Genomic DNA, 225,851 nt, shown 5'->3' on the forward strand with positions numbered 1-225,851 from the left:
CGGCGCCCTCGGCGACACCTCCACCCTCGCCGACCCCTCGGTCGTCGACGACCTCATCGAGAACCGCGCGAACAAGGGGTGACACAGATGGATGCGACAACCGTGACCCGCGCCCCCGTGCTCATCCTTCTCGGCCCTCCGGGGGCCGGGAAAGGCACCCAGGCGCGCAAGCTCGAGGACAAATACGGGCTGGTACAACTCTCGACCGGCGATCTGCTGCGCGCTGCCGTGGCGCAGGGCACCGAGGCCGGCAAGCAGGCCAAGGCGGTGATGGAAGCGGGCGAATTGGTGAGCGACGACATCGTCATCGCCATCCTGCGCGACCGCATCAAGGAGTCCGATTGCGCCGCTGGCGTGATCCTCGACGGCTTCCCGCGCACCACGGTGCAGGCCGAGGCGCTCGACGCGCTGCTGGCCGAGAGCGGGCAGAAGATCAATGCGGCGATCAGCCTCGAGGTGGATGATGCCGCCATGGTGGACCGGATCTCGGGCCGCTACACCTGCGCCGCCTGCGGCGAGGGCTATCACGACACGTTCAAGACGCCGAAGGAGAGCGGCGTCTGCGACACTTGCGGCGGGACCGAGATGAAGCGCCGTGCCGACGACAAGGCGGAGACGGTGGCCTCGCGGCTCGAGGCCTACCACGCCCAGACCGCCCCGCTCATCGGCTACTACGAAGGCAAAGGCGCCCTGAGCCGCATCGACGCGATGGGCAAGATCGAGGAGATCGCCGCCGGGCTCGGCGCGATCGTCGAAAAAGCGACGGGCTGACCCGTCGGGGGCCGCTCAAAGGAGGGGCGGCCGCATTTTCTGGAGGAGAAACCGCCATGGCGGATCAATCAACGCACCATGCGCATAGCGCCGAGGAGGCCGGCAAGGCCTACTGGTCGGCCAACCTGCGTCTCATCTTCATCAGCCTGATCATCTGGGCGCTCTGCAGCTTCGGTTTCGGCATCCTGCTGCGCCCGATGCTCTCGGGCATCTCGGTCGGCGGCTCGGACCTCGGGTTCTGGTTCGCCCAGCAAGGCAGCATCATCGTCTTCCTGGCGCTGATCTTCTTCTACGCCTGGCGGATGAACAAGCTCGACCGTGAATACGGCGTGGACGAGGAGTAAGGCGTCATGGATCAGTTCACCATCAACATGCTGTTCGTGGGCGCGTCCTTTGCGCTCTACATCGGCATCGCGATCTGGGCCCGCGCGGGCTCCACGTCGGAATTCTATGCCGCCGGTCGCGGCGTGCACCCGGTCACCAACGGCATGGCCACGGCGGCGGACTGGATGTCCGCGGCCTCCTTCCTGTCGATGGCCGGCCTCATCGCCTTCACCGGCTATGACAATTCGGCCTACCTGATGGGCTGGACCGGCGGCTACGTGCTGCTGGCGCTGCTGCTCGCGCCCTACCTGCGCAAGTTCGGCAAGTTCACCGTGTCGGAGTTCATCGGCGACCGCTTCTACTCGCCGACCGCGCGCCTTGTCGCGGTGATCTGCCTGATCATCGCCTCGACCACCTACGTGATCGGCCAGATGACCGGCGTCGGCGTGGCCTTCGGCCGCTTCCTCGAAGTCTCGAGCACCACCGGCCTGCTGATCGGCGCTGTGATCGTCTTTGCCTACGCCGTGTTCGGCGGCATGAAGGGCGTGACCTACACGCAGGTGGCGCAGTACATCGTGCTGATCCTCGCCTACACCATCCCGGCGATCTTCATCTCGCTGCAGCTGACCGGCAACCCGATCCCGGGCCTCGGCCTCTTCGGCACCGACCAGGCCTCGGGCGAGCCGCTGCTGGCCAAGCTCGACCAGATCGTCCGCGAGCTGGGCTTTGGCGAGTACACCGCCCACAACGGCGACACGCTCAATATGGTGCTCTTCACCCTGTCGCTGATGATCGGCACCGCCGGTCTGCCGCACGTCATCATGCGGTTCTTCACCGTGCCCAAAGTCTCGGACGCACGCTGGTCCGCGGGCTGGGCGCTGGTCTTCATCGCCCTGCTCTACCTGACGGCCCCGGCCGTGGGCGCGATGGCACGTCTCAACATCACCCAGCAGTTCTGGCCCGAAGGCACTGCGGGCCAGGCCGTTTCGCTCGAGCAGATCGAGAACGATCCGGCCTATGACTGGATGGCCACCTGGCAGCAGACCGGCCTTCTGGGCTGGGAAGACCTGAACGGCGACGGCCGCATCCAGTACTACAACGACAAGAACGCCGCGATGCAGGAGAAGGCAACCGCGGAAGGCTGGACCGGCAACGAGCTGACCAACTTCAACAACGACATCCTCGTGCTCGCCAACCCCGAGATCGCCAACCTTCCGGGCTGGGTGATCGGCCTCGTGGCCGCCGGCGGTCTTGCCGCCGCGCTGTCGACCGCCGCCGGCCTGCTGCTCGCCATCTCTTCGGCGGTCAGCCACGACCTGATCAAGGGACAGATCAACCCCGCGATCAGCGAAAAGGGCGAGCTTCTGTCCGCCCGGATCGCCATGGCGGTGGCCATTGCCGTTGCCACCTGGCTGGGGCTCAACCCCCCGGGCTTCGCGGCGCAGACCGTGGCCCTGGCCTTCGGCCTTGCCGCAGCCTCGATCTTCCCGGCGCTGATGATGGGCATCTTCTCGAAGGTGAACAACAAGGGTGCCGTGGCGGGCATGCTGTCGGGCCTGATCGTCACGCTGATCTACATCTTCCTGCACAAGGGCTGGTTCTTCATCCCCGACACCGCGAGCTACTCGGACGCCGATCCGCTGCTCGGCACCATCAAGTCGACCTCGTTCGGCGCGGTCGGGGCTCTGGTGAACTTCGTGGTGGCCTTCACCGTCTCGGCGATGACCAAGCCGATCCCGCAGGAAATCTCGGAGCTGGTGGAAAGCGTGCGCATTCCGCGCGGCGCGGGCGCAGCCCAGGATCACTGACCGGTGATCGCGCGCGGGGGCGCCTCGGCGCCCCCGCCCTAGGCAAAACTCCCGTCCCGCGCTATGCCGGGGCGGGATTTTTTCTTCCGCGATTGCCCCTTATCGCACCACCGGAGCGCCACGATGCCGATTGAGCCAGACGACCTGCGCCGTTTCCTGACCTCGGTGCACCCCTATGACGCGCTGGAATCCGACGCGCTCGACGTGGTGGTGCCGCAGTTCCTGACCCGCAGCTACAAGCCGGGCGAAGAAATCTACGCCGTCGGCGCGCAGCTCGAGGGGCTCTATCTCGTCCACACCGGGCAGGTGGAGATTCGCGACGAGAACGGCGTCGCCGTCTCCTTGCTGGGGCCGCGCAACTCCTTTGGCGAGCGCGGGCTGATGCGCGAGGGGCTGGCCGCCACCACCGCCAGCGCGCTTGACGAAACAGTGCTGTTGCTGCTGCCCGCCTATGCCTTTCGCGAGCTGGTCGCCGAACATGCCGCCGCCCGCCGCTTCTTTGACCGCTCGCGCGCCGCGCGGCCGCGCAAATCCGACCTCGCGCACAGCCGGGTCGAGACGCTGATGGCCCGCGCCCCGCTCACCATCCCCCCCGAGACCCCGGCCCAGCAGGCCGCGCTGATGATGCGCGAAGAAGCTGTCTCCTCGCTCTGCGTCACCGAGGGGCGCGACCTCATTGGCATCGTCACCATCCGCGACATCTCGGCCAAGGTCGTCGCCGGGGGCATGGACACCAACATCCCCGTGTCCGAGATCATGACCCATGCGCCGGTGACCCTGCCGCCTTCGGCGATCGGCTCGGATGTGCTGCACACGATGGTCGAGCGCGGCATTGGCCATGTGCCGATCACCGATGCCGGGCAGCTTGTGGGGATCGTCACCCAGACAGACCTCACCCGCTTCCAGGCGATCAGCTCGGCCGAACTGGTTGCCGCCATCGCCCGCGCCCGCACCCCCGAGCAGATGGCCGAGACCACCGCCCGCATCCCGCAGCTTCTGGCGCAGCTCGTGGCCGGCGGCAACCGTCACGAGGTCACCACCCGGCTGATCACCGATGTCGCCGACACCGTCACCCGGCGCCTTCTGGCGCTGGCCGAGGAGGACCTCGGCTCGGCCCCGGTACCCTGGCTCTGGCTGGCCTGCGGCTCGCAGGGGCGGCAGGAGCAGACCGGCGTGTCGGACCAGGACAATTGCATGATCCTCGACGACAGCGCCACGGACCGGGACATGGAATACTTCACCGAGATGGCGAAGTTCGTCTGTGATGGACTTGATAAGGTTGGGTATTTCAATTGCCCCGGTGAGATGATGGCAACCAACCCGCGCTGGCTGCAGCCGCTGTCGAAGTGGCGCGGCTACTTCCGGAACTGGATCGACAAGCCGGTTCCCGAGGCGCAGATGCTGGCCTCGGTCATGTTCGACCTGCGGCCCATCGGGGGCACCAAGTCGCTCTTCGAAGAGCTGCAGCACGAAACGCTCGAAGCGGCCTCCAAGAACTCGATCTTCGTCGCCCACATGGTCTCCAATTCGCTCAAGCACACCCCGCCGCTGGGGCTTCTGCGAGGCTTTGCCACGATCCGCTCGGGCGAGCACAAGAACACCGTCGATCTCAAGCACAACGGGGTGGTGCCGGTGGTCGATCTCGCGCGGGTCTACGCCCTGCAAGGGCGCCTGCCCGAGGTCAGCACCCGCGCCCGGCTCGAGGCGGCCATCGCCGCCGGTGTCGTCTCGGGCACTGGTGGGCAGGATTTGCTCGATGCTTATGACCTGATTGCCGAAACCCGGCTTGAGCATCAGGCGGGTCTGGTCAAGCGCGGCGAAAAGCCCGACAACTATCTGGCGCCATCCGACCTGTCGGACTTCGAGCGCAGCCACCTGCGCGACGCCTTCGTGGTGATCAAGTCGATGCAATCGGCGATCGGCCACGGGCGCGGCATGCTGGGCTAAGGACAACGAGGGGGGAGAGATGTTCTACGAATTGATCGCCGTGCTGGTGGCCGGTCTTGCCGGGGCCGGCGTGGTGATGCTGCTGAGCAAGGCGACCGGCGGGCGCCTTCCGCGCTGGCTGATCCCGGTGGGCGCGGGCGCGGCAATGATCGCAACCTCGATCGCCAATGAATACGGCTGGTACGGCAGCGCCGCAGGATCCCTGCCCAACGGCGTCGAGGTGGTCGAAACCCACGCCTCCAAGGCGCTCTGGCGCCCCTGGACTTACGCCTGGCCGATGACCGACCGCTTCATCGCCGTCGATGCCGGGGGACGTCGCGAGAATGCGCAGACGCCCGGGCTCTATCTCGCCGATCTCTATTTCTTCACCCGCTGGCAGCCGACGCAGGTGGTCGAGGTCATGGTCGATTGCCCAGGCGGGCGCCGCGCCGATCCCATGGGAGGCGATGGCGGCGAGCCGCGCTGGCGCGAGGTCGGCCCCGAGGACAGCATCGTCGCCGCGGTCTGCTCGGAGGCGCGCATATGACCCAGCTGAGCCTGCGCCTGCGCGTGTTCCTCTTCTTCGTCCTGATTGCGGTCGGCGGCGCGGGGATCACGGCGCTGGCGCTTTGGCTCGGCTACGGGCGCGCGCTCGACACCACCCCGGCGAACGGCTTTTTCTTCGCCGGCGTCCTCGCTGTCTTCGGCATCGTGGCACTCAGCGCCGGGGTCTGGCTGCTCTTCGACGAGAACATCGCCAAGCCGGTGGAGCGCATCGCCGCCGAGATGCGGGTGCGCGCCCATGCGGGCGTGGCCAAGCAGGTCGATCTTCAGGGCGCACGTTACCTCGGTGATCTGGCGCATGCCGCCGAGGCGGTCTCGGCGAAGCTGTCGGACTCCGCTCTGGCCTCGGCGCAGCTTGTGGCCGAGGAAACCGCGCAACTGGCCGCCGACAAAGAGCGCCTGACCGCCCTGCTCACCGAGATCCCCGTGGCCACCATCATGGTCAGCCCCAAGGGTCGCATCGTGCTCTATGACGGTCAGGCAGCCGAGGTGCTGAGCCAGATCCACGTGCCGCGGCTCAATGCGCCGGTGACCGATTATTTCCTTGCCGCCGGGGTCGAGGCAGCGGTGCGCGAGCTGCACCGCACCGGCCGCGAGGTCACGCTCACCCTGCGCTCCGTCGACGAAGCGCAAAGCTACCACGGCCGGATGAAGCCGCTCGACGCGGGCGGCTACCTGCTGATCATCGAAGACGCCGAGACGCGGATTGCGCCGCAGGCCGAGCGCCCCATGGTCTTTGACTTTTCGCTGCTCACCGCGCCCGCGCCCGCCGCGATCGAGGAGACGCCGCTGCGCGCGCTGACCTATGTCGTCTTCGACACCGAGACGACCGGGCTTCTACCGCACAAGGACGAGGTGGTGCAGATCGGCGCGGTGCGGGTGGTGAGCGGCAAGATCGTGCCCGGCGAGCAGATGGATTTGCTGGTCGACCCCGGCATTCCGATCCCCCACTCCTCGACAAGGGTGCACCGGGTGACCGACGCCATGGTGCACGGCCAGCCGGGCATCGCCGAGGCCGGACGGCGCTTTCACCACTTCGCCCGCGGCGCGGTGATCGTGGCGCACAACGCGCCCTTCGACATGGCTTTCCTGCGGCGCCACCAGTCGCGCATGGGCGTCGAGTGGAGCAACCCGATCCTCGACACGGTGCTGCTCTCGGCGGTGCTCTTCGGGGCGAGCCAGACGCACACGCTCGACGCGCTCTGCGAAAGGCTCGGCGTGACCATCCCGCCCGCCCTGCGGCACACCGCGCTCGGCGACGCGCGGGCCACCGCCGAAGTGCTGGTCAGGATGCTGCCGATGCTCGAAGCGCAGGGGATGACCACTTTCGGCGAGGTTCTGGCGCAGACCCGGAAGCACGGGCAACTTCTGGAAGACCTGAACTGAGACTGTCGAGCGCCGCCTGAACCGCCTGAACCGCCTCCCGCGGAGCGGCGCCGACCGGTAGGCGCACCAGCAGCCGCACCCCCCGCAAGCGCAGCGGGTTGCCAAGCGGGGAGAAGCGCGCGAGGCAAAGCGGATCCATGCCCCCCCTAGCGCGGTGCCCTTGAAGACGGGGTTAACGATGCTCCGCCGCAGTCGCCCCCTACGCGCCCACTTGACCTTTCCCCGGCGCGGCCCTAGCGCTCTGCGCATGGCACAGGCACCCCTTCTCCAGCTCTCCGACATCTCGCTCACCTTCGGCGGCGAGCCGGTCTTTTCCGGCCTCTCGCTCAACGTCCAGCCCGGCGACCGCGTCGCGCTGGTCGGCCGCAACGGCTCGGGCAAATCCACCCTGATGAAGGTCATGGCGGGCCAGGTCGAGCCCGACACCGGCGACCGCATCGTGCCACCGGGCTTCTCGGTGGGCTACATGGAACAGGAGCCGGATCTGTCGGGCTTCGAGACGCTGGGCGACTATGCCGCCGAGGGGCTTGGCCCGGCGGAAATGTACAAGGTCGAGGCGGCGGGCGAAGGGCTCGGCTTCGATCCCGCCCGCCCCGTCGCCACCGCTTCGGGCGGCGAGCGCCGCCGCGCCGCGCTCGCGAAGCTGATGGCGCAGGATCCCGACGTCATGCTGCTCGACGAGCCGACCAACCACCTTGATATCAACGCCATCGGCTGGCTCGAGGACGAACTGAAGCGCACCCGCAAGGCCTTTGTCCTGATCTCCCACGACCGGCGCTTCCTCGAGAACCTCACGCGCGCGACGCTCTGGATCGACCGCGGCGCGGTGCGCCGGCAGGAACAGGGCTTTGCCGGCTTCGAGGCCTGGCGCGACAAGACCTGGGCCGAGGAGGACGAGGCGCGTCACAAGCTCGACCGCAAGATCAAGGCCGAGGCGAAATGGGCGGTCGAGGGCATCTCGGCCCGCCGCACCCGCAACCAGGGCCGGGTGCGCGCGCTTCAGGCGCTGCGCGCCGACCGCGCCTCGCAGATCCGCCGCCAGGGCACCGCGGCGATGGAGCTCTCCTCCGGCCCGACCTCGGGCAAGAAGGTGATCGAGGCCGTGGGGCTGACCAAGGGCTTCGGCGACAAGCAGATCGTCAAGGACTTCTCGCTGACCGTGATGCGCGGCGACCGCGTCGCCTTTGTCGGCCCGAACGGGGTCGGCAAGACCACCCTCATACGCATGCTGATGGGCGAGATCGCGCCCGACGCGGGCAGCGTCAAGCTTGGCACCAACCTCCTGCCCGCGATCTTCGACCAGACCCGCGCCCGGCTCGATCCCGAGATGACGCTCTGGGAAAGCCTCACCGGCGATCCCGAGATGCGCGTGTCCGGCAAGGCCGACCAGGTGCTGGTGCGTGGCCAGCCGAAACACGTGGTCGGCTACCTCAAAGAGTTCCTCTTCGACGAGCGCCAGGCGCGCGCGCCCGTGCGGTCCCTGTCGGGCGGCGAGAAGGCGCGGCTGCTGCTGGCCAAGATCATGGCCAGCGAAAGCAACATGCTGGTGCTCGACGAGCCGACCAACGATCTCGACGTGGAAACGCTCGATCTCTTGCAGGACCTGCTGGGCGAGTATGACGGCACGGTGCTGCTGATCAGCCACGACCGCGACTTCCTCGACCGGGTGGCCAGCACGACCATCGCCATGGAAGGCGACGGTCAGGCGATCGCCTATGCCGGCGGCTGGAGCGACTACCAGGCGCAGAAGGCCGAAGCCGAGGCGGAGGCAGCGCCCAAGGAAAAACCCGCCGCCAAGCCCGCCAAGGAGCCTGCCGGCGCGAAGCCCAAGGCCGCTGCCAAGGGCCTCAGCTTCAAGGACAAGCACCGTCTGGACGAGTTGCCCGGGCTGATCGACCGGCTCGGCGCAGAGATCGGCAAGCTCGAGGGGCTGCTGGCCGATCCCGCGCTCTTCACCCGCGAGCCGGTGAAGTTCAAGAAGGCGACCGAGGCACTCAGCGAGCGGCAAGAGAAGCTCGCCGCGGCCGAGGAGGAATGGCTGGAACTGGCGGAAAAGGCCGAAGCGGCGGGCTGACGTCCGTCGGTCCCGACCCGAGACCGGCTCTTTTCGAAGCGATGTTCCAGCGCCTTCCCAGGCGCTGGCGCCCTACTCCCCCGGCTGCCGCAGCGGCAGGCGTTTCTCGGCGATCACCATCACCCCAACGGTCAGCAGGATGCGCACCACGTGGTGCAGGCTGACCAGCGCCGGGTTGGCGGCGAGCGAGAGCGCGATGATCGACATCTCGGTCACGCCCCCGGGCGCGTAGGAAATCATCAGGTGCAGGAAGGGGATCTGCGTCGCCGCGGCCAGCCCCAGCGCGAAGGCCCCGCCAATCGCCAGCATCCAGCTCACCGACAGCACGCTGAGCCCCAGCGAGCGGCGCAGCATGGCGCCGGTCATCCCGGTGAAGCGCACGCCGAGCGAGCTGCCCACCACAACCTGCGCCGCGGCGATCAGCCAGAACGGCAGATGCATGTCCACAAGACCCGACAGGGTCAGCGCCGCCGACAGCAGCAGCGGCCCGGTGATCTGCCCTGCCGGCAGCTTGATCCGCGAGGCGAGAAAAAGCCCCGCGATGGCCGCCAGCACGACCAAGATCAGTTCGGCGACAGTGGCCGGCCCCGTGGGCATGACGCTCTGTCCCGCGGCGCTGCCCACCGGGTGGCCGATCCAGAGCGACAGCGCAGAGGGCAGGATCGAGATGACGAGGATGATGCGCAGGAACTGCTGCGCCGTCAGCAGCCGCAGATCCGCCCCCGCCTTCTCGCCGAGCACAAGGCTCTCCATCAGACCTCCCGGCGCGCCCGCGTAAAAGGCCGTGGCCCGGTCATAGCCGCCGATGCGGTGGAAGATCAGGAAGTTCCCGCCCTGCGCCAGCACCACGAAGACCACCAGCATCGACAGGGTCAGCGGCAGCTCGGGCAGCAGCGCAAAGATCTCGGGCGTCACCTGCGTGCCGATCATCACCCCGATGAGCCCGATGAAGAGCGTGCGGAACTTCATCGGGTAGGCATAGTCGGCGAGCGCGCGCTTCTGGAACAGGGCGACGGCGACGCCCGAGGTGAAGAGCGAGCCCAGCATGTAGGGCATTGGAAGATGGGCATGCTGCGCGAGCCATCCCCCGATCCCGCCGGCGATCAGCAGGCAGCCGGTGGTGAAGATCATGCGCAGAGAGAGCGTGGAGAGGGTCATCAGCGGACATAAATCCCATCGCGGGCGCCGGTGCAATGGCACGCGCGGGGACCCGGCGGATCAGGGGGCTCCATCCCCCACCCTGCGGGTGTCCGCCGGCGCATTTTCTAAATGAAGGAGGGTTTCGCGCTGCTTCTCCCTCCAAATACGCGACCGCGCGGCCGGCAGCGGCCGCTGGGTCAGCGCGACAGGTCTGCCGCGATGCGGTCGGCGAGCTGGGCCGTCGCGCTGCCCGCTGCGGCGGCGATGCCGCCCGGCGTGGCGGCCTGCAGCGGCACGGTGATTTCGAAACGGTTCACCCGCTCGCGGATCACCCGGTCGTAGGAGGAAAGCGCGTATTGCCCCTTGAGACGGAAATAGCCGGTCTCATTGGCCACCGCCTCGGAGATGCGCACGTGTACCGCCGCCTGCGCCGGCTCTTCCAGCGGCCAGGGCTCCGAGGCGACGGTGGCCCCGCTGATCGTGCCGAGACGCTCGGCGAGCGCTTGGGTCATGGCGCGGCGCGGGTCGTCAGCCCAGAGCGCGCCCTCGATCTGGGTCATCGCGCCGGTGTCGTCCTCGAGCAGGATTTCCGAGGCGTCGGCATAGGCCGGCAGCGAGACCTCGCGCACCTCCAGCGTGGAGACGGCAAGGCGCACCGAGGAGGCTGGGGGCATGCTGTCCATCCGGTAGCGCGGCTCGGAGCCGCAGGCGGCGGCGAAGAGCGGCAGCAGCAGGATCGGAAGGGTGGTCTTGAGGCGCATACGTGATCTCCTGTCAGCGGCCGAAGAGCAGCGAGTTGGGGTTGCGTTCGATCGAGCGGGCGAGCTTGTTCAGCGCCTCGGCGGCAGTCTGCACCTCGCGCAGCGCCGAGACGGTCTGGCGGTTGAAAGCGGAATTGCCATCATAGCCCGAGATCACGGATTCTGCCTCTGCCACCAGCCGCTGGATGCGCGTCGAAAGCTCGGGCAGCGTGGCCGCCGCCTCTTCCACAGCGGCAGCGGCATCACGCGCCGAGGCGAGCGTGGCATTGGTGTTCTCGATCACCCCGCCAGCGCGCAGCTCGGAGAGCGCACCCTGCGCCTCTTGCAGCATGGCCGACAGATCGGCGGGCAGCTGGCGGGTGCTGTCCTGGTCCACGAGCTTTCCCGCGCCATCGAGGAAGTCCCCCGCGTCGGCCAGGAAGCTCTCGAGGTCCAGCGCGGTGGCCTTCTGGGTGAGCGCGCGCAGATCGGCCAGCAGGTCTGGCACGCCGGCCATGCTCTCGTCGACCGAGCCTGCGACGTCCGTCACTTCCGCGGCCGCGGCCTCCGCCGCCTCGAGGGTCGAGACAAGCTGCTGCACCGCGCCGGCGGCGCGCATGTCCTCGATCACCCCGCGCAGCTCGGCAACGGTGCCGCGCAGCTCGCCGGGGATCGCCTTGATCTCGTCGCTGCCGATCAGCCCGCGGGCGTCCTCGAGCAGGCCGATGACCGCGTCAGGCGCGTCACGCAGCCGCGGGTTGGCGGTGAAGTTCTCGATCGAGGCGAGCGTGTCGATGGCCTGGTCGAGCAGGTCCTCGACCGGCAGGTCGTTGATCCTCTGGAAGAGGCCCTCGGCAGTGGCAGTGATGTCCGGCAGGTCCGACTCGACCGAAGGGATCAACGGCGCGTCCTGCGCGAAAATGCCGAAGGTGGCGGGCTCGGCGTCGGGGATCTCGGCCAGCTCGACCACCAGCGACTGGCTGAAGAGGTTCTGCGAGGCCAGCCGCGCGCGCAGCCCGTTCTTCACCGCGTTCGACAGGAAGGCGATGGTCTCGGACTGCGGCGCATCTTCCTCGAGACCCAGCGCGCGCGGGTCGATCGAGAGCGTGGTGCGCAGCCGGACGGTCTGGGCCTCGCCCTCGCCGTCGATGAAGGCGCCGATGGCGGTGACCCGGCCCACCCGCAGGCCGCGGTAGGTGACAGAGGAGCCGACCTCGAGCCCGCGCACGGATTCGTCGAATTCCGCGGTCAGCTCGACGGCGTTCGAGATGGTTTCGGAGAACAGGCTGTCGCGTGCCGAAGCCTCGTCGTCGTAAAGATCGAAGGCATAGCCCGCAGGCACAGCGTTGCCGCCCGAGACCACGGTGTCAAAGGCGATACCGCCGCGGATCAGCGCCGCGACCGAACCGACCGACAGGTTGACGCCCGAGGGGCCGATGTTGACCGAGAAACCCGAGGTGTCCCAGAAGCGCGTCGCCGTGGTGATGCGGCGGTCGTTGGGGGCCTCGATGAAGGCATCGACCACCACGCCGTTGCCGCGCTCGAGCAGCCGCGGCGTCTCGATCCGGCCGACCTCGATGCCCTGGTAGAAGATCGGCGCGCCCGCCGAAAGCTGCGTGCCGTCGTCGGCGCGGATGGTGATGCGGGTGCCCTTGACCCCGGGGCGCACCAACGGCGTCTGGTCCAGGCCGCGGAACTTGCGCGCCTCGGCGCCCTCTTGCGGGGCGAAGCCGGCTTCGATGTAGACGCCCGACAGCACCGTCGAGAGCCCGGTGATGCCCGAGGCGGAAACCTCGGGGCGCACCACCCAGAACTGTGCGTCAGCTGGCAGGGAGTCGGCGACATTGCGGTCGATCCGTGCGCTCACCCGCACCTCGGCCAGATCCTCCGAAAAGACCACCTCCTCGACGGTGCCGACGATCACGTCACGGTAGCGGATGGTGGTGTCATCTGCCGTGATTCCGGCGGCGTTCTCGAAGGTGATCTCGATCAGCGCGCCGCGTTCGGCAAGACTTTGCCAGGCGATGAAGACGGTGACCGCGATGGCGGCGAGTGGCACGAGCCAGACCAGTGAGAGGTTGCGCCAGACGGAGCGGCGCTTGGGCTCGATCTCCATCTTCGCGGGTTTGGGCTCACTCATTGCACGGGTTCCTCACTCGCATCCCAGATCAACCTCGGATCGAAGCTCTGTGCCGAAAGCATTGTGAATGCAACAGAAAGCGCAAAGCTGATTGCTGCAATCCCGGGATTGATTGCAGCAGCGAAATCCAATTGCACCAGAGACGCAAGAATGGCCACCACGAAGACGTCGATCATCGACCAGCGACCGACAAATTCGACCACCTCGTAGAGATGCTGGCGCTTGACCGGCGAGAGCTTCACCCGGTGCGTCACGCTCAGCGCGAGATAGGCGATGGCGATGAACTTGGCGACCGGGATCATGATCGAGGCGAAGAAGACAATCCCGGCGATGCCGTAGGATCCGTGGTGCATGAGGTCCACCACGCCGCCAAAGATCGTGCTGTTGGTGGTCTTGCCGAGCAGCGTCGTCTTCAGCATCGGGTAGACATTGGCCGGCACGTAGACGACCAGCCCCGCCCCCAGCCAGGCCCAGACCCGCTGCAGCGAAGTGTCGTCGCGGCTGGACAGGTGCGATCCGCAGCGCGTGCAGCGCTCGGGGCCGGGCACATGGACCTTGCCGCATTCGGTGCAGGCGATCATGCCTGCGCGCCGGGCCGTGAGCACCGGCTGCGCATTGTCTGTCGGGCGGCTCATTGGCGGCGCTCCTCCAGCGTCTTCCATACGGTCACCCTGCACATGAAGGTATCCTTGAGCACGTTGACGATCACCAGGGCAACGAAGGCCCAGAAGGCCGGGCCGATCGACAGATGCGCAAGGCCCGCAACCTTGACCAGCGCCACGGCGACGCCGACGATGAACACCTCGGCCATGGCCCAGGGGCGCAGGTGGTCGGCGAGGCGGAAAAAGAACTCGGCGTGGCGCGCCGGGCGGTGGCCGAAGGCCATGGGCGCCAGCACGTAGACCAGTGACAAGAAGCGGATCGACGGCAGAATGACGATCAACGAGGCCATGGCGATGGTCAACGGCGCCGTCATCCCGCTCGAGAAGGCGAGAATCGTGTCGAGCAGCGAACTGCGCTGCACCCGCCCCGCCACGGACAGCTCGAGGAACGGAAAAAACATCGCCGCCACCATCAGCACCAGCGCCGAGAGCGCGAGCATGATGATCCGGGTCATCGCCAGGCTGCGCGGGGATTCCAGCACTTCGTGGCAACGCGCGCAGCGGGCGGTGTCGCCGGTGGCGATCTCGCGTTCCTCGTGCAGGGCGTCGCAGAGCGGGCAGGCAAAGAGACCCTCGGCCTGCTCCGCGGTGAAGGCGGGCGGCGGGAGGGCCGGGGTGATCTGCGGCGGCAGCTCGGAGGCGACGATGTCGGCGAGGCTCATGCGCCCAATCTAGAGCGTGGCGGGTTCCAAGGAAAGGGCTGGCGGGCCAAAGCCTTCGCCCTGCCTTCCAAGCAGGCATCCGGCGCGCGTCCATTCCCTGTCCCGGGCCGCTCCATCGACAAGCGCGGGGCCAGCCGCTACCACTTTCGACAGAACGCCAAGGCAACATGGAGGTCGCGCCCGATGAAATGTTTCTACGCCCCCGAAAGCGAGGGGCACGACCCCCAGTTCCGCCTCACCCATGGCACCGTGGTGCGCAACGCCGAGCGGGCCGAGCGCGCGATGCTGCTGCTCGAGGGGCTCGGTCGGCTCGGTCTCGGCACCGAGAGCCCGCCCGAGGCACCCCGCACCGCGCTGGAGGCGGTGCATACGCCCGAGTTCCTGCACTTTCTCGAGACCGGCTGGGACGCGTGGCAGGAGCTGCCGAACGCCGGGCCAGAGGTGGTGGCCAACGTCTTTCCGCGCGGGCCGGTGACCACATACCCCGAGTCCATTGTCGCCCGCGCCGGTTGGCACATGTCCGACACCTCTGCCCCGATCGGTCCGAAGAGCTGGCTGGCGACCCGCCGCGCCGCCGATTGCGCCGTGGCCGCCGCCGAGGCGGTGATGGCCGGCGATCTCGCCGCCTATGCGCTCTGCCGCCCGCCGGGGCACCATACCACCGCCGATGTCGCGGGGGGGCATTGCCTGATGAATGTCACCGCCATTGCCGCGCAGCACCTGCTCGGGGCGCACAGCCACGTGGCGGTGCTCGACATCGACGTACACCATGGCAACGGCACGCAGGCAATCTTCTACGACCGTGCCGACGTGCTGATGGTCTCGGTTCATGCCGAGACCCACGACTACTACCCGTTCTATACCGGCTACGCCCATGAAACGGGCAACGGCGCTGGCCAAGGCTTCAATCTCAACCTGCCGCTGCCGCGCAGCACCACGACCCCCGGCTGGCTTGCCGCCCTCGATCACGGCATCGAGCGCATCAAAGCCTATGCACCGGGCGCGCTGGTGGTGAGCCTTGGGCTCGACGCCCATGAAAATGACCCCCTTGACGGCATGAAGGTGAGCTTCGATGGTTTCGCCGAAGCGGGCCGCCGGATTGCCGAGGCGGGGCTCCCCACAGTGATCGTGCAGGAAGGCGGCTATCTCTCGCCCGACCTCGCAACGTCGCTGGCCTCCTTCCTCGGAGGCTTTCTCGGCAAGGACCCGCGCGCAGCCTGATGGCGTGTAAGACAGGAACTCGGAGTACCAGATGAACAAGATCCCCAACTCGCTGCATGCCTCGGACATTGCACACAGTATGCACCCCTACACCAACATGCGCCTCCACGAGGAGCAGGGGCCGATGATCATCACCCGTGGCGAGGGTGTCCACGTCTACGATTCCGAGGGCAAGGAATACATCGAAGGGCTCGCGGGCCTGTGGTCGGTGGCCGTGGGCTTCTCGCAGCCGCGCCTCGTCGAGGCGGCGGCCAAGCAAATGGCCGAGCTGCCCTATTACCACAGCTTCGCGCACAAGGCGCATGAGCCGTCGATCCGCCTCGCCGAGAAGCTGGCCGAAATGACCCCCGAGGGTCTGGACCGCGTGTTCTTCACCAACTCCGGCTCCGAGGCGAACGACACCGTCATCAAGATGGTCTGGTTCTACAACAACGCGCTCGGCCGTCCGGAGAAGAAGAAGTTCCTCGCCCGCAACAAGGGCTATCACGGCATCACCATCGCGTCGGGCTCGCTCACCGGCCTGCCGGCGAACCACAAGGACTTCGACCTGCCGGCGATCCCGGTCACCCACCTGACCTGCCCGCACTACTGGAAGTGGGCGGAAGAGGGCGAGACCGAGGCCGAGTTCACCGCGCGCCTGCTGAAGGAGGCCGAGGACACCATCCTCGCCGAGGGCCCCGAGACCATCGCCGGCTTCATCGGCGAGCCGGTGATGGGTGCTGGCGGCGTGATGACCCCGCCCGAGGGCTACTGGCCGGGCATTCGCGCGCTGTGCGACAAGTACGACATCCTGCTGGTCTCGGACGAGGTCATCAACGGCTTCGGCCGCTGCGGCACCCCCTTCGGCTGCGAGAAGTACGGCTTCACCCCGGACATCATGGTGACCTCGAAGCAGCTCACTTCGTCCTACATGCCGCTCGCGGCGATCATCGTGAACGACAAGGTCTATAACACCATCGCCGACCACACCGCCAAGCTCGGCACCTTCGGCCACGGCTTCACCGGCTCGGGCCACCCCGTCGCCTGCGCCGTGGGTCTTGAAAACCTCAAGATCATCGAGGAACAGGACCTGATGGGCAACGCCGCCAGGCTCGAGGCGAAGTTCCAGGAGGGTCTGCGCAAGTTCGCCGATCATCCGCTGGTCGGCGAGGTGCGCGGCGTTGGTCTCATCGGCGGCGTCGAGCTGGCCAAGGACAAGGAAAAGCGGCTCAGCTTCGAGCCCGCGGGCAAGGTCGCGCCTCAGGTCGTGAAGTTCTGCGCCGAAGAGGGGCTGATCCTGCGCGCGGTCTACGAGACCGTTGCCCTCTGCCCGCCGCTGATCGTCACCGAGGACGACATCGACCAGATCCTTGCCCGCCTCGGCCGGGCGCTGGACCGCGGCTGGGAGTGGGTGCAGGACGAAGGTCTGGCCTGAGTCTCCCCTGTTCATGACGTACGAAGGGCGCCCCGCGGGGCGCCCTTTTTCTTGCTCGGCTGGCGGGTGCCCTGCGCCTGCCTTCCTGCCACGGCCCATCGCATCCCGGCCCCCGCTCGACCAATGCGCGGAGCCCTCGCCAAAGATCCCGCCTGCCGGTGCTGACCGCCGTGCTATGCTGTGTCAGGACAGCGTAATTTGTATTCAAATAGCCATATTCGTGTTTCAATATCTTGTAGCTCGCAGCGCTTTTCATCATTGACACGCCATGACATCCAGACAGGCACAACTCGACGAGGCACTGGCCCGCATTGCGGATGCAATCGACCCGTGCTCGAGCGTCGGCATCCCCCAGCAGCTGCGCGGCGCGCTGGAATTCGGCATCGCCTCCGGCGAGCTGCCGATCGGCGCCCGGTTGCCCTCGGTGCGGGCGCTGGCGCGGCAGCTCAACCTCTCGCCGGTCACGGTGAGCAATGTCTACGCCGCGCTGCAGTCCGCCGGACATGTCGAGGGGCGGGTCGGCTCCGGCACCTTCGTCAGCCCCAACGCCCAGGTCGCGGACCCCGAGAAGTTTCACACGCTGGAGCGGGCGATCACCAACCTCATCGCCCTCGCCCGTGACTGCGGCATCGACCGGGCCGACCTCGCCACGCGTATCGGCATGGACCGCCCCCGCAACACCCGCGCCGTGCGGGTGTTGATGCTGGGCAATTTCGCCGAGGCCACCCGCGCCTATGCCGCCGACGTGCGCCCGCATCTCGCGCCCGGCGACAGCATCGAGCCGATGCTGATCGACGAGGTCGCGGGTGCCCCGCCCCAGGATTTCGACATCGTGCTCTCGCCGCGGACGCTGCTGCCGCAGGCGCGCGCGCTGTTTCCGCAGGCCGAGGTGGTGGGGCTGACCGTCATCCCCAACGAGGCGACCCGCGTCGCCCTGGCGGCGATCCCGCCCGAAGCCTCGGTGGTCGGCTATTCCTACTTCCCTACTTACGTGTCGATGATGAAGGCCAACGTGATGCGCTATGCGCCGCATGTGAGCCGTCTGTCGATGGTGGTCCGCGGCGACGAGAGCGAGGCGGCCCGCACGCAGATCGCCGAGGCTGACGTGCTGATCTACGCCACCGGCGCGGATTACCTCGCGGCGCGGCTGGCGCCGGGTCAGAGCGCCTTCGAGTATCGCCACACACCCGACAGCCAGGAGCTTCGCAGCATCCTGCCGCAGCTGCTCGACCGCTGCCGCCGCCGCGAACGGCCCGGCGCGGAGGGGTAAACCGCGACCCCGGCGGGCCATGCGTGGCCCCCTAACGAGAAATGGGCGGACCGCTTGCGCGGTGCCGCCCGTTTCGTTGATGACTGGCTGGTTCCGGTCCGGATCGCTGCCGATCGGCGCCTGGCTCAGCGATAGGCGTGCAGCACGCCCTCCGAAGAGATCACGTAGAGCGTGCCATTGACCACGATCGGCCGGGTCGTCGCCCCGCCCGCAATCGCCGTGGTGCCGACCAGCTGGCCCGAGGCCGGGTCGAAGGCGCGGATTAGCCCGTCCGAGGAGGCAACGATCAGCCGCCCGCCCGCAAGGATCGGGCCATGGTTCACGAAGGCACTGTCGCGACGCTTCTGCGGCGTACGTACCGGCTTGTACCCCGGCAGGTCCACCGCCCAGATCTGCGCGCCGGTGCGGGCGTCGAGCCGCACCAGCTGGTTGAGGTCGGAGACGAGGAACACCGAGTCCCCCGCCGGCCAGACCGGATCCAGCGCGCCCATGCGCGCGGTCCACAGCCGCTCGCCGCCCGAGAGCGACAGCGCCACCACACGGCCCGAATGGTTGCCCGCGTAGACCACGCCGTTCGAAATCAGCGGATCGCCGGTGATGTCGGTGACCGTGGCCAGCGCCTTGCCGTTGCGGCTGCCCGCCACGTCGGCGGTCCAGCGGCGCAGACCGCCCTGCTTGAACGCCGCCTGCAGCGCACCGGAGCCAAAGGCGAAGACGACCATCTCGCCATCGGTGGCCGGGGCCGGAGCGCCGGCGACGTTGTTGTAATCCTCGGGGTAATCGATGCGCCAGCGGATGCGGCCCGTGGCGGTCTCGATTGCCCAGCCGGTGGAATCCGACGAGGTCACATAGGCCAGCCCGCCGCGCACCGTGGGCGCGCCGGTGGCGGTACCGCCGAGCTTCTGGCTCCAGACCTCGGCGCCGGTGGCGGCGTCAAGCGCGGTGAGCGTGCCGAAGCCCGAGGTGACATAGAGCCGCCCGCCCTCGACCGCGAGCCCGCCGCCCTGCGCCTGGCTCGCCTGATCGCGCGGGGCGACCATGCTCTTCCGCCAGATCACCTGGCCCGAGGTGCTGACCGCGCTCACCGTGTGCGCGGAATCCATCGTGTAGATGCGGCTGCCGTCCGAGACCGGATCGACGTTGAGCCGGTTCCGCCGCGTGTCGCCCTTGCCGATGTCGGTCGCGAAGACCGGCTGCAGCGGCAAGGAGAGCGCCGCGTGGTTGGTGCGGGCGAAGGGCGAGACCGGGCTCTGCGTGGCAGCGCCGTTCGCCGCCGCCCCGAGCGAGATCGCCTGCGCGCGGTTGGCCGGGGTGAACTCCTCTGCCCCGCCGTTCTCGAGAATTTCCCGGGCGCCGAGGCGCTCTCCGGTCAGCACCGCCTCGGGACGCTCGCAGGCGGCAAGCGCCGTCAGCCCCAGAAGCGCTGCGGAAATCGTGGTGATGCGCAAAACACTGCCCCCGTCGTTCTTGATCCTTGCCGCGGCCTCGGGCGTTTGGTCAGCCCGCATCGGGCGTGCCGCCGAGGGCCACAATCACTTGTGTCGCACGCTGGCGCAAGCCCGCGGTGATTTCTGCATCTTCAAGAATGCGTTGCAGCTTTTCCAGCGCGGCCTCGGTGTCGCCGGCCTTGATGTCGAGCAGCGCGAGTTGCTCCTCGGCGAGCAGCCGCAGCGGCTTGCCGGGCACCGCGAGGGCCTCGAGCCGGATACGCCGCTCGTCGTCCGAAAGGCCCGAGTCGGTGCGGCTCACCGCCTTGAAGGCGGCAATCTCGCGGTAGATCTCCGGCAGATCGCCGTTGGCGGCCGCATCGTCGAGCAGCTTGGTCGCGGCGGCGCCCTCCTCGGCGGAGGCCAGCTCGCTCGCCGCCAGCAGATCAGTCACCGCCCTCGCCTCGGCGCCGGGGGCATTCACGTCGGTGAGCGCCGCGGCACGGTCCGCCGGGGCATCTGCCTCGAGCGCGCCGCGCAGTGCATCGCCGAAGGCCTCGGCCTGCGCCTGACGCTGCACCGCGCTGTATTCGCGCCAGGCGGCGCCGCCGACGATGGCAAGCACCGCCACAACGCCGATCCAACCGTAGCGCTTGAGCAGTGCGAAGAGCTTGTCGCGGCGGACCTCCTCGGTCACCTCGTCGATGAAACTGTCGGTATTGCTCACGGGGCTGCCTCACCTTTCGATTGTTGCCCTCTCTTAACGCGGCAGGCGCAGGCTGCCAAGGCCAAGCCCGCGGCAGCATTGGCTGATCTCTTCTGCGCCGATCGGCCCATTTGAACGGGCATATGTCCGCTTGATCGGTTTCCCAAATCCTCTATTCTGAACTGAAGAGTTTAGTCACGTCTCCGCGCGCTCCCGGCTTTGCCCCTCTGTATCAGGACCGGCTTCGGTCTTGTCTCGGGCTGATCCGGCAGCGCGGGCTGTGCGTATTTATCGCCGGGCTTGGGCCAAGAACCTGGGAAGGCCAGCATGAAACTGATTTCGATCCTCACCGCCATCATCGTCGCGGCAGCCCTTTACGCGGTGGTGCTCGACCGCGAGCGGCTGATGGGCTGGGCCCGCGGCGGCGCGCAGGAGGAGCCGGAGGATATGGCGACCGAGACCGCCGCCGCACCCGCCGCGACCGAGGCCCCCGCCGCCGATAGCTCCCTCCCCGGGGCCGTCTCGGTCATGGCCCGCCATTCGCGGGCCCAGCAGATCGACGACGCCGTGCTGCTGCGCGGCGAGACCCAGCCCTCGCGCGAGGTCGAGGTGCTCTCGGAAGCCGCCGGCCGGGTGATCTCGGCGCCGCTGCGCAAGGGCACGCTGGTCGAGGAAGGCGAGGTGCTCTGCAAGCTCGACCCCGGCACCACCGGCGCCGCGCTGATCGAGGCCGAAGCCCGTCTGGCCGAGGCCCGGGCGCAGCGCCCGCAGGTCGAGGCCTCGCTGCCGGAAGCCGAGGCGCTGCTGGCGCAGGCCGAAGCCGATGTGGCCGAGGCCGAGATCAACCTCACCGCCGCCCGCGAGCTGTCGCAGGGCGGCTATTCCTCGCGCACCTCCGTCGCCTCTGCCGAGGCCAAGATGCGCGCCGCCGAGGCCAGCGTGCGCAGCGCCGAGGCCGGGCTGGAAGCCGCCCGCGCCGGAACCGACAGCCTCGAGGCCTCGATCCAGAGCGCCGAGGCCGCCGTCGCAAGCGCCCGCAAGGCGGTCGGGAACCTGACCATCACCGCGCCCTTCGGCGGCGTGCTGGAAAGCGACACCGCCGAGCTCGGCCTGCTGATGAACCCCTCCTCCAACGCCAGTTGCGCGCATATCCTGCAGCTCGACCCGATCCGGCTGGTGGGCTACGCGCCCGAGGCCGATGTCGCCCGCATCCACCTCGGCGCGCGTGCCGGGGCGCAGCTGACCGGCGGCGAGACACGGGTGGGCAAGGTCACCTTCGTCTCGCGGCAGGCTGACGAGACCACCCGCACCTTCCGCATCGAGGTCACGCTCGAGAACCCCGACCTGACGCTGCGCGCCGGGCAGACCGCGCGCATCCTCATCGAGGCCGACGGCGCGATGGCGCACCTGCTGCCGCAGAGCGCGCTCACGCTGAACGACGAGGGGCGCATGGGCCTGCGCACGGTGAGTGCCGAGCAGACCGCGCAATTCGTGCCGGTGAGCATCTTGCGCGACTCGCCCGAGGGGGTCTGGATCGCCGGGCTGCCGGACAGCGTCGACGTCATCACCCTTGGGCAGGAGTACGTCACCGACGGCGTGCCGGTCGCGCCGAGCTATCAGGAGATCCTCCAGTGACCGGCATCGTCGACTGGGCGGCAGAGCGCGCCCGCATGGTGCTGGCCTTCATCGTCCTGTCGATTGTCGCGGGGGCCTTCGCCTATCTCACCCTGCCCAAAGAGGGCGAGCCCGACATCGAGATCCCGGCGCTTTTCGTGTCGGTTCCCTTCCCCGGCATCTCGGCCGAGGACGCCGAGACACTGATGGTCAAGCCGATGGAGACCGAGCTTTCGGACATCGACGGGCTCGACAAGATCAGCGGCGTCGCCTCGGAAGGCTACGCCGGGGTCGCCATGGAGTTCGAATTCGGCTGGAATCGCACCGAGACCATGGCCGAGGTCCGCGACGCGATGACCAAGGCGCAGGCCAAGTTCCCCGAGGGCGCCGAGCAATACACCATCTCCGAGATCAACTTCTCGGAGTTCCCGATCATCATCGTCTCGCTCACCGGCCCCCTGCCCGAGCGCACCATGGCGCGGGTCGCCAAGGACCTGCAAGACCGTGTCGAGGCGCTGGATTCGGTGCTGGAAGCCGGGATCGCCGGCAACCGCGACGAGATGGTCGAAGTGGTGATCGACCCGCTGAAGCTGGAAAGCTACAATGTCACCGCCAGCGAGCTGATCCAGACCGTCCAGAACAACAACCAGCTCATCGCCGCGGGCGAGGTGCGCTCCGAGCGCGGCACCTTCTCGGTGAAGATCCCCTCGAGCTTCCGCGAACCGCAAGACATCTTCGACCTGCCGATCAAGGTGAATGGCGACCGGGTGGTCACGCTCGGCGATCTGGCGGACATCCGCCTCACCTTCGAGGACCGCACGGGCACCGCGCGTTTCAACGGCGACACCGCGGTGGCGCTGCAGGTGGTCAAGCGCAAGGGCTACAACCTCATCGACACCGCCAGCGCCGTGCGCGCAACCGTGGCCGAGGCCCAGCAGGGCTGGCCCGAGGAGCTGCAGGCAACGGTGGCGGTCGAGGAAAGCAACGACCAGTCGCGCATCGTCGATTCCATGGTCAGCCAGCTCGAGGGCGCGGTGCTGACCGCCATCGCGCTGGTGATGATCGTGGTGCTGGGCTCGCTCGGCACCCGCGCGGCGCTGCTGGTGGGCTTCGCCATCCCGACGTCGTTCCTTTTGTGCTTCGTGCTGCTGGCAATCATGGGCATCAGCGTCTCGAACATCGTCATGTTCGGTCTGATCCTTGCCGTCGGCATGCTGGTCGACGGCGCCATCGTGGTGGTCGAATACGCCGACAAGCGCATCTCGGACGGCGTCGGGCCGATGCACGCCTATGTCGAGGCGGCCAAGCGGATGTTCTGGCCCGTCGTCAGCTCGACCGCGACCACCCTTTGCGCCTTCCTGCCGATGCTGTTCTGGCCCGGGGTCGCGGGCGAGTTCATGGGCATGCTGCCGGTGACGCTGATCTTCGTGCTCTCGGCCTCGCTGATCGTGGCGCTGGTCTACCTGCCGGTGATGGGCGGCGTCTCGGGCCGGTTCTCGCGCGCGCTGCACAACGCCTCGCTGACGCTGCGCAAGCGCGTCGAGGGCTGGCCGGCCCGCGCGGCGCTGGTGCCGGTGGCGCTGGCCGGGATGCTGCTCGGCGCGCTGCTGGTGCTGAACCCCTCATTTCTCGGGGTCACGATGATCGAGGGGCGCGGCGCCCGGGTGCCGGGGATCGTGATCTTCCTGCTCTTTGCCGTGATGGCCTCGATCACCCTTGATGCGGCGCAGATCGAGCGCAAACGCAACAAGGTCCGCAAGACCTACCGCCGGACGTTCTTCGGGCGTTTGATCCAATTTGTCACCGGCAACCCGGTGATGCCGCTGGTGACAATCGGCGGGGTGATCTTCTTCGTGATCTCGGTCTTCGGCTACTACGGGCAGAACAACAACGGCACCGAGTTCTTCACCGAGAGTGAGCCCGAGCAGGCCATCGTCTACGTCCGCGCCCGTGGCAACCTGTCGCTGGCCGAGAAGGACTCCCTGGTCAAACGGGCGGAAACCATCGTCCTGCAGCACCCGGGCATCGAGACCGCCTTTGCCTTTGCCGGCGATGGCGGGCTTGAATCGAACACCGGCGGCGCGCAGCCGCCCACCGACACGATCGGGCAGATCCAGCTCGAGGTGGTGCCATGGGAGGACCGCCGCGACCGGCCCGAGCTCGACGGCGACATCGTACTGGCCGAGTTGAGCGAGCAACTCGCCACCATTCCCGGCATCCAGACCGAGATCCTCAACCTCGCCATGGGTCCCGCCTCGGCCAAGCCGGTGCATCTTCGGCTGAAAGGCGACAACTGGGACGACCTGCTGGCCGCGACCGAAACGGCGCGGGCCGAGTTCGACGCCATGGAAGGCCTGCGGCTGATCGAGGACACCCGCCCCCTGCCCGGCATCGACTGGCAGATCGACGTCGACGTGGAAGAGGCCGGGCGCTACGGCGCCGATGTCGCCACCGTCGGCGCAATGGTGCAGCTCGTTACCCGCGGCGTGACGCTCGACACCATGCCGGTGGACAGTTCGGACGAAGAAATCGATATCCGCGTACGCCTGCCCGAGCAGGACCGGGTGCTTTCGACCCTCGACACCCTGCGCGTCCGGACCAGCGACGGGCTGATCCCGCTGTCGCATTTCATCACCCGCACCCCGGTGCCCAAGCTCGCCGAGATCAACCGCGAGGGCCGCAAGCGCTACTTTGACGTCAAGGCAGGTGTGGCCGATGGGCTGGTGAAATTGACCTTGGGCGGCGAGACGCTCGGCTACGGGCGCGAGACCGGTGACGGCACGCTGACGCTGCATGGCACGGCCTATGAGATCACCCGCACCGAAGACGGCACCAGCGGCGATGCCATCCGCGAGGCCGCCGCAAGCGGCGCGCTTTCGACGGTGCCGGTCACGCCAAACGAGCGCATCGCCACCCTCTCGAGCCTTCTGGAAAGCACCGAGTTCCCCCCGGGCATCAGCTGGGAATGGACCGGCGACCAGGAGGAGGAGGCGGAAAGCCAGGCCTTCCTGACCCAGGCCTTCGCCGCCGCGCTGGGGCTGATGTTCATCATCCTGCTGGCGCAGTTCAACAGCTTCTACAATTCGGTGCTGGTGCTGCTTGCGGTGGTGCTTTCGACCGCCGGGGTGTTCCTCGGGATGATCGTGCTCGACCAGACCTTCTCGATCATCATGTCCGGCACGGGGGTCGTGGCGCTCGCCGGGATCGTCGTGAACAACAACATCGTGCTGATCGACACCTTCCAGGACTATTCGCGCTACATGCCGCGGCTCGAAGCCATCGTGCGCACCGCCGAGGACCGCATCCGCCCGGTGCTTTTGACCACGATCACCACCATCGCGGGTCTCTTCCCGATGATGATCGGGCTCAGCCTCGACTTCTTCGGCGGCGGCTATTCGATCAACGCGCCGACCTCGCTGTGGTGGAAGCCGCTGGCCTCGGCGGTGGTCTTCGGCCTGTCGGTGGCCACGGTGCTGACGCTGGTCTTCACCCCCGCCATGCTGGCGCTGCGGGTGTGGCTCTCGACCTATGCCCATTGGATCGCGCGGCTGCTGGCCATCGCCTCCTTCGGGCGCGGCAGCCGCGCGGCGCGGGATTGGGCCCTGCAGCGCGAAGCCCGCAAGGTGAAGGCACCGCTGATCCTCTGGGACGATCCCGACGCCGAGGGCAGTGGCAGGCCGGGCGCAAACACGACAATGCGCGCGGCCGAATAACGCGGCACGGTGCGGCGCCGGGAATTGGCGCTATAGTCATCGCTTCCTATATCAAGGGAGAGCACCCACGCCCGGTGCTTTCCCCAACGGGAGACCTGCCATGAAGTCCTCGCTCGCCGCCCTGGCCCTTGCCACCGCAACCGCCGCCCTGCCCGGCCCGCTCGCCGCGCAGCTCAAGGGCTGCGTGCCGGACCCGAACGGGATCACCCGCTGCCCCGGCCCTTCGACCTTTTCGACCGATCATCTGGGGATCACCCGCGAGCGTCGAAGCACGCCGCAGACCACTGACAGGAACGGCATCGTGCGTGACACCACCGATGGCGGCAGCTTCATCGCGCCGGGCGATCCGACGGCGGACCGCGGCGGCGCGCTCAGCGCGACGCGCCCGCCCGACACGACGCGGCGGGCGCAGCGCAATTGCGTGACGGACGAGGATGGCGTGGTGCGCTGCGACTGAGGCGCCGGGCCGCGTCAGTCGGCGGGCGTTGCCGCGCCCTCCTGCGCCTCTGCAGCCGGCGCGGCGGCCTGACCGGGCTCGGGCGCTTCGCCATTTGTCGCGTAGACCAGCCACCAGACCAGCAGCAGCGCCACGACGACCAGCGCGCCCCAGATCGCCATCAGGGGCCAGCGGTGTTCCTTCTTCTGCGTCTTCGTGTTGGTATCGGGTGCGGACATGTCTTTCCTCCCTTGCGCGGCATTGTTTACGAGAGGCATGCCGGAGCCTCTGCTCCCGCCGTCCTCGACGCCATGCCGCGCGCCACTGGCATTTCACCGGCGCAGCGGTTGCCGCGCGTCTCTCATGAGCATAACGTCCCGCTGGCGCGCCGGTTCCGGCAGGCGCCAGCCCTCCACTTCAGGCAAGGAGACGCCCATGAAGGACGCAAGCCCACAGACCATCTACCTCAAGGATTACACCCCCTTCGGCTGGACCGCCGAAGAGGTGCATCTGACCTTCGTGCTTGCGCCCTCGGCGACCCGCGTCCGCTCACGCATCCGCTTTGCACCCAACCCCGATGCGCCGAAGCAGGACTTCTTCCTGCACGGTGAGCAGATCAAGCCGATCTCCTTCGCCATCGACGGCGCCCCTGTCACCCCCGAGGTCACCGACACCGGCCTCACCTGCGCCGTACCCGAAGGCGCCTTCACCTGGGACTCCGAGGTCGAGATCGCGCCGGTCGAGAACTTTGCGCTGGAAGGTCTCTACATGTCGAACGGCATGTATTGCACGCAATGCGAGGCAGAGGGCTTTCGCAAGATCACCTTCTACCCCGACCGTCCCGACGTGATGTCGGTCTTCACCGTGCGCATCGAGGGCGACGAGAGGGTCAAATTGTCGAACGGCAATCCGCAGGGCTCCGGCGAGGGGTGGGCCGAGTGGCACGATCCGTGGCCGAAGCCCGCCTATCTTTTCGCGCTCGTGGCCGGCGATCTGGTCAACCACCCCGGCAGCTTCACCACCGTGTCGGGCCGCGAGGTCGAGCTGAACCTCTGGGTGCGCCCCGGCGACGAGGGCAAATGCGCCTTCGGCATGGAGGCGCTGAAAAAGTCGATGAAGTGGGATGAGGAGGTCTATGGCCGCGAGTATGACCTCGACATCTTCAACATCGTCGCCGTGGACGATTTCAACATGGGCGCGATGGAGAACAAGGGGCTGAACATCTTCAACTCCTCCGCCGTGCTCGCCTCGCCCGAGACCGCCACCGATGCCAACTTCGAGCGCATCGAGGCGATCATCGCGCATGAGTATTTCCACAACTGGACCGGCAACCGCATCACCTGCCGCGACTGGTTCCAGCTGTGTCTGAAAGAGGGTCTGACGGTGTTCCGCGACGCGCAGTTCACATCCGACATGCGCGGCGAGGAGGTCAAGCGCATCTCCGACGTGATCGACCTGCGCGGCCGCCAGTTCCCCGAGGACCAAGGGCCGCTCTCGCACCCGGTGCGCCCCGAGAGCTTCCAGGAGATCAACAACTTCTACACCGCCACCGTCTACGAGAAGGGTGCCGAGGTGATCGGCATGCTCAAGACGCTGGTCGGGGACGAAGCTTACGCCAAGGCGCTCGACCTTTACTTCGAACGCCACGACGGCGATGCCGCCACCATCGAGGACTGGCTGAAGGTCTTCGAGGATGCCACCGGGCGCGACCTGACCCAGTTCAAGCGCTGGTACTCGCAGGCGGGCACCCCGCATGTGGCGGTCTCCGAGGCCTTCGCGGACGGCACCTACACGCTGACCCTCAAGCAGCACACGCCCCCCACCCCCGGCCAACCCGACAAGGCGCCGCAGGTGATCCCGGTGGCTGTCGGCCTGCTCTCGCCCAACGGCGACGAGGTGCAGCCGACCACCGTGCTTGAGCTGACAGAGGCGGAGCAGAGCTTCACCTTCGACGGCCTCAGCGCCAAACCCGTGCCCTCGATCCTGCGCGGCTTCTCGGCCCCGGTGGTGCTGGACCGAGAGACGAGCCGCGAGGAACGCGCCTTCCTGCTCGCCCATGACACCGACAGCTTCAACCGCTGGGAAGCCAACCGCGATCTGGCGCGCGAGTGCCTCGTGGCGATGATCACCGAGGGCGCCGAACCCGACACCGCCTGGCTCGACGGGCTCGAAGCGGTGATCCGCGACAGCGCGCTCGATCCGGCCTATCGCGCGCTGATGCTGGGCACGCCGACGCAATCCGAGCTGGCGCAGGTGCTGCACCAGCGCGGCGTGACGCCGGATCCCGACGCGATCTGGACCGCCACCGAGGTGCTCAAGAAGACCCGCGCCGAGCGCTGGTCGCAGCTGCTGCCGCAGCTCGCCGAAGAAGCAAGGGTCACCGAGCCTTACCAGCCCGATGCCGAGCAATCCGGCAAGCGCGCCCTTGGCGGCGCGGTGCTGGCGCTGACCTCGCGTCTCGATGGCGGCGACGCGGCCAAGGCGCAGTTCGAGAGCGCCGACAACATGACCCTGCAGCTCTCGGCGCTGGCCTGCCTCGTGCAGGCGGGTGCGGGCGAGGACGCGCTCGCGAAGTTCCGCGCCCAGTGGAACGGCGACCGGCTGGTGATGGACAAGTGGTTCGCCCTGCAGGTCGCCGCCTCTGGCCCCTCCGAGACCGCAGACCGCGCCAAGGCTCTGACCGAGGACCCCGACTTCGACTGGAAGAACCCCAACCGCTTCCGCGCGGTGATGGGCGGTCTGGCGATGAACCACGCCGGATTCCACCGCATCGACGGCGCCGGCTACCGGCTGCTCGCCGACTGGCTCATCAGGCTGGACGAGAAGAACCCGCAGACCACCGCGCGCATGTGTTCGGCCTTCCAGACCTGGAAGCGCTACGACGAGACCCGCCGCGGCATGATGCAGGCAGAGCTCGAGAAGATCGCCGCCAAGCCCGGTCTCTCGCGCGACGTGACCGAGATGGTCACCCGTCTGCTGTCATGAGCCGGCTGCTGCTGGTCACCGGCGGCAGCGCCGGCATCGGGGCGGCAACCTGCCGCCTCGCCCCCGCCCGCGGCTGGGAGCGCGTCGTGGTCCACTACGGCCTTGACCGGGACGGCGCCGAAGCGGTGGCCGAGGAGGTCCGCGCCGAGGGCGCCGAGGCGCATGTCATCGGCGCGGATGTCTCCGATCCCGCGCAGGTGGCCGAGCTTTTTGCCGAGCTGACCGCGCTGGCGCCGGGGCCGCTCGACCTGGTCAACAACGCCGGCATCGTCGCGCCCACGGCATCGCTCGCCGATCTGACCCCCGAGCGGGTCCGGCGGGTGTTCGAGGTCAACGTCTTTGGCGCCATCGAGGTCGCCCGGCAGGCGGTGGCCTACATGCGCGCCCACGCGGGCGGCGGCGTGGTCAACGTCTCGTCGGTAGCGGCCCGGCTGGGATCGGCGCGGCAATACATGGATTACGCCGCCTCCAAGGGTGCGATCGACACCTTCACGCTGGGTCTCGCCGACGAGCTGGCCTCCGAGGGCATAAGGGTGAACGCGGTGCGACCCGGGCTGATCGAAACCGCCATCCATGCCAAGGGTGGCGAGCCCGACCGACTCGCCCGCATCGGCCACACGCCGCCGCTGGGCCGCGCTGGCACCGCCGAGGAAGTGGCCGAGAGCATCCTGTGGCTGCTGTCGGAGCGCGCGGGCTACGTGACCCGCAGCATCCTCGACGTCGGCGGCGGGCGTTGAGCCCCTAACCCTCTTGAATCGATAACGGGCGGAACCAACCTTGGTCCCGCCCGTTCATACATTGAAACGATCTTCAGCAGATCAGCCGTCGCTCTCCAGCAGTTGCCCCTTGGTGGAGATGAAGGTGTTGGCATAGCTCGCATCGAGCGCGCGCGAGCGGGCCAGCGGGCGAGTGCCCGCGCCGAGCTCGTTCGAGGCCATGATGCCGGGCAGAAGGCTCGCCGGACGCCCGACCGGGCGCAGCGAGCGGCCCATGCCAGTGCAATAGCCCTGCGCGCGGGTCCAGGCGATCATGTCCTCACGCTTCTTGCGCGAGTGGAACGGGCCCCAGTCGGCGGCCACGCCCCGCATGTTGGCGCTGACCACGCCATCGCGGGCGACGGTGCGCGCCATGATGCGCAGGCCGCAGGAGAGATTGGCCCGCGGGTCCTTGAGACCATCCACCGTGGTTGCCTGGCAGCCGTAGAGCCGCGCGGTCGAGGGCAGGATCTGCATGAGGCCGATCCACTTGCCGCCGCCGCCCACGGCGGTGGGCTTGAAGGTGCTCTCGTGCTTGACCAGCGCCGAGACGAGGCCCAGCCAGAAGGCCTCGCGCTGCTCGCGCGATCCACTCTCGTAGGCCGGGCACCATGTGTCGATGTCCGCCGGCACCACGTCTGGCAGTGCGTTGGCATGGCCACGCAGCGACGAGAGTACCGCGAGCGACCAGGTGCTGCGCCCTCCCGTGGTGCCCCAACGGGCCTTGGGGATGGACATGCGCCGGGCCAGCGGGCGGGGCGAGGCGGACACTGCCAGCAGCGACTCCGGGGTCCCCGACATCGCGTCGCGCGAGACCAGGGGCATCGTTGGGGCCGCAACCGCGAAGGCGGCCTGCGTGACGGGTGCAGGGCCGGTATTCGCTTGGGCCATCGGCGCTATCATGAGCGCCGCAAGGGCAGGAATGAAACGGTTCAGCATGGCGGGGAACTTGCCCACGAAGAACAATCCCGGCAAGCCTGACGCGGTATTATGCGCGGCGGATCGCCGACGGCAAACAGACATGACTGGAATCCTGCCGATTTTCGGTGGATTCTGATCTATAGCGTTTGAACAATTTGCCGCCGATGCGCCCATTGTGCGCCCCGGGCTGATCGTGCCTGCGCCCCGGTTCGGCCCGAATCCCCCTCCAGCCTGCGCCGCATGGCACAGCACGTTCTCCGATTTCGGCCCCGCCTGCCCGCCCTCACCCGGCGCCTTTTGGCGCGGCATGCCCCGGACTACGCTGCCGGGCAAAGGCAGGGCTGCGCACCAGAGGTCGGTGAAAACGGCTCTCGGGGCGCCGCAACCCGCGCCGAGACCCGATGTACGCCGGGGTTCGGCCCGCCAAGCGTGAAGATCCCTGTCCGCGAGACCACCGAGGCAGAGGAGGCCCGCGCCGAGATCACCCGCCGCGGGTTGCGCCTTGCCCGCCAGGAACGCTGGGGGGCGCTCGAGGAGGCGTTGGCCGAGGCGGACCATTCCGCCGCGCTCACGCCCGAGGGCACCCCCGTCACCCGGCTGCTCTGCGACGGCGCGGTGCAGGATGTGCTCCTTGGCGTCGCCGCGGCGGTGGCCCGCGGCGATGCCGAGGCGGTGCGCCGGGCGCTGCAGGGCCATTCGGAGGCGCTCGGCCCGACACCCGAAGCGCCCCTGCGCGCGCTGCTCGCCGCCTGGCCGCAGATAGGGGCCGCCCGGCTGTGGCGCGCGGGCACCGCGCCGCTCTCGGCGGCGGCGCGCGCGTCATTGGCGCGGCAACACCTAGAGACCGCGCATCTTTTGCTGCGCCCGCATGACCCACGTGCGCTTGGCTCGCCCGCGCTGCAATCGGCCTGCTGCGCCGTGCTCGAGGTGCTGCCGGCCCCTGCGGCGCATGTCGAGCGAAACCACGAGGCGCTGATCGCCATGCAGCCCGCCTGCCCCGATCATCTGCGCGCCTATGGGCGCGATCTGTCCCCGCAGAGGTTCGGCACCTGGCCCGAATTGGACCGGGCCGCGCGGCGCATGGCGATGCGCACAGCAAAGATCTGGGGCAGCGGCGGCTACTGCTGGGTCTGGCTCGACGTGCTGGCGACGCAGCCCGAGGGGCTGGACCATGTCGACGGAGAGCTTTTCACCGCCGGTCTGCACGATCTTCTGCAGCCGCATCCGCCGAAGGCCTGGCCGGATCAGCACATGGCCAACCTGCTCGCCGCCCATTGCGCCGCGCTGGCCCCCGGGCGGGACGGCGGGGCCGCACCCCGCATCTCCGGCTCTCTTAGCTGGATCGTCGAGGATCACCTCTGCGAGCTTCACCCCCTGCTATGGGCACCGCCTCTGCCGGATGGTCCTGCGCCGGACGAGGCGGCGCAGCGCGAGGCGGGGCATGCCCGCGCGCAGGAGATATTGAAGACGCTTTTCGACCATCAGCTCAGCCGCGGGCGCCAGGTGATTTTCACCGAGCAGGGACTCGCGCTGCAGCCTTCGGGCTGCGCGTCCTGCACCCTTGCCCCCTGTGCCGCTCTGGCGTATCCCCGTCACAACCTGAGAGACGAGGACCCCCCATGCTTGACCTGAGCTTCGAGCCCCCCAAACCCAAGGTCATCGCCGGCGCCAAATACGATTGGGAGCTGGTGATCGGGATGGAAATCCACGCCCAGATTTCCACCGAGGCAAAGCTGTTCTCCGGCGCCTCGACCAAGTTCGGCGCTGAGCCCAACTCGAACGTGGCCTTCGTGGACGCGGCAATGCCCGGGATGCTGCCTGTGATCAACGAGTACTGCATCGAGCAGGCCGTGCGCACCGGGCTTGGCCTGAAGGCAGAGATCAACCTGAAGTCCGCCTTCGACCGCAAGAACTACTTCTACCCCGACCTGCCGCAGGGCTACCAGATTTCCCAGCTTTACCATCCGCTTGTCGGCGAGGGTGAGGTGATCGTCGACATGGAGCCGGGCATCGCGCGCAAGGTGCGCATCGAGCGCATCCACGTCGAGCAGGACGCCGGCAAGTCGATCCACGACATGGACCCGTCGATGTCCTTCGTCGACCTCAACCGCACCGGCGTCGCGCTGATGGAGATCGTCTCGCGCCCCGACATCCGCGGCCCCGAGGAAGCGGCGGCCTATGTGGTCAAGCTTCGGCAGATCCTGCGCTATCTCGGAACCTGCGACGGAAACATGCAGAACGGCAACCTGCGGGCGGACGTGAACGTCTCGGTCTGCCGTCCCGGACAGTACGAGAAGTACCAGGAGACGCAGGACTTCAGCCACCTCGGCACGCGCTGCGAGATCAAGAACATGAACTCCATGCGCTTTATCCAGCAGGCCATCGACTACGAGGCGCGGCGCCAGATCGCCATTCTCGAGAACGGCGGCAAGGTGGATCAGGAGACGCGCCTCTACGATCCGGACAAGGGCGAGACCCGCTCGATGCGCTCGAAGGAAGAGGCGCATGACTACCGCTACTTCCCCGATCCAGACCTGCTGCCGCTCGAGATCGAGCAGGCTTGGGTGGATGACATCGCCGCCTCGCTGCCGGAGCTGCCCGACGAGAAGAAGGCGCGCTTCGTCAAGGAGTTCGGCCTGTCGGAATACGACGCCGGCGTGCTGACCGCGGAAGTGGTCAACTCGGCCTATTTCGAAGAGGTGCTGAAAGGCTGCGACGACGGCAAGCTGGCCGCAAACTGGGTGATCAACGAGCTTTTCGGTCGCCTCAAGAAGGAAGGCCATGACATCACCGAGAGCCCGGTCTCGCCGGCGCAGCTCGCGGGGATCGTCTCGCTCATCAAGAAGGGCGACATCTCGGGCAAGATCGGCAAGGACGTCTTCGAGATCGTCTACACCGAGGGTGGCGACCCGGCGAAGATCGTCGAGGAGAAGGGCCTCAAGCAGGTCACCGACACCGGTGCCATCGAGGCCGCCGTCGACGAGGTGATCGCGGCCAACCCGGCGCAGGTCGAAAAGGCCAAGCAGAACCCCAAGCTGGCGGGCTGGTTCGTCGGCCAGGTGATGAAGAGCACCGGCGGCAAGGCCAACCCCAAAGCGGTCAACGACATCGTCGCGGCCAAGCTCGGGCTCTGATCACGGTTATATTGAACATGAAAAGGCCGCCCGGTTGGGCGGCCTTTCTTGTTTGATCCGTATCCTCCCGATGCCCGGGCGGCCCTGCGCCCTACCCCCGCGCCGCGAGCAGCGCGCGCAACTGGCTCGGGAAGAGCTGCAGGATCAGCGTCTCCGACATCGCCTCGCCCTCGTAGGAAACATAGGTCCGCAGGTCGATCGGCTCATCGTCCTCTGCCGCGATGGCCGAGAAATCGAGATCGAACATCGCCCGCCAGTTCTTGGTGCTGACCACCGGGTAGGCGACCTCGCCCGAGATTTCCCCGCGCGAGGCGGTGACCACCGGGAGCGCGCCGGAGCTGCGGTCCAGCGCCTCCATGCCCAGCCCGTCGAAGTCGCAGACGATCTTGACCGTGTCCGCCGGACGCGGCTGGCCGGGGATGCCCCCCCTGCCCATGCGCACGGCGATGAAGCGCGCCGCCTGCGGCGGCACCGGGCAATCCTCGAGCCAGGTGAGCTGGTAGTTCAGGCTGTAGGAGCTGCCCGCCGCCGCCGGCTCGGCCGGTGTCCAGAAGGCGACGATATTGTCGTGGATCTCGTCATCCGTCGGCAGCTCGACAAGCGTCACGGCGCCCTCTCCCCAGCCCTCCTGCGGCTTGATCCAAGCCGAGGCACGGCGCTCGTAGAACACGCCGTCATCCTCGTATTCGCCGAAGTCGCGCTCGCGCTGCATCAGCCCGAAACCGGCCGGATCGGTGGCGCCAAAGGCGTTGGCCATAACCCGTGGCGGGTTGTTGAGCGGGCGCCAGATGCGCTCGCCGCTGCCGGTGTGGATCTCGAGCCCGTCGCTGTCATGCACCTCGGGGCGCCAGTCGGCGGCGACATGGCGGTTGTGCTTGCCGTACCAGAACATCGATGTGAGCGGCGCGATCCCCAGCCGTTCGACGTCACCGCGCAGGAAGATCTCGGCCGAGACGTCCTGGATGACCCCGTTGTCGCGCCGCGAGGCGATGCGGTAGGCGCCGGTGGCGCGCGGGCTTTCAAGCAGCGCGTAGGTGGTCATCTCGCCGCCCTCGCCCTGCTCGAGCCAGAAACGGGTGAAGCGCGGGAATTCCTCGGGGCCGTCGGGGATCGCCGTGTCCATGGCGAGCCCGCGCACCGACAGGCCGAACTGTCCCGAATACCCCGCCGTGCGCCAGTAGGACGCGCCAAGGAAGGCCATCCAGTCGAGCCTCGTCTGCGGATCCTGCACGGCAAAACCGGCGAAGCCCTCGGTCTTCTCCAGCCGGTTGGCCGGATTGCCCTGCGGGATGTCGAAGAGATCGCGCGAGAAGGGCACCTCGCGCGCGGTGCCTTCCTCGAGCGCGTAGACATGTACCGGCTCGGGGAAGTAGCGGCCCGGGAAGAAGAAGCGCACCGGCTGCGCCGTGCCCTGGTCGGCCCAGAGCGCGCGGTCTTCGCGGAAGCTGATCGCGCCGTGGGCGTCATAGTCGATCTGTTGCAGGATCTCGGCGTCGGGCACCGCCATCGGGGTGAACGCCTCCTTGGCGAGACTCGCCGCCAGCTCGCGGAGCGTGTCGAAGGAAAAGGGCTTGGGCGGGCCAAGCGGGATACCCGAGGCGATGGCGCCGCTCTGTGCACGGGCAAACTCGGGCAGCAGGCTGAAGGCGCCGCTGGCAAGGGCGGAGGCAAGGAAAGCGCGGCGGTCGAGCAGGTCAGCGGACATGCGGGTCTCCGAGAAACTGTCATTCCTGAGCAAATTTGGCACTTTTCCGCGTCGCAGCAATTGCATTTTGCCGGGATGGGCGAGGCTTTGCCGATTTGACGCCGTTACGTCAAATGCGCGTCACTCGCGGACCCTGCAGCTCACGCCAGCGCGCGCGCCTCGAGACCGCGGGCGATCTCCTCGGCAAGCTGCGCCACCCTCGCCCGCGAGTCGGTGCGCTGCGCATAGGCGCGCAGGCCAAAGATATCGACCTGCAGCCGGCTGGCGAGCTGCTGCGGGTCGGCTTCCGGCGCGATCTCGCCGCGCTCCTGCGCCTCGCCGAAGGCGCGGGCAAACATCGCCTCCATGCCCCGCATCAGCGTCTCGGTCTGGACCCGCAGCGTCGCATCGTCGTCGGGTGTCTCGAGCAGGGTCTTGACCAGCATGCAGGCGCGCGACGGGCCGGAGTCATCGGTGCAGCCAAGGCGCCGGACGTGGTTTGCGAGCCCCTGAAGGCGGCTCGGCGCGGCCGCGAGGGTCTCGAGGAACTGCGTGCGCGACAGCTCGGCATAAAGCGCCAAGGTCTCGGAAAACAACGCTTCTTTCGAGCCGAAAGCCGCATAGATGGAGCCCGGCCGCATGTCGAGCGCCACCTCGAGATCCTTGAGCGAGGTGGCGTGGTAGCCCTTGGCCCAAAAGAGCTCGAGCGCCTTGCCCAGCACGTCTTGCCTGTCGTGTCGTGCCTGTCTGGCCATGCGCGTATCCGTCTCCCGTTCCCGTCTCACCCGGCCGCTCGTCGCGGCCGGATCTCGCCGGGCTTTAACAAGCGACAAGATATAACTTGAGCAATCACTCAAGTAAAGCTACCCCTGCGCATGCAAATTGAGCATTCGCTCAAGAATCAGAGGGAGAGATCCAGATGACCGAGTTCACCCGCCACACGCTCGACACCGCCCCCGAGGCAAGCCGCCCGCTGCTGGAGCAGTCGCAGAAAGCCTTCGGCCGCCTGCCCGGCCTGCACGCGGTGATGGCCGAGGCGCCGGCACTGCTCGACGGCTACAAGCAGCTGCACCGGCTGTTTGCCGAGGAAACCAGCTTCGACAAGGACGAGATCACCGTGGTCTGGCAGACGATCAACGTCGAGCACGCATGCCATTACTGCGTGCCTGCCCACACCGGCATCGCCAAGATGATGCAGGTGGATGACGCCATCACAAACGCGCTGCGCGACGAGACCCCGCTGCCCAACGCCCGGCTCGAGGCGCTGCGCGACTTCACCCTGCAGGTGGTGCGCCAGCGCGGCGCGCTCGACGAGCCGCAGGTGCAGGCCTTCCTCGACGCGGGCTACACGCAGCGGCAAATCCTCGAGGTGATCCTCGCTGTCGCACAGAAGGTCATGTCGAATTACACAAACCACCTTGCGAACACCCCGGTCGACCAGGTGATGCAGAAGTTCGCCTGGGAGAAAAAGGGCGCCGCCGCGGCCTGAGGGCCTTGCGGGCCGGGGTCAGAGGCGCCCCGGCCCGCCTGCCAGCCGCTCGAGGTGCCGCGCCTCGATCGCGCTCAGCCGGGCCGCCGCGGCGTCCGCGCAGCCCGTCCGGGCAAGCGCCCCGCGCCAGGCGCGCAGGGCCGAGCGCGGCGACCAGGGCAGTGCCGCCTGCGCCAGCCAGGCACGCAGGTCGGGCGGCAGCCGGTCGTAGGCCGACATGACATCCCCTTCGCGGCGACGGGTCGGCGCGGCCCCAAGGTTGCGCTCTCCGCCCGCCTTCATGCCGCCTGCGCCTCGCGCCACAGCGGGAAGGGATCGGCCAGCCCTTCCCAGCGGAGGGGCTCAAAGCTCTTCTCGGGCACCAGCGCCGCATCGAGCGCCGCCGTGATCTTCTCCCGGTCCACCCCAGCGCCGATGAACACCAGCTCCTGCCGCCGGTCGCCGTAGGGCTCTTGCCAGTGCTGGCCGAGATAGTCGCGGAAGGCGGCATGCCCGGGCATCCGCTCCGGCGGGACACTGGCCCACCAGCGCCCCATCGGGCGCACCGAGCTGAGCGCGCCGGCGAGCGAGAATTCCGCCAGCCAGTCGGGCCGCGTGGCGATCCAGAAATGCCCCTTGGCCCGGATCACCCCCGGCAGCGGCCCGTTCAGCACCGCGTGGATCTTCTCGGGCACGAAGGGCCGCCGCGCCCTGTAGACGAAGGAGGACACGCCGTATTCCTCGGTCTCGGGCACGTGTTCGGCGAACCCGTAGAGTTCCTTGGCCCAGAGCGGGTGCGCATGCGCCGTCTCGAAATCGAAACGCCCGGTGCCCATGATGCGGCTGGGGTCAACGCGGCCATAGTCGGCCTCGACGATCTCGGCATCGGGGTTGAGCGCGGTGATGATGAGCCGTGCCGCAGCCCGCGCATCCTCGCCCGCGGTCGCGACCTTGTTGAGCACCACCACGTCGGCGAACTCGATCTGATCGACCAGCAGATCGACAAGCCTGCGCTCGTCCGCCTCGCCGAGGCTCTCACCGCGATCGGCAAGGAAGTCGTGGCTGGAATAATCGCGCAGCAGATTGGCGGCATCGACCACCGTCACCATCGTGTCGAGCCGGGCGATGTCCGACAGGCTTTCGCCCGCCTCGTCGCGGAACTCGAAGGTGGCGGCGACGGGCAGCGGTTCGGAAATCCCGGCGCTTTCGATCAAGAGGTAATCGAAGCGCTTCTCGGCGGCCAGTCGGCGGACCTCGGTCAGCAAGTCGTCGCGCAGGGTGCAGCAGATGCAGCCATTGGTCATCTCGACCAGCGTCTCTTCGGTCTGCGACAGGTCCGCCCCGCCCTCGCGCACGAGATCGGCGTCGATGTTCACCTCGGACATGTCGTTGACGATGACCGCGACGCGGCGGCCCTCGCGGTTGTTCAGCACCTGGTTGAGCAGCGTCGTCTTGCCCGCCCCCAGAAAGCCCGAGAGCACGGTGACGGGAAGGCGCGGATCGACGGCAGGGGTGAACATGGGCGGGCGCTCCTGATTCGTTACGTTATAACATTTCGAATACCTCACCCCCGGCGCCGGTTGCAACCCTGGCCCCGGCTTGCCAATCGGCGGCACCCTGCCTAAGGCAATAAAGACGCAACGTTAAGGACCGACCATGGCACGACCCTCCGGACGACCCGGGCCCGACCTGCAGAACGTGACGACCGGGGCCATGGTGGCGATCGTTGGTGTGTTCAGCTCATTCCCGATCGTGCTGCAGGGGCTGACGGCGGTCGGCGCGAGCCCCGAGCAGGCCGGGGCCGGGCTGGCGGCGGCGGCGATCTCGATGGCGATCGCGGGCATCGTGCTGGCCTGGTGGCGCCGCGAGCCCGTCTCCTGCGCCTGGTCGACCCCTGCCGTGGCGCTGCTCGCCGTTTCGCAGCCGCTCGCGGACGGTTTCGCCGGGGCGGTGGCAGCCTTCATCGTGGCGGGCGGGCTGATCACGCTGGCCGGGCTCTGGCCGGCGCTGGCGCGGCTGGTGACCTCGGTGCCGACGGCGCTGGCGCAGGCGATGCTCGCGGGCGTGCTGGCAGGGCTCTGCATGGCACCTTTCCGCGGGCTTGCCGAAGCGCCCGAGGTGGCGCTGCCAATCCTGCTGAGCTGGTTCGTCGTCGGGCGGGTAAAGCGCATCCTCGCAGTGCCCGCCGCGGTATTGGCGGCGTTTGGGGTGACGCTCTGGGCGCATGACTTCTCGTTGCCGATGACCGGAGGCTGGATGAGCCACCCGGTGTGGGTCGCCCCTGCCTTCTCGCTTGAGGCCGTCTTGAGCCTCGGCGTCCCGCTCTTTGTCGTTACCATGGCAACCCAGAACATCCCTGCCGTCGCGGTGCTGCGCAGCTTCGGCTACACGCCGCCCCCGGGCCCCCTGCTGGCGGGGGTCGGCGGGATCTCGCTGCTGACCGCGCCCTTCGGCAACCCGGCGACCTGCCTCGCCGCGATCACTGCCAGCATGTGCGCCAATGCCGACAGCCATCCCGATCCCTCCCGGCGCTATTGGTCGGCGGTGATGGCCGGGGTTTTCTACAGCCTTTTCGGGTTTTTCGCCGTGGCGGTGACCGCCGTCGCCGCGCTTGCCCCGCCAATGACGCTACAGGTGCTCGCGGGCGTGGCGCTGTTGCCGGTGTTTGCGAGTTCGGCAAGCGGCGCGCTGCAGGCCGAGCAGAGCCGCGAGGGCGCCGCGGTGACCTTCCTCGTAACCGCCTCGGGCATCACCCTCTGGGGGCTGGGCGCGGCGGTCTGGGGGCTGGTGCTGGGCGGTATCGTGCTTGCGGTACGGCATCGGAAAAGCTGAACATTCGCTGCGGGTTATCGCCTCGGTTGCAAAATGCGCGCCGCCCCTTTCAATGCCGCGGAAAGTGCTTAGCTCGAGTCGCTGTCGGGGCACCGTGAGGCCGCGATCCCGCCCCCAGCATTGTTCGGGGTCACGGGGAAAGTCATTTGTTTCGGGCTATTCTTCCCGATTTCATGACGCAACCGGGAGACGCGCTTCGGCGTGCTCCCGGTCTTTAACCCGGTCTTTACTTGCCGCCCCCTGCGCCTTACCCAATTGTTAACCAATGCGGTTCAGCGAAAAGGGAAAGGGGCGCGTCACGATGAAAACCCATGAGTACAAGGTGATCCCCGCCCCAACCAAGGGAGAGAAGGCCAAGGCCGCCAAGGGCCCCGAGGGCCGCTTCGCCGTGTCCATGTCGCGGCTGCTCAACGAGATGGCCGAGCAGGGTTGGGAGTACATCCGCGCCGACATCCTTCCCAGCGAAGAGCGCAGCGGGCTGACCTCGACCCAGACGGTCTGGCGCACGCTGCTGGTCTTCCGCCGCCCGGTGCCGCAGGCTGCGGCGGTCACGCCCTTCCGGCACGAGCCGGTGGTCGCCGCGGTCGCGCCGCCGCCGGCCGGGCCCCTGCCCGCCGGGCCCGAGGTGACGGCCCCCGAGCCGGTTGCGCCCGAGCCCCTCGCCGAGGAGGACGCTTCAGACAGCCCCGCGAAGAGCGACGCCGACAAGGTGAGCTGACACGACCCGGCCGGTCGCGCCGCGCGCGGCTCAGCCCTGCAGGTCCAGCGACAGCGCGTGGATCGCGCCCACGAGGTCGCTTCCCAGCGCCGCATGTACGGCGCGGTGTCTCTGGATGCGGCTCATATCGGCCAGTTCCGCCGCGCGCATGCGCACGTGAAAATGGCTCTCGCCGCCCTCCTGGTAGCCGGCGTGGCCCACATGCTTTTGACTTTCGTCGAGAACCTCCAGTTCCGATGGGTCAAAGGCCGCTCGCAGCCGGGTTTCGATCTCGTTCGCTCGCGACATTTTTGGCTCCTGCCTCTTCAAACTCGGTCAGGATTGTCTAAACTCCCTCGTCCGAGTCGAAAAGGTGAGACCATGAGCAGACCCGACCCCTTCGGTTTCGACATGTCGATTAAGTCGGCTAAGAAAAAGAATCCGCGTGGCCGGCGCGGCATGACCGGCGAACAGGAGACCTCCACCCGCGTGTGCGAGCACGACGGCTGCCAGGAGCCGGGCAAGTTCCGGGCGCCCAAGGCGCCGGACGTGCTCGATGAATTCAAGTGGTTCTGCAAGGATCACGTGCGCGAGTACAACAACCAGTGGAACTTCTTCCACGGCAAGACCGAGGCCGAGATGAACGCTCAGGCCACGTCGGACAAGGTGTGGGAGCGCAAGACCAAGGACTACCGCGACCCCGAGCAGCGGGCCTGGGCCCGCCTCGGCATCGAGGACGCGCATCAGGTGCTGGGCGACAATGCCACGCGCAACCCGGGCCGCAAGGCGCCGGGCGGCGGCCGGCGACTGCCGCCGACCGAGAAGCGCGCGCTCGAGATCCTCGAGGTCGAGAGCGCCGAGACCAAGGCCGACGTGCGCAAGGCGTACAAGAAGCTGATCAAGGTGCTGCACCCGGACATGAACGGCGGCGACCGCTCTCAGGAAGAGCAGTTGCAGGAAGTGGTCTGGGCCTGGGACCAGATCAAGGACAGCCGGAACTTCAAGTGATGTACGGGCCCCGCGGGGCCCGTTTTCGCGAGGGCTGCCCTGCAAGGTCGCGGACCCTGCGCTGCGCCGCTGATGGCGCTCCGGAGGAGCCCTCAAAGGCCGCCCCCAGATGCACAACCCAAAGGCACAACCTATTGGTGTGAATTTCTCGACACATGACCCAAGGTTGTGCTAGCCTCCTCGTGTCGGACGCTTTTTCGCGGCCGATTGAAGGCGACGCGAGCTCCCTGTCGTGTCCACTCACGGACCAAGTCGGCCTGCACACCGCTCCCCCTGGTTGTGCAGGCCCCTTGGGACGCGAGTCCCCGCAGCCTCCGCACCCGACCCGACCGGCGCACCCGGCCGGGTCGGGATCCTTCACGGAAACGCCGCCTGTTCGCCGTGTCTAGCCCTGCCCTTCCGCTGGCTTGCCTGGGGCTGTCTTGCCCGGCACGAAATGCAGCGCGATGCCGTTGATGCAGTGCCGCTTGCCCGTGGGCGGCGGACCATCGTCGAAGACATGCCCCATGTGCGAGCCGCAGCGGCGGCAATGGCACTCGGTACGGGTCATGAAGAACGAGCGGTCGGCCCTCAGCCCCACCGCGTCCGGCAGCGCCTCGTAGAAAGAGGGCCAGCCGGTGCCGCTGTCGAATTTCGCCTCCGAGCTGTAGAGCGGCAGATCGCAGCCCTTGCAGTGAAACAGCCCGGCGCGCTTTTCCTTGTCGAGCGGCGAGCTGAAAGCGCGCTCGGTGCCCGCCTCGCGCAGCACCTTGTACTCGGCGCGTGTCAGGCGGCTGCGCCATTCCTCGGGGCTACGGGTGATCTCGAAACGCGCTTCGGCGCGGGCCCGCCCGCGCCATGCCAACGTCGCCGCGAGACCCGCGAGGACTCCTCTGCGTCTCATGGTCTCCTCTCCTCTTCCTCCATCTCCAGAGATGCGCCTCCGACCCGACCGCGGTCAAGCCGCGGGCTGTCACACCGCCGTGACACCGCGCTCACCGGGGCGAGAGCTGCCCCAGCGCGATGACCGGCCCGGTGGGACGCCCCGTGGCAGACCCCCCCGGGGGCTCCTCGGAGAGCGCAATCGTGGCCCCGGGGAGCTGACTCCGAAGCGTCGGCGCCACCGAAAGCGACGTCACCGCCTCGGCCCCGAGCACCCCCAGAGAGACCGGCGCGCCTGCGCTGTCCGACAGAAGCCACAGTTCCAACGCCCGGTCCAATGGAGCCTCGCCGGTCTCGCGTGTCACCCTCAGGCTCTGGTCCCGAGGCGCGTAGTCGGCCCGCAACGCAATCCCCTGCGCCTCCGCGACCAGCCGGGCCTGCAGCTCGGGCCCGGCGCTGCCCGGCGTCAATACGCCCGAAACCAGCGCTGCCCAGGCGATCCCCGCCGCCGCCACGGCCCCGAGAAGGTAGGGCAGCACCTGCCGCCAGGGCGCCACCCGGGGCGGACCATGGGTCCGCGCTTCGATCTGCGGCCAGAGGTGTTCAGGCGGCGTGACCTCGGCGATATCGGCGGTGAGCGCGGCGAAGCAGGCCTGCCAACTGGCGACCTCCCGGCGGAGCCCGGCGTCGCGCGCCAGCAGTGCCTCGAAATCCCGAAGCTCGGGCTCGGGCAGCAGACCCAGCACGTATTCCGCCGCACTCGCCTCCACGCCCTCGGGCGGGTCCGGCTGCGGCGGGCCGCTCATCGGCTCAGGCAATCCCGCAGGGCCATCAGACTGCGCCGCAGCCAGGTCCTGACGGTGTTGAGCTTGACCCCGGAGGCCTCGGACAGCTCGGCATAGGTGGCCCCCTCGAGATAAGCGCGGCGGACCATCTCGGCGCGATCGGGCGGCAGCTCCTCCATGCAGAGCGCCAGCGCCGCCGCCTCGGCCCGCGCCTCGGCCTGCTCGGCGGGGCCCGGCTCCGGATTGGCAAGCCGCTCGTCAAGCTCGATCGGCTGCACCGCCCGCCCAACGTCGCTGCGGCGGCGGCGGTCGACGGCGGCGTTGCGCGCCATCGTGATCAGCCAGGTCATCGGCGAATAGCCGTTCACCCGGTAGCTGCCGGCATTATTCCAGAGCTTCACGTAGGTGTCCTGCAGCGCCTCCTCGGCCTGGGGCCGATCCTGCAGCACCCGCAGGCAGACGCCGAAGAGCTTCGCCGAGGTGCGCTCGTAGAGCCGCGCAAAGGCGGCACGGTCGGCCATGGCGACGCGCGCGATCAGATCCTCGAGATCGGAATGGGGGGAACTCGCCACGTACCGCGCCTGCCTTTTTTCCGTACTGTTCATAGAGTAGTGCCCGAGGTGGCGGCGGCGCAAACACAAACCGTGGCAATTTCACCTTCGCCCGCGCGGCGCCCGCGACGCCCTGCGGGGCCCGCGACAAAGCCCGCCGCCGCCCCCTTGCCCTTGCCCGCGATATGGGGCACGACGGTCCACGAGAATTTCTAACGACCGGACAGGGGCACGACCATGGCGGATGGCACGATCGACATCAATGCGAAACCCACCGAGGAAATCTCGGTCCGCGAGGTGTTCGGCATCGACACGGACATGGTGGTGCACGGCTTCCCCGACCGCACCGACCGCGTGCCGGATCTCGACAGCACCTACAAGTTCGACCCCGACACCACGCTGGCGATCCTCGCGGGCTTCCGCAACAACCGCCGGGTGATGATCCAGGGCTACCACGGCACCGGCAAGTCGACCCACATCGAGCAGGTCGCCTCGCGCCTCAACTGGCCCTGCGTGCGCGTCAACCTCGACAGCCACATCTCCCGGATCGACCTGATCGGCAAGGACGCCATCAAGCTGGTGGACGGCAAGCAAGTCACCCAGTTCCAGGAAGGCATCCTGCCCTGGGCGCTGCGCAACCCCACCGCCATCGTCTTCGACGAGTACGACGCGGGCCGCGCCGACGTGATGTTCGTGATCCAGCGCGTTCTGGAGACCGACGGCAAGCTGACCCTGCTCGACCAGAACCAGGTGATCACGCCGCACAAGTACTTCCGCATCTTCGCCACGGCGAACACCGTCGGCCTCGGCGACACCACGGGTCTCTATCATGGCACCCAGCAGATCAACCAAGGCCAGATGGACCGCTGGAGCCTGGTCGCGACGCTGAACTACCTCAGCATCGATGCCGAGGTGAACATCGTCCTGTCGAAGGCGCCGCATTACAACAACGAGAAGGGCCGCAAGACCATCCGCCAGATGGTCACCGTCGCGGACTTCACCCGCCGCGCCTTCATGAACGGTGAGCTCTCGACCGTGATGTCGCCCCGGACGGTGATCGCCTGGGCCGCCAACGCCGAGATCTTCCGCAATGTGGGCTATGCCTTCCGCCTGTCGTTCCTCAACAAGTGCGACGAGCTCGAGCGGCAGACCGTGGCCGAGTTCTACCAGCGTTGCTTCGACGAGGAACTGCCGGAAAGCGCCGCCTCGCTGTCGCTGGCCTGATCAAGCGCAGGAAGATCGACCGGGATGGGCCGCAGCCTGGCGCGGCACCATCGGCACGCCAGAGGGGCTCCGCGCCCGTCGACAGCGCCGCCGCCCCCGGGGTATCTACGAATAAATGACCAAGGGGGCGCGGTCCGCTACGGGCCGCGCCCCCTTGGGGTAGAGGGGTGGGGTAATAGGTTTCGGGAGGACCAAGTATGGCTAAGTCCCTGCATATCGGGCTGATCGGCGGCATCGGGGTCGCGGCGACGCTGGTCTACTACCAGCGGCTCTGCGCCGCCGTGAGCGCATTTGGCGCGCCGCTCGAGCTGACGATCGTACAGGCGGACGTGCAGGAGCTGATCCGCAACAACCTCGCCGACAATCGCGAGGCGCAGGCCGAGGTCTACGCCCGGCTGATCGACCGGCTGGCGGCGGCGGGCTGCGACTGCGCCGCGATTACCTCGCTCGGCGGGCATTTCTGTTTCGACGAGACCGAGGCGCGCGCCGCACTGCCGCTGGTCTCCGCAGTGGCCCCCCTCGATGGGTTTTTCGCCGCGGAGCGGCTGCGCCGCGTCGGCCTGCTCGGCACCCGCGTGGTGATGCGCACGCGTCTCTACGGCCAGCTCGCGCGCACCGAAGCGGTGGCGCTCGATGCCGAGACCGAGGCCCTGGGCCAGCGTTACCAGGAGATGGCGGTGGCCGGAACCTGCTCGGAGGCGGACCGCGCGGCCTTCTTCGATGCGGGGCGGAGAATGGTCGAGGATATGGGCGCCGAGGCCATCGTGCTTGCTGGCACCGATCTCAACCTCGCCTTCGACGGCGCCCATGATCCCGGCTACCGGGTGATCGACGCGCTCGACGTGCATGTCGATCTGCTGGCGCGGCTTGCCACCGGGAGGGCCTCGCTGTGACCCCGCTGATCACTGCCCTGATCCTCGCCACCGGCAGCGCGGCTTGCCACCGGGAGGGCCTCGCTGTGACCCCGCTGATCACTGCCCTGATCCTCGCCACCGGCAGCGCGGCAGCCGACGGCGAAGCCGCCGCCGATTGCGCCGCACTCTGGCAGGGCGTCGCGCTCGAGGCCGCGGACAACCCCAGCCTCGGGGGCTCGCCGGACAGCGCCAGCCTGCTCGCCAGGCAGTTCAGCCTGGGCGCCGCCGCCGCGGGCCTCACCGGCCAGCCGCTGCGCAGCGCGATCCTGGAGGCCCTGCCCGATTACCGGCTGCTCTATCGTGGCGTCATCGCCGAGGATGAGCAGAGCCGCGCACTCTTCGAGCGCCGCGCCGCGGAATGCGCGAGCCTGCTGCGCGGAAGCTGACCCCGGCTGCCGCGGCGGCGGCGCGCAAGACTCTCGGTCCGGCACGCGCATCCCCTCTTGCCAATTCCCCGCCACGGCGCGAAACCTGTGGCCATGGCACGCGACACCGACAACCCCGCAGATCCGTTCAAGAAGGCTTTGGCCGAGGCCACCAAGGTCATGGCCGACGACTCCGAGCTCACGGTCAACTATTCCGTCGACCCCTCCGGCGTCTCCGGTGACATCATGCGCCTGCCGCAAGTGTCGCGCCGCATGACCCGCGACGAGGTGCTGCTGGCCCGCGGCACCGCCGACGCGCTGGCGCTCTACCGCCGCTACCACGACGGCGCCACCCACGCCCGCTATGCGCCGCAAGGCGAGATGGCGCGCGAACTCTACGAAGCCATGGAAACCGCCCGCTGCGAGGCGATGGGCGCGCGCGACATGCCCGGCACCGCCGGCAACATCGACGCCAAGATCGGCCACGAGGCGGCGCGCCGTGGTTATGGCCAGATCACCCAGGCCTCCGAGGCGCCGCTGCCGGTGGCCGCGGGCTACATGATCCGCCACCTCGCCACCGGGCGCGACCTGCCCAAGGACGCCGCCCACGTGATGGAACTCTGGCGCGGCTTCATCGAGGAGCAGGCCGGCGGCACGCTTGAGGATCTGCAGACGAAGCTGGCGGACCAGTCGGCCTTTGCCCGTTTCGCGCGGCAGATCATCACCGACCTCGGCTATGGCGACCAGCTGGGCGAGGATCCCGACCAGCTCGATGACGAGGCGCAGGACGAGGCAGAGCCCGGCACCGAGGACGAGCAGGAGCCCGATTCGACCGGCCAGGACGACCAGGACCAGGACGAGGCCGAAGCCTCGCCCGAACAGTCGCAGGAGCAGACCCAGGACCAGAGCCAGGCGCAGGTCTCGGCCGACGACATGGCCGACCAGGAGATGGGCGAGGAGGCCGAGCTGCCCGAGGGCGACGCGCCGATGGACCCGCCGCCCCCCGCCCCCGTCTCCGAGGCCGACCCAGGCTACAAGGTCTACGATTCCACCCACGACGAGGAAATCCTCGCCGAGGAGCTGGCCGAGCCGCAGGAGCTGGAGCGCCTGCGCGCCTATCTCGACCAGCAGCTCGAGCCGCTGAAGGGCGCGGTCTCGCGGCTTGCCAACAAGCTGCAGCGCCGCCTGCAGGCGCAGCAGAACCGCAGCTGGGAGTTCGACAAGGAAGAGGGCGTGCTGGATGCCGGCCGCCTCGCCCGGGTCGTCGCCAACCCCACCACGCCGCTCTCGTTCAAGGTCGAGAAGGACACCGAGTTCCGCGACACTGTGGTGACGCTGCTGATCGACAATTCGGGCTCGATGCGCGGCCGGCCGATCTCGATCGCGGCGATCTGCGCCGACGTGCTGGCCCGCACGTTGGAACGCTGCTCGGTGAAGGTCGAGATCCTCGGCTTCACCACCCGCGCCTGGAAGGGCGGGCTTGCGCGCGAGAAGTGGCTGGCCGAGGGCCGCGAGCAGCAGCCGGGGCGCCTCAACGATCTGCGCCACATCATCTACAAGAGCGCCGACTCGCCTTGGCGCCGGGTGCGCGACAACCTCGGCTTGATGATGAAAGAGGGCCTGCTGAAAGAGAACATCGACGGCGAGGCGCTGGAGTGGACGCACCGCCGCATGGCGCACCGCCCCGAGGCCCGCAAGATCCTCATGGTGATCTCCGACGGCGCGCCGGTGGACGATTCCACGCTCTCGGTGAACCCGGCCAACTACCTCGAGAAGCACCTGCGCGACGTCATCGCCATGGTCGAGCGCAAGAAGCAGGTCGAGCTGCTGGCGATCGGCATCGGCCACGACGTGACCCGCTACTACGAGCGCGCGGTGACGATCACCGACGTCGAGCAGCTGGCGGGCGCAATGACCGAGCAACTCGCAGCGCTTTTCGACTCCGACCCGCGGGCACGCGCCCGGGTCATGGGTATCCGCCGCAGCGGTTAAGACCACGGGGCCGAGGGCCAGCCCCTCGGGCTCCCCGGGTTGCTCCGGCCTGGAAGGAAGGCGCAGGTTGGCCTCGCTTCTTCCACGGGCAAACTTCCAGGGGCAAACACCCCGGGGCGCAGTGCCGCGACGCGGCAAGCGGGGCAACGCCCCTGCCCCCTTCGACACGATTTCAGGAGACCTCCGCATGTTCCAGACATTCGAGCAGAGCGCTTCCCCCGAACAGGGCCCGCCGCGGCTCGCGGCGCTGCGCGCCGAGCTTGCCGCCGAGGGGCTCGACGGCTTTGTCGTGCCGCGCGCCGACGCGCACCAGGGCGAATACGTCGCGCCGCATGACGACCGGCTGGCCTGGCTCACCGGCTTCACCGGCTCGGCGGGCTATTGCGTGGCGCTGATGGACAAGGCCGGGGTTTTCGTCGACGGGCGCTACCGCGTGCAGGTCAAGTCGCAGGTGGCCAAGGAGTTCACACCGGTGGACTGGCCCGAAGTCGGGCTTGCCGAGTGGATCGCCGAGGCGCTGCCCGACGGCGGCACCGTGGGGCTCGACCCCTGGCTCTTCTCGGTCGAGCAGATGCGCGGCCTCGAGCGCGGGCTCGGCGCGGTGGCGCTGCGGCTCTGCGATAACCTCGTGGACCGCGTTTGGGACGATCAGCCCGCCCCGCCGATGGGCGCGGTCTTTGCCCAGCCGGTGGAGCTCGCCGGCGAGGCGCATGGCGACAAGATCGCCCGGCTCGCGAAGGGGCTCGGCGCGGCGGATGCCTGCGTGATCACCCTGCCCGACAGCCTTGCCTGGCTGCTCAACATCCGCGGCTCGGACGTGGCGCGCAACCCGGTGCCGCACGGCTTTGCAATCCTGCACGGGACGGGCCGGGTATCGCTTTTCATGGCGGCGCAGAAGCTCGAAGGGCTGGGCGATCATCTCGGCCCGCAGGTTGAGGTGAAGACACCCGAGGACTTCGTGCCCGCGCTGGAAGCCCTGGGTGGCACGGTGCAGATTGATCCCGCGACCTGCCCGGTCGCGGTGCAGACCGCGCTCAGGGGCTGCGAGATCGTCGAGGCGACCGATCCCTGCCTGCTGCCCAAGGCCCGCAAGAATGCCGCCGAGCTTGCCGGCGCACGCGAGGCGCATCTGCGCGACGGCGCCGCCATGGTCCGTTTCCTGCATTGGCTCGACAGCCAGACGCCGGGCACCTTTACCGAGATCGACGCCGTGGTCGCCCTCGAAGAGGAGCGCCGCGCCACCAACGCGCTGCGCGACATTTCCTTCGAGACCATCTCGGGCGCCGGGCCGAACGGCGCCATCGTGCACTACCGGGTGACCGAGGCGACAAACCGCACAACCCAGCCGAACGAGCTGCTGCTGATCGACAGCGGCGGGCAATATGTCGACGGCACCACCGACATCACCCGCACCATGGTGCTGGGCGAGGCCGGCTCCGAGGAGAAGGACGCCTTTACCCGCGTGCTGAAGGGGATGATCGCGCTGTCGCGGCTGCGTTTTCCGGCGGGGCTTGCCGGACGCGACATCGACGTGCTCGCGCGTGCCGCGCTCTGGGAGGCGGGGCTCGACTATGGGCACGGCACCGGCCACGGCGTCGGCGCCTACCTGTCGGTGCACGAGGGGCCGCAGCGCATCGCCCGTACCGGCACCGTCCCGCTCGAGGCCGGGATGATCCTGTCGAACGAGCCGGGCTTCTATCGCGAGGGGTCTTATGGTATCCGCATCGAGAACCTCATCGCGGTGGAACCCGCGCCCCCCCTTCCCGGCCAGACCGTAGCCAAGATGCTGCGTTTCGAAACACTGACCTGGGTGCCGATCGACCGGCGCCTGATCGAGACGGGGCTGCTGACCGCTGCGGAACGTGACTGGCTGAACGCCTACCACGAAGGGGTTTTCGAACGCATCGCTCCGCTTGTCACGGGCGCCGTGCGGGACTGGCTCGAGACGGCCTGCGCGCCGCTTTGACACAGGACTGTCGCAAAGGCGTTGATATATGATGGGCGGATAAGGGGAGAGACATGATGTTGAAACAGATTGCCGTCCGCCCGGCTTCGGGCACTTGGGTCATCCGCGCCGGTGGCGCCGTGCTTGGCGAAAGCAGCCGCGCCCTCGAGTTGACCGAAGGCGACAAGCCTCTGACCATCTTCTTCCCGCGCGAGGACGTGGCCATGGCCTTCCTTGAGCCGAGCGCCTACCGCAGCACCAGCGCGGCGCTTGGCGACGCCGAGCATTACCATATCGCCTCGAAGAGCCGCACCTACGCCAACGCGGTGTTTTCGTACCTCGACCCCAAGCCGGACGCCGCAGGGATCAAGGGCTACCTGGCCTTCGACATGCAAGATGGCGTGGCTGTCGAACAGGTCTGAGCCGGAAACCCGCGCAGACACAAAGGCCGGCCCGAGAGGCCGGCCTTTTGCTTTCCAGATACGGGACCGCGCTTCAGCCCTTGCGCAGGTTGTCTCGCAGACGGCTGACCTGATCGCGCAGGGCCAGCAGGTCGTCGACGCTCATGCCGCTCTGCTCGGCGATGCAGCTCGCGATATGCGCGGTGCGGCCCCGGAGCGCCTGCCCTGCCTCGGTGAGCGCGATGCGCACCTGCCGCTCGTCCTCGGCATCGCGTCGGCGGGTCAGCAGGCCCGTGGTCTCGAGACGCTTCAACAGCGGCGTCAGCGTGCTCGACTCGAGCTGCAGCTGGCGCGAGAGCGTGCCCACGGTCGGCGCATCGGTGGCGGACCAGAGCGCGCTCATCACGAGGTATTGGGGATAGGTCAGCCCAAGAGCCTCGAGATGCGGGCGATAGGCTTGCGTCATCGCGTGCACTGCCGAGTAGAGCGAAAAGCAGACCATGTCCTGCGGCGAGAGCGCGGAGGTCTGCGGATCGCGCTGGCTTTCGGACTGCGGTTCGATGGGTTGGGCTGCGTCGGTCATCTGCCCCATATAAATCGCGCACGATCCATTCTCAAGCGATTGACTTCTCCTAGGTGCCGCATATCTATCGTGCACGATATAATCGACAACAAAGGAGTCACCCATGCCCCAGACCGATCTCGACGTGAAATACTGGACCGAAGCGCAGGCTTCCGGAAGCGGTCGCGATGGTGTGACCAAGCTCGCCTCGGGCATGCTCACGGTCACGATGAACAGCCCCAAGGAACTGGGCGGCTCGGGCAAGGGACACAACCCAGAAGAGCTCTTCGCCATGGGCTATGCCGCCTGCTTCCTCAGCGCCATGCGCTTCGTCGCGCAGGCCGAGAAACTGGGCAACGTCCCCGCCGATACCACGGTCGATGCGCATGTGGGGATCGGCGCCCTGCCCGCGGGCGGCTTTGGTCTCACCGTGAAGCTGGTCGCGAAGATGCCGGGGCTGGAAAGGGATGTGGCCGAGAGCATCCTCAAGCGCGCGCATGAGGTCTGCCCCTATTCGAACGCCACGCGCGGCAACATCGAGGTTGACCTCGAGCTGGCCTAGAGAAGCGGCTCCCCGGACAGCCGGCCCGAAGCGCATTGCTCCGGGCCGGCCTTTCAGCTGTGCTCTTCCTCCGCCGTCGCCGCCAGGGCGCGATTGTAGGCCTTGAGCGCATCGACGTGGAACAGCGCGCCCTGCAGCACCGGCGCCTCGTCGGGACCGCTGCGGGTCACCACCGGCAGGTAGGCCACGCCCGACTTGTCAAAGAGCGGTAGCGCTGCCTCCAGCGTCGCCTGCGCGGTCACGTAGAGTCCCTGCTCGATCATCCGCAGGCAGGCTTCCTCGTCCGCAGCCCCCTCGTCCGTGGGCTTGCGCATGACCCCCTGCACCCGGAACATCGCCAAGAGGTAGGCTTGCGGCCCGGCCGCAAGCTGGACGTTGCGCCGCGCCAGCTGCGACAGGAAGAAGCTGCGGTCGACGAGCCGAGAGGCCACCGCGGTGGACATCGAGACCGAGACCATCACCGCGAGCCCGGTCTGCCAGTCGCCGGTGAGTTCGAAGACGATGAGCGTGGTCGAGATCGGCGCGCCGAGCACCGCCGCCGCCACCGCGCCCATGCCCGCCAGCGCGTAGAGAGTGAACACCGAGCTCTGCTCGGGAAAGAGCCCGGTGGCGATATGGCCAAAGGTGAGCCCGGTCAGCGCGCCCACCATCAACGAAGGTGAAAACACCCCGCCGCCCATGCGCCCGGCCATGGTGATCGACACCGCCGCCACCTTCACCGCCGCGAAGACGAAGGCCTGACTTAGCGTCAGCTGCCCCGACAGCGCACGCGACGTCGTTTCATAGCCGACGCCGATGATATGCGGGAAGGCGATGGCGATGGCCCCGAGCAGCAGGCCCGCGACTGCCGGACGCAGCCAATGCGGCAGGCCGAGACGCTTCTGGATCGCCGTGCCCAGCCCGTCGGACCAGAACAGCGCCTTGATCATCAGCACCGCCACCAGCCCGCAGACCAGCCCCATGAGGAAAAACGCCGGCAGCTCGAGGTAGAACTCCACCGTGGTCGTGCCGGGCAGAACGAACTCGGTCACATCGCCGAAGTAGAGCCGGTTGATCACCGTGCCCGCGGCGCTGGCGACGACGATCGGGGCAAAGGCGTGCAGGGCGAAGTGGCGAAGGATCACCTCGAGTCCGAAGAGCGCCCCTGCGATAGGCGCGTTGAAGCTCGCCGAGACCGCCGCCGCCACGGCGCAGCCCAGCAGGTCGCGCCCGGTGATGCCGTCGACGCGCAAGAGGTTCGACACCGACGAGGCGATCATCGCCGCGATATGAACGACCGGACCCTCTCGGCCGGTGGAGCCGCCGGTCGAGAGCGTGATCCACGAGCAGAGCGCCGAGGCAATGCCCGCCTTCTTCTCGACTCGCCCATCGTTCAGCGCCGCGCCCTCGATCACGTCCGACACGCTGCGCACCCGCCCGTCGGGGGTGAACTTCTGCAAGATGAGTCCGACCGTCGCGCCGCCCGCCACCGGGATCAGCAGCACGTAGACCCAAGGCAGCGTCTCGGCGAAGCTGGCCAGCAGGTTCACGTCCTCGGTGCCGTAGACGAAGGCCTGCAGCCTTTGGATGGCCAGCCGGAAGAGCAGCGCGGCAAGGCCCGCGGCGGCCCCCACCAGAAGCGCGATCACCCAGAAGGTGACCTGCCCCGGCCCCTTGTGGCGCAGCGTGTCCCAGCCCCGGCTGCAAAGCGCGCGTGTCTCGCGCCACTGATCGGCAATCTGCTGCGGCATTCCTCGGTCCCATGGCTTTCGCAGGGCGCGCGCGGCGGCTAAGGTCGCCCCGATTTTCCACGGAGGTTTCTCAATGCCCGTCGCCGAAGCCCTGGAGGCTCTTGATGCCTTCCTAGGCGAACGATTCACCCGCTCCAAGTCCGAACTGGAGCAGCATGGCCGTTCCGAGTCCTATTTCCCCCTCACCCCGCCCGATGGTGTCGCCTACCCCGAAACCCCCGAGGAGGTGCAGCGCATCGTGCAGATCTGCGCCGAGCACGCCTGCCCGGTGATCGGCTGGGGTGCCGGCAGCTCGCTCGAGGGCCACGGCCAGGCGGTGAAAGGCGGCGTGGTTGTCGATTTCACCCGCATGAACAAGGTGCTGGAAATTCGCCCCGCCGACATGGACGTGACCATCCAGCCCGGCGTCACCCGCGAGGCGCTGAACGAGGAGCTGCGCGCCACGGGCCTCTTCTTCCCGGTCGATCCCGGCGCCAATGCGACGCTCGGCGGCATGGCGATGACCCGCGCCTCGGGCACCACCACGGTGCGCTACGGCTCCATGCGCGACAACGTTCTGGGTCTGAAGGCGGTGCTCGCCGACGGGCGCACCATCGAGACCGGCACCCGCGCCCGCAAGTCGGCGGCGGGCTATGACCTCACCGCGCTCTTCGTCGGCTCCGAGGGCACGCTCGGCCTCGTCACCGAGCTGACGCTGCGGCTGCACGGCATCCCCGAGGCGGTCTCGGCGGGCATCTGCGCCTTCCCCGACATGGGCAGCGCGGTCACCGCGGTGATGGAGACGATCCAGATGGGCATCCCCATGGCGCGGATAGAATTTGTCGACGCCGCCACCGCCTGTGCCTTTTCCAGCTATTCGGGCATGGCCATGGCCGAGAGCCCGCACCTGCTTGTGGAGTTCAACGGCTCGCCCGAGAGCGTCAAGCAGGACGCCGAGCGCTTCGCCGAGATCGTCGCCGACAACGGCGGCAGCCCCTTCGAGTGGTCCGCCCGCGAAGAGGAGCGGCGCGCGCTCTGGGCGCTGCGCCACAACGGCTATTACGCCATCCTCGCCTCGCGCAAGGGCGCGCGGGCCGTGGTCACCGACATCTGCGTGCCGATCTCGCGCCTCGCCGAGGCGGTGGAGGAGACGCAGGCCGACATCGCGCAAAGCGGCATCCCCGGCCCGATCCTCGGCCACGTCGGCGACGGCAACTTCCACGCCATCCTTCTGGTCGACCCCGACACGCCCGAGGAGCTCACCGAGGCCAAGCGCCTGTCGCACCGCATGGCAGAGCGTGCCCTGCGCATGGGCGGCACCTGCACCGGCGAGCACGGTGTGGGCCACGGCAAGCTGGCCTACATGCAAGAGGAGCACGGGGACGGCTGGCACGTGATGGGCGAGATCAAGCGCGCGCTCGATCCGCAGAACATCATGAACCCCGGAAAGCTGGTGCCTCAGAACTGAAATGCGAAAGGCCGGCTCCCCATGGACCCGGCCTTTTCGCTGCAGATGGGAGCGTTCAGCCGCGCCAGAACCGCACGGTGAACAGCACGAAGACCGCCATGATCTCGAGCCGACCGACCAGCATGGCGAAGGACAGCAGCCATTTCGCGGTGTCGTTGAGCGTCGCGAAGTTGCCCGCCGGGCCGATGATCTCGCCCAGCCCCGGCCCGACATTGGCCAGCGCCGTCGCCGCGCCCGAGACCGAGGTGACGAAGTCGAGCCCGGTGAAACCGAGCGCCACCGACAGCACCCCGAGCGAGACCACGAAGAAGACGAAATAGGCCATCACCGAGCTCAGCACGTCATCGGCCACCGGGCGGCCGTCGAAGCGTGGGGTGAAGACGCCATGCGGCGCGCGGATGCGTTTGAGCTGCACCCGGATCGAGGCAAAGAGCAGCTGGTAGCGGAAGATCTTCACCGAGCAGGCGGTCGATCCGGCGCAGCCGCCGATAAGGCCGATGAAGAAGAACAGGGTGATCAGGAATGGCCCCCAGCCCATGTAGTCCACCGAGGCATAGCCCGTGCCCGAGATGATCGAGCTGATGTTGAACAGCGACTCGCGGATCGCCTGCTCTGGGTGGTGCGGGAAGAGCGCGACAAGCGTGACGCTCATCACCGCCACCAGCGCGAGGATGGTTCCGAAGAAGGCGCGCACCTGGCTGTCGCGCCACAGCGCCGTGTGGTGACCGTTCAGCATCTGCACGTAGCGCACGAAGGGCAGCGCGGCGGCGAGCATGAAGAAGGCGGCGACATATTCCGCCGGCCCCTGGAAACCGCCGAAAGAGGAATCGTAGTTGGCGAACCCCCCGGTCGAGAGCGTGGTCAGCGCATGCACCGTGGCGTCGAAGGCATCCATCCCGCAGAACATGTAGGCGGCGGCACAGGCCAGCGTCATTCCAACGTAGATGGTGGAGATGGACGAGGCGATCTCGGTGGCGCGGGGCAGAATCTTGCCCATGGTCTCAAAGGCCTCGGACCGGAAGATCTGCATGCCGCCCACCCGCAGCTCCGGCAGGAAGACCATGGCGACAACGATGATCCCGATGCCCCCCAGCCATTGCAGGATTCCGCGCCACAGCAGGATTCCCTTGGGCAGCGCGTCGAGCCCGGTGAAGACCGTCGATCCAGTGGTGGTGATCCCCGACATGGCCTCGAAGAAGGCATCGACGATGCGCGCCTCGGTCGCCCCCAGCATGAAGGGAATGCCCCCGAAGAGCGGCAGCACCACCCAGGCCCCGACGGTCAGCAGGAAGGTCTGCTGCAGGGTCAGCCCCTGCCGCCCGGCATTAGCGCAGGCAAGGCTCACCAGCCCGCCGCAAAGCATGGTAATCAGCGCGCTTTCGAGAAAGACGGGCCAATGTTCGCGCCCCTCGACAACATCGACGAGGAACGGAACCAGCATGCAGCCGCCGAGCGTCGTGACGAGCAGACCGAGAACGTAGGCAACGGGGCGGACATCGAACATGCGCGAGCCTTCGCCCGGCCATGCGTGCCTGTCAAGCGCCGCGCTACGGCAGCCGGTCAGTCACCGAAAAGGTCGCGAAAGACGTGCGGCAGGATTTGCTCGCGCGTCAGCCCCATCTCGGCAAGGCGCTCATCGCTCTGGCTTTCCAGCACTAGGATCTCATGCATCCTTGCCCGGCGCAGCCCATAGGCGTTGATGCCCTGTCCGAGACCCGCGAAATAGGCATCTATCCTGGCACGCAGCGAACCGCGTCCCAGTCCGATGGTGACATTGTCTGCGCCGCTGCTCGTCGCCATGCCGAGACCTCCGGTGGGTTGCCTGCCCTCCCGCCAAGAGCTTGCCCCTTTTCGCCTTGGAAATTCATGACCGGTCGCGGGAAAATTGCCGCAACGCAGAAAAATGCCGCCGGAGTGACCGGCGGCATTGCGCGAGTGCCGAAACATGTGGCAGCGCGGCAAGCGCCGCGGGAAAGATCACCCCCGGTGGATGAGGCTCGGGAAGAGCGTCGGATCGAGGCTGGTCTGGGCAAAGGTCGGCCCCTGCGTCAGCAGCGCCACCGCGTCATGCGAGTGCAGGCTCTCCTGGTGACTGCACATAACGCGGAAATCGCCGATCCGGGCATCCCCGGCCATCGCCTCGGCGAAGAGCCGCGCCGCGTCCTCGACGAAGATCGGGTTGGCGGCGTTGAGCTCGGCGAAAGCCTGTTCGTCTTCGCGCTTGACCATGACCTGGGTCTCGGTCGGCACCGCGCCGCGGCACAGGCCCACGAGGTCCTCGAACCACAGGCAGTCGTCGCTGTCGTCCTCGAGCACCACCGACACGCGCGCCACCGAGCGCTGCGAGTGCGGCGTGGCCAGCTGGCCGCGGAACTGGCGGGCGTGCTCCGAGAGCTCCAGCGAGCAGGGGCAGGTCGAGCTGTAGACGTAATCGAGATGGGCGATGCGCTGGCGCACGCCGTTCTGCTCCACCAGTTCCAATGCAAGGTCGTAGTACTGGTAGCCCGACAGGCCCGAGCGCAGGCTCGTCACCGTCATCGGGAAGGAGAAGCGCATCTGGATGCGCGCGTCGAAACTCTCGAGATCCGACATGTAGTCATTCAGCGCCGCCTCGATCACGCCGAAGCTGAAGCTCTTTTCGGCATGGATGTAGAAGCTGCGCATGATGCGCGACATGTTGATGCCCTTCTTGTCGGCCTCGAGGCTGACCGTGCCGGTGACCGAGGTCTCGAGCATGAGCGACGAGCCATTCTTCAACCGGTAACTGATGGGCAGGCGGAAATTGGAAATGCCGACGTGCTGAATGCGCACATTTTCGCCACGAATGAGCGAGGCCGGACCGTTTTGCAGGTCAGGCAAGGACGTTTTGTATGCGTCGTCGACCGAGAACCCCTCGGGATACTGGCGCGAGAAGATCGGATAATCCTGCGCGGCACCGAGGAGTTTCAGAAGCGCGGGGTCGAGATCGGTAATTTCACTGTCGTCGGCTACTTGGGTCCACTGACGGAGAAGGGCCAGTGCGGCTTCTGCGTCGTCACGGCTTGGGTTGCGGTCTACTACCGGCGAATACACATTCATGTCCTGCCCTCCGAGGCGGGGGTTCGTTCCAACGTACTTAGGATGTTTTACCGAAATTTCCACTATTTACGACCCTTATACGGGCGCACCTATTCTTATGGATCATCTATTGCGGGCAAAAATGTGGCCGAGCAAATGTTAATTTCCTCGGCCGCACAATTCTTACGCAACATCCAGAGCTTGTTGAATATCTGCAACAAGATCGCCGGTATCCTCGATGCCGACCGAGAGCCGGATCAGCCCGTCAGCGATCCCAAGTCCTTGACGCTGCTCGGGGGACAGGCGCTGGTGGGTCGTCGTTGCGGGGTGCGTGGCGATGGACTTCGCGTCCCCCAGGTTGTTCGAAATCAGGATCACCTTGAGCGCATTGCAGAAGCGGAAGGCTGCCTCTTTTCCGCCTTTAATCTCAAAGGCGACCATCGTGCCCCCCGCCCCAAGCTGGCGCAGCGCCAGGGCGTTCTGCGGGTGGCTCTCCAGCCCAGGGTAGCTCACACGGGCCACCTTGGGGTGGGTGATGACCGCTCTGGCGATCGCATCGGCAGACGCCGTCTGGGAACGCACCCGCAGGTCGATCGTCTCGAGACCCTTGAGCATGATCCAGGCGGTGAAGGGGCTCATCGAACCGCCGGTGTGCTTCATGTAGGGCTCGATCACGCCACGGATGATCTCGCGCGAGCCGAGGATCACCCCGCCAAGCGCCCGGCCCTGGCCGTCGATATGCTTGGTGGCGGAATAGACCACCACATCGGCGCCCTGCTCGATGGCGCGGCTGTAGACCGGGGTCGAGAAGACGTTGTCGACCACCACCTTGGCGCCGGCCGCATGGGCCAGCTTGGCCACGGCCTCAATATCGACCAGTTCCAGCGTCGGGTTGGACATGCTTTCGAAGAAGACAAGATCGGCGCCCGGCTTCAGCGCCTTTTCCCATTGTTCCAGATCGGCCCCGTCGACAAAGACCACCTCGACGCCGAAACGGGTCAGGATCGTTTCGAGCACGTAAAGGCACGAGCCGAAGAGCGCGCGCGCCGCGACAACGCGGTCTCCGGCCTTCAACATCGCCGTCAGCGCGCCAGATACGGCAGCCATGCCCGAGGCGGTGGCAAAGGCATCCTCGGCGCCTTCCAAGAGCGCGATGCGCTCTTCGAACATGGCGACGGTGGGGTTGCCGTAGCGGGCGTAGATAAATTCGTCCGGCTCGGTCTTGATGAAGCGCGCCTCGGCCTGCTCGGCGCTGTCATAGGCAAAGCCCTGGGTGAGGAAGATGGCCTCGCTCAACTCTCCCCACTGGCTGCGCTTGGTGCCGCCATGGACCAGCTCGGTCCGCGATGCCTTCTTGAATTCTGCCATGATCTTCCACCTTTCTGTGCCCGGACGATCCCTTTGCGCCGGAAATGAAAAAGCCCCACTCGCGGTCAAGCGAAAGGGGCTCTCTCGTCCGACCTTTTAGCGGCATGTTTTACGTGGCCCGCAATCCGTCAACAAATCGCCACGGCGCCGAAATACGCCGCCGATGTCTTTCGGTCAAGCGCGACGAAGGCAAGCCGCGCTGCGATTGAATGTCACGGCCCGCGCGTCGCCGCGCAGGGGTGCTTGTCATTCCCCGTGCTCGCCCCGCATCATGCGGATGTCAGGGCAGTCACGAAGCAGGCACGGACAGACATGGAAAGCGCGCTCTTTCAGGCCTCCATCTATCTCGCGGCAGCGGTGATCGCCGTGCCGATCGCAACGCGGCTGGGGCTCGGCTCGGTGCTGGGCTACCTGCTGGCGGGGATCATCATCGGACCGGGCCTGCACCTCGTCTCGCATACCGACGACCTGCGCCATTTCGCAGAGTTCGGCGTGGTGATGATGCTTTTCATCATAGGGCTCGAGCTCGAGCCGCGCGCGCTCTGGGACATGCGGCACCGTCTGATCGGGCTCGGCGGGCTGCAGATCCTGCTGACCATGGCGGCGATCACGGCGGTGGTCATGGGGCTTGGCACGGCCTGGACCACCGCGCTCGCGGCGGGCATGGTCTTTGCCCTGTCGTCCACCGCCATCGTGCTGCAGACGCTCTCGGAAAAAGGGCTGATGCAGACCGCCGGCGGGCGCTCTGCCTTCTCGGTGCTGCTGACACAGGACATCGCGGTGATCCCGATGCTGATCCTGTTGCCGCTGCTTGGCGCGCCCATGGCGGCCTCGCTCGGCGCCGACGGCGCGATCCAGCTGCCCGAGGGCGATCATGGCGCGCATGGCATGTCGTTGGTCGCCGGCCTGCCCGGCTGGGCCGTGGCGCTTGTGACCCTCGGCGCGGTGGCGCTGATCATCCTCGCGGGCATCTACGGCGCGCGGCCGCTCTTCCGGCACATCAATGCGTCGCACCTGCCCGAGATGTTCACCGCCGTGGCACTGCTGATCGTGGTCGGCATCGCCTTCCTCATGGGGCTGGTCGGCCTCTCGCCGGCGCTCGGCACCTTCCTTGCCGGCGTGGTGCTGGCGAACTCGGAATTCCGCCACCAGCTGGAAAGCGATATCGAGCCCTTCAAGGGGCTGCTGCTGGGGCTCTTCTTCATCACCGTGGGCGCGGGGCTGAGCTTCGCCGACTTCCTGCGCGAGCCCTTCGTGCTGCTGGGCATCACGTTGGGGCTGATCCTCGTCAAGGGTGCAATCCTCTACGTGCTGGGCGGGCTCTTCCACCTGCGCGGGCGCGACCGCATGCTCTTCACCCTGTCGCTCGCGCAGGCGGGCGAGTTCGGTTTCGTGCTGATCTCCTTTGCGCTGCAACAGAGCGTGATGACCGAGGCCTTCGGCCAGCGCCTGCTGATGGTGGTGGCGCTGTCGATGCTGATCACCCCGGCGCTCTTCATCCTCTACGACAAGCTCTCGGCCAAGCTCGAGGACAAGTCAGACAGCCGCCCGGATGACAGGATCGACCGCGAAGGGCCGATCATCCTCGCCGGGATCGGGCGCTTCGGGCAGATCGTCAACCGGCTGGTGCAAAGCTCGGGCTACAAGACGGTGGTCATCGATCACGACATGCAGACCATCGAGCTGATGCGGCAATTCGGGGTCAAGGGTTTCTTCGGCGACCCCACCCGCCCCGAGCTGCTGCACGCGGCGGGCATCTCAAAGGCCAAGGTTCTGGTGGCCGCGCTCGACGATCCCAAGGCCACCACCAAGCTCGTGCGCTTCGCCAAGCGCATCCGGCCCGAGATCTTCATCATCGCCCGCGCCCGCGACCGCACCCATGTCTACGAGCTCTACCAGGCTGGGGCGGACAAGATCGTGCGCGAGATGTTCGACAGCTCGCTGCGCGCCGGGCGCTACGTGCTCGAGCAGGTGGGGCTGACCGAATACGAGGCCGCCATCGCCGAGGAAACCTTCTATCACCACGACCGCGAGACCATGCGCGAGCTGGCCACCCTCTGGGAGCCGGGCACGCCGCCATCGCAGAACCCGGCCTATGTGCGGCGCGCGCGCGAGTTGGAGAAGGATCTCGAAACGGCGCTGTTCAGCGCGCTCGAGGCCGAGCGGCACGACGCGGCCTGACTTGGCCAGAAGGTATTCCACGGCATACAGAGATCGGAAATTCCCCTTCCCTCACAAATGATTAGCTGAAATTTGAGGCAAATCGCCGCGTGCGACACGGTGCTCTCGGGATTGTCATTGCCTCCGGGCATTTCGGGGATGCTGCACCTGCAGCATTGGGCTATTCGGGCCGCGCCGGAGGTGGACCAAGACCCGCGCACGCGGCGCCGGCCACGTCCCGCCCTTCGGTATCTCAGATGCGAATAGCCTCGACATGCCCCAAGCCTCCAAGCCTCCCCAGATCGTCATCGTCGGTGCCGGCACCGCCGGCCTGAACCTCGCCACCCGCCTCAGCCGACGCCTCGGCCAGGCCGGCAAGGCCGAGATCACCCTCGTCGACGAGAACCTCTCGCACATGTGGAAGCCGTCTCTGCACGAGTTCGCCGCAGGGACCAAGGGGTTCGACGAGGAGATCAGCCTGCTCGAGCATTCCCACCGAAACGAGTACAACTTCCGCCTCGGCCGGTTCACCGGTATCGACCGCGAGAAGCGGCTGGTGGAGCTGCAGGCGGTGAACGACCCCAGCAACCGCCCGCTCGCCCCGAAGCGCGCCCTGCCCTATGACATCCTCGTGCTCGCCATCGGCAGCCGCTCAAACGACTTCGGCACGCCGGGCGTCGCCGAGAACTGCATGATGCTTGACACTCCGGCGCAAGCCAAGCGCCTGCAGGCCGAGCTGCTGAACCTCTTCCTGCGCTTCCAGACCGGCGCGCTCGGCACCGCCGAGAAGCTCGAGCTGACCATCATCGGCGCGGGGGCAACCGGCGTCGAGCTGGCCGCCGAACTGCGCGAGGCCGCCGGGCAGTTTGCCCGCAACGGCATCCACAAGGTGCGTCGCCCCGACGCGGTGACCATCCGCCTGATCGAGGCGGCACCGCGCGTGCTGAGCGCCCTGCCCGAGACCATCTCGGCCAAGGTCGCCCGCCACCTGCGCGAGTTGCACATCGACGTGCTGACCGGCGCCCGGGTGGCCCGGATCGAGCCCGGCTCGGTGGCGCTCGCCGACGGCACCACGCTCAGCTCCAACCTGACCGTCTGGGCAGCGGGGGTGCGCGCGCCCGAGGTGATCGGACAACTCGACGGTTTCGAGACCGGCAGCCTTGGCCGTCTCAAGGTGCGCCCCACCCTGCAGACCTTCGCTGACGAGCGCATTTACGCGCTCGGCGATTGCGCCGATTGCGCCTGGCCCGCCAAGGAGACCTCGCTGCCGCCACGTGCCCAGGTTGCCACCCAGCAGGCCGAGTTCATGGAGCGCCAGATCGTCGCGCAGGTCGCCGGCAAGCCGCTCAGGGACTTCTCTTACGCCGACCACGGCTCGCTGGTGGCGATCAGCAACGAGGGCGCGGTGGGCTCTCTGATGGGCAAGGCGATCGGCACGATCACCATCGAGGGGTGGCTGGCGCGGCGCGCCTACCGTTCGCTGCATTTCCTGCACCGCAAGTCGGTGCTGGGCCCCTGGCGCGCCACCATGGGCGCCCTGCTCGGCGGCGCCTCGAGCCGCATTCGCCCCAAGCTGAAGCTGCACTGAGCCGGCCCGGACAGCGCCAATGAAAAAGGGCTGTCCCCGCGGGGACAGCCCTTTCCTATTCGTCGGGAGGGAAGCGCGCTCAGGCGGCACGCAGACCGAGAACCTCGTCCACCTGGCGGGCTGCAGCCACTTCGTCGCCGCCCGAGACGGCGGCCACTTCGCGGGTCAGGCGCTCAAGCGCGGCTTCGTAAAGCTGACGCTCGGAGTAGCTCTGCTCGCGCTGGTCATCGGCACGGTGCAGGTCGCGCACCACTTCGGCAATCGCGATCAGGTCGCCCGAGTTGATCTTCTGTTCGTATTCCTGCGCACGGCGGGACCACATGGCGCGCTTGACCTTGGCCTTGCCCTTGAGCGTCTTCATCGCCTGGCTCACGACATCCGGCGAGGACAGCGAGCGCATGCCGATCTCGGTCGCCTTGTGGGTCGGGACCCGCAGCGTCATCTTGTCCTTCTCGAAGGAGATCACGAAAAGCTCCAGCTTGAGGCCGGCGATTTCCTGCTCCTCGATCGACATGATCTGACCCACGCCATGGGCCGGGTAGACCACGTAGTCATTCGGGCGGAATTCGTTCTTCTTGGTCTTGGTCATCCAACAGCGTCCTTAGCAGCGAAACTTGCGCACACGCGACACGAAGACGGACGGGATGCTAGGAGGTGCATTCCGTTCGTCTGGTTTTACGCGAAAAGCTTAACCCCCGGGGTGCAGATCGGCCCGGTCAAGTGTGCATGGTTTCAACATGAGTGGCGCAGAACATAGCACAAAATGAACGTCTTTCCTAGGAGCGCCCACCCTGGAAAGAAGTTGTTTTATCACAATGTGTTACGGGCGCGAACACGCCCCTGTGAGCGGCTCTCGGCTCGGCAGGCACGAATCGCGCCCCGCGCCGAGCGGAATTTGTCCCCTCTCAGTCGCCCTCGCCGGGTGCTTCCGAGAAGTACTTGGTCATCTTGTCGGCCTCGCCGTCGCGCTCTTCGGCTTCCGGCAGCGGGTCTTTCTTGGTGATGATCACCGGCCAGAGTTCCGCGTACTTGCGGTTGAACTCGACCCATTTCTCCATGTCCGGCTCGGTGTCCGGGCGGATCGCGTCAGCCGGGCACTCCGGCTCGCAGACGCCGCAGTCGATGCATTCGTCGGGATGGATCACCAGCGTGTTCTCGCCCTCGTAGAAACAGTCCACCGGGCAGACTTCCACGCAATCGGTGTATTTGCAGGCGATACAATTTTCGGTGACGACGTAGGTCATTGCTGTCTCTCAAAGGCTGATAGGCGCTTAGCTAGACCAGCAAACGCGATCATTCAAGCGCCCGGCCGCGATCAAGATCGAGTTTCCTGCGGTCGCGCTTGGTGGGACGAGAATTGCCTTCGAGGCGCTGGACCGGCGGAACGTCATCCTCGGATCTGGGCTGCGGAGGATCAAGATCCTCATAGAGCTGCTGCGCCTCGGGCGCCGGGCCGCGGCGCTCGCCGAGCGCCACGACCTTGATCACACGCACCTGACGCGCCTGGCTGAAGGTCAGAACGTCCCCCGGCCCCACGTTGAACGCCGGTTTCGACACGTTGAGCCCGTTGACCCGGACCCCAGCGGAGACCGCCTTGGCCGACAGGCCCCGCGTCTTGAAGAAGCGGGCCTGCCAGAGCCATTTGTCGATGCGGAGCTTCAGAGCCGGATCAGCCACGCGCGGTGCGCCTCAGGACTTGCCCTTGTTGAAGCCCATGAGCGCCGCCGCGAAGGGGTTGTCCGGATCGATCCGGTCCTTCTTCTCGGGGCGCGACTCGAAGGTCTTGGGCCCCTTCGGAGCGCCCTTCGGTCCACCTTTGGGGCCGCCCTTGCCGCGGGGCTTGCCGCCGCCCTTGGGGCCGCCCTTGCCGCGCGCCTGGCGACCGCCTTCGCGGCCTCCGTCACGACCACCCTCGCGAGTGCCCTCACGGGCATCGTCGCGGCCACCCTGACGGCCGACGCGTGCGCCGCGGTTGCCACCCCAGGTGAAGGTGTAGAACACCTCGGTCTCGGGACCGGCCAGCGCCGCGTCCGGGGCATCGCCCGGCAGCAGCTCGGTTTCAGAGGCCTCGGGAATGTGGTCGTCGACGTCCACCGGCTCCGGCGTCTCGGCGATCGGGGCCACGCCCTCGTCGTCGATCGACTCGCTACCGGCAACAAGATCGGCGGCCTCGGGCGCTTCGGCCGGATCGGCCATCGCGGCGGGTGTCGCCTCTTCTTCCTGCGCGGCGTCGAAGACCGGCGTGTCCTCGCCCGGGACGCCCGAAGGATCGGAGGTCTCGGTCACCACCTTGTCGGCCGCGCGCACCTTGGTGCGCTCGCCTTTTTCGGCGCGGTAGCCGAGACCTTGCATCAGGTCCGAGAACTGTTCGAGCGTCATGCCGGTGATCGACAGCATGTCGGCCTTGGCCTCGAAGCCACCGCGGCTGTCCTCGCTGCGCAGCATGTCGGCGAGACGCTCGAGCATGTCGATGCGGATCGCGCGCTCACCGGCGGGGCGGTAGCCCGACAGGGTGTAATGCGCCATCGGCACTTCGCGCATGTTGGGCACGGTCACCAGACCCGGCGGCGGCGCCTCGGGGAAGCTGTCGAGATCGTTGGCCAGCGACCACAGCACCAGACGCAGGCGCGTCGGTGCGGGCTTGAGCAGCAGCGGCATGAAGATCGTATACTGACCGAAGCGCACGCCGTGCTTGCGCAGGGCGCCGCGGGCGTCCTGATCGAGCTGCTTCACCTCGTCGGCCACCTGGCCGCGCGGGATGACGCCCATCGATTCGACCAGACGGAAGGCGAAGCCGCGGGCGAGCCCGGTCAGCGCCTCGTCGTTCTGCATGTTCACCAGCGGCTCGAAGAGCGCGGCGATCTTGCGATCAATGAAATGCTGCAGGCGGCGCTCGACCTTCTGCGCCACATCCGCACCGGCCTCGTCATCGACGAAGACCGCGACGCGCGGCTTCAGAGCGTCGTCACCCTTGACCAGCTTGCCCACGGCCTGGTCGCCCCACATGAGGCCACCCTGCTCGGTGAAGTCGATCTCGGTATCGGGCGCGTTATAGAAGCGATCCGCCCGCAGGTGGAAATGCGGCGCGAGCGCCTGCAGCGACGCCGTTTTCAGCGTCTTCGCCTCCTGTCCCGTCGCGCCGGCATCCTGCCGGAAGCGGAACCCTTCGAGCCGACCGACGAATTCGCCTTCGACGGTCACTTCTCCGTTCTCGTTCACCTCGGCCAAGAGGGCCTCCTTCTGCTTCAACCGCCGCATCAGCACTGACGAGCGCCGGTCAACAAATCTTTGCGTAAGACGCGCGTGGAGCGCGTCGGACAGGGCATCTTCTACCGCGCGGGTTGCCTCGCGCCAATGGCTTTCGTCATCGACCCAACCTTTGCGTTGCGCCACGTAAGTCCAAGTGCGGATAAATGCCAGACGTTTCGACAACGCATCAATGTCCCCATCGGTTCGATCTATGCGTTTCACCTGCCGCGCCATGAAGTCTCGCGGGATTTCTCCGCGCTCGTGCAGGTGCTGGTAAATCACCTGCAAAAGCGCCGCGTGTTCATTATGGCTGATCCCGCGGAAATCGGGAATACGGCAGACGTCCCAGAGCAACTTGACCGAAGCGGGATCGGACGCGCGCGCGCGGACCTCCGCCTGCGAGTTGAGCGACTTGAGCGACATCAGGTCGTCGGCTTCGCGCGCCTTGACCAGGCTGGGGTCGTCCGGCGCCTTCTCCAGCGAGGCGATCAGCGCCTCGGGCGAACCGAAATTCAGCTGGGGATTCCGCCAGTTGAGCTTCCTGAGCGGCGTGAAGCTGTGGCTGGTGATCGCCTCGACCCAGTCCTCGGGGATCTGCCCGGCTTCGCCGGTGGTGCCGAAGGTGCCGTCGCGCATGCCCCGCCCTGCGCGGCCGGCGATCTGCGCCAGCTCGTTCGGCTGAAGCTCGCGCATCCGCCGCCCGTCGAACTTCCACAGCGCGGAAAACGCCACGTGATCGACATCGAGGTTGAGCCCCATGCCGATGGCATCGGTGGCCACGAGGTAATCGACATCGCCGTTCTGGTAGAGATCGACCTGCGCGTTGCGGGTGCGCGGGCTGAGCGCGCCCATCACCACCGCCGCCCCGCCCTTGGTGCGTCGCAAGAGCTCGGCGATGGCATAGACGTTGTCCACCGAGAAGCCGACGATGGCGCTGCGCGGCTGCATGCGGCTGATCTTCTTCGAGCCCGAGTACATCAGCTGGCTCATCCGGTCGCGGCGCATGAACTCGACACCCTTGACCAGCTGCGAGATCGGCCCGCGCATAGTGTCCGCGCCGAGGAACAGCGTCTCGTGAAGGCCGCGCATGCGCAGCAGCCGGTCGGTGAAAACATGGCCGCGCTCGGGGTCGGCGCAGAGCTGGATCTCGTCGATGGCCACGAAGTCGCAGCCCATGCCCTCGGGCATCGCCTCGACGGTGCAGATCCAGTATTGCGCGCGCGGCGGCACGATCCGCTCTTCGCCCGTCACCAGCGCCGCCACCGAGGGGCCGCGGGCGGCCACGACCTTGTCGTAGACCTCGCGCGCCAGAAGCCGCAGCGGCAGGCCGATCATTCCGGTCCTGTGCGCGAGCATCCGTTCGATGGCGTAATGGGTCTTGCCTGTGTTGGTCGGGCCGAGGACGGCCGCGATCCGAGCGCGTTGGGCCATGGGAGGGGGGCCTTGTCTTTCCTCTTCCGTCGTCTGGTCTGTGGCGGATCACCCCGCCGGAGACCAGTTCCGGTACCTCAGAGAGAAACGCCGTTCACCCGCGTTTCGAGCCGTTCGATGGCCTCGGTAACATCGCTATCGAAGGGCCGAAGTTCAACTACCCGGGAATAGGCGCGATAGGCAAGGTCAAGATCGCCCAGCTCCTCGTGGATCGCCCCCACCCCCTGCAACGCACCGAAATGGTTGGGGTTGAGCGCCAGCGTATGCTCCAGCGCATCCATCGCCGGGCCGAGCGAGTCGGTGGCGTAATAGGCCAGCGCCAGCGTGCTCCAGCCCTCGGCGAAGTCCGGCGCATGGTCGGTGAGCGCGGTGAGATGCTCGATGGCGGTCTCGAAGTCGCTCACCTCCAGCGCATCGCGGCCGCGCGTGAGGAGCAGGTCCATCGCCGGCGAGCCGGATTTCGACCACTCGTTGAAGAGATCGCGCTCGGCACGGTCGGCGATCTCGGGGCTCGAGGCCGTCGCGAGCTCGGTCAGCAGTTCCTCCGCCCGGTCCGCCACAGCCGCGCCGGGTAGGCAAAACGTGATCAGGGCCAGTGCCAGAGCCGTTCTAGATTTGAATTCGCGGATCAGGATGCTCATAGAGGGAAGTGTAGCGCAGAGCTGGCGCTTTGCCAGCACAGGAATTCGCAAGGAGTGCCCGCAACATGAGCGAAACGGTCAAGGCGGCGGTGGCCGCGCTGAACAGCAAGCTGGACGGACGGGGATTCGCCGGCGTCGCCAAGTTCGTCATCGAGGGCAAAGGCAGCCTTGTCGTCGACGAGAACGGCGCGCGGGTCGGCGATGACGCCGCGGACGTGACGCTGACCGCCGACACCGAGACCTTCCGCGCCATCATCGACGGCGAGAAGAACCCCACCACCGCCTTCATGACAGGCAAGCTCAAGGTCGATGGCGACATGGGCGCGGCGATGCGCCTGGCGGGGGTGCTGAGCTGATGCTCGAGCCGGCCCCTTTCCATACCGCGCTCGCGGATGGTCCCGAGGGGGCACGCGCCTTCTGGCTTCGCGCCGAGGACGGGCTGCGCCTGCGCATCGCCCATTACCCCGGCCCCGAGGCGGCAGGCGGCACGGTGCTGCTCTTCCCCGGGCGCACCGAATACGTCGAGAAATACGGCCGCGTGGCCCGTGACTTCGCGGCGCAAGGGTTTCACGTGCTGACCATCGACTGGCGCGGGCAGGGGCTGGCGGATCGGATGCTTGAGGACGTGCAGACCGGCCATGTGCACCTCTTCGCCGACTACCAGAAGGACGTGGCCGCTCTGCTCGATGCGGTGGATGTGCTTGGCCTGCCCCGCCCGCTGCACCTGCTGGCCCATTCCATGGGCGGCGCCATCGGCCTGCGCGCCCTGAGCCGGGGCCTGCCGGTCGCCGGCGCCGGCTTCACCGCGCCGATGTGGGGCATCCGCATGTTCGGCCCCGTGCGCACGGCCGCCTGGGCGCTGAGCTGGTCCGGCGCGCGCATGGGCATGGGGCATGTCTACGCGCCCTCGACCGGGCCGGACAGCTACCTCGCGCGCACCGCCTTCGAAGGCAACCTGCTCACCACCGACCGCGACAGCTGGGATTACATGCTGCGGCAGGTCACCGAGGTGCCCGATCTGGCGCTTGGCGGCCCGTCGCTGCGCTGGCTGCACGAGGCACTGGCGGAATGCCGGTCGCTCTCACGCCTTCCGGCGCCCGGGGTGCCTTGCCTTACCTATCTCGGCAGCAACGAGCGCGTGGTCGATCCTGCCCGTGTCCGCGTCCGCATGGCCGACTGGCCCGGCGGTCGACTCGAGGTGATCCGCGGCGGCGAGCACGAGGTGCTCATGGAGAATGCGGCGACCCGCGCGCGCATCGTAGCGCAACTGGCGGCGCACTACCGGCAGGGCGCCGAGGCCGCCCGGGCGCAGGCCAGCGCCTGAACTGGCCGCGGCCACGCCGCGCCCTATCCTTCCGCTCCATGGCGGACCCGGTTCTCAGCTTCACCGAGCGCGGCATCTACTGCCCTGCGGCGGACATCTACATCGACCCGTGGCGCCCCGTGCCGCGGGCGCTGATCACCCATGCCCATTCCGACCACGCCCGCCCCGGCCATGGCAGCTACCTCGCCACCCCGCTCACCGCCGCGATGATCCGCCACCGGCTCGGGGTCGAGGTGCAGGAGCTGTCCTTTGGCGAGCCGCTGCGCATCGGCGGCGCCACGATCAGCTTCCATCCCGCCGGCCACGTGCCCGGCTCGGCGCAGGTGCGGGTCGAGGTCGGCGGCGAGGTTTGGGTGGTTTCGGGCGATTACAAGCTGGAAGCGGACGGGCTGAGCGAGCCCTTCGAGCCGGTGCGATGTCATGCGTTCATCACCGAATGCACCTTTGGCCTTCCGGTCTTCCGCTGGCAGGCGCAGGCCGAGATCGCCGCCGAGATCAACGCTTGGTGGCGCGCCAACCGCGACGCCGGTCGCGCCTCGCTTCTGGGTGCCTACAGTCTCGGCAAGGCCCAGCGGCTGATCTCCATGCTCGACCCCGGCATCGGTGAGATCCACACCCACGGTGCGGTGGAGGGCAGCAACGCCGTGCTGCGCGCCGTCGGGGCGTTTGATCGCGAGACGATCCCCGTGACCCCGGACTTCGACCGCAAGGCGCATCCCGCGCCGATGGTCATCGCACCACCCTCGGCCTTCGGCACCTCCTGGGCCCGCAAATTCGGCCCGGCGCAGACCGGTTTCGCCTCGGGCTGGATGCGGCTGCGCGGCGTGCGGCGGCGGCGCGGGGTACAGCGCGGCTTCGTCATCTCGGATCACGCCGACTGGCCCGCGCTGCTGCGGGCGATCAAGGAAACCGGCGCTGAAAAAATATATCCAACACATGGTTACGTGGATATCTTCGCGCAATACCTACGCAGCGAAGGCTACGACGCCACCCCGGTGCCCACAGAGTTCGGCGGAGACGAGGACGCCGCGACGGAAAGTGGAGACGCCGCATGAAAGACTTCGCGCGCCTCTTCACAAGGCTCGACCAAACAACGAGAACTTCAGAGAAAGTTGCCGCTCTGACCGAGTTTTTCCGCGAGGCGCCCGAGGCTGATCGTCTCTGGGCGGTGGCGCTCTTTTCGGGGCGCCGTCCGAAGCGGGCGGTGACCGCGACGCTGCTGCGAGAATGGGCGGCGGAACGGGCCGAGATTCCGCTCTGGCTGTTCGAGGAGAGCTATCCGATCGTCGGCGACCTCGCAGAGACCATCGCGCTGATCCTGCCCCCCGCCGCGGCGCCCGAAGACCGCGATCTGAACGATTGGATCGGCGTCGTCAAAGGGCTGGCCGGGATGGAGACCGAGGCGCGCAAGGCAGCGGTGCTCGACGCCTGGGATCGTCTGGATGCGACCGAGCGTTTCCTTTTCAATAAACTGATCACCGGCGGCTTCCGCATTGGCATCAGCCGCAAGCTGATGACCCGCGCGCTGGCCGAGGCGACCGGCGTCGACGAGCCCGCCATGGCGCTGCGCCTGATGGGGAACTGGCAACCCGAGGACAGCAGCTGGGACCAGCTCACCGCCGAGGAAGACGCGACCGAGGACGAGAGCCGCCCCTACCCGTTCTGCCTTGCCTCGCCGCTCGAGGCCGAGGCCGCGAGTCTGGGTGATCCCGGCGACTGGCTGGCCGAATGGAAGTGGGATGGCATCCGCGGCCAACTCATCCTGCGCGGCGGGGTGCACCACCTCTGGTCGCGCGGCGAAGAGCTGATCACCGACCGCTTCCCCGAATTCGCCCGCACGCCGGACTTCCTTCCGCCGGGCACGGTGCTCGACGGCGAGATCCTCGCGTGGAAGGACGGCGCGCCGCTGCCCTTCGCCCAGCTGCAACCGCGCATCGGGCGCAAGACCGTGCCGAAGAAACTGCTGACCGAGGCGCCGGTGCGGATGCTCGCCTACGATCTGCTCGAGCACGAGGGCACCGACATCCGCGCCCTGCCCCTGTCCGAGCGCCGCGCGCGGCTCGACGCGATGCTCTCGGGCCTGCCGGAGGATGCCGCCGTGATGCCCTCGCCGCTTCTGACAGAGGCGGACTGGCCGGCCCTTGCCTCCCGCCGCGAAAACGCCCGTGAACACCGCTCCGAGGGGCTGATGCTGAAGCACCGGGACTCGGCCTATCAGGGCGGGCGCAGGCGCGGTGACTGGTGGAAGTGGAAGCTTGATCCGCTGAGCGTCGATGCGGTGATGATTTACGCCCAGCAGGGCCATGGACGGCGGGCCAACCTGTTCACCGACTTCACCTTCGCGGTACGCGACGGCAATGGGCTCGTGCCTTTCACCAAGGCCTACTCGGGCCTGACCGATGCCGAGTTCGACGAGATCACCCGCTGGGTCAAACGCAACACCCAGCAGCGCTTCGGACCAGTGCGGCAAGTGACGCCCGAACTGGTTTTCGAGATCGCCTTCGAGGGCATACAGCAGAGCGCGCGTCACAAGTCGGGCATCGCGCTGCGCTTTCCGCGCATGGCGCGCTGGCGACGCGACAAGCCGGTGGATGAGATCGACACGCTGGAGGGGCTCAAGGCGCTGCTCGGCGCCTATGGTTGAGGCCCGCGATCCGCCGCCCGGTTCCGCATGCAGCCCCTTGACGGGGACGGGTTCAAAAGAAAGAAACATCCATTCATTATAGGGCTGATTTGCAGCCCCCCTCGACCCGCCCGGAACAGGGGCCAATGGCCTCGGCGACCGAACACCCACCCAACGAAAGACCCCCGGTTGGAGACAAGAATGAAGTTCCGCTTCCCCATCGTGATCATCGACGAAGACTTCCGCTCCGAGAACAGCTCGGGCCTCGGCATCCGCGCGCTCGCGGAAGCGATCGAAGCCGAGGGGTTCGAAGTGCTGGGCGCCACCAGTTACGGCGACCTGTCGCAATTCGCCCAGCAGCAATCGCGCGCCAGCGCCTTCGTGCTGTCGATCGACGACGAGGAATTCTCTCCCGGCCCCGAGCTCGACCCGGCGGTGCTCAACCTGCGCAACTTCATCGAGGAAGTCCGCTGGAAGAACGACGATGTGCCGATCTACATCTACGGCGAGACCAAGACCTCGCGGCACCTGCCGAACGACATCCTGCGCGAGCTGCACGGCTTCATCCACATGTTCGAGGACACGCCGGAGTTCGTCGCCAAGCACATCATCCGCGAGGCCAAGAGCTACCTCGAGGGCATCCAGCCGCCCTTCTTCAAGGCGCTGCTCGACTATGCCGAGGACGGGTCCTACTCGTGGCACTGCCCCGGGCATTCGGGCGGGGTCGCCTTCCTGAAATCGCCCATCGGCCAGATGTACCACCAGTTCTACGGCGAGAACATGCTGCGCGCCGACGTGTGCAACGCGGTCGAGGAACTGGGCCAGCTGCTGGACCACAACGGCGCCATCGGCGAATCCGAACGCAATGCCGCGCGCATCTTCAACGCCGATCACTGCTTCTTCGTGACCAACGGCACCTCGACGTCGAACAAGATGGTCTGGCACCACAGCGTGGCGCCCGGCGACGTGGTCGTGGTGGACCGCAACTGTCACAAGTCGATCCTGCACTCGATCATCATGACCGGGGCGATCCCGGTGTTCCTCAAGCCGACGCGCAACCATTGGGGCATCATCGGCCCGATCCAGCGCAGCGAGTTCGAGATCGAGAGCATCAAGGCGAAGATCCGCAACAACCCGCTGCTCAAGGACGTGGATGCCGAGACAGTGCAGCCGCGCATCATGACGCTGACACAGTCGACCTATGACGGGGTTCTCTACAATACCGAAGAGATCAAGGGACTGCTCGACGGCTACGTCGAGAACCTGCACTTCGACGAAGCCTGGCTGCCCCATGCCGCCTTCCACCCGTTCTACGGCGCCTATCACGCAATGGGCCGCAAACGCGGGCGCACCCGCAAGTCGCTGACCTATGCAACCCAATCGGTGCACAAGCTGCTGGCGGGCATTTCGCAGGCGAGCCACGTGCTTGTGCAGGACAGCGAAGAAACCAAGCTCGACCGGCATCTCTTCAACGAAGCTTACCTGATGCACACCTCCACCAGCCCGCAGTACAGCATCATCGCCAGCTGCGACGTGGCGGCGGCGATGATGGAGCCGCCGGGCGGCACCGCGCTGGTCGAGGAGAGCATCGTCGAGGCGCTGGAATTCCGCCGCGCCATGCGCAAGGTCGACGAGGAATACGGCGCCGACGACTGGTGGTTCCAGGTCTGGGGCCCCGAGGATTTCGACCACAACAGCGACGGCATGGGCCGGACCCGCGACTGGGTGCTGAAGAAGACCGACGCCGAGGGCGTCGAGAGCAGCGGCACCGACAGCTGGCACGGCTTTGGCGACATGGCGCCGGGCTTCAACATGCTCGACCCGATCAAAGCCACGATCATCACCCCGGGCCTCGACCTCGACGGGCGTTTCGACGACTGGGGCATCCCCGCGTCGATCGTGACCAAGTATCTCGCCGAGCACGGTGTGGTGGTGGAAAAGACCGGGCTCTACAGCTTCTTCATCATGTTCACCATCGGCATCACCAAGGGCCGCTGGAACACGCTGCTGACCGCGCTGCAGCAGTTCAAGGATGATTACGCCAAGAACCAGCCGATGTGGCGCTCGATGCCGGAGTTTTGCCAAAAGCACCGCCGGTACGAGCGCATGGGGCTGAAGGACCTGTGCCAGCACGTCCACTCGCAATACGCCAAGTACGACGTGGCGCGGCTGTCGACCGAGATTTACCTCAGCGATCTCACCCCCGCGATGAACCCCGGCGAGGCCTTCTCGCACATCGCGCGCCGCACCACGCAGCGCGTGCCGATCGACGAGCTCGAAGGCCGGATCACCACCTCGCTGGTCACCCCCTACCCGCCGGGCATCCCGCTGCTCATCCCCGGCGAGGTGTTCAACAAGCGCATCGTCGACTACCTGCGCTTCAACCGCGAGTTCGCGCGGCAGTGCCCCGGCTTCGAGACCGACATCCACGGGCTCGTGCAGAAGGAGATGCCGGACGGCTCGGTGGAGTATTTCGCCGACTGCGTGGCGGAGTGAGCAAGGGTGCGCTTTGCCGAGGGGTGCCGCCCCAAGGCACCGCGCGCCTGACCCCGGGATAGTTGGACCCAGAAGAAAGGGCTTTCGCCCTTGAACCTGCGGGGGCGGCGTTCTTAGCTGTCCCCCAAGAAGAAAGAACATGGAGACACGCGATGACCCTTCGGCCCGTTTTTGATGCACATGCCGCCGCCGGCGGCAAGAACCTGGGCGACCTGCCGGAATGGGATCTGAGCGATCTCTACCCGGCGCCCGACGCGCCCGAGGTCAAGCGCGACCTCGACTGGCTCGAGGATGCCTGCGCGCGTTTCGCCGCCGACTACGAGGGCAAGCTGGGCACGCTCGACGCCGCCGGTTTTCTCGAGATGATCCGCCGCCACGAGAAGATCGAGGCCGTGGGCGGGCGCATCATGTCCTACGCCGGGCTGCGTTACTACCAGCTGACGGTGGATGCCGAGCGCGCCAAGTTCCTGTCGGACTGCCAGGAGAAGATCACCAATTACACCACGCCGCTGGTGTTCTTCACGCTCGAGCTGAACCGGCTCGACGATGATCTGCTGGATGGTCTCTTTGCCGCCGATCCCGAGCTCGGCCGCTACAAGCCCGCCTTCGACCGCATCCGCGCGATGAAGCCGCACCAGCTCTCCGACGAGATGGAGCATTTCCTGCACGATCTGGGCGTCGTCGGCGACGCCTGGGAGCGGCTGTTTGACGAGACCATCGCCGGGCTGACCTTCGAGGTCGGCGGCGAGGAGATGAGCATCGAGAGCACGCTCAACCTGCTGACCGAGCAGGACCGGTCCAAGCGCGAAGCCGCCGCCCACGAACTGGCGCGCGTGTTCGGCGAGAACATCAAGACCTTTGCCCGGGTGCACAACACCCAGGCAAAGGAAAAGGAAGTGATGGATCGCTGGCGCAAAATGCCCTCGGCACAGCACGCACGGCACCTCGCCAACGACGTCGAGCCCGAGGTGGTGGAGGCGCTGCGCAACGCCGTGGTCAATGCCTACCCGCGCCTGTCGCACCGCTACTACGAACTCAAGCGCAAGTGGCTGGGGCTCGAGCGCATGCAGGTCTGGGACCGCAACGCGCCGCTGCCGATGGAGAGCGACCGCATTGTCGGCTGGGACGAGGCCGAGAAGACCGTGATGGAGGCCTATGCCGGTTTCGATCCGCGCATGGCCGAGATTGCCGAGCCCTTCTTCAACAAGGGCTGGATCGACGCCGCCGCCAAGCCCGGAAAGGCCCCCGGCGCCTTTGCCCATCCCACGGTCACCGACGCCCACCCCTACGTGCTGCTCAACTACCTCGGCAAGCCACGCGACGTGATGACCTTGGCGCATGAGCTGGGCCACGGCGTGCACCAGGTGCTGGCGGCCGGCCAAGGCGAGATGCTCGCCTCGACGCCGCTGACGCTGGCCGAGACCGCCTCGGTCTTCGGCGAGATGCTGACCTTCCGCGCCATGCTGGCCAAGGCGAAGGATCAGAAGGAACGCAAGGTCATGCTCGCCGGCAAGGTCGAGGACATGATCAACACCGTGGTGCGGCAGATCGCCTTCTACGACTTCGAGTGCAAGCTGCACGAGGCGCGGCGCGGCGGCGAGCTCACCCCCGAGGACATCAACGTGCTGTGGATGTCGGTGCAGGCGCAGAGCCTTGGCGAGGCCTTCGACTTCATGCCGGGCTACGAGACCTTCTGGGCCTATATCCCGCATTTCGTGCACTCGCCCTTCTATGTCTATGCCTACGCCTTCGGCGACGGGCTGGTGAACGCGCTTTACGCAGAATACGAGCAGAACCCCGAAGGCTTCCAGGACAAGTACTTCGACATGCTCAAAGCCGGCGGCTCGAAGCACCACAAGGCGCTGCTCGAGCCCTTCGGGCTCGATGCCACCGACCCGAAGTTCTGGGACAAGGGTCTGTCGATGATCGAGGGCTTCATCGACGAGCTCGAGGCGATGGAAGACTGACACCAAGACTGCGCTCTGGGGCGGGCCTCGCGGGGCCCGCCCCCTGTTCCAACGGCATTTTCAACATATCATTCCCGAGGCCCGAGAAGGATCCGCCTCATGCTCCCGCCCGACAAACAGCCCCCACAGCCGCGCGTAAAGCGCACGATCAAGGCGCGGATGCAGCGCTTCCTCGTGCACGTGCGTCGGCGCGTGCCGCCAGGCCTGCGCCTTGTGCTGGGGCTGCTGCTGATCTGCGGCGGGATCCTCGGCTTTCTGCCGATCCTGGGTTTCTGGATGATCCCGCTCGGCTTCGCCGTGGCGATGCTGGATGTGATGCCGCTTTACCGGCGCGGGCTCGAGCGCGGCAAGAGCCTGCGGCGGCGCGAGACCCCGGACCGCACCCCTGCAGAGCGCGACGACGACGATCTCACTTGAGTTGGCTGTCCTTGGAGCCGCGCCGGTTGATGCCTCCGCGCGCCTGAACGGCCCCGTCGCGCTCCTGCTGGCAGTCGATACAGAGCTTCACGCCCGGGATGGCCATGCGGCGCTTCTCGGGGATCGGCTCGTCGCATTCGGCGCAATGTGTCAGGCTCTCGCCCATGGGGCGCCTACGCGCCTGCATGCGCGCCAGCTCGTCCTTGATGCTGTCCTCGATCTGATCCTGCACCGCTCCGTCGCGGCTCCAGCCTCCGGCCATGGCGTCACCTCCTGCTGAGCCTTGAAGATAGGGTCGACAGACCCGCCCGCCAAGCGCATTTCGCGCCCTGCAATTTTGCACAGGCGGGTGAACGTCCAAGGGCGCCCCGCGACATTGACTTCACGGTAGCGAGACTATCTGTGAACGCAAAGGAGACCTTCCATGCGCATCCTCCCCCTTCTTGCGGTTCTCGCCACCGCTGCCCTGCCCGCCCTCGCCCTGCCCGGAAAGGCCTCGGAGGCTACGGTTTTCGACTCCATCGACGGCGGCACGCTCGATCTGGAAAGCTGGCGCGGCGGCCCGGTTCTTGTGGTCAACACCGCCTCGCGCTGCGGCTTCGCACCGCAGTTCGACGGGCTGCAGACGCTTTACGAACGTTACCGCGACCGCGGATTGGTGGTGCTGGCGGTGCCGTCGAACGATTTCAGGCAGGAGCTGGGGAGCGAAGCCGAGGTGAAGGACTATTGCGAGATCAACTTCGATCTCGACATGCCGATGACCACGATCACCCATGTGACCGGGGACGGCGCGCATCCGTTCTACCGGGAACTGGCCGAGGCGAAGAACTTCGCCCCGTCCTGGAATTTCAACAAGGTGCTGATCGGCCCGAACGGCGAATTCGTCGCCGGCTGGGGCAGCACAACGCTGCCCCTCTCCGATCCGATCGTCTCGGAAATCGAGCCGCTGCTCAATTAACCTTCGATGCCCTCGGCATCGGCGGTGAGCAGCGCATAGATCTCATCCTTCAGCGCGGCGCGCTTCTTGCGCAGGTCGGCCTCGGCGAGCCCCTCCATCGGGGTCAGCCCGCTCTCGGCCCCGTGCACCTCGCGGTTCACCTCATAGTAACGCTCTGCGAGCGTGGCAAAATGGCCGCCCTGCTGCTTGAGCTCGGAGATGCGCGCGGCAAATTGCGGGAATTCCTCGGCGAGGGAATGCGGAACATGGGACATGGGCTGAGCCTCCTTCACGTGTCTTGGCCCTGTCTTCGCACGCGCCGCGCGGCCGCTCCTTGATGCGGATCAACATGCCCCGAGGTCATGCCGCGGTGCTCACTGCCGCGCCTTGCGCCACCCGGCCTTGCGCGCCTCTGCCTCGGAGCAGAACCAGCGTTCGCCCTTGGTCACATCGATGCGCGTGGCCGCGTAGTATTTCTGGCCAGGCACGTGGAAGATGCGCTCGCCCTTTGATGAGACGTTGCCTTTGATCACGCAGCCGCGCGGTGCCGCGGCCACGGCAGCGGAATTCGCGGCGTTGCGGGTCTCGGCGCGGTACTCGGCGGGGCGCCGCACCTCGGAGCCATGCACTCCGACGCCGCGCACCACGGCGCGTTTCTCGTCGAGGTCGTAGTCCAGAGAATACGCGCGATAGGCAAAGGCCAGCCCCTCGGAAACCAGCTCGCGGCCCACGTCCTCGCCCTCGACCGAGCAGCGCGCCACGGCGCGCCCGTAGCGGTCCGTGTCGAGCCGGGCGCAACTGGCGCGGCGACCCTCGTAGCGGGCGCGGACCTCGGACGTCACCCAGGCGCCGCAGGCCCAAGTCGGCTTGGCTCCGCCGCCGCAGGTCTGCCCCTGTTCCGGGGCATCGACGCCGAAGAGTCGCACGCGCACGTCGCCGATGTCGAAGGTGTCGCCGTCAATCACGCGGATGCGACCGGTGATCTCCGGCTGTGCCGCCGCCACCGGGGCGGCGACGAGGCTCACCCAGGATGACGCAAGGGAAACAATTATGAATAAAACGCTCACGAAGCGTGAACAAAGCCTGATCATCAGGCCAATTTCTACGCATCACGGGAGGAGGGCAAGGCTGCGCGCTTAATCTTCCTTAAGGCGTGCGCCGCCTGCCACGGTCCCTCTCGGCTCAGGCGTCGAGCGTGCCCAGCAGGTGGTTCTGCGGCAGGCGAGAGACCTCCATGCCCCGCTCGGTGCGGCGCAGCTGGTAGCCGTAGCCCTTCATGCGAAAGCGCCATTCGGCGTCGGAGAGCGCCTTGCCGCGCTCCGCCAGAAGGAAGGCCCGGACGTCGTCGAGGTTTTCGGTCAATTGGTTGTTGGCAAACATGGTCACATACTCGGCTGAACTGTTTCACTTGGGGAAACCTTCACGCGGGAATAAGGCCGAAATGCGATGGCCCTGGGGATTTTTCATGTTTTGGAAACGGACTGTTTCAGCGGATTGGGCGCCACCCCACCCGCTCAGAACTTCGTATCGGGACCCGAGGGCGTCACCCGACGCTTCAGCATCGCCTCGCGCAGGGTGATGAAGAGCACCGAGCCGATGATCACCAGCCCGCCGCCGACCACGAAGGGATCGACGGGCTCGGCGAAGAACAGCGCCCCGATGGCCACCGACCAGACCAGCTGCAGGAAGGTGATTGGCTGGGTCACCGTCACCGGCGCGCTGGCGAAGGCGAGCACCATGGCGTAATGCCCCGCCGTGGCAAAGGTGGCGGTGGCCATGAGGATGACGAGATCGCCCCAGCTTGGCCAGACCCAGACCGCAAGCGCGAAGGGGAAAAGCCCCAGCGTCACCGAGATCGACAAGAGCGCCAGTGCGATGGCCGGCGAGAGTTCGTCGGTGATGATCTTGGCGATGAGATAGGAAACGGCGAACATGAGCGACGTCCCGAGCATGGCGAAATGCCCCGGATCAAGCTCGCGGAACCCCGGCCGAAGGATCAGCAGCGCCCCTCCGAGGGCCGCGACGATGGCGAGGATGCGGCGCATTGCCAGCCGCTCGCCCAGCACGAAGACCGCCAGAACTGTCACGTAGATCGGCGTGAGATAGTTCATCGCCGTGACCTCGGCGAGCGGGATGCGAGCCATGGCGAAGAACCAGCAGATCACCCCAAGCGTCTGCGCGCCACCGCGCAGCGCCGAGAGCCGCCACTGGCGCGGGGTCATCCGCAGTTCGCGCAGCGCCTTCCACATGGGGATCAGGAAGACCAGTCCGAGGAGGTAGCGCAGAAAGGCCGACTCCGCTGCCGGCACCCGGCCGTGCAGCAGCTTGACCGTGACCGTGACGCCGACGAAGCAAAGCCCCGTGACGACCATGAAAAGGATGCCCCGGACCGGGTTCGCTTGCGTGGTGTTCATAGGGGCTTTGGTAGCGCGCCCTGCGCCGGGCGCAAGGGTCCGCGCTCAGCCGATCAGCAGTTTCGCCGCGATGAGCCACATGGTCAGCCCGATCCCCAGGTCGAGCACGCGCCAGGCTACAGGCCGTGCAAAGACCGGCGCCAGCAGTCGCGCGCCGAAGCCGAGCGCAAAGAAAAAGCACAGGGACGCGCTCACGGCGCCGAGCCCGAAGTGCAGCCGGCTCTCATACTGGGACGACACCGCCCCCAGCAGCATCACCGTGTCGAGATAGACATGGGGATTGAGCCAGGTCAGCGCGAGGCAGGTGAGCAGTGCGCGCCGAAGGCTGCCATTGCCCGGGTCGCGCTCGGCCCGCAGCGCCGCGCCACCGCGCCAGGCGGCAAGCAGGGTGCGCGCGCCGTACCACATCAGGAAGGCGGCGCCGAGCCAGCGCATCACGGTCTCGAGCCCCGGCAGCTGGCTTGCCAGCAGTCCGAAGCCCGCGACGCCCGCGGCGATCAGCACCGCATCCGACAGCGCGCAGACCAGCACCACCGCCAGCACATGCTCGCGCCGCAGCCCCTGCCGCAGCACGAACGCATTCTGCGCCCCGATCGCCACGATCAGCGAAAGTCCCAAGGCAAAGCCAGCGGCGGCTGCCTGCATGGTGCGGTCTCCATCTTCGTTGTCCGGAGGCCGGGCTATCACGCAGGGCCGATCAAAGGCTAGTTAAAGAAATTGACCCTGATTAAGATACGCTAATGCAATATGACCCCTCTCAACTGGCCGCTCTGGAAGCGGTGCTGCGGCTCGGCAGCTTCGATGCCGCCGCGCGCGCGCTTTCGGTGACGCCCTCGGCGATCTCGCAGCGCATCAAGGCGCTCGAGGATCGCGCCGGGGCGGCGCTGGTGATCCGCGCCACCCCCTGCACCGCCACCCCCGCCGGAGCGCGGCTGGCGCGCCATGCTTCGGAGGTGGCGTTGCTCGAGGCTGCGCTGGCACGCGATCTCGGCCAGCACGCAGCGCAGGCGCGGCTGCGGCTGGCGGTCAACGCCGACAGCCTAGGCACCTGGTTCCTGCCCGCGCTGGTCGGGCGCGACATGCTCTTCGACATCGTGGTGGATGATCAGGCCTTCTCGGCCGACTGGCTGCGGCGGGGCGAGGTCTCGGCGGCGATTTGCGACCATGCCCGCCCGGTGCAGGGCTGCGACGCGGTTCCACTGGGGCGGATGCGCTATGTTGCGACCTGCGCGCCCGATTTCCGGGACCGGTATTTTTCCAAAGGGGTCACGGCCGAGACCCTTTCGCGTGCGCCGCTGCTGCAGTTCGACGGCAAGGACGCGCTGCAGCATCACTGGCTCCGCCGGGTCACCGGGCAGGCGCTGCTGCCGCCCACGCACCGCCTGCCCTCGACCCAGGGCTTCGTCGAGGCGGCGCGGCTGGGGATCGGCTGGGGGCTGAACCCGGAGTTCCTTGCGGCACCGCTGCTCGCCTCGGGCGCGCTGGTTGCCATGCGCCCGGACGCGCCCGAGGACATCTTCCTGACCTGGCAGGTCAACCGGCTGGTGGCCGCGGCGCTGGCGCCGTTGACACGCGCCGTTCGGGCGCAGGCGCGTCAGTCCCTGTTGGCGCCCTGACCGTTCTCGACCTCGCGCAGGCCAGCGGCGATGACCCCGCCAACCAGGCTCAGCGCAGCGAAACCCGCCAGCGCCGCCACCGGGCCGACAATGGCCAGCGCCCCGCCAAGCGCGCCGGTCACCAGCAGCAGCCCGCCGATGAGCGTATTGGCGAGCGCAGCATAGCTCGCTCGCCCCTCCTCGGGAGCCATGTCGACAAGGTATGTCGAGCGGCCCTGCCTGACCCCCTGCCAGGAGATCAGCAGCGCGAAGAGCAGCAGCGGTGTGACCCAGATCGGCCCCGTCCAGCCGAGCAGTGCCGCCACCACCGCCAGCGCCATGGCGCCAGCCCCGGCGAAGCCCGAGAGCATCAGAACGCGGCGCGACGAGCGGTCCGCCATCCGGCCCCACACCCAGCTCGACACGAAGCCGGCCAGCGCCGAGGCCAGGACCATGGCGCCAAGCTTCTGCAATGCGCCGCCGCCGTCGTCGAGCAGCACGAGATAGGGCGGTGCCAGCGAGGTCACGGTCAGCGCCCCCCGGCAGGCGATGAAGCGGCGGAACTGCGGGTCTTCGCGCAGCGGTGAGAGGTCGATGGCAGCGGCCGTCTCATCGGGGTCGCTGTCCTTTTCCTCCAGAGTCGCGAAGAGCGCCGCAGCTCCGAGCCAGAGCGCCGCAGCAAGGCCGATCGCCGCGGCGACGGGCGGCACGTCCTGGACCGCGCCCGACAGGAGCAGCAGCGCAAAGACCAGAACCCCCGCCGAGGCGACCGAGCCCGCCGTGCCGGTGATCGAGCCGCGGCGAGTCTTCGAGACGGTCTTGCCAAGCACGTCCTTGTAGCTGACCGAAGCGGCGGCGCGGGACAGCGCAAGCACCGCCAGCAGTGCGCAGAGCGCGAGCCCCGCCGCCATGCCCTGCAACGTCAGCGCAACGACGACCATGCCCGCTGCCGCGAGCCCCTGCCCGATCGAGCCCGCCACCCAGATCCACTTGCGCTGGCGGCTACGCCGGACCACGCCCGCCAGCAGGAGCTGCGGCAGAAGCGCCCCCGCCTCGCGGATCGGGACGAGCAGGCCGGAGACGGCGGCAGGCGCGCCGAGCGCCTGCGCCAGCCAGGTGAGCACCAGTTTCGGATTCAGAAGGCCGTCGGCGAGCTTGGTCATCGACAGCGATCCGACGTGGCGCAGCCCGTTGCGGGCCTCGGACCTTGGCGCGCCGTCGGTGCCTTCGGTCAATGTGTCGTAGATCTGCGTCTCGTCGATATGGGTCATGCGCCTGCCGCTGCTCTTCCGCCGGGGGGTCCGGCAGGGAAACGCCGCGGCGTGGCAGCAGGTTCCCGCGCCGGTCTCGGAACGCGCGCAAGCTCGGCGGAAGAAGCCAAAACACCGGTCCTTTCGAGGGGTCTCCGGGGCTCTTTCGGTGATTTCGATCAACCGGCGCGTCGGTTCGGGCACGTTGCGGAGCGGAAGGAATGAGGGCACGCATAGTCCTCACAGACATGGCATTCACTTTGCCCAAAGATTGGGCAGAGCGCCCTTCAAGAGCGGCACCTTAGCGACTATTCGATGCGCGGCTTTGACAGGCTTCCGCGCCGAGGGTGCCTTACCTGGGCGCCGAGGTTGGCAAACCGCCGCGAGTCTTTCGCGGCAGCTGAAGACCCACGAAGAAAGGGCAAGAGCCGTACAATGACACTTGATCTCATCATCCGCGACGCGCGGCTTTCGGACGGTGCAGCGCCGGTCGATATCGGCCTCGCGCAGGGGCGGATCGCGACCATCGGGGCGGGCCTCGCCAGCGACGCGCCCACGCTCGATGCACAAGGTGGCCTGGTCTTCCGCGGCTTTGCCGACAGCCACCTGCACCTCGACAAGGCCTGCATTCTCGAGCGCGCGGTGAACCGGACCGGCGATCTCAAGGGGGCGCTGGCGGCAGTGACGGCAGCCAAAAGGGACTTCACCACCGAAGACGTCTACGCGCGCGGGGCGCGGGTTCTGGAGCAGGCGATCGGCCAAGGCACCACGCTGATCCGCACGCAGGTCGAGATCGATCCGGTGATCGGGCTCGCGGGCTTCGAGGCGGTCAGGCAGTTGAAGAGGGACTATTCCTGGGCGCTCGACCTGCAGATCTGCGTCTTCCCGCAAGAGGGCCTGCTGAATTATCCCGGCACCGAAGAGCTGCTGCGGGCGGCCTTGGCGGAGGGGGCAGACCTGCTCGGCGGCTGTCCCTATACCGACACCGACCCGGAGGGGCAGATTGCGCTGCTCTTCGAGATGGCGCGCGCGTTCGGTGTCGACCTTGATTTCCACCTCGATTTCGACCTCGACGCCAGCTGGCGGCATCTCGACGAGGTGGCCCGGCAGACCATCGCTTTTTGCATGCAGGGGCGCGTGGCAATCGGCCATGCGACCAAGCTGTCGATGCTTTCCCCCGCCGCGCTGGCGCAGAGCGTGGCGCTGCTGCAGGACGCGGGGATCGCGCTCACCGTCTTGCCGGCGACCGACCTTTTCATCACCGGACGCGGGCATGACCACGCGGTGCCGCGGGGCGTGGCGCCGGCGCATCGGTTCCACGCTGCTGGGGTGTGCTGCACCGTGGCGACCAACAACGTGCTCAACCCCTTTACCCCTTACGGCGATTGCTCGCTGCCGCGGATGGCCAACCTCTTTGCCAACGTCGCGCAGCTTGGCAGCGCCGAGGAGCTGACCGCCTGTTTCGAGATGGTCAGCAGCGATCCCTTCCGGCTTCTTGGCGTGTCCGACCGGATCGAGGTTGGCGGCCCGGCCGATCTGGTGCTGCTGCCCTGCGAGAGCCGCGCCTCTGCCGTGGCCGAGATCCGGCGGCCGGTCTGGGGATTGCGTGGGGGGCGGATGACGTTCGAAGCGCCCGCGCCGAGGATTTTGCGGCCCTGACAGCCGTTCGCTGGCCGCGCACGCCCCGGAGGCGTCGGCTCGGCTCCAAGCACGCTGGCCGCGCCCTCTCGTCATGCCTGCCTCCCCGCCGCTTGACACCCCCTGCCCCGAGGGTCACAAGGCGGCACGAGATATAACCCGCAACCGGGCGTTCCGTGGGCGCCAGACCGACGAGGAGACTAGGCCTATGAGCCAGATTTCCCTGACATTCCCCGATGGCAATGCGCGCGAATTCGACAAGGGCGTGACCCCTGCCGACGTGGCCACAGCCATTTCCAAGAGCCTTTCGAAAAAGGCGATCTCCGCCACCGTGAACGGCGCGCATTGGGACCTTCAGTGGCCCATCGAGGCCGACAGCACGATCGCGATCCACACGCTGCAGGACGAGGACCAGGCGCTCGAGCTGATCCGCCACGACCTTGCCCACGTGATGGCGCGCGCGGTGCAGGAGATCTGGCCCGACACCAAGGTCACCATCGGCCCGGTCACCGACCAAGGCTGGTTCTACGACTTCGACCGCGCCGAGCCCTTCACCCCAGAAGACCTCGGCCAGATCGAGGCGAAGATGAAAGAGATCATCAACGCCCGCGACGAGGTGAAGACCGAGATTTGGGACCGCGACCGCGCCCGCAAGTTCTATGAAGACAGCGGCGAGGGCTACAAGGTCGAGCTGGTGGACCGCATCCCGGCAGATGCGCCGATCCGCATGTACTGGCACGGCGACTGGCAGGATCTCTGCCGTGGCCCGCACCTTCAGAACACCGGCCAGCTGCCGTCGGATGCCTTCAAGCTGATGGGCGTCTCGGGCGCCTATTGGTTCGGCGACGTCTCGCGCCCGATGCTGCAGCGGATCACCGGCGTGGCCTTCCGCAACCGCGACGAGCTGAAGAAGTACCTCAACTTCCTCGAGGAAGCGGCCAAGCGCGACCACCGCAAGCTGGGCCGCGAGATGGATCTCTTCCACCTCCAGCCGGAAGCGCCGGGGCAGATCTTCTGGCATCCCAACGGCTGGAAAATCTACACCACGCTGCAGGACTACATGCGCCGCCGGCAGGAGCATGACGGCTACGTCGAAGTCAACACGCCGCAGGTCGTCGACCGCAAGCTCTGGGAGAAATCCGGGCACTGGGACAACTACCAAGAGAACATGTTCATCGTTGAAGTCGACGAAGAGCATGCCCGCGAGAAGGCGATCAACGCGCTCAAGCCGATGAACTGCCCCTGCCACGTGCAGGTGTTCAACCAGGGCCTGAAGTCCTACCGCGACCTGCCGCTGCGCATGGCCGAGTTCGGGTCGTGCAACCGCTACGAGCCCTCGGGCGCGCTGCACGGCATCATGCGGGTGCGCGGCTTCACCCAGGACGACGCGCATATCTTCTGCACCGACGATCAGATCGAGGCGGAAACCAAGAAGTTCATCGAGTTCCTCGCCTCGATCTACGCCGATCTGGGCTTCGAGAACTGGACGATCAAGCTCTCCACCCGCCCCGAGAAGCGCATCGGCTCGGACGAGAGCTGGGACCGCGTCGAAGCGGCGCTTGGCGATGCCTGCCGTGCCGCGGGCTACGAGTATGAGATCCAGGAGGGCGAAGGCGCCTTCTACGGTCCCAAGCTCGAGTTCACCCTGACCGATGCGATCGGCCGGGACTGGCAGTGCGGCACGCTGCAGGTCGATCCCAACCTGCCCGAGCGTCTTGACGCGAGCTTCATCGGCCAGGACGGCGAGAAGCACCGCCCGGTCATGCTGCACCGCGCCGTGCTGGGCTCCTTCGAGCGTTTCATCGGTATCCTGATCGAGGAACACGCCGGCAAGCTGCCCTTCTGGCTGGCGCCGCGGCAGGTCGTCGTCGCCTCGATCACCTCGGAGGCGGATGACTACGTGCTCGAGGTCGTCGCAGCGCTCAAGGCCGCCGGCGTGCGCGCCGAGGCCGACACGCGCAACGAGAAGATCAACTACAAGGTCCGCGAGCACTCGGTGGGCAAAGTGCCGGTGATCCTCGCCGTGGGCCACCGCGAGGTCGAAGAGCGCACCGTCACCGTGCGCCGTCTCGGCGAGAAGCAGACCGCGGTACAGAGCCTCGACGAGATCGTCGCTTCGCTGTCGCTGGACGCCACCGCGCCCGACCTGCGCTGAGCCGGGTTTCTTGCGAACAACAAAGCCCCGGGGGATCGCCCGGGGCTTTTTCTTTTTGACCGGGGTTTGGCAACGTCAGCCCGCCAGAGCCGCCTCGACGTCCTTGGTCCAGCCAAGATACATCGCCTCGCCCGCCACGATCAGCGGCCGCTTCATCAATGTCGGGTGGTTGGCAAGCAGATCTTTCGCCGGGCGCGCGCGCTGCGCCTCATCAAGCTCGCGCCATGTGGTCGAGCGGGTGTTCACCAGCTTGTCGCCGAATTCCGCAAGCGCGCTGTCGATCACCTCGCCGGGCACACCGTCGGCCCGGACGTCGCGAAACTCGGCCTCGGGCAGGGCTTTCAGCGCCTTTCGGCAGGTATCACACGTTTTCAGCCCGTATATCAGCATCCGCCATCTCCTTGAACTCTTGGGGCACTATTTATTGCCTAATGCCGCGACTGCGAAGCGTTTCTCTTGATTTTTGCAGGCACCGTGCAACTCTTGGCCCGTGACCTTCGATGATCAGAGCCGGAAAGCCTCGATTTTACCGCGTTTTCGACCGGGACAGGCATTCCTCCCGCTGAGAGGCGAATGTGACGCGGCGCCCGCATTACGGGTAGAAACAGGAAAGTTGGAAGGAGCACGGACACATGCCGAGCGGCACCGTGAAATGGTTCAATACCACCAAAGGCTACGGCTTCATCGCGCCCGAAGAGGGGGGCAAGGATGTCTTCGTTCATATCTCGGCCGTCGAACGTTCGGGGCTTACCGGCCTCGCGGACAATCAGAAAGTGAGCTACGAGCTCAAGGAAGGCCGCGATGGACGCATGATGGCGTCCGATCTGAAAACACTTTAATAACAAAATCTTACATCGCATGACCCCACCCCACCTGGGGTTGGGTCCCCGCGGGGGTGTACCCGCACACGTCAGCCCGTAGCGGGACTGGCGATAGCCGGCGTTGCAGTCCGGCGTGCAGTCATTGCGATTGCAAGCGCCGCGCCTCCTGCCCCGCCAGGCGGATCAGATCCGTCATGAAGGGTTTATCCAGATCCTCGGTGCGGGTCGCGGCGTAGAGGTGCCGGGTGATCCCCGCCTCGGTCAATGGCCGGGTGATGTAATCGGAATTGTATTTCACTTCGCGCACAACCCAATCGGGCAAAACCGCGACACCACGATTCGAGGCAACCAAAAGCAGAATCACTGCAGTCAGCTCGACTTGGCGAATCGCCGCCGGTTCGACCTTCGCCGGGGACAGCAATTGCGAGAATATATCGAGCCGCGCCCGATCCACCGGATAGGTGATCAGCGTCTCGCCGCGGAAGTCCTGCGCCTCGATCCAGGGCTTTCCGGCCAGCGGGTGCGAGGCCGCCGCGACGAAAACCGGGTGATACTCAAAGAGCGGCGTGAACGTGACGCCGGGCAGATCCTCGGGATCGGACGAGATCACCACGTCGACCTCTTCCTTCATCAGCGCCGGCAGCGCGTCGAAGGCGAGCCCCGGGCGGATGTCCACGTCGACATCGCCCCAGCTCTTGCGGAAGCTCTCGAGCACCGGGAACAGCCATTCGAAACAGGCATGACATTCGATGGCGATATGCAGCCGCCCGGCCGAGCCCGCGCGCAACCCGTCGAACTCGGCCATCGCTGCCTCGACCTGCGGCAGCACCTGGTCGGCGAGGCGCAGCAGGCGCAGACCCGCCGCCGAGAGCTTCATCGGCTTGGACCGGCGCACGAAGAGCTCGACCCCCGCCTGATCCTCGAGCCCCTTGATCTGGTGAGAGAGGGCCGATTGCGTTATGTTGAGCTGATCGGCCGCACGCGCGAGACCCCCGGCCTCGTGGATGGCCTTGATCGTGCGCAGGTGACGAAACTCGATATGCATCCCAGTGTTCGCCTCATGTTGTTCTTGAGAAGTATGAGTTTGTCTCACAAAGGTTCATGTGTCACAAGGACCGAAATCCAAACTCGGAGTCCCGGCCAATGACGCGCCCCGACATCTCTTTCGAATTCTTCCCGCCCCGCAACATCGAGGCGACCTTCCGGCTGTGGGACACGGTGCAGGCGCTCTCGCCGCTCGGTCCGCGCTTCGTGTCGGTCACCTATGGCGCCGGCGGTACCACCCGCGAGCTGACCCGTGACGTCGTCGCCACCCTGCACAAGAACTCCGGCCTCAAGGTCGCGGCGCATCTGACCTGCGTCGACGCGACCCGCGAGGAAACGCTGGCGATTGCGCGCCAGTTCAAGGAGGCCGGCGTGAACGACATCGTCGCGCTCCGCGGCGATCCGCCCAAGGGCGCCAGCGGCTTCACTCCCCACCCCGAGGGCTTCAACTCGTCCGTAGAGCTGATCGAGGCGCTGCGCGAGGCGGGCGACTTCACCATCCGCGTCGGGGCCTATCCCGACAAGCACCCCGAAGCGCCTTCGGCCACCGCCGATGTCGAGTACCTCAAGCGCAAGTTCGACGCCGGCGCGTCCGAGGCGCTGACCCAGTTCTTCTTCGAGGCCGAGAGCTTCTTCCGCTTCCGCGACGCCTGCGAGAAGGCCGGCATCGACAAGCCCATCGTGCCAGGCATCCTGCCGATCGAGAACTGGAAGGGCGCGCGCCGCTTCGCCGAAGCCACCAGCACCAAGATCCCCGCCTGGGTGATCGAGGCCTTCGAGAAGGCCGAGCGCGACGACCGGCAGGACCTGCTGGCGACAGCCATGTGCACCGAGCTCTGCAACGAGCTGCTGGAGGGCGGCGTCGAGAAGCTGCACTTCTACACGCTCAACCGCCCCGAGCTGACCCGCGACGTATGCCACGCGCTCGGCGTGGTGCCGGACAGCAAGCTCGAGAACGTGGCCTGAGCGCCCCCGGCGCACGATAAGGCCAAGATCACGCGATGTGCGCCGGTCCGTCGTTGCGGGCCGGCGTTGCTTTTTCTGCCCCCCGAAACCGTCGCACGCCGAGACGCGCGATGGCGTTGCCCACTTTCCGTCCAATCTCGGCATCTTAGATGTTTGTTGACGCCGCGCCTGTTCCCTTGCCGGGCGCCATCCGCTTAACTGGACCCGGGGCAGAGACGAAGGAACAAGACGTGCGGCTAGCGGTATTCACCGATCTCGATGGGACCCTGCTCGACCACGGCACCTATTCCTACGCCCCCGCGCGGCCCGCGCTCGATGCGCTCAAGAAGCGCGGCATCCCGCTCATCCTCGCCTCCTCCAAGACCGCCGCCGAGATCGGCCCCCTGCATCGCGAATTGGGCCTCGGTGACTGGCCCGCCATTGTCGAGAACGGCGCCGACCGGATCAGCCCCGGCGCCCTTTCGGAAGACGCAGCCGACTATCAGAAGCTCCGCGCCGCATTGGCCGAAGTGCCCGAGCACGCCCGCCTTTTCAGAGGCTTCGGCGACATGGATGCCGAGGAGGTGGCGCGGGTCACCGGCCTGTCTCTGGATTGCGCCGAACTGGCCCGCAAGCGGCGCTTCACCGAGCCCGGCCTCTGGTCTGGCAGCGAGGCCGAACAGGACGCCTTCCTTGCCGCGCTTGCGCAAACAGGCATCCACGCGCGCAAGGGCGGGCGCTTTCTCACCCTTTCCTTCGGCGGCACCAAGGCGCAGCAGATGGCGGGGATCCTGACCGACCTCGGCTGCGATACGTCCATCGCGCTCGGCGATGCGCCCAATGACATCGAGATGATCGAGGCCGCCACCCACGGCGTGATCATCCGCAACGACCATGGCAACGGCATCCCGCCCCTGCCCGGCGAGCAGACGGGACGTATCCGCCGCACCGCCCTGCCCGGCCCCGAGGGCTGGAACGCCGCCATCCTCCACCTACTTGCAGACCTCGGGCTTTAGGAGACCTCCGCCATGGCCGACTTCCACCAGAACGGCAATATCGCCCAGTTCCACAACCTGCGCTCGCGCCCGATCGAGGAGATGGTCTACGAGCTTGAAACCTACGCGCAGAGCCGAAAGATCTCGCTGATCCTGCCCTCGCTCTATTCCGAGCTAGAGGGCGACGCGCTTCCGGACATCCTCAAGGAACTGAGCAAGGTCACCTATCTGCACCGCATCGTCATCGGGCTCGACCGCGCGAACGAGGCGCAATACCGCCACGCCCGCCAGTTCTTTTCCATGCTGCCGCAGCAGACCACGGTGATCTGGAACGACAGCCCGCGGATGCAGCAGATCATGGGCAGGCTCGAGGAGCTCGGCCTCGCCCCGCAGGAGCCCGGCAAGGGCAAGAACGTCTGGGGCTGCATGGGCTATCTCATCTCCTGCGCCGACAGCGCCGTGATGGCGATCCACGACTGCGACATCGTCACCTACACGCGCGAGATGCTCGACCGGCTGGTCTACCCGGTGGCCAATCCGAGCTTCAGCTACCAGCTCTCCAAGGGCTACTACCCCCGCGTCGGCGGCGGCAAGCTGAACGGCCGGGTCACCCGCCTCTTGGTTTCTCCGCTGCTCATCGCGCTCAAGCGCACCATCGGGGATCGCGACTACATCGATTACCTGCGCGCCTTCCGTTACCCGCTTTCGGGCGAGATGGCGCTGCGCACCGGACTGCTGCCCGACCTGCGCATTCCCTCGGACTGGGGGCTGGAGATCGGCGTGCTGTCCGAAGCCTGGCGCAACCTTGGCCCGCGGCAGGTCTGCCAGGTCGAGATCGCCGACATCTACGACCACAAGCACCAGGACCTCTCGCCCGAGGACGCCAGCCAGGGGCTCTCGCGCATGTCGGTCGATATCTGCAAGGCGATTTTCCGCAAGCTCGCTGCCGACGGGACCGTGTTTATCCCGCATGTCTTCCGCACGCTCAAGGCCACCTACTACCGCTCGGCGCTCGACCTGCTCGAGGCCTATTCGGCGGATGCCAAGATGAACGGGCTGACCATCGACCGCCACGCCGAGGAACGCAGCATCGAAATGTTCGGCGAAAACATCGTCCGCGCCGGTCAGCTCTTCATCGAGAACCCGCAGGAGACACCCTTCATCCCGACGTGGAACCGGGTGCACTCGGCCGACCCCAGCCTGCTGGCAGACTTCCGCGCCGCCGTGGCCGCCGACGATGCCGAGTTCGGCTGACCGCCACAAGAACCTCACGTCACCGTGAACTCAAAAGCCCGCGACGTCGCGTCTCTCGCCGCGCCCTCACATTGACCTGACCCAACTCTCGTCCGAGTAACTGTTTTTTAGCCCTGCCCGCGCCGGTCCTCCCAGTTCCGGCCTCCCCGCGGGGCGCTTCTGATCAAAGGAGGAGAAGAATGGGTCTCATCGGGATCATTCTGTCGCTGGGCTTGCTGATGTACCTGGCATACCGCGGCATCAACGTGCTGATCCTAGCACCGCTTCTGGCCATGCTCGCCGTGCTGTTTTCGGGCGGTCTGCCGGTCATGGCCACCTATACGCAGGTCTTCATGCAGTCGCTCGGCGGCTACGTGATCACCTACTTCCCGCTGTTCCTGCTCGGCGCGATCTTCGGCAAGGTCATGGCCGACGGCGGTGCCGCGCGCACCATCGCCGAGAAAATCGTCGAATGGGTCGGCGGTGACCGCGCGATCCTCGCGGTCGTGCTCGCCTGCGGCGTGCTGACCTTTGGTGGCGTGTCGCTCTTCGTGGTGGCCTTCGCCATCTACCCGATCGCCAACGCGCTGTTCCGCCGCGCCGACGTGCCCAAGCGCCTGCTGCCCGCAGCCATCGCGCTCGGCTCGTTCACCTTCACCATGACCGCCTTCCCCGGCACCCCGGCGATCCAGAACGCGATCCCGATCCCGTTCTTCGGCACCAACGTCTTTGCCGCGCCTCTGCTTGGCACGCTGGCCGGCCTCATCATGCTCGGCGGCGGCACGCTCTGGCTGAGCCGCCGCGCCAAGGCCGCTCAGGCCCGGGGCGAAGGCTACGGCGTGCACGAGCGCACCGCCGCCGACAGCTCGCTGCCCGAGGATGCCAACATGCCCGGCTTCGGCGCGGCGATCCTGCCGGTGATCACAGTGATCGCGCTCAACGCGCTGCTCACCTACGTCGTCTTCCCGAACATGAACGCCGACTACCTCGCCGAAGCGCAGTACGGCGAGACCTCGCTGTCGCGCGTGGCGGGCATCTGGGCGATCATCATCTCGCTGGTCGTGTCGATCGTGCTGGCGCTGGCGCTGAACTGGCGCCGCTTCGCCGACGTCAAGGAGACGGTGAACAAGGGCACGATGGGTTCGCTGCTGCCGATCTTCAACACCGCCTCCGAGGTCGGCTATGGCGCGGTGATCGCCTCGCTGCCCGCCTTCGGGCTGATCCGCGACGCGGTTCTGGGGCTCTTCCCGAACAACCCGCTGGCCTCGCTGGCGGTGGCGGTGAACGTGCTTGCGGGGATCACCGGTTCGGCCTCGGGCGGCATGTCGATCGCGTTGAAGGCGCTCGGCGAGCAATTCGCCGCCATGGGTGCCGAACAGGGCATCAGCATGGAGCTGATGCACCGGGTCACGGCGCTGTCGTCGGGCGGCTTCGACGCGCTGCCGCACAACGGCGCGGTGATCACCCTCCTGGCGATCACCGGCATGACCCACAAGAAGAGCTACGCGGACATCTTCGTGGTGGCCGTGGCGATCCCGGTGGTGGCGACGATCACGGTGATCGTGCTCGGCTCGCTGGGTCTCTGACCCTCGCGGCACGGGAAACGCGAAACGGGGCGCCTCTGGGCGCCCCGTTTTCATACCGGCGCTTAGACCTCGCCCGCCTTGCGCCGCTTGCGCCGACCGTAGGTTGCGACCCGCCAGAGGTAGAGCCCGACGATCCCCACCACGACGGCCGTCGACACCGGGTCAAGCCAGCCTGCCACCAGCCCGTATTGCGCCTGTAGCAGGTAGCCCGCCATCGCGAGCACCGTCGTCCAGCTCACCGTGCCAACGGTGGTGAAGGCCAGGAAGCTCGCCATCGGCATCCGCGCCACACCGGCGGGGACCGAAATGAAGGTGCGCACGGTCGGGATGAGCCGCCCGATCAGCACCGCGCTGCCGCCATGACGGTCGAACCACGCGTTGGAGCGATCAAGATCTTCGGGCAGGATGGTCAGCCAACGTCCGTGCCGCGCCGCCAGCCGCTTCAGCCGCTGCGTGCCGAGCCGCCGTCCAATCCAGTACCAGAAGAGCGCGCCGGCAAGCGAGCCGAGCGAGCCCGCCACGATCACCGCAAGCAGGTGCTCGCGCCCCGCGGCCGCGTTGAACCCGCCGAGCGGCATGATGAGTTCGGAGGGGATGGGTGGGAAGACGTTCTCGAGGAACATCAGCACGGCGATGCCGATCGCCCCCACCGCGTCGACAAACCCCGAGATCCAGTCGAACATATCGCCCTCCGCTTGACGTCTGACAGCGCAACGCGCCCGCCCGCCGCCGGGTTCACGCGATCTGCGAGATAGGTCTCTCTAGCAGAGAAAGATATCACGAAAGACCCGCGCGCAGCGCCGCAGGGGCAGAGCCGCCTCTCGGCCTTCCATCGCCTGCCGCCCGCCAGTCCCTAGCCGCGGTTCGAGATCCATCGGCACTGGTAGGGTGCCAGCGAAACCGCCCCGGCCTCGATGGTCTCGCCCGACAAGAGGTCGATCCAATGTTCGTCAGCGATGAGGTTCAGCCCCTCGTGCGGGATCACCACCTCCTCGTCCGAGCAGTTGTGCAGCGCGAAGATCGACTGTGCCCGGTCCAAAGATTGCCGCCATAGCCCGAAGACCCGTTCGTCGAGATTGAGGGTGAACTGCGTGGCATTGGGATGGAAGCCCGCCTGCGCCGAGCGCTGGGCCAGCCGCTCCGAGAGCATCTCGAGCACCTGCGCGTGCACCGTCTCGGGATCGTCCAACAGGGCGTTGAGCTCCGCGTAATTCCAACGGTGGCGGTTGATCGCCCGGTTCATGCCGCGCCGCTGCACCGCCTCGATGTCATTCGGCGTTCCGAGCATCGAGTGGATGTAGAATGCCGGAATGCCTTCGAGCGACATGACGATGGTCTGCGAGCAGAGGAAGCGTGCGAGGTGGTTGTCGTCCTCGCCCTTGTAGGTCCTCGCCATGGCCGCGAAGAACGCGCAGTTGAGCTCGTAGACGCTCTCGCCGCCGCCGGGCAGCGAGCGCATCGAGGCAAGCCCGCCAAGCGCGCGCGCCGTGTCGATCACCCGGGCCACCTCTTCCGGCGGCAGCAGCCCCTCGGCGGGACGCATGCCGATGCCGTCGTGGCTGGCGGTGAAGTTGAGATAGGCGCAGCCAAGCGGCGCCGGCGGCATCGCCCGCTGCCAGTCGTTGAGGTATTTCGCCGTCCCCGCCATCATCGCGTGCAGCACAAGCGGCGGCAGCGGGAAGTTGTAGACCATATGCGCCTCGTTGCGGTTGCCGAAGTACGACAGGTTCTCGGCCTTGGGCACATTGGTCTCGGTCAGCAGGATGATGCTTTCGGTGGCGTAGTCGGCAAGCAGCCGCAACAGCCGGATCACCGCATGGGTCTGCGGCAAGTGGATGCAGTTGGTGCCGATCTCCTTCCACAGGAAGGCGACGGCATCGAGCCGGATGATCCGCACGCCCCTGTCGACGTGCAGGCGGATGATCCGCAGGATCTCCAAAAGCACCTCGGGGTTGCGGAAATCGAGGTCGATCTGGTCGTGGCTGAAGGTGCACCAGACGTGGCGCGTGCCCATCGCCGTCTCGACCTCCTGCAGCAGCGGCGTGGTGCGCGGCCGGACCACCATCGACAGGTCGTCCGAGGGCTCGGCCTCGAAGAAGAACCCGTCATAGGGTTTCTGCCCCTGACGGTAGGCGTTGAACCAGACCCCCTGCGAGGACACGTGGTTGAGCACCAGATCGGACATCAGGTGGAATTCGTCGCCGATGCGGGTGATGTCGACCCAGTCGCCAAGCTGCGGGTTCACCTTGCGATAGTCGGTAACCGCGAAGCCGTCATCCGAGGTGAAGGGGAAGAATGGCAGGATGTGCACCCCGTTCACCACCCCCTTCATACGCCGCAGCAGGAAGTCGTTCATCAGGTCGAGCGGCTTGTGGTTGCCGTCGATCAGGCTGTCGCCGTAGGTGATCAGCACCGCGTCTTTCTGCGACCAGAGGTTGTTGCCGGGTTTGCGCGGCTGTCGGCGGCGGCCCTTGGCTTCAGGCCAGAAGGCATCGATGACCTGGCTGGAAAGGATGTCGGCGTTGAGGTCGGGGTAGATGAAGTGGAGCAGTTCCGAAAGGCGGGCGCTGAAGGAGGTCTCGGTCATGAAAACGGGTCTCGACGGGTCCGGGTTGAGAGGACCGGAAGGCCAGGGACGGCACGGAATTCCGGGCACTTACCCTTGGGGTAAGCAATGAGCCCCGCTTTCACAAGAGTTTACTCCCCGCGCCTGGCCTCTTCGCTCTGCCCCGCTCCCCCGGCGGCCGGAGATTGGGCAGAGTTTCCGAAAGCGGCCCTGTCGCATCCTCGTGGAAACATGTCGCGCCAGCGCGACGCTTCGGCCCGATCTTGCCGCAGGATCGGGCTGCAATCCGCTTGACCTCGCCCGGCGCAGGCGGCAGCGATCTGTCCAGGCCTCAAATCCAGAAAAGAAACGCCCTCCCATGAGTTCCTCCTACGCCCTCACCGTGCACTGTCCCTCCACCCGCGGCATCGTCGCCGCCGTCGCCGGCTTCCTCGCCGAGCAGGGCTGCAACATCACCGACAGCGCCCAGTTCGACGACCTCGGCACCGGCAGCTTCTTCATGCGGGTGAGCTTCCGCAGTGAGACCGGCGCGGAGCTGGCCGAGCTCGAGGCCGCCTTTGCCGCGGTGGCCGAGGAGTTCGGCATGGAGTTCGCCTTCCACGATGAGGCCACCAAGATGAAGGTCGTGGTGATGGTTTCGCGCTTCGGGCATTGCCTGAACGACCTGCTCTACCGCTGCCGCATCGGCGCGCTGCCGATCGAGATCGTCGCGGTGATCTCCAACCACATGGACTACCAGAAGGTGGTGGTGAACGCCGATATCCCCTTCCACTGCATCAAGGTGACCCGCGAGAACAAGCCGCAGGCCGAGGCGGCGATCATGCAGGTGGTCGAGGAGTCGGGCGCCGAGCTGATCGTGCTCGCCCGCTACATGCAGATCCTCAGCGACGAGATGTGCCGCAAGATGTCGGGGCGGATCATCAACATCCACCACAGTTTCCTGCCGTCGTTCAAGGGCGCAAACCCCTACAAGCAGGCGTTCCAGCGCGGCGTGAAGCTGATCGGGGCGACCTCGCATTACGTCACTGCGGACCTCGACGAAGGCCCGATCATCGAGCAGGACACCGTGCGCGTCACCCACGCGCAATCGCCCGAGGACTACGTCTCGCTCGGCCGCGATGTCGAGGCACAGGTGCTGGCCCGCGCCATCCACGCCCATGCCCACCGCCGGGTGTTCCTCAACGGCGACAAGACCGTCGTCTTCCCCGCCTCGCCGGGCTCCTACAGCTCCGAGCGGATGGGCTGAGGGCTGTTGACCCCGGGGCCAGCCTTCGGCGCGCCCCCGGGGAACACCTGCCCGGAAATTCATTCGGCCTGCAGGTGCCAGGCGGGCGTTTTCGTAGCCGGCGCTGGGGGCGGCCAGCCTCGGGCTTTTGGAATACTGTCGTCACCATCCTGCCACCCCTACCCACCGTTTCAGGGTGTTGCATGTCATCGCAACAAGGCGTTTCCGGAATGACCGCAGCGATCGAACCTCTGTCCGTCTGGCGCAGGCTCAGGAGGTCTTTGGCATCCGCCGGGTGACCTTCTACCGGTGGGCAGCCGCCGGACAGATTCGCATCTATAAGAAGGGTGAGATTTCGCTGCTCAAAGTCTCGGAGATCGAGACATTCCTCGAAAGCCGTACCGAAGTGTTGCAAGACGTTGCGTCGCAATGCGCGAGCGCTTGGGGGGCTACTTCGGGGGGAATGCCGTAGAGGCAGACTTTCACTTTCCTGCCTTTTCAGCAACTTGGGCGGGAATATGGTGCACCTAAAGCGAGAAACTTCGAACCAGTTGATGGCCGAGCTGATGAAATGGCGAGAGTTACTCAGTTAATCAAAACGCTATCGCTACGTCCAAGCGCAGATCGCTTTCACACGATCGCTACAGCAAGCTGTCCAGTCTTCAAATAACCCTATCGCTATAGTCCCGTTAGCGCGGCAACCATGCGCCGTAGAACATGGCTGCCGCGCTCGAAGCACAGGCTATGGCCTAGGGAACGTCACTTAGGAGCCTGAGTGAATGTCTGCAAGAACAGCTCGCCGCGGAACCCAAACTGCTCCAGCCGTCGGGCAACCTCGGTAGGGCTCGATCCCACTGATGGTTCCCCAAGCTGTTTGCCAAACTCACGAAGTTTCTTCTTGAGACTTTCCAGCTTGGTCTTGTCAATGACCCTCATCCCAGAAACTAACTCGGCATCCGTGGCCAACTTTCTCGTTGGATGAATCATTACCGGAGTGCCGACTGAAGCTGGATAATGGAAGCGGAACCATTCCATTGACTGCCCTAACTGACCGGCTTCTGTCTTGGTGATCGAATCTCGCGTTTCGAGAACTTCATTTTTGCATTCAATGACAAGGAATGAAGAGTCCGCCAACGCCCACAGGTTGTCGGTCTTCCCCTTCTCTTTTTTCTCAGGACGATACGCAGCGATCCCAAGGAATGCAGCGAGATCATCAATCGCAGCCTCAAAGCGATCCGCGGTACCGGGAAGGAAACGCAAATCAGTGCACAACCCATTCACAAATAGATTCCGCTGCGTGGCATCTATGAATCTGGATTCATGAAATGCGATTAAGTTCGACGCCTGTTCCCGCGTGGCAGGTGCCAACTTTTTGTAGGGTGCGCCAGAGATGGGCTTCAAGACGGCATCATCAATGTCACGGGCAGCAGCAAGTGTCTTCTGAGCAGCCTCAGCATCAATCGGATGTTGGAATGCGGCTTTTCGAGCGAGTAGCCAAGCTTTGACCTGAGGATCAGTCTGAGCATTAACCGCCACGCTCACAGCGTCGACAGCTTCCTTTTGCCTTTCGTCGCGGGACAAATCAAACGCGCTACGAAGCGCAAGCTTCGTCTTATCCAAGCGAAGCTCATCATCTGCTTGCAGTTTCACAAGCGCTTTCCGGCTCAATGCAGTCCAGCCGGGATCCCTGTTTAGACACTGCCGGATCACGCCCGAGATCTCTTTTGCTGTGGGCGAATCCAACCGAGCCGCAATCTTGCGAGTAAGGGTCAGTTGCGCTTTCGTGGCTGGTGTCAGCATCTCCTGCCCCGCCTTTGAACGCAAATGGGATATCAGCCGCGAACCAATCAGCAGCACAGCACAGTGATCCTCATTTGAACGGACACCTCGCCCCATACCCTGTTCGATGCGCTCAATCTGCCGACGCAGGTTCACATCAGTGTCGCTCAAGAGATCACTGTCCAGATCGTCTACAAAGGCCGTCACCTCGGGAAGATCGACCACAGCGAGTACTCTGCAGGCGTCGCCCGGGAGATCGATACCGTCATAACGGTTCACAAGTACCACGAGACCAACATGGCCAGCGCGCAGCTCTTCCACTCCCTCAGAGACCTCGTCACCGATGAGAATCCTGTCCGCAACGGCCTCCCAGTCTTCTGACGCTTGCTTCGAGGGTACGATGACTACGACGTTGACTTCCTCCGAAAGCTCTTCGAGCAGCGCGCGAATATCTTCCCCCGGCAGATCGGTATTCAGTTCTTGGGGCATGAGGATCATCCGTTCGCCCATGGATTGAGACGAGGTTGGGACAATCGGCTTGCCGATATCGGCTGCTGACGCGCCAAAGTGGGTCGCTACAACACTATCATCAGCCATGGTCGCGGTCATGTAGATGCGACGTTTAGCGCGCCGGAACGAACGAACAAGATCAGTCGCTGGGAAGTGAGGCTCAATCTCGAGGCGTTGTCCGCCAATTACGCAGCGAGACTGGCGAAGCAAGCGACTGACAAACGGATAGACGTACTGGAAACTTTCGTCTTCACGATGGGCGTGGAGTGCGGTTAAAACTTCATCGTAGTGGGAATGCCAAGACCAGAACGGCACTTCCATGTGGGCACGAGGTTCTCCCGAAGACACTTCGAGAAATGCCGGTGCATCGCTTGCCTTCAAATCCTCTTCGAAAATTTCAATAATACTCTGATAGGCGTCATGAGTATTTTTAAACGAAGTTCGGAATTGCTGACTCAAGGTTGAAACACAAGCGTGCGCATCATCAACGACCACGGCACCAATCTTGAGGACACTTCTCCCAACACCAAAAACCGAACGTCCGTTAAACAATTTGTAGGCGTTTACAACGCAAATTGCCGAGCCGGTTGCATACGCCGAGTCTCGAGGGTCTTCGGTCGTCGCAATTCCAAGTGCTTCAGCCTCCGCCAAAACTTGGTCAGCAAGCTGCTTGTTTGGCGAGACCCAAAGGGCTGGTCCGGCGCCTTCGTTCAACGCGCTCTGCAGCATCAGAAGACCGACAAGGGTCTTCCCGCTGCCAACGTTCAACTTAACAACAATGTCACTCTCGTCCCGACGCTCGAACCATTTGTTCCAAACCTCCGTTTGGATGTCTCTCGGGAACGAAAACGCCGAACTACGCGGAAGCGTGAAGAAGATATCCCTTGGGTGAAGGACTGGTTCTTCCTCATCATCCAGCATGTCCGAAAAATCGATGGCCATCGAGCTTCGCCTCAACTCTTTGTTAACAACAGGTTATGCGTCGATATGGCTACCTTACCGTTATCGGGAACACCAGCCTCAACCACAACTTTTCCGAAAGGACGATTTTTTCACACAACTGAAGACGCCCGGCGCTTCGGGTGCGTTTGTCCCGCCGTTCAACCACGCTCGGCAACCTGTACGATCTGGTCGCGTGCGTCTCCCCTTTTGGCAAAGAGGGGCAACTGATTCGTGCAAGTATTACTGACATTTTGCGAACCGTGTCATGAAGCGTGACACAGCAACTTGCGGCTGATGTGCGGTTTTCCAACTTGAACTTCTCGCGTGGTCAGATGTGCATGGAATTGTTTGGGAAATGTCCCCGCGATGTGATCTTTTCCGCATGTCACGCTCGCTGACATTGTGCGAAAATAATTTATTTAAAACATATAGTTACAAGACATCGCCTCTGCGTAATGATCGGGGCAGTCAGGCATCCAGCCGACACCATCGATCCGAAACGCAAGGAGGGTTCGAACATGACTGAAATTGGTTCGAGTAGCCACAACCCCATTTCTCCAGAGCCGGTAGTCGCCAACGCCCCGGACACGCCCGGTCCGGCTCCCATTGAACAGGGCGATCCGGAATTCATCGCGGCATTAGGAATTATCGTTTCCGCATTTGTTGATCTTGGGTTCGGAGTTTCTGCCGCACAGCAGGCGCAGCGAGCAGCAAACGAGAACCGCAACTTGGTCCGCATCGCCGCTGACTTTCCCAACCAGTCTTCCTGAAATACCACAGAAAAGGAAATCCAATGATTATCCCCCACCCAGACACGATGCAGAAGAAGAAGTGCGTCATCTACGCTCGCGTTTCATCCATGAAGCAGACCAGTGACGGCTCCGGTCTCTCAAGTCAGGAGCGAACCTGTCGAGACTATGCCGAGCGTAACGGCTATGAAGTGGTCGAAGTGTTCACTGACGTCATTTCGGGTAAGTTTGAAGACCGGCCTGGCATGAACGCTCTCCTCGCCTTCCTCGGTAAAGTTTCTACCTCGGACTATGTGGTCGTCGTCGACGACTTCTCTCGCTTGGCGCGGGATGTGAAGGCTCACGCATCACTCCGCGACAAGATCACGGCAACCCAAGCAATCATTGAGTCGCCGAACCAGAAGATTGGTGAAGATGCCACCGGACGCTTCGTTGAGACGATCTGGGCGGCCATTGCGGAGCACCAGCGCCTTCAGAATGCAGAGCAATCGAGACGTCGATCTCTGGCGCGACTTAAGAACGGGTACTGGATTTTCAGGCCGCCCTATGGCTACCGATATGAGAAGACGTCCCATGACGGTAAGCGGCTTGTTCCTGACGAACCCCTTGCGAGCATCGTCAGGGAGGCACTCGAAGGCTTTGCGGCTGGACGGTTTCAGTCTCAAGCCGAGGTCAAACGGTTTCTGGACACCAAGCCCGAGTTTCCGAAGAGCTACCGGGGCACTGAGGTTCACTTCGATAAGGTGAAACGGCTGCTGACCAATCCCCTCTACGCTGGCTATCTCGAGCACGAGAAGTCTGAAATCCCGCTGATTGAGGCAAAGCACGAGCCGCTGATCAGTTACTCCACTCATCAGATCATTCTGGACCGCCTCAGCGAACGCAGCGTCGCGCCCGCCCGGAAAGACATCAGCGAAGAGTTTCCTCTGCGTGGCTTCCTGATCTGTGAGTGCTGTGGCCATCGGCTCACTTCCTGTTGGTCGAAGAGTCGAAGTGGCACGAAGTATCCCTATTACCTGTGCGGCTATCGAGGTTGTGCGGAGAAGGGCAAGTCGATCCCGCGTGACAAGCTGGAAGCGGAATTCAGTGAAGGATTGAAGCGTTTGGTTCCTGCTCGAACCACGTTCGAACTCGCAGAGCGTATGTTCCGGGAGGCATGGGACGAGCGGTCCCGCTCCTCCGCCACTGAGAGCCAGCGCCTCAACACGAAAATTCGTCAGATCGAAAGGGATGTCGAGAAACTGCTCAAGCGTCTCGTGGAAACTCAGAACAATAGAACGATTTCCGCCTACGAGAACCGAATTGATGAACTCGAGAGAGAGAAGATTTTGCTAAGGGAAGAAGCCGACAGAACCTCGGGCCCACAGAGACCGTTCGACGAAATGTTCGAACACTCGATGCGGTTTCTCGCAAACCCCTACGAAATATGGAAAAAAGGAGACACTCCAACGAAGCGAACTGTCATCCGTTTGATTTACCCTTCACCGTTGACGGTGTCGCGAAAAACGGGAGTTCGAACCGGAGAAACCACCTATCCCTTCAAGGCCTTAGGGTTCTTGGAGAGATCGGATTTGAAGATGGTGCCCCCACACGGACTCGAACCGCGGACCTACTGATTACAAATCAGTTGCTCTACCAGCTGAGCTATAGGGGCACCGTGCGCAGAGGCATATGCCAGCTTCGCCCCCTTGTGCAAGAGCGATTCAGCGATTTGCGCGTGCCAGAAGACCGACCGCAGAAAGCCCCACGCCAATCACCAGAACCGCCGCCGGGGCGGCGCCTCCGAGGTTTTCCAGCGAGGCCTGGTCGTGCACCCGCGTGGCGAGGGTCTCATAGTTGAACGGGCGCAGCAGCAGCGTCGCCGGCAGTTCCTTGACGCAATCCACGAAGACCAGCAACAAGGCCGAGGCGACGGAGCCGCGCATCAGCGGCACGTAGACCTCGCGCAGGGTCTGGCCCTGGGTGCGGCCGAGCGAGCGCGCGGCACGGGCGAGATTGGGCGAGATCCGCGCCATCGCCGCATCTGCCGCGCCCTGCGCGATGGCGAAGAAGCGCACGAAATAGGAGAGCACCAGCGCAAAGGCCGAGCCTGTGAGCACGAGGCCGATATCGATGCCGGTGACCGCCTCGACCGTATCCGCCAGCGCGTGGTCCACCGCCGCGAGCGGGATCAGGATACCAACGCCCAGCACCGCGCCGGGCGCGGCGTAGCCGATGGTCGAGACCGGCAGCAGCAGCCGCGGGAGTTGCCGCCCCGAAAGCCGCACGCCGTACACCAGGAAGACCCCGCCGAGCACGGTCAGCACCGCCGCGATACTGCCGACGGTGAGCGTGTGGACCCCGGCCTGCCAGAGCCGCGGGTCGGCCCATGCCTGGGCGTTGTCGATCGCGTGGCCGAGGATCACCCAGGCGGGCAGCACGAACCCCATGCCGAAGGGGATGACGCAGGCCAGGCTCGCCCCCCAGCCGGTGGCACCGCGCAGCGCGGTACGCGCCACCGGCCGGTGGCGCGAGGAGAGGTTGAAAAAGCGCATGCGGCGGCGCGATCCCTTCTCGAGCAGCACCAGCACGATGACCAGCGCCAGCACCGTCCCGGCAATCTGGGCCGCGCCGCCGGCGTTGTTGCTTTGCAGCCAGACGCTGAAGATGCCGGTGGTCAGCGTCTGCACAGAAAAGTAATCCACGGTGCCGAAATCGTTCACCGCCTCCATCATGGCGATTGCCATGCCCGCCGCGATCGCCGGGCGGGCGAGTGGCAGGCCGACCCGCCAGAACCGGGCAAAAGCGCCCTGCCCCAGCGAGCGCGCGACCTCGTCGGCGCTGCCCGGCTGCTCGCGGAAGGCGTTGCGGGCCAGCAGGTAGACGTAAGGGTAAAGCGCCGCCGAGAGCACGATGATCGCCGCCCCCATCGAGCGGATCTCGGGGAACCAGTAGTCGCGCGAGGTTTTCCAGCCGAAAATCTCGCGCAGCCCGGTCTGCACCGGCCCGGCATATTCGAGGAAATCGACCAGCGCGTAGGCCCCCACATAGGCCGGGATCGCCAGCGGAAGCAGCAGCAGCCATTCGAGACAGCGCCGCCCCGGGAACTCGTAGCGCGCCACTAGCCAGGCGGCGCCCGAGCCTGCCGCCCCCGCCAGAAGCCCGACGCCCGCCATCAGCTTCAGCGTATTGCCGAAATAGCGCGGCAGGGTCGTCGAGATTAGATGCGGCCAGATGTTTTCCGAGGGAAACAGCGCGATCCAGAGCACCGCAAGGATCGGCGCGATAACCACGGCGGCGATCAGGGCGGCGCCGAGCGACCAGGGGTTCGGCAAGGCGCGCGCCAGCGACAGGCGGGCACGGCGCGGGGCGCTGTTGTCGGCAAGGCTCATGAGGGCTCCTTCGTGATCCGCCCCGGGCGGCGCGCGGTTTTCCTTGGCTCTGATCCGGGTATAGTCCCTGCCGTTGGTAACCGAAAGTGCAGGTCATGCAGGTCATTCTCCATATCGGCGCGCAATGCACGGACGAGGATCGCCTGCTCAGGGGACTGCTGCGCAACGCAGGCGAGCTTCACCGCGAGGGCATCGCCGTTCCCGGCCCGTCGCGCTACCGCATGCTCCTGTCGGAAGCCATCAGCGCCCTCGGCGCCGAGAAGCCAACCCCCGAGGCGCGCGAGGTGCTGCTGGACGCCATCCTCAGCGAGGATCCCGGACAGGTCTCCCGGCTCATCCTCAGCCACGAGACGCTCTTTTCGGTGCCCAAGCTCGCGCTGGAGGGTGGCACGCTCTACCGCAAGGCCGAGCGGCGGCTGCAGGCGATCGCCCGGCTGTTCGAGGGGGATGAGCTGCAGATCTTCTTCGGGCTGCGCGATTTCGCCACATGGCTGCCGGCCATGCTGCGCGCCACGCCGCACGAGACGCTCGAGAGTTTCCTGTCGGGCGCCGACCCGATGAAGCTGCGCTGGTCCGATCTCGTGATGCGGCTGCGGCGCGCTCTGCCCGGTGTGCCGATCACGCTCTGGTGCAACGAGGACACGCCGCTGCTCTGGGGGCAAATCCTGCGCGAGGCGGCGGGGATCGCAGCCGAGCGGAAGATCACCGGCAGCTTCGACATCTTCTCCGAACTCGTCAGCCCCGAGGCGATGCAGCGCTTCCGCGGCTTCCTGCGCGAGAACCCCATGGTCAGCGAAGCGCAGAAACGCCGGGTCATGACCGCCTTCCTTGAGAAATACGCCCTGCCCGGGGTGATGGAGGAAGAGCTCGACATGCCGGGATGGGACGCCGCCTATGTGGACATGCTGACCGGGCTCTACGACGAGGACGTTTGGCAGATGGCACAGATGGACGGGGTGCGGGTGCTGACGCCCTGAACGCGTGGCCGCATCCGGAGGATCCGGGGGCTCCGCCCCTGCCGCCGCGCGGCTCCGCCGGGATAGTTATGTCAGGAAAAAGACGGGGAGGTCTTCCCTCCGGGAGGGACCGGGGCCCGCGCCCCGGTCCGGGATGTTCGAGGGGGCTGGCGCGGCGGCTCAGTCCATGCCGAGCGCGGCCTTGTACATCTCGAGCACGGCCTCTTCCTCGGCGATGTCGTCCTTGTCGCGCTTGCGCAGCGCGATGACCTTGCGCATCACCTTGGTGTCGTAGCCGCGGCCCTTTGCCTCGGCCATGACCTCTTTCTGCTGGTCGGCGATTTCCTTCTTTTCGAGCTCGAGCCGCTCGAAGCGCTCGATGAACTGCTTCAGCTCGCCTGCGGCGACGCCATAGGCGTCGGACCCATTGTCCTGCATCTCGTCAACTCCTGCCTGGTTTTCTGCCGGTATCGCCGGTTTGACTACCCCCCGGCGCCGCCCTCATCAAGCCCGATCCGGCGCGCCGGGCAGATGCCGCCGAGGGTTGCGAGGCGGGCGGCGATGCAGTACCCGCCCCGAAAGCGCCGACGGGCGGCGCGAACAGAGGATAGTGCGCCATGGAATGGCTGATCTGGCTGGGTGCGGCGGTCTCGCTCGCGGGGCTTCTGGGGCTTTTCGGATGCATCATCAAGGTCTGGAGCGCCAAGCGCGCCGGGCTCGATGACGACGGGCTGCGCGAGGTGATGCGCAAGATCGTGCCGCTGAACATGGCAACGCTGCTGCTGTCGGTCTTCGGCCTTGCGATGGTGATGGTCGGCATCCTGCTCGGCTGAGCCCACAGGTCTACCGCTGGGGCCAGTCCGCACCGCCGGTGGTGACCAGATCGTCCCAAAGCGGGTGCGGCGCCCAGAAGGCGCGGTCGGGATGCGCCACCGCCGCCAGCGCCTCGCGCACCGCCCGCGCGCCCATGCGCAGCGCCGCCAACATCGGCCCGCCACGCCAGCGCGGCATCTCGAGCACCTCCAGCGCCACCAGATCGAGATCGGAAGCGCGGCGCAGCATGCCCGCGGCCAACATCCGCGCGCCTTCGTTGGCCATGGCGCCGATCAGCAGCAGGCGCAGCATATCTGCCGGCAGTGCCGGGGCAGCCGGACGGCGGGCGACGACAAGGGCGTCGACCTCGGCGCTGGCCAGAGGCACACCCGCTTCGGTCCAGTCGTAGAAGCCCGCGCCATTCTCGCGGCCCATGCGCCCGCTCTCGGCAAGCGCGCTGGCCCAGTTCACCGCGCCCTCGGCCCGGGTCTGCGCGCCGAGACGCGACAGCCCCATCTGGTCGCGGCGCAGGAAAGGCCCGCGGCGCCAGCCCCAGTCACGGCAGGCGGCATCGATCGCCTCGGGACTCTGGCCCATGTCCACCAGCGCATCCGCGGCGCGGCACCACGCGTCGAAGAGGCGCCCGCCAAGGCTCTCGCCCCCCGAGCGGACGCGGATCGCGAGGCAGCCCATCTGCTGCGCCAGCGCCTCTGCCTCGGCGATCTGCTCGACCTGCGCTTCTGGCCCGGCGATCACCTCGACCAGCCTCGCGCCAAGCGGCGCCGGAGCGAAGCGCAGCCCGACCTCGCGCACCCGTCCCGGGTAAGCGACGAGTCGGCTGACCCCCGCGGGCGCCGCCACCTCGCGCTGACCCGGCCCCGCCAGCAGGATACACCCGGCACTGCGCGCCATGTCGGCCGGGGCGCCGACGCGCAAGCGCGACAGGCGTTCCTCGACTTCCTCCTCGGCGATGCTCCCGCCCTGCCGCGCCGCCTCGAGCCGCCGGTGCAGGGCGATCACCCCGTCGTGCAGCACGCCCGGCGCGTCGCAGCCCCAATCGACCCCCGCCGCGACCGGCAGAAGCGCCTGCACCAGCGGCAGGGCCAGTGGCCCCTCTCCCAGCACAGCAACGCGGTGCGGCGCGCGGCGCGCCGGTGTCATGGCAGATGCGGCAGCGCGCTCGGCGGCGGCAACCGCGCGCAGCGCGGCGCTGGCCTCGGTCTCGCGGCAGGTCTCATAGGCGTCGGCCTCGAACTCCAGCCCGCCCGCAAAGGGCAGCAGCTGCGCCGCTTCGACCGCCGCGACGATCTCGGGCGGGGCGGGATTGCCGCCGCCGGCGACCTTGGCGCGGCGGGCGGCGACCGCCTGCTGATAGGCCAGCGGCACGGCAAACCCCTCGCGGCGCTGCGCGGCGGGGCGCGGCCCCAGCCCCTCGGCGCGCAGCTCGGCACAGAAGGCGCGGGTCTCTTCCTCGATCGGGCCCCTGGCGAGATGGTCAATGAGCCCCGCGGGCGCCGCCTCGAGCGTTATGGCCTGCCCCGAAAGCATGAGGTCCAGCGCCTGCCCGGCGCCGACCAGCCGCGGCAGCCGCTGGCTGGCCCCGGCGGCGGGCGTCAGCCCCAGCGCGACGTTGGGCAGTCCAAAGCGCGTGCCCGGCGCGGCGATCCGGTAGTGCGCGGCCAGCGCCAGCTCGGCGCCGGTGCCAAGTGCCGCCCCGTGCATCGCAGCGATCACCGGCTTGGCGCAGGCCTCGACCCGGCGGCAGAGCGTGGCGGGATCGGGGGTGGCATGGGGGCCTTCGAGCTCGGTTGGATCATCACCTTCGGAGAAACAGGCCCCCGCCCCCTGCAACACGATGCAGGCGACGGCGGGGTCGGCCTCGGCCCGGGCAAGTTCGGTGAGAAGCGCGCCGCGCAGTTCGGGCGTCAACCGGTTGGCCGCCTCTCCGGTCATGACCAGCCAGGCGATCCCCTCGCCGATCCGCACCTCAACCGCGCCTGCCGCCTGCGCCATCTGCCCGCCTTTCCGCTTGCCCGCGGGCGCGAGCGCAAACGCCCCGCAGCCCGTCCCTTTCGTCATGCCCTGAGGCATCCCCGCGAGCTAGTGGGTTCCGAAAGGCGCGGCAAGACGAGAATCCGCCGCGCCGCCCTTTCCGGCCGCGCGGCGGTGGTGCCTGCGACTGTCGCAGGCAGGGACCTGCCGATCAGATCGGCATGTTGTCGAAGCGCGCCTCGAGCTCGGCGTCGACTTCGGAGCGTAGCCGATCCCGGACGTGGGACGGCAGCGGCATTCCGCGCGCCCGCGCCTCGCCCGCGAGCCGCTCGAGTTCCGCCAGGAGCGCGGCATGTTCGGCGCCCTGCGCCTCGGCCAGCGCGCGTTCAACCGTTTCGAGGCGGGCTTTCAGTCTGTCATCCATCACACGTCTCCTCCGTGTCGGGGCGCTCAGCCAGAGAGGCTCTTTGGCCGGGCCATGCCTGTGGCGGAGCCGCGGACCGGCTCCGGCAGCTGTTTTCCGGTCCTGCCGAATCGCCGCCCGAAGGCGGCGCCAAGCACGACCGCGGCTCTGCAGGGAGCGACGGGCGCCCCGTGCAAGCCTTGAATTCGCTTGCAATCCTCCCGGGTCGATGCGTCCGGGAGACCGGGTTCGAGGGGCACGGCAGACCCCGTCTGAACGCAGACCATCCTGCACCAACACGCCGATGATGACCATGATATGGGTCAATCGCAACGAATCCTTGAACACACATTCAGTTTTATCTATATGAACGTCAAACGGAGGATCATTCCATGATGACACCTGAGGTCACCGCCTTCTTCGACGAGGCCACCAACACCATCTCCTACGTCGTGCGCGACCCGGCTGGCAGCGCCTGCGCGATCGTCGACAGCGTGCTCGACTTTGATTACGCCTCGGGCCGCACCGACACCCGTTCGGCCGATGCCATCATCTCCTTCGTCAAGGAGAAGGGCTACAAGGTCGACTGGCTGCTCGAGAGCCACGTGCACGCCGACCACCTTTCGGCCGCGCCCTACATCCAGCGCGAGCTGGGCGGCAAGATCGGCATCGGCGAGCGCATCACCGTGGTGCAGGACACCTTCGGCAAGGTGTTCAACGAGGGCACCGAATTCCAGCGGGACGGCTCGCAGTTCGACCGGCTCTTCGAGGAGGGCGACAGCTTCCACATCGGCCAGCTGCGCGGCGACGTGCTGCACACGCCGGGCCATACGCCGGCCTGCCTGACCTACGTGATCGGCGATGCCGCCTTCGTCGGCGACACGCTCTTCATGCCCGACTTCGGCACCGCCCGCTGCGACTTCCCCGGCGGCTCGTCGGAAACGCTCTTTGCGTCGATCCAGAAGATCCTGGCGCTGCCGGACGAGACCCGCATCTTCGTCGGCCATGACTACAAAGCGCCGGGCCGCGACGCCTACGCCTGGGAGACCACCGTGGGCGAACAGAAGGCGCTCAACATCCACGTCGGCAGCGGCAAGTCCGCCGAGGAGTTCGTCAAGATGCGCGACGCGCGCGACGCGACCCTTGCGATGCCCAAGCTGATCATCCCGTCGTTGCAGGTGAACATGCGCGCCGGCCGGATGCCGCCGCCCGACGAAAAGGGAGACGTCTTCCTCAAGGTCCCGGTCAACAAACTCTGACGTCGCAAGACCACCACATGGATACCCGCGCGCTCCGCCTCCAGACGGGGCGCGTCCCCCTCATAAAGAACAGCGGTCACCTCCCGGGGCCGCCGCGTGACAAAGGAACTGCGAATGCCACTCGACTGGATTTGGGGCCTGATCGGCGGCTTGCTGATCGGCATCGGCGGGGCGGTCTACCTGCTCATCAACGGACGGATCATGGGCGCCTCGGGCATCATCGGCGCCTTGGTCGACGGCTCGGCTGGCGACAGCAAGTGGGAGCGTCTGAGCTTCCTTGCGGGGGTGATCCTTCTGCCGATCCTGCTGCTGCCGTTCTATGGCGGCGCGGTCGACACCCACATCACTGACAACATTCCCGTGCTTGTCGCCGCCGGCCTGCTGGTCGGCGTCGGCACGCGGCTGGCCAATGGCTGCACCTCGGGCCACGGTGTCTGCGGCATGTCCCGCCTGTCGTTGCGCGGCTTCGTCGCAACCTGCTGCTACATCCTCGCCGGCGGTGTCGGCGTGGTTATCTTCCGTCACCTGCTGGGAGTGATCTGACATGGGCAATTCCTCTCCGGCCCGCCTGTTTTTCGCCCTCGTCGCCGGCGGTCTCTTCGGCGCTGGCCTTTTCCTGTCGGGCATGACCGACACCGCCAAGGTGCAGGGCTGGCTCGATGTCTTCGGCGCCTGGGATCCGACGCTGGCCTTCGTCATGGGCGGCGCGATGATCCCCATGGCAATCGCCTGGCTCGTCGCCCGTGGCCGGACGCGCGCCGCGCTTGGCACGCCGCTGCCGCCGCAGCCCGGCACGCGGATCGACCGCAAGCTGGTGATCGGCTCGGTGCTTTTCGGCATCGGCTGGGGTCTCGCCGGGCTCTGCCCCGGCCCGTCCATCGCCTCGCTGAGCTACGGCGGCACCGGGCTCTATATCTTTGTCGCGGCGATGCTCACCGGCATGGCCGTGGCCCCTGCCCTGCGCAGGAGACTCGACAACCCCGTGGCGGCGGAATAACCGTTTGGCCATGGATCTGAACCACATCACCCCCCGCTACACCGTCTCGCCGCAGATTGCGGTGGAGGATGTTCCCGCGCTCGCCGAGGCCGGCTTCACCCTGGTCATCTGCAACCGGCCCGACGGCGAAGTCCCGCCCGAACTGCAGGCAGAGACCATCGGCGCCGCCGTGCGCGCCGCCGGCATGGAGTTCGCCGTGCTGCCGGTGACCCACGACGGGCTGACGCTCGACCTCGTGGCCGAGCAGGCCGCGCTGATCGAGAACGCCCCCGGCCCGGTCTTCGCCTACTGCCGATCGGGCACCCGCTGCGCCACGGTCTGGGCCATGGGCCAGGCCGGCAAGATGCCGACCGACGACATCCTGCTGTCCACCGCCAAGGCGGGCTACGCGCTCGACGGGATGCGCCCGACGCTGGACGCCATCGCCGAGCGCGGCTGACCTCGAGCCGATATGACCCGAAGGGCCGCCCCATGGGCGGCCTTTTGCGTATGGAAGGTTTTTCGCCCGCCCGGGCAGCCTCTGACCACTTGTTTCAATCCAGGCGGCAAGGCACCCTGCCTCATGACCAAATTTCTCATCTCGTTCCCGGCCGAAGCCATGCAAATCACCGACGAGGAATTCCCCGAGGTGGTCGCGGCCTCGCATGCGGTGATCGAGGAGGCCAAGGCCGCCGGCGTCTACGTCTTCGGCGGTGGGCTCGATGAGAGCGTAGCCCCGGTGCTGGTCTCGGGCGATGGCAGCGTGTCAGCCGAGATCTATCAGGGCAGCTTCCTGAACGGCGGCTTTACCGTGCTCGAGGTGCCGACGCGGCTGGAGGCGCTGGACTGGGCGCGCCGGATCGCGCAGGCCTGCCGCTGCCCGCAGGAGCTGCGCGAATTCATGTACGACCCAGAAAGCTGACAATACCCACCCCGCAAACGGCCCAACGGACAGGAAAAAATCCGCTGCAGCCCGCAGGAGGCCTTCGCAGCGGCCTCCGCCTCTGGCAAGGTTCGCGGCGACCCGCGACAGGGCGGAGACCAGAGCGAGTGGCCGGATGACCAAGATCACCCTCCAGCGCAGCGCCGAGCTGCCCGACGACCTGCGCGTCGCGCGCTCGCTCAGCGCACCGCACCTCGGCCCGCGGCTGCTGTTCTTCAGCGGCGGCAGCGCACTCAACAAAATCTCGCGTGCGTTGAAGCGCTACACCTACAATTCGGCCCATCTGATCACCCCCTTCGACAGCGGCGGCAGCAGTCAGGTCCTGCGTGAGGCCTTCGACATGCCCGCAGTGGGCGATCTGCGCAGCCGCCTCATGGCGCTGGCCGACGAGAGCGAGCTTGGCCAGCCGGACATCTACGCGCTTTTCAGCCACAGGATGCCCAAGGCGGTGCCGAACGCCCCGCTGCGCGCCGAGGTCGAGGCGATGGTCGCCGGCAGCCACCCGCTGGTCAAGGCGGTCTCCAGCCCCATCGGCCTGCTGATCCGCGACTTCCTGCGCGCCTTCCTCGTCGCGGCGCCGATGGATTTCGACTTCCGCAATGCCAGCATCGGCAACCTCATCCTCGCCGGAGGCTATCTCGCGCATGGACGGCTGCTGGAGCCGGTGCTGTTTCTGATGTCGAAGATGGTCGATGTGCGCGGCACCGTGCGCGGCGTGGTCGATTGCAACCTGCAGCTCGGCGTCGAACTGGCCGACGGGCGGCAAATCCACGGCCAGCGCCAGATCAGCGGCAAGGAGGCACCGCCGATCGACAGCCCCATCGTGCGGCTGTTTCTCAGCGCGCACGACAAGGAGGTTCTGTCGGGCTCGGTGCCGCTGCCCAAGCGCAATCGCAAGCTGATCCGGCAGGCAGATCTCATCTGCTACCCGCCCGGGAGCCTTTTCTCCTCGGTGATCGCCAACCTGCTGCCCGCAGGCGTGGGGCGGACCATCGCGCGCTGCGAGGTGCCCAAGGTCTATGTCCCGAGCCTCGGTACCGACCCCGAGGCGCTGGGGCTGGGTCTGGCGGAGCGGGTGGCCGCGATCCTCGCCCCGCTGCGCGCCGATGCTGGCATGGATGTGCCGAGCACGCGCCTTATGACCCATGTGCTCTGCGACGCCTCCGAGGACCCCGCGGCCTGCGCCGAGGTCACCGCACGCCATGGCATCCCCTGCCACCGTCTGCCGCTGGTCACCGACGAGCCCGAGCGCTACGATCGCGAATTGATGTGCGCCGCGCTGGTATCGATGGTCTGAGGGCAAGCGGCCTCAGCGGTAGCGCTTTTCGGTCACCTCAAAGGCCCCAAGCGCCAAATCCCGCCGGAACATCTCGTGGTCGCGGCGCAGCCGTTCCACGGCTTCCTCGGCAAAGCACAGGATATCGTCGATGAAGAGTTTCGCCGGTTCCATCGCCTGCAGGATCGCCGGCTCGATGTCGTAGTCGAGCTGGCCAAGATCGTCAGACCGCGCGTGGGCCTGCGCCAGTGCCCGCCCGCAGGCATAGGCGTAGCGCTTCCAAGCCTTCTTCGACAGATCATCCAGATCGGCATCGTTGCGGAAGGGCGCGCGCTCACGCGACATGAAACTCTCGCCCTCGATCTCGACATTGCCGTAGAAGACGTCGCCCTGCGCGAGATGCACCGACTGGCCGTGGGCGATCCGGTCGCCCTGGTCCCCGGCGTCGAAATCATGCGCTGGCACCAGCCCCTCGAGCGCCGAGCGTCGTGCCTTCTTGAACTCGATGATGATGTCGTCTCGGGCATCCCCGGAGGGCCCTTCGAGCAGCACGTAATAGCGTGGCAACCCCAGAGAGGCCGTGCCCTGCCCATGCCGCATCGCCACGTCCTTGACCTTGAGCGGGCCATGCCTCCCGCCCGCCTCAATGCCGTTCTGGCCGGCGAGGGCCTTGACCAGCTTCTGGAACTCATTGATGCGGCTGCTCACCGGGGTCAGTTCCGCGTTGGCTCGGAAGCCGCGGCCGGTCTCTTCAAGGTAGCGCTTGCCGAGCCAATGTTCGCGCGAACGCGCGGCCTTGCCGAAGAGCGGGCGGATGATCTCGGGGCAATTGTCCTCGCGCATCTCGACATGGAGCTCGGTGTTGTGCTCGGCAAAGAAGGCCATCCCTGAGCGGTATCCCTTGAGGAAGTGGCGAGCGATCTTGCGCTGCTTCTTGCGGCTGAGCCCACCCTCGACCTCGGCGGCGATCATGAACCCGGCGGCACCGCGCTTGAGATCCCAGACGAAGGGACCGTAGATCACGTCGTCGAAATCATTCACCCCGAAGATCGGCACATTGTCCGCATTGGGCATGATGCCAAAGTTGCCAGGGTGTACATCGCCGAGACAGAGCACGGTCGGCATGCGCGCATCCTCCCCCGCCATGTCGCGGTGAAAGAGCAGCGAGGTGCCTCGGAAGAACGAGAAAAAGGACGTCGACAATACGCGGAACTTCTCGTCAGCCCCCGCCGCCTTCTGGTCGATCCGCACCATGTGGTCCTCGATGATCGTGCTGCGCACGTGCAGCCGCCGTGCCTGGCCGGTCAGATCGCGAGGGCGGAACACCGCGGCCTCGGCATCGGCCCGGCGCGCGAGCCGGGCGTAGGCCTCGGTGCGATGGCGCATCTCGCCGACCGGCTCCGCCGCGCCCGACGTTGCGGCCTCCTCCGACGAGGTCTTCTTGCGCGCCTTCGCGGGCTCCTGCGGCTTGGTTTTCGGCGTCGTGCTCATCGTGTGCTCCGTGCGGCCTGGCTGACCTTCCAACCTGAAGCACGCCGCCCGGGTTCCGAGCCAATCGTCCGGCAGAGTTCCGCCGGAAAAAGATATTTCTCGAATGTATGATATCATTCCGGGTATTTCCGGTAACCTGATGCCGTTATCCCGTGCGAATTTCTTTCGAATCAAACGTTTTACCCAGTTGCCCGTTGCCGCAGCGCCCCTCGTCCGTCTCCGATCCAGCCGTATCAGCGCGCCGCTCCGGGACCGCTTCAAGGGTGCAAGATTTCAAGGGTGGACTATGTTGACTGCAGCCCGATCCGACCTTTCCTGCGCCGCCTGGGCGACCCGTTCCGCGCCGGCAGGAGTGTCGCCCGCCCCGGCAGACGCCCCACCCGGCGCGCAGCCGGGCCTCCGTCCTTTCGCTCCTCTCCAAGACTTTCGCCCCGCCGGGGTTCGCCGCGCTGCGACCGGCCCCCAAGGCAGACCCCGCGCAGCCCGCGCGCTTTCACGCAAGGAGACGACATCATGAGAAAATTCCACTTCCTCGCCGCCGCCGCGCTGGCCGCGCCGCCTGCCTGGGCGCAGGAGACCACCGGGACCACGACCGGAGACGCCATGGCCAGCGGCGGCAACGCGCTGGTGGGGCTGATCATCACCCTGATCATCGGCGCCATCGTCGGCTGGCTCGCCAGCGTCATCATGAAGGGCGGCGGATCGGGCCTGGTGATGGACATCATCCTCGGCATTGGCGGCGCGCTCCTTGCCGGCTGGCTGTTCCCGATGATCGGTGTCTCCTTCGGCGCCGGGCTTATCCCCTCGATCATCGCCGCGGTGATCGGCGCAATCATCCTCATTCTCATCGTCCGCCTCATCCGCGGCGCGGCGCGGTGAGACCAGAGGTCTCCCGCCCGCCGTGCGCGGGCGGGAGGGCAGCACGCCCAAGCCTCGGCCTTGGCGGCAGAGGCGGGTTCTTCGACACAATGGGAGACTGACCGACATGATCAACCTCGACAGATTTGCCAGGGCCACCTTCGGTCTTGCCGTTCTCGCGGCGCTCGGCGCCTGCGGCGGCTCGGAAGAGCCTACGGCCGGCATGCGCCCCGCGACCGAGGCCGAGTCGGCCTGCCTGCGCGACATTGCCAAGGCTGCCGGAACCACGGACATCGCGCTGATCAGCTCGGAGACCTCCGATGTCGGCACCATGGTGAAAGCCCGCGTCGGCGACGACCGCACGCATTGGGACTGCATCGCCTACCCCGATGGCAGCACCGGCGAGATCATGGCCGAACCACATATGACCGAGGGCTGACAGGGCCCCGCCGCGGCAGGGGTCGCCCCGCAGTCCGCGCCACGCGGGCCGCGCGGGCGCCCTGAGCCGGGCACTGCCCCGGCGCGTGGCGCTCGGGCTCTGCCGATCCGACCGACTCCTCCTTCGCGTGCGACGAGACCCCAACCTATTGATGCCCAACCGCCCGCCGCCCTTCCCGCGCTTGCCGCCCCCGCGCCGACGAGTTCCCACATGCTGACCCGCCGCAGCCTGCTGCGCGCCGGGGGTGCCGCGCTTGCGCTCGCCCCTGTAGCCCGGGCGCAGGAGCTGCCGCTGGCGATCGACCGCATGCTTCCCGGCGAGTTCACCTGGCACCCCGAACGCGCCCCGCGAGGCCCGGTGGCGGTGATCGTCTCGCTGCACGAGCAGCGGGTACACGTCTATCGCAACGGGCTGCGCATCGCCGTGTCGACCTGCACCTCGGGCATGCAGGGGCACGAAACCCCGACCGGCGTCTTCACCATCCTGCAAAAGGATGTCGACCACCGCTCCTCGCTCTACAATGACGCGCCCATGCCCAACATGCAGCGGCTCACCTGGGACGGTATCGCGCTGCATGCAGGCAACCTGCCGGGCTACCCGGCCTCGCATGGCTGCGTGCGCCTGCCGGAAGACTTCTCGAGGCGGCTTTTCGAGATCACCCATCTCGGCACGCCGGTCATCGTTTCGGGCCACAGCAGCGATCCGTGGGAGTTGATCCACCCCGGCTTCGTGCTGGCGCGACTGAGCGAGGCCGAGCTCGACAGCGCGGTGCGCGAGCTCGAGGTGCGCCGCCGCCCTGCGGACTGGCCAGAGGAGTGGGACCCGTCTGATCCGTTCCCGATCACCACCGCACTGGTCACCTCGCCCGACCGGCGCATCACCCTTCTGCGCGATGGACGCGAGGTGCTGACCGAGAGCTTCCTGCTCGAGGACGAGCGACCGCTTGGCGAGCACGTGCTGGTGTTGAGCGCCGCCGAGCAGGGCCGGCTGCGTTGGCTCGGCGTCACCCACCAGCCGGACCCGGAGCGCCCACTGCAGCCGGAAACGAGCATTCTTGATCGGCTCGTGCTGACCCCGGTCACCCGCGAGCGATTGCTGAGCTACGCCCACCCCGGGCTGACGCTGGTGATCTCCGACATCGCCGCCACCCCCGACCGCCGCTCTGAGCGCGGCTTCGTCATCATGCAGAGCGGGCTGCTGCGCTCGCCGGACCCAGAGGAAGCCTCACGGCCATGAGCCTCCCCCGCGCTTTGCTTGTCGCCCTGCCACTGGCCGCGCCGCTGCAGGCACAACCCACCCCGCCGCCGCAGAGTGCCTTCGTCTATGTCACCAGCGACGGCAGCCTGCGGATGCGCGGCGCCCCCTCGACCGAGGCGCCGGTGATCACCGAGCTCGACCCCGGCGCGCTCCTGCGCAACCTCGGGTGCGTCGAGGACCCGCAACCCTGGTGCCAGCTGCAGAGCCTCGACGGCGCCCGCGCCGGCTGGGTCGCGGCGGGTTATCTCGCGCCTTTCGCCGGGGCGGACCCGGCGGCGCTGAGCAGCCCCGCCGTGCCCGCGACCGAAACCGCGCAGCTCGAGCTGCGCGGCGGTCTCACCTACGGCACTTTGGCCGTGGGCGGCATTCTCGATCTGATCACCAGCGCGCCGTCGGACCAGGCGGTGACGCTCTCGCTCGAAGCGCCCGGCAACATCGGCTTTGCCGCCTTCGTGCGTCCCGCCACGCTGCTCGCCCGCGGCGACGCCGCAGCCCCGATCACCTTGGTCCTGCCCGAGGGCGGGGACCTTCTGATCCGCCTCGCCGACCGCAGCGGCGCAGGCGGCGACTGGCAGCTCCTGATCAGCCTCGACTGACCCACGCCGCCGTGAGGCCCTCGCCGAGGGTTGACGCAGCGACCTCCCTCGGAAAGGATCGGGCCTGACGTGCCCGCGCGCGCCAAGTCGTTTTTCCGCCTTAAATTTTTACTCCGGATCCAATTGCATGCTGCACCGACTCGCCCGCCTTCTGATGCCTCTCGCGCTGGCCCTGGGCGCGTCGTCCGCTCTCGCCCAGGACTACCTCGGCTCCGAGCGCTGCATCACCTGCCACGAGGCCGCCGGGGCAGCCTGGGAGGGCTCGCACCATGCGCTCGCCTGGACCGAACCAACCGCGGACACCATCCGCGCGAATTTCGACGGCACCCAGTTCACGCTCGGCGACATGCAGGCGCGCTTCAGTCTCAAGGAGGACGGCACGCCCCATGTCAGCGTCACCGAGCGAGACGGGGTGACCACCGAATACGACGTGCATTCGGTGATCGGCGTCGAGCCGCTGCAGCAATACATCCTCGAGACCGAGCCGGGCCGCCTGCAAAGTTTCGACGTGGTCTGGGACACCGAAAAGGGCGGTTGGTTCCACCTCTACCCGCAGCAGAACTACGTCCCGGGCGACGGACTGCACTGGACCGGCCCCTACAAGACCTGGAACAGCCGATGTGCCGCCTGCCATGCGACGGGCTTCGAGGCCAATTACGACCCGCAGGCCCGCAGCTTCGCCTCGACGCAGGTCGAGATCGGCGTCGGTTGCGAGGCCTGCCACGGCCCCGGTTCGGCTCATGTAGACTGGGCGGAAACCTACGAGACCACGCAGGAGGCGCCGCCCCCCGCACATGGGTTCACTGTCGACATGTCGCAGCCCGCGCAGATGATCGAACAGTGCGCCTCGTGTCATTCCCGGCGCGAACCCTATCTCGACGGCAACCCGGTGCCCGGCACGCCCTACCACGACACCTACAATCTTTCGCTGCTCCGCGAGGGCGCCTATGAGGCCGACGGGCAGATCCTCGACGAGGTCTATGTCTACGGCTCCTTCCTGCAATCGAAGATGTATGCCAAGGGCGTCAGCTGCTCGAACTGCCACCTGCCGCATGAGGCCGAGCTGATCGCCGAGGGCAATGCCGTCTGCGCCCAGTGCCACAGCCCGGCGGGCAACCCCGAGTTCCCCTCGCTGCCGCTCAAGGTCTTCGACGGGCCCGAGCACACGCACCACCCCGAGGGCTCGGCGGGCGCGGAGTGCAAGAACTGCCACATGGTCGAGCGCGTCTACATGGGCAACGACTGGCGGGCGGACCATTCCTTCCGCATCCCGCGCCCCGATCTGAACGCCGAGACCGGCGCCCCCGATGCCTGCACCACCTGCCACGAGGACCAGAGCCCCGAATGGGCCGCCGCCAAGCTCGAGGAGTGGTTCCCCGAAAGCACCCACCGCGGCCCGCATTTCGGCGAGGTGCTCGCCCATGGCCGCCGCGACCCCGCCCGCGCCGCGCCCGAGCTGCGCAGCCTCTCGCAGGACAGCGACATGGCCGGCATCGTGCGCGCCACGGCGATCTACCTGCTCGAGCAGGCGGGCGACCCCGCCGAGGCCGCGGCGCTGGAGTCGCTGCTCAGGGACCCTGACCCGCTGGTGCGCAGCGCCGCCGTCCGGCTGCAGCGCTCCGCCCCGGCCATGGAGCGCGCGCCGCGGATCATGCAATCGCTCTCGGACCCCTCGCGCTCGGTGCGCATGGCCGCGGCGCAATCGATGCTCGACGCGCAGATTGCCCATATGCCCGGCCGCTACGAACAGGCGCTGCGCGGCGCCTTTGACGAATGGCAGGCCTCGATGGCCAGCCGTCTCGATTTCCCGGAAACCCACTTGCAGATGGGCGGCATGGCCCTGGTGATGCGCAACTTGCCCGCCGCCGCCAATGCCTTTGCCGAGGCGACCCGGCTCGACCCGCAGCTCACCGACGCCTGGATCATGCAGGTCCGCATCGCCTTTGCCTCGGGCGACGAGACCCGCGGCCGTGCGCTGCTGAACGAGGCGCTGGAGAAGACCCCCGACAATATGACCCTGCAGATGATGCGCCGCGAGTTGACCGGCGAGGAGATGGACCTGATGCCCCCGCCCTCGGCCGACTAGGCGGACTAGGCGTCCCGTCGGGCAAAAGGGGGCTCCGCCCATGCCACTTTGCGGCTCTCCCCCGGGATATTTGGACCCAAGAGACAGGGCGGGCGCAAAGGCCGAAGGGGAGAGCGATGCCCGCCCCCTTCTCTTTCCAAATATGCCCGCCGGAGCCCGGCCTCAGCGCGCGAGCCAGCCGCCGTCGACGTTCAGCACCGCGCCCGTCACGTAGCGCGCCGCGCGGGAGCAGAGGTAAGCGGCGGTGCCGCCGATGTCCTCGGGATCGCCCCAGCGCCCGGCGGGGATGCGCTCGAGAATGGCCTTGGAGCGTTCCGCATCCGCGCGCAGCGCCTCGGTGTTGTTGGTGGCGATATAGCCCGGGGCGATGGCGTTGACGGTGATGCCATGCGGGGCCCATTCATTGGCAAGGATCTTGGTGATCCCCGCCACGCCATGTTTAGACGCGGTGTAGGCTGGCACCCGGATGCCGCCTTGGAAGGACAGCAGCGAGGCGATGTTAACCACTGCGCCCTCCTGTCCTGTCGCGATCAGCTCGCGGCCGAACGCCTGGCAGGTGAAGAAGAGCGCCTTCATGTTGACGTCGATCACCGCGTCCCAGTCTTCCTCGGAATACTTGATGCTGTCGGCGCGCCGGATGATCCCCGCATTGTTGACCAGCAGCGAATAGCCCGCGCCCTTGAACACCTCCTTGGCCGCCATCGGGTCGGCGAAATCGAGCAGCAGGCTCTCCGCCTTGCCGCCCGCCGCCTCGATGATCCCCACCGTCTCGTCGCAGGCGCGGCGCCCGGCGCAGGTGACCGAGGCCCCCTGCCCGGCAAGCGCCACGGCGATGGCCTGGCCGATGCCGGTGTTGGCACCTGTGACAAGCGCGCGCTTTCCCTCGAGCGAGAAGAGCCCGGACATCAGCGCAGATCCTTGGGCTGGATGAAGTCCATGTCGGTGTAATCGACGTTGTCGCCAGCCATCGCCCAGATGAAGGTGTACTTGCCGATGCCCGCGCCGGAGTGGATCGACCAGCTCGGGCTGACGACGCCTTCCTCGTTCGCGACGAAGAGATGCCGGGTCTCGTCGGGCTCGCCCATCAGATGCAGCACGCGGCTCTCCTCGTCCATGCCCCAGTAGAGATATGCCTCCATACGGCGGTCATGGATGTGGCTGGGGATGGTGTTCCAGACCGAGCCTTCCTCCAGCGAGGTATACCCGAGGATCAGCTGGCAGCTCTCCATCACCTGCGGGTGGATGAACTGCTTGATGGTGCGCTTGTTCGAGGTCTCTGGCGCGCCCATGGTCACCTCGACGCAATCGGCCAGGGTGATCAGCTTCGACGGGTAGCTCTTATGCGCCGGGCAGGACGTGATGTAGAAGCGCCCCGCGCCGGAGAAGGACACCGCGCCCGTGCCCATCCCGAGGTAAAGCACATCGCCTCGGCCCATCTCGTAGGTCTCGCCCCCGGCCTCCACAGTGCCCGCCTCGCCGATGTTGACGATACCCATCTCGCGGCGATCGAGAAAGCTCGGAGTCCGGGTCTCGTCCACCACGTCGAGCGTCAGCGTGCCGGCGCCGGGCACCGCGCCGCCCATGACGAAACGGTCGTAATGGGTGTAGACGAGCCGGATCTCGCCCTCGCGGAACATGCCCTGGGTAAGGAAGTGCTCGCGCAGCTCCTCGGTCCACATGTCGCGGGCCTGGGTCGGGTGGATGGCGTGGCGGGTTTCGACGGTCAGCATGTGCTCTCTCCCAGAATCTCTGCCTACGCGGCCGGGGCCGGTCAGGCTGTCGCGGCCAAGGAACCACGGATGGCCCTCGCCTTCAAGATGTTATCATACAACATTGCGAAGCGGTCAGATGTCCGGGCGCCGCCTTGCTCCCGGATCGCCAGCCTAGGCACTGCCGGCCATCTTCTTGAGATAATTGCGGGAAAACTCCCGCCTGTCGCCTCGCCAATGGGGTGGAAGACCGAGAGCGCGCGGCGATCTCCCCGCCACCGGACATGGACAGCCCCGAGGAAACCTGTATTATATGTATGACCAAGCCAGGAACAAGAAGACCAAGAACGTGACCGAGCAGAAAGTCAGGACGGCCCGCCCCTCGCGCGGCAGCGGCAAGACCCTCGTCGAGCAGGTGCGTGACCGCCTGCGCGCGCAGATCGAGAGCGGGCAATACGCCCCCGGCAGCCGCCTGCCGAGCGAGGCCAAGATGACCGAGGAGTTCGAGGTCAGCCGCACCGTGGTGCGCGAGGCGGTGGCGTCATTGCGCTACGACGGGCTGGTGGAGCCGCGGCAGGGCGCCGGGGTCTTCGTGCTCGACCAGCGCCCCGAGCTGGACCTGCCGTTCCAGAACATCGATTTCGTACGCATTTCCTCGATGATCGAGATGCTCGAACTGCGCACCGCCGTCGAGGTCGAGGCGGCGGGGCTCGCCGCCCTGCGCCGCTCGCCCGCGCAGGAAGAGCTGATCCTGCAGGCGCTGGCGGCGCTGCGTGCCAAGGCCGCATCAGGAGAGCCGACGGCGCCGGCGGATTTCGAGCTGCATCTCGCCATCGCCGATGCCACCAACAACCCGCGCTTTCGCGACTTCCTGTCGATGATCGGGGCAAGCCTGATCCCGCGCCACGCGCTGAGCGACGGCACCGATGCCGCCACCGCGACCTACCTGCAGGCCATCGACGCCGAGCACGAGGCCATCGTCAGCGCGATCATCGACGGCGACGAGGACGACGCACGGCGGGCCATGCGCCTGCATCTCAAGGGCGCGCAGTCACGCTACCGCAACCTGCTGCGCAAGTCCGGTCAATAGGCCCAACAGGAGGCTCTCATGAGCAATTTCCCCGTCGTCTTTCCCGACACCGGCGTCGCCCGGCAAGTGCTGGCCGACAGCCCCGAGCTGATGGTCGTCTCATTCCGCTTCGAGACCGGAGCCAAAGGCGCGATGCATCACCACCCGCATGTGCAGTCGACCTATTGCGAGAGCGGGCGCTTTACCTTCTTCCTCGGCGACGAGAGCTTCGAGGTGAAGCCGGGCGACAGCTTCGTCATCCCCTCCAATGCCAAGCACGGCTGCGAGTGCCATGACGCCGGGCGGCTGATCGACTGCTTCACCCCGCGCCGCGACGATTTCCTCTGAAACAGGCGCTCACGCCTGCCCCAGGGCCCGTGCCTGATCGGCCTCGTCCATGCCCATGACCTGCCCGTCCTGCGCGCGCTTCACCCTTTGCTGGTGGCCGCGCGGGCTGATGCCCATCTGCCGCTTGAAGGCCCGGCTGAAGTAATAAGGGTCGGCATAGCCGATCTCCTCGGCCACCTGCGACGGGCTCATGCCGCGCTCGAGCAACGACATGGCCCGCTCCATCCGGCAATACTCCTGGTACTGGCGCGGCGTACGCCCCAGCCGGTCGCGGAAGGCGCGATGGAAATAGTCGTCGTTGTAGGGGGCTGCCTCGACCGCCTGCGCCGCAACCTCGGGATCGAGCGGTGCGGTCGAGATTTGTGCCGCCGCCTTCATCACCGCCAGATCGATCGCCGCCGCCCCGTCAATCGGCACCGCCCCGCCCTGCCGCCAGCCCAGGAAGGCATCATCGATGAAGGCGATCAGAAAGACCATGAAGAGGTGGTGCTGCATCAGCGTCACCGAATTCGGCGGCGCGCTCTGTCGGTAGCTGCGAATGAGCGGCGCCAGCTCGTCCCAGCGTGACAGCCGCACCTTCCGCCGCAGGTCCATCTGCGCGATGAGGTCGGTGTCGCCGTAGATGCCGAGCGTGAAATGCTGCGCCAGCCCGGTGTAGAGATCCGCGCCCTCGTTCCAGCCGCAGAAGGCTTCGCCCCGCCGCAACAGCATCGCCTCGCCCGGCGCCAGCGGGAAGCGCTCCTTGCCCACGATGTACTCGCCGCGCCCCTCGAGCGCGATCACCAGGTCCTCGACCGGGTTTTCCTTCTCGATCCGCCAGAGCCTCGAGTGCTGCATGCGGATCGCCGAACGGGTCAGCGTCAAAGTCAGCGCGGAGGCGGGCACCCGGTCGAGAATTGAACCTCCGATTTCGTCCATCTTTTTCGCCATCTTGGTGAATTCAATCCACGCTCGCCATCTGTCATGAATTCATCATACAACTGTACAGGACCGCCTGTCACCCGCCAGCCCCGAGGAGGGGGCAAGCTGACGTCACGGGACGGGCGATTTCCGCACAGTTCGGGAGGACATATGCTTATTTCGCCGAAGTTGGCCGCCGTTTCGGCAGGTCGGGGCACGGGAGGCAGGCCATGACGCGCAAGCGCGCCCTGGGACTTGGCTACCTCGCGCCCTATATCATCGGACTTCTGGTCTTCACGATGATCCCCTTCGGGGCTTCGCTCTATCTCAGCTTCACCGACTACAACCTCATGTCGGCACCAAGATGGACGGGACTGGAGAACTACATCGATCTCTTCACCAAGGACCGGACGTTCAGACGGTCGCTGACGGTGACGCTCATCTATGTGTTCACCACGGTGCCGCTGAAGCTCGCCTTCGCGCTCTTCATCGCCTACATCCTCAACTACAAACTGAAGTTCATCAACTTCTTCCGCACCGCCTTTTACGTGCCGTCGATCCTTGGCGGGTCGATCGCCATCGCGGTGCTGTGGCGTTACATCTTCGCCTCCGAGGGGCTGGTGAACATGATGCTCACCGGGCTCGGCTTCGAGGCGGTGAACTGGTTCGGCGATCCGCAAAACGCGCTCTTCACCATCACGCTGCTGCGCTGCTGGCAATTCGGCTCGGCGATGGTGATCTTCCTCGCGGCGCTGCAGTCGATCGACAAGTCGCTCTACGAGGCCGCCGAGATCGACGGCGCGAGCAAGGCGCATTGCTTCCTGTTCATCACCATCCCGCTGATCACCCCGGTGATTTTCTTCAACCTGATCATGCAGATGGTCCAGGCATTCCAGGAGTTCAACGGCCCCTACATCATCACCCAGGGCGGCCCGCTGAAGTCCACTTACCTCCTGCCGATGTACATCTACGACGAGGCCTTCCGCCGCTTCGACATGGGCTATGCCTCGGCCATCGCCTGGGTGCTCTTCGTGATCATCATGGTGCTCACCCTCGCGGCCTTCTGGTCCTCGAAGAAGTGGGTCTACTACGCCGGCGACAAGCGGAGCTGAACATGACCGATATCTCTCACGCCTCCGATGTCCTTTCCGCCGGTGCCGACGGCCTCGCCGAAGCCCGCGCGGCCAACGCCCGGCAGATCCGCAACGCGAAAATCTCGGCCGCGGTGCGCTATGTCATCCTCTTCGGGGTTGGGCTCTTGATGCTCTACCCGCTGATCTGGCTGGTCGGCGCGTCGTTCAAGACCAACGCCGAGATCTTCGCCAACCCCGGCTTCATCCCGCAGGAGCCCACCGCCGAGGGCTATGTGAAGGGCTGGGAGACCTCGACCCCCTACACCTTCGGGCGGTTCTTCCTGAATTCCTTCCTGATCATCATCCCCAAGGTGATCGGCACGGCGATCAGCTGCACCATGGTGGCCTACGGCTTCGCCCGTTTCGACTTCCCGCTGAAGAAGCTGCTCTTCGGCTCGGTGATCGCCATCCTGCTACTGCCCAACGTGGTCACCCGCATCCCGCAGTACCTGCTGTTCCGCGATCTGGGCTGGCTCGATAGCTTCCTGCCGCTCTGGGTGCCCTCGGCCTTTGCCGGCGACGCCTTCTTCGTCTTCATGCTGGTGCAGTTCCTGCGCGCGATCCCCGGCGACATGGAAGAGGCGGCGCGGGTCGATGGCGCGAACAGCTGGCAGACGCTGGTGTTCATCGTGGTGCCGATGCTGGCCCCCGCGCTGATCTCGGTGTGCCTGTTCCAGTTCATGTGGACGATGAACGACTTCCTCGGCCCGCTCATCTACATCAGCTCGGTCGACAAGTATCCGGTCAGCCTGGCGCTGAAACTCTCGATCGACACGACCGAGGCGTTCGAATGGAACCGCATCCTGGCGATGTCGGTGCTCACCATCACGCCCGCGCTCATCGTGTTCTTCATGGCTCAGAAATACTTCATCGAAGGCCTCTCGGCCGGTGGGGTGAAAGGATAATCGCAATGGCACGTCTGCAACTCAGCAAGCTCGAAAAGGTCTATGGCGGCGCGTTCAAGGCGGTGCACGGGATCGACCTCGACGTGGAGGAAGGCGAATTCATGGTGCTGGTCGGCCCCTCGGGCTGCGCCAAGTCCACCACGCTGCGGATGATCGCCGGACTCGAGGAGGTGACCTCTGGCGAGATCCGCATCGGCGACCGCATCGTCAACGCCCTGCCCCCCGGCAAGCGCCGCATCGCCATGGTGTTCCAGAATTACGCGCTCTATCCGCACATGAAGGTACGCTCCAACCTCGCCTTCGGCCTGCGCCTCGCGCATGTGCCAAAAGCCGAGCGCGAAGCCGCGGTGCAGGAGGTCGCGCGCATCCTCGAGATTGAGCCGCTGCTCGACCGGCTGCCAAAGCAGCTCTCGGGCGGCCAAGCGCAGCGCGTGGCTTTGGGCCGCGCGCTTATCAAGAAGCCCGAGGTGTTCCTCTTCGACGAGCCGCTGTCGAACCTCGACGCCAAGCTGCGCGCCTCGATGCGGGTGCGGATCACCGACCTGCACAAGCGGCTGAAGGCCGAGGGGCGCCCGTCGACCGTGGTCTACGTCACCCACGACCAGACCGAGGCGATGACCATGGGCGACCGCATCTGCGTGATGAAAGACGGCCACATCATGCAGGTCGCCACCCCGAAAGAGCTGTACGACCGCCCCGCCAACCTCTTTGTCGCGGGCTTCATCGGCTCGCCCGAGATGAACGTGATCGACGGCGAGATCGAGGGCACCGACTTTCGCCTCGGCGGGCAGGTGATCGCGCTCGACGAGGCGGTGCTGAACCGGATGCAGTCGAAGCCGCAGGAGGCGGCGCTCGGAATCCGCCCGCAGCACATGAAGCTCTCGGCGGGCAACGGGCTGACCGCCCGCCTGCGCTCGGCCGAGTTCATGGGGCACGAGGTCTACCTGCATGCCGTGCTCGAGGGAAAGCAGATCACCACCGTCGCCGGTGCCGCGGAATATGACGCGCTCGACCGTTCCGACGAGCGCATCCGCCTGACGCCCGATCTTGCCCATGCGCATATCTTCGACCGCCAGAGCGGCGCGAACGTATCCCTGCCCCTCGCGGGCTGATCCGAAAACTTGGAGGAGGAGTTTTCAAAATGAAGTCAACGATCAAAAAGGCGCTGCTTGCAAGCGCACTGGTGCCCTGTTCGCTGTCATCTGCCACCAGTATGGCAAACGCCGCCGAGCTGCGGATGAGCTGGTGGGGGGGCGACTCGCGCCACGTCGCCACGCAAGCAGCGCTCAAGGCCTGCGGCGAAAAACACGGCCACAGCATCGCGCCCGAGTTCACTGGCTTCTCGGGCTACCTCGAGAAGCTCACCACCCAGATGGCCGGCGGCACCGAGGCCGACCTGATCCAGGTGAACTGGCCCTGGTTGCCGCTCTTCTCGCGCGATGGTACCGGCTTTGCGGACCTGAACGAGCTCGGCGCGGTGGATCTGTCGCAATATCCGCAGACCGACCTCGACGGCGTCACTGTCAAGGGCCACGTGCAGGGCATCCCGGTGTCGACCACCGGCCGTGTCTTCTTCTTCAACACCACCACGCTTGAAGAGGCCGGGCTGAGCGCGCCGACGACCTGGGAAGAATTCTTCGGCACCGCCGAGGCGCTGCGCGACAAGGAGGGCGAGGAGTACCGCCTGTTCAACGCCGTCTCGGAAAGCGCCCAGCTGCTGGTCTCGCTCGCGGTCACCCAAAAGACGGGCAAGGACCTCGTGGACCCGGAAACCAACCGCGTCGCATGGACCCCCGAAGAGCTGACCGAAGGGATCAACTTCTACCAGCGCATGGTCGACACCGGTGCCATCCAGTCGCGCCAGGACGAGGCCGCCGAGGGCAACGTGAAGCTCTACGAAAAGACCGCCTGGGCCGAGGGCAAGATCGCCGGCTCCTACGAGTGGGACAGCACCTACTTCAAGTTCTCCGATCCGCTGCAGGACGGAGAAGTGCTGGCCGCCGTGCCGATGGTGACCTTCGAGGACGCGGTGACCCAAGGCGTCTACCGCAAGCCGTCGATGCTCTTTGCCGTGTCGAAGAACTCCAAGAACCCCGAGGCCGCAGCCGAAATCCTCAACTGCCTGGTCAACGAGCCCGAGGGCATCGACGCGCTTGGCGACACCCGAGGCCTGCCGGCCTCGAAGGTAGCGCTGGAGCGGCTGCAAGCCGCCGGCCAGATCAAGCCCGAGCTGCTCGAGGCACATGAGATCATGATGGCCTCCGAAGGCCCTGCCGTGTCGCCGTTCAACGAGCACCCCGAGCTGCGCGCCACCTTCGTCGATACGCTCGAGGAATTCGCCTACGGCATGGTCAGCGCCGAGGAAGCCGCCGCGTACATCATCGAAGGCGCCAACGACGTGCTGAGCCAGTTCGACTGACCTCGGACCTGAGGTCTTCCAAGGGGGCGGCCCGCCACTCCGGGCCGCCCCGCATCCCCAAGACGAAAGTCCGCCCCATGACCCTCCGTTGCGCCGCGGTGACCCCGCGCATGGCCGTGCTTTGCCTCGCGCCGCCGCCCGCCCGCTTCACGCTCGACCCGGCCCGCCCCTGGCGCCTCAGCCGCAACGGCGAGACCGTCGCCGAGGGCATGGCGTCGCGCGTGGTGCTGCCGCTGGGCCCACTGGAGCCGGACAGCGATTATGCCTTCCACTGCGGCGGCGAGACCCTGAGCTTCACCACGGCCCCCTGCCCCGGCGCGCTGGATTTGACCGACTTCGGTGCCCGCGCGGGCCTGCCCGACACCGCCGAGGACGCCGCCGCGAACGCCGCCGCCTTCGCCCGCGCCATTGTCGCGCTGCCGAAGGGCGGTACGCTGATCGTCCCGCCCGGCCACTGGGTCTGCGCCCCGGTCGAGCTGCGCTCGGACATGATCCTGCACCTTTCCGAAGGCGCCACCCTTGTCGCCCCTTCCGACCGCAGCGGCTGGCCGATCCTGCCCGCCCGCAACCCCGACGGCACCATGCTCGGCTCCTGGGAAGGGCTGCCCGAACCCTGCTTCCGCGCACCGCTGCACGCCATACGCACGCGCAACCTGACCATCGAGGGTCTCGGCACGCTCGACGGCGGCGGCGACCGCGGCGACTGGTGGACCTGGGCCAAGGAAACGCGCGAGGGCGCCCGCCGCCCGCGCGGGCTGCATCTCATCGACGCCGAGGCCACCCGCCTCATCGGCTTCACCATCCGCAACGCGCCAAGCTGGACCATCCACCCGCAGGGCTGCCACGATCTCTTTGCCGCCTGCCTGACCATTCAGGCGCCGCACGACAGCCCCAACACCGACGGCTTCGATCCCGACATGTGCGAGGACGTTACCATCCTCGGCACGCATTTCTCGGTCGGCGACGACTGCATCGCGATCAAGGCGGGCAAGCGCGGCGACAAGGGCGAGGCGGACCACCTGCGCCCCACCCGCCGCATCACCGTTCAGCATTGCCTGATGGAGCGGGGCCACGGCGGCTGCGTCATCGGCTCGGAGATGTCGGGCAGCGTCACCGACGTGACCGTGTGCGATTGCGAGATGGTCGGCACCGATCGCGGGCTGCGGCTGAAGACCCGGCGTGGCCGTGGCGGCGAGATTGCCCGCATCTTCATGCGCAACGTGACCATGGACGGGGTGCTCACCGCCTTTTCAGCCAACGCCCATTACTTCTGCGACCACGACGGCCATGCGGACTGGGTGCAGTCCCGCGCGCCCGCCGCGGTCAGCCAACTGACGCCGCGCATCGGCCAGATCACCGTCGAGGATGTCGAGGTGCGCAGCCTGGCCCATGCGCTCGGCGCCTTCCTCGGCCTGCCAGAGGCCCCGATCGGCCCGATCCGGCTCTCGAAGGTCACCTTGGTCTCGCTTGATCCCGGCGCGCGCCCCGAGCCGCCGCTCATGGCCGATGGCGTGCGCGCCCTGCGCCACGCGGGCGTGCGCGCCGAACACGCCACGGTCGTTGGAGATCTGTCTGCCGACGCCGCCCCGCTCAGCACCGACGACGTCCTCAACCGGAGCCTCGCCCAGCCATGACCCTTCCCGATGTCCTGGAGTATTTCGACGCCTTCGCGGCCCGCTACAGCCATTACAAGGCCGGCAGCTGGTGCTACGAGGACGGCTGCGTCTACCGTGGCCTCGCCTTGCTGCACGAGGCCACCGGCGAGGCGCGCTGGTGGGATCACCTCAGACGCCTGACAGATGCGCAGATCGCCCCCGACGGCACGCTGGCGGGCTACCGGATCGACGAGTTCAACATCGACCACATCCTTGCCGGGCGCTGTCTCTTCCACCTCGCCGACGAGACCGGGGATCCGCGCTACATGGCAGCCGCCGGGCATCTCGCCGAGCAGCTCTCACGCCACCCGCGCACCGCAGCAGGCAACTACTGGCACAAGCAGCGCTACCCGCAGCAGGTCTGGCTCGACGGGCTCTACATGGGCCTGCCCTTCCAGATCGAATACGGGATACGCCAGGCGCAACCCGCGCTGGTCGAGGATGCGCTGGCGCAGCTTGCGCGCGCGCTCGAGCTGACCCGCGGCCCGGCGGGGCTTTACGTGCATGGCTACGACGCGGCAAGGGCGCAGGACTGGGCCGATCCCGAGACCGGCAAGTCGGCGGCGGTCTGGGCGCGCGCGGTGGGCTGGCTTGCCATGGCCTTGGTCGACATCTCGGCGCTGGTTCCCGAGCGCGCGCCGAAGCGCCAGACCCTCGATTTGCTGAACTCCGTCGTGCGCCAGCAAGCCGCGTCCGGTCTCTGGCCGCAGGTGCTCGACGCGCCGGACCTGCCGGGCAACTACGAGGAAAGCTCGGCCTCGGCCATGTTCGCCTACGCGCTGATGCGCGGCACCGAGCTCGGTCTGGGCGAATGGTTCGACGCCGGGCAACGCGCCCATGATGCGTTGATCGACTCCCGGCTGGAGACGGAAGGCGGCGTGACTCGGCTCACCGGTATCTGCCACGTGGCGGGGCTCGGCGGCTTCGATGGCAAGATGCGCGATGGCTCGCGCGAGTATTACCTCAGCGAGGAGATTGTCGAGGATGATGCCAAGGGCGTCGGCCCGCTGATGATGGCGGCGGCGCAGCGGCTCACCGCCCGCGCGCCCGCCTGACGGGTCAGATAGCCAGCAGCGCGCGCACCGGTTCTGCCAATGCCGCGCCGATCGCGCGGGTGTTCGCCGCGTCGAGGTGGATGCCATCCACCGGCGAGGCCTGCGCGACGGTTCCTGCATCGAAGACGGCCACGCCCATCTCTTCTGCCAGCGCCGCGTAGAGCGGGGCGAAGAGCGCCGATTGCTCGGCACGGATGGGGCTGTCGGAGGCGCCCTGCGCAGGCGCGGTGCAAAGCGGCGGCGCGACGATCAGCACCTTCGGCACCGCGCTGGCGGGCGTGTAGGGAAAGCCCCGCACCAGCTGGATCAGTCGGCGCATCCCCTGCTGTGCGCTGATCGCCATCCCGCCGAACTTCGGCTTGAGATCGTTTGTACCCAGCAAGATTATCACTGCATCGAGCGGCATATGCGCCGCCAGCGCCACCGGCAGCGTGCGCGTGGCGTTGCGGTCACAGGGCGCGGCGTGATCGTCGAAGGAGGTGGTGCGCCCGCCGACCCCGTCGGCCAGCACCGTGACACCAGGAAGCGCCTCGGCCAGCACCGAGGGCCAGAGATCGGCAATCGCGTGGCGCTGCGCGCCATTGGCGGCGTCGTGCCCCCAGGTGAGGCTGTCGCCATAGCAAAGTATCCGGGCCATGCTGTCTCCCTAGCTTATCTGAGGAAAACCATAGAGCTGCTGCGGGTTCTCCACCAGTGCGCGGTGCTGCGCGTCATCCGGCAGCCAGCTCATGGCGAGATCCAGCAGATGAGCGTCGTCGGGATAGTCCTCGGTGCGGCTGGCCGCGTTGTGCGGCCAATTGGTGCCCCAGACGATGCGCTCGGGGGCGTGAGCCCCAATCTCGCGGCTGAGCGCGGCGATGTCGGGATAGTCGGGGCCCGACGTCGTGGTCGCCTCGTAGCAGCCGGCGAACTTGAACCAGCACCGGCCCCCGTCGATGAGCCGCTTGATGGTGGCGACATGCTCGGGGGTGATGCCGCCGAAGATCTTGCCGTGGTGGTCGAGCACCCAGTTGGATCTCAGCTTCGCCAGCCTCAGCTCCAGCTCCGGGAGCGCGGTGCCATCGAATTGCACCGCCATCATCCATCCCGCCGCATGGGCGCGCGCATCCACCGCCTCGAGGTGATCGAGACCCACCGCCCCGCCGGGCAGGTCCATGATCCGCGCGCCGACGATCCCGCTCTCGGACAGCCGCGTCATCTCCGCCTCCGAGGTCTCGCCGGTGATCACCGCCACGCCGCGCGCGCACTCGCCCATCTCGGCAATGCAGGCGAGCAGGCTGGCGTTGTCCATCTGGTGCCCGTTGCCCTGGGTGATCACCACCCGGTCGATGCCGAGCCAGCCCATGGTCTTGCGGTACATCTCGGGGGTGGGCAGAGGCTCGGCGGGCACGCCTTTGCCATCCGCCCGCCAGCCGTAGCCCGGCAGGTACATGTGCATCTGCGTGTCGCAGGCGCCCTTGGGCATCCGGGTCCTGGGCTTTGCGCCGGTGAGCTTGCGGTCGATCATCGTCGGTCCTTCGAGGCGATATGAGGTGAGAGGCGGAACGCCGTCAGGACGTTCAGCCCTTCGGCGCGAAATCCTTGAGGGCAGCGCGGTCGATCTCGATCCCCAGTCCCGGCGCGTCGGGGATGCTGACCCAGCCGTTCTCATGCTCGATGGGTCGCGTCACCACTGCCTGCCGGAACGGGTTGTGGGTGCGGTCAAACTCCATGATCGGCTCGATCGGACCGCGTCGCACCGGGTCGGGCACCATCGCCGCCATGAACTGCAGAGCGGCGGCGATCTGCACCGCGGTGCCCCAGACGTGCGGCACCACGCGCACCCCGTGCAGCGTGGCAAGATCGGCCACGCGCTTGGCCTCGGTGAAGCCGCCGACGCCGCAGAGGTCGGGCTGGGCGATGTCGATCACCCGCCGCCGCAATGGCTCGGCGAATCCCCAGCGGGTGTGCCATGTCTCGCCCCCCGCCACCGGGATTGGCTGGCGCGCGCGCACCTCGGCATAGGCACCCAGCTGCTCTGGGATCACCGGTTCTTCGAACCAGTCGATGTCATACTCGGCAGCGGCATTGCCGACCCTCACCGCCTCGATCACGTCATAGCCGTGATTGCCGTCGATCATCAGCCGGGTCTCCGGGCCGATGGCCTCACGCACCGCCTTGATCACCTGCAGGTCCTCTGCAGGATCGAAGCCGATCTTGATCTTCACCGCGTGGAACCCGTCCGCCGCGTGGCGGCCGGTCTCCTCGGCATTGTCCGAGACCCGATCCACCCCGTCGCGCTTGAACGAGCCGGTGGCATAGGCCCGCACCTTCTCGCGGAAGCGCCCGCCGAGCAGGGTCGAGACCGGCACGCCGAAGTGCTTGCCCTTGATGTCCCAGAGCGCGATGTCGATGCCGGAAAGCGCGCAGACCGAGATCCCCCGCTGCCCCTGATCGCGCAGCGCGTTGTAGAGCACGGCCCAGTGCTTCTCCGTCTCCAGAGGGTCCTTGCCGATGAGCCAGGGCGTATAGGCCTCGACCATGGCGCGGTTCGGTCCCGCCGGGCCGAGGCATTCGCCCCAGCCCGTGGTGCCGTCGTCGCAGACCACCTCGACCAGCAGATGCACCCGCCGATCGAAGCGCATGGAGGCACTTTCAAACGCCGTCTCCAGCCTGTGTTCCAGAAGATGGGTGCGGATCTCGGTGATCTTCATGGGTCTGTCCTTGCCTTACTGGTGCGCGTCGATCAGGGCCTTGAGGATCTCTTCCTCCTCGCCGGTAAGATCCGAGAGCGGCGCGCGGACTTTCCCGGCGTCGAAGCCGACCAGCCGCACGCCCGCCTTGATGGCCGACACCGCGTAGCCCTTGCGGCGCGAGCGCAGGTCCATGAAGGGGTAGAAGAAGCTCTTGAGGATGTCTTCGCAAGTGGCGCGATCGCCTGCCCGCAGCGCGGCGTAGAACTTGTTGGCCAGCGCCGGCACGAAGTTGAACACCGCCGAGCTGTAGGTGGTGAAGCCCGCACCCAGATAGGCCTCGGCGAACAGCTCCGCCGTGGGCATGCCGCCGAGGTAGGTCAGCCGGTCGCCCATCTTGGCGGTGATCTGCCGCACGAGGCCAATGTCGCCGGTGCCGTCCTTGAAACCGACGAGGTTCGGGCAGGCGTCGCAGAGCCGCGCCAGCGTGTCGGCCTGCAGAACGGCGTTGTCGCGGTTGTAGACCATGACGCCCATGCCGGTGGCATCGCAGACCGCCTTCACGTGCTCGTAGAGACCTTCCTGAGGCGCATCGATCAGGTAGTGCGGCAGCAGCAGGATGCCGTCACCGCCCGCCGCCTCGACCGAGCGCGCGATGCCCTTGGCAATCTCGGTACCGTAACCGCAGCCCGACACGATTGCGGTCTTGCCGGCGCTTTCCTTGGCGGCCCTGACGATGACCGGGATCTCGTCCGGGGTCAGCGAAAAGAACTCGCCGGTGCCGCCCGCGGCAAAAAGCACCGGGGCGTCGAAGCCCGAGAGCCACTCGACGTGTTTCTGGTAGGGATCGGCGGCAAACCTGTTGTCGGCGTTGAACGGGGTGACCGGGAAGGAAAGCAGGCCGGAGCCGAGCGCCTGTTTGATCTGTTGCGGGTCCATGCGAGGGTCCTCTTTCTGGGGCGCGCGCGTGCGGGCCTGTGGGGTGTTCGGGGATGTGTCAGCTTTGGTGAATGGGCTCGTCGGTAAAGACGCCGCCCTGGTATTTCGCCACCGAGTCCTCGGGGCCGGGCCGCGGCACCGTGCGGCGGATTTCCTCGGCATAGTCCTGGGAATTGTCCTGCGGCACCCAGCCGAGGAAGGCGGCGTGGGAATTGTCCCACCAGCCCATGTCGTTCGCCGATTGCCCCCAGACCACGGTGCAGCCGAGCCGCGGCGCGGTGAAGGCGGCCATGATCAACGAGGTGAAATCGCGCGGGCTGAGCCAGGTCGACAGCATCCGCCAGTTCTCGGGCTTCGGGGTGCAGGAGCCGATGCGCACCAATGCGCTCTCCTGCCCGAACTTGTCGTGGTAGAGGCTGGCCACCGCCTCGCCGAAGATCTTCGACACGCCGTAGAGCCCGTCGGGCTTGAAGGGGTCGGTGTGCTTCAGCCGCTCTTCCTGCCGGTAGTAGCCGATGGTGTGGTTGGAGCTGGCAAAGATGATCCGGGGCATGCCGTGCAGCCGCGCCGCCTCGTAGAGATTGTAGACGCCGCGCAGGTTGGCCGCCTCGATCAGGTCGAAGTTCTTTTCCACCGATATGCCGCCAAGGTGCACCACCCCGTCGCAGCCCTCGACCAGCGCCTTGACCGCGCCGCCGTCGGCGATGTCGCAGGGCACGAAGCTCTCGTTGGCGCCAAGGTCGGTGATCTCGGTGATGTCCGACAGGCGCAGTTCCTCGGCGTGGGGCTTCAGCGTCTCGCGCAGGATGGTGCCAAGCTGGCCCGCCGCGCCGGTGATCAGGATACGTTTCATCATCATGTCTCTCACTCCATCAGGCTTGGCAGGAACATGGAGAAGGCGGGCACATATGTCACCAGCATCAGCGCCACGAGGATCGCCGCGTAGAACGGCAGGATCGTCTTCACCGCCTGTTCGATCCGCACGCCGCCGACGACACAGCCAACAAAGAGGCAGGCGCCCACCGGCGGGGTGCAGAGGCCAAGGCCGAGGTTCATCATCATCACCACGCCGAATTGCACCGGGTCCATCCCGAGCCCCACCGCGACGGGCAGGAAGATCGGCGTGCAGATCAGGATCAGCGCCGCCATGTCCATGATCATCCCGAGCACCAGCAAGATCAGGTTCAGCAGCAGCAGGATCACCAAGGGGTTGTCGGAAATGCCGGTGACCGCGCCCGCCAGCAGCTCGGGCACCCGGTAGAGCGTCAGCAGGTAGGAAAAGGCCGAGGCCGTCGCCACCAGCAGCATCACCAGCGCCGTCGTGCGCACCGAGCTGACGACGGCGGTCTTGAAGCCCGCCCAGCTCAGCTCGCGGTAGACGAGGGTGGTCACGAGGATGGCCCAGATCGCGCCGAAAGCGCCGGACTCGGTGACAGTCATCACGCCAGAGAGCACGCCGCCCACCACGATGATCGCGGTCATCAGCCCCGGCAGGGCGACAACGAAGGACAGGCCGAGCGCCTTCCATCCCGGAAAGGTTTCAGCCGGGTAACCGCGGCGCACGGCCACCGCATAGGCCACGATGCCGAGGCAGAGGCACATCAGGATGCCGGGGATGACACCCGCGATGAACAGCTTCGAGACCGACACGCCGCCCGCCGCCACGGCAAAGAGGATCATGTTGTGCGACGGCGGGATCACAACGCCCGCCACCGAGGAGGTCACCGTGACGTTCACCGCGTAGTCGGGGTCATAGCCCTTTTCCTTCATCACCGGGATGAGGATCGATCCCAGCGCCGAGGTGTCGGCCACCGCCGAGCCCGAAATGCCGCCGAAGAGCATGGATGAGGCGACGTTGACCACCCCCAGCCCGCCGCGCATCGCACCCACCGCAGAAGAGGCCAGCCGCACCAGCCGCCCGGCGATGCCGCCATGCATCATCAGCTCGCCGGCGAAGATGAAGAAGGGGATGGCCAGCAGCGAGAAGACAGAGATGCCCGAGAGCACCCGCTGGAAGGCTATGAAGAGCGGCAAACCCTCGTAGACGAAGCCGCCGACCGCAGCGAGACCCAGCGCGAAGGCCACCGGCATGCCGCAGATGAGACCAAAGCCGAAAGTCCCGAAAAGAATGATCAAACCCATGTCAGTACCCGCGGCCCTTTGCCAGCTCGGCCATTTGATAGAGGGTGAAAAGCGCGCTCAGAGCGCCGCAGATGGCCATGGGCACGGCGCGCAGGCCCTCGGAGATACCGAGCATCGGCACGGTGCGGGCCCAGGTGTTCTCGGCCAGGATGTAGCCCTGCCAGCCGAGGCAGAGCGCGAAGATCAGCACGCCGACGAGCGCGAGCCATTTCATCGCCATGGCGATCGGGCCGGGAAAGGCGTCGCGCAGGAAATCCACCGAGAGGTGCGTGCGGCCCCAGACGCCCGCCGCAGCCCCGAGAAAGGTGATCCAGACCACGAGGAGCAGCGCCAGCTGCTCGACCCAGGTGGGGGTGTCGTTCAGGATGTAGCGCCCCCAGACCAGCCAGCCGAAGATGGCGATCAGGACGACGAGGCCGGTTCCGGCCACCGTCACGCAGACCCGCGCTAGCAGGTCGAGCAGGCGATAGACGGCCCCTGCCCCGGCCTCTTGGCTCTGTGCCATTGTGCCTCCCGGAAAGGGCGTGTCCCCGCGGGGACACGCCTGAGCCTGCTTCAGATCACTCGATCGCCTGGATGTCGCGGATCAGGCCTTCCAGATCCGGGTTGCTCTCGATGAACTTGGCGTAGACCGGCTCCATCGCCGACTGGAACGCCGCGGGGTCGGAGACCTCGTTGACCGCCACACCGCTGTCTTCCACCTTCTGCTTCGAGGCCATCTCGCGCTCGGCCCAGAGCTCGCGCTGGGTTTCCGCCGCCGAAACCGCCGCCTCGGTGACGATCGCCTTGTCCTCGTCCGAGACCTTGTCCCAAACCTTGGTCGAGACGCAGATACACTCGGGGATGATCAGGTGGTTGGTGATCGAGTAGTACTTGGCCACCTCGTAGTGGTTCGAGCTCTCGAACGACGGGTAGTTGTTCTCGGCGCCGTCGATCACGCCGGTCTTCAGCGACTGGTAGACCTCGCCATAAGCCATGGGCGTGGCGTTGCCGCCCAGCTGGTCGACCATCTGCACGTAAAGATCGTTGCTCATCACCCGGAACTTCATGCCGTCCATGTCGGCGGGTGTCTCGATCGGGTGCTTGGTGTTGTAGAACGAGCGCGAGCCGCTATCCATCCACGACAGGGCAACCAGCCCCTCTTCCGAGAGCGCGTCCGAAAAGCGCTGGCCGATCTCGCCGTCCATCGCCTTGTGCATGTGGTCCACGTCACGGAAGATGAAGGGCAGCGACAGCACGTTGGTCGCCGGAACGATCTCGCCCATAGGGCCCATGTTGAAGTTCCCCACCGCGATGGCGCCGGCACGGACCTGTTCAATCGCATCGGGTTGCGCGCCCAGCACGCCGTTGGCGTAGACGGTCGGCTCGATCCGTCCCTCGGTCTTCTCGGTCACCTCGTCGGCGAATTGCTGCATGGCGACCACGTTCGGATAATCCTCGGGGTGGATCGCCCAGGCACGCCAGGTTTCTGCCTGTGCCGCCCCTGCCAGCAGCCCGCACAGCGCGGTCGCCGCGACCAGGGCCGTTTTGGTCTTGGTGAAGTACATCATCCTCTCCTCCCATAGATGCGTATGACGTTACGCGGCGGTTATGGATGAGTTGTATGATGACTGTCAATAATTTCGTATGACAAGAGTGCGTCGGATGCGCCGAGACACAAACCGACCTCCAGAAAGCACCTTGTATAAATTCAATCCCGAATACTTGGAAATGCGCGGAAGCTCGCGCCTTGGGTGCAGAGGTTGTCGCTATTTCGTTCATATCGTGTAAGCTCAGGGGCATAGATCCGTCCTTGGAAGGACCATTGATATGTTCTTTAGACTGATTGAATCGTTTTCGGCTGTCGCTCTGTGCGCGTTTATTCTTGCCTCCACGACTGCCACCCCTTCGCTCGCGCAGGACACCGCCGAGGCCCCCGGCCCCACGGTCCTCGTCCAGACGGTCGAGACGCAAAGCATTCGCCCCTCGTTCACCCATCCGGCGCGCATCGAGGCGCTCAACACCGCGTCGATCCGCCCGACGGTGCAAGCGCAGATCACCGCGATGCACATCACCGCCGGCGATTTTGTCGAAGAGGGTGATCTGCTGGTGGAGATGGACGAGACCCATTGCCGTATCGCCCTTGCGCAGGCGCACGCCGCGCTGAAACAGGCCGAAGCGGCGGCGATCAAGGCGGATCTCGACCTCGACCGAGCCACCCAGCTCTCGCAGAGCAACACCGTCTCGCAGCGCGAGGTCGAATATGCGCAGGCGCAGGCAGACGTGGCGCAGGCCCAGGTCGACGTGGCCAGCGCGCAGATCGCGCAGGCAGAGGAAGACCTTGCGGACACCAAGGTCTATGCGCCCTTCAGCGGCCGTATCTCGGCGCCGAACTATTCCGTCGGCGATCTCTTCACGGTGGGTGATCCAACCCAACCCCCCTACATCGCGACCATCGTCTCGCTCGATCCGATCTACGCGGTCGGGCTGGTCGACCAGTCGAACTACTTCGGCTTCCTCGCCAAGCGGCTCGAGATCCAGGAGGCTGGCGGATCGATCCCGCCGCTCGAACTCGAGGCCATCCTGCCCGGCGGCGAGGTCTATCCCGAGAAGGGCACCTTCGAGAACTGGGACAACACCGGTGCGGCCAGCACCGGCACGATCGCGGCCCGCGTGCTCTTTCCCAACCCCCATGGGGTGCTTCTGCCGGGTCAGAACGTGACCATCCGCGGTCAGGTGATCGAGCCGATCCAGGCCCCGCTGATCCCGCAGCGGGCAGTGAGCCTCGACCAGCAGGGCCACTTCGTCTGGGTTGTCGGCGAAGACAACACCGTCGAGCGCCGCACCATCAGCGTCGGCGTCCGCAGCGGCGCCAACTGGACCATCACCGAAGGTCTCGCGGATGGCGAGCAGGTGGTCGTGGAAGGCCTGCAAAGCATGCGTCCCGGCCTCACCGTCTCGCCGCAACCCTACGACAGCTGAGCCCCGGCAGCGGAGAATTTCATGGGACCTCTATTTTTCATCAGGCGGCCCAAGTTCGCCTTTGTCCTTTCCATGCTCATCACGCTGTTCGGTCTTCTGACCCTGACCGTGATGCCCATCGACCAGTATCCAGACATCACCTCGCCCAAGGTCGTGGTCCGCGCGAACTACCCCGGTGCCGACGCGGCAACCCTGCTGCAGGCTGTCGCCGCGCCCATCGAGGACGAGGTGAACGGCGCCGAGGGCATGGCCTACATGGAATCCAAGGCCGCCTCGGACGGCTCCTACACGCTGACCGTGACCTTCGAGACCGGCGTCGACGCCGATCTGGCGCAGGTCGACGTGCAGAACCGGGTGGCGCTGGCCGAACCCTCTCTGCCTGCAGAGGTCCGCCAGCGCGGCATCCGGGTGCGCAAGCGCAATCCCGACATCCTGATGGTGGTCGACATCATCTCGCCCGACGGGCGCTTCGACGGTCTTTTCCTGTCGAACTACGCCTCGATCAACGTCGAGGGCGAGTTGGCGCGCATCGCCGGTGTCGGCGCCGCCGAGAACATCGGCGCGCTGGACTACGGCATGCGGGCCTGGCTCGACCCGGTGCAGATGGCCAACCACAATCTCACGGTCAACGAGATCGTCGCGGCGGTGAAGGAGCAGAACGTGCAGGCCGCCGTCGGCTCGCTCGGCGCCGCCCCGGCCGCGGAGGACACCCAGTTCCAATACGTGCTGACCACCAAGGGCCGGCTCGAAACCGAAGAGGAATTCGGTGATATCATCCTGTCCGCCAATGACGCGGGCTCGGTGGTGCGCCTGCGCGACGTGTCGCGGATCGAGCTCGGTGCCTTTGCGTACAAGGGCTACGGCGAGTTCAACAACCAGCCCGGCGTGCTGCTGGCGGTCTACAAGCTGAGCGAGGCGAACTCGCTGGAGGTGGCCGAGGCGGTGCGCGAGAAGATGGAGGAGCTGAAGCAGTACTTCCCCGAGGGCGTCGATTACGTCATCGGCCACGACACCACGCTGTTCATCGAGGCCTCGCTCGAAGAGACGGTGATCACCATGATCTTCACCATCCTGCTGGTGGTGGCGGTGACCTACATCTTCCTCGGTTCGGTGCGCGCGACGCTGATCCCGACCATCGCCGTGCCGGTGTCGATCATCGGCACATTGGCGGTGCTCTACGCCTTCGGCATGACGATCAACACGGTGACGCTCTTTGCCCTCATCCTCGCCATCGCGCTGGTGGTGGACGATGCCATCATCGTCGTCGAGAACGTCGAGCGCATCCTGCACGAGCATCCCGAGATCGGCTCGGTCGAGGCGACCAAACGCGCCATGGCAGAGGTGACGGGGCCGATCGTCGCAACCTCGCTGGTGCTTGCGGCGGTCTTCGGCCCGACTTTGCTGCTGCCCGGCATCACCGGGCGCATGTTCAGCCAGTTCGGCGCGACGCTCACCGTCTCGGTGCTGATCTCCATGATCAACGCGCTGACGCTGAGCCCGGCGCTGGCCTCGGTGCTGATGAAGCCGGGGATGCACCCGAACTTCGTCATCCGCGGCTTCAACAAGGGGTTCGACTGGGTGACGCGGGTCTACAGCGCCATCGTCGATTTCCTCGCCCGCAATGCGATCATCGCGATCGCCATCGCCGCAGCGCTGTTCTTCGCCATGTACACGCTCTTCACCACCACGCCGACCAGCTTCATCCCGACCGAGGACAAGGGCTTCTTCATGGTCGACGTGCAACTGCCCTCGGGCGCGTCTTTGAACCGCACGGAGGTGATCATGGACCGGCTCACCGACGCGCTCGGAGAGGATGAGGCGGTCGAAAACGTGCTCTCGGTGAATGGCTACTCGATCCTCAACTCGGCGCTGCAGTCGAACGCGGGGATGATCATCGTCAAGCTCAAGGAGTGGAGCGAGCGCACCACCGAGGAAAGCAGCCAGCCCTTCCTGCAGCAGAAGTTCACCCGGATGTTTGCAGACATGCCCGAGGCAAAGACGATCATCTTCGGTGCGCCCGCGCTGCCGGGCATCGGCGCGGTCGAGGGTCTTTCCTTCGTGCTCGAGGACACGCAGGGACGCGGGCCCGACGAAATGACCGCGGCGCTGCAAACTTTCCTCGCCGCCGCCAATGGCGCCGACGAGATCGCGCTGGCCTATTCCACCTTCAAGGCCGACGCGCCACAGCTCTTCCTCGACATCGACCGGGTGCGGGCAAAGACGCTGGGGGTGCAGATCTCTGACATCTTCCTGACCCTTCAGGCCCAGCTTGGGGCGCTCTACATCAACGACTTCAACGTCTTTGGCCAGTCCTACAAGGTGATGATCCAGTCCGACGCCGAGTTCCGCCAGAACGAGCGCGCCTTTGACACACTCTACGTGCGCAACAGCGAGGGCGGCATGGTGCCGCTCTCGACGGTGATCACCCCGGTGCCGACCACCGGGCCGGACGTGCTCTATCGCTACAACACCTACAACTCGGCCACGGTCACCGGCATTCCCAACTCCGCCGGCGGCTTCAGCACCGGCAATGCGATGGACAGTTTCGAGACGGTCGCCGGAACCGCCCTGCCCGAGGGGTTCCGCTACGAATGGACCGGCTCGTCGCGCGAAGAGCGCGCCTCGGGCAACGCGGTGCCGATCGCGCTGGGGCTGAGCCTCGTGTTCACCTTCCTGTTCCTCGCGGCGCTCTACGAAAGCTTCCTGACGCCAGTCGCGGTGCTGCTCACCGTGCCCTTCGCGGTGCTGGGGGCTTTGGTGTCGCTGAGGATCGCGGGTGAACCGCTCAGTCTTTACGGGCAGATCGGCCTTCTGATGCTGATCGCGCTGGCGGCGAAGACGGCGATCCTGATCGTGGAGTTCGGCAAACAGCAGCGCGAAGCGGCGGAGCTGGAACTGCACGAGGCCGCGATGCAATCGGCGCGGCTGCGCTTCCGCCCGGTGATGATGACGGTGCTGGCCTTCGCGGTCGGGGTCTACCCGCTGGTCATCGCCTCGGGTGCGGGCTCAGCGAGCCGGGTGTCGCTGGGGCTGGCGGTCTTCGGCGGGGCGATCGCCTCGGCGGTGCTGGGGGCGATCTTCGGGCCGGTGTTCTTCAAGATCATCCAGGGGCTGCGCGAGAAAATCCACCGGGGACGGACGCCGCCGGTGGTGTGAGACGTCGTGGCAATCAGGAAAGGCCCGGGCACAGCGCCCGGGCCTTTGTAGATTTCGATCAGCACCTTACCCGAGCGAAACAAGTCGAAGCCGCCGGTCGCGCGCCTAGACCGCCACCTCATGCACTTCGGCGCTCAGCCGCCCCGAGACCAGCGCTGCCAGCGCCACCATTCCCGCCGCCGTGCCAAGCACCAGCGGCAGGCCTCCGAGCTGATAGGTCAGCCCCGAGAGCAGCGTGCCGATCAGCCGCCCTCCGGCATTGGCCATGTAGTAGAAGCCGACGTCCATGGTCACCCGCTCGGACTTGGTGAAGGCGAGGATCAGGTAAGAATGCAGCGAGGAGTTCACCGCGAAGATCGCGCCGAAGACCAGCAGGCCGACGACCAGCACCACAGTCAGCCACATTTGCGGCCCGGGCGATAGCAGCACCGCCACGGTCAGCGCAGCCGGCACCACGAAGAGCGCCGCCGCCCAACCCCGCGCGGCTCGGATCAGCTCGGCCTCGGGGCGAGTTTTGGCGCGCAGGATGCGCGGCGCCGCCGCCTGCACCGCGCCGTAAAGGATGATCCAAACTGCCATGAAGGTGCCGATCATGAAAAAGGCCGCGCGGTTGCCCTCTTCGCTGCCGTCCGAGAGCACCGCGTAGAAATAAATCGGGATGCCGACCACGAACCACACGTCGCGCGCGCCGAAAAGGAACACCCGCGCCGCCGACAGCCAGTTGACGTTGGCCGACTTCGAGAAGACCTCGGAGAATTTCGCTCCCTTGCGGCCCTTCGGCAAGCCGCCGGGCATGAAGACGCAGACCGCCATGAGGATCACCGCAAGCACCAACGCCATGGCCAGCACCGCCCATTTGAAGCCGAGCGACGCCAGCAGCGCCGCCCCGAGCAAAAAGCCGACCCCCTTCACCGCGTTCTTCGAGCCGGTGAGCACCGCGACCCAGCGGAAGAGTCCGCCCCGTTCCGAGGGCGCCAGCAGCTTGACCGCCGACTTCGAGGACATCTTGGCCAAGTCCTTGGCGACCCCCGAGGCGCCCTGCACGCACATGACGAAGACGACCGAGGCGCCGATGCTCCACGAAGGGTCGAGCTGGGTCAGCGCCAGCAGCGCCGCCACCTGCAACCCGAGCCCCGCGTAGAGCGTCGAGGTCAGCCCGAAGCGCGCCGCGATCCAGCCCGCCGAGAGGTTGGTAACCATCCCGGCGATCTCGTAGAGCACGAAGAGATAGGCCAGTTGCACCGGGCTGAAGCCCAAGCTGTGGAAATGCAGCAGCACCAGCATCCGCAGCGCGCCGTCGGTGAGCATGAAGGCCCAGTAGGCGGCGGTGACGGCGATATAGGCCGAGAGGCCCTCGGGTCTGCCTTCGGCCTGCACGCTCACATCCGCCCCCCGACCATCAGCGCCACGTCCACCAGCCGGTGCGCGTAGCCCATCTCGTTGTCGTACCAGGCGTAAACCTTCACCTGCGTGCCGTTCACCACCATGGTCGAGGGCGCGTCGATGATCGCGCTGCGGGTGTCGTTGGTGTAATCCGACGAGACCAGCGGGCGCTCTTCGTAGCCGAGGATGCCCTTCAGCGCGCCCTTCGACGCCGCCTCGAAAAGCGCGTTCACCTCCGCGGCGCTGGTCGCGCGCTCCACCTCGAAGACACAGTCGGTCAGCGAAGCGTTGAGCAGCGGCACCCGCACCGCGTGGCCGTTCAGCCGCCCTTTCAGCTCGGGGTAGATCAGGGTGATCGCGGTGGCCGAACCGGTGGTCGTGGGGATCAGTGAGTTCAACGCCGAGCGCGCGCGCCGCAGGTCCTTGGCGGGCCGGTCGACGATGGTCTGCGTGTTGGTCACGTCGTGGATTGTCGTGATCGAGCCGTGCCTTATACCCAGGTTCTCATGGATCACCTTGACCACCGGCGCGAGGCAGTTGGTGGTGCAGGAGGCCGCGGTGACGATGCTGTGCCGCGCCGGATCATAGGTGCCGTCGTTGACGCCGTAGACGATATTGGCGGTTGCCCCGTCCTTGACCGGAGCGGAGACCACGACCTTCTTCACCCCCGCCGCGAAATAGGGCGCGAGCGCCGCCTCGGACTTGAAGACGCCGGTGCAGTCGATGACCACGTCCACCCCGTCGAGCGGCAGCGCCGAGAGATCACGGGTGCCCATGAAGGGAAGCCGTGTGCCATCCACCGTCACGCTCTGCGCATCGTGCGAGAACTCGGCGTTCCAGCGCCCGTGCACCGTGTCGAACTCCAGCAGGTGCGCGTGCATCGCCGGATCGCCCACGGCGTCGTTGATCCAGGCGATCTTCGCCCCCTTCTCGAGCAGGGGCTTCAGGGCGAGTTTTCCGATGCGGCCGAGGCCGTTCAGGGCAAATGTGGTCATGCGTCTTCTTCCGGGGATGTCTGGGTCGGGGCGAACTGTGCGATCTTGTCGACAGCAGCCTGCAGCGAGATGCGGTCGAGCTGGTCAATGGGCAGCGCGGTGAAGGCCTCGATCCGGTGCTTGAGCGCACCATAGGCCTGTTGGAAGGCGAGCATCTTCTCGGCCTCGGTGCCGGTCGCCTTCACCGGGTCAGGCATACCCCAATGGCCCGAGATCGGCTGGCCGTCCCAGGCCGGGCAGTCCTCGTTGGCCGCCTGGTTGCAGACGGTGAAGACAAAATCGAGGTCCGGCGCGCCCTCGCCCGAGAATTCCGAGACATTCTTGGCGCGCAGTGCCGCAATGTCATGGCCCTTCTGGCGCAGCAGTTCGACGGCAACGGGGTTCAGCTCGGAGCTGGGTTTCGTCCCCGCCGAATAGGCGTTGAACCGGTCACCGGCGATTTCGCGCAGCAGCGTTTCGGCAAAGATCGACCGCGCGGAATTTCCGGTGCAGATGAACAGGACGTTGTATTTGCGGTCAGGACCTTGGGTGGTCATCGGGGCGGTTCCTTCTGGTGCGAAAAGCGGGCTCGGGGAGCAGATCTCGGGGCGCCCGCGACAGCAGTCGCGCAGCAGGTAGTCGAAGGTGTCCTGCACCTGTTTCATGTCGACCGCGTAAAGCAGCGAGGTGCCCGCGCGTTCCTGGGTCACCAGCCCGGCACGCATCAGCGCGGCGAGATAGGTCGAAAGCGTGCTGGCCTTCACCTCCAGCACCTCGGCGATCTCGCCGGCCGGCAGGCGGTCGGGGTAGCGGCGCATGAGCAGCCGGAACAGCGCCAGCCGCTGCGGGTGGCCGAGGGTCATGAGGCGGTCGGGAATCTCTTTTTCCATATTTCATGAATATATGAATTATAGGGACTGCGGAAGTGACAGTTTCATGACACGCGCGCGCAACGCGCATCTCCAGGGCCTCTCGACAGCGAGCCCTCGCGGCATCTTGCACTTTTCCAGATATATCTTATCTTCCGATATATCGAAATTTACCCCAAATGTATGGGCGCGAGACAGGGCATGCGACGGGACACGGACGGACATCGCGGCGGCAGGCGGACCAGGCGCCTCTTCGAATACGGCGAGTTGCGCCTGCTCATCCTGTCGATGATCGCCGAACAGCCGCGCCATGGCTACGAGCTGATCAAGGCCATCGACGCGCGCTTCGACGGCGCCTACACCCCCAGTCCCGGCGTCATCTACCCCACCCTGTCGTGGCTGGAAGACATGGGCTATGCGCAAGTCGAGCCCGACGAGAGCGGTCGAAAGCGCGCCCGGCTGACCGCCGAGGGCGCGGCCTTTCTCGCAGCCAACCGCGCAGCGGCGGACGACCTGTTGGCCCGCAAGCCCCCGGCCTTCCACCGGGGCAACGCGCCGAAGGAGATCGTTGCCGCCATGGACGAGATCAAGATTGCCCTGCGCCGCCGGATGGCGGCGGAGGGTGCCGACGACACGCTCATCGCCACGCTTGCCGCGCAGCTACGAGACACCGCCCGGGCCATCGCAGGCGACACGCCGGATGCGCCCGCAGACGAAAGCTGACAGCAGGGACTGCCCATGGAAAATGTCATCACACGCCACAAGCACGAGCTGAAGCGCCGCACCCTGAGGGTGCGCGAGACCGAACGACTCACCCCTCACATGATCCGCATCACGCTGGACGGGCCCGAGCTCGACGGCTTCACCAGCCTCGGCGCGGACGACCACATCAAGCTTTTCTTCCCCGGCCCCGAGGCCGACAAGCCGCAGATGCGCGACTATACCCCGCGCCGCTACGACGCCGAGGCGGGCACGCTGGTGCTCGACTTCGCCATCCACGATGCCGGCCCGGCAACGGACTGGGCCGAGAGTGCCGCCCCCGGAGACACGCTGCGCATCGGCGGGCCGCGCGGCTCGGCGGTGATCGCACCGGTCTTCGACTGGTACCTGCTGATCGGGGACGAGACCGCCCTGCCCGCCATCGGCCGCCGCATCGAGGAGTTGCCCGAGGGTGTCACCGCGATCACCCTCGCGGCGGTGCCCGGGCCGGAAGACGAGCAGCGCTTCGAGAGCGCCGCGACCCAAAAGCCCCACTGGCTGCATCGTCCGGTTGCTCAGGCGCATGAGCCGGAGATCCTGCTCGAGGCGGCCCGCGCGCTGACCCTCCCGGAAGGCCGCGGCTTCGTCTGGATCGCCGCCGAAGGACAGGTCGCCCGCGCGCTCAAGCTGCACTTCCTCGACGAGCGGCAGCATCCCCCGCACTGGCTCAAGGCCGCGGGCTACTGGGTGAAGGGCGGCGCCGGCACAAGCGACAAGGCGCTCGACTGACACCGGGCCTGCCAGGGGCTACCGTGCAAAAATCAGAGGCCGGGCGCCACGCCGCGCCCGGCCTCTTGCTGTGTAATGCTCGTCGCCCGTGACCGGGATCAGGGTTTGGCGTAGCGGGCCGCGAATCCCTGCAGGCCGACCCGCGCCCGCGAGCCGCCCGACGGCGGTGTCCGGCGCTCTTGCTTGCGCGTGACAATCCCGGCGAACAGGATCAGCGCGATCACCGGAGATATGATGAGAAGGCCAATGGCCAAGCCGATCAGATAAAGTTCCATGATAGTTCCTCCCTTGGAATCAACGCTATCACGGATCCGTGGCGACACAATGCCGCATTTTCATTTTCGACATCGCCTTTGCAGCGGCAGCATTTGACGCTGCGCTGCGGCACGCAGCCTCGCCCGCCTTGGAAACGGAAAGCGCCGGCCCGTGGAAGCGGGCCGGCGCAGAGCTGGCAAACAAGGGTTCGGGTGCGGCGGCTCAGTCGGCGATCGAACCTTCGTCGTCGCCACGCTCGTGCATCTTGGCGCGCACCAGCCGGCCAACGATCAGCGGCATGACGAAGCCGATGATGGCGATCGCCCAGAGCGTCAGCGACAGCGGGCTGTCGAAAAGCGTGAACCAGTTGCCGTTGTCGATGGTGATGGCGCGGCGCAGGTTGTTCTCCATGGTGTTGCCGAGCAGCGTGCCGAGGATGATCGGCACCAGCGGCACGTCGAACTTGCGCAGCAGCCAGCCCATCACCCCGAAGCCGATCATCACCAGCAGATCGAAGCTCGAGCCCGAGATGCCGTAGATGCCGACGAAGCTGACCATCGCCACCACCGGCATCAGGATGCGCGGAGGCACCATCAGCACGCGGGTGAAGATGCCCACCATCGGGATGTTCAGCGCAAGCAGCATGAAGTTCGCGATGAAGAGCGCTGCGATCAGGCCCCAGACCACATCGGGGTTGTTGGCAAAGAGCAACGGGCCGGGGGTGATGTTCAGCGACAGCAGCACCGCGAGCAGCACCGCCGTGGTGCCCGACCCGGGCACGCCAAGCGCCAGCATCGGCACCAGCGCACCGCCGGCGGCGGCGTTGTTGCCCGCCTCGGGGGCCGCGACGCCGCGCGGATCGCCCTTGCCGAAGGTGCCCTCCTTGTCGACCAGGCGCTTCTCCATCGAGTAGGAGATGAACGAGCCCAGCGAGGCGCCCGCGCCCGGCAGCACGCCGGCGATGAAGCCGAGGATCGAGGTGCGCAGCATGGTCGGGGTGCACTGCTTGATCATCGACATGGGCGGGGTCAGACGGCCGACCTTCAGCTGACCCGAAGTGGCATCGGCATCGCCGTGACGGTGCTCGAGGAAGATGAACACTTCCGACAGCGCGAAGAGACCGACGATGGCGACGAGGAAGTCGAGACCGTCATAGAGGTGCACCTCGCCGAAGGTGAAGCGCGGCACGCCGGTCTGGGTGTCGACACCGATCATCGCGAGGCCAAGGCCGAGCATGGCGGCAAAGGCCGACTTCGCCTGGTTCGTCGAGGAGACCCCGCCCAGCGTCGCGAAGGCGAGCGCGAAGAGCGCGAAATACTCCGCCGGCCCGAAGAGCAGCGCGATCTTCACCAGCTGCGGCGCCAGCAGGATCAGGCCCCAGGTGGCGATAAAGGCCCCGACGAAGGAGGCGATGCCGGAAAGCGAGAGCGCCTCGCCGGCCATACCTTTCTTGGCCATCGGGTGACCGTCGAGCACGGTCATCATGGCAGGCTCGTCGCCGGGAATGCCCAGCAGGATCGAGCTGATCCGCCCGCCGTACATGGCGCCGTAATAGACCGAGGTCAGCAAGATCAGCGAAGGCGTGGGCCCAAGGCCCAACGTGAAGGCCAGCGGGATCAGAATCGCGACGCCGTTCGACGGGCCTAGCCCCGGCAGCGCCCCCATGATGGTGCCAAGAAAGCAGCCCAGCAGCGCGAGGCCGAGGTTCTGCAGGGTGAGGGCGACGGCAAAACCGTCTCCGAGATTGGCAAGAACGTCCATTGCGGCCTCCTCCTCAGAAACCCAGCGGGCCGCGGGCAAGCGACAGGCCCAGCAGCAGATGGAAGACCACGTAGATGCCGACCGAGGTCAGCACGCCGATCAGCAGCGACGACAGCACCGGGCTGCCGAGGCGCCAGGTGAGATAAGCCGATGCCACGGCGGTGGCGGTGACGAAGCCCGCGATGGGCAGGAATTCGGCATAGAGGATCATCACGACGACCGCCGCGAGGATCTCGACGAGCCGTCCCAGGGAGGGCCACTCGGGATCAGCGTCGGGCCGGAGCGCGATGACGATCGACGACAAGCCGAGGATGGCGGCGATGATCAGCGGGAAGGCCTTGGGTCCGACCTCGTCAGAGAGGAAGCTCTCCTCGATCTGCAGCGCGGCCCAGGCGAAGAAGATGGCGAGCGCCAGGCCGAAAAGGCCGAAGATGCGGTCACTCATGGTGTCCCCCGAAATTTGCGTGGAAGGGTAGATATGTCCGGCAGGCCCCCGGAGTGACAGGGGCCCGCCGGTGCGCGCGTGGGATCAGATCACTTGATGATGCCGATCTCGCGCGAGATGTCCTGGATCTCGCTCACGCTGTTCTGGACGAACTGCTCGAAGTCCGCGCCCTGAAGGTCGAGCGGCGCAAGACCGTTGTTGGCCATGATTTCCTTCCACTCGTCCGACGCGTAGAGCTTGCCGATCTTCTTGACCCAGGCGTCATAGGCCGCGTCGCTCATGCCGCCCGGCGCGTAGAAACCGCGCCAGTTCGCACCGATAGCGTCGACGCCCTGCTCCTTGGCAGTCGGGAAGTCGGCGAAATCGCCTTCGAGACGCTCGGGTGCGAGCACTGCGATGACCCGGATGTCCCCCGAGTCGACAAAGCCCTTGGCTTCCGAGGCGTCGCCGGTGAAGGCCTGCACCGAGCCCGCGAGCAGCTGGGTCACCGCCTCGCCGCCGCCGTCGAAGGCGACGTATTTGACCGTGCGCACGTCCTCGATGCCATAGGCCGAGGCCGCGATCAGCACTTTCAGGTGGTCCCAGCCGCCCACGGCCGAGCCGCCGGCCACGGAGATCGAGCGCGGGTCCGTCTTGATCTTGTCGAGCAGCTGCGGCAGCGTCTCGATCTCGCTGTCCGCCGAGACCGCGATCACGCCGTAGTCGGCGCCGATCGAGGCCAGCCAGCGCACCTGGTCGGTGGTGTTGCCCGGGTAGGCGCCCTGCGCCAGGCGGGTTGCGGTGGCCGAGCTGGCCGCGACGATCAGGTCATTGTCGTCCGCGCGCTTGTTGACCACCTCGGCAAAGGCCACGCCGCCGCCGCCACCGGCGAGGTTGACGACCTGCATGGTCTTGCCGATCAGCCCGAGATCCTGAAGCTCCTTGCCGACCTGGCGGCAGGTGAAGTCCCAGCCGCCGCCGGGGTTGGCGGGCGCGATGCACTCGGGGTTCTCGGGGGTGAAGTCCTGAGCCTGGGCGGCAAGAGCCGAGACGCCGAGAACGGTCGCGGCAATCAGGCCGCGGGTTGCATTGATAAACATGGTATCCTCCTCATTGTCGGCCGCCGAACCGATACGCGCCGGCGCCGTCTTCTCCCCGCGGAACCTGACTGCGCTTTGCAGCCTCCCCGGTTGCGGGTTAAGACGTGTATCTAAGCCACGAAGCTGTCACGAACCTGTCAGATGCCCTCCCGCGCATGTGGACGCGTCGTCAACCAGCCCGGGGCCGAGGGGAGGGACGAGTCTCATGCGTGTGCTGATGGTCGAGGACGCGAGCGATCTGGCGGAAGGCGTCGCCGCGCGACTGGCGCAGTCGGGCATCGTCTGCGACGTCGCAGACTGTCTCGAGGCGGCGCGCGATTTCCTCGCGGTGCAGGCCTATGACGCGCTCGTGCTCGACATCAACCTGCCCGACGGCTCTGGCCTGCGCTTCCTGCGCGAGCTGCGCGCCTCGGGGGCCCGCACGCCGGTGCTGATGCTGACCGCGCTGGTGTCGGTGGACGACCGGGTGAGCGCCCTCGACCTCGGCGCCGACGACTATCTTGGCAAGCCCTTCGACCAGCGCGAGCTCGAGGCACGGCTGCGGGCGCTGATCCGCCGCGAGGCCGACCAGAAGGGCGCCGAGATCGTGCTCGGCCCGCTCTCCTTCTCGCCCGCCGGGCAGAGCGCCACCCTCGACGGCAAGCGACTCGAGCTGACCGCCCGCGAGGCGGCGCTGCTTGGCGTCTTCCTGCGCCACCAGGGCCATTACCTGAGCAAGGCGCGGCTCTATGATTCCCTCTACGGTTTTGGCGACGCGGACGTCGGGGTGAACGCCATCGAGCTTTACATTGCGCGGCTGCGCAAAAAACTTGCGGGCAGCCCTGTCGGCATCGCCACCCAGCGCGGCATCGGCTACCGGATCGACCTTGATGGCTGAACCTGCGCCCCCCTCCGCCAGCGGCCCGCCCAGGGTGCCGCCCAAGGTGCCAGCCAGTCAGACACCCAGCCTTCCGCCCAGCCTGGCCTCGCGGGTGCTCAAGGCGGTGTTGCTGATCCTTCTGGCCGGCGGGTTGCTGGTGGCGGGCGCGACGCTCTACAACGGCCGGCTGGCGGCACGGCAATCCTACGACCGCATCCTGCTGGGCGCGGCGCGGGACATCGCCGGCTCGATCCACATCCAGTCCGGGCGGCCCATCGTCGACCTGCCGGTCTCGGCCTTCGAGCTCTTGGCGCAGGCGCCGGAGGACCGCATCCACTACGCCGTACGCGGCCCCGGCAACACGCTGATCACCGGGCTCGACGAGACCGACATCGCGCCCCCCGCCCGCCGCGGCGGCGCCAGCTCCGGCCCCGAGTTCTTCGACGCCCGGCTCAACGGCGAACCCGCCCGTTTCGTCCGGGTCACCCGCCGCTTCGCCGAGCGCGACTTCTCGGGCAGCATCTCGGTCACCGTTGGGCAGACCCTGCGCGCGCGGCAGGCGATGGCCCTCGGGCTGACGCTCGACACCGTGCTGCCGATGCTGCTGGCGGGGCTCGCGCTCTTGGTCATGTCCTGGCTGGTCACCCGCTCGGCGCTGCGCCCGCTCGAGGCGATGTCCGAGGATCTTGCGGCGCGCGACCCCTACGACCTGACCCCCGTGCCCACCGATGGTCTGCCGCGCGAGCTGACGGTGATGCTCGAGGCGATGAACCGCTTCATGGGCCGTCTCGACCGGCAGATGGAAGGCATGCGCCACCTGATCTCGGACGCCGCCCACCAGCTGCGCACCCCTGTCGCGGCGATCCGGGTGCAGGCCGAGGCGATGCAGGACCAGCCCGACGACGCGCTGCGCGCCCGCGCGCTGAGCCGGCTGCTGACCCGCACCCGCTCGCTGGGATCGCTGCTCGACCAGCTGCTGTCGCGCGCCCTCGTCAGCCATCGCAGCGAAAGCGTCCCGCGCGCGCCGCTCGACCTGCGCGAGGTGGCGCTGGAGGTGGTCGAGCGCGGCGATCACGAGCTGCTGGCGCCCGAAGCCGAGCTGCGGCTCGAGATCGGCGAGGAGCCGGTGATGGTCCGGGCCGATGCCTTCTCGGTCGGAGAGGCCGCCAAGAACCTGCTGGTCAACGCGCTGAAGCACGGCGCCTCGCCCATCGCAATCGGCGCCGAGCTCCGCGGCACCGAGGCGGCGCTCTGGGTCAGGGACGCAGGCGCCGGTCCCGCGCCCGAAATTGCCGCCCGCCTCGGCCAGCGCTTCGAGCGCAGCACCGCCTCTCACGAAGACAGCGCCGGGCTGGGCCTTGCCATCGTCGCCTCGGTGGCGGCGGCCTTCGGCGGACGGATCGCGCTTGAATACCCCGGCGGCGGCTTTCGCATCGCGCTGCTGCTGCCCGCCGCCCCGCAAGAGGACGCGCCCGAATGAAGACCCGCCTGCTGCCATTGCTGGTGCTCGCCCTCGGGCTTGCCCTGCCCTGCATCGGCTCCGCGCAGGAGCGGGTGGAGAGTTTCGGCAAAGGCGCCACCGAGCTCACCCTGCGCTCGACCACCGACATCGACATCATCGAGCCGGTGATCGCACGTTTCGCCGAGCTGAACCCGGACCTGTCGCTGCGGTACGAGCAATGGGGCTCGAACAACCTCTACGCCGGCAGCCGCGCCGCCTGCGCCGGGCGCGCCGCCCCCGCCGACGCGCTGCTCTCGTCGGGCGCGCACCACATGCTCGCGCTGGTCAACGCCGCCTGCGCCCATCCCTACCGCTCACCGGCCACCACCGCCCTGCCCGCCGAGCGGCGCTGGCGCGACGAGCTCTGGGGGATCACCGAGGAACCGGCGGTGATCATCTACAACACCGAGGCGCTCTCGGCCGAAGACGTTCCGCGCACCCGCTTCGCCCTGCTCGATTTGATGCGCAAGAAGCCCGAGCTGCTGCGCAGCCGCATCGCCACCTACGACATCGAGGATTCCGGCCTTGGCTATCTCTTCGCCCATGCCGACAGCCTCGAGGCCACCACATTCGGCGCCATGCTCGAGGGTTTCTCGCGGATCGGGGCGATCGCCACCTGCTGCTCGCTGTCGATCATCGACGGGGTCTCGGAGGGGCGCTACTACATCGCCTACAACGTGCTCGGCTCCTACGCCGAGGCCCGCGCCGCACCCAACGTCGGCATCATCCTGCCCGAGGATTACACGCTGATGATGTCCCGCGCCTACATGATTCCCAAGGGCGCCCCCCACCCCGAGGCAGCGCAGCGGCTGCTCGATTTCCTGCTGTCACCTGAGGCGCAGGGAATGCTGGCCGATCTCGGGCTGGTCGCCGCCACCGATCCCTCCGAGACCAGCCTGCTGCCAAGCGCCCGGCGCTTGATCGCGCTTTCGCCGCCGCTGCTTCTGGCGCTCGACCGCAGCACGCGCGAGCGGCTGTTCCGGCTGTGGGACGAGGCCTTTTCGGCGGATGCGGGATGAGGTACCACAGGCGCTTGCAATGCAGCCCGCAGTCGGGCTTGATGGATCAAACAAGGACAGGGCCATGATGCGACATGCCATCTTCGGCGCCGCGCTGCTGGCGCTGGCGGCCTGCGCCGCGAGACAACCAACCGAGGCAGAGGTGCTCTCGGTGGCCTGCTCGGCGGGCATCAACGAGGCCTGCGGCTATCTCTCCCGCGGCATGTCGGTGACCGGCAAGCCACTCTGAGCCGCGCCCCGACAGGCGGCGCGCCGAGGCCTCCAATTCTTCTAAGCCAAGGTATCCCGGGGAAGTCCGTGCCGTGCACGGGGTCGGAGTTCGCCCTTTTTCGCGCTTGGGTACAAGCGCGGGGCGGCCGAAACCGCCCCTGCAGTGCGATCAGGCCGCCGGCATCCGCCGTTCGATGATTTCCGCCCACCACGAGCAGCCAGCCGGGATGGCCTCGTCGTTGAAGTTGTACTTGGGATGGTGCACCGCCGCCGTGTCGCCGTTGCCGACGAGGATATAGGCGCCCGGCCGCTCTTCGAGCATGAAGGCGAAATCCTCGCCGCCCATGACCAGCGGCGCATCCGCGCAATCGCCCGAGACCGCGCGCGCCACATCGGCGGCGAATTCGGTCTGCTCCTCGGAGTTGACCATGACCGGGTAATTGCGGGTGTAATCCACCGTGGCCACGCAGCCGAGCGCCGCGGCCATGCCGGTGCAGATCTCGGTGATGCGGGTTTCGGCAAGATCGCGGTTCTCGGGCGCCAGCGTCCGCACCGTGCCGCGCAGCGTGACCTTCTGCGGGATCACGTTGAAGGCCTTCGAGGAGGTCTCGAAGCTGGTCACCGACACGACGATCTCGGTCACCGGGTTGGCATTCCGCGCAGCAATGGTCTGCAGGGCGGTGACGATCTGCGCCGAGGCGACTGTGGGATCGATCGTCTCATGCGGTTTGGCGGCGTGACCGCCCTTGCCCTCGATGGTGACCTCGAAGACGTCGGTCGCGGCAAAGAAAGCGCCGGGGCGGATGGCGAACTGTCCCACGGGCACGCCGGGCCAGTTGTGCATGCCGTAGACCTCCTGGATGTTCCAGCGGTCCATCATGCCGTCGTCGCACATCTCCTTGCCGCCGCCGCCACCCTCTTCGGCGGGCTGGAAGATCACCACGGCGGTGCCGTCGAAATTGCGTGTCTCGGCAAGGTACTTGGCGGCGCCGAGCAGCATCGCGGTGTGGCCGTCGTGGCCGCAGGCGTGCATCGCGCCCGGGGTCTTCGAGGCATAGTCGAGCCCCGTGTCCTCGAGGATCGGCAGCGCGTCCATGTCGGCGCGCAGACCGATGACCTTGCCCGAGGCGTCGCTCTTGCCCTTGATCACCCCCACCACGCCGGTGCGGCCGATCCCCTCGACCACCTCGTCGCAGCCGAAGGCGCGCAGCTTCTCGGCAACCAGCGCCGAGGTGCGGTGGGTCTCGAAGAGGATCTCGGGGTTCTCGTGGAGGTCGCGGCGCCAGTCGGTGATCTCGGACTGAAGCTCGGCGAAACGGTTCTTGACGGGCATCGAAGTGCGTCCCTGTTGTTTGATCATATTTCGCGCGGAGCCTGCCACCGGCGTCGCGGCGTGGCAAGCGGAGCCGGGCGTGACCCTAGGGAAAACAGCGCGCGCCGCCGTCTTGTTCAGCGCCCCGCCCCGCCGGTCAGAGGTTCGGCCCGGGCACCAGCTTGCTGCCGTCCGAGAAGCGCGACAGGCGGAAGCGCGTCAGGTCATGGCCCGGGTCCCTGCCCTGCGCCATGTCCGCGACAACCCGCCCGAAGCCCGGCCCGATGCCGAAGCCGTGGCCGCACATGCCCGTGGCCACGATCAGCCCGGGGATCTGCGCCACGTGATCGACGACCGGCACCACGTCCGGCATGACGTCGATCATCCCCGCCCAGCTCGCCTGCAGCGGCACCTCGCCCATCTCTGGGAAGTGCTGCGCAAACTGCGCGCGGGTCGCGGCAACCTTGCCCGCGTTGGGTTCAGGCGAGAGGATGCGCATCCGCTCGAAGGGGCTTTGCTCGTCGTCGCGCCAGCTGCGCGGCGTGCCCCAGGCGTCCGGATAGCCCGCCGGCGCCTTGGCCCGGAAGTGCACGTCGAAGCTGCCCTGCCGGGCCAGCGCAAGGTAGGGGCGCGCGTGGCGCAGCGCGTCGGGACCGACGAAGAGCTCGGAAAAGGCCGAGGGCGCCAGCGTGTAGCCGCCATCGGCGCGCGGCCGGAAGGCCAGCACGTCATCCACCGCCGCCTTGTTGACCACCTGCGGCAGCGGCGCGGTGGCCATGGCCGTCGAGCGCACCGAGAGTTGCGGGATCGACATGCCGTGACGCTTGAGAAACAGCCCCGACCAGGCCCCGCCCGCAAGCACCGCCTGCTCGCAGCGCACCGTCCCCGCCTCGGTGACCACGCCGGTGATCTGTCCGCCGCTCCGCTCGAGCCCGCGCACCGCGCAGCGCTCGCGCACGATGACCCCTTCCGAGGCCGCCAGCCGCGCCAGCTCGGGCACCGCCTGCCAAGGCTCGCCCTTCATGTCGGTGGGCGTGTGCAACATACCGACCCAAGGGCTGTCCGTGGCCCCGATTTGCGCCTTGGTCTGCTCAGCATCCAGCAACTCGGAGCTGACGCCGAGCGGCTTGGCCTGCTCAAGCCAGCCGGCAAAATTCTCCATCTCGGCGCGGCTCTTGGCGAGGTAGCCGACGCCCACAGTGCGGATGCCGAGCCGTCCCTCGCAGAGCGCATCCAGCTCCTGCCAGAGGTCCTGCGCCTCGAGCGCAATCGGGATCTCGGCCATGTCTCGGCCCTGCACCCGGATCCAGCCCCAGTTGCGCGAGCTCTGCTCGGCGGCGATGCGGCCCTTTTCCAACAGCACCACCTTCAGCCCGGCACGGTTGGCAAAAAGCGCCGTACAGGTGCCGATGACACCGCCGCCGATGACCACCAGATCGGCGGCCTCGGGCAGCGCGCCCTCGTGGGCGACGGGGCCTTCGTCGCGAAACGGGAAGACCACGCTCATGCCAACCGCTCCAGCAGGCGCTCCATGAAGGCCTGCCCGGCCTCCAGCTGAGAGACCTCGATATATTCGTCCGGCTGGTGCGCGATGCCGATGTCGCCCGGTCCGCAAACCACCACGTCGTAGCCGCCGTTCTGGAAATGGCTGGCCTCGGTGCCGTAGCTGACGTGGCGCTTGGCATTGTCGCCGGTGATCTGTCGCACCATCTCCTCGGCGCGGTTGTCCGCGGTCGGGGCGAAGGGCGGCAGGTGGAAGGCATCGCGGACCTCGATCCAGGCCTCGGGGCGCACCTTCTGCATTTCCGCGTTCAGTTCGGCGACCTTGTCCAGCAGCCGCCCTTTCCAATAGGCCGGGTCCTCCCCCGGCACCACGCGGAAGCCAAGCGGGAACCAGCAGTCCTTGGCGGTGATGTTCTGCGCCGTGCCGCCGCGGATCTGCCCGACGTGCACGTTGGTGTAGGGCGGGGTGAAGAGCGCCGCCACTGGCCCCGGCTCGCCAGCCGCGTTCTCCGCGTTGACCGCGTTGCACCAGTCGATGAGCTTGGCACCCCACATGATGGCCGAGACGCCGGTCTCGAGAATCGAGCTGTGCACCTCGACGCCGTGAACATGCACCTCGAAGCTGATGCCGCCCTTGTGGCCAGTCACCGGCTTCAGCATGGTCGGCTCGCCCACGATCACGGCGCTGGCTTTCGGCACCACCCCCTGCATCGCCGCCACGAGATCGATCGCCCCCTCGCAGCCGATCTCCTCGTCATAACTGAACGCCAGCTGCAGCGGCCGCGTCACGCCCCGGTGCCGTGCCTCGACCAGCGCCCAGATCGCCAGAGCGTCGAATGCCTTCATGTCCGTCGAGCCGCGCCCGTAAAGCCGCCCCTCCCGCTCGGTGAGCGTGAACGGATCCGAGCTCCAGTCCTGCCCCTCGACCGGCACCACGTCCGTGTGCCCCGACAGCACCACGCCGCCCTCGGCCTCGGGGCCGACATGGGCAAAGAGCGCCGCCTTCAACTCGGGCTCGGAGGGCTTGGCGTGGCGGTGGCTCTCGATGCCGTGGCTGGCAAGATACGCCTGGGTCCAGTCGATGAGATCGAGGTTGGTTCCGCTGCTCACGGTGGGAAAGGAAACGAGCTTCTCGAGAAGCGCGCGCGGGGATAGCCGGGAAGTCATGGGGCGTCCTTGGTCTGTCTTTGCGGCAGACCTAAACGCGCCTTGGTTCCGATCACAAGGGGGAGCGGGGCCCAAGCCCCGGTATTCGCGCCGAGAAAGGACGCGATTGCCCGTTCCTCAGCCGCGCGCGACGCCCCGGCCCGACGCGGCCCAGGCCAGCCCGTCGACCACTGCTGTGAAAGCCTCGGAGCGGCGCAGCGCGGCGCCCGGGCACACCGCCCGCGCTTCGCCCTCGACCAGCGCCATCAGGCTCGAGCCCCCGACGAGAACCACGCTGTCCACCTGCGCGGGCGAGACCTGCGCCAGCATCAGCGTCTCGTAGATCGCTATGCGCAGCGCCTCTCGCGCCTCGGAAAGCGCCGCGTTGAGCGTGCCCGGCGTGACCCGCGCTCCGAGCCCCGGCTCGATCATTCCCATGGCGATCTGCGCGCCTGCCGTACCGGAGTTGGCCTCGATCTTGCCGCGCTCCACGGCGAAGGCCAGCTCGTGCCCGAGCTCGTCGGTGATCACCGTCTGCAGGCGTTTCATGGCTTGTGGCTCGACTGCGTGGCGCAGCATGTCGGCCACTGCCCGTTCGGTGTCGCGGTTGTAGAGGAAGGGGATCTTCGCCCAGGTCGAGAGATCAACGTAGAGCGCATTCGGCACCGGCAGAAGCCCCTCGCCGAAGTCGCGCCGCAGTTCGCCCCCGAGACCCAGCAGCGGCATGGCGTGGCGCATGGAGACCGCATGGTCAAAATCCGTGCCGCCGAGGCGGATGCCATGGCTGGCGGTGATGGCGATGCCGTCGCCCTCGCTGCGGAAGACGGTGAAGTCCGAGGTGCCGCCGCCGATGTCGACGATGAGCCCGATACCGCCGGTGCCCTCGGCGATGCGGCTCGCCAGCGCTGCCGCCTCCGGCTCGAACATCATGTCGACGCTCTCGAAGCCCGCCGCGAGATAACATCCGCGCAGGTCTTGCTCGGCCCGCGCGTCACGCTCTGCATCGCTGGTGTGGAAATGCACCGGCCGCCCCGAGAGCGCGCGGGTGAAGCGGCGCCCGGACTGCGCCTCGGCCCGCGTCTTCATCTCGGCAAGAAACGCCGTGACGATGTCCGCCAGCGTGCGGCGCGTCCCGCCGATCAGTCGCTTTTCGTGAAAGAGCGTGGTGCCGAGCACGCTTTTCAGCGCGCGCATGTAGCGCCCTTCCTCGCCGGCGATCAGCGCCTCCGAGGCCGCCGCGCCAATGCGCATGCCGCCCTCTTCGGGAAAGAACACAGCGGTGGGCAGGGTCTCGGCCCCGGTCTCGATCTCCAGCAGGCGCACCGCACCGCGCTCGACGATCCCCGCCGCCGAGTTGGAGGTTCCGAAATCGACAGCCAGGCAGTCGCCGCCCGAATAGTCCGCATCAGCCATGACATGCTCCCCGAGGATGGAAAGCCGCCCGGCTACCGAAAACGCAAACCTGGGGCAAGGCCGAAACGCCCGCCCCTTCTTCTGGGCAATTAAATCTTGGCGGAGGCCGCACAGCGGATGGTGGCGGCGTTCCCGAGGGACGTTGGGACCGCTCGGCGAGAACGACCGGACGCGCCTGCTCTCGGCGGCCTTGCGGCGAGGGGGATCAGCCCTTCGCCGCGGCCTTCTTGTCAGAGGCCTTGGCGGCCTCTTTCTGGTCCGCGGGCAGCTCGATGTTGATTTCGAGACTGGAGACGTCGCCGATGGAATCCATGCGGATTCCAACGGCATCGTCACTCACCTGCACGTAGCGCTTGATCGCCTCGACGATGTCGCGCTGCAGCAGCGGCAAGAAATCGGCGCTGGGACCCGACCCGCGCTCATGCGCGAGAAGGATCTGCAGACGCTCCTTGGCCTGGACCGAGGACTTGGGCTTGCGGTTGAAGGTGAACCCGAAAAGATTCATGCGCTCCTCCCGAAGAGACGTGACATCAGGCCCGGGACCTTCTCGCCTTCGATCTTCATCGGGATGTCCTCGCCATCGAGGCGCGCGACGGCTTCCTCGTAGGCGGTGGCGGCGCGGGACTTCTCGTTGAGGATCACCGGCACGCCGACGTTCGAGGCGCGCAGGACCGCGGGGCTTTCCGGGATCACGCCGAGCAGCGGGATCGCGAGGATTTCCAGCACGTCCTCGACCGACATCATCTCGCCGTCGCCCGAGCGTTTCGGGTCGAAGCGGGTGAGCAGCAGGTGGCTCTTGATCTGGTCTTCCTCGCCGCGCTCGGCGCGGGCGGTCTTCGAGCTCAGCAGGCCGAGCATCCGGTCGCTGTCGCGCACCGAGGAGACCTCGGGGTTGGTCACGACCACGGCCTCGTCGGCGTAGTACATGGCCAGTTGCGCGCCGCGCTCGATGCCCGCTGGGCTGTCGCAGATGATGTAGTCGAATTCCTCGCGGAGCTCGTTCAGCACCTTCTCGACGCCTTCCTGCGTGAGCGCGTCCTTGTCGCGCGTCTGCGAGGTCGGCAGCACGTAGAGGTTGTCGAGCCGGCGGTCGCGGATCAGCGCCTGGTTCAGCTTGGCGTCGCCCTGGATCACGTTGATGAAATCGAACACGACCCGGCGCTCGCAGCCCATGATCATGTCGAGGTTGCGCAGACCCACGTCGAAGTCGATCACGACGGTGCGGTGCCCGCGCGATGCGAGACCGGCGCTGATGGCAGCCGAGGACGTGGTCTTGCCCACGCCACCCTTGCCCGAGGTCACAACGATTACTTTGCTCACTGGCGGCTCCTGTTGAATGCCGAGGTTATCCGAACGGCGCGACGATCAGCCGCTCGTCCTCGAGGTAAATCTGCACCATCTTGTGGCGGACATCGGCGCCGAGGCTGTCCGAGGTCCGGTAGAGACCGGCGATCGCCAGCAACTCGGCGTCGAGCGACTGGCAGAAGATCCGGGCGTTCTCATCGCCGTCGATACCGGCGAAGGCGCGGCCGCGCATGCGCCCGTAGACGTGGATGTTGCCGGCGGCGAAGAGTTCGGCCCCCGAGCTCACCGGGCCGACCACGGTCAGATCGCCCTTGTCGGCGATCACCGTCTGCCCCGAGCGCACCGGCATGGTGACGATCTTGTTCTCCGGCGCGACGCGCTGCGGGATCGGCGCCGGTTCGGGCTGCGGTGCGGGTGCTGTCTGCGTCTCAGGCGCGGGCGCCCGCTCGGGGAACACCCGGCTCGGGCGCTTCTGCTCGGAGCTCGGCAGCGCCCCGCGCAGCGGCGCATCGCGCCCGCCGGTCACCGTGATCAGCCCCAGCCCGGCGGCGGCGGCGCGCAGCGCCTCATCCCCGCCCTGCAGGCCGAAGACCGCAAGCTCGCGGCGGCGCAGGTCGCCGACCAGCTCGGTCAGCGCCTCGGGGGTCACTTCGGCCTGGGATTGCTCGAGGTCGATGATGACCGGCGCGTCGGTGAAGAAGTTCGGGGTTTTCTCCAGCCGGTCGGCCAGCATCTCGTAGAAGCGGGCGTCCGGGGCCGTGCTGAGGCGCAGGGCGAGCGCGGTCAGGAACCGCCCCCGGAACTGGAAGGGTTTCAGTGTCGTCCCGACACCATCGATGTTGCCGCTGGCGACGTCTGTCTGCACGCTTGTTCTTAGCCTTCTGCTCTCGGGCCTGGCACAGATTCGTGTCTGTGCTTCGTTGCATCGTGCATAATCATCCCACGTCCGGGGATCCACCTCCAAGCCCTAATTTTCTCGTCATCGGCAGAGAAATGCCGTGACGAGACTACAACCCTTAGTAGCCGGACGCCGAAGTAAGCACGAAATGATCCGGCCCGACCTCTTGGTACACGTTCGGCTCCGGCTCGTATCCGACCGGGTGAATGGGCGATGGGATGGGCTTGAAATTGAGGTCCTTCTCGGACTTGCGGCGGCGCGGATCGGCGATCGGAACCGCCGACATCAGCGCCTTGGTATAGGGGTGCTGCGGGTTCTCGAAAACCGCCGCGCGCGGGCCGATCTCGACGATCCGGCCAAGGTACATGACCCCCACCTTGTGGCTGACCCGCTCGACCACCGCCATGTCGTGGCTGATGAAGAGATAGGACAGGCCCAGTTCGGCCTGCAGTTCCATCATCAGGTTGACCACCTGCGCCTGCACCGAAACGTCGAGCGCCGAGACGGCCTCGTCCGCGACGATGAGCTTGGGGTTGAGCGCAAGCGCGCGGGCAATGGCGATGCGCTGGCGCTGGCCGCCGGACAGCTCGTGCGGGAAGCGGCGCATGAAGCTGCGCGGCAGCTCGACCCGATCGAAGAGCATGGCCACGCGGTCCATCATCTCCTTGCCCTTGTGCGAGCCGAAATTGCGCATCGGCTCGGCCACTTGGTCGGCGAGGTTCATCTGGGGGTTCAGCGAGGCAAAGGGATCCTGGAAGATCATCTGCATCTCGCGCCGCGCATCCCGCAGCATGTTCGGGCCGAGCCCCATCACGTCGACGCCGTCCAGAACGACCCTGCCCTTCAACGGCTCGACAAGCCGCAGGATCGAGCGCCCGCAGGTGGACTTGCCGCAGCCTGACTCGCCGACGAGGCTGAGGGTCTGGCCCTTGTTGACGGTGAAGCTGACATCCTCGACCGCGTGGACGTTCGACACGGTCTGGCGGAAGAAGCCGCCCTTGACCGGGAAGCGCGTGGTCAGCCCCTCGACGGTCAGAAGAGGCTGCTCGGTGCCGGGGATCGGCTTGATCTCGTCCTGCTCGCGGCCCAGCAGGCGCATCGGCTCGGGCAGCGCCTTGCCGCGCATCTCCCCCAGCTTCGGCACCGCGGCGAGCAGCGCCTGGGTGTAGGGGTGCTGCGGGCGCTCGAAGATCTCCTCGACCGTGCCCTCCTCGACCTTCCTGCCACGGAACATCACCACAACGCGGTCGGCCATCTGCGCCACCACCGCCATGTCGTGGGTGATGAACATCACCGAGGTGCCGGTCTCGCGCTTGAGGCGGTCCATCAGCGCAAGGATCTCGGCCTGGATGGTCACGTCGAGTGCGGTGGTCGGCTCGTCGGCGATCAGCAGGCGCGGCTTGCAGGCCATGGCCATGGCGATCACCACGCGCTGGCGCATCCCGCCCGAGAGCTCGTGCGGATATTGCTTCAGCCGACGCTCGGGCTCGGGGATGCGCACCTGTTGCATCAACTCGAGAGCCCGGGCCTTCGCCTCGTCCTTGGTCATGCCGCGGTGCACGCGCAGACCTTCGGTGAGCTGGCGCTCGACGGTGAAGACGGGATTGAGCGCGGTCATCGGCTCTTGGAAGATCATCCCGATCTCGTTGCCGCGGATGTCGCGCATGACGTCCTGGGAGGCCTTCGCCAGATCCGTCTCGCCGCCGTCCTTGCGATCAAAAATTAGGCGGCCCTTGGCGATTTCTCCGCCGCCGAACTCGATCAGGCGCATCAAGGAGAGCGAGCTGACCGACTTGCCAGAGCCGGATTCCCCCACGACGCAGACGGTTTCGCCCGGCCCGATATCGAAGCTCACATCCTCGACACCGGCCACAGGGCCGTCTTTTGTCTCGAATTCTACGCGCAGGCTTTCGATCCGCGCGATGGGGTTGTCCAGCATGTCGGCCTCTCCGTCTGTATCAGTGCAAACGCTAAAGGCAGCTTCGACAAACTGTCAAACCCAAGCACGGAGTGACCCAAAGGCAATGCTTGCATTTTGCGCGTGTTCTGCTTCGATGACGCCCAAGCGGGATGGGAGCGATCTGAATGCCTGGCCACAAAAGGCCGCACCGACGTCATTTTCCCGCTGATACAAAGAAGAGACCAACCGGTCTTAGGTCGATAACAGGGAGTGACCTATGAAAACGAAGACCCTACTGCTCGGGGCCGCCGCCAGCTTTGTGCTGGCCCCCGCCGCCGCCATGGCGGAGCGCGGCTCGGACGGGCACGTGAACATCATCTACTGGCAGGCACCGTCGATCATGACGCCCTACCTGTCGAGCGGCACCAAGGACATCGAAGCCTCCTCGCTCGTGCTCGAACCGCTGGGCCGCTACACCGAGACCGGGGCCCTGGTTCCCTTCCTCGCCAAAGAGATCCCCACCGTCGAGAACGGCGGCGTGTCCGAAGACCTGAAGTCGATCACCTGGAAGCTGAAAGAGGGCCTGGTGTGGTCCGACGGCTCGCCGGTGACCTCGGCGGACGTGAAATTCACCGCCGACTACTGCATGAACCCCGAGGGCGGCTGCGCGCAGCTCGCCAAGTTCGACCACATCGCGTCGATCGACACCCCTGACGATCTGACCGTCGTGGTGAACTTCGACGAGGCCATGCCGAACCCCTACGGCCCCTTCATGGGCGGCCAGTCCCCGATCCTGCAAAAGGCGCAGTTCGAGAACTGCGTAGGCGCGGCGGCATCGACCTGCACCGAGGCCAACTTCAACCCGATCGGCACCGGCCCCTTCGTGGTCGACGAGTTCAAGCCGAATGACGTGATCTCGCTCTCGGCGAACCCGAACTACCGTGACCCGGCGAAGCCCGCCTTCGCGACCGCCACGCTGAAAGGCGGCGGCGATGCGGAATCCGCGGCCCGCGCGGTCCTGCAGACCGGCGAGTTCGACTACGCCTGGAACCTGCAGCTGGCGCCCGACGTCCTCGCCTCGATGGCAGAAGGCGGCCAGGGCACCCCGGTCTCGGCCTTCGGCACCCTGGTCGAGCGGCTCGAGATGAACATGACCGACCCCTCGCCGAACCTGCCCGAGGGCGAGCGTTCGACCGTGGCGCATCCGCACCCGATCCTGTCTGACTTCAAGGTCCGCAAGGCCCTGTCGATGGCGATCGACCGCGAACTGCTGACCGAGATCGGCTACGGCCAGGCCGGCCGCGCGACCTGCAACCTCGTGCCCGCGCCCGAGCTCTACGCGTCGGACAACACCGAGTGCCTTACCCAGGATCTCGAAGGCGCCAAGGCGCTGCTCGAGGAAGCCGGCTGGACCGACAGCGACGGCGACGGCATCCGCGAGAAGGACGGCATGAAGCTGAGCCTGCTCTACCAGAGCTCGACCAACGCCGTGCGTCAGGACTTCCAGGCCCTGATCAAGGATTGGTGGCGCCAGATCGGCGTCGAGACCGAACTGCGCAACGTCGACTCTTCGGTGTTCTTCGGCGGTGACCCGGGCTCGCCCGACACCTTCCAGAAGTTCTACGCCGACGTCGAGATGTACGCGAACAACTTCGACGGCACCGACCCGCAGTCCTACCTGCAGATGTACCGCTGCGGCAACGAGCCGAAGCCGTCCTCGCAGTGGCAGGGCGAGAACATCAACCGCTTCTGCAACGAAGAATATGACGCGCTCCTCGACGAGCTGGCCAAGACCGGCGAGCTGAGCAAGCGCGGCGAGATCGCCAAGAAGCTGAACGACATCATCACCAAGGAAACGATGACGATCGTTCCCCTCGTGGACCGTGGCCGCGTCTCGGCGCATTCCAACACGCTCGGCGGTGTCATCCTGAACACCTGGGACAGCGAGCTGTGGAACGCGGCCGACTGGTACCGTACCGAAGGCTGACCCTGTGACACGCACGCCCCCGCGCCCCGCGCGGGGGCGTGCCCCTTTTCGGAAGGTCTGCCCGTGACCTCACCTCTCCGGAACCCCGACCTCGGCCCGCGCGGCCGGTTCCCTTTCCCAGCCGCCTGCGCCAAACGGCGACAGCCGCTGCCGCCGCACGGGCCCCACAACAAAGACACGGAATTCATGACGCACACAGCCCGCATCCATGACCGGTGCCGGACGCTGCCGCTGCTTTCGCAGCGCCGCCGCCCCAGCGCCCCCGCCCGCGAGGTCCGCCCATGCTGACCTATGCAATCCGCCGCCTCGTCCTTTCGATCCCGACGCTGCTCTTCATCAGCTTCGTGATCTTCATGCTGCTGCAATTGGCGCCGGGCGATCCCATGGCGCAGGTGCCGCTGACCGTACCGCCCGAAGTGAAGCAGAAGATGCGCGAGGCGCTTGGCGTCGGCGAGCCCGCGCTGGTGCAATACTGGAAATGGCTGGTGCAGGTCTTCTGGATCGAGCCCAAGGTCTTCATCGACTGGCTGACCCGCGACAGCTGGCTGCTCGGCTGGCTGCCCGACACGCATCTCTACAACGGCGAGCTGCGGGTGATCTCCTGGCAGACCCGCTCGCCGGTGATGGACATCGTGCTGCAGCGCATCCCGCAGACGCTCTGGGTCGTCGGCCTGAGCTACATCGTCGGCGTGCTGATCGCCCTGCCCATCGGCATCTACTCGGCCTACCGGCAGTATTCGGTCTTCGACCAGGCCGGCACGTTCATCACCATGGTCGGCTTCTCGATCCCGCCGTTCTTCACCGGTCCGCTGCTGATCGTGATCTTCTCGGTCTACCTCGGCTGGTTCCCGTCGATCTATGACACCACCCACGTGGTGAATGACTGGGCGAGCTTCAAGGTCCAGTTGATGCAGATGATCATGCCGGTGATGGTGCTGGCGCTGCAGACCACCGCGCAGCTCTCGCGCTACATGCGCGCCTCGATGCTCGACAACCTCAATCAGGACTACGTCCGCACCGCCCGCGCCAAGGGCCTGTCCGAGGCCGTGGTCGTCATGATCCACGTGCTGCGCAACTCGATGATCCCGGTGATCACCGTGATCGCGCTCGGCGTGCCGGCGATCTTCGGCGGGGCGATCATCACCGAGAACGTGTTCAAGGTGAACGGCATCGGCCAGCTGCTGATCACCGCGCTCTTCGCGAACGATCTGCCGATGGTGATGACACTGACCTTCATCTTCGCCGTGCTGATCGTTGTCTTCAACCTGATCGCCGACATCCTCTACGGCCTTCTCGACCCGAGGATCCGCTATGACTGAACCCGTTCCCGCCTCCCCCGCCCCGATCGAGGCCCTGCGCGACAAGGGCCCCGACAAGCCGCCGCGCTCCAAGTGGAAAGACGTCTGGGCCCAGTTCCGCAAGCACAAGGGCGCGATGATCGGGGCCTTCTTCCTGATCTTCATCACCCTCGGCGTGCTGGTCGGCCCCTATCTCTGGACGCTCGATCCGCAGGCGCTGGACATCCGCGCCAAGGACATGCGGCCGATCTACACCGCGCTCTGGGACAGCACCGCCAAGGTGAGCTGGGCGCATCCGCTGGGCAGCGACCAGCTGGGCCGTGACAACCTTTCGCAGCTGATCGCCGGCGGGCGCGCCTCGATGGCGGTGGGCTGGGCGGCGATGATCCTGTCGCTGGTGATCGGGGCCGGCATCGGCGTGCTCGCGGGCTATTTCAGGAAGCTCGACGGGCCGCTCATGCGTCTGACCGATCTCTTCCTGAGCCTGCCTATCCTGCCGCTGCTGCTGGTCGCGGTGACGCTGTTCCGCCAGCCGCTGCGCGCCAACTTCGGACCCGAGGGCGGCATGTTCATCCTCATCGTCACCGTGGTCGGCATCACCTCGTGGATGCCCACGGCGCGCATCGTGCGCGGCGACGTGCTGGCACTCAAGGAACGCGAGTTCGTGCTGGCGGCGCGCTCGATCGGCACCAAGCCGTTCCAGATCATCAAGCGCCACCTGTTGCCCAACGTGCTGTCGCCGATCATGGTCTCGGCAACGCTGGGCCTTGCCACGGCGATCATCACCGAGAGCGCCCTGTCGTTCCTCGGGGTGGGCTTTCCCTCGGACTTCCCGACCTGGGGCAAGATGCTGGCCGACGCGGTCGCGCGGATGGAAGACTTCCCCGAGCGGGTGATCCTGCCGGGCATCGCCATCTCGCTCACCGTGCTCGGGGTGAACTACCTCGGCGACGGGCTGCGCGACGCTCTGGACCCACGCATCCGGGGCCGCTGAGCCAGACATCCACTGAAACCGCACAGGGCGGGAGGCGCAAGCCCCCGCCCTTTTTCATGCCGCGCGCCAGCCCTGCGCCGGGCAAGGGGCCGTGCCTTGAGTATTTGAAGAGAGAAGAATCCACAGCGCGCGCGGAAGGCCCGCCTTGTTCCCGGCACAGATATCCCGGAGCTGAAGTGCCTGCAGGCAAAGAGAGGGGGGCGGCCCCCCTCCTCTTCCCTGATCAGTAAAGACCGCCCGAACTCAGCGTGCCAAAGGAGGCCTTCGGACCCACCGTCGCCTTGCGCCCGGTCGACGTGGTGACCTCGCGCGGGCGGGTCGAGCCGTCGGGCTGGATCATGTCGAAATTGCCGGACATCGCCCATCCGCCGTCGAGCTGGATGCCGAAGAGCGGCTCCTCGCCCGAGCGGAAGCATTCGGCGACGACATTCTCGCCCGAAGCGTCCGGCCCCAGCCGCGCGCCGGTGAAGCGGTCCATCTTGAGGAAGTTGCAGGCGGGCGGCACCTTGAACTGGCCGCCGCCGTATTTCTCGACCGCTTTCAGCATGAACCGGTTGAACACCGGCCCGCACATGCCGCCGCCCGATGCGCCGCGGCCCAGCGGGCGCGGCGTGTCGTAGCCGATGTAGCAGCCGGCCACAATGTTCGAGGTGAAGCCAAGCATCCAGACATCCTTGGCGTCATTGGTGGTGCCGGTCTTGCCGGCGGTGGGCACCGGCAGGTTCACCGTGCGCGACGCGGTGCCGCGCTGTACAACGCCCTGCATCATCGAGGTCAGCTGGTAGGCGGTCACCGCGTCCATGATCCGGTCGCGGTTGTTGCGGATGTCCGGCCCGCGGCCCGGCGGCAAGTTGGGATCGGCGCAGTCGAGGCAGCTGCGCTCGTTGCCCTTCTGGTACTCGTGGTTGTAGACCGTGCGGCCATAGCGGTCCTGCACCCGGTCGACCAGCGTCGGCTCGACCCGCTCGCCGCCGTTGGCAAACATCGCATAGGCCGAAATCATCTTGTAGAGCGTGGTCTCGTCCGCGCCGAGCGCATTGGCCAGAACCCGGCCCATGTTGTCGTAGACGCCGAACTTCTCGGCGTAATCGGCGACCGTGTTCATGCCGATTTCCTGCGCGAGGCGGATGGTCATCAGGTTGCGCGACTGTTCGATCCCGGTCCGCAGCGGCGTCGGGCCATAGTAGGTGTTGGACGCGTTCTTGGGCCGCCAGACGCCCTGCGGCGTGTCGATCTCGATCGGCGCGTCGATGATGATCGTGGAGGGCGAGTAGCCAGAGTCCAACGCCGCCGCATAGACGAAGGGCTTGAAGCTCGAACCGGGCTGACGCAGCGCCTGGGTGGCGCGGTTGAACACCGAGTCCTGGTAGCTGAAGCCGCCCTGCATGGCGATCACCCGGCCGGTGTTCACGTCCATCGCCATGAAGGCCCCCTGCACGCGCGGCACCTGGCGCAGCGTCCAGCGAATGAACTCGCCGGTCTTGTCGTCGGTCATCGCACGCACATGCACCACGTCGCCTCGCTCGAAGTTGTCGGCGAAGCTGCCCTTGGCCCAGCTGATGTCATTGCGGGGCACCACGGTCGGACGCTCGGCGGTGTCCTCGACCCCTTCGATGCCGAGCCGCATCTGCTGCTCGCCCACCTCAAGCACCACGGCCGGATACCATTGGCTGTCGAGATCGATGTCGCGCGCCACGGCAACGGACGCGAGTGCCGCGCGCCAGTCCGCTTCCGAGCCGAGCTCCTCTTCGGCGATGGTCTTGCCGGTGCCGCGCCAGCGGCCCAGGCTACGGTCGTAATCTTCGAGCGCGACGCGCAGCGACTTGGCCGCCTCGACCTGCATCTCGGGATCGAGCGTCGCACGGACCGACAGGCCACCGGAGAAGAATTCGCCCTCTCCGAACTCAGAGGTCAGCTGACGGCGGATCTCGTCGGTGAAATAGTCGCGCGGCGGCAGCGAATGCTGGTAGGGCTCGAAATCGCCGTTCTGCACCGAGCGCAGCGGCTGGGCCACCTCGGTCTCGAAGGTGGCCTCGTCGATATAGCCATTCTCGCGCATCTCGCGCAGCACGTAGTTGCGGCGGTCGAGAAGGCGCTGCATGTTCCGCACCGGGTGGTAATCCGACGGCGCCTTGGGCATCGAGGCCAGCGTCGCCGCCTCGTGCGGGGCGAGCTCCGACAGGCTCTTGTTGAAATAGGTCTGCGCCGCCGCGGTCACGCCGTAGGAGTTCTGGCCGAGGAAGATCTCGTTCAGGTAGAGCTCTAGGATCTTGTCCTTGCTCAGGGTTTCCTCGAGCCGCGAGGCGAGGATAATCTCCTTGATCTTGCGCTCGATCTTTCGGTCGCCCGAGAGCAGGAAGTTCTTCATCACCTGCTGGGTGATGGTCGAGGCGCCGCGCACGTCGCGGCCGCGGGTACGTACCGCGTCGACCACGGCGGCGGCGATGCCGCGCACGTCGTAGCCATGGTGCTCGTAGAAGTTCTTGTCCTCGGCGGAAATGAAGGCCTGCTTCACCATGTCGGGGATCTGGTCCGCTGGGGTGAAGAGCCGCCGCTCCTGCGCGAACTCGTCGATGATCTTGCCCTCGGTCGAATAGATCCGGCTGATCGTGGGCGGGGTGTATTGCGCCAGGCTCTCATGGCTCGGCAGGTCGCGGCCATAGATCCAGAAGATCGCGCCGATGGACAGCGCGATCGCCATCAGCCCGAGGGTGATGACGCTGAAGATGGCCCCGAAGAAGGAGAAGATGAACCTGATCACGAGCAATGCCTCTTTGGATTGCAGACCCATTATACTGCGTTGGACTTCAGGTCAAAACACATAGGTGCCACTGGGGCGATGACGAGCGCGAGCCCGCTGCCCCTGCGTCAGAGCTTCCGGCCCATGACCGCGTTGGATGGCCTGCCTGCTCGGCAAGACCTCAGGCACTGCCGTTGCACCGCACAGATGCGCCAGACACCGGGCACGGCTGCGCGCCGCATCACCTGCGCCCACGCCCTTGGACTCGCCTCTTTCCCGCAAGGCGGCATATCGAAATTGCATGGTTGCACCGACTCCAGTGATATTGACCTTTTTGGGGAACGCGAAGGATATTCAGGCACACAGGGGGCGCAAATTTCTATCGAAAGATAGGATCAAGGGACATGCGCGAGTTGTACCCTATGTCCTTCGATACCACGGGGCATGATTCCGGACCCCGAGAGACACCAAAGGATAAAGCCGCCCGGCAACCGAAATGCATGATCAGCGCAAAGGCATTATCCGAAGGAACTTCTCTCTAATATTCATATACTTGTCGGCGCACCATCGGATCACCAACTCTCTATCAGAGGGAGTATGTGATTACTCCTGAAAAGGTGCCACTATTCCCGCATAAGCCACAGACAAATTGACACCAACGGCGGAGGTAGCCTTATGCTGTCGAGACTTATTTCCGCGCAGATTTCCAGCATCGGTAAAATGCTCAATAAAAGTGATTGGTCTGATCGAGTTATCGATCGGGCGATTGATATGCTGGATCGGCTCGCGGACCGTATAGAGCGCCTGACTGATCGCAACGATCGAATTTCAGATCGTCACCACCATCAGGATCACGACAATGATAGGCCGGTAGAAACGGCCATCGATATGGAACTCGGAGGCAGCGCGGAGGCCGTCGGCGAACATACCATCGCCTCAGCGGACCTGCGTGCCAAACTGACGGACACCGACAATGCGTCCTTCGCGGTGGCCTCGTCGACCTTCAGAGCGGCGGCAGAAGGCGGGGCGGAATTTGCGCTGACGGACGCCTATTGCGACGTGGACGGCGCGGACTTCGTCTTCAGCCGGACGGTGACGACGACCGGACGGAACTGGGAGACAACGACGACGAAGGTCATTGCCGTGGATTTCGCCTTCCTCGACAACGGCCGACCTATCATGGTCACACCTCATTCGACCTATACCGTGAACAGCTACCAAAGCGTGGCCGACGGCAACGTGGCCACGGCAGACTTCGACGTGAAGGCCAACGCAGAGGACACCCTGGCGGATGTCTACGCCGGCGTGCTGGCGATCGAGGACACCTATTCCGGTTCGTCGATCGACGCGATGCTGGCCATCGGCTGAAACGGCGCCCAAGCTGAGGGGACGCGGCGGAGTTTATCCTGCCGCGTCCCCGTGCGTCTGTGTCGCCGAGGCCTTGGGCCCGGCGTCATTCAACCTGCCCCCGGCGCCCCCCGAGAACAGCTCACGAGAGGCGGCGGCCGGGTGATGCATCTACGGTTGCGCCGGCTCCGCTGTCACCTCCGCACCGAGCCGAAGGAGTCCAAACGCGCGCTTCTGGGGCTCGAGCTCAGCCTCCCGGATGTTCCCGAATATCAGCCACATAGGCTCGCAATTTCCGGGTATCCGCCGATTTATCCAGACGAATAGGTATCGCAATTGCACCCCTTCCAGCACTTGACCGGGTGTAAACTGTGAGCGCACGAAGGAGGATACCATGCTTGATTTGACCGCCACTCCAGCCTCGAAGGGCTTGCCCGAGGCGACCACAGAAGCGCAGACACCGATCCAATGGCCGAACGATCAAAATGACGACGTCTTTGATTTCCAAGACGCGTTTGATTTCGGCTCGGGCAGGCTGACCACAAGAACCTTGCTCGACTTTACCGAATGGGACGAAGACTCTCCGGTCAGTGGAAGCTACGACGTCTCCGTCAATGAAGAGGCCGCGAGTTGGCAATCAGAATTGCTGCTCGAGACCGAAGACGACGGCGGCCCGGAGATGACCCTGAAGAGCCTGGTAGAGTTCCGCTCGGATGCGGCAGGCAAGGCCTTTGAGACCCATATCAGCTTCAAGGCGCAATCCCCGGGGTTTGCGGAACCCCCCGCTGAGGTTCCGGAGACCCCAGCCGAGCCCAGCGCCTTCGCGTTTTCATTCTTTTTCGATTTTATTTAGACCAGATCGAATATATACGCGCGCCGCTCGGTATATTCACCGGCATGCGCTGACATCACGATTGTGACGCAATTTTCCGAAAAACCCCGCGAGCAGACAATCTTCCGGCTAATACCCATTATTGCAGTTGTAAAGAATTATTTCCCGAGTGAATGTTCTCCTACATCGAGAATTCTCGGTGCAATTAGACTAATACGAATTACCAACAACGAGGAGATAAGATATGACATTCCCACACTACCCGCCGTCGTCGCCGGATGTGGATTTCGACAAGGACATTGATGTCGATATCAACATTGATCTCGATACCACTGTCGATATCTATAAGACTGTCGACATTGATGTCTGGTCGACTGTTTACGCGGACGTTTGCATCGATGGCAACACCGCTGACGTCACCTTCGATATCGAAGCCGTGGGCGAGGACACGTTCACCTCGCTGGACATCGCGGTGCTCACCATTGAAGACGATCTGTCGAGCATCTCCGGCGCCATTACCTCGGCCGTAGGCTGAAGAACGCGCAGCGGGCGGTCAATTATGGCCGCCCGCATTTCACGTTCGCGCATGCGAGCCAGGCCGAAATTCAATTCATGTCTGACGGCCACGCAACCCCTTGCGCCGATCGGCGCCTGAAGGCGTTACGCGCTCTATATTAGACAGGATTTTCCAAGGCTCAATTTTCGGAGCTGCCTCCGTAATCAAAAAAAGACAGGGAGTTGAAAATGGACAAGATCGGCACCGAGGGCAACGATACTCTGTACATAAGAGATCCGGGCGCATTCCGCATTCTTGGGCTGGGCGGAGATGATTTCCTGCGGGTCTACATTTCGCGCCGAAACGCCTCGCAGGATCTCGCGGACTACTTCGATGGCGGAGACGGCAACGACACGATCATGGCTGCGGGGACCGACGACACGGCGCTCGGCGGCTCTGGCGACGACCTGCTGAGAGGCGACGACGGCAATGACGTCCTCTACGGCGACGCAGGCCGGGAGGATTTCGGCGATGCCCGCACGGAATCCGCCAATGATGGCGACGACACGCTCGATGGCGGCGATGGCGACGACAGCATGGACGGCGGCGGCGGGGACGACCTTCTGCTGGGCGGCCGTGGCAATGATATCATGATCGGCGGCTCGGGATCGGACACCCTCTCCGGCTCGTCGGGCAACGACCTGATCTTCGGCGGAGATGGCGGCGATACGCTGATCGGAGAGACGGGCGACAACTATCTCGACGGCGGGTCAGGTGACGACCTGCTGCAATCGTCAGGCGGCAAAGACACCATCACGGCCGGGGACGGCAACGACACGATCACCTCCGGTGGCGGCAATGACTCTGTCTGGGGCGATGGTGGCCATGACGAAATGATCCTCGGGTCGGGAGTTGACGAGGCTCACGGCGGCGATGGCAATGACACGATCAATGGCGGCGAAGGCACGGACTTTCTGTTTGGCGATGCCGACAACGATATCCTGAACGGCGGGCTCGACAATGATACGATCGTGGGCGGCGCGGGTGACGACACGATCGACGGTGGCGGTGGCGGCGATCTCATGTACGGCGACTCGGGCACCGGCGATAGCGGCTACGATTTCGTCACCTATGAAAGCAGCGCTTCGGCAGTGACCGTACAACTGTCGTCCCTTGGCGCCACACAGGGCGCCGGAGGCGCGGCGGGGGACTATTATCTCGAGATCAATGGCGCCATCGGCAGCGCCTTTGCCGACGCCTTGGTCGGAGGCAGCGGCAACCAGACCTTCTACGGTCTGGACGGCAATGACACGCTCTCCTCCGGCCTGGGGAACGACAGCCTTTTCGGCGGACTGGGTGACGATATCCTCCAGGGTGGCGAGGACAACGATTACATGGTCGGTGGGGCCGGTGCAGACACGCTGAATGGACAGACCGGCATCGACACCGTCAGCTACGCAGGCTCCGGCAGCGCCGTCACCGTGACGGTCTCGGCGCTCAACGCCTATGCGGCAACAGGTGGTGACGCCCAGGGCGACGTGCTCGCAAGCGTGGAAGTCGTCGAGGGAAGCGCCTTCAACGATCGCTTCAACGGCCTGGATGGGAATCAGAAATTCGTAACCGGCGCCGGTGTGGATACGATAACTGCCGGCGCTGGTGACGACATGCTGGTCGGCAATGGCGGCACGAATTACCTCTATGGTCAGGACGGGTCGGACACGTTTGTCGGCATCTCGGGCACGAACCTCGTCCTCGACTATGACTTCTACGACACGGCCGGACACGATCAGATCGGTATAGACGCGGGCTCGAGTACGCGGTGGCGGACGCTCTCCGGTGCCTACGCCCTGGAATTTTACACCGCGGACCAGTCTACCTATGTCTGGACGGGAACCGCCGACCCGACACTCGCGAGCCAACGCGCGGCCCTCATCGACGTCTTCGCGTTCAGCGACCCCGACGCCTTTCTGGTCTGAGGCAAGCGGGAGCAGAGTGCCATGGCCGGGAAATCCGATCGCCGCCCGGAGCCGGAAACGGTTCTTGATGAAGCATTGCGCAAGTGCCGCGGGGCCTTCCTCACCGTGGGGGTCTTCAGCCTCGCCATCAACCTGCTGATGCTCTCCTCGCCGCTTTACATGCTGCAGGTCTACGACCGGGTTCTGAGCAGCGGCCGAACCGAGACCTTGGTTCTGCTGACCGGCATTCTCGGCCTGGCGCTGCTCACCATGGCCATGCTCGACACCGCCCGGAGCCGCGTGGCGCTCCGCATCGGCGTCTGGCTCAACGAGACCCTCGGGCCCGAGCTCCTGCGGGTCGGGCTGAAGGCCCGGCTCAGCGGGCGGGCCGCGGGCGGGCAGGCTTTCCGCGATCTCGGGCAGGTGCAGTCCTTCATCGGCGGTCAGGCGATGACCGCCTTCTTCGATCTGCCCTGGACCCCGTTCTTCATCGCGGTGACCTGGGTGCTGCATCCGGTGCTGGGAATGATCGCGCTCGGCGCGGCCCTGCTGCTCCTGGCGCTGAGCGTCGGGAACGAGCTTGTCACCCGGCGACTTCTGCGCTCCGCGAACAGCAGCCAGCTCAAGGGAAACAGCCTCGCCGAAGGCACGATCAGCAACGCCGAGGTGGTGCGGGCCATGGGGATGATCGGATCCATGGTGCGGCGCTGGCAGGCGCAGAACGCGGAAACCCAGGCGGATACCCTACGCGCCAGCGAGCGGAACAGCTACATCACCGGGACGGCGAAGTTCCTGCGCTACTTTGCCCAGAGCTTGATGCTCGGCGCGGGCGCCTACCTCGTCATCCATGGGCTGACCACGCCGGGATCGATGATTGCGGGATCGATCCTCCTCGGCCGGGCGCTGGCGCCGGTCGACATGGCCATGTCTGCATGGAAGAACTTTTCCGGGGCCCGGCTGGCCTACGGCCGGCTGAGCGAGCTGGTCACCGACTTCCCCAGGGAGCCGGCACGGATGGCCCTGCCGGCGCCAAGCGGGCGGTTGCAGGTCAAGGACCTGACGGTGATCGGCCCCAACGGCCCGCAGCTCGCGCGGGTGAGTTTCGAGATCGCGCCGGGCGAGGTCGTCGCGGTCATCGGCCCGTCGGCCGCGGGCAAGAGCACGCTCTGCCGCGCCATCGTCGGGCTGGTGAAGCCCAACTCCGGGACGGTCTCGATCGACGGGGTGAGGATCGATCACTGGGACCCCGATGAACTGGGCCCGCACATCGGCTTTCTCCCGCAGGAGGTCGGCCTCTTCGAGGGTACGGTCCGCATGAACATCGGACGGATGGCCGAGGCCGCACCGGAGGAGGTGGTCGAGGCCGCCACCCGGGCGCGCGTCCACGAGATGATCTCGCAGCTGCCGCAGGGCTACGAGACGCGGCTCGGCGACCGCGGCGCCGGCCTGTCGGGGGGGCAGAAGCAGCGCATCGGCCTTGCGCGTGCGGTGTTCCGCTCGCCGGCGCTCATCGTGCTGGACGAGCCGAACGCCAATCTCGACCAGGCCGGCGAGGCTGCGCTCTCGGCTGCGGTGCTGGAGCTCAAGGAGGCCGGTGCCTCGCTGCTGATCGTCGGGCACCGCCCGTCGACCCTCGCCCAGAGCGACAAGGTGTTGCTGCTGCGGGGCGGCGTGGTGCAGGCCTTTGGCCCCCGCCAGGAGGTGCTGGGACGGATGCGCGAAGCCACTGCCGCGAGTAGGGCGCAGGCGGTTCCCCCGGCCCCTTCGCAGGCCGAGCAGCCTGCGCGGCGCCCATCGGCTGCCGCGCAGGCAGAATTCGCGGGAGACTGACCCATGACCATTGCTGCCAGACACTCCCTGCACGGTGCCGAGGGTCTTTCCCCTCCCGCGGACCCGCGGCGCCTGCCGGAAAAGTTGCCCCAAAAGACCGCCTCTGGCGACGCCCCCCCGCACCACCGGCAGCGCAGCATCTCGGAAGCGATCCGCGCGCCGAGACGGGCGGGGTTTCTGATCCTGCTGGGCTTCGTCGCCTGCTTCGGCGTCTGGGGCGCGATGGCCCCACTCGCCGGCGGCGCGATCGCCGCGGGCCAGATCAGCCCCGACAGCGGCGTGCGGACAGTCGAGCACCTCGAAGGCGGCCTTGTGCAGCGCATCCATGTCCGGGACGGCGACAAGGTCCGACAGGGAGATATTCTGGTGACGATCGATGTCACCGCGCCGCGCAGCGAGGCGGAAGCGCTCGAGGACCGGCGCCTGACCCGGATGGCCGAGCAGGCCAGGATCGCCGCCGAGATCGCCGGGACACCGGCTCTGGTCGTTCCGGCGGCGTTCGACCTGTCGGATCCGGTCGTCGCGTCAGCCTTCGAGGCCGAGCAGCGCACCCTCGACGCGCGACTGGCGCTCCGCAATGCGCGCGAGCGCGTGCTCAGGCAGCGGATTGCGCAGCTTTCGGAAACCATCGCCGGCCACGGCCTGCAGGAGCGCAGCGCCTCCGAACAGCTCGAGCTCATGCACGAGGAACTGGCGGACAAGGTCGCGCTTCTGGACAAGGGCCTCGCGGCCAAGGGCGAAGTGCTCCGGCTGCGCCGGGGAATCGCCGAGGCCGAGGGGATGCGTGGCAGCCACGTCACCGCCGCCTCGGAAGCCAAGAAGGAAATCGGCGAGATCGAGTTGAACCTCAAGGCACAGGATGCCGAGGATGCCGAGAAACTGGCGGTGCGCGCCGCGCAAATACGCAGCGAGCTCGCCGAGATCGACAAGTCCCTGTCGGCGCTCACGGCCATCCTCGACCGCGAGGTCCTGCGCGCGCCGGTCGATGGCGTGGTGGCGAACCTCAAGGTGCGCAACTCCGGCGCCATTATCCAGCCGGGCGAGGCCATTCTCGACGTGGTGCCCGCGCGCGAGCGCCTGCAGATCGACGCGCAAATCTCGCCGAACGATATCGATGCCGTCGAGGTCGGCATGGAAGCAAACGTCCGCCTGTCGGCCTTCTCTGGCCGCACCATGCCCCAGATCGTGGGGGTGGTGACCATGGTCTCTGCCGACACGTCACGGTCCGAGCATTCGAACGCGACCTACTACCCGATCCGCGTCGAGGTCGATGCCTCCGAACTCTCGGACCACGACATCGAACTGCGCTCGGGAATGCTGGCGAGCGTGCTGGTGGTGACCCGCGAACGATCGATGCTGAGCTATCTCTGGGAGCCGTTCCAAGCGCTTCTGCAGAACGGGATGCGCGAAGGGTAGCGGCGCGGAGCGGAAGGCCCCACGGGGCGCACCGGACGCCCCTGCCCGCGGCGCCGGGCTCCGCCAGCGAGGACGCACCGGCGACCGGAACAAGTTTCGGCGACAACATGTCGCCCGAAGGGGGGAAAAGACGATGGCACTTCCGAAGACACGGACCCCGATCCTCTATCTCGTGGACGAAATGCCGCTGACCCGGGCGCAGCTTTCCCATTTCCTGGCTGGTTTCGCGCAGTTGCACGGCATGCGAATCGAAGAGATCGAGCCGAGCGACCCGGCGTTCATCGATCAGATCACCCGGCGGGGGATGTGCATCGTCAACACCCGGAGCACCCCTCGCGCGCACGACTGGTTCTCCATCGTCCGCAGGATCAGCCAGCTCGGGCTGGTCGAGCCGATCCTGCTGCTCTGCGAGACCGCCAGCGCCGAGTTTGTCCAATCGGCGCTGAAGGCCGGGGCGCGCGGCGTGATCCCCGCTTCCATGAATCCCAGCAACGTGCTCAATTCTCTCGAACTGGTGCTGCATGGCGGCATCGTCGTCCCACCTTCGGTCCTGGACAATGACCTCAGTCCTCCTCTGCTGGAGGATTTTGGCGCCAAGCAAGGAGAGCCAGACGGGTCTCCCGACGACACGGACACCACGCCGAAAGGCACGCCATCCAAGCGGAACGGGCACGAGCTCCAGCCCCGGCCAACGCAGGGCGATCAGGATGAAGCGGCGAAACTCGAGGGGCTGACCGAGCGCCAATCGGCCGTGCTCATGAACCTCACGCAGGCGCGCTCGAACAAGGAGATCGCCAAGGTCCTGTGCACTTCGGAAGCCACGGTGAAGCTGGAGGTCCGCCAAGTGATCCGAAAGCTCGGCGCGAAGAACCGCACCGAGGCCGCGCTGATCGCCTCGGCCCTCGACTGGCAGGACGTAGAGGCCGAGCAGGACGCCGAAACGGCGCGCGCCGGATCGCCTGACCGCGGCGATCCCCCCCGTGGAGGCGCGATGGACGGCGTCGAGGGTCTGGACCCCTGCGAGCTCGGTCGGGGAGGCGCGCTGCGCCGCAATCTCCTCGGTGGTGCCGATGAAAAGCTGCACACACTCGCGCAGCCACCGCGACGGTTGACCTGAGACGCCCCCTTTCGCAGCAGGTGACGGCCCTGTCGCCCTCGACGGCGCCCAGCTTCACAAAGCACTGCAGACGCACAAGGGTCAGAGGTCGCGGACCACGGGCCTCCTGACGGATAGTCCCGCGCGCATCTCGCCGGATCGCTGCGAAAAAACATGGCGGAGGCTGTGGGATTCGAACCCACGGGACCCGCAAAGGCCCAACGGTTTTCAAGACCGCCGCATTCGACCACTCTGCCAAACCTCCGGTTCGACCGACCTAGCCTGCTTCCCGCGATTCTAGAACAGGCTTTCCGGGAAAAACCGCCGATCACGGCTTTGATGGCTTTTCTTGACCTGCGCCACCCGCTACCATCCGCGAAAAACCGGGATGTTCCGCTCCGTTTCCCAGCGCCGGTGGCGCAGCCCTCCGACAGCCAAGGCCCCGCGCCGCGGCAGGTCCGGCGTGGCAGGCCCCGACCCAAGCGCGCCGCCGAAGCGCGCCGTGGCAAAGGAGCGCGCATCCCGCAAATCACGAACCGGGCCAGGCAGCCCGGGAGAGGGGACATCCGGCAAGGCGCGACAGACGCCACCGGTCAGGCGGGAATGCAGGGGGCATTATGACCAGAGCAAAGCGAACGCGGCCCATCATCGGACAGGGGGCCGCAAGAGGAACAGTCGTGGCACTGCTGACAACGCTCGCGCTCGGCGCCTGCAGCGAGTCGCAGATGCCTGGATTCCTGAAGGGCAAGGAAAGCAGCGCGGGCGGGGCAGAGGTCTCGCGCGGGGCCGCCACGGCGGAACGCGACATCGAGGCGCCCGAGGTCTTCCAGACCACCGAGGCCGGACTTTGGGACGGGCGCCCCTCGCTTGGCGGCGTCTGGGTCGCGCATCCCGACGTCAGTGAACCCGAGCGGGTGATCATTCGCAACGAAAAGACCGGGCAGTTCGTCATTGGCGCGCTGTTCCGCCGCGAGCGCATGAGCCCCGGACCGCGCCTGCAGGTCTCCTCCGACGCCGCCGCCGCCATCGGCATGCTCGCGGGCGAGCCGGTGAACCTCAACGTGGTCGCTCTGCGCCGCGAGGAGGGCCCGGCAGAACCCGAAGCTGGCACCGGCCCCGCCGGTGTCGAGGCCGCGACCCTGTCGGATGCGCCCGCGGTCGAGGCAAGTACGCTCGACCCGGTGACCGCCTCCGCAGCCGCAGCGATCGAGGCGGCCCCCACCACCTCGGCGCCCGCACCGAGCGCGACACCCGCAGCCGCGGCGCCCAAGGCACCCGCGTCCCCCGCGCCGACGCAGGCCACGTCGCTGTCGCGCCCCTACGTGCAGATCGGCATTTTCAGCGTCGAGACGAACGCCGAGAACACCGCCACCGCGATGCGACAGGCCGGCATGGTGCCGACCGTCAAGAAGCAGAGCAGCTCGGGCAAGACCTTCTGGCGAGTGCTGGTCGGTCCCGCCGCCGACAAGGCCGAGCTCGACGCGCTGCTGACCAAGATCAAGGGCACCGGCTTCTCGGATGCCTATGCCGTCAAGAACTGACCGGAGCCATAGAGAGGATCCGCCCATGCGCCGCCTGAAAAGCCCCCTTTCGAGCCTGCCCCTGCGCCGCCTTCTGGCCGGCGCGGCCGCCGCAGCGCTGCTTGCCAGCGGTGCACAGGCCTTTGATACCAGTGCCCGTGCCGCCTTTGTGCTGGATTACACCACCGGCACCGTGCTGCTGGCCAAGGATGCCGACAAGGCCGTCCCGCCCGCCTCCATGTCCAAGCTGATGACGCTCTACATGGCCTTCGAGGCGATCCGCGACGGCCGGCTCAAGCTCGACGAGGAGCTGCCCGTCTCCGAGCACGCGATGTCCTACGGCGGCTCGACCATGTTCCTCGACACCACCGACCGGGTGAAGGTCGAGGACCTGCTGCGCGGCATCATCGTGCTCTCGGGCAACGACGCCTGTGCGGTGATCGCCGAGGCGCTCTCGCCCAACGGCACCGAGGCCGGTTTCGCCGACCTCATGACCCGCCGCGCCCAGCAGCTCGGGATGACCAACTCCAGCTTCGCCAACGCTTCGGGCTGGCCGGCGCAGGGCCACGTGATGTCGATGCGCGACCTGACGCTTCTGGCGCGGCACATCATCGAGGACTTCCCCGAGTTCTACCCGATCTTCTCGGAAAAGCAGTTCGCCTTCGACGGTCGCGCGCCGCAGAACGTGCGCAACCGCAACCCGCTGCTGCGCCTCGACATCGGCGCTGATGGCCTTAAGACCGGCCACACCTCGGAAGCAGGCTACGGCCTTGTCGGCTCGGCCAAGCAGGGTGACCGCCGGGTGATCTTTGCCATCTCCGGGCTCGAGAGCGAACGCGCCCGCGCCGAGGAGAGCGAGTCCATCGTCAACTGGGCCTTCCGCCAATTCGCCGAGCGCAAGCTCGTCGAGAAGGGCAAGGAGGTGGCCCGCGCCCAGGTCTTCCTTGGCAACACCGAGACCGTCGGCCTCGTGGCGCGCGACGACATCGAGATGCTGATTCCGGTGACCCCGGGCACCGAGCTTGGCGCCGAAGTCGTCTATACGGGCCCGCTCAAGGCGCCGATCACCGCCGGGCAGCAGCTCGCCGAGCTGATCATCACCCCCGAAGGGCTGCCCGAGCACCGTGTGCCGCTGTTTGCCGCCGAAGACGTCCCCTCCAGCGGGTTCGTCAAGCGCATGATGGTGGTCAGCAGCAACCTGATCGGCCGCCTGCAGACCCCCGCCGCCTCGCCGGAGGCCATGTGACCAAGCCAGAAGGCGGGGCCCAGCCGAAGGGCCTCTTCATCAGCTTCGAAGGCATCGACGGCTCTGGCAAGTCCACCCAGGCGCGACGGCTGCACGCCGATCTGTTGGCCGAGGGGCGGCAGGCGGTGCTCACCCGCGAGCCCGGCGGCTCGCCGGGCGCGGAGGAGATCCGCGCTTTGGTGCTGCAGGGCGATCCCGACCGCTGGTCCGCCGAGACCGAGCTGCTGCTGTTCACCGCCGCCCGCCGCGATCACCTCGAGCGGCTGATCCGCCCTGCCCTCGAGATGGGGAAGATGGTGATCTGCGATCGTTTCGCCGACAGCAGCCGGATGTATCAGGGCCTTTCGCGCGGCGATCTGCGCGACAAGGTCGACGCGCTGCACGAGCTGATGATCGGCACCGAGCCTGACCTCACCTTCCTCATCGACATGGACCCGGCGGCGGGCCTTGCCCGCGCCAAGGCCCGCGCCACCGCGGAAGAGCGCTTCGAGGACTTCGGCCTGGCGCTGCAGGAGCGCATGCGCGCGGGCTACCTCGCGCTCGCTGGGGAGTTCCCCGAGCGCTTCATCGTGATCGACGGCAACCGCCCGCAGGACGAGGTGGCCGCCGACATCCGTGCCCGGCTGAATGAGCGGTGCCCGGCATGAGCGCCGAAGAGGAAATCCCCGAGGCCGATAGGATCGAAGGCGCCCCGCATCCGCGCGAGACCTTCACGATATATGGCCAGGACCGGGCGCAGGAAGATTTCCTCACCGCCTTCAGCTCGGGCCGGCTGCATCACGGCTGGCTGATCACCGGCCCGCGCGGGCTCGGCAAGGCGACGCTGGCCTGGACCATCGCGCGCTTCCTGCTGGCCACGCCAGAGGACGACGGCGGGCTCTTCGGCGCGCCGCCCCCGCCCAGCGATCTGCGCATCGACCCCGAGCACCCGGTGGCGCACCGCGTGCACGCGCTTTCCGAGCCCCGGCTGCACCTGCTGCGCCGGGGCTGGGATCCGAAGACCAAGAAGCTGCGCAGCGTCATCACCGTCGAAGAGGTGCGCGCGCTGAAACGGTTCTTCTCGCTGTCGTCGGCCGACGGCGGGCGCCGCGTGGTGATCATCGACAGCGCCGACGAGATGAACCCCAACGCGGCCAACGCCATCCTCAAGCTGCTCGAGGAGCCGCCCGCCAATACCGTGCTGCTGATGGTCAGCCACCAGCCCTCGCGCCTCCTGCCGACGATCCGCTCGCGCTGCCGCGAGCTGCGGCTCTCGCCGCTGCAGCCGGAGGCCATGGCGCGCGCGCTCGACCAGGCCGGGGCGCAGGTGGCGCCGCAGGAAGCCGCTGCGCTGGCGGAGCTCTCCGCCGGCTCGGTCGGCGAGGCGCTGCGGCTGCTCAATCTCGGCGGGCTGAAGCTCTATGCCGATCTCGTGTCGCTGGCGGACACCCTGCCCCGGCTCGACCGGCCGCGCGCCATCGCGCTTGGCGAAAGCACCGCCGGACGCGGCCAGGAAGCCCGGCTCGACTTGATGCTGACGCTGGCGGACCGGCTGATGGCCCGCCTTGCCCGTGCCGGGGTCACCGGCATGGCGCCGCGCGCCGAGGCCGCCCCGCAGGAGGCAGAGGTGTTGAAGCGCCTCGCCCCTCACCCCGCCGCCGGACGGGCCTGGGCGCAGCTCGCACAGGACGCCGGCGAGCGCGCCCGCCACGCGCGGGCGGTGAACGTCGATCCCGCGGCGCTGGTGCTCGATCTTCTGCTGCAGCTGCGCAAGGTGGACTGAGCTCCGCGGTCGGGGGCCAAGTGCCCCCGCGTTGCAAGCGCCAGGCTGCCACGAAAGCGGGAGGCGCTGCTCTCGCCGCGCCTCCCACTGGAAATGCCTTCCTGAAAGACCCGCGGGTGACGGGTTGCAGGGTCAGACCGCGCCCTTGGCGATCAACTCCTGCGCCAGCTTGGCGTAGGCCTGCGCCATAACGCCGTCACCAAGCGCGACGGGCGCACCGCCGTCCCCCGCAAGGCGGGTGTCGAGGTCGATCGGCAGCTGCGCCAGAACCGGCAGGTTCAACCGCGCCGCCTCGGCCGCGACGCCGCCATGTCCGAAGATATGGCTCTCGAGGCCGCAGCCCGGGCAGACGAAGGCAGACATGTTCTCGATCATCCCCAGCACCGGCACGTTCAGCGTCGCAAAGGCGTCGAGCGCCTTCTTGGCATCGATCAGCGCCACGTCCTGTGGCGTGGAGACGACGATGGCGCCGTCGAGCTCGGACTTCTGACCCAGCGAGAGCTGCACGTCACCGGTTCCCGGCGGCAGATCGATGAGCAGCACGTCGAGCTCGCCCCACTCTACCTGCATCAGCATCTGCTGCAGCGCCCCCATCAGCATCGGGCCGCGCCAGACCACCGCCTTGTCCTCGGGCAGCATGAAGCCGATCGACATGAGGGTAACGCCATGCGCCTCGAGCGGGATGATCGTCTTGCCGTCGGGCGAGGCCGGGCGCTTCGAGACGCCGAACATCCGCGGCTGCGACGGGCCATGGATGTCGGCATCCAGCAGACCGACCGTCTTGCCCGCGCGCGCCAGCGCCACCGCGAGGTTGGAGGAAACCGTCGATTTGCCGACCCCGCCCTTGCCCGAGCCGATGGCGATAAGCTTCTTCACCCCGGGCGGGATCATGCGACCCTGCTGCGGCTTGGCGTGGCCGCCGAGCTTCAACGAGGGCGCCTTGGGGGCCTGGGTCGGCGCAGAGAGCACGACCGAGACAGTCTCCACCCCGGGCAGTTCGGCGATGCGCGCCTCGAGCATGGCGCGGAAGCCCTCCATCTGGCGGGCGATCTCGGGGCTCGGAGCCTCGATCACGAAGGCCATCTGGCCGGACTCGACGCGCATCGCTCGAATCATGTCACGCGAGATCAGCGTGCCCCCGCCGGGCAGATCGAAGCTGCCAAGCAGCTCGGTGATGGCGTCGGACAATTGGGTCATGGTCACTTCCTTTCCTCGGGCGCATGCCACCCTTGCGTCACCTTGCGCCAGGCGCAAACCGCAGACATGGTCCGCCCAAATCTTGTGCGCGAGCCCGCATGTTTGCGCAATCCAAAGCGCTTTTTCCCATGCATTTCGCGCATAGCGGCATTGAACCCTCCCGGGATTGTGCAACCGCAGCATCTGGCCCATCTATGGGTCAACGAAAGACAGACGCAACCCTCCAGCCACACGGGTACAGACGCAAATGGCATACGCAACCGACACCACCCGCATCGCAGGCCGCTCCGAAGGACTCGTCGAGCGCTTCCGCACTGCCCTCGCTCGTCGCCGCCTGTACAAGCAGACCTTCAGCGAGCTGTCCGCGCTGAGCAACCGCGAACTGGGCGATCTTGGGCTGCACCGCTCGATGATCCGCCGGATCGCCTACCAGGCCGCCTACGAGGCATAAGAATTCGAACACGTCCCGGCTCTCTCCTCCTCCCTGAGCCGGTTCGTTACGGCGGTGACCTCTCTCCTCCTCCCTGAGGTCACCGCCACACGAACAAGGGCCGCAAGGCCTAGACATCGACAGCCCCTCTCCTCCTCCCTGGGGCATCGATACAGCGGCGATCTCTCTCCTCCTCCCTGAGATCGCCGCACCAGATACCGGGGCACCTGACAAAGGTCGCCCCAGAACTTCGGAGCCCCTCTCCTCCTCCCTGGGGCGTCGATGCAGCGGCGGTCTCTCTCCTCCTCCCTGAGACCGCCGCACCAGATACCGGGGCTTCCTGCCAAAGGTCGCCCCAGAACTTCGGAGCCCCTCTCCTCCTCCCTGGGGCGTCGATGCAGCGGCGATCTCTCTCCTCCTCCCTGAGACCGCCGCACCAGATAACGGGGCGCCTGCCAAAGGTCGCCCCAGAAGCTTCGGAGCCCCTCTCCTCCTCCCTGGGGCGTCGATGCAGCGGCGATCTCTCTCCTCCTCCCTGAGATCGCCGCACCCTACATAGGGCCTGTCTCGGGCCCGATCGGATCGAAAGCCCCTCTTCTCCTCCTCCTCGGGCTTTCGTGACACGGAACGGCGGTGCCTCTCCTCCTCCCTGGCACCGCCGTTTTCCGTTTCCCACTCCCGCCAAGTTGCCCCGCGCCGAAAAGCGCGCCCCGCCACGCCCCTCCGGGCGCAAGCGGCGCTTTCCCTTTGCCGAGCCTTTCGGTAGGAGGGTTCGGACAACAGCACAAAGCAGGCATGGGAACGCAGCCATGGCGATGGAAAAGACCTTCAACGCGGCCGAGGCCGAGGCGCGCATCTACAAGGCGTGGGAAGACAGCGGAGCCTTCAAGGCCGGGGCCAACGCCTCGCGCGATGAAAGCTTCTGCATCATGATCCCGCCCCCGAACGTGACCGGCTCGCTGCACATGGGCCACGCGTTCAACAACACGCTGCAGGACATCCTCGTGCGCTGGCACCGGATGCGCGGCTTCGACACGCTCTGGCAGCCCGGGCAGGACCACGCGGGCATCGCCACGCAGATGGTCGTCGAGCGCGAACTGGCCAAGGACAAGAACAACGCCACCCGCCGCGAGATGGGCCGCGAGGCCTTCCTCGAGAAGGTCTGGGAGTGGAAGCAGCAGTCCGGCGGCACGATCATCAACCAGCTCAAGCGCCTCGGCGCCTCCTGCGACTGGTCGCGCAACGCCTTCACCATGTCGGGGGCCGAGGGTGCGCCCGCGGGCGAGGAAGGCAACTTCCACGACGCGGTGATCAAGGTCTTCGTCGACATGTACGACAAGGGCCTGATCTACCGCGGCAAGCGTCTGGTGAACTGGGACCCGCATTTCGAGACCGCGATCTCCGACCTCGAGGTCGAGAACATCGAGGTGCCGGGCCACATGTGGCACTTCAAGTACCCGCTCGCGGGCGGAGAGACCTACACCTACGTCGAGAAGGACGAGGACGGCAACGTGCTCTTCTCCGAGGAGCGTGACTACATCTCCATCGCCACCACCCGCCCCGAGACCATGCTCGGCGACGGCGCGGTCGCGGTGCACCCCTCGGATGAGCGCTATGCGCCCATCGTCGGCAAGCTCTGCGAAATCCCGGTGGGGCCGAAAGAGCACCGCCGCCTGATCCCGATCATCGTGGACGAATACCCCGATCCCACCTTCGGCTCGGGCGCGGTGAAGATCACCGGCGCGCATGACTTCAACGACTACGGCGTGGCCAAGCGTGGCGGCATTCCCTGCTACCGGCTGATGGACACCCGCGGAGCCATGCGCGAGGACGGTCACCCCTACGCCGAGGCCGCCGAGATCGCCCAGCAGGTCGCCCGCGGCGAGCTGGACCTCGACGAGCACGAGGCGGACAAGCTGAACCTCGTGCCGGATCACCTGCGCGGCCTCGACCGTTTCGCGGCGCGCGAAGCGGTGATCGCCGAGATCACCGCCGAGGGTCTCGCGGTGATGACCGAAGCGACCGACCCGCGCCTCGGCAAGGCCGCGGGCAAGGCCCCGGTCGCGCCCGAGGAAGGCGGCGAGGCGCTGGACGAGCCCGCACAATGGGTGCCGCTGGTCGAGGCCAAGCCGATCATGCAACCCTTCGGCGACCGATCGAAGGTGGTGATCGAGCCGATGCTCACCGACCAGTGGTTCGTCGACACCGCGCAGATCGTCGGCCCGGCGCTCGATGCCGTGCGCGACGGCCGCGTGCGGATCATGCCCGAGAGCGGCGAGAAGACCTATTACCATTGGCTCGAGAACATCGAGCCCTGGTGCATCTCGCGCCAGCTGTGGTGGGGCCACCAGATTCCTGTCTGGCACACCCCGGGCATGGGCGACGAATGGCGCTCGTTCTGCGCCGCCTCGGAAGATGAGGCGATCGAGAAGATGAAGGCGGTCTTCGGCGAGGATGCCGAGTTCCTGATCGTCGAGGATGCCGCCGCCGCCGAGGATCACCTTGCCGACTTGCTGTCGCAGGGCATGGATTACACCGGCGTCGACCAGCGCCGCCGGCCGCAGGCGATCCCGGTGTTCCGCGATCCCGACGTTCTGGACACCTGGTTCTCATCGGGTCTCTGGCCGATCGGCACGCTCGGCTGGCCCGAACAGACGCCGGAGCTGAAGAAGTACTTCCCGACCGACGTTCTGGTCACTGGGCAGGACATCCTCTTCTTCTGGGTCGCCCGGATGATGATGATGCAGCTCGCCGTGGTGGACGAGGTCCCCTTCAAGGACGTCTACCTGCATGGCCTCGTGCGCGACGCCAAGGGCAAGAAGATGTCCAAATCGCTGGGCAATGTCGTCGATCCGCTGGAGATCATCGACGAGTACGGCGCCGACGCGCTGCGCTTCACCAATGCCGCCATGGCCTCGCTCGGGGGCGTGCTTAAGCTCGACATGCAGCGCATCGCCGGCTACCGCAACTTCGGCACCAAGCTGTGGAACGCCGCCTCCTACGCGCAGATGAACGGCGTCTTCGAGCTGGCCCACAGCGATGCGGTGCCCGAGACCACCCTGCCCCTCAACCGCTGGATCAAGGGCGAGGTCGCCAAGACCCGCGAGGCCGTGGACGCAGCGCTGGCCGACTACCGCTTCAACGACGCGGCGCAGGCACTCTACGCCTTTGTCTGGGGCACCTTCTGCGACTGGTACCTCGAGTTCACCAAGCCGGTGTTCCACGGCGAGGACGAGGCCGCCAAGGCCGAGACCCGCGCCACCTACGCCTGGGCCTTCGACCAGTGCCTGATCCTGCTGCACCCGATCATGCCCTTCGTCACCGAAGAGCTCTGGGCGCAGCGCGCACGGCCGAAGATGCTGATCCACGCCGACTGGCCGGAGTACACCGCGGCCGAGATGGTCGACGCGCAGGCCGATGCCGAGCTGAACTGGGTGATCCGCATGATCGAGGCGATCCGTTCGGCGCGCGCGCAGATGCACGTGCCCGCCGGCGCCTACGTGCCCTGCGTGGTCAAGGGGCTGACGCCGGAGGCCCGTGCCGCCTATGCCACCAACGAGGCCTTCGTGAAACGCTACGCGCGGATCGAGGACCTGACCGAGGTCGAGGAGATGCCCAAGGGCACCGCAGCCTTGGCTCTGAGCGGCGGCACCTTTGGTCTGCCGCTGGCGGGGATCATTGATGTCGAGGAGGAAAAGGCCCGGCTCGAGAAGGCGCTGCAGAAGCTCGCCAAGGAACTCGGAGGCCTGCGCGGCCGGCTGAAGAACCCCAAGTTCGCCGAGAGCGCGCCGGAAGAGGTCGTGCAGGAGACCCGCGACAACCTCGCCGCGCGCGAGGAGGAAGAGGCTAAGCTGAAGGAAGCGCTGGCACGGCTCGCAGAGCTCGGCTGACGCCTAGAGGCAGCGAAACGGAAAGGCCCGCCCGGAACGCTCCGGGCGGGCCTTTTTCATTGCCGGTGCCTCTCCCCCGGCGCCGCGCGCGTGGCAGGCGGCGGGTGATGCGTATTTGGAAAGTGAAGAACCGCACGGAAAACGATTGGGACGGCGCGCCGCGCCCGTCCCTTCTTCAATTTCCAGATACGCAAAATCCCGTGGGACGCCTGCGCCTCAGCCGACCAGAAGCGCCCGCGCCGCCGCCCGCGCCTCGGGGGTGACCGTGTCCCCCGCGAGCATCCGCGCGATCTCGTCCTCGCGCTCGCCTGCGCCCAGCGGGGTGACCGACGACAGGGTGACGTCGTTCTCCACCCGTTTCGCCACGCGCCAGTGATGCGCGCCGAGCGCGGCGACCTGCGGCGAGTGGGTGACGACCAGCACCTGCCCACCTTCGGCCAGCGCCGCGAGACGGCGGCCCACGGCGGCGGCGGTGGCGCCACCGACGCCCCGGTCAATCTCGTCGAAGATCATCGTGACCTCGCCGCCCTGCTCTTCCGAGAGGCTCACCTTGAGCGCCAAGAGGAACCGCGACAGCTCGCCGCCCGAGGCGATTTTGTTGAGCGGGCCGGAGGGTGCGCCCGGGTTGGTGGCGACGGTGAAGGCGACGGCATCACGCCCCTCTGGGCCCTCGGAGGTCTCGGTGACCTCGGTGCGGAAGACCGCGCGCTCCATCTTGAGCGGCGCCAGCTCGGCGGCCACGGCAGCGTCGAGCCGGCCAGCCGCCTCGCGCCGGGCCTCGGTCAGCGCAGCGGCGGCAGTGTCATAGGCTTTCTCTGTCCGGCGCAACTCGGCGCCCAGCGTGTCCAGCTCCTCGGCGGAATTGTCCAGCGCCGACAGCCGTGCCGAGAGCGTCTCTCGCAGCGGGGCCAGCTCGTCGGGCAGCACATTGTGCTTGCGGGCAAGGCCGCGGATGGCGAAGAGCCGCTCCTCGGTGTCCTCGAGCGCGCGCGGATCGAAGTCGAGCGCCTCGAGCGTGTCTTCCACCTCGCGCGCGGCCTCGTCGAGTTCGGCCATGGCACGGGTCAGCGCCGAGATTGCCGCGTCGAGTCGCCCCTCCGCGCCCTCGGAAGCCCCGTCGAGCCAGCGCAGCGCATCGGCCATGGCGCCTTCTGCCCCGTCGCTGCCGAGCGTGTGGCCGGCGCGGGCGATGTCTGCGCGGATGCGCTCGGCGGCCTGCATCATGCGACGGCGCGCGTCCAGCTCGGCCTCTTCCCCGGCCTCGGGCGCGAGCTTGTCGAGCTCGGCCACGGCATGGCGCAGAAAGTCTTCCTCGGCGCGCACCGCTTCGAGCGCCGCCTCGGCCTCCGACAGGCGCTTGCGGGCGTTGCGCTGCTCGGCCCAGGCCGCGCGGGCGGCGGCGAGCTCGGCGGTCACCGCGGCATATGTGTCAAGGATGTCGCGGTGCCCCGAAGGGTTCAGCAAGCCGCGGTCGTCGTGCTGGCCGTGCAGTTCCACCAGCGTTTCGGACAGGCGCCGCAGCACCTCGCCGCTGGCGCGTCGGTCGTTGATCCAGGCGGTCTTGCGTCCGTCGGCGCTGTTCACCCGGCGCAGGATCAGCTCGTCCGAGACCGGCAGCCCGACCTCGTTCAGCACCGCGCGGGCGGCATGGCCGGGGGACAGCTCGAAGACGGCGGTCACCTCGCCCTGCGCGGCACCGGCGCGCACCAGCTCGGCGCGGCCGCGCCAGCCGAGCACGAAGCCGAGGCTGTCGAGAAGGATGGATTTGCCCGCCCCGGTCTCGCCGGTGAGCACGTTGAGGCCCGGCTGGAAGTTCAGGTCCAGCCGGTCGATGATCAGCAGATCTCGGATTTCAAGCGCTCGGAGCATCCATTCAGGCGGTCGAGCCGCTCTCCCTCAGATCCACTGGCCCTTGATCATCTGGCGGTACACCTGTGCCAGCCAGCTGTCGCCCGCGGCCTCAAGTTCAAGCCCGCGACCTGTCAGCAGCTTGTAGCTGTCCTGGTACCATTGCGTGCCCCGGAAGTTGTATCCAAGGATCGCCCCGGCACTTTGCGCCTCTTCCACCAGACCCAGCGAAAGATAAGCCTCGACCAGCCGGTGCAGCGCCTCGGCGGTGTGGGTGGTGGTCTGGAAATCCTCGACCACGACGCGGAAGCGGCTGATCGCGGCGCCGTAATTCTCGCGCTTGAGATAGTAGCGCCCGATCTCCATCTCCTTCGCCGCGAGGTGGTCGAAGGCGAGATCGAACTTCAGGATCGAACTGCGGGCATATTCGCTGTCGGGATAACGCTCGATCACCGTGCGCAGCGCCTGCAGCGCTTGGAAGGTGAGCCCCTGGTCGCGGCCGACTTCCTCGATCTGGTCGTAATAGGACAGCGCCAGAAGGTACTGCGCGTAGGCGGCATCCTCGTCGCTGGGATAGAAGTCGATGTAGCGCTGTGCCGCCGAGCGGGAATTTTCATAATCCTTGGCCCGGTGGTAGCTGTACGCCTGCATGATCAGCGCCCGCTTGGCCCAGTCCGAATAGGGATAGAGCCGCTCGACTTCGCCGAAGTAGTACGCAGCGCGCTCGGCGTCGCTACGCTCCATCTCGAACTCGCCGCGTTCGAAGATCTGCTCGGCGGTGTAGTTCTCGATCGGAACCCCGCCAGGACCGGTTCCGGGCTGCTCTTGAGCCGAGCAGCCTACCAGGAGAATCGCGGAGAAAGCCGCCCCGATCACCGCATTTCGCGACCTGCCGCCTGCCATGCCCGACTTACCTCACATTCCTTGCCAAGCCCCCTCCGGGGCCTTGGCTCGGTCCTAGCACAGAAATTTCCGGGGCAAAACGCCTTAACGGCGATTTGAGCACGCCGCCGCTGTCAGGCAACCGCGGGGATCTCGTCGCGTTCGACACCGGCGCCTGGAAGGCGCGCGGACATCCGCGCATCGCACACTGTCAGCCGGTAGGCACCGTCTGTCGAGAAGAGCGCATGCAGCAGCTTGTTGGTGATCGCGTGGCCAGCCTTGAAGCCGGTATAATGGCCGATGATCGGCGCGCCAGCGGTGTAGAGATCGCCAAGGGCGTCGAGCATCTTGTGGCGCACGGCCTCGTCGGTGTGGCGCAGGCCGCCCGGCGAAAGGACCTTGTCGCCATCGACCACGACGGCGTTCTCGTAGGTGCCGCCGAGCGCCAGTCCATTGGCCTGCATCGCGTCGACATCGGCCTGGCGGCAGAAGGTGCGGCTGTCGCAGAGCTCACGCACGAAGCTGCCGTTGGCGAGGTTGATCGCCTTGTCCTGGGTGCCGATCGCGGCGTCGGCGAAATCGATGTGGAACTCCATCGTCGTGCCCTGCCCCGGGGACAGGCGCGCCCAGCCACCGGGGGTCTCGACCTCGACGGTCTTGAGAATCTCGATGGCGCGGACCGGAGCACGCAACTCGCGCACGCCGCGCGCGAGGATCGCGCGAACGAAGGGTGCGGCGGAGCCGTCGACGATCGGAACTTCGGGGCCGTCGATCTCGATCAGCGCGTTGTGGATGCCGCAACCGGCGAGCGCGGCCATCACGTGCTCGATGGTCGACACCGAGACGCCGGCGCGGTTTTTGATGAGGGTGCAGAGCGGCGAGATCTCGACCGCGTCAAAGCGGGCGGGGACGAGGGCGTCGCCGATTTCGATGTCCGTGCGCTTAAACCAGATGCCGTGCTCGGCGGCGGCCGGGCGAATGGTCATCCGGACAGGCGCGCCTGAATGAAGGCCCACGCCCTGGAAGCTCACTGCACTGCGGATCGTCGTTTGCACTTTGGTCACCTTTGTCTGGAGCGCCCCCTCCCCAGCGGCGCGCACCTTTGCTGGGAGGGAGATACTCACAGGGGGACAAGTTCTCAAATCAAGTATTGCAACGAAGTGAAACATGCGGGTTTCCTAATGGGCGGATGCACGCCGGACCTTCGCGAACCTCCGCCAAATACTTGGTTTACAACGAAAAACACCCTCTCTTCCGAGAGGGTGTTCCGACGCGCCTTGCGCAGATCGTGCACCCGCGCGAGCCCGCGCGGGTGAAATATGTCAGTTTGCCTGGCGGCGCAGGAAGGCCGGGATCTCGATCCGGTCCTGCTCGGGCGCCTCTTCCGGGGCCGGGGCGGGCGCCGGACGCTGGGCCTGCATCGGCGGCTGGCGGCGGGCCTGCGGCTGCGGTTGAGGCGCTGCCGGCGCAGCGGGCTGGGCCTGCTGTTCGTGGGCGTGGTGGCCAGTCATGCGGTTGATCAGCGAGTTGATCCCGAAGCGGGGCTTCTCGGCTTCCGGCGCGCGCTGCGGCTCGGCCTGCTGCGGACGCGCCCCGGCGGGCTGGCCCTGGCGGTTGTTGCGGGCCGCCGCGGCGTGCAGGCGCTTCATCGTGTCGGCCGACGGCTGACCCGGGGCGCGCGGCGCCACGAAGCTGTCAGGCGCGACATCGAGCGGCGCGTGGTCGGGCTGACGCTGGACCGGCTGCGGGCGGTAGGCGGGCGGCGGCAGACCGTCATCGGTCTCGGCCACCTCCTGCTGGGCGCCCCCCATCTCGCCGAAGAGCGACGGTTCGTCTTCTTCGTAGGTTTGCTGGGTTGCCACCGGAGCGTGCTGCGGCGCGGCCTGTGCGGCCACCGGCTGCGGGGCGACGGGCTGCTGCGGCGCCGGGGCGGCGGCAACGGGCTGTTCTTCCGGCTGGGCGAGCGGCTGCGACAGCGGACGGCGCGGCACGGGCATTTCACCCTGCGAGCCCGAAGCGTCGATGCCGGTCGCGACGACCGAAACCCGCATGCGGCCTTCCATCGTGTCGTCAAGGGTCGAGCCCACGATGATGTTGGCGTCTGCGTCCACTTCCTCGCGGATGCGGTTGGCCGCCTCGTCAAGCTCGAACAGGGTGAGGTCGTGGCCACCGGTGATGTTGATGAGCACGCCCTTGGCGCCCTTGAGGCTGATCTCGTCGAGCAGCGGGTTGGCGATGGCCTTCTCGGCGGCCTGGATGGCGCGATCTTCGCCGTCCGCCTCGCCGGTGCCCATCATCGCCTTGCCCATCTCGTCCATCACCGCGCGCACGTCGGCGAAGTCGAGGTTGATGAGGCCCGGGCGAACCATGAGGTCGGTCACACCCTTGACGCCCTGGTAGAGCACGTCGTCGGCAAGGCTGAAAGCCTCGGTGAAGGTGGTCTTCTCGTTGGCCAGACGGAACAGGTTCTGGTTCGGGATGATGATCAGCGTGTCGACCACCTTCTGCAGGTGCTCGACGCCGTCTTCCGCCTGGCGCATGCGCTTGGCGCCTTCGAACTGGAAGGGCTTGGTCACCACGCCGACAGTCAGCACACCGAGTTCACGCGCGGCCTGCGCGATGATCGGGGCCGCGCCGGTGCCGGTGCCGCCGCCCATGCCGGCGGTGATGAAGCACATATGCGCGCCGGCGAGGTGATCGACGATCTGCTCGATGCTCTCTTCAGCGGCCGCCGAGCCAACCGAAGGACGGGCGCCTGCGCCAAGACCCTCGGTCACCTTCACGCCAAGCTGGACCTTGGCGGTCGACAGGCTCTGCTGCAGCGCCTGCGCGTCGGTGTTGGCAACGACGAAGTCCACGCCTTCGAGCTGCTTGGTGATCATGTTGTTGACTGCGTTGCCACCAGCGCCGCCGACGCCGAATACGGTGATCCGGGGCTTGAGCTCTTCCTGGCCGGGCATCGAGAGATTGAGTGCCATGTGATGTTCCGCCTGTCGTTTATGACTTGTTTCGCGCCTGTCCTGCGCCTTGCGATAATTATTACCGGGATCCTAGCGCTGGGTCACGTAAAAAACACAGATCCACCACGAAATATGGCTTTAGGATTGACTATTCGCGCGAGATTTCGCCAGTCCCTACCAAGTCTTGCGTCTGACGCTTACGGTAATACAAAACACCTCAGGGACGCCCCCTGCTTGGCAGAAGGCGCAGCCGAATCTCTTTGTCTGTGTCGGAGATGCCTGCTCGCCTCTCCCTGACCGCGTCTTGCGCGCGGATCAGCCTTCATATTACGCGGTTTCTCTGCGCGGCGTCACCCCGAACTCTTCGTGAACAGAGCGTTTTCTGCGGCAAGAAATGCGCTTACCAGTTGTCGCGGAACCACTTCACCGCTTTCAGGAGCGACCGCGAGGAATAGCGCTCGATCGGGATTTCGAAGTCCCACCATTCGTCCTGCGGATGCGCCGCGAAGAGGCACATGCCCACCGCCGAAGCGAAGCCCGGTCCGGTGACGGCCTGCGGCAGCCCGTGCACGCGCATCGGACGGCCAAGGCGCACTTGGCTGCCGAGGATCCGGCTCGCCAGCCCGTCGAGACCGGGGATCTGGCTTGCGGCGCCGGTCAGCACGATCTGCTGGCTCGGCAGGTGCTCGAAGCCCGCCGCGTCGAGGCAGGCGCGCACCTCCTCGAGGATTTCCTCGACCCGCGGGCGCATGATGCCGATCAGCTCGGCACGGCTCACCTGCCGGCGGTCGTGGTGCCAGTCGCCGGTGTCGCCCGAGATCTCGATCATCTCGCGGTCGTCCATCCCGGTGGCATGCACGCCGCCGTAGAAGGTCTTGATGCGCTCGGCCATGGCCATGGGGATCTGCAGCCCCATCGAGATGTCGCCGGTGACGTGATCGCCGCCCATCGGCACCGCGTCGCCGTAGATCATGTGCTTCTTCATGAAGATCGACACGCCGGTGGCGCCGCCGCCCATGTCGATGCAGGCCGCGCCCAGCTCCTGCTCATCCTCGACGAGCGCCGCGACGCCCGACACGTAAGCCGAGCTGGCGATGCCCGCGAGCTCGAGATCGCAGCGCTTGACGCAATGGGCGAGGTTCTGGATCGCCTGGGCGTTGACCGTCAGCATATGCATATCGCAGGTCAACTCGCGGCCGATCTGGCCGCGCGGGTCACTGAGGCCCGAGCGATGGTCGAGCGCGAAGTTCACCGGCTGCGCGTGCAGCACCTCGCGGCCATGGCCCACGTCGGGCACGTCACAGGCCGAGAGCACCCGTGCCACGTCTTGCTCGGTCACCATGCTGCCGTCGATGCTCACCTTGCCGTCGAGCCCGTAGCTGCGCGGCTCGGCGCCCGAGAAGCAGGCGATCACGTGGTCGACCCGGATGCCCGCCATCTTCTGCGCCGCCTGCACCGCGGTGCGGATCGCGCGTTCCGTCTCGCTCATCGCGGCGATCTCGCCGAAGCGCACCCCGCGCGAGCGGGTGGTGGCCGCGCCGATCACCCGGAAGCCCGCCTGACCAGCCAGCGAGCCGACGCCGCTGTCGGTGCCGCGCTCGGTGCCATCGAAGCGAAGCACCAGGCAGGCGATCTTCGAGCTGCCCACATCCAGCACCGCAACGACACCGCGCTGCATCGCCGCCTTGCGCATGTTGCGCATCGCGCGCTGGGACTCGTAAAGCTCGAACATTATCGTTTTTCCCCGGTCTCGATGGACTTGATCCGCCAGTATTCCTGTGCCGCGTCCTGATGCAGCCGCAGCGTCGGGCGCTGCGCCAGCCGCAGGTCCACCGCCGCGATGTCGCGTGAAAGCATGTCGACGGCGCCATCCATCGCCATCGCCCGTTCGAGCGCCTGCACGGCGCCCTCTTCGGGCAGCAGAATCCGCTGCCCCTCGTCCAGAACCACGTCCCAGCGCCGGTTGCCGATGCGCTCCAACCCGCGCAGACGGCCCGCCAGCGGCGCCGCGGCAGCGAAGAGTTCAAGCGCCTCGGGCACGTCGGCCTCGGCCCCTGCCCCGGCGATCACCGGCAGTTCCGGATGCGCGGCACGGGTGCCTGCCGGACCGACGAAAACGCCGGTCTCGTCCCGCAACTCGAGCCCGCGCAGACCCCTCCAGAGCACCACGGGAACCCGTTCGACAACGGAGACCTCGAGCACCCCGCCCTGCTTGATCCGCAGGCTCGCCGATTTGACCGCGTCGAGCCCCGTGACGATGCGATGCATCTCTTCGAGGTCGAGGTCGAAGGAGCTGAGCGGGAAGTCCAGCGAGAGGATCTCGCGCACGTCCTCCGCGACGCTCTCACTGGCGCCGTCGATGGCCATGAGGTTGACGCGAAACTCCGGGCGACCCTCGATCTGGTCACGCACCGACTGCACGGCGCCGATAAAGGCCTCGCGGTTGCTGTCGATCGAGAAATACCAACTCGCGCCGCCGAGTCCGACCAGGAACGGCAGCCCGAAGCGCAGCGAGAAGCGGAAGAGCGGCGTCAGCATGAGCCGCTCGAGCCGGTACTTCAGCCGCGACGGCGCCGGATCGGACCGGAATACCTGTGCGCGACCGGCCTGCGCCTGTGGCGCGCGGGCGGGCGCGGCTCCTACCTGTCGCATGAGGCGTCCTCCACCATCCAGCGGCAGAGCGCACCGAAGGTCATGCCGCAGGCCTGCGCCTGCTCGGGGGCCAGCGAGGTGGGCGTCATGCCCGGCTGGGTGTTCGTCTCGAGCAGCACCAGCCCGTCCCGACCGCGACTCTCGTCCCAACGGAAATCGGTCCGGCTGAGGCCGCGGCAGCCAAGCGCCTTGTGAGCGCGCAGCGCGTAATCGAGGCAGGCGTCGAAGATCTGCTGCGGGATCTCGGCGGGCACCACGTGGCGTGAGCCGCCGGCCTTGTACTTGGCGTCGTAGTCGTACCAGCCCTCGGTGATGATGTCGGTCACCGTCAGCGCGCGGTCGCCGAGCACCGTGGTGGTCAGCTCGCGGCCCGGCGCATAGGTTTCGACCATCACCGTCTCGGGCATCTCCTCGGAGAGCTGCGGCGGCTGGTTGGCGCCATCCATCACCAGGTAGACGCCGACCGAGCTGCCCTCGTTGTAGGGCTTCACCACGTAGGGGGGCGGCAACAGGTGGCTGGCGCCAACCTCGGCCTTGGAGGCCAGCAGGCTGTCGACCACCGGCAGCCCCACGTCGCGATAGACCTGCTTGGAGCGTTCCTTGTCCATCGCCACGGCAGAGGCCAACACGCCGGAATGGGTGTACGGAATCCGCATCCACTCGAGCAGGCCCTGCACGCAGCCATCCTCGCCCCAGCGGCCATGAAGTGCGTTGAAAACGACGTCGGGAGACAGGTCCGCAAGCCGCGCGGCCAAGTCGGGCCCCGCGTCCAGGTCGATCACCTCAAATCCCTCATTCCGCAAAGCGGCGGCACATTCCCGACCGGAACTCAGCGAGACCTCGCGCTCAGCCGAAGGTCCGCCCATCAATACCGCCACTTTGGGAGCTGCCCTGCTCGACATCCCCAAAACCGCCTCGTTGCGCGGGCCATGCCCGCCATGCCTGCCGCCGGGGTTTGCCCCGGTCAGCTGCCCGCGTGCCGCTCAATTCGGCGCGCGAACCTGATTCACCACGGCGTGCGACCCTGAGTTGATTCTGGGAAGACTGCCGCCTCGTTCACCGCGCCCTGCCTGGGGGCGCTGCTTTTATAGTTGGAGCGCGTAACGCCCTCAGTTTTCAAGCGGATCGCCGACCCGCATGATTTCCCACTGTAGCTGCAAACCACTGTGTTGGAAAACCCTTTTTCGAACTTCCTCGCCCAGCCCCTCAAGATCGGCGGCACTTGCCTCGCCGGTGTTCACCAGGAAGTTGGAATGCATCGGGCTCATCTGCGCCCCGCCCTGCGTGGCACCGCGCATCCCGGCCTCGTCGATCACCTTCCATGCCTTCATCTCATGGGTGTCGTCCTCGCGCCCGGTCGAACTGAAGCCCGCCGGATTGCGGAAAGTCGACCCCGCCGTGCGGTCCTTGGTCGGCTGAGTCTCGTCGCGCTTCTTCAGCTGCGCCTCCATGCGGGCGTCGAGTTCCGCCGGATCGCCCTGCGACCCCTCGAAAACCGCCTCGACCACCACTGTGCCCTCGGGCAGCTCGGACTGGCGGTACTGCAGGTTCAGCTCGGCCGCCGGAAGGGTCACCAGCGCGCCCTGCCGGGTCACGGCGCGAATCTCGACGAGGCGGTCGGCGACATAGGTGCCGTAGCAGCCGGCGTTCATCCGCACCGCCCCGCCGATCGAGCCGGGAATGGTGCGCAGGAAGGTGAGATCCACCCCCGCCCGCGCCGCACGCTTCGCCACATGGGCATCGAGCGCCGCCGCGCCAGCTGTGACGCGGGTGCCTTCGGCTTCGATGCCGTTGAAGCCGCGCCCGAGGCGGATCACCACGCCGCGCATGCCGCCGTCGCGCACGATGAGATTCGATCCGACCCCCATCGGGAAGACCGGCACTTCGGCAGGCAGCGCCGCCAGGAAGTCCTGCAGGTCCTGAAGGTCGGCGGGCTGAAACAGCACCTCGGCGGGTCCGCCGACGCGCAGCCAGGTCAGTTCGGAAAGCGGGCGGCCCTCGGTGAGGCGGCCACGGACGGGGGGAAGCTGATCAATCATGCACAGGGTTCTGCCGCGTTCCGCAGCGCGGGTAAAGGCCCTGCGAGCAGCTCAGCCCAGCCGGGCGCGCACCCAGCGGATCAGATAGAGCATCGGCCAGCGCAGCACGCTCATCCCGGCCAGCAGAACAACCATCCCGACCCAGGGCCCGCTCTGCCACCAGACCCAACCGATCAGCGGCACCCCGAGCGCGATCAGCACATAGGCACGCGTCCAGTGATTGTCGCGCGAGGGCAGCATGCCGAGCACATTGGCCAGCACCAGCCACAGGCAGGCAAGAAAGAGCGATGGGGTCATGCTGCATCTCCGGCGGTCGGAACCAGACTGGCGCATGCCCCGCCAGCTCACAAGCCGGTCAGGACAGCATCCCGGTCAGGAAGCGCCGCACCGGCCAGGCCACCAGCAGCCCTCCCCCGGTGCTCGCTAGCAAGGCGGCGCTGCCCGAGGGATCGTGGTGGATCTGCAGCGCCAGCCCCGCGAAGAAGGCCAGCGCGAAGAAGAAGACGAGGCGGCGCAGAATCCCCAGCACCGCCACCGCCGAAAGAAGGACGATCACCCCCGCGATGGCCCAGAGCACGCTCACGAGCGCCCCCTTCTCAGCTTTCCAGCCGCGCAGGCAGGTTGTTGGCCCAAGCCGAGATCGTGCCCGCGCCAAGGCAGACCACCATGTCGCCCGGACGCGCCTGCTCGCGCACCAGCCGCTCGAGGTCGTCCTCGGACAGGATCGCGCGGGCATGGCGATGGCCGTGGCGGATCAGCCCGGCGACGAGATCGTCGCGGGTCGCGCCCTCGATCGGGTCCTCGCCCGCGCCGTAGACCTCGGCGATGGCGACCACGTCAGCCTCGTTGAAGCAGGTGCAGAAATCGTCGAAGAGCGTGTGCAGCCGCGAGTAGCGGTGGGGCTGATGCACGGCGATGACCCGGCCTTCCGATGCCTGCCGCGCCGCCTTCAGCACGGCAGCGATCTCCACCGGGTGGTGGCCGTAATCGTCGATGATGGTGACGCCGTTGACCTCGCCGACGCGGGTGAAGCGGCGGTTGACCCCGCCGAAGCCCGCCAGAGCCGCGCGGATCTCGTCTGCGGTCATGCCGAGGTGATGCGCAATGGCAATGGCCGAGAGCGCGTTCGAGACGTTGTGATCGCCGGGCATCGGCAGGGTGCACCCCTCGATCACCATGTCTTCGGCCTGGAAGGCGACGTCGAAATGGGCCACGCCCTTTTCATAGCGCAGGTTTACCGCACGCACGTCGGCCTGGGCGTTGAACCCGTAGGTGATCACCCGGCGGTCGGTCACCCGTCCGACCAGAGCCTGCACCTCGGGGTGGTCGGTGCAGCAGACGGCAACGCCGTAGAAGGGAATGTTCGAAACGAACTGGTAAAAGCCGTCGCGCAGCTTCTCGATCGAGCCCCAGTGCTCCATGTGCTCGGGGTCGATATTGGTGACGATGGCGATGGTCGCGGGCAAACGGTTGAAGGTGCCGTCGCTCTCGTCGGCCTCGACCACCATCCACTCGCCGAGGCCGACGCGAGCGTTCGAGCCGTAGGCGTGGATGATGCCGCCGTTGATCACCGTGGGATCGAGGTCCCCTGCGTCGAGCAATGTCGCGACCATGGTGGTCGTCGTGGTCTTGCCGTGGGTGCCCGCCACCGCGATGTTCGACTTCAGCCGCATCAGTTCGGCGAGCATCTCGGCCCGGCGCACCACCGGCAGGCCGCGCCGCCGTGCCTCGTCGAGCTCGGGGTTGCCCGGCTTGATCGCCGAGGAGATCACCACCACCTGCGCGTTCTCGAGGTTCTCGGCGCGCTGACCCTCGAAGACCACCGCACCCAGCGAGACCAGCCGTTCGGTGATCTTGGAGCACTTGAGGTCCGAGCCCTGCACCGCATAGCCGTGGTTGAGCAGCACCTCGGCGATGCCCGACATGCCGATGCCGCCGATGCCGACGAAATGGATCGGGCCGACATCGCCCGGAAGCTTGGTTGCCGGGCTCATGCGCGCGCCTTCCTCGGTGAAGTTCTCATGTTTCATCTCTGCCCCGTCTCCTGCTCATACGCCTGTTCTTCTTCGCCGGGCACATAGGCTTCCGGCTCCGCGTCGTATGTATCGTCGGATCCGAATCCTGCCAGTTCCTCGACCATCTGCGCCAGACCCAGCGCAGCGTCAGGATGCGAGACCGACAGCGCGGCGCGCGACATCTGCGCCGCGCCCTCGGGGTTGCAGAGCACGGCCATCATCGCCTCGGTCATCGCCTCGACCGAGAGCTTGCTCTCGGGGATACGGATCGCCGCGCCAGCATCGACAAGCCCTTGCGCGTTGACCGTCTGGTGATCCGCCAGCGCCGCCGCATAGGGGATGAGGATCGACGGACGCCCGATCACCGAGATATCGGCCACCGAGGACGCTCCCGAGCGCGAGATCACCAGCTGCGCCTCGGACATGCGTGCGGGCACGTCGTTGAAGAAGGGCTGCACCTCGGCGTCGATGCCGTGTTCGTAGTAGAACTTCGCCACCCGCTCGCCGTCCTCGTCGCGCGCCTGATGGCTGATGCGCAGATGCCGCAGCAGCTCCATCGGCAGGCGCTCGATCGCCGGGGGCACCACGTCGGACAGGATGCGAGCGCCCTGCGAGCCGCCGATCACCAGCAGCGACATCGGGTAATCGCCCGGCGGGATGTAGCCCGCCCCTGCCCGCTCGCGCACGGCGCTGCGCACCGGGTTGCCGACAGGAATGCCCTCGACACCCTCGGGCAGCCGCGTCGGCCATGTGCCGCAGGCCACGGCGTCCACCTTGTGGGCGAACTTCTCGTTCACCTTGCCCAGCACGCCGTTCTGCTCGTGGATCATCGCGGGAAGCTTCAGCAGCCGCGCCGCGCCGAGCGCCGGGATCGACGGGTAGCCACCGAAGCCCACGACCACGTTCGGCCGGTCGCGGCGGAAGCGCCGCGCCATGGACAGCACACCCTTGGCAATGCGCAGCGGCACCATGGCCTTGGCGATGAGGCCGCCGCGGGCGAAGGTGGCCGAGGAGACCTCTTCGATCTCGGTGGAATGCGGAAATCCCCCGGTGTAGCGCGCGCCGCGTGCATCGGTAGAGAGCTTCACCCGCCAGCCGCGCCGCAGCATGATCTCGGCCAGTGCCTGTGCCGGGAACATGTGCCCGCCGGTGCCGCCGGCCGCGATGACCAGAAGCGGCTGCCTGCCTTGGTCCGGCCCGCCGTGTTGCGCCATGTGCTCGACCTCGTTCCTGCGCGGGATCTTTTGCCCCGCTGGTTCAGCTCGTCACCGCGAGGGCACTCGTCTCGTGCCTCGGGCGCGGTGACATGGTTTCGCGCCCGTCTATCGCAGCGGGACCGGGTGCGAAAGCGCCCCGGCCCCGCTCCGGGATCAGCGCATTCTTGCGCGCAGGATCTCGCCGATCTCGCCCTGCGGCCGGGTGCGGGTGAACGCCAGCAGCATGCCGACGGCGATGCCGCCCGCAATAAGGGACGAGCCGCCATAGCTGACGAAGGGCAGCGTCATGCCCTTGGCCGGAAGCAGGCGCACGGCGACGCCCATGTTGATCATCGCCTGCACGCCGAACATGGCGGCAAGGCCGGTGCCGGCAAGCCGAATGAAGGGATCACGCTCGCGCATCAGTCGCAGCATCGAGCGCACCACCACCGTGGCGTAGAGCGCGATGATGACCATGACCAGCACCAGCCCGTACTCCTCGGCGGCGACGGCGATGATGAAGTCCGTATGCGCGTCCGGCAGCGACCATTTCACCTGCCCCTCGCCCACGCCGACGCCGAAGAATCCGCCCTCGCGGATGGCGTTGGTGGCGTAGCCGAGCTGCGTGGTTGGGTCGACGTCGGGCGTCAGGAAGCCGTCGATGCGGCGCGCGAAGTGCTCGGAGTTGTTGTAGGCGAAGGTGCCGCTCAGCACCACGAGCCCGGCGAGGCCAAGCAGCAGGAACATAGGCGCGCCGCCGACGAACCACATCACGCCCCAGCCGAAAAGCACGAGGCAGGCCTGCCCGAAATCGGGCTGCAGCGCGAGCGTGAGGACGATGGCGCAGGTGAGCGCGAAGGACCAGCTCTTGCCCGGCGGGCCGCCGATCTCCTGACTCGCGGCCATCAGCCAGGCGGCGACAACGGCGAAGACCGGCTTGAGGAACTCCGAGGGTTGCACCGAGGCAAAGCCCAGCGAGTACCAGCGCACCGCCCCCTTGCCGAAGTCGGTGCCGAGCACCGGCAGCGCCAGCAGCGAGGCAAAGGCGCAGGCAAAGCCGATCACCGCCGCACGGCGGACCATTACAGGGGTCATCAGCGAGGTGAAGAACATCGCCGCCAGCGCCAGCCCGCCGAAGAAAGCCTGCCGCTGCACGTAATGGAAGGGGGCGAAGCCGTTGCGCTCGGCCAGAGGCGGCGAGGCCGCAAGCCCCAGCAGGATGCCCACCCCGAAGAGCATCAGCACGCAGGACAGAGACCATCTGTCCACCGTCCGCCACCACTTGGGCAGGACAGGTTCGCCATCGCGCACGGAGACCGCGCCGTAGACCATTTCCGTCATGGGAATACCGCTCAATTTGCCTGATCGCCCGGGTTTTCCCGGATCTTGCGGCGAGGCTAGCACCTGCGCTGCCCTTTGGGAAGAGCGCGGGGCTCCGCCAACCCGTGCGACGTGCTGCAGCCGCCCACCCTTGCAGCGCGCGGCGATCCGGTGTTTCAGGGCACCATGCAGATCAAGACGCTCATCCTCGGCGCCGGCGCGGCCGGTCTCATGTGCGCGGCCCACGCGGGGCCGGACACTCTGGTCATCGACCATGCCCGCGCGCCGGGCGAGAAGATCCGCATCTCGGGCGGCGGGCGATGCAATTTCACCAACCTCGGCACCGAGCCCGCGCGCTTCCTGTCTCAAAACCCGCATTTCTGCAAATCGGCGCTGGCGCGCTATACCCAGTGGGACTTCATCGAACTGGTTTCGCGCCACGGCATCGCCTGGCATGAAAAGACCCTCGGCCAGCTCTTCTGCGACGGCAAGGCAACGCAGATCGTCGCCATGCTGCTGCGCGAGATGGAGGCAGTCGGCGCCGAGCTCTGGCTGCAGACTTCGCTGCGCGAGCTGACCCATGCCGAGGGCGTCTACACCGCCCGCGTCGAGCGCGACGGCCGCGAGACCGTGATCCGGGCCACGAACCTCGTGGTTGCCACCGGCGGGCGCTCGATTCCCAAGATGGGGGCCACCGGCCTTGCCTATGAGATCGCCGGCCAGTTCGGCCACGCGCTGGTGGCGCCCCGCCCGGGCCTCGTGCCGCTGACCTTCCCCGAGGGGCGCTTTGCGGGTCTCGCCGGGGTGTCGTTGCCCGCTCGGGTCACGGCGAATGGCACCAGCTTCGACGAGGCGCTGCTGTTTACCCACCGCGGCCTTTCGGGGCCGTCGATCCTGCAGGCCTCGAGCTACTGGCACGAGGGCGAGGAGATCACCGTCAACCTCTCGCCGGCCCTCGATCCCGCCGCCCACCTGCGCGCGGCGCGCAAGGGCGCCGGAAAGCGGTCGCTGACCACCGAACTGCGGCAGATCCTGCCCGAGCGGCTGGTCGCACACCTCACCGATCAGCTCGACCTCTCGGGCAACCTCGCGGATCTCTCGGACAAGCGCTCCGAGACGCTGTCTGACTCGCTGCGCAACTGGACCCTGCGCCCCTCGGGCTCCGAGGGCTGGCGCACCGCCGAGGTCACGCTTGGCGGGGTCGACACGGACGGGCTGAACAGCAAGACCATGGCGTCGAAAACCGTGCCCGGACTGCATTTCATCGGCGAGGCGGTGGACGTGACCGGCTGGCTCGGTGGCTACAACTTCCAATGGGCCTGGGCCTCGGGTGCGGCAGCCGGGCGGAGCCTTGCTGCGGGCTGAGGCTGGGCTCTTGAATTTGTCACCCGCTCGTTACATTTTGTCATGCGATTGTCACAACAGGCAGCGTCATGGCCTTCACCGACCACCCGACTCTTTATCCCAGCAACTGGCTCCGGGACCTGCACGCGCAGGTGCCGCGCAAGGTCGCGCGGGATGTCTGGAACCGCCTGCGCTACGGCGCAGGGGCACCACTGTCGGACGAGTTGATCCGGGTCGACGCCTGCGACGTGAACTTCACCTATGCCGGCAAGCCGCGACTGCGCCGCCAGCAGAGCGGGATGATCCTCGGCGGTGACTGGGACTTGCCGCGGCAGTCGGTCGAAGAGAGCCGCAAGCTGCAGAGCTGCCGCCTGCACTTCGAAGGCGGCACCCCCTGGCGCGACACCCCGCTCTTCCAGAAGCTGCTGACCGAGATCGCCGCGGGCAAAACGCCCGACGATTGTGCCACGGAAGAGGAGCTGGTGACGCGCTACCAGCGCCTCGACGCGGTCTTCGAGCAGACGCGCCGCCTTGGCCGCCTGCTGTCGCGCGCCGAGCTGCCTGAGTATTTCCGCCGCGAGCACGGCGGCATCCTGCTGCATGTGGGGCGCGACGGCACCTTGCTGCGCGCCGGTGGCGGCGCGCACCGTTTTGCCATCGCGCGAATCCTCAACCTCAAGAAGATCCCCGCGCAACTTGGCGTGGTGCACCCGCAGGCCTATAACGGCGGGCTGCTGGCGGAGCTGCGCGCGGCCTGACGCCCCTTGCCCCGGCGGGGCTCAGAGCGCGGCGCGCACTTTTGCCGCGAAATCCTCGCCGCGCTTTTCGAAGCTGTCGTATTGGTCAAAACTCGCCGCAGCAGGCGCCAGAAGCACCACGTCGCCCGGCTGCGCCTCGGCGCGGGCTTTGGCTACAGCGGTCGCCATGTCGGTGCAGATCTCGGCCTCGACCCCAGGCAGGCCGAGCGCGAAAGTCGCGGCCTCGCGGCCGATGACATAGGCCTTGGTCACGTTGCCCAGACCCGGCGCAAGGCCCGAAAGCCCGCCCTCCTTCATCAACCCGCCGCAGATCCAGCGGATGTTGCTGAACGCCTGAAGCGCCTTCACCGCCGCGTCGACGTTGGTGGCCTTGCTGTCATTGACGTAGCTCACCCCGTCCGCCTCGGCGACGATCTGGCTGCGGTGCGGCAGCCCCTCGAAGCTGTGGAAGGCCGCCTCGATCTGCCGCGGCGCCACACCGAGCGCCCGGCAGGCCGCATAGGCGGCGCAGGCGTTCTGGTGGTTGTGCGCCCCCGGCAGCCCCTTGACGGGGCGCAGGTCGATGGACGCCACCTGCCGCCCCTTGCGCCATTCGGTGAGGAACCCCTTGCGCGCATAGACCAGCCAGCCCGGCCCGCCGAGCTTGGTGCCGGACGACACGCGGATCACCCGGTCGTCGGTCGCCGCCTCGGCAAGCTGGTTGGCGAGGTAGAGCCCCTCCTTCTCGTCCACGCCGATGACGCAGCGGTCCGGGCCGCCCTCGGCGAAGAGCCGGCGCTTGGCGGCGAAATAGCCGCCCATGCCTGCGTGCCGGTCGAGATGGTCGGGCGAGAGGTTGGTGAAGACCGCCACGTCCGGGGTCAGCGCGCGGGCGAGATCTGTCTGGTAGCTCGACAGCTCCAGCACGACGAGCCCGCCGTCCCCCGGCGGGTCGATGTCGAGCACGCCCCGACCGATGTTGCCGGCAAGCTGGCTCTCACGCCCCGAGCTCTGGAGGATATGATGGATCAGCGCCGAGGTGGTCGACTTGCCGTTTGAGCCGGTCACCGCCACGACGCGCGGCGGCATGTCGTACATGTCCCAGTCGGACCCGGCGGCAGAGAGCGCGCGGAAGAACAGGCCGATGTCGTTGTCAACCGGCACACCCGCCGCCCAGGCGGCGGCGATCACCGGGTTCGGCTCGGGGTAGAGATGCGGGATGCCCGGCGAGACCACCAGCCAGTCGACGCCGTCGAAGCCGCCCTCCCGGCCCAGCTCGCGGCTTTCGAAGCCCTCGGTCTCGGCCGTTTCGCGCGCAGAGGCATTGTCGTCCCAGACCAGAACCGAGGCGCCGCCCTCACGCAGCGCCCGCGCCGCCGAAAGCCCCGAGCGCCCGAGCCCAAGCACCGCGACGGTGCGCTCCTCAAAGCCGGATACCGGAATCATGCCACTGCCCTCATGCCTGCGATTGCCCTTGCTTCACGGCTAGCGCATCGGCGCGGCGCGCACCAGAGCGCGGCAAATCTCAAACGAGATTTGCACCCTCCTTCGAAGGAGGGTGCGCCCCCGCCTCAGCGCAGCTTCAGCGTGGCGAGGCCGATCAGCGCCAGGATCAGCGAGATGATCCAGAAGCGGATGACGATCTGCGGCTCGGCCCAGCCCTTCTTCTCGTAGTGGTGGTGGATCGGCGCCATCAGGAACACCCGCTTGCCGGTGCGCTTGAAGTAGAGCACCTGGATGATCACCGAGAGCGCCTCGACCACGAAGAGCCCACCGACAATGGCCAGCACGATCTCGTGCTTGGTGGCCACCGCGATGGCGCCGAGCGCGCCGCCCAATGCCAGCGAGCCGGTGTCGCCCATGAAGACCGCCGCGGGCGGCGCGTTGTACCATAGGAAACCGAGCCCGCCGCCGATCAGCGCGGCGGTAAAGATCAGGATCTCGCCGGTGCCGGGCACATAGTGCACGTCAAGATACTCGGTGAAGTCCGTGCGCCCCACGGCATAGGCGATGATGCCGAGCGTGCCGCCCGCGATCATCACCGGCATGATCGCGAGCCCGTCAAGCCCGTCGGTCAGGTTCACCGCGTTGGCAGCACCGACGATGACGATCATCGCGAAGGGCACGAAGACCCAGCCCAGATCCAGCAGCGCGTTCTTGAACACCGGAAACGCCAGCTGGCCGGTCAGATCCGCAGGGTGCAGCCAGGCTGCCCAGGTCGCCGCAATCGCCGCGATGCCAAAGCCGATGGCAAGGCGCACCTTGCCCGAGACGCCGTCTGTATTCTGCTTCTTCACCTTGGCATAGTCGTCGGCGAAGCCGATCGCCGCGTAGCCCATGGTGACGAAGAGCACCATCCAGACAAAGCCGTTGTCGAGCCGCGCCCAGAGCAGCGTCGAGGTCAGCAGCGCGCCGACGATGAGCAGGCCGCCCATGGTCGGGGTGCCAGCCTTGACGAAATGCCCCTCGGGGCCGTCGGTGCGGATCGGCTGGCCCTTGCCCTGCCGCTTGCGCAGCACGTCGATCAGCGGACGCCCGAAGAGAAAGCCGAAGATCAGCGCGGTCAGAAACGCTCCGCCCGCCCGGAAAGTGATGTAGCGGAAGAGATTGAAGACATCGCCGCCGTCACTCAGTCCAGTCAGCCAGTAGAGCATGAGCCCCGGTCCTTCTTGTCAGATCGTGGCGGGCGCATGACCCATTTTGTGGATCGCGTCAACCACGCGCGCCAGCGCCATCGAGAGCGAGCCCTTCACCAGCACCACGTCGCCGGCGTCGAGGTCGTGGCGCACCCGCTGGGCCATGGCGGCGCTGGTCTCGGCCCAATGGCCGCGCTTGCGCTCGGGCAGCGCCTCCCAGAGGTCGCGCATGAGCGGGCCCACGCAATGCACGATGTCGATGTTTGCCATCGCAGGGTGCTCGGCCAGCGCCGCGTGCAGCGCGTGCTCCTGTGCGCCAAGCTCCTTCATGTCGCCGAGATAGGCGATGCGCCGACCATGATCGACACGCCCGATGCCGTCCTTGGGTTTGGCCCCGGCAAGAACCTCGAGCGATGCGCCAAGCGAAGCGGGGTTGGCATTGTAGGCGTCGTCGATGAGCTCGAGCGTCAACTGCGTCTCGACCGGGTCGAGGGTGATGACCTCGCGCAGGCCCCGTCCCGCCCCGGGCTCCCATTGACCGAGCGCGGTGATCGCCATGGCCCGGTCCAGCCCCAGCGCGTGTACCACCGCCAGAACGCCCATGGCGTTGACGGCAAAGTGACGGCCCGGCACCGCGACCTTGTAGAGGACATGTGTCCGCCAGGCGCGGCCCTGCGCCACGGTGGCCGCGTCGCAGATGGTAACCTGCTCGACCCTGTGATGGTTGCCCGCCGCCTCGCCAAAGGTGATGACCTGCTCGGCCCTCGCCTCGGCCAGTTCGATCAGCAGTGGCGAAACCTCGAGATCGCCGTTGACCACCGCGATGCCGCCCGGCTCCAGCCCCTCGAAGATCGCCGCCTTCTCGCGGGCGATGCCCTCGAGGCTCTCGAAGGCCGCCAGATGCGCCGGCGCGACAATGGTGATCATCGCCACATGCGGCCGCGCCATGCACGACAGCGGCGCGATCTCGCCAGGGTGGTTCATGCCGATCTCGATGACCGCGAAATCAACGTCTGCGGGCATGCGCGCCAGCGTCAGCGGCACGCCCCAATGGTTGTTGTAGCTCTTCTCGGCGGCATGCACGGTGCCCTGCGCGCTCAGAACGGTGCGCAGCATCTCCTTGGTCGAGGTCTTGCCGACCGAGCCGGTCACCGCCACCACCTGCGCCCGGGTGCGGGCACGCGCGGCGCGCCCCAGCGCCTCGAGCCCGGTCAGCACGTCGTCCACCAGCAAGAGCGGCGCGCCCTCGGGAACCCCTTCGGGAATATGGCTGACGAGCGCAGCGGCGGCGCCCTTTTCCAGCGCCTGCGCGACGAACCCATGCCCGTCCCGTGCCGCCTTCAACGCGACGAAAAGGTCACCCTTCTGAATCGTCCGCGTGTCGATCGACACACCGCTGACCGTCCAATCCCCGATGGCCCGCCCGCCTGTGGCGCGCGCTGCGTCTTCTGCCGTCCAGAGCGTCACAGGCCTCTCCCGTCCAGCGCCGCCACGGCGACACTCGCCTGCTCGACATCGTCAAAGGGGTAAATGGTGTCGCCGACGATCTGGCCGGTCTCGTGACCCTTGCCGAGGATCATCAGCGCATCGCCGGGCTGCAGCATGTCGACGCCGCGCAGGATGGCCTCGGCACGGTCGCCGACCTCGAGCGCGCCGGGCGCGCCGCCCAGCACCTGCGCGCGGATCGAGCCGGGCTCCTCGGAGCGCGGGTTGTCGTCCGACACGATCACCATGTCGGCGTGTTCGGTGGCGGCCGCGCCCATCAGCGGGCGCTTGCCCGGGTCGCGGTCACCGCCCGCGCCCACGATGGCGATCAGCCGGCCCATGACATGCGGGCGCAGCGCCTGCAGCGCGGTCGCGACCGCGTCAGGCGTATGGGCAAAGTCGACATACACCGCCGCGCCATTGTCGCGGGTCGCGGCAAGCTGCATGCGCCCGCGCACCGTCTCGAGCCGTTCCAACGCCGGGAAGACCTGCTCGGGATCGGCGCCGCAGGCCAGCGCGAGACCGGCTGCCAGCGCTGCGTTCTGCCCCTGGAAGCCACCGATGAGGCCGAGCCGAAGCTGTTGCACCGCGCCGCGCCAGTCGAGCCGCAGGTCCTGCCCCGTGGCATGGAAGCGCTGACCGAGGATGCGGAGGTCGCAGCCCGTCGCCTCGCCGACCGAGATCACCTTCTGGCCGCGGGCGCGGGCGATGGCCATCATGTCGATGCCGCGCGGGTCGTCGATGTTGATCACCGCGACGCCTTCGTCGGGCAGCACACGCGCGAAAAGCCCGGCCTTGGCGGCGAAATACTCCTCGAAATCCGCGTGGTAGTCGAGGTGATCCTGGGTGAAGTTGGTGAAGCCCGCGGCCTTCAGCTGCACGCCGTCGAGGCGGCGCTGGTCGAGCCCGTGGCTTGAGGCCTCCATGGCGCAGTGATCGACTCCGGCCTCGGCGGCACCGGCAAGCGCGCGATGCAGGGTGATCGGCTCGGGCGTGGTGTGCTTGAGCGGCGCCTGCCAGTCGCCCTCGACCCCGGTTGTGCCGAGGTTGATGGCGCGAAAGCCCATGTCCTGCCAGATGTGGCGCAGGAAGGTGGCGACCGAGGTCTTGCCGTTGGTGCCGGTCACCGCCACGGTGACCTCGGGCTGCGCGCCGAACCAGAGCGCGGCGGCATAGGCCAGCGTCTGCCGCGCATCCGCAGCGATGACCAGCGCGGCCTCGGAGCCCGCGAGCGCCTCGGCAGCCAGAGCGGCGCCTTCGGCATCGGTGAGAATGGCAGAGGCGCCCTGTTCAAGCGCCGTGGGGATGAAGGCCGCGCCGTGCACCTTGGTGCCCGGAAGCGCGGCAAAGAGGTGTCCCGAGGTCACCTCGCGACTGTCGACCGACAGTCCCGTCACCCGCGCCTCGCGACCGCCCCGTGCGGTCAAACCCAGCTCGCTGAGGCTTTTGCCCTCTCCAATGACGGCGCCCATGACGGCCCTTTCATCTTTGTATTCCGGATATACACGGCCCCGAAAAACGGGCCGGAGGCCAGCGCCGGATCAGTTGCGAACCAGCGTGACCTCCTCCTCTTCTGGCACATCGTAGTCCGGACGCAAGCCCAGAAGCGGCGCGATTCTGCCGATCATCTCGGCCCCCACCGGCACCGAGGTCCAGCCGGCGGTGCGGCGCGGACGGCTGCCAGAGGTCTCGACCGGCTCGTCGAGCGTGACGATCAGCACATAGCGCGGGGCCTCTGCCGGGAACATGGTGGCAAAGGTGGTGATCGTCTTGTCCTTGTAGTAGCCGCCGCCGCGCTCCTTGGGCTTGTCGGCGGTGCCGGTCTTGCCGGCCACGTGATAGCCGGGCACGTCGCCGAAGCTGGCGGTGCCCTCGGTCACCACCGCGCGCAGCATGTGGCGGGCGTTGGCGGCGTTCTTTTCCGACAGGACGCGAGGCCCGTAATGCGGGCCGTCCTGCTTGAGCAGCGTGGGCTGCACCTTGTGGCCGCCGTTGGCGATGGCCGCGTAGCCTGCAGCAAGGTGCAGCGGCGAGGCCGAGAGCCCGTGGCCATAGGAAATCGTCACCGTGCTCAGATCCGTCCAGCGCTGCGGCAGCAGCGGCTTGCCGGACTGCGCCTCGGAGATCTCGACCCCGGTGGGATCGAAGAAGCCGAGCGATTTCATGAACTCCTGCTGGCGCTCGGCACCGATGGCGAGCGCGATCTTGCCGGTGCCGCGGTTCGAGCTGTGGGTGATGATCCCCTCGACGGTCTGCTTGCCGTAGTTGTGTCCCTCGAACTCGCCGATGCGGAAGCCCCCGACCTTGAAGGGCGGCGATGTGTCGATGATCGTGCCGGGGTTGACCAGCCCCAATTCCATCGCCTGCGCGGCGGCAAAGATCTTGAAGGTCGAGCCCAGCTCGTAGACCCCCTGCACCGCGTGGTTGAAGAGCGGGCTGTCGGAGGGGCGACCCGAGACCGGCGGGTGCGGCCGGTCGTTCGGGTCGAAGTCGGGCAAGGAGACCATGGCGAGGATCTCGCCGGTGTGTACATCCATCAGCACCGAAGCCGCGCCCTTGGCGTTCATCAGCTTCATGCCCGAATAGAGCACGCGCTCGGTGGCGGCCTGCACGGAAAGGTCGATCGACAGCTCGAGCGGCGCGCCGCCCCGTGCCGGATCGCGCAGCTCCTCGTCGAAGAAGCGCTCGATCCCTGCGGTGCCGATCACCTCGGCAGAGGCCACGCCCTCGCGGCCGAAGCTGGCGCCGCCAAGGATGTGCGAGGCCAGCTTGCCATTGGGATAGAGCCGCATCTCGCGCGGGCCGAACAGCAAGCCCGGCTCGCCGATGTCGTGCACCGCCTGCATCTGCTCGGGGCTGATCTTCTTCTTGACCCACATGAACTTGCGCTTGGGGTTGGTGAAGTCCTTCAGCAGCCGCTCGCGGTCGAGGTCGGGGAAGATCTTCATCAGCTCGTCCGCCGCGCGCACCGGCTCGATCATCTGGTGCGGGTGGGCGTAGAGCGAATGCGTCTCCATGTTCGTCGCCAGGATCCGGCCATGGCGGTCCACGATATCGGCGCGCGACGCGAGGATCGAGGCACCCGACGCAGCGGCCTGCGGCTCCTCGGCCTGGGACTGGGCCAGCATGCCCATGCGCAGGCCGATCACCACGAAGGCGCAGAAGAAAACGAGGCCAAGCACCAGCAGTCGGCCCTCGGCGCGCGTGCGGGCCTTGTCGCGCATCTGTTCGTGGCGGATGCGCAGGTTTTCGCGTTCGATCGCATCCGGGTTCTCGCCGCGGCGCCGGGCGTCGAGAACGCGGGCCAGCGGGCGAAGCGGGATGCGGCCGTTCATTGCAGCGCCCCCGTCCGTGCTCCGGCGCTGGTCACATCCACGAGGTCGTTGAACACCAGCGCGCGGTTGTCGGGGTAGTTCACCTGGTCGATGCGGCCGAACTGCTCGGGGCGCATCGGCAGCAGGCCCAGCCGCTCGAAGTTCAATTCGGCAAGATCGCGCAGCCGGTCGGGGCGGTTGAGATAAGCCCATTCGGCGCGCAGGATCGACAGCCGCGCGCGGGCGTCACCGATGTCGCGCTGCAGCTGGCGCACGTGGTCCAGCGAGGCCTGGGTCTTGTAGTTCTCGTGGTAGGCCCAGAAGGCCAGACCGATCATCGCCATGAATGTGGTGACATAGAGAAGCGTTCGCATCAGCTCTTTCCTCTCAGTTGGGGCATGGAAAGCACCCCCGACTCGATATCTCCAGCCTCGGCTGTGGTGCGGCGCCCGACGCGCAGCCGCGCCGAGCGCGACCGCGGGTTCTGCGCCAGCTCCACGTCGTCCGGCCCCACAGCCTTGCGGGTGACCAGCTCGAAGCGCGGCTGTTCGGTTTCGACCTCGGGCTCGTAACGGCTGACCGAGGACAGCCGGCCCGAGCGCGCCTGCAGGAAGCGTTTGACCATGCGGTCCTCGACCGAATGGAAGGTCACCACGGCCAGCAGACCGCCCGGCTTCAGCGCCCGCTCGGCGGCCATGAGGCCGCGCCAGAGCGCGCCATACTCGTCGTTGACCGCAATACGCAGCGCCTGGAACGAGCGCGTCGCGGGGTGGGACTGGCCGGGTTTGGGACGCGGCAGGCAGGCCTCAACGATGGACGAGAGCCGCGCCGTGGTCTCGATCGGCTCCAGCGCGCGGGCCTTGACGATGGCCTTGGCGATCCGGCGCGAGGCGCGCTCTTCGCCGAAGGTGTAAAGCACATCCGCCAGCGTGGTCTCATCGAGCCGTTTCACCAGGTCCGCCGCGGTCTCGCCCGACTGCTCCATGCGCATGTCGAGCGGCCCGTCCTTCTGGAAGGAAAAGCCCCGCTCGGCCCGGTCGAGCTGCATCGACGACACGCCAAGATCGAGCACAACGCCGTCGACGTCCGTCGCGTGCGCGTCCATATTGGCAAAATTGTCGAGCACCAGCTCGAGCCGTCCGCCGTACTCGCCGATCCAGCTTTCCGCCATCTGGTGCGCCAGCGGATCGCGGTCGATGCCGATCACCTTGTCGGCGCCGGCCTCGAGCAATCCGCGCGAATAGCCCCCTGCCCCGAAGGTTCCGTCAATCCAGGTGCCGCGCACCGGGGCCACGGCGTCCAGCAGCGGCCGCAGCAGGACGGGGACATGCGGAGCGGCGTTGGGGTCTTTGGGCGCCGCCATGGCTCAGGCCTCCTCGGTTTCGTCGTCTTCGTCGAGCAGCTCGAGCGGATCGAAGTCCGCCGGCATCTCGTCGAGGAATTCTGCGGTGCCGCCAAGCTCGATCTCTTCGAAGGTCTCGGGCTTCCAGATCTGGAAGGTGTCGACGTTGGAGGCGAAATACGCCCAGTCCTCGAGACCGATCTTATCACGCAGCTTGGCCGGAAGCACGATGCGTCCGGTTTCATCAACGCTGGTGGTGACGGATTGAGTCGAGAAGAGACGCTCCAGAAGGCGGCGCTTCTGCGAGCCGCGCTTCATCGCCGAGATGCGGTCCTCGACGGCCTCCATCTCCTCGATCGTGTAGCATTCGAGATATTGGCGGCGGTGATCGCCGTAGACGATCACGAAATTCGGGTTGTTCCCGGCAGACCAGTCAGGGTCACCAGCTTCGAGCACACGGCGAAAAGAGGCTGGGATCGACACCCGCCCCTTGCTGTCCACCTTGTTGCGGCTCTCGCCTCTGAACCTTAGCCTGCGGCCCACTGTCCCTACTCTCGCCCCCTAGAACGAAATACGGCGGGTTGATCTGCTGCCACCGATCAACCCGCCGCCTTGACCCGTGTTACGGGCTGGTCCAGCTACGCACGCCACCTGGGGGGATGTCTGCTCGCTCACGCGCTGGATTCTTCATGTCAACGAAGGGCGGGTGCCTGTATGAACCTGCTCGTTTTATATTTCTGGGATGTTCGCCGGGGTCGTTTGCTGCCCCTTATCCCGTCCCTTCGTCGTGATTAACGGTATGTCATGGGATTTCATGGGAAGCAATAGAAATCTGCGGGAGAATCCCACTGCATGTTGTCCTGCAGACCCTGCAGAACAACATATTGAGGCAAATTTGCACCTCATTCACGAATATGTGGTAAGCGGGAACCCACCCATCACAAGATGTGGTAACGCCAGCGTGAGAAAAAAACTTCCACAAAATCCCAAATAATTTTTCAACGACGGGCGGAATCGCGGTTTCGTGAGCATGTGTCATGGCGCGGAGAGTGCTTCAACCCTTGAATCAGCGCGGATTTGCTTGCCGTTGCGACCTGCGCCCGCGGGGCCACAAACGCTCCGGTCAGCCCGGTCCCACGTTTTCCCATGCCGCCCATGAAATCCCACGCCATGCATTCCCATCGCGCCGCGCGTCCGGGCAGTGCCCGTTCGCGGCGCCATCCCTCTGGGCGCTGACAGGAACGTGTAGCCGCGGAGCAGCGTCGCCTCTGGCCTTTGTGCACGCCGCATGGTCTCTCGCAGGCATGGATCGCATCTCGCTTCTCACCCTCGCCCTCGTGCTCGGCATGGCCGCGCTGGTCACCACCCTCACCGTGGGGCCGCGGCTGCCGTTGGCCGACGCGCTGATGGACGACAAGTTGCAGCATGCGCTCGGCTTCGGCGCGATCATCGCGCCCGCCGCCTTCCTGCGGCCGCGCTGGCTCTGGGTGCTGGCACCGGCGGCGATCGCCTTCGGCGGGTTGATCGAGGTCGTGCAGGCCTATGTCGGGCGCGACGCCGAACTCACTGACTGGGCCGCCGACATCCTCGGCGTCATGGCCGCCTCGACGCTGGCCATCGCCCTGCGGGCCCAGCTGCACCGGCGCGGACTACTGCGCGGGCTCTGAGCCCCATCCCGGGTTCAGCCCGCCTCGAACTCTTCGAAAAGCCCTGCGTAATGGGCATAGGCCTCCGGGTCGAGGTGCCATAGGGCCCGGTACTGGGGAATGAACCGCTCTCCGCCCCCGGCCACCAGCGCGCGGATGTTCTCGGGCTTCGGCCCGTGGAAATGCACGATCGAGACGTCGCGCCCCAGCCCCCAGTACGGCTTCCAGTTCATCCCGTGCGGCAGTCGGGCGTGGCGCCAGCGGAAAAAGCTGTTGTAGCTCACCTGGTCATGGCCCGGCGGCGACCAGGGCTCGCGAAAGCGTCGCGCGATCGAGGCGGCAAAGGGCTCGGCCAGCGCCCGCAACTTCGGCACATTCATCAGCAACACGCCGCTGTTGAAATGCGGGTAGCGCCAGCGGTAGCGCTCCGGCGCCGCGGCGAGCGGCTTGCGCAGGCGTGGCAGCGCGGGGTGGGCAAGAAACATGACGTCGACATCGGTATAGAGGACGAGATCATCCTCCTGCTCGAGCGCGGGAATGTCGATCCGCAGCCAGTGCCCGGAAAAGGTGTCATAGGACGGACCATAGGCCCGGCGCAAAAGCGGCTCGAGCGAGCTGCGGTGCGCGATGACCTCGACCCCGAGCCCGCGCAGCTGCGCCACATGCGCCTCGGACTCGCCGTTGTAGAGGCATATCGGGCGCAGCCGCGTGCGCGCCAGACAGGAGGCGACGGCGACGCGCACCTGCCCCCAGACCTGCTCGAAGCCCTTCTGGTTCAGGCAGAAATACCACTTCCGAAGTTCCGTCGTCATTCCGCCCACGCATCCAACCTTCACGGCGCCGTTAAAATCCATGCCCGCGCGGCCATCAACCCCCTTCCCCCGGACCCGGACACATCCCTGCCCGCGCATCCGGCACCCGTGGCCCGCGACCCGGACGCAGGGCCGCCCCCTCCTTGACCCTGCCCCGCGCATGTCTGATACCTGCGCGCAAAGGACGTATTCATGACCACTCCCCTGATCACCGACAGCCACTGCCACCTCGACTTCCCCGATTTCGACGACGAGCGCCCCGAGGTCATCGCCCGCGCGCTCGAGGCCGGGGTGCACCGCATGGTCACCATCTGCACGCGGATCGCGAACGAGCCCAAGGTGCGCGCCATCGCCGAGGCGAACGACCCGGTGTTCTACACCTTCGGCGTTCACCCGATGAGCGCCGCCGAAGAGCCCGCGACCACGGTCGATGAGCTGGTCACCCTGTCGCAGCACCCGAAATTCGTCGGCATCGGCGAGACCGGGCTCGACTACCACTACACCGCCGAGAGTGCCGAGGTGCAGAAGGCGTCGCTGGGCATCCACATCGAGGCGGCGCAGGAGACCGGCCTGCCGCTGATCATCCACGCCCGCGCCGCCGATGACGACATGGCCCGGATCCTGACCGAGGCCTATCGCCGCAAGCCCTACGCCTGCGTCATGCATTGCTTCAGCTCCTCGGCCGAGTTGGCGCGCGCCGCGCTCGACTGCGGCTTCTACCTGTCGATGTCCGGCATCGCCGCCTTCCCCAAGTCGCAGGAGCTGCGCGATATTTTCGCCGCCGCCCCGCTCGAGCGCATCCTGGTGGAAACCGACAGCCCCTACCTCGCGCCGCCGCCCTACCGCGGCAAGCGCAACGAGCCGGGCTACACCGTCCACACCGCCAAGGTCGGAGCCGAGACCTTCGGCCTCAGCTTCGAGGAGTTCGCCGCCGCCACCGAGGCAAACTTCGAGCGCCTCTTTGCCAAGGCCGCGGCCTGGTCCCCTGCGACGGGCGGCGCCGCATGAAGGGCGAGCTGCGCTTCACCATCCTCGGCTGCGGCTCCTCCGGCGGCGTGCCGCGGCTCGGCGGCAAATGGGGCGATTGCGATCCCGCGAACCCCAGGAACACCCGCCGCCGCTGCTCGATGCTCGTCGAGCGCGAGACCCGCGACGGCACCACGCGGGTGCTGATCGACACCTCGCCCGACATGCGCGCGCAGCTGCTCGACGCGGGCATCGGCCATCTCGACGCCGCCGTCTGGACCCATGCCCACGCCGACCACACCAACGGGCTCGACGACCTCCGCCAGATCGTCTTCAACCGCGGCTCGCGCTTGCCGGTCTGGGCCGATGGCGACACGCAGAACGACCTGATCTCGCGCTTCGGCTATGCTTTCGTGCAGCCCGAGGGCAGCCCCTATCCGCCGATCTTCGATCTACACGCGATCCAGGGCCCCTTCACCATCGAGGGCGCCGGCGGCGCGATCGCGCTGACCCCGATCAAGGTCGATCACGGCAGCATCGACGCGCTCGGCTTCCGCGTTGCGGGGCTCGTCTACATGCCCGACGTGGTGCGGATTCCCGAGGACGCCTGGGCGCACCTGCAGGATCTCGACTGCTTCGTCGTCGATGCGTTGCGCCGCACCCCGCATCCGACCCATGCGCATCTCGACCTGGCTCTGGAATGGATCGCCCGAGCGCAGCCGCGCGAGGCGGTGCTGACCAACATGCACATCGATCTCGACTACGAGACCCTGGCGGCGGAAACCGCCGAGCACATCCACCCGGCCTATGACGGGATGGTCCTGCGTTATGCGCTCTGAGGAGAAGCGCCGCGCTGACCATCCCGCCGCCCGTCGGCACCCGGCCCCCTTCCTCTGCAAGTCCGCCCGCCGGAGGCCCCGCGCCGACCGGCGCGCAACGTGAAAGCCCTGCGTCCATGCAAGCCCTCCTCGACGTCATTCTCCCGGTCTTCATCGTCATCGGCGCGGGCTACCTTGCCAGCTGGCGCAAGCTGCTGACCGACAATGCGATCGACGGGCTGATGGGCTTTGCCCAGACCATCGCCGTGCCCTGCCTGCTGTTCCGCGCCATGTGGCAGCTCGACCTCGGCGAGTATTTCCGCTTCGACCTGCTCTTCTCCTTCTACGCCGGCGCGATCACCTGCTTCATTGTCGGCCTGTTCGGCGCGCGGCTGATCTTCGGCCGCGACTGGGAAGACAGCGTGGTCATCGGCTTCTGCGCGCTTTTCTCCAACTCCCTGCTGATCGGCCTGCCGATCACCGAGCAGGCCTATGGCGAGGACGCGCTGAATGGCAATTACGCGATCATCGCCCTGCACTCGCCGCTCTGCTATGCCATCGGCATCACCACCATGGAACTCGCCCGCGCCCGCGGCACCGAGCTGCGCCGCCTGCCACTGACCATCCTGCGCTCGCTCTTCCGCACGCCGATGGTCATCGGCATCAGCATCGGCATCGTGTTCAACCTGCTGAGCGTCGAGTTGCCCACCCCGATGACCGAGGCGCTCGGCCTGCTCACCCGCACCGCGCTGCCCTGTGCGCTCTTCGCGCTCGGCGGCGTGCTCTTCCGCTACCGCCCCGAGGGCGATCTGCGCACCATCCTCTTCGTCTGCGCGCTCTCGCTGGGGCTTCACCCGCTGGTCACCTACACGCTCGGCACCGCCTTCTCCCTGCCCACCGACGCCTTCCGCTCGGCGGTGGTCACCGCCTCGGTGGCGCCCGGGGTGAACGCCTATGTCTTCGCCAACCTCTACGGCCGCGCCAAGCGGGTTGCGGCCTCTTCGGTGCTGCTGGCCACCGGCATGTGCATCGTCACCACCTGGGCCTGGCTGCACTTGCTGCCCTGAGGGCCGCGCCGTCTTCGGGGGAATACCCCCGGGGGTGAGGCGCGCAACGCAGAGGGATAGCGCCCCCGGTCGGCGCGGTTTCTTTCGGGCCCCGCCCGACAATCCCCAATTTGATGGTTCCCACCGCCGCCGCGCGGATCTATACGGAGCCCGTTTGAACCGCCGGCAAAAGGACAGGTGAGCAATGGCTAACGTGGTCGTCGTGGGCGCCCAGTGGGGCGACGAAGGCAAGGGCAAGATCGTGGACTGGCTCTCTGAGCGGGCCGACGTGGTCGCGCGCTTCCAGGGGGGCCACAATGCAGGCCATACGCTCGTCATCGACGGCAAGGTGTTCAAGCTGAACGCCCTGCCCTCCGGTGTCGTGCGCGGCGGCAAGCTGTCGGTGATCGGCAACGGCGTGGTGCTCGATCCCTGGCACCTGGTGAAAGAGATCGAGTCGATCCGCGCCCAGGGTGTCGAGATCACCCCCGAGACGCTGATGATCGCCGAGAACACCCCGCTGATCCTGCCGATCCACGGCGAGCTCGACCGGGCCCGCGAGGAGGCCGCCAGCAAGGGCAGCAAGATCGGCACCACCGGCCGCGGCATCGGCCCGGCCTATGAGGACAAGGTTGGCCGCCGCTCGGTGCGCGTCGCCGATCTCGCCGATCCGTCGACGCTGGAGACCCGCGTCGACCGCGCCCTGCTGCACCACGACGCGCTGCGCCGCGGCCTCGGGCTGGAGCCGGTCGACCGCGAGGCGCTGCTCGCCGCGCTGAAAGAGATCGCGCCGCAAATCCTCGAATACGCCGGCCCCGTCTGGAAGGTGCTCAACGAGAAGCGCCGCGCCGGCAAGCGCATCCTCTTCGAAGGGGCGCAGGGCGCGCTGCTGGACATCGACTTCGGCACCTACCCCTTCGTGACCTCCTCGAACGTGATCGCCGGCCAGGCGGCCACCGGCACCGGCATCGGTCCGGGCGCCATCGATTTTGTGCTGGGCATCGTCAAGGCCTACACCACCCGCGTCGGCGAAGGCCCCTTCCCGACCGAGCTGGATGACGAGGACGGCAACCGTCTCGGCACCCGCGGCCGCGAGTTCGGCACGGTGACCGGCCGCAAGCGTCGCTGCGGCTGGTTCGACGCGGTGCTGGTGCGCCAGACCTGCGTGACCTCGGGCGTCAACGGCATCTCGCTGACCAAGCTCGACGTGCTGGACGGCTTCGAGACCATCAAGATCTGCACCGGCTACGAGCTCGACGGCCAGATGCTCGACCACCTGCCCATCGCCACCGAGGAGCAGCAGCGCTGCGTTCCGGTCTACGAGGAAATGGAAGGCTGGTCGGAATCGACCGAGGGCGCCCGCAGCTGGAACGATCTGCCCGGCGCGGCGGTGAAATACGTCCGCCGCATCGAAGAGCTGATCGGCTGCCCGGTGGCGCTGCTCTCGACTTCGCCCGAGCGCGACGACACCATCCTCGTCACCGACCCCTTCGCGGACTGACCCGGTATGGCCCTCAGCTACAAGTCCCGACGCCGCTGGTCGCTGGTGATCCTGCTGGTGGGCCTGCCGCTCTACATCGTCGCGGCGGTGAGCGTGGTCAACGCGCTCGACCGCCCGCCGATCTGGCTGGAATTCGCGGTCTACGTCTTCCTCGGGTTCCTGTGGATGCTGCCCTTCAAGTTCGTCTTCAAGGGCGTCGGCAAGGCCGATCCGGATGCGGAACCCCCGCGCGAGGACTGAACGGTCGGACGCACGTATCCGGCGAAAAATGAAAGGGGCGCGGCCGGTCAGGCTGCGCCCCTTTCACATGGCCCCGCGGCCGCATCTGCCCTGCGATGAAAAAGGGCGCCGCAGCGGGCGCCCTTCTCCATGCGTCAGGCAGGCCGCCTCAGACCTTGCCCTTGCCGCTCGCAAAGATGCAGAGCAGCGTGACAGCCGCCGCCGCCAGCACGTAGTAACCCACGTAGGCGAGGCCGTAATTGCTCTGCAGCCAGGTCGCGATATAGGGCGCGAGCGAGGCGCCGAAGATGCCGGCGAAGTTGAAGGTGATCGACGAGCCGGTGTAGCGCACCCGGGTCGGGAAAGGCGCCGCCAGCGCGGTGCCGATGAGGCCGTAGGTCATGCCCATCAGCGCCATGCCCAGCGTCACGAAGCCCATGATGCGCATCTCGTTCTCGACCATGAGCACCGGCACAAGGAAGCTGAACAGGCCGATGAACACGGTGGTCAGCGTCAGGATCTCGCGGCGGCCGAAACGCTCGGCCAGCTTGCCGGCCAGCGGGATGAAGGCCCCAAAGACCACCGAGCCCCAGATCTGGATCGCCAGCGCGTCGGTGAAGGGGATCTTCACGACCTTGACGTTGTAGCTCAGCAGGTAGGCGGTGCAGATGTAGAAGAGCACGAAGGTCGCCAGCGCCACGAAAGTGCCGAGTACGATCGAGACCTTGTGGTTCTTGAAGAGCTCCACGGCAGGAACCGCGACGCGCTCCTCGTTGTCGATGGCCTTCTGGAAGTCCGGCGTCTCGGTGATCGACAGGCGCACCCAGAGGCCTACGGCGATCAGCAGCAGCGACGAGACGAAGGGAATCCGCCAGCCCCAGCTCAGCAGCGCCTCTTCGCTCATGAAGTGCAGCAGGATCCAGAACAGGCCCGACGACAGGAACAGCCCCAGCGGCGCGCCGAGTTGCGGGAACATGCCGTACCAGTTCTTCTTGCCCTCGGGCGCGTTCTCGGTGGCCATGAGCACCGCCCCGCCCCATTCGCCGCCAAGCCCGAAGCCCTGGCCGAAGCGGCAGAGCGCCAGCAGCAGGGGGGCGATGACGCCGATCTGCTCGTAGCTCGGCAGGAAGCCGATGATGACGGTCGAGATGCCCATGGTCAGCAGCGCCGCGACCAGCGTCGCCTTGCGGCCGATGCGGTCGCCGAAGTGGCCGAAGACCAGCGCGCCGAAGGGACGCGCGAAAAAGGCGATGGAGAAGGTGGCGAAGCTGGCCAGCAGCGCGGTCATCGGATCGCTGCTCGGGAAGAACAGCGCCGGGAAGACCAGCACGGCGGCGGTCGCGTAGACGTAGAAGTCGAAGAATTCGATCGTGGTGCCGACGAGGCTCGCGGTCAGGACCTTGGCCGGTGAGTTGAGCGCCGGTTTGGCCCCGGCGCGCGGCGTGTCATAGGCAGCGTCTGAGAGGGACATTTTATTTCGTCTTTCCTTGCGTCTAAAACAGCTTTGTTCCGGGATGGACCCGGTTAACGCAATCAGTGGGTGGACGGAACCCGCGTGCCTGACTGTTTTCGTCAGGGCCGTCATGCAACCTACGCATGGCTGGCGCGCGCACCAAAAAGCCCGGAACCAGCGGTCCCGGGCCCCTCCCTCTCGTCAGAGGAGGCGCGTCACTCCTTGTCGGCCTCCAGCGCATAGCGCTTGAAGAGCCCGCCCTGCGTCATGAAGAAGACGAAGACTGCCGCTGTCAGACCGAAGGTCTTGAAGTAGACCCAGCTCTCGGTGCTCATGGTGCGCCAGACGATCTCGTTGAGCAGCGCCAGCCCGAAGAAGAACGCGCAGATCCGCTTGGTCAGGATCATCCAGCCCTCGTCCTGAAGCGGCATCAGCCCTTCCATGACCTTGCGCAGGTAGCTCTCGCCGCGCAGGATCCCGGCCAGCAGCGCGAACCCGAAAAGCAGGTAGATCAACGTCGGCTTCATCTTGAAGAAGCGCTCGTCGTTGAGCCAGACCGAGAGCCCCCCAAAGACCACGATCAGCACCGCGGTCACCACCTGCATGGCCGAAAGATGCCCGGTCAGCTTCCACAGGATGCCGGTGCAGAGCAGCATCAGCGGGATGAACCCGGCGGTGACCAGCACGAAACCCTGGTACTCGCGCCCGCCGACCACGTAGCTGTTGTCCTTCAGCAGCAGATAGGCGGCGAAGAAAGCCAGCACTGGCCCGAATTCGAGCGCCGATTTGAGGAACGGGTTGATCTGCTTTTGCGCCATGCGGGTCTCCTTGTGCGAGAGCAGAGATAACCTCGCGGCGACGGCTTCTCAATGGCGGAACTGCCCTGCCCGCCATCACGTTGGTCACGGGCCAGCAGAGGAAACGTGATGATCGAGGAAATCCTGAACGAATTCAAAAAC

202 protein-coding genes, 2 tRNA genes and 1 riboswitch (1 of these 205 running past the window's edge) are annotated in these 225,851 nt (G+C 66.8%); of the genes, 105 read left to right on the forward strand and 99 right to left on the reverse strand.

Annotated features, from left to right (window positions below; translation table 11 throughout):
- The first annotated feature begins 87 nt into the window (after positions 1–87).
- The 7 genes from G0Q01_RS19065 to G0Q01_RS19095 all read left to right on the forward strand — a co-directional run bounded on the left by G0Q01_RS19065 (position 88) and on the right by G0Q01_RS19095 (position 8,853).
- The gene (locus G0Q01_RS19065) at positions 88–771 is read left to right on the forward strand and encodes an adenylate kinase (protein WP_164191558.1); all 684 of its coding nucleotides are present in this window, start codon (positions 88–90) and stop codon (positions 769–771) included.
- A 56-nt stretch (positions 772–827) separates the two neighbouring features.
- Positions 828–1,115, forward strand: coding sequence for a DUF4212 domain-containing protein (locus G0Q01_RS19070; protein WP_108965129.1), 288 nt, complete (start codon positions 828–830; stop codon positions 1,113–1,115).
- A gap of 6 nt (positions 1,116–1,121) precedes the next feature.
- Positions 1,122–2,903 carry a sodium:solute symporter family protein gene (locus tag G0Q01_RS19075; RefSeq protein ID WP_164213737.1) on the forward strand — a complete coding sequence of 594 codons (1,782 nt, stop codon included), beginning with the start codon at positions 1,122–1,124 and terminating at the stop codon, positions 2,901–2,903.
- 123 nt (positions 2,904–3,026) lie between these two features.
- Complete coding sequence (locus tag G0Q01_RS19080) at positions 3,027–4,850, forward strand: DUF294 nucleotidyltransferase-like domain-containing protein (protein WP_108965127.1); 1,824 nt, start codon at positions 3,027–3,029, stop codon at positions 4,848–4,850.
- A gap of 19 nt (positions 4,851–4,869) precedes the next feature.
- Complete coding sequence (locus G0Q01_RS19085) at positions 4,870–5,376, forward strand: hypothetical protein (protein WP_164191561.1); 507 nt, start codon at positions 4,870–4,872, stop codon at positions 5,374–5,376.
- A complete protein-coding gene (locus G0Q01_RS19090; protein WP_164191566.1) occupies positions 5,373–6,779 on the forward strand; it encodes a 3'-5' exonuclease in 1,407 nt (468 codons plus the stop codon). Before G0Q01_RS19085 ends, G0Q01_RS19090 begins: the two co-directional genes overlap by 4 nt.
- Before the next feature lie 247 nt (positions 6,780–7,026).
- On the forward strand, positions 7,027–8,853 hold the full coding sequence (locus G0Q01_RS19095) for an ABC-F family ATP-binding cassette domain-containing protein (protein WP_164191569.1): 1,827 nt from the start codon (positions 7,027–7,029) through the stop codon (positions 8,851–8,853).
- A 72-nt stretch (positions 8,854–8,925) separates the two neighbouring features.
- On the opposite strand, the gene G0Q01_RS19100 is transcribed toward G0Q01_RS19095, so the two are convergent.
- From G0Q01_RS19100 to G0Q01_RS19120, 5 genes are all read right to left on the reverse strand, one after another.
- The gene (locus G0Q01_RS19100) at positions 8,926–10,011 is read right to left on the reverse strand and encodes an AbrB family transcriptional regulator (RefSeq protein ID WP_164191574.1); all 1,086 of its coding nucleotides are present in this window, start codon (positions 10,009–10,011) and stop codon (positions 8,926–8,928) included.
- A 179-nt stretch (positions 10,012–10,190) separates the two neighbouring features.
- The gene (locus tag G0Q01_RS19105) at positions 10,191–10,754 is read right to left on the reverse strand and encodes a membrane integrity-associated transporter subunit PqiC (protein ID WP_164191577.1); all 564 of its coding nucleotides are present in this window, start codon (positions 10,752–10,754) and stop codon (positions 10,191–10,193) included.
- 13 nt (positions 10,755–10,767) lie between these two features.
- Positions 10,768–12,873 (reverse strand): MlaD family protein, encoded by a 2,106-nt coding sequence (locus G0Q01_RS19110; RefSeq protein WP_164191581.1) that lies wholly within the window; start codon positions 12,871–12,873, stop codon positions 10,768–10,770.
- Complete coding sequence (locus G0Q01_RS19115; RefSeq protein WP_108965120.1) at positions 12,870–13,508, reverse strand: paraquat-inducible protein A; 639 nt, start codon at positions 13,506–13,508, stop codon at positions 12,870–12,872. Before G0Q01_RS19115 ends, G0Q01_RS19110 begins: the two co-directional genes overlap by 4 nt.
- Positions 13,505–14,197 (reverse strand): paraquat-inducible protein A, encoded by a 693-nt coding sequence (locus tag G0Q01_RS19120; protein ID WP_164191584.1) that lies wholly within the window; start codon positions 14,195–14,197, stop codon positions 13,505–13,507. Before G0Q01_RS19120 ends, G0Q01_RS19115 begins: the two co-directional genes overlap by 4 nt.
- A 183-nt stretch (positions 14,198–14,380) precedes the next feature.
- On the opposite strand from G0Q01_RS19120, the gene G0Q01_RS19125 reads away from it, so the two are divergent.
- The 3 genes from G0Q01_RS19125 (at position 14,381) to G0Q01_RS19135 (ending at position 18,102) form a co-directional block, all read left to right on the forward strand.
- Positions 14,381–15,418: a histone deacetylase family protein gene (locus tag G0Q01_RS19125; protein ID WP_164191587.1), complete on the forward strand. Its 1,038-nt coding sequence runs from the start codon at positions 14,381–14,383 to the stop codon at positions 15,416–15,418.
- Positions 15,419–15,449: 31 nt separating this feature from the next.
- Positions 15,450–16,832: an aspartate aminotransferase family protein gene (locus tag G0Q01_RS19130; RefSeq protein ID WP_164191592.1), complete on the forward strand. Its 1,383-nt coding sequence runs from the start codon at positions 15,450–15,452 to the stop codon at positions 16,830–16,832.
- A gap of 268 nt (positions 16,833–17,100) precedes the next feature.
- The gene (locus G0Q01_RS19135; RefSeq protein ID WP_108965116.1) at positions 17,101–18,102 is read left to right on the forward strand and encodes a GntR family transcriptional regulator; all 1,002 of its coding nucleotides are present in this window, start codon (positions 17,101–17,103) and stop codon (positions 18,100–18,102) included.
- 125 nt (positions 18,103–18,227) lie between these two features.
- On the opposite strand, the gene G0Q01_RS19140 is transcribed toward G0Q01_RS19135, so the two are convergent.
- Positions 18,228–19,610, reverse strand: coding sequence for a PQQ-like beta-propeller repeat protein (locus tag G0Q01_RS19140; protein ID WP_203595091.1), 1,383 nt, complete (start codon positions 19,608–19,610; stop codon positions 18,228–18,230).
- Complete coding sequence (locus G0Q01_RS19145; RefSeq protein ID WP_164191595.1) at positions 19,600–20,256, reverse strand: hypothetical protein; 657 nt, start codon at positions 20,254–20,256, stop codon at positions 19,600–19,602. The genes G0Q01_RS19140 and G0Q01_RS19145 overlap by 11 nt, the downstream gene beginning before the upstream one ends.
- A gap of 306 nt (positions 20,257–20,562) precedes the next feature.
- On the opposite strand from G0Q01_RS19145, the gene G0Q01_RS19150 reads away from it, so the two are divergent.
- The 3 genes from G0Q01_RS19150 (at position 20,563) to G0Q01_RS19160 (ending at position 26,019) form a co-directional block, all read left to right on the forward strand.
- Positions 20,563–21,870, forward strand: coding sequence for an efflux RND transporter periplasmic adaptor subunit (locus tag G0Q01_RS19150; RefSeq protein ID WP_164191598.1), 1,308 nt, complete (start codon positions 20,563–20,565; stop codon positions 21,868–21,870).
- Positions 21,867–25,562, forward strand: coding sequence for an efflux RND transporter permease subunit (locus G0Q01_RS19155; protein ID WP_164191601.1), 3,696 nt, complete (start codon positions 21,867–21,869; stop codon positions 25,560–25,562). The genes G0Q01_RS19150 and G0Q01_RS19155 overlap by 4 nt, the downstream gene beginning before the upstream one ends.
- A gap of 100 nt (positions 25,563–25,662) precedes the next feature.
- Positions 25,663–26,019, forward strand: coding sequence for a hypothetical protein (locus G0Q01_RS19160; RefSeq protein ID WP_164191605.1), 357 nt, complete (start codon positions 25,663–25,665; stop codon positions 26,017–26,019).
- A gap of 14 nt (positions 26,020–26,033) precedes the next feature.
- On the opposite strand, the gene G0Q01_RS19165 is transcribed toward G0Q01_RS19160, so the two are convergent.
- The gene (locus G0Q01_RS19165) at positions 26,034–26,237 is read right to left on the reverse strand and encodes a hypothetical protein (protein ID WP_164213736.1); all 204 of its coding nucleotides are present in this window, start codon (positions 26,235–26,237) and stop codon (positions 26,034–26,036) included.
- Positions 26,238–26,433: 196 nt separating this feature from the next.
- Here G0Q01_RS19165 and pepN point away from each other — a divergent pair, with 196 nt between their 5' ends.
- Positions 26,434–28,983, forward strand: a complete 2,550-nt coding sequence (gene pepN, locus G0Q01_RS19170) for an aminopeptidase N (protein ID WP_164191608.1) — start codon at positions 26,434–26,436, stop codon at positions 28,981–28,983.
- A complete protein-coding gene (locus G0Q01_RS19175; protein WP_164213738.1) occupies positions 28,980–29,720 on the forward strand; it encodes an SDR family oxidoreductase in 741 nt (246 codons plus the stop codon). Before pepN ends, G0Q01_RS19175 begins: the two co-directional genes overlap by 4 nt.
- Positions 29,721–29,801: 81 nt before the next feature.
- On the opposite strand, the gene G0Q01_RS19180 is transcribed toward G0Q01_RS19175, so the two are convergent.
- Positions 29,802–30,629 carry a transglycosylase SLT domain-containing protein gene (locus G0Q01_RS19180; protein ID WP_235940267.1) on the reverse strand — a complete coding sequence of 276 codons (828 nt, stop codon included), beginning with the start codon at positions 30,627–30,629 and terminating at the stop codon, positions 29,802–29,804.
- 459 nt (positions 30,630–31,088) lie between these two features.
- Here G0Q01_RS19180 and G0Q01_RS19185 point away from each other — a divergent pair, with 459 nt between their 5' ends.
- Entirely contained in the window at positions 31,089–32,291 is a 1,203-nt protein-coding gene (locus tag G0Q01_RS19185; protein WP_164191616.1) for a hypothetical protein, read from the forward strand.
- Positions 32,279–33,793 (forward strand): Asp-tRNA(Asn)/Glu-tRNA(Gln) amidotransferase subunit GatB, encoded by a 1,515-nt coding sequence (gatB, locus tag G0Q01_RS19190; RefSeq protein WP_164191618.1) that lies wholly within the window; start codon positions 32,279–32,281, stop codon positions 33,791–33,793. The genes G0Q01_RS19185 and gatB overlap by 13 nt, the downstream gene beginning before the upstream one ends.
- Before the next feature lie 91 nt (positions 33,794–33,884).
- On the opposite strand, the gene G0Q01_RS19195 is transcribed toward gatB, so the two are convergent.
- Entirely contained in the window at positions 33,885–35,498 is a 1,614-nt protein-coding gene (locus G0Q01_RS19195) for a glucan biosynthesis protein (protein WP_164191621.1), read from the reverse strand.
- Positions 35,499–35,638: 140 nt separating this feature from the next.
- Entirely contained in the window at positions 35,639–36,232 is a 594-nt protein-coding gene (locus G0Q01_RS19200; protein WP_164191624.1) for a TetR/AcrR family transcriptional regulator, read from the reverse strand.
- Positions 36,233–36,396: 164 nt separating this feature from the next.
- On the opposite strand from G0Q01_RS19200, the gene G0Q01_RS19205 reads away from it, so the two are divergent.
- Positions 36,397–36,966: a carboxymuconolactone decarboxylase family protein gene (locus G0Q01_RS19205; RefSeq protein ID WP_164191627.1), complete on the forward strand. Its 570-nt coding sequence runs from the start codon at positions 36,397–36,399 to the stop codon at positions 36,964–36,966.
- Between the two features lie 18 nt (positions 36,967–36,984).
- Here the strand turns inward: G0Q01_RS19205 and G0Q01_RS19210 are convergent, their stop codons facing one another.
- A complete protein-coding gene (locus tag G0Q01_RS19210) occupies positions 36,985–37,248 on the reverse strand; it encodes a DUF6525 family protein (RefSeq protein ID WP_164191630.1) in 264 nt (87 codons plus the stop codon).
- The gene (locus tag G0Q01_RS19215; protein ID WP_164213739.1) at positions 37,245–38,465 is read right to left on the reverse strand and encodes a GTP-binding protein; all 1,221 of its coding nucleotides are present in this window, start codon (positions 38,463–38,465) and stop codon (positions 37,245–37,247) included. Before G0Q01_RS19215 ends, G0Q01_RS19210 begins: the two co-directional genes overlap by 4 nt.
- Before the next feature lie 136 nt (positions 38,466–38,601).
- On the opposite strand from G0Q01_RS19215, the gene G0Q01_RS19220 reads away from it, so the two are divergent.
- Both G0Q01_RS19220 and G0Q01_RS19225 read left to right on the forward strand, forming a co-directional pair.
- Positions 38,602–39,777: a benzoate/H(+) symporter BenE family transporter gene (locus tag G0Q01_RS19220; protein WP_164191646.1), complete on the forward strand. Its 1,176-nt coding sequence runs from the start codon at positions 38,602–38,604 to the stop codon at positions 39,775–39,777.
- A gap of 301 nt (positions 39,778–40,078) precedes the next feature.
- Positions 40,079–40,495 (forward strand): DUF4177 domain-containing protein, encoded by a 417-nt coding sequence (locus tag G0Q01_RS19225; RefSeq protein ID WP_164191648.1) that lies wholly within the window; start codon positions 40,079–40,081, stop codon positions 40,493–40,495.
- A 30-nt stretch (positions 40,496–40,525) separates the two neighbouring features.
- Here G0Q01_RS19225 and G0Q01_RS19230 read toward each other — a convergent pair whose 3' ends face one another.
- Positions 40,526–40,783 carry a BolA family transcriptional regulator gene (locus tag G0Q01_RS19230; RefSeq protein WP_164191651.1) on the reverse strand — a complete coding sequence of 86 codons (258 nt, stop codon included), beginning with the start codon at positions 40,781–40,783 and terminating at the stop codon, positions 40,526–40,528.
- 72 nt (positions 40,784–40,855) lie between these two features.
- On the opposite strand from G0Q01_RS19230, the gene G0Q01_RS19235 reads away from it, so the two are divergent.
- Positions 40,856–41,482 (forward strand): DnaJ domain-containing protein, encoded by a 627-nt coding sequence (locus G0Q01_RS19235; protein ID WP_164191653.1) that lies wholly within the window; start codon positions 40,856–40,858, stop codon positions 41,480–41,482.
- A gap of 385 nt (positions 41,483–41,867) precedes the next feature.
- Here G0Q01_RS19235 and msrB read toward each other — a convergent pair whose 3' ends face one another.
- From msrB to G0Q01_RS19250, 3 genes are all read right to left on the reverse strand, one after another.
- Entirely contained in the window at positions 41,868–42,365 is a 498-nt protein-coding gene (gene msrB / locus G0Q01_RS19240; protein WP_164191672.1) for a peptide-methionine (R)-S-oxide reductase MsrB, read from the reverse strand.
- Between the two features lie 91 nt (positions 42,366–42,456).
- A complete protein-coding gene (locus tag G0Q01_RS19245; RefSeq protein WP_164191675.1) occupies positions 42,457–43,149 on the reverse strand; it encodes an anti-sigma factor domain-containing protein in 693 nt (230 codons plus the stop codon).
- Positions 43,146–43,649 (reverse strand): sigma-70 family RNA polymerase sigma factor, encoded by a 504-nt coding sequence (locus tag G0Q01_RS19250; protein ID WP_235940283.1) that lies wholly within the window; start codon positions 43,647–43,649, stop codon positions 43,146–43,148. The genes G0Q01_RS19245 and G0Q01_RS19250 overlap by 4 nt, the downstream gene beginning before the upstream one ends.
- A 267-nt stretch (positions 43,650–43,916) precedes the next feature.
- On the opposite strand from G0Q01_RS19250, the gene cobS reads away from it, so the two are divergent.
- From cobS to G0Q01_RS19280, 6 genes are all read left to right on the forward strand, one after another.
- A complete protein-coding gene (cobS, locus tag G0Q01_RS19255; protein ID WP_108965094.1) occupies positions 43,917–44,903 on the forward strand; it encodes a cobaltochelatase subunit CobS in 987 nt (328 codons plus the stop codon).
- Positions 44,904–45,100: 197 nt separating this feature from the next.
- Positions 45,101–45,796 carry an aspartate/glutamate racemase family protein gene (locus G0Q01_RS19260; RefSeq protein WP_235940270.1) on the forward strand — a complete coding sequence of 232 codons (696 nt, stop codon included), beginning with the start codon at positions 45,101–45,103 and terminating at the stop codon, positions 45,794–45,796.
- Positions 45,793–46,203, forward strand: a complete 411-nt coding sequence (locus tag G0Q01_RS19265; protein WP_164213740.1) for a hypothetical protein — start codon at positions 45,793–45,795, stop codon at positions 46,201–46,203. The genes G0Q01_RS19260 and G0Q01_RS19265 overlap by 4 nt, the downstream gene beginning before the upstream one ends.
- A 93-nt stretch (positions 46,204–46,296) precedes the next feature.
- Positions 46,297–48,174 carry a cobaltochelatase subunit CobT gene (gene cobT / locus G0Q01_RS19270; RefSeq protein WP_164191705.1) on the forward strand — a complete coding sequence of 626 codons (1,878 nt, stop codon included), beginning with the start codon at positions 46,297–46,299 and terminating at the stop codon, positions 48,172–48,174.
- A 187-nt stretch (positions 48,175–48,361) separates the two neighbouring features.
- A complete protein-coding gene (locus tag G0Q01_RS19275; protein ID WP_164191708.1) occupies positions 48,362–50,140 on the forward strand; it encodes an aminopeptidase P family protein in 1,779 nt (592 codons plus the stop codon).
- A gap of 56 nt (positions 50,141–50,196) precedes the next feature.
- Positions 50,197–50,541, forward strand: coding sequence for a DUF427 domain-containing protein (locus tag G0Q01_RS19280; protein WP_108965090.1), 345 nt, complete (start codon positions 50,197–50,199; stop codon positions 50,539–50,541).
- Positions 50,542–50,614: 73 nt separating this feature from the next.
- On the opposite strand, the gene G0Q01_RS19285 is transcribed toward G0Q01_RS19280, so the two are convergent.
- On the reverse strand, positions 50,615–51,103 hold the full coding sequence (locus G0Q01_RS19285) for a MarR family winged helix-turn-helix transcriptional regulator (RefSeq protein ID WP_235940273.1): 489 nt from the start codon (positions 51,101–51,103) through the stop codon (positions 50,615–50,617).
- A gap of 103 nt (positions 51,104–51,206) precedes the next feature.
- On the opposite strand from G0Q01_RS19285, the gene G0Q01_RS19290 reads away from it, so the two are divergent.
- Positions 51,207–51,644, forward strand: a complete 438-nt coding sequence (locus G0Q01_RS19290) for an organic hydroperoxide resistance protein (protein ID WP_164191719.1) — start codon at positions 51,207–51,209, stop codon at positions 51,642–51,644.
- Positions 51,645–51,697: 53 nt separating this feature from the next.
- On the opposite strand, the gene G0Q01_RS19295 is transcribed toward G0Q01_RS19290, so the two are convergent.
- Entirely contained in the window at positions 51,698–53,374 is a 1,677-nt protein-coding gene (locus G0Q01_RS19295; protein WP_164191723.1) for a chloride channel protein, read from the reverse strand.
- 73 nt (positions 53,375–53,447) lie between these two features.
- Here G0Q01_RS19295 and G0Q01_RS19300 point away from each other — a divergent pair, with 73 nt between their 5' ends.
- A complete protein-coding gene (locus G0Q01_RS19300; RefSeq protein ID WP_164191727.1) occupies positions 53,448–54,821 on the forward strand; it encodes an FAD-binding oxidoreductase in 1,374 nt (457 codons plus the stop codon).
- Between the two features lie 55 nt (positions 54,822–54,876).
- Here the strand turns inward: G0Q01_RS19300 and G0Q01_RS19305 are convergent, their stop codons facing one another.
- From G0Q01_RS19305 to metZ, 4 genes are all read right to left on the reverse strand, one after another.
- The gene (locus G0Q01_RS19305; protein WP_164191730.1) at positions 54,877–56,325 is read right to left on the reverse strand and encodes a TrkH family potassium uptake protein; all 1,449 of its coding nucleotides are present in this window, start codon (positions 56,323–56,325) and stop codon (positions 54,877–54,879) included.
- Positions 56,326–56,381: 56 nt separating this feature from the next.
- Positions 56,382–56,621 (reverse strand): hypothetical protein, encoded by a 240-nt coding sequence (locus G0Q01_RS19310; protein WP_164191733.1) that lies wholly within the window; start codon positions 56,619–56,621, stop codon positions 56,382–56,384.
- Positions 56,622–56,798: 177 nt separating this feature from the next.
- Entirely contained in the window at positions 56,799–57,899 is a 1,101-nt protein-coding gene (gene folE2 / locus G0Q01_RS19315; protein WP_164191737.1) for a GTP cyclohydrolase FolE2, read from the reverse strand.
- Between the two features lie 162 nt (positions 57,900–58,061).
- On the reverse strand, positions 58,062–59,246 hold the full coding sequence (metZ, locus tag G0Q01_RS19320; protein ID WP_164191740.1) for an O-succinylhomoserine sulfhydrylase: 1,185 nt from the start codon (positions 59,244–59,246) through the stop codon (positions 58,062–58,064).
- Between the two features lie 76 nt (positions 59,247–59,322).
- A riboswitch (SAM riboswitch) is annotated at positions 59,323–59,399 on the reverse strand.
- A 159-nt stretch (positions 59,400–59,558) separates the two neighbouring features.
- Here metZ and G0Q01_RS19325 point away from each other — a divergent pair.
- Together G0Q01_RS19325 and G0Q01_RS19330 are read left to right on the forward strand one after the other, a co-directional pair.
- On the forward strand, positions 59,559–61,427 hold the full coding sequence (locus G0Q01_RS19325) for a monovalent cation:proton antiporter-2 (CPA2) family protein (protein ID WP_164191743.1): 1,869 nt from the start codon (positions 59,559–59,561) through the stop codon (positions 61,425–61,427).
- Between the two features lie 253 nt (positions 61,428–61,680).
- On the forward strand, positions 61,681–62,994 hold the full coding sequence (locus G0Q01_RS19330; protein WP_164191747.1) for an NAD(P)/FAD-dependent oxidoreductase: 1,314 nt from the start codon (positions 61,681–61,683) through the stop codon (positions 62,992–62,994).
- A 79-nt stretch (positions 62,995–63,073) separates the two neighbouring features.
- On the opposite strand, the gene G0Q01_RS19335 is transcribed toward G0Q01_RS19330, so the two are convergent.
- The 5 genes from G0Q01_RS19335 to G0Q01_RS19355 all read right to left on the reverse strand — a co-directional run bounded on the left by G0Q01_RS19335 (position 63,074) and on the right by G0Q01_RS19355 (position 68,315).
- Positions 63,074–63,583 carry a CarD family transcriptional regulator gene (locus G0Q01_RS19335; protein ID WP_066105780.1) on the reverse strand — a complete coding sequence of 170 codons (510 nt, stop codon included), beginning with the start codon at positions 63,581–63,583 and terminating at the stop codon, positions 63,074–63,076.
- A 316-nt stretch (positions 63,584–63,899) separates the two neighbouring features.
- Positions 63,900–64,238 (reverse strand): ferredoxin FdxA, encoded by a 339-nt coding sequence (gene fdxA / locus G0Q01_RS19340; protein WP_092430094.1) that lies wholly within the window; start codon positions 64,236–64,238, stop codon positions 63,900–63,902.
- Between the two features lie 49 nt (positions 64,239–64,287).
- Positions 64,288–64,671, reverse strand: coding sequence for an RNA-binding S4 domain-containing protein (locus G0Q01_RS19345; RefSeq protein ID WP_108965080.1), 384 nt, complete (start codon positions 64,669–64,671; stop codon positions 64,288–64,290).
- Between the two features lie 12 nt (positions 64,672–64,683).
- Complete coding sequence (locus G0Q01_RS19350; RefSeq protein ID WP_164213741.1) at positions 64,684–67,674, reverse strand: helicase-related protein; 2,991 nt, start codon at positions 67,672–67,674, stop codon at positions 64,684–64,686.
- 77 nt (positions 67,675–67,751) lie between these two features.
- Positions 67,752–68,315: a hypothetical protein gene (locus G0Q01_RS19355; protein ID WP_164191755.1), complete on the reverse strand. Its 564-nt coding sequence runs from the start codon at positions 68,313–68,315 to the stop codon at positions 67,752–67,754.
- A 65-nt stretch (positions 68,316–68,380) separates the two neighbouring features.
- On the opposite strand from G0Q01_RS19355, the gene G0Q01_RS19360 reads away from it, so the two are divergent.
- The 7 genes from G0Q01_RS19360 (at position 68,381) to G0Q01_RS26910 (ending at position 77,142) form a co-directional block, all read left to right on the forward strand.
- On the forward strand, positions 68,381–68,671 hold the full coding sequence (locus G0Q01_RS19360; protein WP_108965077.1) for an SCP2 sterol-binding domain-containing protein: 291 nt from the start codon (positions 68,381–68,383) through the stop codon (positions 68,669–68,671).
- Positions 68,671–69,639: an alpha/beta fold hydrolase gene (locus tag G0Q01_RS19365; protein ID WP_164191758.1), complete on the forward strand. Its 969-nt coding sequence runs from the start codon at positions 68,671–68,673 to the stop codon at positions 69,637–69,639. Before G0Q01_RS19360 ends, G0Q01_RS19365 begins: the two co-directional genes overlap by 1 nt.
- Positions 69,640–69,677: 38 nt before the next feature.
- Complete coding sequence (locus tag G0Q01_RS19370; RefSeq protein ID WP_164191761.1) at positions 69,678–70,694, forward strand: ligase-associated DNA damage response exonuclease; 1,017 nt, start codon at positions 69,678–69,680, stop codon at positions 70,692–70,694.
- Positions 70,691–72,283 (forward strand): ATP-dependent DNA ligase, encoded by a 1,593-nt coding sequence (locus G0Q01_RS19375; RefSeq protein ID WP_164191766.1) that lies wholly within the window; start codon positions 70,691–70,693, stop codon positions 72,281–72,283. The genes G0Q01_RS19370 and G0Q01_RS19375 overlap by 4 nt, the downstream gene beginning before the upstream one ends.
- A 180-nt stretch (positions 72,284–72,463) precedes the next feature.
- Positions 72,464–74,758: an arginine/lysine/ornithine decarboxylase gene (locus G0Q01_RS19380; RefSeq protein WP_164191771.1), complete on the forward strand. Its 2,295-nt coding sequence runs from the start codon at positions 72,464–72,466 to the stop codon at positions 74,756–74,758.
- Positions 74,759–74,910: 152 nt separating this feature from the next.
- Positions 74,911–76,725: a M3 family oligoendopeptidase gene (locus tag G0Q01_RS19385; RefSeq protein ID WP_164191774.1), complete on the forward strand. Its 1,815-nt coding sequence runs from the start codon at positions 74,911–74,913 to the stop codon at positions 76,723–76,725.
- Positions 76,726–76,824: 99 nt separating this feature from the next.
- Entirely contained in the window at positions 76,825–77,142 is a 318-nt protein-coding gene (locus G0Q01_RS26910) for a hypothetical protein (RefSeq protein WP_164191555.1), read from the forward strand.
- Here G0Q01_RS26910 and G0Q01_RS19395 read toward each other — a convergent pair.
- Positions 77,135–77,404 (reverse strand): DksA/TraR family C4-type zinc finger protein, encoded by a 270-nt coding sequence (locus tag G0Q01_RS19395; RefSeq protein ID WP_164191778.1) that lies wholly within the window; start codon positions 77,402–77,404, stop codon positions 77,135–77,137. The genes G0Q01_RS26910 and G0Q01_RS19395 overlap by 8 nt on opposite strands.
- A 162-nt stretch (positions 77,405–77,566) precedes the next feature.
- Between G0Q01_RS19395 and G0Q01_RS19400 the strand changes: the two genes are divergently transcribed.
- Entirely contained in the window at positions 77,567–78,100 is a 534-nt protein-coding gene (locus tag G0Q01_RS19400; protein ID WP_164191781.1) for a glutathione peroxidase, read from the forward strand.
- On the opposite strand, the gene G0Q01_RS19405 is transcribed toward G0Q01_RS19400, so the two are convergent.
- The 5 genes from G0Q01_RS19405 to G0Q01_RS19425 all read right to left on the reverse strand — a co-directional run bounded on the left by G0Q01_RS19405 (position 78,097) and on the right by G0Q01_RS19425 (position 81,138).
- Positions 78,097–78,354, reverse strand: coding sequence for a YdcH family protein (locus tag G0Q01_RS19405; protein WP_108965068.1), 258 nt, complete (start codon positions 78,352–78,354; stop codon positions 78,097–78,099). The genes G0Q01_RS19400 and G0Q01_RS19405 overlap by 4 nt on opposite strands.
- A 99-nt stretch (positions 78,355–78,453) precedes the next feature.
- Positions 78,454–79,170: a thermonuclease family protein gene (locus tag G0Q01_RS19410; protein ID WP_164191785.1), complete on the reverse strand. Its 717-nt coding sequence runs from the start codon at positions 79,168–79,170 to the stop codon at positions 78,454–78,456.
- A gap of 91 nt (positions 79,171–79,261) precedes the next feature.
- Positions 79,262–79,459: a hypothetical protein gene (locus G0Q01_RS19415; protein WP_108965066.1), complete on the reverse strand. Its 198-nt coding sequence runs from the start codon at positions 79,457–79,459 to the stop codon at positions 79,262–79,264.
- 134 nt (positions 79,460–79,593) lie between these two features.
- Entirely contained in the window at positions 79,594–80,493 is a 900-nt protein-coding gene (locus G0Q01_RS19420) for a DMT family transporter (RefSeq protein ID WP_235940274.1), read from the reverse strand.
- 45 nt (positions 80,494–80,538) lie between these two features.
- Positions 80,539–81,138, reverse strand: coding sequence for a LysE/ArgO family amino acid transporter (locus G0Q01_RS19425; RefSeq protein WP_164191791.1), 600 nt, complete (start codon positions 81,136–81,138; stop codon positions 80,539–80,541).
- Between the two features lie 95 nt (positions 81,139–81,233).
- Here G0Q01_RS19425 and G0Q01_RS19430 point away from each other — a divergent pair, with 95 nt between their 5' ends.
- Positions 81,234–82,109, forward strand: coding sequence for a LysR family transcriptional regulator ArgP (locus G0Q01_RS19430; RefSeq protein ID WP_164191794.1), 876 nt, complete (start codon positions 81,234–81,236; stop codon positions 82,107–82,109).
- On the opposite strand, the gene G0Q01_RS19435 is transcribed toward G0Q01_RS19430, so the two are convergent.
- Positions 82,088–83,359, reverse strand: coding sequence for an MFS transporter (locus tag G0Q01_RS19435; RefSeq protein ID WP_164191797.1), 1,272 nt, complete (start codon positions 83,357–83,359; stop codon positions 82,088–82,090). The genes G0Q01_RS19430 and G0Q01_RS19435 overlap by 22 nt on opposite strands.
- A 414-nt stretch (positions 83,360–83,773) precedes the next feature.
- On the opposite strand from G0Q01_RS19435, the gene G0Q01_RS19440 reads away from it, so the two are divergent.
- Both G0Q01_RS19440 and thrS read left to right on the forward strand, forming a co-directional pair.
- Positions 83,774–84,997: an amidohydrolase family protein gene (locus G0Q01_RS19440; RefSeq protein WP_164191800.1), complete on the forward strand. Its 1,224-nt coding sequence runs from the start codon at positions 83,774–83,776 to the stop codon at positions 84,995–84,997.
- A gap of 187 nt (positions 84,998–85,184) precedes the next feature.
- Positions 85,185–87,131 (forward strand): threonine--tRNA ligase, encoded by a 1,947-nt coding sequence (gene thrS / locus G0Q01_RS19445; protein WP_164213742.1) that lies wholly within the window; start codon positions 85,185–85,187, stop codon positions 87,129–87,131.
- A gap of 75 nt (positions 87,132–87,206) precedes the next feature.
- On the opposite strand, the gene G0Q01_RS19450 is transcribed toward thrS, so the two are convergent.
- Positions 87,207–87,521, reverse strand: a complete 315-nt coding sequence (locus G0Q01_RS19450; RefSeq protein WP_164191806.1) for an arsenate reductase family protein — start codon at positions 87,519–87,521, stop codon at positions 87,207–87,209.
- 242 nt (positions 87,522–87,763) lie between these two features.
- Here G0Q01_RS19450 and G0Q01_RS19455 point away from each other — a divergent pair, with 242 nt between their 5' ends.
- Positions 87,764–87,970, forward strand: a complete 207-nt coding sequence (locus G0Q01_RS19455; RefSeq protein ID WP_008885598.1) for a cold-shock protein — start codon at positions 87,764–87,766, stop codon at positions 87,968–87,970.
- Between the two features lie 121 nt (positions 87,971–88,091).
- Here G0Q01_RS19455 and G0Q01_RS19460 read toward each other — a convergent pair whose 3' ends face one another.
- Positions 88,092–88,997 (reverse strand): LysR family transcriptional regulator, encoded by a 906-nt coding sequence (locus tag G0Q01_RS19460; protein WP_164191809.1) that lies wholly within the window; start codon positions 88,995–88,997, stop codon positions 88,092–88,094.
- A 98-nt stretch (positions 88,998–89,095) separates the two neighbouring features.
- Here G0Q01_RS19460 and metF point away from each other — a divergent pair, with 98 nt between their 5' ends.
- From metF to G0Q01_RS19480, 4 genes are all read left to right on the forward strand, one after another.
- Positions 89,096–89,962, forward strand: a complete 867-nt coding sequence (gene metF, locus G0Q01_RS19465; RefSeq protein ID WP_164191813.1) for a methylenetetrahydrofolate reductase [NAD(P)H] — start codon at positions 89,096–89,098, stop codon at positions 89,960–89,962.
- A 230-nt stretch (positions 89,963–90,192) separates the two neighbouring features.
- Positions 90,193–90,957 carry an HAD-IIB family hydrolase gene (locus tag G0Q01_RS19470; RefSeq protein WP_370457187.1) on the forward strand — a complete coding sequence of 255 codons (765 nt, stop codon included), beginning with the start codon at positions 90,193–90,195 and terminating at the stop codon, positions 90,955–90,957.
- A 12-nt stretch (positions 90,958–90,969) separates the two neighbouring features.
- The gene (locus tag G0Q01_RS19475) at positions 90,970–92,190 is read left to right on the forward strand and encodes a glycosyl transferase (RefSeq protein WP_164213743.1); all 1,221 of its coding nucleotides are present in this window, start codon (positions 90,970–90,972) and stop codon (positions 92,188–92,190) included.
- 179 nt (positions 92,191–92,369) lie between these two features.
- Positions 92,370–93,755 carry a GntP family permease gene (locus G0Q01_RS19480; protein ID WP_164213744.1) on the forward strand — a complete coding sequence of 462 codons (1,386 nt, stop codon included), beginning with the start codon at positions 92,370–92,372 and terminating at the stop codon, positions 93,753–93,755.
- Between the two features lie 62 nt (positions 93,756–93,817).
- Here G0Q01_RS19480 and G0Q01_RS19485 read toward each other — a convergent pair whose 3' ends face one another.
- Entirely contained in the window at positions 93,818–94,438 is a 621-nt protein-coding gene (locus tag G0Q01_RS19485; RefSeq protein ID WP_164213745.1) for a DedA family protein, read from the reverse strand.
- Positions 94,439–94,608: 170 nt separating this feature from the next.
- Positions 94,609–96,342, reverse strand: coding sequence for a sugar phosphorylase (locus G0Q01_RS19490; protein WP_164213746.1), 1,734 nt, complete (start codon positions 96,340–96,342; stop codon positions 94,609–94,611).
- Between the two features lie 337 nt (positions 96,343–96,679).
- On the opposite strand from G0Q01_RS19490, the gene purU reads away from it, so the two are divergent.
- Together purU and G0Q01_RS27380 are read left to right on the forward strand one after the other, a co-directional pair.
- A complete protein-coding gene (gene purU / locus G0Q01_RS19495) occupies positions 96,680–97,567 on the forward strand; it encodes a formyltetrahydrofolate deformylase (RefSeq protein ID WP_164191831.1) in 888 nt (295 codons plus the stop codon).
- 175 nt (positions 97,568–97,742) lie between these two features.
- Positions 97,743–98,018, forward strand: a complete 276-nt coding sequence (locus G0Q01_RS27380) for a helix-turn-helix domain-containing protein (protein WP_370457188.1) — start codon at positions 97,743–97,745, stop codon at positions 98,016–98,018.
- A gap of 287 nt (positions 98,019–98,305) precedes the next feature.
- Here the strand turns inward: G0Q01_RS27380 and G0Q01_RS19505 are convergent, their stop codons facing one another.
- Positions 98,306–100,777: a DEAD/DEAH box helicase gene (locus tag G0Q01_RS19505; protein WP_164213747.1), complete on the reverse strand. Its 2,472-nt coding sequence runs from the start codon at positions 100,775–100,777 to the stop codon at positions 98,306–98,308.
- Between the two features lie 518 nt (positions 100,778–101,295).
- Here G0Q01_RS19505 and G0Q01_RS19510 point away from each other — a divergent pair.
- On the forward strand, positions 101,296–101,547 hold the full coding sequence (locus tag G0Q01_RS19510) for a hypothetical protein (RefSeq protein ID WP_164213748.1): 252 nt from the start codon (positions 101,296–101,298) through the stop codon (positions 101,545–101,547).
- Positions 101,548–101,636: 89 nt separating this feature from the next.
- The gene (locus tag G0Q01_RS27385; protein WP_370526772.1) at positions 101,637–103,142 is read left to right on the forward strand and encodes a recombinase family protein; all 1,506 of its coding nucleotides are present in this window, start codon (positions 101,637–101,639) and stop codon (positions 103,140–103,142) included.
- Here the strand turns inward: G0Q01_RS27385 and G0Q01_RS19525 are convergent.
- Positions 103,105–103,180: transfer RNA gene (locus G0Q01_RS19525), tRNA-Thr, on the reverse strand. The two genes, G0Q01_RS27385 and G0Q01_RS19525, sit on opposite strands and share 38 nt — an antisense overlap.
- A gap of 49 nt (positions 103,181–103,229) precedes the next feature.
- Entirely contained in the window at positions 103,230–104,897 is a 1,668-nt protein-coding gene (locus G0Q01_RS19530; protein WP_164213750.1) for an iron ABC transporter permease, read from the reverse strand.
- A gap of 95 nt (positions 104,898–104,992) precedes the next feature.
- Here G0Q01_RS19530 and G0Q01_RS19535 point away from each other — a divergent pair, with 95 nt between their 5' ends.
- Entirely contained in the window at positions 104,993–105,874 is an 882-nt protein-coding gene (locus G0Q01_RS19535; protein ID WP_164191839.1) for a hypothetical protein, read from the forward strand.
- 159 nt (positions 105,875–106,033) lie between these two features.
- Here the strand turns inward: G0Q01_RS19535 and G0Q01_RS19540 are convergent, their stop codons facing one another.
- The gene (locus tag G0Q01_RS19540) at positions 106,034–106,291 is read right to left on the reverse strand and encodes a DUF2312 domain-containing protein (RefSeq protein ID WP_108965049.1); all 258 of its coding nucleotides are present in this window, start codon (positions 106,289–106,291) and stop codon (positions 106,034–106,036) included.
- Positions 106,292–106,470: 179 nt separating this feature from the next.
- Between G0Q01_RS19540 and G0Q01_RS19545 the strand changes: the two genes are divergently transcribed.
- Positions 106,471–106,686, forward strand: a complete 216-nt coding sequence (locus tag G0Q01_RS19545; protein WP_164191842.1) for a hypothetical protein — start codon at positions 106,471–106,473, stop codon at positions 106,684–106,686.
- Between the two features lie 10 nt (positions 106,687–106,696).
- Here G0Q01_RS19545 and G0Q01_RS19550 read toward each other — a convergent pair whose 3' ends face one another.
- Positions 106,697–108,745 (reverse strand): enoyl-CoA hydratase-related protein, encoded by a 2,049-nt coding sequence (locus tag G0Q01_RS19550; protein WP_164191845.1) that lies wholly within the window; start codon positions 108,743–108,745, stop codon positions 106,697–106,699.
- Between the two features lie 124 nt (positions 108,746–108,869).
- Positions 108,870–109,082, reverse strand: a complete 213-nt coding sequence (locus G0Q01_RS19555; RefSeq protein WP_164191848.1) for a hypothetical protein — start codon at positions 109,080–109,082, stop codon at positions 108,870–108,872.
- Positions 109,083–109,456: 374 nt separating this feature from the next.
- On the opposite strand from G0Q01_RS19555, the gene G0Q01_RS19560 reads away from it, so the two are divergent.
- From G0Q01_RS19560 to G0Q01_RS19585, 6 genes are all read left to right on the forward strand, one after another.
- Positions 109,457–110,320, forward strand: coding sequence for an MBL fold metallo-hydrolase (locus tag G0Q01_RS19560; RefSeq protein ID WP_164192348.1), 864 nt, complete (start codon positions 109,457–109,459; stop codon positions 110,318–110,320).
- A 114-nt stretch (positions 110,321–110,434) separates the two neighbouring features.
- A complete protein-coding gene (locus tag G0Q01_RS19565; protein ID WP_164191851.1) occupies positions 110,435–110,863 on the forward strand; it encodes a YeeE/YedE family protein in 429 nt (142 codons plus the stop codon).
- A 1-nt stretch (position 110,864) separates the two neighbouring features.
- A complete protein-coding gene (locus G0Q01_RS19570) occupies positions 110,865–111,317 on the forward strand; it encodes a DUF6691 family protein (RefSeq protein ID WP_164191854.1) in 453 nt (150 codons plus the stop codon).
- A 10-nt stretch (positions 111,318–111,327) separates the two neighbouring features.
- A complete protein-coding gene (locus G0Q01_RS19575; protein WP_164191872.1) occupies positions 111,328–111,756 on the forward strand; it encodes a TIGR01244 family sulfur transferase in 429 nt (142 codons plus the stop codon).
- 123 nt (positions 111,757–111,879) lie between these two features.
- Positions 111,880–112,218, forward strand: coding sequence for a YciI family protein (locus G0Q01_RS19580; RefSeq protein WP_164191875.1), 339 nt, complete (start codon positions 111,880–111,882; stop codon positions 112,216–112,218).
- Positions 112,219–112,354: 136 nt separating this feature from the next.
- Positions 112,355–113,536: a GAK system CofD-like protein gene (locus G0Q01_RS19585; RefSeq protein ID WP_164191878.1), complete on the forward strand. Its 1,182-nt coding sequence runs from the start codon at positions 112,355–112,357 to the stop codon at positions 113,534–113,536.
- Between the two features lie 12 nt (positions 113,537–113,548).
- Here G0Q01_RS19585 and G0Q01_RS19590 read toward each other — a convergent pair whose 3' ends face one another.
- On the reverse strand, positions 113,549–115,006 hold the full coding sequence (locus tag G0Q01_RS19590) for a DUF2252 domain-containing protein (protein WP_108965040.1): 1,458 nt from the start codon (positions 115,004–115,006) through the stop codon (positions 113,549–113,551).
- A 513-nt stretch (positions 115,007–115,519) separates the two neighbouring features.
- Here G0Q01_RS19590 and G0Q01_RS19595 point away from each other — a divergent pair.
- The 5 genes from G0Q01_RS19595 (at position 115,520) to G0Q01_RS19615 (ending at position 120,242) form a co-directional block, all read left to right on the forward strand.
- Positions 115,520–115,885, forward strand: coding sequence for a GlsB/YeaQ/YmgE family stress response membrane protein (locus tag G0Q01_RS19595; protein ID WP_235940276.1), 366 nt, complete (start codon positions 115,520–115,522; stop codon positions 115,883–115,885).
- A gap of 106 nt (positions 115,886–115,991) precedes the next feature.
- The gene (locus G0Q01_RS19600; protein WP_164191881.1) at positions 115,992–116,303 is read left to right on the forward strand and encodes a hypothetical protein; all 312 of its coding nucleotides are present in this window, start codon (positions 115,992–115,994) and stop codon (positions 116,301–116,303) included.
- Between the two features lie 210 nt (positions 116,304–116,513).
- Entirely contained in the window at positions 116,514–117,539 is a 1,026-nt protein-coding gene (locus G0Q01_RS19605) for a L,D-transpeptidase (protein ID WP_164191884.1), read from the forward strand.
- Positions 117,536–118,156, forward strand: coding sequence for an SH3 domain-containing protein (locus G0Q01_RS19610; RefSeq protein WP_164191887.1), 621 nt, complete (start codon positions 117,536–117,538; stop codon positions 118,154–118,156). The genes G0Q01_RS19605 and G0Q01_RS19610 overlap by 4 nt, the downstream gene beginning before the upstream one ends.
- Before the next feature lie 127 nt (positions 118,157–118,283).
- Positions 118,284–120,242: a multiheme c-type cytochrome gene (locus tag G0Q01_RS19615; protein WP_235940277.1), complete on the forward strand. Its 1,959-nt coding sequence runs from the start codon at positions 118,284–118,286 to the stop codon at positions 120,240–120,242.
- A gap of 162 nt (positions 120,243–120,404) precedes the next feature.
- Here G0Q01_RS19615 and kduD read toward each other — a convergent pair whose 3' ends face one another.
- On the reverse strand, positions 120,405–121,148 hold the full coding sequence (kduD, locus tag G0Q01_RS19620; protein WP_164191889.1) for a 2-dehydro-3-deoxy-D-gluconate 5-dehydrogenase KduD: 744 nt from the start codon (positions 121,146–121,148) through the stop codon (positions 120,405–120,407).
- A complete protein-coding gene (kduI, locus tag G0Q01_RS19625; protein ID WP_164191891.1) occupies positions 121,148–121,972 on the reverse strand; it encodes a 5-dehydro-4-deoxy-D-glucuronate isomerase in 825 nt (274 codons plus the stop codon). Before kduI ends, kduD begins: the two co-directional genes overlap by 1 nt.
- A gap of 292 nt (positions 121,973–122,264) precedes the next feature.
- On the opposite strand from kduI, the gene G0Q01_RS19630 reads away from it, so the two are divergent.
- Both G0Q01_RS19630 and G0Q01_RS19635 read left to right on the forward strand, forming a co-directional pair.
- Complete coding sequence (locus tag G0Q01_RS19630; RefSeq protein ID WP_108965033.1) at positions 122,265–123,041, forward strand: FadR/GntR family transcriptional regulator; 777 nt, start codon at positions 122,265–122,267, stop codon at positions 123,039–123,041.
- A gap of 18 nt (positions 123,042–123,059) precedes the next feature.
- On the forward strand, positions 123,060–123,368 hold the full coding sequence (locus G0Q01_RS19635) for a cupin domain-containing protein (protein WP_095880583.1): 309 nt from the start codon (positions 123,060–123,062) through the stop codon (positions 123,366–123,368).
- Between the two features lie 9 nt (positions 123,369–123,377).
- Here G0Q01_RS19635 and G0Q01_RS19640 read toward each other — a convergent pair whose 3' ends face one another.
- On the reverse strand, positions 123,378–124,286 hold the full coding sequence (locus G0Q01_RS19640; protein WP_164191893.1) for an AraC family transcriptional regulator: 909 nt from the start codon (positions 124,284–124,286) through the stop codon (positions 123,378–123,380).
- A 212-nt stretch (positions 124,287–124,498) separates the two neighbouring features.
- On the opposite strand from G0Q01_RS19640, the gene G0Q01_RS19645 reads away from it, so the two are divergent.
- The 6 genes from G0Q01_RS19645 (at position 124,499) to G0Q01_RS19670 (ending at position 131,435) form a co-directional block, all read left to right on the forward strand.
- On the forward strand, positions 124,499–125,380 hold the full coding sequence (locus tag G0Q01_RS19645; RefSeq protein ID WP_164191895.1) for a carbohydrate ABC transporter permease: 882 nt from the start codon (positions 124,499–124,501) through the stop codon (positions 125,378–125,380).
- Positions 125,381–125,382: 2 nt separating this feature from the next.
- Positions 125,383–126,306 (forward strand): carbohydrate ABC transporter permease, encoded by a 924-nt coding sequence (locus tag G0Q01_RS19650; RefSeq protein WP_164191897.1) that lies wholly within the window; start codon positions 125,383–125,385, stop codon positions 126,304–126,306.
- A gap of 5 nt (positions 126,307–126,311) precedes the next feature.
- Complete coding sequence (locus G0Q01_RS19655; RefSeq protein WP_164191900.1) at positions 126,312–127,418, forward strand: ABC transporter ATP-binding protein; 1,107 nt, start codon at positions 126,312–126,314, stop codon at positions 127,416–127,418.
- Between the two features lie 29 nt (positions 127,419–127,447).
- Positions 127,448–128,725 (forward strand): ABC transporter substrate-binding protein, encoded by a 1,278-nt coding sequence (locus tag G0Q01_RS19660; RefSeq protein ID WP_164191903.1) that lies wholly within the window; start codon positions 127,448–127,450, stop codon positions 128,723–128,725.
- Positions 128,726–128,802: 77 nt separating this feature from the next.
- A complete protein-coding gene (locus G0Q01_RS19665; protein ID WP_164191905.1) occupies positions 128,803–130,359 on the forward strand; it encodes a glycoside hydrolase family 28 protein in 1,557 nt (518 codons plus the stop codon).
- Entirely contained in the window at positions 130,356–131,435 is a 1,080-nt protein-coding gene (locus tag G0Q01_RS19670) for a glycoside hydrolase family 105 protein (protein ID WP_164191908.1), read from the forward strand. The genes G0Q01_RS19665 and G0Q01_RS19670 overlap by 4 nt, the downstream gene beginning before the upstream one ends.
- Before the next feature lie 4 nt (positions 131,436–131,439).
- Here G0Q01_RS19670 and G0Q01_RS19675 read toward each other — a convergent pair whose 3' ends face one another.
- Genes G0Q01_RS19675 through G0Q01_RS19710 form a run of 8 tightly spaced genes read right to left on the reverse strand, consistent with a single transcriptional unit; the run spans position 131,440 to position 138,735 of the window.
- Positions 131,440–132,072 carry an SGNH/GDSL hydrolase family protein gene (locus tag G0Q01_RS19675; protein ID WP_164191911.1) on the reverse strand — a complete coding sequence of 211 codons (633 nt, stop codon included), beginning with the start codon at positions 132,070–132,072 and terminating at the stop codon, positions 131,440–131,442.
- Positions 132,073–132,081: 9 nt separating this feature from the next.
- On the reverse strand, positions 132,082–132,942 hold the full coding sequence (locus G0Q01_RS19680) for an amidohydrolase family protein (protein ID WP_164191914.1): 861 nt from the start codon (positions 132,940–132,942) through the stop codon (positions 132,082–132,084).
- 52 nt (positions 132,943–132,994) lie between these two features.
- Complete coding sequence (locus G0Q01_RS19685) at positions 132,995–134,128, reverse strand: mandelate racemase/muconate lactonizing enzyme family protein (RefSeq protein ID WP_164191917.1); 1,134 nt, start codon at positions 134,126–134,128, stop codon at positions 132,995–132,997.
- A gap of 15 nt (positions 134,129–134,143) precedes the next feature.
- Positions 134,144–135,046: a 5-dehydro-4-deoxyglucarate dehydratase gene (gene kdgD, locus G0Q01_RS19690; RefSeq protein WP_164191920.1), complete on the reverse strand. Its 903-nt coding sequence runs from the start codon at positions 135,044–135,046 to the stop codon at positions 134,144–134,146.
- A 58-nt stretch (positions 135,047–135,104) separates the two neighbouring features.
- Entirely contained in the window at positions 135,105–135,905 is an 801-nt protein-coding gene (locus G0Q01_RS19695; RefSeq protein ID WP_235940278.1) for an NAD(P)-dependent oxidoreductase, read from the reverse strand.
- A 5-nt stretch (positions 135,906–135,910) separates the two neighbouring features.
- Positions 135,911–137,188 (reverse strand): TRAP transporter large permease, encoded by a 1,278-nt coding sequence (locus G0Q01_RS19700; RefSeq protein ID WP_164191923.1) that lies wholly within the window; start codon positions 137,186–137,188, stop codon positions 135,911–135,913.
- A gap of 1 nt (position 137,189) precedes the next feature.
- Entirely contained in the window at positions 137,190–137,693 is a 504-nt protein-coding gene (locus G0Q01_RS19705) for a TRAP transporter small permease (RefSeq protein ID WP_164191926.1), read from the reverse strand.
- Between the two features lie 55 nt (positions 137,694–137,748).
- Positions 137,749–138,735: a TRAP transporter substrate-binding protein gene (locus G0Q01_RS19710; RefSeq protein ID WP_164191929.1), complete on the reverse strand. Its 987-nt coding sequence runs from the start codon at positions 138,733–138,735 to the stop codon at positions 137,749–137,751.
- Positions 138,736–138,997: 262 nt separating this feature from the next.
- On the opposite strand from G0Q01_RS19710, the gene G0Q01_RS19715 reads away from it, so the two are divergent.
- Together G0Q01_RS19715 and G0Q01_RS19720 are read left to right on the forward strand one after the other, a co-directional pair.
- Positions 138,998–140,149: an efflux RND transporter periplasmic adaptor subunit gene (locus G0Q01_RS19715; RefSeq protein ID WP_164213751.1), complete on the forward strand. Its 1,152-nt coding sequence runs from the start codon at positions 138,998–139,000 to the stop codon at positions 140,147–140,149.
- Positions 140,150–140,170: 21 nt separating this feature from the next.
- On the forward strand, positions 140,171–143,305 hold the full coding sequence (locus tag G0Q01_RS19720; RefSeq protein ID WP_164191936.1) for an efflux RND transporter permease subunit: 3,135 nt from the start codon (positions 140,171–140,173) through the stop codon (positions 143,303–143,305).
- A gap of 105 nt (positions 143,306–143,410) precedes the next feature.
- Here G0Q01_RS19720 and arsJ read toward each other — a convergent pair whose 3' ends face one another.
- The 3 genes from arsJ to G0Q01_RS19735 are packed head-to-tail and all read right to left on the reverse strand — an operon-like array spanning position 143,411 to position 146,552.
- Complete coding sequence (gene arsJ, locus G0Q01_RS19725; RefSeq protein ID WP_370457190.1) at positions 143,411–144,688, reverse strand: organoarsenical effux MFS transporter ArsJ; 1,278 nt, start codon at positions 144,686–144,688, stop codon at positions 143,411–143,413.
- Positions 144,685–145,683, reverse strand: coding sequence for an ArsJ-associated glyceraldehyde-3-phosphate dehydrogenase (locus G0Q01_RS19730; RefSeq protein WP_164191939.1), 999 nt, complete (start codon positions 145,681–145,683; stop codon positions 144,685–144,687). The genes arsJ and G0Q01_RS19730 overlap by 4 nt, the downstream gene beginning before the upstream one ends.
- Positions 145,680–146,552 (reverse strand): helix-turn-helix domain-containing protein, encoded by an 873-nt coding sequence (locus G0Q01_RS19735; protein ID WP_164191943.1) that lies wholly within the window; start codon positions 146,550–146,552, stop codon positions 145,680–145,682. Before G0Q01_RS19735 ends, G0Q01_RS19730 begins: the two co-directional genes overlap by 4 nt.
- Positions 146,553–146,732: 180 nt before the next feature.
- Between G0Q01_RS19735 and G0Q01_RS19740 the strand changes: the two genes are divergently transcribed.
- Positions 146,733–147,254 carry a PadR family transcriptional regulator gene (locus G0Q01_RS19740; RefSeq protein WP_235940280.1) on the forward strand — a complete coding sequence of 174 codons (522 nt, stop codon included), beginning with the start codon at positions 146,733–146,735 and terminating at the stop codon, positions 147,252–147,254.
- Between the two features lie 15 nt (positions 147,255–147,269).
- Complete coding sequence (locus tag G0Q01_RS19745) at positions 147,270–148,019, forward strand: siderophore-interacting protein (protein WP_164213752.1); 750 nt, start codon at positions 147,270–147,272, stop codon at positions 148,017–148,019.
- Between the two features lie 98 nt (positions 148,020–148,117).
- Here the strand turns inward: G0Q01_RS19745 and G0Q01_RS19750 are convergent, their stop codons facing one another.
- The 4 genes from G0Q01_RS19750 to G0Q01_RS19765 all read right to left on the reverse strand — a co-directional run bounded on the left by G0Q01_RS19750 (position 148,118) and on the right by G0Q01_RS19765 (position 151,559).
- Positions 148,118–148,294: a hypothetical protein gene (locus tag G0Q01_RS19750; protein WP_159099563.1), complete on the reverse strand. Its 177-nt coding sequence runs from the start codon at positions 148,292–148,294 to the stop codon at positions 148,118–148,120.
- A 202-nt stretch (positions 148,295–148,496) separates the two neighbouring features.
- Positions 148,497–150,035, reverse strand: a complete 1,539-nt coding sequence (locus G0Q01_RS19755) for a tripartite tricarboxylate transporter permease (protein ID WP_108965013.1) — start codon at positions 150,033–150,035, stop codon at positions 148,497–148,499.
- A 13-nt stretch (positions 150,036–150,048) separates the two neighbouring features.
- The gene (locus tag G0Q01_RS19760) at positions 150,049–150,480 is read right to left on the reverse strand and encodes a tripartite tricarboxylate transporter TctB family protein (RefSeq protein WP_164191952.1); all 432 of its coding nucleotides are present in this window, start codon (positions 150,478–150,480) and stop codon (positions 150,049–150,051) included.
- Between the two features lie 89 nt (positions 150,481–150,569).
- Positions 150,570–151,559, reverse strand: a complete 990-nt coding sequence (locus G0Q01_RS19765) for a tripartite tricarboxylate transporter substrate binding protein (protein WP_164191955.1) — start codon at positions 151,557–151,559, stop codon at positions 150,570–150,572.
- 205 nt (positions 151,560–151,764) lie between these two features.
- Between G0Q01_RS19765 and G0Q01_RS19770 the strand changes: the two genes are divergently transcribed.
- The 4 genes from G0Q01_RS19770 (at position 151,765) to G0Q01_RS19785 (ending at position 155,167) form a co-directional block, all read left to right on the forward strand.
- Entirely contained in the window at positions 151,765–152,436 is a 672-nt protein-coding gene (locus tag G0Q01_RS19770) for a response regulator transcription factor (protein WP_164213753.1), read from the forward strand.
- Complete coding sequence (locus G0Q01_RS19775) at positions 152,429–153,898, forward strand: sensor histidine kinase (RefSeq protein ID WP_164191960.1); 1,470 nt, start codon at positions 152,429–152,431, stop codon at positions 153,896–153,898. Before G0Q01_RS19770 ends, G0Q01_RS19775 begins: the two co-directional genes overlap by 8 nt.
- Positions 153,895–154,938: an ABC transporter substrate-binding protein gene (locus tag G0Q01_RS19780; protein WP_164191978.1), complete on the forward strand. Its 1,044-nt coding sequence runs from the start codon at positions 153,895–153,897 to the stop codon at positions 154,936–154,938. The genes G0Q01_RS19775 and G0Q01_RS19780 overlap by 4 nt, the downstream gene beginning before the upstream one ends.
- 64 nt (positions 154,939–155,002) lie before the next feature.
- Positions 155,003–155,167 carry a hypothetical protein gene (locus tag G0Q01_RS19785; protein WP_159099562.1) on the forward strand — a complete coding sequence of 55 codons (165 nt, stop codon included), beginning with the start codon at positions 155,003–155,005 and terminating at the stop codon, positions 155,165–155,167.
- A 150-nt stretch (positions 155,168–155,317) separates the two neighbouring features.
- On the opposite strand, the gene G0Q01_RS19790 is transcribed toward G0Q01_RS19785, so the two are convergent.
- The 8 genes from G0Q01_RS19790 to G0Q01_RS19825 all read right to left on the reverse strand — a co-directional run bounded on the left by G0Q01_RS19790 (position 155,318) and on the right by G0Q01_RS19825 (position 164,664).
- A complete protein-coding gene (locus G0Q01_RS19790) occupies positions 155,318–156,481 on the reverse strand; it encodes a M20 aminoacylase family protein (RefSeq protein ID WP_164191982.1) in 1,164 nt (387 codons plus the stop codon).
- Between the two features lie 136 nt (positions 156,482–156,617).
- Positions 156,618–157,967, reverse strand: a complete 1,350-nt coding sequence (locus G0Q01_RS19795; protein ID WP_164213754.1) for an FAD-binding oxidoreductase — start codon at positions 157,965–157,967, stop codon at positions 156,618–156,620.
- Entirely contained in the window at positions 157,964–159,130 is a 1,167-nt protein-coding gene (argE, locus tag G0Q01_RS19800; RefSeq protein WP_164191989.1) for an acetylornithine deacetylase, read from the reverse strand. Before argE ends, G0Q01_RS19795 begins: the two co-directional genes overlap by 4 nt.
- Before the next feature lie 117 nt (positions 159,131–159,247).
- Entirely contained in the window at positions 159,248–160,522 is a 1,275-nt protein-coding gene (locus tag G0Q01_RS19805) for an Hsp70 family protein (protein WP_164191993.1), read from the reverse strand.
- 205 nt (positions 160,523–160,727) lie between these two features.
- The gene (gene minE / locus G0Q01_RS19810) at positions 160,728–161,027 is read right to left on the reverse strand and encodes a cell division topological specificity factor MinE (RefSeq protein ID WP_108965003.1); all 300 of its coding nucleotides are present in this window, start codon (positions 161,025–161,027) and stop codon (positions 160,728–160,730) included.
- Positions 161,024–161,842, reverse strand: a complete 819-nt coding sequence (gene minD, locus G0Q01_RS19815) for a septum site-determining protein MinD (protein WP_095882785.1) — start codon at positions 161,840–161,842, stop codon at positions 161,024–161,026. Before minD ends, minE begins: the two co-directional genes overlap by 4 nt.
- A 25-nt stretch (positions 161,843–161,867) precedes the next feature.
- A complete protein-coding gene (gene minC / locus G0Q01_RS19820; protein WP_164191996.1) occupies positions 161,868–162,692 on the reverse strand; it encodes a septum site-determining protein MinC in 825 nt (274 codons plus the stop codon).
- Positions 162,693–162,843: 151 nt separating this feature from the next.
- Complete coding sequence (locus G0Q01_RS19825; protein ID WP_108965001.1) at positions 162,844–164,664, reverse strand: ABC transporter ATP-binding protein; 1,821 nt, start codon at positions 164,662–164,664, stop codon at positions 162,844–162,846.
- A 238-nt stretch (positions 164,665–164,902) separates the two neighbouring features.
- On the opposite strand from G0Q01_RS19825, the gene G0Q01_RS19830 reads away from it, so the two are divergent.
- The 3 genes from G0Q01_RS19830 (at position 164,903) to G0Q01_RS19840 (ending at position 168,904) form a co-directional block, all read left to right on the forward strand.
- Positions 164,903–166,612, forward strand: coding sequence for a peptide ABC transporter substrate-binding protein (locus G0Q01_RS19830; RefSeq protein ID WP_164191999.1), 1,710 nt, complete (start codon positions 164,903–164,905; stop codon positions 166,610–166,612).
- A gap of 281 nt (positions 166,613–166,893) precedes the next feature.
- The gene (locus G0Q01_RS19835) at positions 166,894–167,931 is read left to right on the forward strand and encodes an ABC transporter permease (RefSeq protein ID WP_164192002.1); all 1,038 of its coding nucleotides are present in this window, start codon (positions 166,894–166,896) and stop codon (positions 167,929–167,931) included.
- A complete protein-coding gene (locus G0Q01_RS19840) occupies positions 167,924–168,904 on the forward strand; it encodes an ABC transporter permease (RefSeq protein WP_108964998.1) in 981 nt (326 codons plus the stop codon). The genes G0Q01_RS19835 and G0Q01_RS19840 overlap by 8 nt, the downstream gene beginning before the upstream one ends.
- A 223-nt stretch (positions 168,905–169,127) precedes the next feature.
- Here G0Q01_RS19840 and G0Q01_RS19845 read toward each other — a convergent pair whose 3' ends face one another.
- Positions 169,128–171,665: a PBP1A family penicillin-binding protein gene (locus G0Q01_RS19845; protein WP_164213755.1), complete on the reverse strand. Its 2,538-nt coding sequence runs from the start codon at positions 171,663–171,665 to the stop codon at positions 169,128–169,130.
- 654 nt (positions 171,666–172,319) lie between these two features.
- On the opposite strand from G0Q01_RS19845, the gene G0Q01_RS19850 reads away from it, so the two are divergent.
- The 7 genes from G0Q01_RS19850 to G0Q01_RS19880 all read left to right on the forward strand — a co-directional run bounded on the left by G0Q01_RS19850 (position 172,320) and on the right by G0Q01_RS19880 (position 180,637).
- On the forward strand, positions 172,320–173,012 hold the full coding sequence (locus tag G0Q01_RS19850) for a hypothetical protein (RefSeq protein ID WP_159099561.1): 693 nt from the start codon (positions 172,320–172,322) through the stop codon (positions 173,010–173,012).
- A gap of 373 nt (positions 173,013–173,385) precedes the next feature.
- Positions 173,386–173,844, forward strand: a complete 459-nt coding sequence (locus G0Q01_RS19855; protein ID WP_164192005.1) for a hypothetical protein — start codon at positions 173,386–173,388, stop codon at positions 173,842–173,844.
- Between the two features lie 223 nt (positions 173,845–174,067).
- Positions 174,068–174,358 (forward strand): hypothetical protein, encoded by a 291-nt coding sequence (locus G0Q01_RS19860; protein ID WP_164192008.1) that lies wholly within the window; start codon positions 174,068–174,070, stop codon positions 174,356–174,358.
- A gap of 209 nt (positions 174,359–174,567) precedes the next feature.
- Positions 174,568–176,295, forward strand: coding sequence for a calcium-binding protein (locus G0Q01_RS19865; protein ID WP_164192011.1), 1,728 nt, complete (start codon positions 174,568–174,570; stop codon positions 176,293–176,295).
- A 21-nt stretch (positions 176,296–176,316) separates the two neighbouring features.
- Complete coding sequence (locus G0Q01_RS19870; RefSeq protein WP_164192014.1) at positions 176,317–178,104, forward strand: type I secretion system permease/ATPase; 1,788 nt, start codon at positions 176,317–176,319, stop codon at positions 178,102–178,104.
- Positions 178,105–178,107: 3 nt separating this feature from the next.
- Positions 178,108–179,520 carry an HlyD family type I secretion periplasmic adaptor subunit gene (locus G0Q01_RS19875; RefSeq protein WP_164192018.1) on the forward strand — a complete coding sequence of 471 codons (1,413 nt, stop codon included), beginning with the start codon at positions 178,108–178,110 and terminating at the stop codon, positions 179,518–179,520.
- 133 nt (positions 179,521–179,653) lie between these two features.
- A complete protein-coding gene (locus G0Q01_RS19880; protein WP_164192021.1) occupies positions 179,654–180,637 on the forward strand; it encodes a response regulator transcription factor in 984 nt (327 codons plus the stop codon).
- Between the two features lie 154 nt (positions 180,638–180,791).
- Here the strand turns inward: G0Q01_RS19880 and G0Q01_RS19885 are convergent.
- A tRNA-Ser gene (locus G0Q01_RS19885) sits at positions 180,792–180,881 on the reverse strand.
- 352 nt (positions 180,882–181,233) lie between these two features.
- On the opposite strand from G0Q01_RS19885, the gene G0Q01_RS19890 reads away from it, so the two are divergent.
- From G0Q01_RS19890 to G0Q01_RS19905, 4 genes are read left to right on the forward strand one after another with little or no spacing between them, the layout of a single operon-like run.
- A complete protein-coding gene (locus G0Q01_RS19890) occupies positions 181,234–182,157 on the forward strand; it encodes an SPOR domain-containing protein (protein WP_164192024.1) in 924 nt (307 codons plus the stop codon).
- A 25-nt stretch (positions 182,158–182,182) separates the two neighbouring features.
- Positions 182,183–183,382: a D-alanyl-D-alanine carboxypeptidase family protein gene (locus G0Q01_RS19895; RefSeq protein ID WP_164192028.1), complete on the forward strand. Its 1,200-nt coding sequence runs from the start codon at positions 182,183–182,185 to the stop codon at positions 183,380–183,382.
- Positions 183,379–184,029 carry a dTMP kinase gene (tmk, locus tag G0Q01_RS19900; RefSeq protein WP_164192031.1) on the forward strand — a complete coding sequence of 217 codons (651 nt, stop codon included), beginning with the start codon at positions 183,379–183,381 and terminating at the stop codon, positions 184,027–184,029. The genes G0Q01_RS19895 and tmk overlap by 4 nt, the downstream gene beginning before the upstream one ends.
- Positions 184,026–185,144 (forward strand): DNA polymerase III subunit delta', encoded by a 1,119-nt coding sequence (locus G0Q01_RS19905; RefSeq protein ID WP_164192034.1) that lies wholly within the window; start codon positions 184,026–184,028, stop codon positions 185,142–185,144. The genes tmk and G0Q01_RS19905 overlap by 4 nt, the downstream gene beginning before the upstream one ends.
- A 132-nt stretch (positions 185,145–185,276) precedes the next feature.
- Here G0Q01_RS19905 and G0Q01_RS19910 read toward each other — a convergent pair whose 3' ends face one another.
- Positions 185,277–186,341, reverse strand: a complete 1,065-nt coding sequence (locus tag G0Q01_RS19910) for an Mrp/NBP35 family ATP-binding protein (RefSeq protein WP_164213756.1) — start codon at positions 186,339–186,341, stop codon at positions 185,277–185,279.
- 247 nt (positions 186,342–186,588) lie between these two features.
- Between G0Q01_RS19910 and G0Q01_RS19915 the strand changes: the two genes are divergently transcribed.
- Entirely contained in the window at positions 186,589–186,792 is a 204-nt protein-coding gene (locus G0Q01_RS19915; protein WP_108964985.1) for a DUF1127 domain-containing protein, read from the forward strand.
- 788 nt (positions 186,793–187,580) lie between these two features.
- Positions 187,581–190,661 (forward strand): valine--tRNA ligase, encoded by a 3,081-nt coding sequence (locus G0Q01_RS19920; RefSeq protein WP_164192057.1) that lies wholly within the window; start codon positions 187,581–187,583, stop codon positions 190,659–190,661.
- Between the two features lie 216 nt (positions 190,662–190,877).
- Here the strand turns inward: G0Q01_RS19920 and recN are convergent, their stop codons facing one another.
- From recN to G0Q01_RS19985, 13 genes are all read right to left on the reverse strand, one after another.
- The gene (recN, locus tag G0Q01_RS19925; RefSeq protein ID WP_164192060.1) at positions 190,878–192,530 is read right to left on the reverse strand and encodes a DNA repair protein RecN; all 1,653 of its coding nucleotides are present in this window, start codon (positions 192,528–192,530) and stop codon (positions 190,878–190,880) included.
- Between the two features lie 27 nt (positions 192,531–192,557).
- Positions 192,558–193,412, reverse strand: a complete 855-nt coding sequence (locus G0Q01_RS19930; protein ID WP_164192063.1) for an outer membrane protein assembly factor BamD — start codon at positions 193,410–193,412, stop codon at positions 192,558–192,560.
- Positions 193,413–193,525: 113 nt separating this feature from the next.
- A complete protein-coding gene (gene lpxC / locus G0Q01_RS19935) occupies positions 193,526–194,446 on the reverse strand; it encodes a UDP-3-O-acyl-N-acetylglucosamine deacetylase (RefSeq protein ID WP_164192067.1) in 921 nt (306 codons plus the stop codon).
- 267 nt (positions 194,447–194,713) lie between these two features.
- Positions 194,714–196,369, reverse strand: coding sequence for a cell division protein FtsZ (gene ftsZ, locus G0Q01_RS19940; RefSeq protein ID WP_108964980.1), 1,656 nt, complete (start codon positions 196,367–196,369; stop codon positions 194,714–194,716).
- Positions 196,370–196,751: 382 nt separating this feature from the next.
- Positions 196,752–198,083, reverse strand: coding sequence for a cell division protein FtsA (gene ftsA, locus G0Q01_RS19945; protein WP_108964979.1), 1,332 nt, complete (start codon positions 198,081–198,083; stop codon positions 196,752–196,754).
- Positions 198,083–199,003: a cell division protein FtsQ/DivIB gene (locus G0Q01_RS19950; RefSeq protein ID WP_164192070.1), complete on the reverse strand. Its 921-nt coding sequence runs from the start codon at positions 199,001–199,003 to the stop codon at positions 198,083–198,085. The genes ftsA and G0Q01_RS19950 overlap by 1 nt, the downstream gene beginning before the upstream one ends.
- A complete protein-coding gene (locus tag G0Q01_RS19955; RefSeq protein ID WP_370457191.1) occupies positions 198,991–199,905 on the reverse strand; it encodes a D-alanine--D-alanine ligase in 915 nt (304 codons plus the stop codon). The genes G0Q01_RS19950 and G0Q01_RS19955 overlap by 13 nt, the downstream gene beginning before the upstream one ends.
- Positions 199,906–200,112: 207 nt before the next feature.
- Positions 200,113–201,042, reverse strand: a complete 930-nt coding sequence (gene murB, locus G0Q01_RS19960) for a UDP-N-acetylmuramate dehydrogenase (protein ID WP_164192076.1) — start codon at positions 201,040–201,042, stop codon at positions 200,113–200,115.
- A gap of 51 nt (positions 201,043–201,093) precedes the next feature.
- Positions 201,094–201,339: a DUF2484 family protein gene (locus tag G0Q01_RS19965; protein ID WP_164192079.1), complete on the reverse strand. Its 246-nt coding sequence runs from the start codon at positions 201,337–201,339 to the stop codon at positions 201,094–201,096.
- A 58-nt stretch (positions 201,340–201,397) separates the two neighbouring features.
- Positions 201,398–201,625 (reverse strand): hypothetical protein, encoded by a 228-nt coding sequence (locus G0Q01_RS19970; protein ID WP_164192082.1) that lies wholly within the window; start codon positions 201,623–201,625, stop codon positions 201,398–201,400.
- A gap of 13 nt (positions 201,626–201,638) precedes the next feature.
- On the reverse strand, positions 201,639–203,036 hold the full coding sequence (gene murC, locus G0Q01_RS19975; protein ID WP_164192360.1) for a UDP-N-acetylmuramate--L-alanine ligase: 1,398 nt from the start codon (positions 203,034–203,036) through the stop codon (positions 201,639–201,641).
- 32 nt (positions 203,037–203,068) lie between these two features.
- Positions 203,069–204,271: a UDP-N-acetylglucosamine--N-acetylmuramyl-(pentapeptide) pyrophosphoryl-undecaprenol N-acetylglucosamine transferase gene (locus G0Q01_RS19980; protein WP_164192085.1), complete on the reverse strand. Its 1,203-nt coding sequence runs from the start codon at positions 204,269–204,271 to the stop codon at positions 203,069–203,071.
- A gap of 156 nt (positions 204,272–204,427) precedes the next feature.
- Positions 204,428–205,594 (reverse strand): putative peptidoglycan glycosyltransferase FtsW, encoded by a 1,167-nt coding sequence (locus G0Q01_RS19985; protein ID WP_108964972.1) that lies wholly within the window; start codon positions 205,592–205,594, stop codon positions 204,428–204,430.
- A gap of 165 nt (positions 205,595–205,759) precedes the next feature.
- Here G0Q01_RS19985 and G0Q01_RS19990 point away from each other — a divergent pair, with 165 nt between their 5' ends.
- Both G0Q01_RS19990 and G0Q01_RS19995 read left to right on the forward strand, forming a co-directional pair.
- Positions 205,760–206,938, forward strand: a complete 1,179-nt coding sequence (locus tag G0Q01_RS19990) for an NAD(P)/FAD-dependent oxidoreductase (protein WP_164192364.1) — start codon at positions 205,760–205,762, stop codon at positions 206,936–206,938.
- A gap of 68 nt (positions 206,939–207,006) precedes the next feature.
- Complete coding sequence (locus tag G0Q01_RS19995) at positions 207,007–207,675, forward strand: hypothetical protein (protein ID WP_164192088.1); 669 nt, start codon at positions 207,007–207,009, stop codon at positions 207,673–207,675.
- A 21-nt stretch (positions 207,676–207,696) separates the two neighbouring features.
- On the opposite strand, the gene murD is transcribed toward G0Q01_RS19995, so the two are convergent.
- From murD to mraZ, 8 genes are all read right to left on the reverse strand, one after another.
- Complete coding sequence (murD, locus tag G0Q01_RS20000) at positions 207,697–209,100, reverse strand: UDP-N-acetylmuramoyl-L-alanine--D-glutamate ligase (protein WP_164192091.1); 1,404 nt, start codon at positions 209,098–209,100, stop codon at positions 207,697–207,699.
- A 125-nt stretch (positions 209,101–209,225) separates the two neighbouring features.
- The gene (gene mraY, locus G0Q01_RS20005) at positions 209,226–210,308 is read right to left on the reverse strand and encodes a phospho-N-acetylmuramoyl-pentapeptide-transferase (protein WP_108964969.1); all 1,083 of its coding nucleotides are present in this window, start codon (positions 210,306–210,308) and stop codon (positions 209,226–209,228) included.
- Between the two features lie 18 nt (positions 210,309–210,326).
- A complete protein-coding gene (gene murF / locus G0Q01_RS20010) occupies positions 210,327–211,757 on the reverse strand; it encodes a UDP-N-acetylmuramoyl-tripeptide--D-alanyl-D-alanine ligase (RefSeq protein WP_164213757.1) in 1,431 nt (476 codons plus the stop codon).
- Positions 211,754–213,247 (reverse strand): UDP-N-acetylmuramoyl-L-alanyl-D-glutamate--2,6-diaminopimelate ligase, encoded by a 1,494-nt coding sequence (locus G0Q01_RS20015; protein WP_164192097.1) that lies wholly within the window; start codon positions 213,245–213,247, stop codon positions 211,754–211,756. Before G0Q01_RS20015 ends, murF begins: the two co-directional genes overlap by 4 nt.
- Positions 213,248–213,316: 69 nt before the next feature.
- On the reverse strand, positions 213,317–215,110 hold the full coding sequence (locus G0Q01_RS20020) for a penicillin-binding protein 2 (RefSeq protein ID WP_164192099.1): 1,794 nt from the start codon (positions 215,108–215,110) through the stop codon (positions 213,317–213,319).
- The gene (locus G0Q01_RS20025; RefSeq protein ID WP_164192102.1) at positions 215,107–215,463 is read right to left on the reverse strand and encodes a cell division protein FtsL; all 357 of its coding nucleotides are present in this window, start codon (positions 215,461–215,463) and stop codon (positions 215,107–215,109) included. The genes G0Q01_RS20020 and G0Q01_RS20025 overlap by 4 nt, the downstream gene beginning before the upstream one ends.
- Positions 215,463–216,452, reverse strand: coding sequence for a 16S rRNA (cytosine(1402)-N(4))-methyltransferase RsmH (gene rsmH / locus G0Q01_RS20030; RefSeq protein WP_108964964.1), 990 nt, complete (start codon positions 216,450–216,452; stop codon positions 215,463–215,465). The genes G0Q01_RS20025 and rsmH overlap by 1 nt, the downstream gene beginning before the upstream one ends.
- Positions 216,453–216,455: 3 nt before the next feature.
- Positions 216,456–216,974, reverse strand: a complete 519-nt coding sequence (gene mraZ, locus G0Q01_RS20035; protein ID WP_095880995.1) for a division/cell wall cluster transcriptional repressor MraZ — start codon at positions 216,972–216,974, stop codon at positions 216,456–216,458.
- Positions 216,975–217,735: 761 nt separating this feature from the next.
- Here mraZ and G0Q01_RS20040 point away from each other — a divergent pair.
- Complete coding sequence (locus G0Q01_RS20040; protein WP_108964920.1) at positions 217,736–218,098, forward strand: teicoplanin resistance protein VanZ; 363 nt, start codon at positions 217,736–217,738, stop codon at positions 218,096–218,098.
- Between the two features lie 14 nt (positions 218,099–218,112).
- Here G0Q01_RS20040 and G0Q01_RS20045 read toward each other — a convergent pair whose 3' ends face one another.
- Positions 218,113–218,889 carry a hypothetical protein gene (locus G0Q01_RS20045; RefSeq protein ID WP_164192105.1) on the reverse strand — a complete coding sequence of 259 codons (777 nt, stop codon included), beginning with the start codon at positions 218,887–218,889 and terminating at the stop codon, positions 218,113–218,115.
- Positions 218,890–219,081: 192 nt separating this feature from the next.
- Between G0Q01_RS20045 and G0Q01_RS20050 the strand changes: the two genes are divergently transcribed.
- The 5 genes from G0Q01_RS20050 to G0Q01_RS20070 all read left to right on the forward strand — a co-directional run bounded on the left by G0Q01_RS20050 (position 219,082) and on the right by G0Q01_RS20070 (position 223,460).
- Positions 219,082–219,897 carry a TatD family hydrolase gene (locus G0Q01_RS20050; RefSeq protein WP_164192108.1) on the forward strand — a complete coding sequence of 272 codons (816 nt, stop codon included), beginning with the start codon at positions 219,082–219,084 and terminating at the stop codon, positions 219,895–219,897.
- On the forward strand, positions 219,894–220,694 hold the full coding sequence (locus tag G0Q01_RS20055; protein ID WP_164192111.1) for an MBL fold metallo-hydrolase: 801 nt from the start codon (positions 219,894–219,896) through the stop codon (positions 220,692–220,694). Before G0Q01_RS20050 ends, G0Q01_RS20055 begins: the two co-directional genes overlap by 4 nt.
- Before the next feature lie 116 nt (positions 220,695–220,810).
- Positions 220,811–221,740, forward strand: coding sequence for an AEC family transporter (locus G0Q01_RS20060; RefSeq protein ID WP_164213758.1), 930 nt, complete (start codon positions 220,811–220,813; stop codon positions 221,738–221,740).
- 184 nt (positions 221,741–221,924) lie between these two features.
- Complete coding sequence (locus G0Q01_RS20065) at positions 221,925–223,220, forward strand: adenylosuccinate synthase (protein ID WP_108964915.1); 1,296 nt, start codon at positions 221,925–221,927, stop codon at positions 223,218–223,220.
- 6 nt (positions 223,221–223,226) lie between these two features.
- Positions 223,227–223,460: a DUF2842 domain-containing protein gene (locus G0Q01_RS20070; RefSeq protein WP_164192117.1), complete on the forward strand. Its 234-nt coding sequence runs from the start codon at positions 223,227–223,229 to the stop codon at positions 223,458–223,460.
- 148 nt (positions 223,461–223,608) lie between these two features.
- Here G0Q01_RS20070 and G0Q01_RS20075 read toward each other — a convergent pair whose 3' ends face one another.
- Together G0Q01_RS20075 and G0Q01_RS20080 are read right to left on the reverse strand one after the other, a co-directional pair.
- Positions 223,609–224,910 (reverse strand): MFS transporter, encoded by a 1,302-nt coding sequence (locus tag G0Q01_RS20075; RefSeq protein WP_164192120.1) that lies wholly within the window; start codon positions 224,908–224,910, stop codon positions 223,609–223,611.
- A gap of 197 nt (positions 224,911–225,107) precedes the next feature.
- On the reverse strand, positions 225,108–225,710 hold the full coding sequence (locus tag G0Q01_RS20080) for an inner membrane-spanning protein YciB (protein ID WP_164192124.1): 603 nt from the start codon (positions 225,708–225,710) through the stop codon (positions 225,108–225,110).
- A 108-nt stretch (positions 225,711–225,818) separates the two neighbouring features.
- Here G0Q01_RS20080 and G0Q01_RS20085 point away from each other — a divergent pair, with 108 nt between their 5' ends.
- Positions 225,819–225,851, forward strand: the beginning of a protein-coding gene (locus G0Q01_RS20085) for an MgtC/SapB family protein (protein WP_164192127.1). The gene runs 456 nt beyond the window's last position; the window shows 33 of its 489 coding nt (coding positions 1–33); the start codon lies at positions 225,819–225,821; its stop codon lies off the right edge, out of view.

The organism is Salipiger sp. PrR007 (genome assembly GCF_010499845.1).
GTDB classification, from domain to species: Bacteria; Pseudomonadota; Alphaproteobacteria; order Rhodobacterales; family Rhodobacteraceae; genus Salipiger; species Salipiger pacificus_A.

Bases quoted from the DNA above. Each gene is read 5' to 3' on its own strand.
- G0Q01_RS19065 (WP_164191558.1), top strand. From the start codon at position 88: ATGGATGCGACAACCGTGACCCGCGCCCCCGTGCTCATCCTTCTCGGC.
- G0Q01_RS19070 (WP_108965129.1), top strand. From the start codon at position 828: ATGGCGGATCAATCAACGCACCATGCGCATAGCGCCGAGGAGGCCGGC.
- G0Q01_RS19075 (WP_164213737.1), top strand. From the start codon at position 1,122: ATGGATCAGTTCACCATCAACATGCTGTTCGTGGGCGCGTCCTTTGCG.
- G0Q01_RS19080 (WP_108965127.1), top strand. From the start codon at position 3,027: ATGCCGATTGAGCCAGACGACCTGCGCCGTTTCCTGACCTCGGTGCAC.
- G0Q01_RS19085 (WP_164191561.1), top strand. From the start codon at position 4,870: ATGTTCTACGAATTGATCGCCGTGCTGGTGGCCGGTCTTGCCGGGGCC.
- G0Q01_RS19090 (WP_164191566.1), top strand. From the start codon at position 5,373: ATGACCCAGCTGAGCCTGCGCCTGCGCGTGTTCCTCTTCTTCGTCCTG.
- G0Q01_RS19095 (WP_164191569.1), top strand. From the start codon at position 7,027: ATGGCACAGGCACCCCTTCTCCAGCTCTCCGACATCTCGCTCACCTTC.
- G0Q01_RS19100 (WP_164191574.1), bottom strand. From the start codon at position 10,011: ATGACCCTCTCCACGCTCTCTCTGCGCATGATCTTCACCACCGGCTGC.
- G0Q01_RS19105 (WP_164191577.1), bottom strand. From the start codon at position 10,754: ATGCGCCTCAAGACCACCCTTCCGATCCTGCTGCTGCCGCTCTTCGCC.
- G0Q01_RS19110 (WP_164191581.1), bottom strand. From the start codon at position 12,873: ATGAGTGAGCCCAAACCCGCGAAGATGGAGATCGAGCCCAAGCGCCGC.
- G0Q01_RS19115 (WP_108965120.1), bottom strand. From the start codon at position 13,508: ATGAGCCGCCCGACAGACAATGCGCAGCCGGTGCTCACGGCCCGGCGC.
- G0Q01_RS19120 (WP_164191584.1), bottom strand. From the start codon at position 14,197: ATGAGCCTCGCCGACATCGTCGCCTCCGAGCTGCCGCCGCAGATCACC.
- G0Q01_RS19125 (WP_164191587.1), top strand. From the start codon at position 14,381: ATGAAATGTTTCTACGCCCCCGAAAGCGAGGGGCACGACCCCCAGTTC.
- G0Q01_RS19130 (WP_164191592.1), top strand. From the start codon at position 15,450: ATGAACAAGATCCCCAACTCGCTGCATGCCTCGGACATTGCACACAGT.
- G0Q01_RS19135 (WP_108965116.1), top strand. From the start codon at position 17,101: ATGACATCCAGACAGGCACAACTCGACGAGGCACTGGCCCGCATTGCG.
- G0Q01_RS19140 (WP_203595091.1), bottom strand. From the start codon at position 19,610: ATGCGGGCTGACCAAACGCCCGAGGCCGCGGCAAGGATCAAGAACGAC.
- G0Q01_RS19150 (WP_164191598.1), top strand. From the start codon at position 20,563: ATGAAACTGATTTCGATCCTCACCGCCATCATCGTCGCGGCAGCCCTT.
- G0Q01_RS19160 (WP_164191605.1), top strand. From the start codon at position 25,663: ATGAAGTCCTCGCTCGCCGCCCTGGCCCTTGCCACCGCAACCGCCGCC.
- G0Q01_RS19165 (WP_164213736.1), bottom strand. From the start codon at position 26,237: ATGTCCGCACCCGATACCAACACGAAGACGCAGAAGAAGGAACACCGC.
- pepN (WP_164191608.1), top strand. From the start codon at position 26,434: ATGAAGGACGCAAGCCCACAGACCATCTACCTCAAGGATTACACCCCC.
- G0Q01_RS19175 (WP_164213738.1), top strand. From the start codon at position 28,980: ATGAGCCGGCTGCTGCTGGTCACCGGCGGCAGCGCCGGCATCGGGGCG.
- G0Q01_RS19180 (WP_235940267.1), bottom strand. From the start codon at position 30,629: ATGGCCCAAGCGAATACCGGCCCTGCACCCGTCACGCAGGCCGCCTTC.
- gatB (WP_164191618.1), top strand. From the start codon at position 32,279: ATGCTTGACCTGAGCTTCGAGCCCCCCAAACCCAAGGTCATCGCCGGC.
- G0Q01_RS19195 (WP_164191621.1), bottom strand. From the start codon at position 35,498: ATGTCCGCTGACCTGCTCGACCGCCGCGCTTTCCTTGCCTCCGCCCTT.
- G0Q01_RS19200 (WP_164191624.1), bottom strand. From the start codon at position 36,232: ATGGCCAGACAGGCACGACACGACAGGCAAGACGTGCTGGGCAAGGCG.
- G0Q01_RS19205 (WP_164191627.1), top strand. From the start codon at position 36,397: ATGACCGAGTTCACCCGCCACACGCTCGACACCGCCCCCGAGGCAAGC.
- G0Q01_RS19210 (WP_164191630.1), bottom strand. From the start codon at position 37,248: ATGAAGGCGGGCGGAGAGCGCAACCTTGGGGCCGCGCCGACCCGTCGC.
- G0Q01_RS19215 (WP_164213739.1), bottom strand. From the start codon at position 38,465: ATGTTCACCCCTGCCGTCGATCCGCGCCTTCCCGTCACCGTGCTCTCG.
- G0Q01_RS19220 (WP_164191646.1), top strand. From the start codon at position 38,602: ATGGCACGACCCTCCGGACGACCCGGGCCCGACCTGCAGAACGTGACG.
- G0Q01_RS19225 (WP_164191648.1), top strand. From the start codon at position 40,079: ATGAAAACCCATGAGTACAAGGTGATCCCCGCCCCAACCAAGGGAGAG.
- G0Q01_RS19230 (WP_164191651.1), bottom strand. From the start codon at position 40,783: ATGTCGCGAGCGAACGAGATCGAAACCCGGCTGCGAGCGGCCTTTGAC.
- G0Q01_RS19235 (WP_164191653.1), top strand. From the start codon at position 40,856: ATGAGCAGACCCGACCCCTTCGGTTTCGACATGTCGATTAAGTCGGCT.
- msrB (WP_164191672.1), bottom strand. From the start codon at position 42,365: ATGAGACGCAGAGGAGTCCTCGCGGGTCTCGCGGCGACGTTGGCATGG.
- G0Q01_RS19245 (WP_164191675.1), bottom strand. From the start codon at position 43,149: ATGAGCGGCCCGCCGCAGCCGGACCCGCCCGAGGGCGTGGAGGCGAGT.
- G0Q01_RS19250 (WP_235940283.1), bottom strand. From the start codon at position 43,649: ATGGCCGACCGTGCCGCCTTTGCGCGGCTCTACGAGCGCACCTCGGCG.
- cobS (WP_108965094.1), top strand. From the start codon at position 43,917: ATGGCGGATGGCACGATCGACATCAATGCGAAACCCACCGAGGAAATC.
- G0Q01_RS19260 (WP_235940270.1), top strand. From the start codon at position 45,101: ATGGCTAAGTCCCTGCATATCGGGCTGATCGGCGGCATCGGGGTCGCG.
- cobT (WP_164191705.1), top strand. From the start codon at position 46,297: ATGGCACGCGACACCGACAACCCCGCAGATCCGTTCAAGAAGGCTTTG.
- G0Q01_RS19275 (WP_164191708.1), top strand. From the start codon at position 48,362: ATGTTCCAGACATTCGAGCAGAGCGCTTCCCCCGAACAGGGCCCGCCG.
- G0Q01_RS19280 (WP_108965090.1), top strand. From the start codon at position 50,197: ATGTTGAAACAGATTGCCGTCCGCCCGGCTTCGGGCACTTGGGTCATC.
- G0Q01_RS19285 (WP_235940273.1), bottom strand. From the start codon at position 51,103: ATGACCGACGCAGCCCAACCCATCGAACCGCAGTCCGAAAGCCAGCGC.
- G0Q01_RS19290 (WP_164191719.1), top strand. From the start codon at position 51,207: ATGCCCCAGACCGATCTCGACGTGAAATACTGGACCGAAGCGCAGGCT.
- G0Q01_RS19295 (WP_164191723.1), bottom strand. From the start codon at position 53,374: ATGCCGCAGCAGATTGCCGATCAGTGGCGCGAGACACGCGCGCTTTGC.
- G0Q01_RS19300 (WP_164191727.1), top strand. From the start codon at position 53,448: ATGCCCGTCGCCGAAGCCCTGGAGGCTCTTGATGCCTTCCTAGGCGAA.
- G0Q01_RS19305 (WP_164191730.1), bottom strand. From the start codon at position 56,325: ATGTTCGATGTCCGCCCCGTTGCCTACGTTCTCGGTCTGCTCGTCACG.
- G0Q01_RS19310 (WP_164191733.1), bottom strand. From the start codon at position 56,621: ATGGCGACGAGCAGCGGCGCAGACAATGTCACCATCGGACTGGGACGC.
- folE2 (WP_164191737.1), bottom strand. From the start codon at position 57,899: ATGAATGTGTATTCGCCGGTAGTAGACCGCAACCCAAGCCGTGACGAC.
- metZ (WP_164191740.1), bottom strand. From the start codon at position 59,246: ATGGCAGAATTCAAGAAGGCATCGCGGACCGAGCTGGTCCATGGCGGC.
- G0Q01_RS19325 (WP_164191743.1), top strand. From the start codon at position 59,559: ATGGAAAGCGCGCTCTTTCAGGCCTCCATCTATCTCGCGGCAGCGGTG.
- G0Q01_RS19330 (WP_164191747.1), top strand. From the start codon at position 61,681: ATGCCCCAAGCCTCCAAGCCTCCCCAGATCGTCATCGTCGGTGCCGGC.
- G0Q01_RS19335 (WP_066105780.1), bottom strand. From the start codon at position 63,583: ATGACCAAGACCAAGAAGAACGAATTCCGCCCGAATGACTACGTGGTC.
- fdxA (WP_092430094.1), bottom strand. From the start codon at position 64,238: ATGACCTACGTCGTCACCGAAAATTGTATCGCCTGCAAATACACCGAT.
- G0Q01_RS19350 (WP_164213741.1), bottom strand. From the start codon at position 67,674: ATGGCCCAACGCGCTCGGATCGCGGCCGTCCTCGGCCCGACCAACACA.
- G0Q01_RS19355 (WP_164191755.1), bottom strand. From the start codon at position 68,315: ATGAGCATCCTGATCCGCGAATTCAAATCTAGAACGGCTCTGGCACTG.
- G0Q01_RS19360 (WP_108965077.1), top strand. From the start codon at position 68,381: ATGAGCGAAACGGTCAAGGCGGCGGTGGCCGCGCTGAACAGCAAGCTG.
- G0Q01_RS19365 (WP_164191758.1), top strand. From the start codon at position 68,671: ATGCTCGAGCCGGCCCCTTTCCATACCGCGCTCGCGGATGGTCCCGAG.
- G0Q01_RS19370 (WP_164191761.1), top strand. From the start codon at position 69,678: ATGGCGGACCCGGTTCTCAGCTTCACCGAGCGCGGCATCTACTGCCCT.
- G0Q01_RS19375 (WP_164191766.1), top strand. From the start codon at position 70,691: ATGAAAGACTTCGCGCGCCTCTTCACAAGGCTCGACCAAACAACGAGA.
- G0Q01_RS19380 (WP_164191771.1), top strand. From the start codon at position 72,464: ATGAAGTTCCGCTTCCCCATCGTGATCATCGACGAAGACTTCCGCTCC.
- G0Q01_RS19385 (WP_164191774.1), top strand. From the start codon at position 74,911: ATGACCCTTCGGCCCGTTTTTGATGCACATGCCGCCGCCGGCGGCAAG.
- G0Q01_RS26910 (WP_164191555.1), top strand. From the start codon at position 76,825: ATGCTCCCGCCCGACAAACAGCCCCCACAGCCGCGCGTAAAGCGCACG.
- G0Q01_RS19395 (WP_164191778.1), bottom strand. From the start codon at position 77,404: ATGGCCGGAGGCTGGAGCCGCGACGGAGCGGTGCAGGATCAGATCGAG.
- G0Q01_RS19400 (WP_164191781.1), top strand. From the start codon at position 77,567: ATGCGCATCCTCCCCCTTCTTGCGGTTCTCGCCACCGCTGCCCTGCCC.
- G0Q01_RS19405 (WP_108965068.1), bottom strand. From the start codon at position 78,354: ATGTCCCATGTTCCGCATTCCCTCGCCGAGGAATTCCCGCAATTTGCC.
- G0Q01_RS19410 (WP_164191785.1), bottom strand. From the start codon at position 79,170: ATGATCAGGCTTTGTTCACGCTTCGTGAGCGTTTTATTCATAATTGTT.
- G0Q01_RS19415 (WP_108965066.1), bottom strand. From the start codon at position 79,459: ATGTTTGCCAACAACCAATTGACCGAAAACCTCGACGACGTCCGGGCC.
- G0Q01_RS19420 (WP_235940274.1), bottom strand. From the start codon at position 80,493: ATGAACACCACGCAAGCGAACCCGGTCCGGGGCATCCTTTTCATGGTC.
- G0Q01_RS19425 (WP_164191791.1), bottom strand. From the start codon at position 81,138: ATGCAGGCAGCCGCCGCTGGCTTTGCCTTGGGACTTTCGCTGATCGTG.
- G0Q01_RS19430 (WP_164191794.1), top strand. From the start codon at position 81,234: ATGCAATATGACCCCTCTCAACTGGCCGCTCTGGAAGCGGTGCTGCGG.
- G0Q01_RS19435 (WP_164191797.1), bottom strand. From the start codon at position 83,359: ATGACCCATATCGACGAGACGCAGATCTACGACACATTGACCGAAGGC.
- G0Q01_RS19440 (WP_164191800.1), top strand. From the start codon at position 83,774: ATGACACTTGATCTCATCATCCGCGACGCGCGGCTTTCGGACGGTGCA.
- thrS (WP_164213742.1), top strand. From the start codon at position 85,185: ATGAGCCAGATTTCCCTGACATTCCCCGATGGCAATGCGCGCGAATTC.
- G0Q01_RS19450 (WP_164191806.1), bottom strand. From the start codon at position 87,521: ATGCTGATATACGGGCTGAAAACGTGTGATACCTGCCGAAAGGCGCTG.
- G0Q01_RS19455 (WP_008885598.1), top strand. From the start codon at position 87,764: ATGCCGAGCGGCACCGTGAAATGGTTCAATACCACCAAAGGCTACGGC.
- G0Q01_RS19460 (WP_164191809.1), bottom strand. From the start codon at position 88,997: ATGCATATCGAGTTTCGTCACCTGCGCACGATCAAGGCCATCCACGAG.
- metF (WP_164191813.1), top strand. From the start codon at position 89,096: ATGACGCGCCCCGACATCTCTTTCGAATTCTTCCCGCCCCGCAACATC.
- G0Q01_RS19475 (WP_164213743.1), top strand. From the start codon at position 90,970: ATGGCCGACTTCCACCAGAACGGCAATATCGCCCAGTTCCACAACCTG.
- G0Q01_RS19480 (WP_164213744.1), top strand. From the start codon at position 92,370: ATGGGTCTCATCGGGATCATTCTGTCGCTGGGCTTGCTGATGTACCTG.
- G0Q01_RS19485 (WP_164213745.1), bottom strand. From the start codon at position 94,438: ATGTTCGACTGGATCTCGGGGTTTGTCGACGCGGTGGGGGCGATCGGC.
- G0Q01_RS19490 (WP_164213746.1), bottom strand. From the start codon at position 96,342: ATGACCGAGACCTCCTTCAGCGCCCGCCTTTCGGAACTGCTCCACTTC.
- purU (WP_164191831.1), top strand. From the start codon at position 96,680: ATGAGTTCCTCCTACGCCCTCACCGTGCACTGTCCCTCCACCCGCGGC.
- G0Q01_RS19505 (WP_164213747.1), bottom strand. From the start codon at position 100,777: ATGGCCATCGATTTTTCGGACATGCTGGATGATGAGGAAGAACCAGTC.
- G0Q01_RS19510 (WP_164213748.1), top strand. From the start codon at position 101,296: ATGACTGAAATTGGTTCGAGTAGCCACAACCCCATTTCTCCAGAGCCG.
- G0Q01_RS27385 (WP_370526772.1), top strand. From the start codon at position 101,637: ATGAAGCAGACCAGTGACGGCTCCGGTCTCTCAAGTCAGGAGCGAACC.
- G0Q01_RS19530 (WP_164213750.1), bottom strand. From the start codon at position 104,897: ATGAGCCTTGCCGACAACAGCGCCCCGCGCCGTGCCCGCCTGTCGCTG.
- G0Q01_RS19535 (WP_164191839.1), top strand. From the start codon at position 104,993: ATGCAGGTCATTCTCCATATCGGCGCGCAATGCACGGACGAGGATCGC.
- G0Q01_RS19540 (WP_108965049.1), bottom strand. From the start codon at position 106,291: ATGCAGGACAATGGGTCCGACGCCTATGGCGTCGCCGCAGGCGAGCTG.
- G0Q01_RS19545 (WP_164191842.1), top strand. From the start codon at position 106,471: ATGGAATGGCTGATCTGGCTGGGTGCGGCGGTCTCGCTCGCGGGGCTT.
- G0Q01_RS19550 (WP_164191845.1), bottom strand. From the start codon at position 108,745: ATGACGAAAGGGACGGGCTGCGGGGCGTTTGCGCTCGCGCCCGCGGGC.
- G0Q01_RS19555 (WP_164191848.1), bottom strand. From the start codon at position 109,082: ATGGATGACAGACTGAAAGCCCGCCTCGAAACGGTTGAACGCGCGCTG.
- G0Q01_RS19560 (WP_164192348.1), top strand. From the start codon at position 109,457: ATGACACCTGAGGTCACCGCCTTCTTCGACGAGGCCACCAACACCATC.
- G0Q01_RS19565 (WP_164191851.1), top strand. From the start codon at position 110,435: ATGCCACTCGACTGGATTTGGGGCCTGATCGGCGGCTTGCTGATCGGC.
- G0Q01_RS19570 (WP_164191854.1), top strand. From the start codon at position 110,865: ATGGGCAATTCCTCTCCGGCCCGCCTGTTTTTCGCCCTCGTCGCCGGC.
- G0Q01_RS19575 (WP_164191872.1), top strand. From the start codon at position 111,328: ATGGATCTGAACCACATCACCCCCCGCTACACCGTCTCGCCGCAGATT.
- G0Q01_RS19580 (WP_164191875.1), top strand. From the start codon at position 111,880: ATGACCAAATTTCTCATCTCGTTCCCGGCCGAAGCCATGCAAATCACC.
- G0Q01_RS19585 (WP_164191878.1), top strand. From the start codon at position 112,355: ATGACCAAGATCACCCTCCAGCGCAGCGCCGAGCTGCCCGACGACCTG.
- G0Q01_RS19590 (WP_108965040.1), bottom strand. From the start codon at position 115,006: ATGAGCACGACGCCGAAAACCAAGCCGCAGGAGCCCGCGAAGGCGCGC.
- G0Q01_RS19595 (WP_235940276.1), top strand. From the start codon at position 115,520: ATGAGAAAATTCCACTTCCTCGCCGCCGCCGCGCTGGCCGCGCCGCCT.
- G0Q01_RS19600 (WP_164191881.1), top strand. From the start codon at position 115,992: ATGATCAACCTCGACAGATTTGCCAGGGCCACCTTCGGTCTTGCCGTT.
- G0Q01_RS19605 (WP_164191884.1), top strand. From the start codon at position 116,514: ATGCTGACCCGCCGCAGCCTGCTGCGCGCCGGGGGTGCCGCGCTTGCG.
- G0Q01_RS19610 (WP_164191887.1), top strand. From the start codon at position 117,536: ATGAGCCTCCCCCGCGCTTTGCTTGTCGCCCTGCCACTGGCCGCGCCG.
- G0Q01_RS19615 (WP_235940277.1), top strand. From the start codon at position 118,284: ATGCTGCACCGACTCGCCCGCCTTCTGATGCCTCTCGCGCTGGCCCTG.
- kduD (WP_164191889.1), bottom strand. From the start codon at position 121,148: ATGTCCGGGCTCTTCTCGCTCGAGGGAAAGCGCGCGCTTGTCACAGGT.
- kduI (WP_164191891.1), bottom strand. From the start codon at position 121,972: ATGCTGACCGTCGAAACCCGCCACGCCATCCACCCGACCCAGGCCCGC.
- G0Q01_RS19630 (WP_108965033.1), top strand. From the start codon at position 122,265: ATGTATGACCAAGCCAGGAACAAGAAGACCAAGAACGTGACCGAGCAG.
- G0Q01_RS19635 (WP_095880583.1), top strand. From the start codon at position 123,060: ATGAGCAATTTCCCCGTCGTCTTTCCCGACACCGGCGTCGCCCGGCAA.
- G0Q01_RS19640 (WP_164191893.1), bottom strand. From the start codon at position 124,286: ATGGACGAAATCGGAGGTTCAATTCTCGACCGGGTGCCCGCCTCCGCG.
- G0Q01_RS19645 (WP_164191895.1), top strand. From the start codon at position 124,499: ATGACGCGCAAGCGCGCCCTGGGACTTGGCTACCTCGCGCCCTATATC.
- G0Q01_RS19650 (WP_164191897.1), top strand. From the start codon at position 125,383: ATGACCGATATCTCTCACGCCTCCGATGTCCTTTCCGCCGGTGCCGAC.
- G0Q01_RS19655 (WP_164191900.1), top strand. From the start codon at position 126,312: ATGGCACGTCTGCAACTCAGCAAGCTCGAAAAGGTCTATGGCGGCGCG.
- G0Q01_RS19660 (WP_164191903.1), top strand. From the start codon at position 127,448: ATGAAGTCAACGATCAAAAAGGCGCTGCTTGCAAGCGCACTGGTGCCC.
- G0Q01_RS19665 (WP_164191905.1), top strand. From the start codon at position 128,803: ATGACCCTCCGTTGCGCCGCGGTGACCCCGCGCATGGCCGTGCTTTGC.
- G0Q01_RS19670 (WP_164191908.1), top strand. From the start codon at position 130,356: ATGACCCTTCCCGATGTCCTGGAGTATTTCGACGCCTTCGCGGCCCGC.
- G0Q01_RS19675 (WP_164191911.1), bottom strand. From the start codon at position 132,072: ATGGCCCGGATACTTTGCTATGGCGACAGCCTCACCTGGGGGCACGAC.
- G0Q01_RS19680 (WP_164191914.1), bottom strand. From the start codon at position 132,942: ATGATCGACCGCAAGCTCACCGGCGCAAAGCCCAGGACCCGGATGCCC.
- G0Q01_RS19685 (WP_164191917.1), bottom strand. From the start codon at position 134,128: ATGAAGATCACCGAGATCCGCACCCATCTTCTGGAACACAGGCTGGAG.
- kdgD (WP_164191920.1), bottom strand. From the start codon at position 135,046: ATGGACCCGCAACAGATCAAACAGGCGCTCGGCTCCGGCCTGCTTTCC.
- G0Q01_RS19695 (WP_235940278.1), bottom strand. From the start codon at position 135,905: ATGATGATGAAACGTATCCTGATCACCGGCGCGGCGGGCCAGCTTGGC.
- G0Q01_RS19700 (WP_164191923.1), bottom strand. From the start codon at position 137,188: ATGGGTTTGATCATTCTTTTCGGGACTTTCGGCTTTGGTCTCATCTGC.
- G0Q01_RS19705 (WP_164191926.1), bottom strand. From the start codon at position 137,693: ATGGCACAGAGCCAAGAGGCCGGGGCAGGGGCCGTCTATCGCCTGCTC.
- G0Q01_RS19710 (WP_164191929.1), bottom strand. From the start codon at position 138,735: ATGTACTTCACCAAGACCAAAACGGCCCTGGTCGCGGCGACCGCGCTG.
- G0Q01_RS19715 (WP_164213751.1), top strand. From the start codon at position 138,998: ATGTTCTTTAGACTGATTGAATCGTTTTCGGCTGTCGCTCTGTGCGCG.
- G0Q01_RS19720 (WP_164191936.1), top strand. From the start codon at position 140,171: ATGGGACCTCTATTTTTCATCAGGCGGCCCAAGTTCGCCTTTGTCCTT.
- G0Q01_RS19730 (WP_164191939.1), bottom strand. From the start codon at position 145,683: ATGACCACATTTGCCCTGAACGGCCTCGGCCGCATCGGAAAACTCGCC.
- G0Q01_RS19735 (WP_164191943.1), bottom strand. From the start codon at position 146,552: ATGGAAAAAGAGATTCCCGACCGCCTCATGACCCTCGGCCACCCGCAG.
- G0Q01_RS19740 (WP_235940280.1), top strand. From the start codon at position 146,733: ATGCGACGGGACACGGACGGACATCGCGGCGGCAGGCGGACCAGGCGC.
- G0Q01_RS19745 (WP_164213752.1), top strand. From the start codon at position 147,270: ATGGAAAATGTCATCACACGCCACAAGCACGAGCTGAAGCGCCGCACC.
- G0Q01_RS19750 (WP_159099563.1), bottom strand. From the start codon at position 148,294: ATGGAACTTTATCTGATCGGCTTGGCCATTGGCCTTCTCATCATATCT.
- G0Q01_RS19755 (WP_108965013.1), bottom strand. From the start codon at position 150,035: ATGGACGTTCTTGCCAATCTCGGAGACGGTTTTGCCGTCGCCCTCACC.
- G0Q01_RS19760 (WP_164191952.1), bottom strand. From the start codon at position 150,480: ATGAGTGACCGCATCTTCGGCCTTTTCGGCCTGGCGCTCGCCATCTTC.
- G0Q01_RS19765 (WP_164191955.1), bottom strand. From the start codon at position 151,559: ATGTTTATCAATGCAACCCGCGGCCTGATTGCCGCGACCGTTCTCGGC.
- G0Q01_RS19770 (WP_164213753.1), top strand. From the start codon at position 151,765: ATGCGTGTGCTGATGGTCGAGGACGCGAGCGATCTGGCGGAAGGCGTC.
- G0Q01_RS19775 (WP_164191960.1), top strand. From the start codon at position 152,429: ATGGCTGAACCTGCGCCCCCCTCCGCCAGCGGCCCGCCCAGGGTGCCG.
- G0Q01_RS19780 (WP_164191978.1), top strand. From the start codon at position 153,895: ATGAAGACCCGCCTGCTGCCATTGCTGGTGCTCGCCCTCGGGCTTGCC.
- G0Q01_RS19785 (WP_159099562.1), top strand. From the start codon at position 155,003: ATGATGCGACATGCCATCTTCGGCGCCGCGCTGCTGGCGCTGGCGGCC.
- G0Q01_RS19790 (WP_164191982.1), bottom strand. From the start codon at position 156,481: ATGCCCGTCAAGAACCGTTTCGCCGAGCTTCAGTCCGAGATCACCGAC.
- G0Q01_RS19795 (WP_164213754.1), bottom strand. From the start codon at position 157,967: ATGAGCGTGGTCTTCCCGTTTCGCGACGAAGGCCCCGTCGCCCACGAG.
- argE (WP_164191989.1), bottom strand. From the start codon at position 159,130: ATGACTTCCCGGCTATCCCCGCGCGCGCTTCTCGAGAAGCTCGTTTCC.
- G0Q01_RS19805 (WP_164191993.1), bottom strand. From the start codon at position 160,522: ATGGCTGATGCGGACTATTCGGGCGGCGACTGCCTGGCTGTCGATTTC.
- minE (WP_108965003.1), bottom strand. From the start codon at position 161,027: ATGAATCTTTTCGGGTTCACCTTCAACCGCAAGCCCAAGTCCTCGGTC.
- G0Q01_RS19825 (WP_108965001.1), bottom strand. From the start codon at position 164,664: ATGCTGGACAACCCCATCGCGCGGATCGAAAGCCTGCGCGTAGAATTC.
- G0Q01_RS19830 (WP_164191999.1), top strand. From the start codon at position 164,903: ATGAAAACGAAGACCCTACTGCTCGGGGCCGCCGCCAGCTTTGTGCTG.
- G0Q01_RS19835 (WP_164192002.1), top strand. From the start codon at position 166,894: ATGCTGACCTATGCAATCCGCCGCCTCGTCCTTTCGATCCCGACGCTG.
- G0Q01_RS19840 (WP_108964998.1), top strand. From the start codon at position 167,924: ATGACTGAACCCGTTCCCGCCTCCCCCGCCCCGATCGAGGCCCTGCGC.
- G0Q01_RS19850 (WP_159099561.1), top strand. From the start codon at position 172,320: ATGCTGTCGAGACTTATTTCCGCGCAGATTTCCAGCATCGGTAAAATG.
- G0Q01_RS19855 (WP_164192005.1), top strand. From the start codon at position 173,386: ATGCTTGATTTGACCGCCACTCCAGCCTCGAAGGGCTTGCCCGAGGCG.
- G0Q01_RS19860 (WP_164192008.1), top strand. From the start codon at position 174,068: ATGACATTCCCACACTACCCGCCGTCGTCGCCGGATGTGGATTTCGAC.
- G0Q01_RS19865 (WP_164192011.1), top strand. From the start codon at position 174,568: ATGGACAAGATCGGCACCGAGGGCAACGATACTCTGTACATAAGAGAT.
- G0Q01_RS19870 (WP_164192014.1), top strand. From the start codon at position 176,317: ATGGCCGGGAAATCCGATCGCCGCCCGGAGCCGGAAACGGTTCTTGAT.
- G0Q01_RS19875 (WP_164192018.1), top strand. From the start codon at position 178,108: ATGACCATTGCTGCCAGACACTCCCTGCACGGTGCCGAGGGTCTTTCC.
- G0Q01_RS19880 (WP_164192021.1), top strand. From the start codon at position 179,654: ATGGCACTTCCGAAGACACGGACCCCGATCCTCTATCTCGTGGACGAA.
- G0Q01_RS19890 (WP_164192024.1), top strand. From the start codon at position 181,234: ATGACCAGAGCAAAGCGAACGCGGCCCATCATCGGACAGGGGGCCGCA.
- G0Q01_RS19895 (WP_164192028.1), top strand. From the start codon at position 182,183: ATGCGCCGCCTGAAAAGCCCCCTTTCGAGCCTGCCCCTGCGCCGCCTT.
- G0Q01_RS19905 (WP_164192034.1), top strand. From the start codon at position 184,026: ATGAGCGCCGAAGAGGAAATCCCCGAGGCCGATAGGATCGAAGGCGCC.
- G0Q01_RS19910 (WP_164213756.1), bottom strand. From the start codon at position 186,341: ATGACCCAATTGTCCGACGCCATCACCGAGCTGCTTGGCAGCTTCGAT.
- G0Q01_RS19915 (WP_108964985.1), top strand. From the start codon at position 186,589: ATGGCATACGCAACCGACACCACCCGCATCGCAGGCCGCTCCGAAGGA.
- G0Q01_RS19920 (WP_164192057.1), top strand. From the start codon at position 187,581: ATGGCGATGGAAAAGACCTTCAACGCGGCCGAGGCCGAGGCGCGCATC.
- recN (WP_164192060.1), bottom strand. From the start codon at position 192,530: ATGCTCCGAGCGCTTGAAATCCGAGATCTGCTGATCATCGACCGGCTG.
- G0Q01_RS19930 (WP_164192063.1), bottom strand. From the start codon at position 193,412: ATGGCAGGCGGCAGGTCGCGAAATGCGGTGATCGGGGCGGCTTTCTCC.
- ftsZ (WP_108964980.1), bottom strand. From the start codon at position 196,369: ATGGCACTCAATCTCTCGATGCCCGGCCAGGAAGAGCTCAAGCCCCGG.
- ftsA (WP_108964979.1), bottom strand. From the start codon at position 198,083: ATGTTCGAGCTTTACGAGTCCCAGCGCGCGATGCGCAACATGCGCAAG.
- G0Q01_RS19950 (WP_164192070.1), bottom strand. From the start codon at position 199,003: ATGCGACAGGTAGGAGCCGCGCCCGCCCGCGCGCCACAGGCGCAGGCC.
- G0Q01_RS19955 (WP_370457191.1), bottom strand. From the start codon at position 199,905: ATGTCGAGCAGGGCAGCTCCCAAAGTGGCGGTATTGATGGGCGGACCT.
- murB (WP_164192076.1), bottom strand. From the start codon at position 201,042: ATGATTGATCAGCTTCCCCCCGTCCGTGGCCGCCTCACCGAGGGCCGC.
- G0Q01_RS19965 (WP_164192079.1), bottom strand. From the start codon at position 201,339: ATGACCCCATCGCTCTTTCTTGCCTGCCTGTGGCTGGTGCTGGCCAAT.
- murC (WP_164192360.1), bottom strand. From the start codon at position 203,036: ATGAGCCCGGCAACCAAGCTTCCGGGCGATGTCGGCCCGATCCATTTC.
- G0Q01_RS19980 (WP_164192085.1), bottom strand. From the start codon at position 204,271: ATGGCGCAACACGGCGGGCCGGACCAAGGCAGGCAGCCGCTTCTGGTC.
- G0Q01_RS19985 (WP_108964972.1), bottom strand. From the start codon at position 205,594: ATGACGGAAATGGTCTACGGCGCGGTCTCCGTGCGCGATGGCGAACCT.
- G0Q01_RS19990 (WP_164192364.1), top strand. From the start codon at position 205,760: ATGCAGATCAAGACGCTCATCCTCGGCGCCGGCGCGGCCGGTCTCATG.
- G0Q01_RS19995 (WP_164192088.1), top strand. From the start codon at position 207,007: ATGGCCTTCACCGACCACCCGACTCTTTATCCCAGCAACTGGCTCCGG.
- murD (WP_164192091.1), bottom strand. From the start codon at position 209,100: ATGATTCCGGTATCCGGCTTTGAGGAGCGCACCGTCGCGGTGCTTGGG.
- mraY (WP_108964969.1), bottom strand. From the start codon at position 210,308: ATGCTCTACTGGCTGACTGGACTGAGTGACGGCGGCGATGTCTTCAAT.
- G0Q01_RS20015 (WP_164192097.1), bottom strand. From the start codon at position 213,247: ATGGGCGCCGTCATTGGAGAGGGCAAAAGCCTCAGCGAGCTGGGTTTG.
- G0Q01_RS20020 (WP_164192099.1), bottom strand. From the start codon at position 215,110: ATGAACGGCCGCATCCCGCTTCGCCCGCTGGCCCGCGTTCTCGACGCC.
- G0Q01_RS20025 (WP_164192102.1), bottom strand. From the start codon at position 215,463: ATGCGAACGCTTCTCTATGTCACCACATTCATGGCGATGATCGGTCTG.
- rsmH (WP_108964964.1), bottom strand. From the start codon at position 216,452: ATGGCGGCGCCCAAAGACCCCAACGCCGCTCCGCATGTCCCCGTCCTG.
- G0Q01_RS20040 (WP_108964920.1), top strand. From the start codon at position 217,736: ATGGATCGCATCTCGCTTCTCACCCTCGCCCTCGTGCTCGGCATGGCC.
- G0Q01_RS20045 (WP_164192105.1), bottom strand. From the start codon at position 218,889: ATGACGACGGAACTTCGGAAGTGGTATTTCTGCCTGAACCAGAAGGGC.
- G0Q01_RS20050 (WP_164192108.1), top strand. From the start codon at position 219,082: ATGACCACTCCCCTGATCACCGACAGCCACTGCCACCTCGACTTCCCC.
- G0Q01_RS20055 (WP_164192111.1), top strand. From the start codon at position 219,894: ATGAAGGGCGAGCTGCGCTTCACCATCCTCGGCTGCGGCTCCTCCGGC.
- G0Q01_RS20060 (WP_164213758.1), top strand. From the start codon at position 220,811: ATGCAAGCCCTCCTCGACGTCATTCTCCCGGTCTTCATCGTCATCGGC.
- G0Q01_RS20065 (WP_108964915.1), top strand. From the start codon at position 221,925: ATGGCTAACGTGGTCGTCGTGGGCGCCCAGTGGGGCGACGAAGGCAAG.
- G0Q01_RS20070 (WP_164192117.1), top strand. From the start codon at position 223,227: ATGGCCCTCAGCTACAAGTCCCGACGCCGCTGGTCGCTGGTGATCCTG.
- G0Q01_RS20075 (WP_164192120.1), bottom strand. From the start codon at position 224,910: ATGTCCCTCTCAGACGCTGCCTATGACACGCCGCGCGCCGGGGCCAAA.
- G0Q01_RS20080 (WP_164192124.1), bottom strand. From the start codon at position 225,710: ATGGCGCAAAAGCAGATCAACCCGTTCCTCAAATCGGCGCTCGAATTC.